Raw genomic sequence first — 223,355 nt, 5'->3', positions numbered from 1 at the left:
GGCCGGTGACGAACTGGTTACCCAGCATGCGCATCGCCAGGTCCACACCTTTGCGGATCAGCGGTTCGCCGCCCTTGGAAATCAGCTTGGTCAGCGCCGAGCCCAGGCCGGTTTCGCTATTGGTCGATACCAGCTTGCCAGTGATCAGCAGACCCCAGGTAGCGGCATTGACGAACAGCGACGGCGACTCGCCCAGGTGCTTGCGCCAGTCGCCCTTGCTGATTTTGTCGGCAATCAGGCGATCCGCAGTGGCATTGTCGGGAATACGCAACAGTGCTTCAGCCAGACACATCAGCGCCACACCCTCGTCCGACGACAGCGAAAACTCGTGCATCAGCGCGTCCACACCCGACGCGCGGGTGCGTTCCGCGCGCACCGAACTGACCAGTTTTTGGGCCAGTTGCTGCGCCTGCTGAATGCTGACTTCGTCGTGCTGATTGAGCTGGCCGATCAGCCATTGCACCGCGCTGATTTCGTCTTTTCTATAGGCGGCCGTCACTGCGGCGCGCAGGGGAATCGGGTCGCGCAGGATTTCGGCCTGAAGGGCGGCAAACGGGGTAAAACCGGAGGAAACTGCTGCTTGCATGGGGTACTCTCAGAAGAAGAATCGGGAGCCGGTCCACGTACAAAAACACGCCCGTCAGCGAAGCCGGCGAGCGTGATTTAAAGTGAACTGCTTATGATTCGATTGTAGTGGGAATTCTTCTGGATTAATTCTGGTAATGCGGGGGGCTAGCAATAGATTGTTTTTAGTGAGACAATTTAACCAAATAATATTTATTTGGGAGTTCCCGGAAATGTTAGACAAGATCAGCAAAAAAATCTTGATGGAATTGCAGAGCGATGGCCGGATCTCCAACGTGGAGCTGGCCGCGCGGGTGAATCTGTCTCCCGCCGCTTGCCTGGAACGTGTGCGTAAGCTGCACGAGTCCGGGTATATCATGGGTTACACCGCCCAGTTGAATCCGCAACTGCTGGATGTCTCCCTGCTGGTCTTCATCGAGGTCGTGCTGGACCGCACCACACCCGAAGTCTTCGACGCCTTCAAACACAGCGTGCAGGTCATCCCGGAAGTGCTGGAATGCCACATGGTTGCCGGCGGCTTCGACTACCTGGTCAAAGCCCGCGTCAAGGACATGGCGGCCTACCGCGAATTCCTGGGTAAAACCCTGCTCCAGAAAGGCGTGCGTGAAACCCACACCTACGCCGTGATGGAAGAAGTCAAGAATACCACCAAGTTGCCCATAAAATAGCATCAAAGAAATAAAATTTGGAGACGCCCAAGGCGCCTGTTGAACAACGGGGGACAGATGAAGCTTTTGCAGCAGAAGTTGGTGCAGCGTGGATTGTGGATTTTGGGAGCGACGGCAGGCGGTACCTGCCTCGCCTATTTGTTCAACCTGGCGGGCGCCGGCCCCATCATGGCGGCCATTCCCGCCGCGCTGGGCGGAGCCGCCGTGGCGTGGTGGGCCGCGCGCCAGAATAGCGACGAGGGCGGCGTGCGACAGTTCGCCCAGACGGTTGGCGATGAAATCGACGCCATCATGATCGGCGCGGCGGAAACTTCGTATTTCGTCGACTCGGTCAAGAAGAAAATCGAACTGGACGTCCGCACCGCCGGCGGCATCGTCCAAAGCTCGAGCCTGAACGCCGACACCACCGAGCGTATCGCCGCCAATGCCGAGCGCGCCGCCAAGATCGCCGCCCAGGTGCGCGGCGAAACCGTGGCCGGCCGCGCCGAGGCCGACCATGGCCTGCAACGCATCCGCACCGCTCGCCAGGACGCCCAGACCGCCGCCGCTGTGATGACGGCGCTGCAAACCAATTCCCGCAAAATCTACGGCTTTACCGAGGCCATCAGCGAAATCTCCGCCCGCACCAACCTGCTGGCGCTGAATGCCGCCATCGAGGCCGCGCGCGCCGGTGAACAGGGCCGTGGCTTTGCCGTGGTCGCCAGCGAGGTGCGTCAGCTGGCGCTGCGCACCAAGGAGGCCACCGATGAAATCAGTGCCATGGTGCGCGAGATTAATCAGCAGGCGGAAAAGGCCGCCACCGGCATGAATTCGCTGGCCGTCAAGGTCAGCGAGGCCGCCGGCAATGTGGAAACCGTGCACGGGCTGCTGGGCAATATCGAGCAGTCGTCGGGCGTGTCGGAAGATGAAATCGGCCAGATCGCCCGGGCGTCGCGTGAGCACGTCGTCACCACCGAGGAAATCGCCCACGCCATCGCCAGCATTCGCGACAGCCTGTTATCCACCGAGAAAGAATTGCCGCGCGCGGCCAGCTCGGCCATGGCGCTGGCGGAACGGGCGGAAATCATCACCGGCGCACTGGGCGAATCGTCGATCGAAACCTCGCACGATGCGATCCGCGAGGCGGCGCAACGGGCGGCGGCGGAAGTGGGCCGCATCTTCGAGCGCGCCATCGCCAGCGGCCAGATCACCCGCGAGGCGCTGTGGGACCGTCACTACACGCCGATCCCGAACACCGATCCGCCCAAGCACAAGACCAGGTTCGACGATTTCACCGACCGCGTGCTGCCGTCCTTGCAGGAAGGCTTGCTGCAAGCCATGCCGCAACTGGCCTACGCCGGCACGGTGGATAACAACGGCTATTTCCCCACCCATAACAAGAAATTTTCGCAGCCGCTGACCGGCAACTACGATATCGACATCGTCAACAATCGTACCAAGCGGATCTTCAGCGACCGCACGGGCAAGCGCTGCGGATCGAATACCAAGCCGTTCCTGCTACAGACGTACAAGCGCGATACCGGCGAGGTCATGCACGACCTGTCGGCGCCGATTTATGTGGATGGCAAGCACTGGGGCGGTTTCCGCATTGGATACCGCTCCAGTCATTAACGGGAAGAAGCCGGCGCCTGGGTTGGCGTTGGCAGGGTGTTGACCGCGCGCTGGGTCTGGGTGTTCATCTTTTCCAGATGGGTGCGCAGCCATTTGTGCGCCGGGCTGCGCGCATCGCGTTCGTGCCACAGCATGTCCAGGTGGACCGCCGGCAGCTGGAACGGCAATTCCTTGTGCGCCAGCGCATCGGTCATGCCGGTGGCGGCGATCAGGTGGCGCGGCAGCACGGTGATCAAATCAGAGTTGGCCACCACGCGGCCGGCCGTGAAGAACTGGTTGACGGTCAACAGGATGCGGCGTTCGCGCTGAATCTGCGCCAGCGCCTCGTCAACCAGGCCATGCGCGCGGCCGGAGAAACTCACCAGCAAATGATTGGCGGCGCAATAGTTGTCCAGGTTCAGTTCGACCTTGGCCAGCGGATGGTCGCGCCGCATTACGCACACATATTTACCGGAATACAGGCGCTCGTGACGGATCGGCGAACCGGTCTCATACGACAGCTGCGCCGCCACGCCGGGGAAGAAGCCGACCGCCAGGTCGATATCGCCGCGCAGCAGCATTGGCCGCGGCTCGCGCGTGGTCAGCGGCACCATGCGCACGTTGATACCAGGCGCTTCGCTCTCGATCGAGCGCATCAGCGACGGCAGCCACATGGCGGCGGTCGCATCGGCCATCGCCATGCGGAAGGTGGCGTGGGCGGCCGAGACGTCAAAGGTCTCCGGCGCCACCGCCGCTTCCAGGCTGGCCAGCGCGCCGCGCACGGACGGCCACAGCGCTTCTGCGCGCGGCGTCGGCTTGACGCCGTAGGCGGTGCGGATCAGCAGTTCATCGCCGAGGCTTTCGCGCAGGCGCTTGATGGCGTTGGATACCGCCGGCTGGGTCATGGCCAGATGGCCGGCGGCGCGTGTCAGATTTTGCTCTGTCATCACGGCGTCGAAAACACGCAGCAGGTTCAGGTCCAGCGTCAGAAAGCTCATGGCGGCTCAGGGGAGTAGATGTTGGAGAAATAACGATAGCACAGTCCATTCACCAATCGCATAATTGTTATCGCGAAAGGAAATTGGATAACTATGTTGCGGCGCACTATAGTTACAGCAGATTCTAAAGCTACCGCTAAACTGTGTCCATCATGATTTCCGCAATACAAGATTTTTCTCTGTTCGCCGCGCTGTTTGCTGTGATGAAGCTGGCGCTGCTGGTCGGCGTGATCGGTGGTCTGGTGGTGCTGTTCAAGCCCCTGCTGCTGGGCTGCGCGCGCGCCGCCGTGTTGGTGGTCAAGCCGAAGTTGACGCGCGAACAACGCCTGCAGCGCCGCCAGCTGGCGACGCGTGCCTGATACTGCGACGCAGCATTACTTTTCGCCGAGCAGCGCCGGTTTCAACGAACTGTCCACCGGCTTATCACCCAGCCAGATACGCAGCACGGCGTTATAGAACGCCAGGTCCGGCATCAATTCCCCGATTTTCTTGCCATTCAAATAGCACTGGGTGCCGTCGTTCGGGGTCCAGTCCAGCGACAGCTGGTCGCCCTTCTTCAACACCGGCGTCTGCGCGAACACTTCACCAAACTTCATGATTTGCGGCAGGATCTTGTTGCGCTCGTCCTTGCCGGTATTGGCGTTGAGGCCGTCCGTGAAGGCCTTGCCGAACTCTTCCGAGCTGACTTCGCGCAGCATGGTGATGGCCACGCGGCGCGGACCCGGTACCGCCAGCACGTCCGGTACGGTCGATTTCTTGTCCGTCAGGTATAAACCGGCCGCATAGACTTTGAAGATGACCTTGGTACGCAGGCCGGCGCCGTTCAGCTTGAGCTGCTGGCCGCCCACGGTAACGGTATCGTCGAACTTGACGCCAGCCACATCGACGGCGGCAAAAGCGAAGGAAGGCAGCGCCGCAGCGATCGCGACGGCCATCAGGGTATGCAGAATGGTTCTACGGTTCATGAATGTCTCCGTGATAGGGGTGATCGGACTATACCACCATGGAGACCCAGCGGCGTGAGTGGCCGCACGGTCATGCTTTTTTGTAGAGTTTGGCTTCTCAGGCCTTGGCGATCTGCAGCAGTTCGAACTTGGCGAACAGCTGGTCCTTGGTTTCGCGCACGTCCGGATTGAACGGGATGCAGCTGACCGGGCACACCTGCTGACATTGCGGCTCATCGAAGTGGCCGACGCATTCGGTGCATTTATCCGGATTGATTTCGTAAATTTCCGCACCCATGTAAATGGCGTCGTTCGGGCACTCGGGCTCGCATACGTCGCAATTAATACAGTCGTCGGTGATCATTAACGCCATGACAGAACTCGCTTACGTTGCCTGGTCGGTGGGGTTGGCGGCGATCTTCTTCTTCAGCCAACGGTCCACCGATGGGAATACAAACTTGGAGACATCCCCGCCCAGCATGGCGATTTCACGCACGATGGTGCCGGAGATGAATTGATACTGGTCGGACGGCGTCAGGAACATGGTCTCGACGTCCGGCAGCAGGTAGCGGTTCATGCCCGCCATTTGGAACTCGTACTCAAAGTCGGAGACTGCGCGCAGGCCGCGGACAATGACGCGGGCATCGTGGTCGCGCACGAAGTCCTTCAGCAGGCCGGAGAAACTCTCCACCCGCACGTTGGGATAATGGCCCAGCACCTCATTGGCAATTTCCAGGCGTTCATCCAGCGAGAAGAAAGGCTTCTTGTTCTTACTGTCGGCCACGCCAACCACCAGCGTGTCGAACAGACCGGATGCGCGACGCACCAGATCTTCGTGACCACGGGTCAGCGGATCGAAAGTTCCTGGATAAACAGCTACTACCATTGCGGCTCCTTGCAGTGCACCAATATAGAACGCGCATTATGCCTGAAAATCGGCTTTTGCTTAAAATTGCCTTAATTTGGGGCGGTTTTAGCAGGAAATACAGCCAGTCAGGATTTGTATTTTAATAAATGATAGAACACCATTCCCGCTTTGTCAGCCCGAATGATTTCCCAGTCCGCCAGCCATTCCGGCGCCTCGCCTTCGGCGAACTCCAGCGCAAGCCCGGACTCGGCATACACCAGGCCGCCCTCTTTGAGCAGTTTGCTGCACAGCGGCAGGGTTTTTTCCAGCAAGCTCTGCTGATATGGCGGATCGAGGAAGATCAGGTCGTAGCGCTGGCCGCGCGCGGCGGCCGATTGCGCCACCGACAGCGCGTCGCCGCGCATGATCTGGACATTCTCGGCCTTCAGCTTCAGTTTGATTTCTTCCAGCTGGCGCGTGACTTGCGCGTTACTGTCGATCATGGTCACCGACTGCGCGCCACGGCTGGCCGCTTCAAAGCCCAAAGCGCCGCTGCCGGCGAACAGGTCCAGCACCTGCGCATTGGCCCAGTTGGCGTCGCGCTGGTGGTTGATCCAGTTGAACGCGGTTTCGCGCACGCGGTCAGGCGTCGGCCGCAGGCCCAGCGCGCTGAGCACTGGCAACGGCGTGCGTTTCCACTGGCCACCGATAATGCGCACCTGGTTGGCGTGTTGCGGACCGTGGACCGGCACCTTGGCTGGTTTGGCGGGCTTGCTGGAGGGCTTCTTTGGCATGTGACGCTGTTCTAAGTCATTGATTCAACAGGCCATGATACCACAGCAGCGCTTATCGCCGCCCTAGCGCTGATCCGCCGCCAAGGTCCGGAAGTCGTCGATCCAGCCCTGCATGCGGCGCTGCGCGTGGGCTTTTTGCGCCGGCGTCGCAATGTTAATCACCGTCAGCACCAGTTGCAGGTTGGCCGCCTCATAGCTGTCGAAGAAGGCTTTGCGGTCGGAGGTTTCCAGCCGCTGGAAGCCGTCCTTGATCAAGCCCTGGATCAGCGTCTGCGTGGCTTCCTGGCTCAGCTTCTCGCTCTGCACCTTGCGCACCGCCGCCAGGATGTTGTTTTGACGGCGGGTGCGTTCATCCAGCCAGATCTCATTGTTGAGTGGACGCGCATCGGATGCCTTGCGGATCGCCGCTTCCTGCTCGGAGCTAAAGCTGCCGAACCATAGCTCGAATTGCTCCATCGATTTCTTGTAGCGGAAGCGCTGTTGCGCCTCGCGGTCGCCGCGCATGTTTTTCTTGCGGAAGTCGGCGTTGTTGGCGGCAAACTTGCGCTCCAGCGTGGCGATCTGGTCTGGTTGCAGCGAACGCGCCAGCTCGGCCAGTTCCGGGGTCGCCTTCAGCAGCAGAGACTCGGTGCGTTTCTTGATGTCGTCGAAATCGGTTTGCAAGTCGGCCTGGGTGGCGCCGGCGGCCAACTGGCGCTGTGCGGTTTGCAGCAGCTGGGCGTAATCGTTCAGCTGGGTCTTGCGATGCCAGTGGAACAGCTTGTCGATATCTTCCTTGACCGCGCCCTTCTGCTCCGAGGTCAGGTCGACATAGCCGTCGATCCACCAGTACAGCAGCGTGTCGCCATTGTTATAGGCCAGCCGCAGCGAACTGCAGCCGGCCAGCACGGCCATGAGCGCGATCAGGAACAGGCTGTAGAAGGTCCGGCGGGCTGGCAGGGGCATGTTAGACTTTTGCATTTGACACTCTCTCGATTTGGCACCTCTATGAACGTCGTAATCCTCGCCGCCGGCATGGGCAAGCGCATGCAATCTGCGCTGCCGAAAGTTTTGCATCCTCTGGCGGGCAAGCCGCTGCTGCAGCACGTGTTGGATACGGCACGCAGCCTGTCCGCCAGCAGATTATGCGTGATCTACGGGCATGGCGGCGCAGCCGTGCAGGCGCTGCTCGCAAAGCAGCCGGAGCAGATTTCCACTGCGCTGCAGGAACAGCAACTGGGCACCGGCCACGCCGTGATCCAGGCGCTGCCGGAACTGGACGACAAGGTCCCGACCCTGATCCTATATGGCGACGTGCCGCTGACGACCACCGCTTCGCTGCAGGCACTGGTGAGCGCCGCCGGTAACGACAAGCTTGGTATTCTGACGGTTGAACAAGCTGATCCTACAGGGTTGGGCAGAATCGTCCGTGTGGACGGGCACATAGTGCGCATCGTCGAGCAAAAAGATGCCAACGAGGCCGAACGTGCCATCAAAGAGATCAACAGCGGCATTATGGTCGCGCCTACCCCGCTGCTGAAGAAGTGGCTGGGCGCGATCAAGAACGACAACGCCCAGGGCGAGTATTACCTGACCGACATCGTCGCGCTGGCCGTGGCGGACGGCGTGCCGGTGGTGTCTGCCCAGCCGTCTGCCCAGTGGGAAGTTGCCGGCGTCAACAGCAAGGTCCAGCTGGCCGAGCTGGAACGCATCCACCAGCGCAACATCGCCAACCGCCTGCTGGAACAGGGCGTGACGCTGATGGACCCGTCGCGCATCGATGTGCGCGGCGAACTGATCTGCGGCCGCGACGTCACCATCGATGTCGGCTGCGTGTTCGAAGGCAAGGTTGAACTGGGCGACGGCGTGCACATCGCCGCCCACAGCGTGCTGGTCAACGCCCGCATCCTGGCCGGCGCGCAGATCAAGCCGTTCTGCCACATCGAGGAAGCGGTGGTCGGCGAAGCCTCGCTGATCGGTCCGTATGCGCGTCTGCGCCCCGGCACCGTGCTGGCCGAGGATGTACATGTGGGTAACTTTGTCGAAATCAAAAACGGCCAGGTCGCCGCGCACAGCAAGGCCAACCACCTGGCCTACATCGGCGACGCCACTATTGGCTCGCGTGTCAACATCGGTGCCGGCGTCATCACCTGCAATTACGACGGCGCCAACAAATTCCGCACCGTTATCGAAGACGACTGCTTCATCGGCAGCGACAGCCAGCTGGTGGCCCCGGTCACCGTCGGCAAAGGCGCGACGCTTGGCGCCGGCACCACGCTGACCAAGGATGCGCCGGCCGGCAAGCTGACCGTTTCGCGTCCGCGCCAGGTCACCATCGAAAACTGGACCCGTCCGGTCAAGATCAAAAAATAAGCGGGCTGAGCCCAGTTATGCCAAGCGGCGCCTGCGGGCGCCGTTTTTTATTGTGGATAACGTTGTGAGTAAGACCTGATTAAGCGTGGGAAAACAGGTGTGCAAGTACACCATTTATTCGCAAGCGAGGTATACAAGGCTTGCATGTTGCCGTAGTCATCACCACCCAGCCCGGTTTTTCAGCAAATGTGCATAACTCTGTGTGTAAGCACTGGAGCAAGTGCGGGATAAGGCGCGGATAAGTGCAGGATAACTTTTTACAGCGCAATATCGCTGTGTATAAAGCTGTGGAGAAGGCATGGAATATCCCTCGGATAACCATGGGATAAATCAGCCGTGTTGGCCAAATAATACTAAAAATGCTACGATGAGAATAATTCTCATTCAATAATTAGGCCGTTGTGCACCCGATCGCACCCCGCTCCGACGTAGGCAATTTGTACGCAGACCATCACCGCTGGCTGCTCGGCTGGCTGCGCCGCCAGGCCAACGGCGCCGATTACGCTGCCGACCTGGCGCAGGAAACCTTTGTTCGCATCCTGTGCCAGCCCGAGCACTGCTGCGCCGCCATGCGCGAACCGCGCGCCTATCTTGCCACGGTGGCGCAGCGCCTGCTGATCAACTACGCCGAGCGGCAGTCGCTGGAACGCGCCTATCTCGAAGTGCTGGTCCAGCTGCCGCCCTGCCAGGCGCCGTCACCGGAAGAACGGCTGCTGATCCTCGAATCCCTGCACGAAATCGACCGCATGCTGGACGGCCTGCCGCCCAAGACGCGCGAAGCCTTCCTGCTGTCGCAACTGGAAGGGCTGGGCTACAGCGACATCGGCCAGCGCCTCGGCGTCACCGTGCGCACCGTCAAGCGCTACATGGCGGCGGCCTTCATGCAATGCCTGATGGCGGCCGCATAAAGCGTGTCCCCTTTTTTGTGATCGCCGGTCTTACTAGTACCAATCACAACAAAATGGGAATGTAAGATGAATCACAAGTTGCACATCACCGCACTGGCATTGGCGCTGGGCGCCGCCTACCCTGCACTGGCCGCTGAAGAAGAGCCGATCACCAAAGTCGAGGTCAAAGGCCAGAACAGCAGCGATGATTCCTACGCGGCCGGCTCGGCCCACACCTCCACCCGCATGGAAATGTCGATCCGCGACACGCCGCAATCGGTCAGCGTGATCAGCCGTGCGCTGATGGACGACTTCGGCATCAATCGCCTGGACGAAGCGCTGGGCCTGACCACCGGCGTCATGATCGGCCAGCAGGATAGCGAACGCACCAGCTTCTACGCGCGCGGCTTCAGCATCACCAACATCCAGGTGGACGGCATGCCGATGGGCTCCAATTCGCCACTGTCGGATACCATCCTCTACGACCGCATCGAAGTGGTGCGCGGCGCCACCGGCCTGATGGGCGGCACCGGCGACCCTTCGGCCGCCGTCAACATGGTGCGCAAGCGCCCCGGCCGCATCCTGCAAGGCAGCGCCAGCGTCATCCTGCGCCGCTGGGACGACCAACGCGCCGAGGTCGACTTGAGTTCGCCGCTGAGCCCGGACGGCAAGGTACGCGGCCGCGTCGCCCTCGCCCATGAAGACCGCGATTCCTACATCGACCTGTACCACGAGCGCAAAACCGTCGGCATGGCGATTGTCGAAGCCGATTTGACGCCGGGCACGCTACTGACCGCCGGCATCGACTTCCAGCGCAACACGCCGACCGGCGCCACCTGGGGCGCCGTGCCCTACTGGAACGCCGACGGCACGCTGGCCAATATGCCACGCAACTTCACGCTGACCACGCCATGGAGCACCTGGGCCAACAAGCAGCAAACCGCCTTCGCCTCGCTCGACCAGCGCTTCGGCGCCGGCTGGAAGCTGCACCTGGGCTACGCCCGCACCGACAGTCGCAACAACACCACCGTGGCCTATGGCGGCTCCGGCCACCCCAACATCGTCACCGGCGGCGGCATGAGCTTGTGGAGCGGCGTCTGGGGCGAAGGCAAGGCCATCAACGACAACTACGACCTGTACGCCACCGGCCCGTTTACGCTGCTGGGCCGCCAGCACACGCTGATCGCCGGCTGGAACGGCGGCAAGCAGGTCAGCAGCAGCCAGGGCGGCACCGCCAGCGTCCTGTACCCGGCCGCGATTCCCGACTACCGCAGCTGGACCGGCAACATCCCCAAGCCGACCTTCACGCCGGACGGCTCGCACACCGAGACCGAAACCAAACTGGGCGGCGCCTACATCGCCGGCCGCTTCAGCCTGACTGAGCCGCTGACTTTGATCGCCGGCGCGCGCCTGAGCAACTACCGCACCGAGGACTCGGCCTTCGACACCAGCGGCAACTTCACCGGCAGCAGCAACCTGCAAGAGACCAGGAACGAAACCACGCCGTATGCCGGCCTGGTCTACGACCTGAATCACCAGTTGTCGCTGTACGCCAGCTACACCTCGCTGTTCAATCCGCAAACGCGCAAGGACAAGAACAACCACCTGCTGGCGCCGGAAACCGGTACCAACAGCGAAATCGGCATCAAGGGAGAATTCTTCGACAAGCGCCTGAACGCCTCGGCCGCCGTGTTCCGCACGCTGAAGAAGAACCTGGCGCTGCTGGACCGCAGCGTGCCGAGCGGCTTCCTGCTGCCGGACGGCAGCATGGCCTACGTGGCCGATGGCGACGGCCTGACCGCGCGCGGCGTCGAGTTCGACCTGTCCGGCCAGCTGTCGGCCAACTGGAACCTGAGCGGCGGCTACACCTACCTGGACGTGGCCACGGCCGATGGCCAGCGCGGCGAGCCGACCCAGCCGCGTCACCTGCTGCGCCTGTCCAGCGCCTACAAACTGGACAGCGTGCTGCCGGGCCTGAAAGTGGGCGGCAGCGTGCAGGCGCAAAGTGCGATCTGGAGCGAATCCTGGTACGGCCGTCCGCAAGCGCCGGCCGGTGCACCGCTGGCGCGCCTGACCCAGGGCGGCTACGCGCTGCTGAGCGTGATGGCGGGCTACGACATCAACCGCAATCTGCACGCCCAGCTAAACATCAGCAACCTGACCGACAAAAAGTACTACCGCAACATCGGCTTCTACGACGGCGTATTCTGGGGAGAACCGCGCAACATCAGCCTTTCGTTGACGGCGAAGTTCTGAAAACGCCTGTGGATAAGCTTGTGATTAAATCTGTGAACAGTCCATGGATAAGCGCGTGCATAAGCTGAGGAAAAGCCCTGTATAAGCCTTTGGATAGCCTGTCTTTATCCTTGGGATAAGCCTGTATAACTTTGTTCACAGGGCAACGCGGGTCTCGAATTTGCTGCGGAAAGTGGAGAAATACGCCTTCACATTCCGCACATTGGCGTGGCTTGCGAACAGGCGGTGTGCCAGCGCGTTGTACGCCGGCATATCCGCCACCTGGATCACCAGCACAAAATCCGGCCCTGGCGCCACGCGATAGCATTGCAGCACGGCCGCCTCGCCAGCTACCAGCGCCTCGAACTCGGTCATGCGCTCGGCGGCCTGGATATCTAGCGAGATTTCCACAAGCGCCGTCAGGCTGGGGCCGACCTTTTCCGGCGCCACGATCGCCACCTGGCGCTGGATCACGCCCGATTCGCGCAATTGCTTGACCCGCCGCAAGCAAGTCGGTGGCGAGACGTGCACGGCGGCCGCCAATTCGGCATTGGTTTGAGAAGCATCAACTTGCAGCGCATTCAGAATGCGACGATCTATTTCATCTATCATGGTTTATTGAAAGAATATTTCAGTCACTGTGGATGATGAAATTTTATGCCAAATATGACGGTAATTAGAAAGCTTATTTCATCGCCGCTGTTCTACGATGGTTTCCTGACTTAATTGAAGAGGTTTCCCATGTGCGGCATCGTCGGCGCGGTAGCGCAACGCAATATCACTCCCATCCTGCTGGAAGGCCTGAAGCGCCTGGAATACCGTGGTTACGATTCCTGCGGCGTCGCCCTGCACGTGGATGGCCAGTTGCAACGTTCGCGCAGCACCTCGCGCGTGACCGACCTCGAACAGCAAATTGAGGAGGCGCACCTGAAAGGCTTCACCGGCATCGCCCACACCCGCTGGGCCACGCACGGTGCGCCGGCCTCGCACAACGCCCACCCCCACTTCTCGCCGTCGGCCGACCTGGCGCGCATCGCCCTGGTCCACAACGGCATTATTGAAAACCACGACGAACTGCGCGCCGAACTGACCGCGCTCGGCTACGTGTTCCAGAGCCAGACCGACACCGAAGTCATCGCCCACCTGGTCGACCACATGTACAACGGCGACCTGTTCGACACCGTGCAGCAAGCCGTCAAGCGCCTGACCGGCGCCTATGCGATCGCCGTCTTCCACCGCGAGGAACCGCACCGCGTGGTGGCCGCGCGCCAGGGCTCGCCGCTGATCGTCGGCGTCGGGCAGGGCGAAAACTTCGTCGCGTCGGACGCCATGGCGCTGGCCGGCACCACCGACCAGATCATCTACCTGGAAGAAGGCGACGTGGTCGACCTGCAACTGGGCCGGGTGTGGATCGTCGACAGCAACGGCAAGCCGGCGCAGCGCGACGTCAAAACCGTGCAGGCGCACACCGGCGCGGCCGAGCTGGGCCCGTACCGCCACTACATGCAGAAAGAAATCTTCGAGCAGCCGCGCGTCATCGGCGACACGCTGGAAGGCGTCACCGGCATCATGCCCGAGCTGTTTGGCGACGGCGCCTACAACGTCTTCAAGCAGATCGACCGCGTGCTGATCCTGGCCTGCGGCACCAGCTACTACTCGGGCCTGACCGCCAAATACTGGATCGAATCGGTGGCCAAGATTCCGGTCAACGTCGAAATCGCGTCCGAATACCGCTACCGCGACAGCGTGCCGCATCCGAACACGCTGGTCGTGACTATCTCGCAGAGCGGCGAAACCGCCGACACGCTGGCCGCGCTCAAGCACGCGCGCAGCCTCGGCATGGAACACACGCTGACCATCTGCAACGTCGCCACCAGCGCCATGGTGCGCGAATGCAAACTGGCCTACATCACCCGCGCCGGCGTTGAAGTGGGCGTGGCTTCGACCAAAGCCTTCACCACCCAGCTGGCCGGGCTGTTCCTGCTGACGCTGGCGCTGGCGCAAATCAACGGCCGCCTGACCGACGCCGAAGAAGCCGAACACCTGAAATCGATGCGGCACCTGCCGCTGGCGATCGCCTCGGTGCTGGCGCTTGAACCCCAGATCATCGCCTGGGCCGAAGACTTCGCGCGCAAGGAAAACGCCCTGTTCCTCGGCCGCGGCATGCACTACCCGATCGCGCTGGAAGGCGCGCTCAAGCTGAAAGAGATTTCCTACATTCACGCCGAAGCCTATCCGGCAGGTGAATTGAAGCACGGCCCACTGGCGCTGGTGACGGAAGAGATGCCGGTGGTGACGGTGGCGCCGAACGACGCGCTGATCGAGAAGCTCAAGTCGAATATGCAGGAAGTGCGCGCGCGCGGCGGCCAGCTGTACGTGTTCGCCGACGTCGACTCGCGCATCACGTCGGGCGAAGGCGTGCACGTGATCCGACTGCCGGAACACTACGGCCTGCTGTCGCCGATCCTGCACGTGGTGTCACTGCAGCTGCTGGCCTATCACACGGCGGTGGCACGCGGCACTGACGTCGATAAGCCGCGCAATCTGGCCAAGTCTGTAACGGTGGAATAAGGTTTTAAGACCCGTCACTGCGCGTCTTTAATTTACTAAAGTTACGGGGAATTTGTAGGCTTAAAAGTCAACGATTTACAATTATTTTGAATTATGTAAATTTTAGACAATTGAGATTCCTAAAGCGCTGATTGGGTGATGATTTTGCCAATTGCTGACAACCGTTATTAGCATCCAGCCTGCCATCGTCTAGCATCCAGAACCCACCAACGATTCACATGAGAAACCATCACTGATAAGTACTGTGGCCAGCCAGTCTAATTTGCGACAGGATACTAGGTTCGATCCAGCTGACGGTGCCACGTTCGTGACCAAACTAGTGCCGGCGCGATCTGGCGGTGCGCGCCATCGCGGCCAGCGCAACCGGCATGTAAAGCACTAGTGCGACCAGGCCTAGCAAGAACAATGCACCTAGCAGGTTGGCCTGTGCGGCGACCATAAATTGCCCGCCCCACTTGAGAGCGATCTCTAAAATGTCCTGCTGTTGCATCTTGATCCTTTCGAGCAAAGAAACGGCACTTTGTGCGCCAGTTGATACCCATATTTCGCAGAGGTAAGAATAGTTCGACCAGCCATTTTCTGTAAGGCTGACCGATGTCAGCCTTGACATAGTGCTGTGAATAGCTTTGTGCTGCGGTTTAGCGGATTTCCCGTACTGGTTGCATGGCCGATCTAGTGGTGGGGTTTCTACGAGGACAGATTGTCAGCCATCTTGAAGTTGGCGGCCAGGATCGGCGACTGTGCCCGCTGCGGGCACAAAAGCACGTCATTTGCTTGATGACTTGCACCACTTTGTTTGTCCCTTACGATGTCGAGAGGGAGATACTAGCGAACCGACCTGAGTCTGTGTCTGTCAATGGTGACAGGCTCGACACAAAGCTCGCGTGGCGCCACTATCCAAGAATCACGATACTGGTTCTAGCCGGTTAAGCTATGCTGATAATTGGAGAAACTGCCGCCAGTGAATTATTCAGGAAGTCGACGAAGGTTCGAACTTTAGCTGAGACGTGTTTCCGACTAGGATAAACAGCGAAAATGCCAAACTCTGGAGACTCCCATTCAGGAAGGATATGTAAGAGTCTTCCGGCCGCTAGATCATCTGCAACGATAAAATGTGGCTGAAAAATTATTCCTGTTCCTCTGACAGCCGCAATTCGAAGAATATCGCCATTGTCCGCACGAATTGGCCCGGTTACGGGCACAATCTTTAAGCCCGTTTGGTTTTTCATTCTCCATTCTGTTCCGCTGCCAGTTAGTGTGTAGCTAAGGCATGTGTGTCCGGATACCCTTCATTCGTCAAGCCAGGGCTTGTTCGACGCTGTTCTGGAGCGTAGTGGTTGGTCGGCCTAGCAGTTTGGAGAGCTGATGACCATTATCAAACAGCGCACCCTTTGCTGCTCCCGTATCCCACGATGCGATCGCTTCGGCAAAACCGGCGGGAACACCAGCACCTTTTAGTGCTGCGGCATAATCTGCTTCGGGCACGTTGGTATAAGGAATTTCTTTGCCGGTCTGCTTCGAAATTTCTGCAGCGAGGTCAGTGAGCGTGTATGCCACATCGCCAGCGAGTTCGTAAGTTTTACCAACATGGCCATCAGAGGTCAGCACTACCGCTGCTGCTTCTGCGTAGTCAGCACGAGCTGCTGACGAAATTTGACCAGCGCCCGCAGAGCCATAGAATGCGCCGTTATTCAGTGCGGGAAGAATCGACCCGGTGTAGTTCAGGGAGGGCGCAATTTTGGCCACCTGGCATTCGAAGTATCCGATATTTATCAGGCCTGCCAACGAATGGCAGAGCACGGCGTCGTGATCAACCGACCGCCACGCGATGGCTACATGGCATTTGTGCGCTCGCCTGACAATATTTCGATTGAATTGCTGCAAGCAGGCTCGCCACTTACGCCCCAAGAGCCATGGGCTTCAATGCCAAACATCGGTACTTGGTAAGCGATTTCTCTAGAAGGGATTCATCGGTTCGTCGACAGAGCGAAGCTTGAAACAATCCTCGCAAAGTTTCAATGTCCCTGGGCCAGCTGCTGGCATTCTTACCATCGCATAGTCGCGCGCAGGGTCATCAGCGCAGACCGAACATACGTTTAAGCTGCCGGCTGCCGTTATCGCTGCCTCCGACATTGCGGCTTGTTTTGGATTCCATTCTCGCAACGAGGTAAACCACTCAGGCGTATGTGGGCGCAGCAGACTAGGCGGTGCTGACTTGGCCAGCCCCCTGCGTTCAAGCCAATTGGTTGCTGCTTTAATGCGACGAGCATGAAATTCCGTTAGGGCTGCATACAGATCTATCTTCGCCTCAAAGTACTGTCGTGGGTACAGTGTATTCACGGTCACGTACCCTGCGTGGTTCAGGATAAACCGATTTTTGCATAGTCTTTCGTCTTCAAGTAGCTCTTCGCAATAACGGCGCTTGCGTTTATCTGATCCGCGATGTCCTTCGATTAGTGCGACGTTGTATTGCCAAAAGTTTCGCGTAAACTCATCTTTCCACAGCTCTAGATATTTCGATGAATGTAGTGCCTTTACCAAGTGAGCATCGGCATCCTCGTGCTCAACCAAATAGGCGTCGATGTCGTTGAGCGACTCTATGTTTGGCGATAGTTTGCGCGCTTCTTAAAGCAGCGCATTGGTTGAACTACGCATGGCCTGAACATTATCAATGTCCTCACGCCGATCCTCTTCCTCCTCGGTACTAAGATCTCTGAGTACATCAGAGATCTCAACAAGAGCCGCACTCTTTAGTAACTCTCCTGGATGGCAAAAATCTGCATCAGGTACAAGATCGGCACCAGCATTGCGATAAGCTTGGGCTACCAGGCGTGAACAAAATTGCCGGCGTCCAGCATAAAAGCCAGCCAGCACGCTCTGGGCGGCGCTAGCCATGGAGTAACGAGTGCCGACGGCAGCTCGTGCGTACGAGGTGATGGCGTGCAATTGGTCAAAAGTCAGTGGCTTCACCGGCCGGAGCACATGGCCAGCACACCCTGGTTCGAGAATTAGTCTTTCGAGATTGCGTGCATGTACGCCATCGCTAGTTGAATCAATCACGCACGACTTGGCAACGCAGATCATGGCATGAGAAATGTCCACGCCGGTAAAAACACGGATAGTTTTGCTGACTATACCCGGAGTCGTCGTCATGACGATATCACCGGGTTGAATGAGCTCAGCAATAAACACACGAGGCCTGAGTTCAGAAGTGGTCATATTTCAAATCCTCATTGAGAGAAAATTCGAACGGCTGCGTTGTATCGCCCAGTCAAGCGCATGTTGCGACCAGCTTGGCCGTCGCCAGCGGATAAACGGAAAATCTTAGGGCAACAGTCCTGCGGCCTTGTAAGCGATCAAGGTACTATCGAATACCTTCACGTCGTCGCAACCACGTGCGACCAACTGAGCGCCTTCAATCGCAGAGAAAATCGCAAAAGCGCGGCCTTTCACGGCCTCGTCACCCATTCTCGGATGACCGAGCTTCACTACTCGCGCCAACCAACCAACGATATGCTCGGTAAAACGCTCCACCTCCGCCTTTACTTCAGGTGCCAGGCTCGGACGCTCGGCAGCCAGCACCCCGGCCATGCACATGCGATTCTCGCGCAGCAGCGTGTCACGGAACACTTCAGCGTATTTAGCTACGCAAGTGTGCCAGTCCAGCCCCTGCTCAACTAGGCTGTTCAAGTATTCCATGAATTCATCGGTGTATTGGCGTGCTAGCGCGGCGCCAAGGTCTCCCTTGGTGGGGAAGTAATAATGGATGCTAGAACTCTTGACGCCGACGGCTTCGGCCAAGTCGCGGAAGCTTAAAGCATTGTAGCCCTGCGCCTGGACCATTAACCGTGCCGCCAACATCACTTCTTGTTTTTTATCACTTGCCATACCTGATCCTTGAAAAATTTTGCTTGACGACACAAAGCCTCCGGAATAATATCTACCTATCGATAGATAGACAAATTCAGAGTACGTCTTTCTTTCGGCTATTTTAATCTATCTACCGAGAGGTAGACATACCGAAAGCAAAATATGAAAATTTATGATACCCCGGGCTTTCCTAACCCAGCCCGCATTCGCATCGTTCTGGCCGAAAAAGGCCTGGAGCAGTTGTTCCAATTCGTACCAGTCAATCTGATTGCCGCTGAACACAAGCAACCAGCTTTTCTGGCAAAGAATCCGAACGGCGTGGTACCAGTGCTGGAGTTGGACGACGGCACCTACATCAGCGAGTGTGTGGCCATCACTGAATACTTGGACAATCTGGATGCCGATCCTGTCCTGACTGGTAAAACTCCGCGTGAAAAAGCCATGATCCACATGATGCAAAAGCGTGCTGATGACTGGATGATCGATGGCATTGGAATCTACTTCCACTATGCCACGCCTGGCCTGGGCGATGCACTGCAGCCGTTCAAGGCGCCGGAGTGGGCCGGCCGTAAGGAATGGGGCGAACGGCAGCTGGAAAAATTCAAGAATGGCCTGCGCTACTTCGATGGCATTCTGGCTAAGACGCCGTATCTGGCTGGCGACCAGTTTTCGATGGCCGACATCACGGTCTACGCTGCCCTATTGCATGCGGCGTTCCTTAACATCACTGTCACGGATGAATATCCGGCATTGAAGGCATGGCAAGCAAAAGTGGCCGAACGCCCAAGTGTGAAAAACCGCAGCGGGCAATAAGCAAAGAGGAGTCCCGCAGGACTCCTCTTCTTTTTTAGACCTCGTTGCCGGATGCGTTCGCCAATTGGGCGAACAGATCTTGCAAGAGCTCCTCGTGGCTAGGTTCCTTGTGTGCGCTATCCGTGCTCTTGTGGTCAACTACGCGCGAGGGCGCCGTCTCGGTTTCTGAGGATGAGACCGCTCTCAGGACAGGCGCGTTTGATGCGTCAAACTGCGCCATTGTTGGCTTATCCTGCACTGCAAAGGTTGGTACAAAGTTTGACGGCATAGGTTTAATGACGTTCACGCTCTTCTCCTTCAATGTTCAATCAGGAAGTACTGGCATCAGTCCTTCAAAGGCTGCTGCTGTGGTATCGGCTGGGGTCAGCGCGTCGTTGGTGGTCGAGCCGCCGATGTAACGTTCGAAGATTTTCCAGCCCTCTGGCGTACGTACCAGGCGGTCGCGCATTGGCGAATACAACCATATGGCTGGCAGACCGTCATAGCTGGTCATTACCTGTCCAGCCCCGAGCGCTGGCGCATCCTGTGGCAAGGCATGGCGCACCAGCAGATTGTGGTAGCGCACCTGCACGCCATCGCCATCCACATCAACGATATGATTGGTTGCATGCCGGCTGACACCTGGAATCAGGTAAGGGTAGTCGTGTTCAAAGAAATGGCGGATTTCGGCATGACCACTGATGGTACCGTGGAAGTGGTAGGCCACAGCGTCGGGTGTGAAGGCGTCGATCATACCCTCCACATCCCAAGTCTCAAATAGCCAGTTGACACGGTTGACGAAATCGACGGCACTGGCGCGGTCTGCGGCGTCTACAGGACTGACGCGGGCGATGGCAGGAAATGCTTGCATGATTACTCCTTAAAGGTACTGCTTGAAAAACGCCGCAGTGCGGGCATTGGCCAGCGGTGCGGCGACGGGATCGTAATGGCTCCCGTTGGGGCGAGCGAACGCATGGTTGCAGCCCGGGTAGCCGTAGAGTTCGATGAGTGGATTCGTGGCAAAGGCGTTTCGGATGGCCCGCTGCGCTTCCGTGCCGATGTATTCGTCTTGCTCGGCCAAGTGGTATAGCAAGGGCATGCCGACGTTGCCGGCTTCCTGTGCGTAGTCCTCCGTGGCGCCACCGTAGTAGGCGACAAAGGCGTCGGCATCTGTACGGGCAGCTGTCAGGTAAGTCATCAGGCCACCGAGGCAGTAGCCGGTGACACCGACCTTGCCAGATGCTCCAGCGATAGTGCGGGCCGTGCGCACGGTGGCGGCGATATCGCCCACGCCCTGCTGGCGGTCGTAGGCACTGTACAGCGCAAAGCCGCGTGCCCAATCACCAGGTTGCTGCTCGGACAGGCTTAGTCCAGGATCAGCACGCCAGAACAGGTCCGGTGCCACAGCGATATAACCTTGCGCCGCATACTCATCGGCAATCTGACGGATGCCAGCGTTGACGCCGAAGATTTCCTGTAGGACGATGATCACCGGAGCCAAAGCTACGCCGCGGGGGCGCGCCACATAGCAGTTAAAGCTGCCGTCGGCCACGTCGATGGTGAGTGTGTCAGTCATGATGTGTTCTTTCAAATAGTCTGATTTGATCAAGCACGCTGCCCGCGCACCGTGCTTGGCGAATAGCCGAAATGGCTTTTGAAGGCCCTGCTGAATGCTGCCTCCGAGGCGTATCCACTGCGCCCCGCCGCCTGTGTGACCAACACTCCTTGCGCCAGCATGTCGTGCGCCAGCGTCAGTTTCCAGTGCTGTGCATACTGCAACGGCGCCTGCCCGACAGCCGCAGTGAAGCGTTCCGCAAACGCCGATCGCGACATGCCTGCCAGTGCCGCTAGCGCTTGCACCGTCCAAGGCCGGTGCGGTTCGGCGTGAATGGCGCGCAAAGCGCGGCCAAGGCGCAGCTCCGACAGGCCGGCAATCCAGCCCGGAAGGCGCACCTGGCTTTCGGCCCAACAACGCAGCATGCGTATTACCAATAGGTCAACCAGCCGGGACACCATCAATGCCGAGCCGGGGCCACCGCCGTGCGCTTCTTGCAACAGGAAACGGGTGATGGCGTCCAGCCAAGGCGGTGCGTCGATACCATTGCCTGGCAGGTGCAACGCCTGCGGCAGCGCAGCTAGTACGGCTGCCGCCGCATCGCCATCGAAATGAAACTGCCCACCGATCAGGCGGCAGACAGCACCGTCCTTCCCGGCGCGCAAGACATGTCGGTTAGTACCGAAGTGGGCGCGGCTGACCAGTTCGATATCGTCCGTCGCCATCAGTGCTCCGCCGCTTAATACATGATCCTGGCGGTGTGGAAGCATCAGAAGATCGCCTTGTTCTAGCGACAACGCTGTGCGGCCGGCCAAATGGACCCACGCTGTACCTTGCTCCACATAATAGAAATGCGCCGCGCCGGCCGGAAAGCGCAATGCCCAAGGTGCGCGAAGTTTCGCCCGATAGACGGCTCCGCCGCGCAGCCGCACTTGCGTCAGTACGTGCGACAGCATGTCCGGATCGATCGGCGGCACGCCGGTGATTTCGGACGATGGGGCATGAACTAAGGCGTCCGCATCATGGCCGGTCAGGCACGCCTTACTTATCATGCTTATCGCCGCGGCAGTCTTTTCTTTCATTTACAGGAATACCTCATGAAACAAATATGGAAACCCATGGGCGCGATTGCGCTCGCCGTGGCGGCGCTAACTGGTGCCGTGTCGCTATCTGGTTGCGGTAGCTCCGATGCTGTGGCCGCCACCGCGCCAGTTGAAATCAAGCCCACCACCGTGGTTCTGGTGCATGGAGCCTGGGCCGATGGCTCCAGCTGGTCGAAAGTGATCCCGATACTGCAACAGCGTGGCCTTAAAGTTGTAGCTGTACAGTTGGCGCGCAAATCGCTGGCCGACGACGCCGCTACTGTCAGCCGTGCCATTGCCGCACAGAGCGGTCAAGTGGTGTTGGTTGGCCACTCCTACGGCGGCGCCGTTATCACTGAGTCTGGTAACGACGCTAAGGTAGCGGCACTGGTCTACGTATCCGCCTTTGCGCCGGGCGACGGCCAGTCGATCAACGACATCACAAAGCCGTTCCCTGCCGGTGCCTGGCAAAAAGGCCTGGTGGTCGACAGTGCCGGCTACCTGACGCTGGATGCGCCCACCTTCGCTGCCAGCTTCGCGCCAGATGTGGCGGAAGGCGACCGCAATGTGTTGACTTCGGTCCAAGGTCCGATCTTCAACCATGTACTGGATGACAAAGTCACCGCCGCAGCATGGAAGACCAAGCCATCTTGGTGGGTGTACGGCGATGCCGACATCATCATTCCGGGTGCCTTCCAACAGGCAGAGGCCGCGCAGATCAAGGCTCACGTCAGTGCCATTAGCGGCGCCAGCCATGTGGCCTTGATATCGCATCCCGCCGAAGTCGCCAGCAGCATCATGGGCGCCGTTAGCAGCGTCGGCGGGCTGTAACATCAGGAACGCAGGAAGGCCAGCAGATCGCTGTTCAACTGGTCTTTCTGCGTAATCAGCAGGCCGTGCGAGCCACCTTCGTAGACCTTCAACGTGGCGTTGCGTACCAACTGCGCCGATAACTTGCCAGAGATTTCGAACGGTACGATCTGGTCGTCGTTGCCGTGCACGACCAAGGTTGGTACGGTAATCTTCTTCAGGTCGGCGCGGAAGTCGGTTTCCGAGAAGGCGGTGATGGCGTGGTACGCTGCCAGCACGCCAGTGTTCATGCCCTGACGCCAGTAGTCGTCACGCACGCCTTCCGACACTTTGGCACCAGCACGGTTGTAGCTGTAATACGGCATGGTCACGTCTTTGTTCCATTGCGAACGGTCTGCTTGCACGGCGGCGCGGAAAGTGTCGAACAGTGCTTTTGGCGCGCCAGTCGGGTTATCCGACGTTTGCAACAGGAACGGCGTCACGGCTGCCACCAGTGCGACCTTAGCCACTCGCTGTTCGCCATGACGGCCGATATAGCGCGCCACTTCACCGCCACCCATCGAGTGTCCAACCAGCGTGACCTGCTTCAGGTTGAGCGCGTTGATCAGTGCTGCCAGATCGTCGGCAAAGGTGTCGTAGTCGTAGCCGCTGGCCGGCTGGCTGGAACGGCCAAAGCCCCGGCGGTCGAAGGCGATCACGCGGAAGCCCTGCTGCATCAGGAACAACATTTGATATTCCCATGCGTCCGCCGACAGTGGATAGCCGTGGCTAAATACCACTGCTGGGCCGCTCCCCCAGTCCTTGTAGTACAGGGTTGTGCCGTCGTTTAAAGTCAGCGTGTTGGAAGTCAGGCGCGATGTGACTGCCGCTTTGGCAGGGGCTGCTGCTTCGGCTGGTTTGACAGCAGCTGCCAAGCCAGTGACAGCGGCCATGCCGGCCAGGGTGCCAAGCAAAGTGCGGCGGGATGAAGTTGTGGATTTCGTGGTCATGATAGTCCTAAGAAGTTTAACTATCTATCGATAGATAGAGTGATCGGATAGTAAAACGACGCTATCGCCGCTGTCAAGCGACACGTCGCGGCTATTTCGTTTTTAGTGGGTCAGGGCTTGTGACTCCAAACGGCCAGCTGCTGGCGTAGCGATGCCGCTTCGGGTGTGCCAACGTCGGCTTCAAATTCCGCCTGCGCATCCTGCCAGTGCTGGTGCGCTCGCGTATAAAGCTCGCGCCCTTCCGCCGTTAGTGACAGTAGCAGCTTGCGCGGATTGGCCGGATCAGGCTGCTGCACGACATAGCCGTCGCGGGTCAGCGGTTGAAGTGCACGCACCATGCTGGTCCGGTCCATCACCAGTACATCGGCCAGTTGCTGCACTGGAATACCGACCTGGGCATGAATGGCGGCCAGGATGCTGAATTGCGAAGAACTCAGGCCCGTAGGCGCGAGATGCCGGTCATAGAGCGCTGAAATCGCGCGCGCAGCCTGGCGTATGGCTAGGCAATTGCAATCCGAAATGGCGAGCTGCTTGGTCATAGGAAGTTCAATCTAAAGCGTTTGCTTGGAAGTGTACCGCACGCAGGAGATGGCGGTTGCCTCTCCTGCCCTGCGATACGTGGATTTAGCTACGTGGTACATCCCAGCCACCACCCAGCGCACGGATTAGCGCGACGGTGGAGATGGCGCGATTTCCGCGCAGCTGTACAGCGCTCCTTTCGACGGTGGCCAGATTGCGCTCAGCGTCCAGCAGTTCCAGATAGTTGGAACGGCCAGCGTCGTAGAGCTTGTGCGCCAGCTCGGCTGAGCGACGCGCTGATATCAGCGCATCCTCGATCTGCGTGGACTGGCTATGCAAGATGCGTAGCCCAGCCAGGTTGTCCTCGACTTCGGCGAACGCTGTCAATACGCTGTGGCGATACGCCGCGACAGACTCCTCCAGTACCGCCTCGCTGCGTGTGACATCGGCGCGGCGGCGCCCGCCGTCGATCACTGGCGCAGCCAGCAGCGCACCGAGCACCCACGAACGCCCGGTCATGGTCAGCACATCCGGAAAATTGCCGGCTACGCCTCCACCTGCTGCGTTGATGTTCAACGCCGGAAACATAGCCGAACGTGCAATGCCAATGCGAGCGTTGGCTGCCTCCATAATGCGCTGGGCGGCGGCGATGTCGGGCCGACGTTCCAGTAACGTGGACGGCAGCCCGGGCGGGATTGCCGGCATGCGCGTGTTGTCGAGCAATGAGCTGGCTTCGACCGTGTAGCTGGCCGCCGGCTTGCCCAGCAAGACCGCCAGCGCATGCTCGGTGGTGACACGTCGCTGTTGCAGACCGATGGCATCGGCTCGTGTTGTCGATAGTTCGGTCAGCGCACGCGCCAAGTCGAATTCGCCAATGTCGCCGAGGTCGAAGCGGCGCTGATTGACCTTGACGTTTTCCTCGCGCGTTTGCACGGTGCGCGCCAACGTCTCTAACTCGGCGTCGGTGGCGCGCAGGAGGAAGTAGTGCTGCGCCACGTCGGCCTGCAGTGCAAGAAGCACTGAGCGATAGCTGGCTTCCGCTGCGTCTGCATCAGCGGAAGCGGCCGCCACGTTCGAGGACACGCGACCGAACAGGTCGACCTCATAGCTTGCCATCAGGTGGGCCCGGTAGGTCGTCTGCGGTGCAACAGGGGAACCAGCCGGTATGCCCAATTCAGCCGGCGCTGAACGGGCGCGCTGTGCGCCCACTGCCAGGTCCACTTGCGGCACCCGATCCGCCTCGGCAATGCCAGTGATAGCGCGCGCCTGCTTCACCCGTGCCGCCGCCAATGCCAGATTGGCATTGCTTCGCGTGGCATCGGCAATCAGCTCGTCCAGTACCGGATCACCAAAAGCACGCCACCACTCACCGCGAGGTTGTTGCTCGGCTGGACGTGCGGTGACCCAACGGCTGCCGTCCGCCGCCGTCTGAATAGACGCTTCCTTGAAAGCGCTTGGCGTATCAATGACAGGTTGGCTGAAGTTTGGAGCTGCGCAGCCAGCCAGCAATGACGCCAGTATCGTCATGATTGGCAATTTCATTTTAATGGCCCTCCGTCTGATGCGCGACGGTGTGCGACACGGGCTTGTGGCGCTCTAGTCGTAGCGCCAGCTTACGCACGAGCACATAAAATACCGGCGTCAGGAACAGGCCGAAGAAGGTAACGCCTAACATGCCTGCAAATACCGCCACGCCCATTGCGTGACGCATTTCCGAGCCGGCGCCGTGTGAGAACACCAGCGGCAGCACGCCCATGATGAAGGCGATCGACGTCATCAGGATCGGCCGCAGGCGCAGACGGCATGCTTCCAGCGCGGCGTCCACCACGCCACGGCCGTGATGCTCCAGTTCGCGGGCAAACTCGACGATCAGGATAGCGTTCTTCGACGCCAGGCCGACCAGCACGAACAGTGCGATCTGCGTAAAGATATTATTGTCGCCACCGCTCAGCTTGACGCCCAGCAGCGCGCTCATGATCGACATCGGCACGATCAGGATCACCGCCAGCGGCAGCGTCCAGCTTTCGTATTGCGCTGCCAGCACCAGGAATACCAACAGCACGCACAGCGGGAACACATACATCATGGTGTTGCCGGCGATGGTGTCTTGGTAGGTCAGCCCAGTCCATTCATAGCTGACGCCTTTGGGCAGTACCTCGGCCGCCAGCCGTTCCAGCACCGCCTGTGCCTGGCCACTGGAATAGCCAGGTGCCGGGCCGGCATTCAGATCGGCCGCCACATAAGCGTTATAGCGCTGCACGCGATCCGGGCCGTAGCTGTCGCTGATGCGCATAAGCGAAGACAGTGGAATCATTTCGCCTTTGTCATTGCGCACCTTCATCTGGCCGATGTCCTCCACCCGCGAGCGGAAGCGGGCGTCAGCCTGCACCCTGACCTGATAGGTACGGCCGAACTGGTTGAAGTCGTTTACATACAGCGAGCCGAGGTTGATCTGCAGCGTCTGGTAGATGGTTTGCAGCGGTACGCCCAGCTGCTTGGCGCGGTCGCGGTCGATGTCGGCATACAGCTGCGGCACGTTGATCTGATAGCCGGAGAACACGCCTGCCAACTCCGGTGCGGCGCGCGCCTTGTCGACCAGCGCCTGGGTGGCCTTGTACAGTTCGTCGTATCCGAGATTGCCACGGTCCTCGATCATCATCTTCAGGCCACCGATTGTGCCAAGGCCGTTGACGGGCGGCGGCGGGAACACCATGACAAAGGCGTCCTGGATTGCGCCGGCGCGCTTGTTGATCTCGCCGGCAATGCCGGTGGCGCTGACTTCCGGCGTGTTGCGGGTCTCTGGTGCCAGTTCGCCGACGAAGACGATGCCGGCGTTGGGCGCATTGGTCAGGTCGTTGACCGACAGGCCGGGGAAAGCCACCGTGTTGCGTGCACCGGGCACGCCCAGTGCGATCTCGGCGGTCCTGCGTATCACTGCATCGGTGCGGTCCAGCGCGGCCGCTTCCGGCAATTGCGCGAAGCCGACCAGGTAGCCCTTGTCCTGCGACGGCACGAAGCCGGGCGGCACCAGGCGGAAAAGCAACGCCGCCAGCGCCACCAGCAGAAGGTAGAAACCGACGGACAGCGTCTTGTGACTGAGGACGCCCTTGACGCCGCCTTCATAACGCTGCGAGCTGCGGCCGAAGAAGTCGTTAAACCAGCGGAAGAAGCGACCGAACAGTTTGTCCATTCCGCGGGTCAGGGCATCCTGCGGTGCATCGTGCGGGCGCAGCAGTGCAGCGGCCAGCGCCGGCGCCAGCGTCAGTGAGCTGAAGGCAGAAATCACCGTCGAGATCGCAATTGTCAGTGCGAACTGGCGGTAGAACTGGCCGGTCAGGCCAGCTACGAAGGCGATCGGCACAAACACCGCGCACAGCACCAGTGCAATCGCAATAATGGGGCCGCTGACCTCTTTCATTGCCTGCACGGTGGCGGCGCGCGGCGACAGCCCGGCGGCGATATTGCGCTCGACGTTTTCCACTACCACGATGGCGTCGTCAACCACGATGCCGATCGCCAGCACCAGCCCGAACAAGGTTAGCGTATTGATCGAGAAGCCGAACGCCAGCATGACGGCAAACGTGCCCACCACCGACACTGGCACCGCCAGCAGTGGGATGATCGATGCCCGCCAGGTTTGCAGAAACACGATCACCACCAGCACTACCAGCGCAATTGCCTCGAACAGCGTGTGGATCACCGCCTTGATCGAATCGCGCACAAACATGGTCGGATCGTAGGCCACGCTGTACTCGACGCCGCGAGGGAAATCCTTGCTCAGCTCAGCCATGCGAGCACGCACGTCAGCCGAAAGCTGCAAGTCGTTGGCGCCGGGCGAGGCGAAGATTGCCAGCGCCGCAGCCGGCTTATTATCTAACAACGCGCGCAGCGCATATGAACCGGAACCCAGTTCGATGCGTGCGACATCGCGCAGCCGGGTCAGCGCCCCGTCGGCATTGGTACGGATGATAATGTTGCCGAAGTCTTCCTCGCTCTTCAAGCGTCCCTTGGTATTGACGCTGAGCTGAAAGTCGGCATTGCGCGTCGGCGAGCCTCCAACGACACCTGCCGCCACCTGAACGTTCTGTTCGCGGATGGCGTTGGCGATGTCACCAGCGGTCAGGCCGCGTTGTGCAACTTTCTGCGGGTCGAGCCAGACACGCATGGCGTAATCACCCGAACCGAGAATCTGCACATCTCCCATACCAGGAATGCGCGCTAGTTGATCCTTTACGTTGAGCACCGCATAGTTGCGCAGGTACAGATCGTCGTACGACGAATCTGGCGATACCAGGTGCACTACCATGGTCAGGTTAGGCGACGTTTTGACGGTGGTGACGCCAATCTGGCGCACCTCCTCCGGCAGCCGCGGCAAGGCGCGCTGCACGCGGTTCTGCACTTCTGTCTCGGCTTGTTGTATGTTTGTGCCGATGGCGAAGGTGACCGTCAGCTTGAGAGCGCCATCGGAGGTGTTTTGCGAGGACATGTAGATCATGTGCTCTACGCCGTTGATTTGTTCTTCCAACGGCGCAGCCACAGTTTCAGCAATTACCTTGGGATTGGCGCCCGGATATTGGGCGCTGACCACCACCGACGGCGGCACCACGTTGGGATATTCAGAGATGGGCAGCTGGAAAATCGCAATCAGTCCAGCGACAAAAATGATGATGGACAATACTGCCGCGAAAATCGGCTTATCGACAAAAAAGCGTGAAAAATTCATGATCAGTTTCCTTTGTCGGCAGCGGCTAACTTTGCGTCAGCACCATCCATCGCCACCACTTGCGGTGCCAGCAATGCGCCGGGATGTACCCGTTGCAAACCATTGATGACGATACGCTCGCCCGCCTTCAGGCCAGAGCGTACGATGCGCAGGCTACTGGTTGCAGCGCCAAGCGTCACCTGCCGGTATTCCGCCTTGTTGTCCTTGCCGACTACGTAGACGAACTTGCGGCTCTGGTCGGTGCTGACGGCCTGGTCGTTAATTAGCACGGCTTTGTGACCGTCGGTGGCACCGCTGTCCACCTGTACGCGCGCGAACAGGCCTGGTGCCAGGAGATTGTCGGTATTGGCAAAGATTGCGCGCATGCGCACCGCACCGCTACCGGCATCGAGGCGATTGTCGACAAACTCCAACCGGCCTTCGTGCGGGAAGCCGGCCTCACTGGCCAGGCCGATGCGCACCTTGACAGGCTCGTTGCGACGCGCACGTGCGCCCACTTGCAGATAAGTTTCCTCATCGCCGTCAAAGCTGGCGTAGATGCGATCATCGGAGACCACCGAGGTCAGCACGGCGGTTTGGTCGACCAGGTTGCCGACAGTGATTTCCGCTTTGCTGACGCGGCCATCGATGGGAGCGGTCACTTGGGTATAGTTCAGGTTAAGCTTGGCTGTTTCATATTGCGCCGCCGCAGCACGCGCATTCGCGTTCAACTCTTTCAGCGCGGACGCACGTTCGTCGTACTCGCGCTGGGCAATCGCTCGATCAGCCAACAGCTTTTCGGCGCGTTTCAGTTCCAGCTTGGCCAACTCTGCTTTTGCACTGGCTGCCAGTGCAGACGCCTGCGCGCGACTAGCCTCAGCGGCGAATGGGCGGGGATCGATGACAAACAACAGTTGTCCTTTTCTCACCTTGCTGCCAGGTGTGAAATTGACTGAATTGATGTACCCGGCGACGCGCGCGCGGATATCGACACGTTCGATAGACTCCAGTCGACCGGAGAATTCCTGCGTCAACGTCACGCCACGTTCGACCACGACGGCGGCAGTCACCGGTGCGCCCTGTACCGGCGCGGCGGCATTATTGCTGTGCGCCTTGCTACAGCCGCTGAGTACCAGCGTCGTCAGTCCTCCGGCAAGCAGCACAGGCGCCAGCATTCCTAATTTGCTGAAATCTATATTTTTCATGATGGTCTAAGTGTGCAATTGCACACATATTGAGTAAAATAAAGCCCCTTGATTCAAGAGGCAGCGATTTATTCATTATGATTGTAATGTATCCACTTGTGAAGTCAACCGCTTTATGCCTGAGCATGGCGGCGAAAATGGTGTGCTAATGGACAGGTTGGCAACAATGCGCGTCTTCGTCCAAGTAGCAAACGCAACTAGCTTTGTACGTGCTGCCGAAGCGTTACACCTGCCGGCAGCATCGGTATCACGTATGGTGCAAGCGCTGGAGGCGCACCTGAAGGTGCGACTGCTTAACCGCAATACCCGCAACGTTACCCTAACCGACGAGGGCCGTGTCTACTATGAGCGCTGCTCCAAGGTGCTCAGCGAGATTGATGAAATGGAAGCGATGGCAACTGGCACGCGCCAGGGACCTCGCGGACGCATCAAGGTCAGCATTTCCGCTTCAATGGCAAAAGGCGTCCTGATTCCAGCGTTACCGGACTTTCTCTCCCGCTACTCACAAATCGATTTCGAGTTGGCGATCTCCGATCGTCGTGTGAACCTGATCGAGACCGGTATCGACTGTGCCATCCGTGTCGGTACCACAACTGATCCTAGTCTAGTGGTCAAACACATTGGCCATGTGAAGCGTATCACCTGCGCGTCACCGGCGTATTTGCAGCGATATGGAGAACCGCGAACCATCCCCGATCTCGCGCAGCATATCGGGGTAGGCTATGTATGGGATCATGGCGGACGTAGCCGCCACTGGGAGTTCACCATCGACGAGCAGTTGGAGCCGGTGCCAATGGCACACACGGTATTTGTCGACGATGCCGATGCTTATCTAGCCTGCGGGTTAGCAGGACTAGGAATTGTCAGCGCGTCGGAGTATACGCTTGGACCGGCGGTACGCAGCGGGCTATTGCGCCAGATCCTGCATGACTACGCCACTCCACCAAGGCCTGTAACGATTGTGTTTCGCCCCAATCGTCATATGCCACAAAGACTACGTAATTTTATCGATTGGTATGCGATGCAATACGAGAAGGCCGCTGCTCAGGCTTGGTAACGACTTCGCAGAGCGCTCAGGATCAGGAATTGTCCCGCATTGCCGCAGGCATTGAAGGGAGAGCGAAATAGCTTGGATCGAGGACATCTTTCATTCGATCATGGAAGGCTTTACGGAACGCCAGAACTGAGCTGAATGGCCGCATGGCTACGCTGCGTTCGATGATCAGTCCGTCATCGTCATGCAGCAGCATTTCAAAACTATCGAGCGGCAATCCATCAATCGTACCGCGCCAGACCAACAGTGTCACATTGCCGTCCGAAATTTCTGAAATATAGCTTCCTTCACGAACGGCAATCGCGCCAACCATAGTACGCGCTACCGCGTCGCGGCCAATGACATTGCGCGAAAGAATGGGACTTTTGAACACCACCTCACGCGCAAGTATGGAGCCGATTTCCTCAGCACTGGCGCCAGCTTCACGAAGTTGTATCAATGGATGCATAGAGGCTCCCTTTAAAGAAATTCAGGCATTCTAGGGAGCCGAAGGCAACGTGGCGACCAAAGGCTAAGTATTACTGTATTGCTGCGATTGGAACAATCCATGCTCGCAGACTATTCCAGTTACGACATCACAGTGTTGTTCAATCAAACATCGAACCGCTGATACCAACTACGTATATTAGCCGGGCAGCATCTCGCAATTTTTCAAACCGAAAGCAGGGAGCTTCACGAAATGACTACACTGACTATCAGCAATTCCGGAACGGCCTGGATTCGCGACATGCAAGCACAAGGCAAATCAGCAGAAGGCGGCTGGGCCAACAGCCCGAATGCAGCGTACTACGCTTCGTTGGACACAGATCATCCATTGCCCAAACCATCATTGGGATTGCCGACCACTTTTGCCGAGTTAATGAAAGCGCGGGCAGTAGATAGGGAGGATATGCAGCTTCCAGCAGTGCATACCGCCAACGGTCGTCGAGCCTGAAACCTGCCCCTGTGGTTCTAGTCGCCACATACAGCAAATAAATTCTTACTCCGAGTACTCGGATATGTGCGTAGCGATGCTCATAAACACGTTCGACAACTTTCGTGCCGTTTCTTAAATCCAGTACGCGAAAAACTCATATGCCGATTTTCCATGCTCATGTTCCCGCAAGACGTTACTCCTCTCAACAAAAGAGATCCTTGGCCGACGCAATGAATAGCGCGCTGGTAGAAGCGCTGCAAATTCCAACCGAAGATCGTTTTGTCATAATTAGTGAGCATGCTGAAGGCGAATTGCACCTTCATCCCACGTTTATGGATATGCAGCGCGACCCTATTGCTGCGATGTTCATCATGGTGTATCTAGGAGCTCATCGCCCACTTGAGCAGAAGAAGGCTCTTGTTCAGAAATTGAATTACAACGCAGCTGCAGCGCTGAAAGTCTCTCCTGACGACATATTCATAACGCTAATCCCAGTTCCAAACGAAAATTTCTCTTTCGGTCGGGGCAAATTGCAATTGGCTGACGTCGCGCCAAGCTGGTAACGCAAGCTCCTCTACAATGGGCTGCACCAGCCAGCGGCGTGTTGGTGCTTCTGGCATCAGCACTCACCCTGCTCCCGCTATAGGTTCCCGTGACAGGACCGTCTTGACGAGAATGTCTTTGAACAAGCCCAAAGCCGGCACTTAAGAAGTGTGTTGGGGAGGCCACCTGGCTTGAACTTATCAGAGCTAGCTTTCTACCTTGGTCTTTTTTGTAGCGAACGAAACTGCTCTGGGTCAATGCTGTATTCATCCTTGAATATTTTGCAGAAATGGCTGCGGCTGCGGTAGCCCATGCGGCTGGAAATGGTCTTGATCGGCATGTCAGTTTGGCGCAGTAGTTCTTCTGCGCGCTTGAGGCGTAGTCCGCGCAGCATCGTCAGCGGCGAACAACCATGCAGCGTAACGAATTCGCGGTGAAACACCGTGCGGCTCATGCCTGCCAAGCCAGCCAATCCATCTAGCGTATATTCCCGTCCCGGATCTTTCTGGAACAGATCGATGATCTGTCCGAGGCGCTGCTGGCGCGTTGCCGTGCAGGCTGAAACAATCTGTCCATCATCCGACCATGCATCGCGCACCAGCGTGGTCACCAGGCGCCGTGCCAGGCAAGTAATGATGGCGGCCGATCCGGGGCCGGCATAGGCCGATTCGCGCAACAGCTCGGGGATCGCACCAGTAAACAGTTCGGTTCCCGCCGCATCAAGCTGATGCGGCAACGAGAAAAACTCAAATAGGCTGCGGCCATCGAGCAGAGTCGCGCTGAGCAGGCCGTGGGCCAGCACCACGCCGGGGACCGATGCCGGCGTCTCGTGCCCCGGCAGGAGTAGTAATTGGCCGGCCCTGACGGGTGTGTATCCGGGACCGTATGCTAGTTCGCCCTCCCCATCGAGCACCGCCACGAAATGCGTCTGGCCAGGCAAAACCGCAGGCGCAAGCCGATCCGTAGTCTCCATTCTCCGGAAGGTAGAGAACGATATATCGATTTGCGTTAACACCTGGTCCAGACTTAATGACATCATCAACTCCTACTTGTTTTCAATACGCTTCAGCACTTCGTCCGTGGTCATCACCGCGTTGGCGATGTAACGGAAGTTGACCAGCGCGCTGCTGTAGCCGTCGCCATCCGGCAGTTTGGGACCGGCCACCGCGTCACGCACCACCACCACCTCAAAGCCGCGTTCAATGAATTCGCGCAGATGCGATTCCACGCACAGGTTGGAGGCCATGCCAGTCAAGATGATTTTATCGATGCCTTGTTTGCGCAGCTGCAGCATCAGGTCATTGCTTTGTGGTCCGTACAGCTTATGTGGGGACGCAATCAAGGTTTCGCCATCCTCGATATATTGTTTGAACTCGGGCATAAAGTCTGCTCCGGAACCACGGAAGCCATCCAACGACAACGCACCATGACGGTCGAACATACCCAGTTTGTGCTGCACGATTTCAGCGGGACCCTGGAATTTCCACTTATGATCGTGTGGGTAGTAGTAGTGCGGCGAGATAGCCACGGTGATGCCGGCGCGCTTGGTGGCGGCAAACAGCTGCAGCAAGTGTGGCACCAGTTTTTGCTCGCTCACGCTTTCGCCGAAGATCGCCCAGGAAGCGCCTTTTGCACTCATGAAGTCGATTTGCGGATCGATCACCACCATCGCGGTGTGGCTGGCATCCCATTTAAAAGTCGATGCTGGCAACGCTGGCTTTTCCGGGCCGGCATAAGGATCTATATTTGCCGCACTCACCAAGCTAGCGGCGAGCAGCGCGGTTGCTAGTGTGAGGATTCTGAGTGATTTCATTTTCGAACTCCTGATAGTGTTTGGAGCATTCAGAATATGGGCACGTGAAGACGAATTGGTTCGGATGTGGTGCTGACTCGTTCCGATCAGCGCTATTTTTTAAAAATCATGCTGGCATTGACGCCACCGAAGCCAAAGCCGTTTGAAATCGCGTAATCGGTAATGATGCGGCGTGCCGCAAGGCGTACGATATCCAGCTTATGCGCATCGAACGGTGTTATAGATGCGGCTCGCCCAGCTCATGACTAAGCCCAGCGCTTCATCTTCGTGGTATGTTCACCTTCCGAGCAATGTTAATCATATAAAGGATATCGGTATGAGTACGTTTAGCGCTTCGGTTCAATATAACGACAATTTGGGAACGGCAGCGGCAGATCGTGCCGATCAAAATGACCTGCATGATTATTTGAAGGAAAGGCCGAGCCCGCAACCACGGCGCACCTGGCTGTTCAGCCAAAGGACGGCGTGTTCACTGTACTGTTCGGGAATGACGCGAAGCCATTGTCCTCGTTAGGAGGAGTCGCGAAAGTCTTGGGCCGTTCCCACATCGACATCCCTGAATATAAACTGCGCAGGGACTAGAACAAAACGCTGCGGCTTTTCGGGGCGAAATCGCTATCTGGTTGTACTCAGCATTTCTGTGAATCTAAGTACGCCAACAATAATCGCTGAAGCAACGAAGTCATTCTGCACTCGCCCCATGTTGGGATCGTGCGGCCGCTGCTAACAGCCAGCTCTATCTTTGCCGTCAGCCGTCGGCAAAGACTAAGAAAACGCCAGCTTTACTTAATCCTAAATGCCTCTTTATCTTTACCTGCCAACCAGAGAGGTGCCCGGCCGCGGCCAGACCATTCGGCGCCGCTCACTGGGTCCCCTGAACTGGGGCGCACCTGGAACACGTGCTGCGGCAACACCACTCTTTGCTCCCTTAGATAAGTCAGCGATGGTCAAACCATACTCATCCATGATGCTTTTGATTTGAGCTTTGGCGTTTGCAATTTCATTCTGACGTGCTGCGTCCGCTTCCTTTTGAAGTGCTGCAATCTGGGCTTTGTAGTCTGCATACGAGGTCATGAGAACTCCGAATTGTAATCAATGCCGCAATCTATCATCTCGTACCGCGCGTGGCGGGTCTTAAAAAGAAATAAATATAAACTTAGGTGATTCCGTTAAACCCATGTATATTGATTCCTGTACTTGCATCAAGTCGTAATTTTGTTGGTCTCAAATCCGCATGGCTGTCCTCTAGTCGTTCTGCTTTCTCTCCTACGGTTTTAATTCTTGGTTTCAAGTGCCTTTACGGCGTTCTTGCCTATATTTACAACTAAAGGAAAAATTATGAGCACTCAACAAACAGGTACGGTCAAATGGTTCAACGATGCCAAGGGCTTCGGCTTCATTACCCCTGATGCAGGCGGCGACGATTTGTTCGCGCACTTCCAGGACATTCAGTCCAACGGTTTCAAAAGCCTGGCCGAAAACCAGCGCGTCTCATTTGAGCGCAGCACCGGTCCAAAAGGCGAAAAAGCCGGCAATATTCAAGTGATTAGCTAAAAGTTTGTCATGGCCCGATTCTAACCGGCCGTAGACACCTGGCAGATAGCCTTGGTCTAGGGAAGATGGTTTAATCGCCGGCCATTTATTTTAATGAGATCGATAGAAGTTTCTGAATAATATAGACACGCTTATTTAAGCCCGCGATGACGCGGGCTTTTTTTTTGCGTTGATGCGGCGTCGGCATCTCCCACGCAGGCTCAAAATATCCGACAATATGGCGGGAAATTTGAACTCACAGGAAAAGCGCGATATGTCCAGCAGGCCTACATCCGAACAACGTCACGAATTTGGCAGTTTCCTGTCCAGCCGCCGCGCGCGCTTGCAGCCGGCGGAGTTTGGTCTTCCCGACGGGCCGCGCCGCACGCCGGGCTTGCGGCGCGAGGAGGTGGCGGTGCTGGCTGGCGTCAGCGTCAGCTGGTACACCTGGCTGGAACAGGGCCGCGATATCCAGCCTTCGGCGGACGCGCTGCGGCGCATCAGCAAGGTACTCAAGCTGGACCGGGTGGAGTCGGCTCATTTGTATGCGCTGTGTGGCCTGGAAATGCCGGCCGCCGCTCCCGCCGCTGGCATCAGCCCCGGTCTGGAAATGCTGGTGCGCGCCATCAATCCGATTCCGGCCTATGTCCGCAACGCCCAGCTCGACATCCTGGCGTGGAACGATGCGATCGCCGAGTTGTTTGTCGATTATGGCTCCTTGCAGCCGCATGAGCGCAACACGCTGCGGCTGCTGTTCCTGTACATCCCCTACCGCACCCTGATTCTCGACTGGGAGCAGATGGCGCGCGGCATGATCCACACCTTCCGCGCCTCGCGCGCGCAGGCGCAGGACAAGGCGCCGTTCGACCGCCTGATCGAAGAGCTGTCGGAGTTGAGTCCGGAATTCCGCGCCTGGTGGCCGGATACCGAGGTCAAGGGCTTCGACGAGGGCAGCAAGCGTCTCAAGCACCCTATCAGCGGCCACATCGATTTCACCTATGTGGCGCTGACGCCGGAAGGCCGGCCGGACCTGTCGCTGGTGACCTACATCCCCCGCCACGCTGCCAGTGACCCGCAGTCATAGGATAACAACACGCCTTCTTGCCCCCGTCGGACCTGCCTACACTGACTGTCATCGCAGCAATTGTGCTGCCCTAACCGTCAGGAGTAGTCACGATGTCCAACCAACAAATCCCAGCCGTCGCCACTTCGCGCAACCCGGCCACCGGCGAACTGATCGCCACCTACGCCTACCAGACCGCCAGCGAAGTCGAGCGTCTGCTGACCGCCAACGCCGCCGCTTTCCGCCTGTGGCGCGCCACGCCGATGCGCGAGCGCGTCGCCGCTTACCGCCGCCTGGCGACCACACTGCGCGAGCGCAAAGACGTGCTGGCCGCCATCATCACTGCCGAAATGGGCAAGACCATCGGCGCTGCGCGCGGCGAAGTGGAGAAATGCGCCGCCACCATCGACTGGATCGCCGATAACGGCCCGGCCATCCTGGCTGACGAACCAGTTGTCGTTGAGGGCGACGATCAGGTGCATGTGTCGTATCTGCCGATCGGTACCGTACTGGCGGTGATGCCGTGGAATTTCCCGTTGTGGCAAGTAGTGCGCGCCTCCGGCCCGATCATGTTGTCCGGTAACGGCTTCCTGCTCAAGCATGCGCCGAACGTCATGGGCTCGGCTTATGCGTTGCAACAGGCGTACGACGATGCCGGCTTCCCGCCAGGCCTGTTCGCGAATCTGGTGGCCGACAACGACACCGTGGCGCGCGTGATTGAAGATCCGCGCATCGCCGGCGTCACGTTGACCGGCAGCATGCGTGCCGGTTCCGCCGTCGCCGCCACCGCTGGCAAGGCGCTCAAGCGCAGTCTGCTGGAACTGGGCGGCGCCGACGCCTTCATCGTGCTGGCCGACGCCAATATCGACCTGGCCGTCAAAGCCGGTATCGAAGCGCGTTTCCAGAACGCCGGCCAGGTGTGCCTGGCGGCCAAGCGCTTCATCCTCGAACAGCCGATTGCGGAAGAATTCACCCGCAAATTCATCGCCGCCGCCAAGCTGATCAAAGCCGGCGATCCGCTCGATCCAGCCAGCACCATCGGGCCGATGGCGCGCAACGATCTGCGCGCCGAGTTGCACCAGCAGGTCGAACGCACCATCGCGGCTGGCGCCAAGCTGGCGCTGGGCGGCAGCATCGTTGACGGCCCGGGCAATTTCTACCAGCCGACCGTGCTCACCGATGTGCAGCCCGGCATGGCCGCGTTTGATGAAGAGACCTTCGGCCCGGTCGCCGCCATCACCGTCGCCGCCAACGCCGAACACGCGATCGAATTGGCCAACACCAGCGACTACGGCCTCGGCGGCAGCCTGTGGACCAGCGATGTGGCACGCGCGCAGCGTATCGCCCGCCGCCTGGAAACCGGTGGCGTGTTCATCAACGGCTATCCCGCCACCAACGCCCGCATTCCGGTCGGCGGCGTCAAGAAAAGCGGTTACGGACGCGAGCTGTCGCACTTCGGCTTGCGTGAATTCACCAACGCCCAGGCCGTGTGGGCCAAGATCGTCGACTGAACAGGAGCGGACATCATGCAAACCATCAGCCCTATTCTGCAGCCCGTCACCCTTGGCGGCCTGCGCCTGAAAAACCGCATCGTCATGGCGCCGATGACGCGCAGCCGCGCCGACGACGCCGGCGTGCCGCCCGACTACGCGGCCGATTACTACGCGCAGCGCGCCGACGCCGGCTTGATCATCACCGAAGCCACCAACATCTCGGCGCAGGCACGCGGCTATCCGCGCACGCCGGGCATCTGGACCGAGGCCCAAGTGGCCGCATGGCAGCGCGTGACTGCAGCGGTGCATCGCCGCGACGGCAAGATCTTCCTGCAACTGTGGCACACCGGCCGCATGTCGCACCCGGACATGCTGGCCGGCGCGCTGCCGGTGGCGCCGTCGGCGATCCGGCCGGAAGGCCAGATTCGCGTGCATGACGGCATGAAGGATTTCGTCACGCCGCGTGCGCTGGAAACCGCCGAGATCGCCGGCATCGTGGACGATTATCGCCATGCCGCCATCAACGCCAAGGCGGCCGGCTTCGACGGCGTCGAGATCCATTCGGCCAACAATTATCTGCTGGAGCAATTCGTTCGCGACAGTACGAACCACCGCACTGATGAATATGGCGGTTCGCTGGAAAACCGCCTGCGCTTGCCGCTGGCGGTGGTCCGCGCCGTGGTGGAGGTCTGGGGTGCGGAGCGGGTCGGTATCCGCATCTCGCCGGTGACCACCACGCCCGGCAACACGCCGCTCGACAGCGACACCATGGCCACGTTTGGTGCCTATGTCGATGCGTTGTCCGGACTGGGGCTGCTGTACATCCACGACATCGAAGGCGTCACGCAGCTGAGTCGCGAAGCCGACGACGACATCAGCTTTGCGGAACTGCGCCAGCGCTTCAGCGGCGCCTACATCGCCAACAACCAGTACACGCTGGCGCTGGCCGAGCACACGCTGGCGGCGGGCGATGCCGACCTGTTCAGCATCGGCCGGCCGTTCATCGCCAACCCGGACCTGATCCAGCGCCTGGGTAACGGCGCGCCGCTGGCGGAAGCGCCCAAGCAATACTGGTATGGCGGCGACGCCACCGGTTATTCGGATTGGCCGGCCATGGCGGCCAGCATGGCCGCAGCCGACTGACACCGAGACCAGCATGAGGCCACACCGCCATCAACCCGACACTGGCCCGCGCGCGCTGCTTGCCGAGCTGTGGCGAGATTTCGCGCCATGGCCTGCGGTGAGCCTGCGCCTGGCCGACGAAATCATCTGCCTGGCGTCGGTCTTGCTGGCGATTTTCTGGTCCCATCTGCTGGACGTCGGCAATGTCGGCTGGGCCGCGTTCAGCGCCTACATGGTGATCCGGACCTCGTTTGCAGACAGCCTGTGGCGCGGCGGCTTGCGCGTGCTGGGCACGGCGGCCGGCGTGGCGCTGGCCTGGCTGCTGGCGCCGCACCTGATGCGCGCCACCGCCCTGCTCAGTCTCGCGCTGGCGCTGGGCGGCGCCGTCACGCTGTATCTGGCGCTGCTGGACCGGCGCGGTTATGGCTGGCTGATCGCCGGGCTGTCGTTTGCCATGGTGCTTGTGGACGGCATGCAGCACCCGGACCAGTCGCTGGGCCAGTTTGCGCAAGCGCGCTTGCTGGAAGTCTGCGTCGGCACCGGCGCGGCGGTGCTGGTCAGCGCGCTGGCCATGCTGGCGCTGCCGCGCACAAGCACGCCACCCGCGCCGGAGACCGCCGCGCCGCAATGCCGTCAAGCTGCTTTTCTTCACGCGCTGCAAGGCGGCATCGCGCTGGCGCTGATTCCCTGGGTATGGCGCGTGTTCCACCTGCAAGCGCTCAGCCAGAGCAGCATCACCATCATGGCCGTGATGATGGTGCCGATGGCGGACCTGGCCGCGCTGGAACAGCCGGCCGCGACCCGGCTGCGCCATCGGCTGGCCGGCGCCGGCATCGGCGGCTTGGTGGCCACGGCCGTGCTGCTACTGAGTCACGCGTCGCCGCTGATCATGACGCTGGCCGCCTGCATCGGCGTCATGGTCGGCCGGCATATTGAAAACGGCAAGTTGCCGATCACCTACGCCGGCACCCAGTTCGCGCTGGCCTTCCTGGTAGTGCTGGTGCCGGACGGCGGCCCCGACGCGGCGCTGGGCGCCGAGCGCCTGGCCGGCATATTCCTCGGCATGGCGCTGCTGGAACCGGTGCGGCTGTTGTTCCAGCGATTTGCGCGCTAGCCCCCTAATTGGGTATGTCGGGTACTCATCCTAAGTGGGTATGACGAGGCTGCGGAACTGGTTAGCATGGGGGTTTCCCCTTACCACTTCCAGGAGCAAGCGATGAGCAACAACGAGAGTGCGGCCAAATGCCCGTTCACCCAGGCCAACGGCGCCGGCACCACCAACCGTGACTGGTGGCCCGATCAACTGCGCCTGGACCTGTTGCATCAACACTCCGACAAATCCGATCCGATGGGCGCGGCATTCGACTACGCCAAGGAATTCAACAGCCTCGACCTGGCCGCCGTCAAACGCGACCTGACAGCACTGATGACCGACTCGCAGGACTGGTGGCCGGCCGATTTCGGCCACTACGGCGGCCTGTTCATCCGCATGGCGTGGCACAGCGCCGGCACCTACCGCAGTGGCGACGGTCGCGGCGGCGCGCGCCGTGGCCAGCAACGCTTCGCTCCGCTCAACAGCTGGCCCGACAACGTCAACCTGGACAAGGCACGCCGCCTGATCTGGCCGATCAAGCAGAAATACGGCCGCAAAATCTCGTGGGCCGATCTGATCATTTTGACCGGCACGGTCGCACTGGACAGCATGGGCTTCAAGACGCTGGGTTTTGGCGGCGGCCGCGTCGATACCTGGGAACCGGATCAGGACGTCTACTGGGGCCGTGAAAAGACCTGGCTCGGCGGCGACCTGCGCTATGCCCATGGCAGCCCCGGCGTGGAGAAGGAAGGCGCCGTGCTGGTGTCCGATGACAAGGCCGACGGCGATATCCACAGCCGCATCCTGGAAAACCCGCTGGCCGCAGTGCAGATGGGCCTGATCTACGTGAATCCAGAAGGTCCGGACGGCAATCCCGATCCGTTGAAGGCCGCTTACGATATCCGCGACGTCTTCGGCCGCATGGGTATGGACGACGAGGAAACCGTGGCGCTGATCGCCGGCGGACACAGCTTCGGCAAAACCCATGGCGCCGGGCCAACCGACAACGTCGGCCCGGAACCGGAAGCGGCCGGCATCGATGCATCGGGCCTGGGCTGGCACAGCAAGTTCGGCAGCGGCCACGGCAACGACACCATCAGCAGCGGGCTGGAAGTGACCTGGACCAAGACGCCGGTTCAATTCAGCCACGATTTCTTCGAGCATCTGTTCGGCTACGAATGGGAACTCGGCCAAAGCCCGGCCGGCGCGCACCAGTGGTTCGCCAAGGATGCGGGCGACCTCATCCCGCACGCGCAAGGTACGGGAAAACAGCGGCCAAGCATGCTAACCACCGATCTGGCCTTGCGTGTCGATCCCGTCTACGAAGGCATCTCGCGTGACTTCCTGGCCAATCCGGACAAGTTCACCAAAGCCTTCGCGCGCGCCTGGTTCAAGCTGACCCACCGCGACATGGGACCGAAAACGCGCTACCTGGGGCCGGATGTGCCGGCCGAAGATTTCATCTGGCAAGACCCGGTGCCGCCGCTAGCCCATCCCGTGATCGACGCAGCGGACATCGCGGCGCTGAAGGCCAGCATCCAGGCCACCGGCCTCAGCGTGGCGGAACTGGTCAGCACCGCCTGGGCGTCCGCCTCCACCTATCGCGGTTCCGACCTGCGCGGCGGCGCCAACGGCGCGCGCATTCGCCTGGCGCCGCAGAAGGACTGGGCCGCCAATCAGCCGCAGCAGTTGAGCAAGGTGCTGGCCACGCTGGAGGAAGTGCAAAGCGCCTTCAACCAGGGCGGCAAGCAAGTCTCGCTGGCGGACCTGATCGTGCTGGGCGGTGCAGTGGGCATTGAAACGGCGGCCGGCCACACGCTGACGGTGCCGTTCACGCCCGGCCGCACGGACGCCACGCAGGAGCAAACCGACGTGGCGTCGTTTGAGTTCCTAGAGCCGTACGCCGATGGCTTCCGCAACTTCCAGAAAACCCGCTACGTCGTGCCGGCCGAAGCCCTGCTGGTGGAGCGTGCACAACTGTTGACGCTGACCGCGCCGGAAATGACGGTGCTGGTGGGCGGCCTGCGTGTGCTGGGCGCCAACGCGCCAGCATCCGCCAGCGGCGTGTTCACCGCCAAGCCCGGCGTACTGAGCAACGACTTCTTCGTCAATCTGCTCGACATGGGTACTGTGTGGAACGCCACCTCAGCGGCAGCAGACAGCTTCGAAGGCCGCGACCGCAAGACTGGCGCCGTCAAATGGCAGGCTACGCGCGTCGATCTGGTGTTCGGCTCCAATGCCCATCTGCGGGCGTTGGCCGAAGTCTATGCCAGCGCCGATGGCGATCAGAAGTTCGTCGCCGATTTCGTCGCCGCCTGGGTCAAGGTGATGGAACTGGGCCGGTAAGGCTGCAAGAACGGCGTGATGGCCAGCATGGCGGCGCCGACCGCGGCGATCAGCCACAGCGACGGTTGGAAGCTGCCGCTGGCGTCACGCAGCTGGCCTACCAGCAAGGGGCCAGCTGCGGCGATGACGTAGCTGACCAGCAGCACAAAGGCATTCCAGGCGTTGGCTTCGTCGGCATTGGCGGCATTATCCAGCGGCAAAGTCATCGCCAGCGTGAACGAGCCGCCGGTGCCGAAGGCAATCAGCACCACCGTCAGCCACGGGCAAGCGGTGGGCGAGACCAGCATCAGCAGATTGCCGGCCAGCGCGATGCCGGCGCTGATGGCCAGCGGCACGCGCCGGTCCTCGTTGCGGCTGAGGAAGCCGAACACGGGATTGGCCACCATGAACGCCAGCGTAAAGATTGCCAGTATCAGGCTGGCGCTGGCGGCATTACGGCCATATTCCACATACATCGGCGCCAGCCACGAGATGTAAGCGTAAAAAATGAAGTTATTACAGGCGAAAAAAAGGGCGATCAGCCAGGCGGTGCGATTGCCGATGGGCATGGCGTAACGCTTGGCGGTCGCGGTCTGCCGCGCTTTGGGCGTGCCGCTGGCGACCAGCAGCCAGGCGGCCAGCGCCACCAATCCCGATACCATCCAGACGCCGGCGCCAACGCGCCAGCCATCGAAACGCGCGGCGATCGCGCCGGTGACGAGTGCCGACATACTGCTGCCGAGCGCCAGCGCGGTGGCGTAGATGCTCATCACCATCGCCACGCGCGCCGGATAGCTCTCCTTGATAAAGCCGGCAATCAGCGTGCCGGCCACCGCAATGCCGGCGCCGATGCCGGCAGTGGCCACGAACAACAGCGTCGCCGAGCCGGCAAATGCCCGCAGCAGGCTGGCCGCAGCCAATAGCGCCAGTGCGATCAGGATCATGCGATCCCGGCCAACGCGGCGCGCCAGCCACGGCGCCGGCAAAGCCAGCAAACCCATCAGCAAGGTCGGAATCGCCGTCAGCAGGGAAGCCTGCGTATGCGACAAGCCGAATTGCGCGATGATTCTCGGCAGTAGCGGGCCGATGGACACGATGCCGGGCCGCAATCCCAGCGCCACCAAAACGATACAGACGAGGGCGGCAAACATGGAGAGCACACGGCGCTCGCCAGTCTGGATCGTCATGGGAAAGGCGCTTGTCGTCATGATTATTTGTGGATCAGGAGGGTTTTAGGATTGGTGAACAGCTGGCGGCCCTCGTTGCCGTGTTCGGTGCCCAGGCCCGACTGCTTGTGGCCGCCGAACGGGATGTCCACACCTTGCGTATGGATTTCGTTGACCCACACCATGCCGGTCTCCAGACGGTTTGCCACGGCCACGGCGGCCTTGGTATCGCGTCCCCATACCGAACCGCCCAGGCCGTACGGACTGTTGTTGGCGCGCGCGATGACATCCTCGACGTCGTCGTAGACGATGATCGGCACGATCGGTGCGAACTGTTCTTCCTGCACGATCTTGGCGTCCTCAGGCGGATTGTCGACCACGGTGACGGGAATGAAGTAGCCGGGACGGCTGTCATCGATTTCGCCGCCCAGCACCACCTTCTGGCCGTTGGCTTTGATGTCGTCGAGGAAGGTGCGGACTTTATCGAACTGCATCTTGTTTTGCACCGGGCCGACCGTCACGGCAGGGTCGAGGCCATCGCCCATTTTTTGCAATTTGGCGTAGTCGACAAACGCTGCGACGAATTCCTGGTGGAACGAGCGGTGGATGTACAGGCGCTTGATGCCCACGCACCACTGGCCCGAGTTGCCGATGGCGCCCCAGAACAATTGCGGAATGGCGGCCTGCCAGTCGGCGTCCGGCAACACAATGGCAGCGTCGTTGCCGCCCAGTTCCAGCGTCAGGCGCTTCATGGTGCCGGCGGCGGAACGGATCACGTGCTTGCCGGTTTCGGTCGAGCCGGTAAAGCTGATCTTGGCGATGTCCGCATGCGCCGTCAGCTGCGGGCCGAGTTCGTTCCCGCCCGCAACCACGGACAACACGCCCGGCGGCAGCACGGATTGCGCGATCTGGCCGAAGCGCAGCGTCGACAGCGGCGTGAACGGCGACGGTTTGATCACCATGGTGTTACCGGTAATCAGCGCCGGCGCGACTTTCCACAAAGCCAGCAGCACCGGGAAATTCCACGGCGTGATGGCGCCGATTACACCCAGCGGCGTGTGATGCAGCTCGACCACGTGGGCATCGGTTTCCTCGACGATTTCCACCGGCAGGCGGCGCGCGGCAATCTGGCGTATCCACGAAATCGACTGGTCGACCTCGGGTTCGGACATGGTCTTCAGCGGTTTGCCTTGCTCCAGCGTCAACAGCCGCGCCAGCTCGTCGCGATGTACTTGCAGCGCATCCGCATAGGCATTCAGATAGGACTGGCGCTCTTCGTAGCTCAGTTGCGACCAGCTCTTGAAGGCGGTCTTGGCGGCGGCGATCGCCTCCTCCAGCTGTTCCGCGCTGGCGGCCGGCGCCTGTGCCAGCACTGCGCCGGTGGCCGGGTTGAACACGTCAAACGATGCTGCGGACGTCGCCAGCTTGCCGGCGATGCTTTGGTAGTAAGGACCGTCAAAAATGTTTTTGTTCATGGTGAGACCTCTTCGTTGTTGGTTGCTGCAAACACGGGGTAATCGGTAAATCCTTGCGCGCCGCCGCCATACAGCGACGCCGCGGCGAGTGGGTTGAGCGGCCAGCCGTTGGCGATGCGCGCCGGCAGGTCGGGGTTGGCGATGAACGGGCGGCCGAAGGCGATCAGATCGGCCAGTTGGGCTTCGATCAGGCGCGCGCCGCGTTCGGCGGTATAGCGGCCGGCGTACAGAATGTGTCCGCTAAAAGTGCTGCGCACGTCGCGGCGGAAGGCTTCCGGCAGATCGGGGGCGTTGTCCCAGTCCGCTTCCGCAATCGACAGATAACCAACGCCGGCCTGCTCCAGAATCTTGATGGCTTCGATGTAGGTGGTGTGCGGATCGTCTTCGACCAGGCCGATGTAGACGCGGTCCTGATCGGTGCCGGTGAACAGCGGCGTAAAGCGCACGCCCAGCCGTTCCGGGCCCACCACGGCGGCCACGGCCTGCACGATTTCGCGCAGGAAACGCAGCCGGTTGTGCAATGACCCGCCATATTCATCGGTGCGCTGATTGGCGTGCGCCGAAATAAACTGGTTGACCAGGTAGCCATTGGCGGCATGGATTTCGACACCATCAAAGCCGGCGTCGAGCGCGTTCTGCGCTGCCTGTGCATACAGCGCGACCAGTTGCTGGATATCGTCGCGGCTCAGTTCGCGCGGCATTGATGGTTCCACCAAAGTGCCCGCGCCGTCCGAGGTTGCGATAAACGCCTTCACTTTTTGCGCTTGGATGGCGGACGGCGCAATCGGCGCCTGGCCATCCGGCTGCAAGGCCGTGTGCGACACGCGGCCCACATGCCACAGTTGCGCGAAGATGATGCCGCCCTCCGCGTGCACGGCGTCGGTGACCTTGCGCCAGCCGGCGATTTGTTCCTGGCTGTAGATGCCCGGCGTCCAGGCGTAACCTTGGCCGCGTGGTTCGATCTGCGCGCCTTCGCTGACCATCAAGCCGGCGCTGGCCCGTTGCCGGTAGTACAGCGCCATCAGATCGGTCGGTACATCGCCGGGCTGGGCGGCGCGTTGGCGCGTGAGCGGCGGCAGGACGATGCGATTTTTGAGGATATGCCGCCCCATGGTGGTCGGCGTCAGCAGTGCTTGGTGGTTCATCATTTACCTCGGTAGTAGGCGGGCTTGCCGGCGCGGTCGATCACCGCGCCGGCACAGCGGGTCAGGCGATTTGCTTGAGCAGCAGGGCTGCGGCAGCGGACGACGAGGCCGGGTTCTGGCCGGTGATCAGCAGGCCGTCGCTGACGACATACGAGCCCCAGTCCGGACCTTGCGAATACACGCCGCCGTTGGCCTTCAGGACGTCCTCCACCAGGAACGGCACCACATTGGTCAGGCCGACAGCTTCCTCTTCGGTATTGGTGAAACCGGTCACTTTCTTGCCTTCGACCAGCGGACGGCCGGCCGGCGTTTTGACGTGACGCAGCACACCTGGCGCATGGCAGACCAGCGCCACCGGCTTGTTGGCGGCCAGGAAGGATTCGATTAGCTGGATGGAGTTCTTGTCTTCCGCCAGATCCCACAGCGGGCCGTGGCCGCCTGGGTAAAACACGGTGTCGAAATCGGCCTGATTGACCGAGTCCAGACGCACGGTGGCGGCCAGTTGCGCGGTCGCGGCGGCGTCTTGCTCGAAGCGGCGCGTCAGATCGGTCTGGAACGACGGCTCATTGCTTTTCGGGTCCAGCGGCGGCTGGCCGCCCAGTGGCGAAGCCAGCACCACTTCGACGCCGGCATCCTTGAAGGTGTAGTACGGCGCGGCCAGCTCTTCCAGCCAGAAGCCGGTTTTACGGCCGGTGTCGCCCAATTGGTCGTGCGAGGTCAGAACCATCAAAACTTTTTTCATGATATTTCTCCAGAGGTAAGTAAAGGTAAATAAGCTGCTACTATTAGACCAGTCGTCTATAACTGGGGCAAAAAAAAGCATTTCGTGTGAAATGCGTGTCATCGTTCCCTTAGTGCTGGGGCAGATGAAGGATTTGGTGCGTGGTGTTCATTGCGGTCGTGAATGGCGCAACGTCGCGTTCAATCTTGACCATGACGCTGGTGCCCAGCCACAACTGATACAGGCTGTGTGCGGTGCTGTCGGCATCGGCGGCGATGCTCAGCGAGCCTTCAGCCACCCCTGCTTCGATCGCGGCTGCCAGCCGGCGCACAATGCCGCTGGTGCCGCGCTTGATCGACAGGCGCATCGCTTCCGACAAGTCCGCCACTTCGGCCGCCATTTTCACGGCCAGGCATTTGCCTTGGCAATCGAAAAACGACTGCGTCTGACGCCAGACTTCAAAGTAGCTGATCAGGCGCTGGGCCATGTTCATGCCGGGCTGCGCCAGCGTCACATCCAGCTCTGCCAGATAGTCATCGAAATAGGTGTCGAGTAGCGCTTCGCCGAACGCGTCCTTCGAACCAAAGTAATGGTAGAACGATCCCTTGGGCACACCGGCGCCGGTCAGGATTTCATTCAACCCGACCGCCGAGAAGCCTTTCCCAGCCATCAGGCGTTGGCCCGTGGCGAGAATGGTCGCTCGTACATCGTTGGTTTCGGAAGTGGTTGTCGTGTTCATGGACTTCACTATAAACACAATTAGACTAGTCGTCTAGTAAAATCTCAGAAATATTTTCAGCAATTGATTTGACCATCGATGATGGTGACGGACTGGCCGTAGATCCATGGCTCGTCGTTTTCATAGACCACCGTGACCCGGCCATCGCGGCCGAGTGCAGTACCCTGGCGCACGCGGTAGCCCTCGCCGGGCTGCAAGCGAGCGATGCAGGCGTTGGCGCTGCCGGTTACCGGGTCTTCCAGCAACAGGCCGTTTTCCAGCAGGAAGGCGCGCACCTCGTAATCGGCCGGGCCACCGGTGGCGTGCGGGGCGTAGAGGGCGACGCCGTTGCAGCGGGTTAGCTGCATCAATTCATCCAGCGCCGAGGCATCTGGTGCGACCGATAGACACTCGGCCACCGTTTCCAGACGAACGATCAGCCAGCAGATGCCCATGTCGGCCGCCACCGGCGCATGCCTTGGCGCGACGCCCAAGGCGCGGTGCAGCAGCGGCAACTGGGCAGCGTTCATCTCCTCAAACCGCGCTGGTGGCGCGCGGAATCCCAACGCGCCGTCATCGGCAATACGCACCGGCACCAGTCCGACACCGCACTCCTGAATCAGCACGCCTGGCGTCTTCGGCTGCCGCCCGGCCTGCAACAGCGCATAGGCCGTGCCCAAGGTGGGATGGCCGGCAAACGGAAATTCTTCCTGCGTGGTGAAGATGCGCGCCCGGTAATCGGCGGCGGGATCGGTGGGCGGCAGCACAAAGGTGGTTTCGGACAAATTGGTCCAGCGCGCAATCGCCTGCATCTGATCACTACTGAGTCCGTCGGCATCGAGGATGACGGCCAGCGGATTGCCTTGAAACGGAACGGCGGAGAAAACGTCTACCTGTTTGAAACCACGGGACATACCAGTTCCTTAAGTCGTTACAACACGCTGAGGTAGCCGCGCACGGCGCCACCAATTCGTTCCACCAGCTGCGCCGGCTCAACGTTGCCACGGCGTCCGGCGGCATCGGTGAGCGCGCTGATCAGCTCCATCAGGTCTTCCGCCACCAGCTCCGGCGCGGCTGCATCGCGGCCGAGAAACTCAACCAGCGCCGCGCGCATCGTCATCCGGTTGCCGGACGGCGGCATTATTGCAGACAAACGATGCTGCTCAAAATCGAGCAAGGCCGCCAGCGCTGGCCGGCGTAATTGATGGCGCACCGCGACCTCGATCAGCTGCTGCAAGGCCGCCTGGCGGTCAGCCAGCTTGAGCGCCTGCATCGCCTCATCGACCACCCGCGCCATCTCGCGCTCGATCAGCGCGACCGTCACCGCATCCTTGGTTGGAAAGTATTGATACAGCGAGCCGATGCTGACGCCCGCCTTGGCGGCGATGGCGTTGGTTGTGTATCCCTCAAGTCCGTGCCGCTCCAGAATGTGAGCAGCCGCCGTCAAGATGGCTTCAACGGTTTGCGCGGAACGGGGCTGGGACGGGGCTTTGCGGGGTTGCAAGCGGGCCGGTTTGGAATGCGAGTTGTTCATGTGAGCTAATGCTCATATCATTTTTACTCCCCGTCAAGCGAAATCGAGACCCCAATGAACCCCATGAATCATCCGGACTTTGACCTGCTTCAGCAGGTAGTCCAGGCAGTGCAGTCGGCCGGCCAGGCCGTGCTGGCGCGCTTCAGCGCAGACGCCCGTCCGCGCGACAGAAACGACATCGGCAACCTGATCGCCGCCAACGACACCATCTCCCGCGATATCTTGCGGCCCGCGTTATCGGCCGCCTGCGCTGACGCGCGCTGGGACGACGATGAGGCCGGTGCAGGCGCCTTGCCGCCCGGCGCATGGTGGGTTACCGACCCGGTCGAGGGTGCCATCAACCATATCCACGGCCTGCCTGACTGGGGCGTTACGGCGACGCTGGTGCGCGACAACCTGCCGGTGCTGACCGCAGTGCATCTGCCCTTGAGCGGCGATACCTATACCGCCCTGCGCGGCGGCGGCGCCTGGCTGAATGGCATCCGTCTGCACGTCTCCGGCAAGACCGAACTGAACGCCGCCATGGTAGGCACCGGCCAGGCGGTGCCGGATGAAGGCAGCGCGGTCTATCAGCGCACGGGCAGCTCGGTGACCGCCATGCTGGAAGCGGCGCTGGTGGTGCGCGTCTCAGTTCCCGCCACCTTGCAGCTGGTGCAGGTGGCGGCTGGCCGTCAGGACTTGTTCTGGCAATACAGCCAGGTGCGTTCCGGCCTGGTGGCCGGCGCCCTGCTGGTGGCGGAAGCCGGCGGCAGCGTAACCGATCTGGACGGCACACCGTGGCATTTGGACAGCAGCGGTTTTCTCGCCGGCGCGCCGGCATTGATGGCCTCAGCCGTTACCATTCTCGCCGGAGAGGATGCGCGATGAAACTTGCTATTTTTGGCGCCTCCGGCGCGACCGGACGACTGCTGGTCGAACAGGCATTGGCTGCCGGACACGACGTCACTGTACTGCTGCGCAGCGCCGGCAGCTTGCCGTTGGATGACGTTCGTGTGCAGCGGATTGTCGGTCAACTGGATCAGCCTGATGCGGTAGCCGCCGTGGTGCAAGGCGCCGATGCCGTGATCAGCGTCCTGGGTGTCCGCAAGGGCGGTGCGCTGACGGTTTGCACGGACGGCATCCGCAGTATGTTGCAAGCCATGCAGCACACCGGCACACAACGTCTGATAGCGCTCAGCGCCTACGGCGCATCAGAAACGCGAGATCACTCGTGGTTCATCCGCCTGGTGCGCAAGATCATCCGCGAAAAAATGCGCGACAAGGATGCCATGGAAAAACTGGTACGCGCCAGCACCACCGACTGGACCCTGGTCCGCCCTCCCGCGCTGACCAACGGCGCAGCCACAGGCGCCTACCGCGCCAGCACCAGCTTGAAGCCGGGCATTACCGGCAGACTGTCGAGAGCCGATCTGGCGGGCTTTATGTTGAGCGTGGCGGAACGCGGAGACTTTCTTTACCAGGCCCCTGTGGTTTCCATTTGAGTTGGCACTGAAGATGCAGCAAATTCGCCGAACAGCTCAGTGCAGCGCCCGCTCATCGGGCCGTAGCGTCAGCACCTGCACGCCGGTGCGGGTGACTGCGACCGTGTGCTCAAACTGCGCCGATAGTTTGCCGTCGTCGGTGACCACGGTCCAGCCGTCGTCCTTGGTGTGCACGGCGCGGCCGCCCTGGTTGAGCATCGGCTCGATGGTGAACACCATGCCTTCGCGCAGCACCAGGCCCGTCTTCGGTTTGCCCCAGTGCAGCACCTGCGGTGCTTCGTGCATTTCGCGGCCGATGCCATGGCCGCAGTATTCGCGCACCACGCTGTAGCCGTTGCGGCTGGCATGGCGGGCGATGGCGTGGCCGATGTCGCCCAAGTGCGCACCCGGCCGCACGGTGTGTATGCCCATCCACAGCGCTTCATAGGTCACCTGCACCAGCTTGCGGGCGGCCGATGAGACGACGCCGACCAGATAGGTTTTGCTGGAATCGGCGATGTAGCCGTTTTTCTCCAGCGTGATGTCGAAGTTGACGATATCGCCGTCCTGCAAGATCTCGCTGGCCGAGGGCACGCCGTGGCATACCACGCTGTTGCGCGAGGCGTTCAGCGCATAGGCGTAGCCGTACTGGCCCTTGCTGGCCGGTCGCGCCTGCAAGTCGTCGACGATGTAGCGGTCGACCAGGTCGTTCACCGCCATGGTCGACATGCCGATCAGGTTCAACTGGTCGAGATGGCTGAACACGCCGGCCAGCAGCCGTCCCGATTCCGCCATCAGCGCGATTTCCTGCGGCCGCTTGGTCATGATGAGACCGTCCTCAATACTTGCGCATCGACCCCGGCGGCGCGCAGTTCGCGGCTGACGATGTCGTTGAACGACTGCGTCGGATTCATTTCGCACAGCATGCCGATCTTGATCCAGAACGCCGCCTGCGCGTTGATCGAGCGGCAGGCCACCGCGCTGGCTTTGCGCAGCTGGTCGTGCAGCTCGTCGTCGATGTTCACAATACCCATAATTACCTCATATACGAAACGTATACGAAGTATATAGTCGGCTTGATACGCTGCGCAAGCGCAATTTCATGTAAATCCGTATAAATTGCATAACAATAGTCAGCCGTGAAACGCTAAAATACAAGGTCTCCTTTTAGATATACGCATGCCTTTACGAGCCGCCTTCCATGTGTTGCGACTGATTCTGCCGGCCGCGCTGATCTTCAGCGCTAGCGCGGCCGAGCCTGCTCCGCGTCCGTATTGGCACAGCTCGATGGTGCACAAGGCGTGGACTAAGCAGGAAGGCGCGCCGACGGCGGTGTTCGGCATCACGCAGGACCCGCGCGGCATGCTGTGGTTCGCCGCCAATGACGGCGTCTACCGCTTCGACGGCGCCCGCTTCGAGCGCCTGACCGCCATCGATGGCAACAAGCTGCGCTCGTCGAACACCAACGCCATCCTGGCGGTCGGTTCGGCGCTGTGGGTTGGCTACAGCTTTGGCGGCGTCAGCGTGTTCGACCAGGGCCAGGTGCACCATTACGGCGTCGAGCAAGGCCTGCCGGTGCGCACCATCTACCAGGTGGTGCGCAGCGGTGATGGCACGATGTGGTGCTCCACCGCCGATGGCTTGTACTGGCTCGATGGCGATCACTGGCGCTACGTCGAAGCCGGCGACGGTCTGGCGCCCGGCAACGTCCACTACTTCACTGCGCTGCCCGACGGCAGCATCCTGGCCGATCACCCGAATGGCGTGTACCGCAACACGCCTGGCAGCCACCAGTTCCACAAGGTGGCGGGTGGCAAAGGCATCGAAATCCACACCTTGCTGCCCAACGGCGACGTGCTACTGGTCAACCAGGCGCGCCAGTTCTCGCGCTATTCCGCGCTCACCGGCGCCAGCGTGCCGTTGACGTTTCCGCCGGATGTACCGCCGCGCGATCCCTTCATCGACGCGCGCGGCGCGCTGTGGGTCAACAATGACGCCGGCCTGACCTTACTGGGGCCGGACATGCGGCCGCAGCAGACCTTTGCCGGCTTGAACAACCTGAGCGGCAAGCAGGTCTTCAACACGCTGGATGACCGTGAAGGCAATCTGTGGCTGACCACCGAGAATGGCGTCGACCGTATCCGCGAATCGCGCCTGACCGCCGTGCAGCTGCCGGCGCGCATGTTCCGCTCCATGTCGGTCCAGCCGGATCCGGACGGCACCGTCTGGATCAGCAACCACAAGACCGATGGCGATTACGAGGTGGTGACCTTCGGCCTGCGGCCGGATGGCGGCCGGATCGCCACGCCGCTCAGCAACATCGCCGCCAGCATGCTGGCGCCGGACGGCAGCCTGTGGTTCGGCAACGGCCAGATCCTGTGGCACCGCGAGCATGGCGCATGGCGCGCATGGCCGTTGCCGGCTAACCTGAAAGGCAGCGACGTGCAGTACATGGCGGTCGATCGCCGCGGGCGCATGTGGCTGTCGATGGTGCGCAACGGCGCGTATGTGTTTCGCGACGGTGAATGGCAGGCCGGCGGCGGCATCCCCGCGCTGACCAAGCTGACGCCGGTGTCGCTGCACGCCGATCCGCAGGGCCGGGTCTGGTTCGGCTATACCTCGAACCGGCTGGCGGTGCTGGACGGCGACGCCTTGCGCCAATATGGCGCCGCCGACGGCCTGGATGTGGGCAATGTGGCCGCCATCCTCACCTATCGCGGCCAGCTGCTGGTCGGCGGCGACCAGGGCGTAGCAGTGCTGGCCGGCCAGCGCTTTGTGCCGCTGCACGATGCCGACGGCCAGCCGCTGCGTGGCGCCTCGGCCATGGTCGTCAGCCGGCGCGGCGAGCTTTGGCTGAACGGTATCGACGGCCTGACCCGGGTCGCCGCAGCCGACCTGGACGCCGGCCTGGCCAGCCGCAGGCTGCGGGTCGACCGCTTCGATTATCTGGATGGCTACAAGGGCCAGCCGTCGCAGGTGCGGCCGCTGGCGGTGCTGAGCGAGGCCATCGACGGCCGCATCTGGTACGCTACCTCGGCCAGCGTCGGCTGGATCGATCCCGCCAATATCGCACGCAATCCGCAGGCGCCGACGGCGCAGGTAACGACGCTGCGCACCGATCAGCGCCAGTACGACGCCCGCGCCGATCTGCTGCTGCCGCCTTACTCCAGCAACCTGGAACTGGAGTTTACCGCCGCCATTCTCAGCATCCCGGAGCGGGTGCGGTTCCGTTACCGGCTGCTCGGCCAGGAGCAGGCATGGCGCGACGCCGGCGCCCGCCGAGCCGCCTTCTATACCAACCTGGGACCGGGGCACTACCGCTTCGAAGTGCTGGCCGCGAATGAGGACGGGGTCTGGAGCACGGCCCCGGCCACGCTGGAATTCCATATTGCGCCGGCCTTCGTGCAAACCGTGTGGTTCAAGCTGCTGTGTGCCTTGCTAGTGCTGGCGCTGGCTGGCGGCCTGTACTGGTGGCGCATGACGCTGGTGACGGCGCGCATCGGTGATCGCCTGCGCGAACGCTTGCGCGAGCGCGAACGCATCGCCCGTACCTTGCACGACCATTTCCTGCAAAGCGTGCAGGCGCTGATGATGCAGTTCGACCTGATCAAGCACGGGCTGCCATCCGAGCATGCGCTGCAGGAGCGGATCGACGCCGCGCTGGAGACTGCCGACGACGTGCTCAGCGAGGGCCGCGAACAGGTGCTGGCGCTGCGTCTCAACCACGAGCTGACCGGCGATCTGGAAGCGGCGCTGTCCGGCCTGGGCCATATCCTGGCGCCGCGCCACGGCGCGCGCTTCGTGCTGACGGTGACCGGTACGCCCAAGCCGCTGCGCGCGGCAGCAGCGGCCGAGGCGTACGCCATCGGCCGCGAGGCGCTGTTGAACGCCTTCCGCCACGCGCGCAGCCACGAGGTGACGGTCGAGCTGCGCCACGCACGGACGCAGTTTTCGCTGACGGTGCGCGACGGCGGGCGCGGCATGGCGGCCGAAGTGTTTGCGCGCGGCCATCGTCCCGGCCATTTCGGCCTGACCGGCATGCGCGAGCGGGCGCAGGATGCCGGCGGCACGCTGGAGATTTGCAGCCAGGCCGGCCACGGCACCACCGTCACGCTGCGCCTGCCGGCGCGGCGCGCCTACGCCCGCAAGGCGGCCGACAAATTGGCCAGGACGCCGAGCTGAGCGAGGAGGATGGTGGCGGCGGTGTAGCAGTCGAACGACAGCACCTTGCCGTCCTTCAGGCGGAACACGTCGCAGCACGGCGTGTGGATGGTCTGGCCGGTCGGTTCGATGGTGCCGGCCGGTAGCGCCAGCGGGCCCTTGTGGGTGCCGTTCAGCGACAGCTGCACCACCACCACGTCGCCCATCACGATCAGTTGTTCCAGCGCGCGGTGCATGTCGGGGAAGGCGGTGGCGTAGATGTCGACGGTCTTGCCGATGGCGGCACCGACATATTTCTGGCCGGCCGAGATGTCGGCGAAATAGCCGTCCGGCGCAAACAGCTCGACGAAACCGGCGCTGTCCTGCACTTCGGCCCGGCGGTACAGTTCGCGGATGATTTGTTCGTTGTCGGTCATGGCGCTTCCTCAGTTGATGGGTAATGAGGGAAGTCTGTGCCGCTGACGCAGCGCTGTCATCGGGCGAATGGCGCATCACCATCCACCAACATGCATAAACGTCAGAGGTCGATATAGCCGCGCTGGGCCGCCAGCGTGACGGCGTGGGCGCGGTCGGCGGCGCCGAGTTTCATCAGCAGCGTGCTCATGTGCGCTTTGACGGTGGCTTCGCTGATGGTCAGCGCCGAGGCGATTTCGCGATTGGAGTTGCCGGACGACGCCAGCCGCAGCACATCCAGCTCGCGCGGCGACGGCCCGCTGCCGGTGTAGTGCGATGAAATCGACTGGCGCAGCGCTGGCGGCAGCACATGCCAGCCTTCGTGCACTTCGCGCACGGTGGCCGCCAGCTCGGTGCCCGGCACGTTTTTCATCAGGTAGCTTTGCGCGCCGGCCTTCAGCGCGGCGGCGATGCGGGCGTCGCCGCAGTAGGTGGTCAGCACGATCAGGCGCGCATCCGGATGCTTGGCGCGGATCAGGCGGATCGCTTCCAGCCCGTCCATGCGCGGCATTTGCAGGTCGATCAGCGCCACGTCCGGCCGCGCGCGGTCGTACTCGTCGACGGCTTCCTCGCCATCGGATGCTTCGGCTACGATCTCGACCGGGGCGTGCGCGGCCAGCGTGGCGCCGATGCCGGCGCGCATCATCGCGTGATCGTCTGCGAGCAGGACGCGGATCGCCGAACGATCGCGTGTTCCCACGGAAATATGCTGTGCCACGATGGGCTCCTGTAGTTGGCGGCTAGTCGATTGTAACCCTCTGGCCGGTAGCACAAACCTGCCATATTGCAGGGGCGCCGATTATCCGCGCCGGTGGATAGTGCTGCTACTTCATGCCGATCTCAAAGGCGCGGCGCGCGCCTAGACTGGTTTCTCGTTCAAGTCAGGAGAAAACATGGTCACATTCAAACAACTGGCCGGCGCGTCGGCGCTGCTGGCCGCAGTGTGCGTACCGGTCGCAGCGGCGCAACCGGCCGTGCCGGTCGCTCAGGTCACCGACGCCGCGCTGGTGCGCAAGCTGCCGGGTTTCCGCAACGGCAAGGCGCTGGCCAACGGCGTCAACCTGCATTACGTGATCGGCGGCCAGGGACCGGCGCTGGTACTGCTGCCGGGCTGGCCGGAAACATGGTGGGAATGGCACAAGCTGATGCCGGCGCTGGCGCAGCATCACACCGTCATCGCGGTCGACCTGCGCGGCATGGGCGGTTCCGACAAGCCGGCCGGCGGCTATGACAAGAAAACGCTGGCGGCCGATATCCACGCGTTGGTGCAGCAGCTGGGCTATGAGCAGGCAGACATCGTCGGCCACGATATCGGCTCGATGGTGGCCTTCAGCTTTGCCGCCAATTATCCACAGGCCACGCGCCGGCTGGTGATGGTGGACGTGGCCCACCCGGACGCCGCGCTGGCCAAATGGCCGCTGCTGCCCGAGGCCGGCACCTTCAGCGACAAGCTCGATGAAAACCACCCCTACGTCTGGTGGTTCGCCTTCCATCAGGTGAAGGGGCTGCCGGAAGATTTGCTGGCCGACGGCCGCATCGGCCTGGAGCAGGCCTGGATGTTCCGCTACCTGATGCAGGACGAGTCCAAGCTCGATGCGCTGGACCGCGCCGTCTACCGGCACGCCTACTCCAGCCGCGACGCCATCCGCGCCGGCGACGCCTGGTATCAGGCCTTCCCGCAGGACATTCTTGACGACAGCAACTACGCGCCGCTGGCGATGCCGGTGCTGGCGGTCGGCGGTCCCGGCTACGGCTGGCTGAAAAGCACGCTGGCCAGCAAGAGCACGCATCACCGCGTGGTGAAGATCGCCGACAGCGGTCACTTCATCCCGGAGGAGCAGCCGCAGCAGCTACTGAACCACCTCAGCGAGTTCCTGGACTGACGCGCGCATCCACCGCCGCAAACACCTGCACCGCCCAGTCGACAAACACCCGCACCTTGGCGTTCAGGTGGCGGTTGGGCGGGTACATGATGTGCAGCGGATGGCGCGGCGGCTGCCACTCGCCCAGCACCCGCACCATGTCGCCGCTGGCCACCCTGTCGCGCACAAACCAGGCAAAGGTCTGGCCGATACCCAGCCCCGCCGTCAGCGCGCTCAGGTGGGCGGTGCTTTCGTTGACCGCCACCGCCGCATGGGCGTTGATGTCGATGCTTTCGTCGCCGCGCACAAAGCGTAACGGATGCGCCTTGCCGGTCAGCGAGGAAAAATACGCCACCACCCGGTGCTGGGTCTCCAGCTCGCGCGGATGGGCCGGCCCGCCATGCTGCGCCAGGTAGGACGTGTGGCAGCAGGTGATGAATTCCATCTCGCATAGCTTGCGCGCGATCAGTGTGGTGTCGGCCAGCGGGCCGCCGCGAATCACGCAATCGATGCCCTCGCTCACCAGGTCGCTGGGCCGGTCGCTGACGCCCAGCCGCAACTCGATATCCGGATACGCCTCCTGGAACTGCGGCAGCGCCGGCAGCAGGATCTGGTTGGCCAGGATCGAGCCGATGTCCACCCGCAGCCGGCCGCGCGGCTGGGCCCGCGTTTGCCGGGCGGCGGCGTCCATTTCTTCCAGGTCGATGATCAGGCGCCGCGCGCGTTCGTAGTATTGCGCGCCTTCCGGCGTGACGGTGATCGAGCGCGTGGTTCGGTGGATCAGCTTGGTGCCCAGGTGCTCTTCCAGATCTTGAATCAGCTTGCTGGCGGTGGAGCGCGGCAGCGCCAACTGGTCGGCGGCGCGGCCGAAGGTCCCGGCTTCGGCAATGCGGACAAACATGCGTAAGGCTAATAAATGATCCATAAGGCTCCCGTTTTGCCTTGATTGTACATGTGGATGGATAGTGATTCCACTATCGGCCAATTTACACAGAACGGTGGACAAAATACACTGAACTTCATCAATTCACCCAACAAGGAGTTCATCATGAGCAAGCTTCAAGGCAAAGTAGCAGTGGTTACCGGTGGCACCAGCGGCATTGGCCTGGCTACCGCCAAATTGTTCGCCGCCGAAGGCGCGCGCGTGTTCATCACCGGCCGCCGCCAGGCGGAACTGGATGCCGCCGCTGCCGCGATTCCGAACGCCACCGGCATCCAGGCCGACTCGTCCAGCGCCGCCGATCTGAAGCGCCTGTTCGACACCATCAAGGACAAAGCCGGCCACATCGACGTGCTGTACGTCAACGCTGGCGGCGGCTCGATGGCGCCTTTGGGTGCGATCACTGAAGAACACATCGCCGACGCCTTCGACCGCAACGTCAAAGGCCTGATCTTCACCGTGCAGAACGCGCTGCCCTTGCTGGGCCAAGGCGCGTCGGTGGTGCTGACCAGTTCGACCGCCGGCGTGGTCGGCACCCCGGCCTTCAGCGTCTACAGCGCCAGCAAGGCCGCCGTGCGCAACCTGGCGCGCAGCTGGATTCTCGACCTCAAAGACCGCGCGATCCGCATCAACGTGGTCAGCCCTGGTCCGATCCGCACGCCGGGCCTGGTGGAACTGGCCGGTCCGGACGCCGCCAACCAGCAAGGCCTGCTGGACATGCTGGCCGCGCAAGTGCCGCTAGGCCGTGTCGGTGAGCCGGAAGAAATCGCCAAAGCGGTGCTGTTCCTGGCATCGGATGACGCCAGCTTCGTCAACGGCGCCGAGCTGTTTGTCGACGGCGGCCTGGCGCAGGTGTAAGCCATGGACCAGTTCCCGATTCCCGATCTCGCGCGCCGCTCGGCACTGCGCGGCCTGGCTGCCGCTGCCGCCGCCGGCGGCGCGGCCAGCCTGCTGCCGGCTAGCGCCGAGGCCAGCACAACTGCCCGCATCGACGTCAGCAAGATCGCCTTCGAGCGTCCTGCCGTGCGCGCCGGCGTCAAACCGTTCAAAGTGGCGGTGCCGCAGGCCGCGCTGGACGACCTCAAGCTGCGCCTGTCGATGGCGCGCTGGCCCGATCCGGAAACGGTGACGGACTGGTCGCAAGGCCTGCCCTTGCAGCGCCTGCAATCGCTGGTGGACTACTGGCAGCACGGCTACAACTGGCGTGCCGCCGAGGCCACCCTGAACGCGCTGCCGCAGTTCACCACCCTTATCGACGGGCTGGACATTCACTTCCTGCACGTGCGCTCGAAGCATGCCAACGCGCTGCCGCTGCTGCTGACGCACGGCTGGCCCGGCTCGATTTTCGAGTTCCTCAAAGTGATCGGTCCGCTGGTCGATCCGACCGCGCACGGCGGCAAGGCCGAGGACGCCTTCCACCTGGTGATTCCATCGTTGCCGGGCTTCGGCTTCTCCGGCAAGCCGCAGGCGACCGGCTGGGGCCTGCCGCGCATCGCCCGCGCCTGGAGCTTGCTGATGGGCCGTCTGGGCTACAGCAAGTGGGTGGCGCAAGGTGGCGACTGGGGCGCCGGCGTCACCACCTGGCTGGCCAAACAGCACGCGCCCGGACTGGCGGCGGTGCATCTGAATCTGCCGATCCTGTTCCCGCCGCCGCTGGACGGCACGCCGGATGCGCAGGAACAGGCGGCCATCGCGCAACTGGTGGCGTTTGACGGCGCCAAATCCGGCTACGCCAAATTGCAGGGCACGCGGCCGCAAACCATCGGCTACGCGCTGGCCGATTCGCCGGTGGCGCAGGCCGCCTGGATATACGAAAAACTGGGTACGTGGAGCGACAGCGGCAACGATCCGGAATCGGTGCTGTCGCGCGACGACATGCTCGACAACATCATGCTGTACTGGCTGACCGACAGCGGCGCCTCGTCCGCGCGGCTGTACGCCGAAAGCTTCACTACCGATTTCTCGACCCAAAAGCTGGATCTGCCGGTAGCGGTCAGCATCTTCCCCGGCGAACTGTTCCGGCCACCGCGCAAGTGGGGCGAGCGCGTGTACTCCAGGCTGTACTACTGGAACGAAGCGCTACCGCGCGGCGGCCACTTTGCCGCCTTCGAGCAACCGGCGCTGTTCAGCGCGGAACTGCGCCGCGCTTTCGCCACCATTCGTTGATCGCAGGAGAACACCATGCAAGCATCCACTATTCAACCGGCGCGCCGCGCGCTATTGACCGGCAAGCTGTCGGCCCTGCATCCGACCCAGGGGCTGGCGCTGCCGCCAGCCACCGACGCCGTCACGCCGTTCCGCGTCGAGGTGCCGCAAGCGCTGCTGGACGATCTGAAACAGCGGCTGGCGCTGACCCGCTGGCCGGACCGCGAAACCGGCGCCGGCTGGTCGCAAGGCGTGCCGCTCAAGCGCATGCAGGACGTCGCGCACTACTGGCAACACCAGTACGACTGGCGCCGCGCCGAAGCGCAGCTGAACGCCTTCCCGCAATTTCGCACCGAGATCGATGGCCTGGGAATTCACTTCCTGCACGTGCGCTCCAAACATGAGAACGCGCTGCCGATTATCCTGACCCATGGCTGGCCGGGCTCGGTATTTGAATTCCTCAAGGTGATCGGCACGCTGGTCGATCCGACCGCCCACGGCGGCAAGGCGGAAGATGCGTTCCACGTGGTGGTGCCGTCGCTGCCGGGCTTCGGCTTCTCCGACAAGCCGCGCGAAAAAGGCTGGAACGTGGTGCGCATCGCCAAGGCCTGGGGCACGCTGATGGCGCGGCTTGGCTACCAGCGCTGGGTGGCGCAGGGCGGCGACTGGGGCGCCGGCGTGACCACCGCGCTGGGCCACGTCAAGCCGCAAGGGCTGGCGGGCATCCACCTGAACTGGCAGTTCGTGTTTCCGGAAAAGATGCCGACCACGCTGTCATCGGAAGAGCAGCGCGCGGTCGATGCGGCCGGCCGCTTTGCCACCGACGGCTATGGCTATTTCAACGAGCAGGCCACCATGCCGCAAACCATGGGTGAAGTGCTGAGCTCGACGCCGGTAGGCCAGGCGGCCTGGATCTACGAGAAATTCCAGGCCTGGAGCGACAACGGCGGCGACGTCGAACGGGTACTGACGCGCGACGAGATGCTCAACGATATTTCGCTGTACTGGCTGACCAATACGTCGGCCTCATCGGCCCGCATCTACTGGGAAAATTCGCCGGCCAGCTTCTCCGGCGGCCGCCTCGACTTGCCGGTGGCGGTGACGGTGTTTCCGAAAGAGATCTACCGCGCGCCGCGCTCGTGGGGCGAGGCCACTTATCCCCAGCTGATCTACTGGAACGAGGTCGATCGCGGCGGGCACTTTGCCGCGTTTGAACAGCCGGCGCTGTTTGCCGCCGAGCTGCGCGCCGCCTTCACCAGACTTCGCTGAGAGGACCGTCATGCGCAGCATCATCTACCACCAGTACGGCGAGCCGGCCGACGTGCTGCAACTGACCGAAGCGCCGGAATTGCCGGCGCCCGGCGGCGGCGAAGTGCTGATCCGCGTGCTCAGCCGGCCGGTGCATCCCGGCGACCTGATCGGGATTCGCGGCCGCTACCGGGCGCCGGGCAACGCCGCGCCGCTGGGACCGGAAGGCGCGCGGCCGGGCTTTGAAGGCATGGGCGTGATCGAAGCGCTGGGTCCCGGCGTCGACGCGGCGCAGGGCTTGGCGCCGGGCGCGCGGGTGGCGTTCTTTCCGGCGCGCTGGGCCTGGAGCGACAAGGTGCTGGCGCCGGTACGCGCCGTCACCGCGCTGCCGGACGACATCAGCGACGCCGCCGCCGCCCAGTTGCACGTGGCGCCGCTGACGGCCGTGCTGCTGTTGCGCGCGGTGCGGGCGGCGCGGGCCCAGGCCGGCGACGTCATCGCGCTCAGCGCAGCCGGCGGCCTGGTGGCGCGGCTGGCGTCCAAGCTGCTGGTGGCGGAGGGCTATATGCCGATTGGCATCGTGCGCTCGGAGGAGATGATTCCGGCGTTGTCGCGCCAGATGCCGGGCATGCAATTCATCAGCACCGGCCGGGCGGACTGGACGCGCCGCGTCTATGGCCTGACGCAAGGCCGCACGGTGCGGGTGGCGCTCGATCCGGTGGGTGGCGAGGTCGGCAGCGCGCTGGCGTCGCTGCTGGGCGATGGCGGCACGCTGGTGTCGTACGGCGACTTGTCGGGCCAGCCGCTGACGGTGCCGGCGCTGGCCTTCTCCACGCGCGGCATCGGCATCCAGGGTGTCTCGGTGGGCCGCTGGCCGTCGCTGCCGGACGACGTACGCGCCGCCGACATCGACATCGCACTGGATCTGGCGCGGCTGGTGCCGGAGGCCTTTACCGCGGTCGGTGAATACGACCTGGCCGATATCGCCACCGCCGTCCGCCACGCCGAACAACCTGGCAAAGCCGGCGCCGTGCTGCTACGCTGATTGCGGGCTGACCCGTCTCTGCCGGAAGTAGCGGTTGAGACGGTCGAGCAAAAACTCTATCCTCCGGAGCATCGCCAGCGGTGGCGGGCGGATCGACAATGGCGACTATTCTGTCACTGGTTGACCATCATGCAAAACGAATCCACCACCCTCTCCTACCTGCCGATCGGTATCTTCGGCGGCGTCATGGGCCTGACCGGGCTGTCGGTCGCCTGGAAGGCGGCGCATCATCACTTTGGCGCGCCGCTCTGGATCGGCCAGGCCATCGGACTGGCGGCCGTGGCCGCCTTCGTCGCGCTGGTGATCGCCTACGGCGTCAAGGCCTGGGCCGGCTGGAATGCTGTGCGCGCCGAATTCAGTCATCCTATCGCTTCCAACCTGTTCGGCACGCCGATGATCAGCCTGCTGCTGCTGCCGTTCGTGCTGGTCGATTACAGCCTGGTGCTGGCGCGCTTGTCGTGGGTGCTGGGCGCGATCGGCATGACGGCGCTGGCCTGGGTCATTGTGATGCGCTGGATGACGGTGCGACTGGTGGCCTCCCACGTATCGCCGCCATGGATTGTACCGGTGGTCGGCATGCTGGACGTACCGCTGGCGGTGCCGGCGCTGCAATGGGATGGCCTGCACGGCGTGATGGTGTTCGGGCTGGCGGTCGGGCTGTTCTTCGCGGTGCCGCTGTTCACGCTGATCTTCCAGCGGCTGGTGCTGGAAGAACCACTGCCGCCACCGCTGCAACCGTCGCTGCTGGTGCTGGTGGCGCCGTTCTCGGTCGGCTTCACCGCCTACGTCACCACCACCGGCGGCATCGACCTGTTCGCCCAGGTGCTGTACATGCTGACGCTGTTCATGCTGGCGGTGCTGCTGGGCCGTCTGCGTCACCTGCCGCACTGCTCGCCGTTCCGGGTGTCGTGGTGGGCGGCCAGCTTCCCGCTGGCCGCCTCGGCCGGTGCGGCGATCCGCTATGCCGCGTATGCCGCCGATCCGGTTACCGACGCCATCGCCCTGCTGGTGCTGGCCATCGCCAGCCTGACCATCGTGATTTTCCTGTTCCAGACGCTGGCCGGCGTGTTCAAGGGCCAGTTGAAAGCGCTGGCGTGACTGCTGACAGAAAGTGACAGGAGGGCTGGCTATAGTGGCGTCAGCGATTTTGCTAACGTCACTAGGAAAGCGAGTTATCCATGTCTGTCACCACCGTTACCCACATCAACCTGCGCAACCAGGCGCGCGCTGCGCTGGCGTTTTACCAAGCTGTCTTCGGCGGCGAGCTGACGCAGGTGACTTATGCGCAGATGGGCAATGTGCAAGATCCCGCCGATGCCGACAATATCATCTGGGGCCAGGTGGTGGCCGCCAATGGCTTCCGCATCATGGCGTGCGATATGGCGGCCGCCACGGCGTGGAACCAGGGCGAGAATGCGTTCTTTGTGTCGCTGCGCGGCAATGATGCGGATGAAATCACCGCGCAGTGGCACAAGCTGGCGGAAGGCGGCACGGTTCTGCACGCGCTGGGCGCAGCGCCATGGTCGCCGCTGTACGGCATGCTGAAGGACCGCTTTGGCGTGGTGTGGGTGGTCGATATGGGCGTCTGACTCAGACCTCGCTCCACTGCCGCAGCAGGTTGTGGTAGTGGCCGGTGATGCCCACCAGTTCCGGGCAGTCGCCCAGGCGCGCGCGCAGGCTCTGGATGTTCTGGTCCAGTTCCAGCAGCAGGCTGCGGCGCATGTCGTCGCGCACCATGCTCTGGCTCCAGAAGAACGAGCAGACGCGGGCGCCACGCGTCACCGGTTCCACTCGGTGGATGCTGGTCGACGGGTAGACGATGGCGTCGCCGGCCGGCAGCTTCACTTCATGTTCGCCATAGGCGTCGGTGACGATCAGCTCGCCGCCGTCATATTCTTCCGGATCGCACAAGAACACCGTGGTCGAGACGTCGGTGCGCACCCACTCGCCGCTGCCGGGAATGCGGCGCATGGCGCCGTCCACGTGCGCACCATAGTGCTCACCACCGGCATAGCTGTTGAACAGCGGCGGAATGGTGCGCAGCGGCAGCACCGCCGAGAAGTACAGCGGATGCTGCGCCAGCGCGGTCTGGATGATCTGGCCCAGTTCCAGCGCCAGCGGCGCGGTTTCCGGCAACTGGCGGTTCTGCTTGACCTTGGCGCCCTGCTCACCAACCGTGGCGCGGCCGTCGATCCAGTCCGAGGCGTCCAGCTTGGCGCGCATGGCGGCCACTTGTTCGCGCGTCAGCACGCCGGGGATATGCAACATCATGATGAAGCTCCTCTAAAAGCAAAAACCCCGCCGCTACGGGTAGCGACGGGGCCAGCAACACGGAATCGGGAACCGCGTGCTTAGAACTTGAAGTTGGCGGTCAGGCTGGCCGAACGTGGTGCGCCCGGGGTGTAGCGGTAGCCCGACTTGTTGATCGCCTGCACGTAGTCCTTGTCGCCCAGGTTGTAGACGTTCAGGCGCAGGTCGATGTTCTTGGTGACCGGATACGCCGCCATGGCGTCGAACACCCAGTACGAATCGGCGTAGGCCGGGGTGCCGACGGCGCCGTCGGTGCCGCGTAGCAGTTTGTCGCTGAAGCGCGCGCCGCCGCCGATTTGCAGGCCGAACGGCAGCGTGTACGAGGTCCACAGCGTGAACGCCTGTTTCGGCGTGTAGCTCAGCTGGTTTTCGCCGTTGGCGGTCACCACTTTGCCCGATTCGACGCTGGTCGACTGGTGCGTGTAGCCGGCGCTGACCAGCCATTTCGGCAGGATTTCGCCGGTCACGCCCAGCTCGATACCTTGCACGCGTTTTTTACCGTTCTGGTAGTACACGGCCGGATTGGTGGGATCGACTTCGATCTCGTTTTTCACTTCGGTGCGGAAGGCGGCCGCGGTGAACGACAGTTTTTGCTGCAGCAGATCCCACTTGGTGCCGACTTCGTAGTTGGTGGTGGTTTGCGGATCGTAGTTCGGGTTGGCGGCGCTGTTGGCGCTGCTGCTCAGGGTGAAGGTGGTGCCGCCCGGTGGCGATTTCGAGCTGGCCACCAGCGCGTAGACGCTGCTGTCGGCGGTCGGCTTGTAGGCCACCGACAGTTTGCCGTTGAGCAGGGTGTCGCCGGCGTCGATCGAGGTGCCCAGTAGCGTGCCGACCGGAATCACCTGTGGCGCCGGCGCGGTGACCGCACCTTGCAGGGTGATGCCGTTATAGGTGGTGTTGTAGTGGTCGACGCGCACGCCGGCGTTGATGATCCAGTCGGCGCCGATCTTGGCGGTGTCGAACAGGTAGACGCTCTCGGTGTTGGTGCTGCCGTTGCCGCGCGCGCCATTACGGGCGTACGTCACGTTGACCGCCGCGTCCGGATTCGGGTTGTAGATGCTGGTCGGTGGCAAGGCGGTGCCGCCGGTGGCTGCCCAGGTGTAGTTGGTCTGCTTCTCGTTGGTGAACTCCAGGCCACCGACCAGCGTGTGCTTGACGGCGCCGGTGGTCACATCGGCGGTCAGCGTGGTCTGGTTGGCGATGATTTCGTTGACCTGATCCTTGAAGGTCAGGTTGGTGCGCTTCATGGTCCAGGTCGATGGATCGGCAGGGTTCGGCGTGACCACGTTGGCGGTGGTCGCCATGAACGAGGTCAGCAGGTAGTTCTCGGTGGTCTTGCCGTAGCGGGCGGTGTTGACCAGCTTGGCGCCGTTGGCGAAGTCGTGTTCGATTTTCAGCGTGACCATGTCGGCTTTGACATCGTCGTGGTCCAGGCTGGAGCCGTAGAAGTTCTTCGGATCGACCGGACGGGCGTTGGTCAGGAACGGACGGGTGGCGTCCGGCGAGGTGTAGCCAGGCAGGCCGATGGTCAGCACGCCGCCGTCAGGGATGTTGTTTTGCTTGACGTGCAGCAGGTCCAGGTAGACGCGGGTCGGGCTGTTCAGGCCGTAAGCCAGCGATGGCGCGATGGCCCAGCGCTTGTTCTTGACGACGTCGCGCGCCGGATTGCCGCTGTCCTGGTCCAGCACGTTCAGGCGGAACGCGGTGCCGCTGTCGGCGTCGATCACGGTGTTGATGTCGGCGGTGCCGCGCTTCTGCTTGCCGCTGCCGCCAGTGACGGACGCCTGGTAGGCATTTTCCAGCAGCGGTTGTTTGGTGACCAGGTTGATCGAACCGGTTGGCGACGAGCGGCCGTTGTCGGTGCCGGCCGGGCCTTTGAGCACGTCGATCTGTTCGATGTTGAAGGTGTCGCGGGCGATCGAGCCGACGTCGCGCACGCCGTCCACGTAGATGCTGCCGGATGCGTCGAAACCGCGCATGTAGATGGCGTCGCCGGTATTGGTCGAGCCGTTTTCGCCGAGGAAGAAGGCGCCGACGCCCGGGGTGTTGCGCAGCGCTTCGGTCAGCGTGGTGGCGCCTTGCTGTTCGATCAGCTCTTTCTTGATGACGGTCAGGGTCTGGGCGGTGTCGACCAGTTTTTCGGTGTACTTGGCGGACGAAGCACGTTCGGCCTTGTAGTCGTTTTCACGCGCGGCATTGACTTGCACTTCCTGCATGGTTTGCGGCTTGGCCTGGGCGTCGGTATCCGACGGGGCGGCGGCTTCGGCCGCGTGGGCGGCGACCGGCAGCAGCATCGCAGCCAGCGCTGCACTCATGTGTTGATTAAAGCGCGTCTGCGCATGTTTGCGACTCTTGATCATTGCCATGTGCTTCTTTCGTCAAAAAAGAGAGGGCTGGCTGCGCGCTGAAACAGTGTTCATGCGGCGTCTGGCTTGCCGGTTCGGAATAAATTAGTGGGAAAGATTGTAACAATAAAATACCGTAACGTAAATGCGAATTATTATCAATATGATTCATGGAAGCGCTTGGAAGGGGTGTAACTGTGGTGTAAACGCCAAACGTTGCCCAAAAGTCAGGCAGCCGGATGGGCCATCCGGCATACGTTTGCTTACATCTGTGAGGGCATTAGGACTGTTCGCGGTCCAGCCAGGCGCGGGCCTGGGCCAGGGTTTGCGCCAGCTCGTTGCGGACTTGCAGGTAGCGCTCGTTGAGCTCTTCCTCGCGCTGCTCGTGGATGGCGTCTTCGGCGGCGATGGTGGCCTGGATCAGGCGCTTGGCGCCCAGGATGCCGACCGCGCCGCGCAGGCTGTGGAAGTGCTTGGCGGCGTCGCGCAGCCGGCCTTCCTGCAAGGCTACGCCGGCCTGATCGGCCGGTTCCATGCCGGTGTCCAGAGCGCCGCGCACCATTTTGTACATGGCGGCGCGGCCTTTGGCGTCCTTGCCCATCACGCGCATCAGGCTGTCCATGTTGAAGATGGCGGTCTCGCCGGCTGGCGGTGGCGCGTTGGTCATCAGTTTGGGCGGCGGCGACGAGGATTGCGGTGCGTTGGCCAGCGGGCCGCCGAGTGGTACGGCAAGTAGCGGCGCAAAGACGGGGGCCGGGGCGGTTTCCCGTGCTGCGGGGCCGGCCGGCGTGGCGGCAGCCACCGGCGCCGAATTTGGCAGGCCGGCAGCGGCGGCCATGGAAGCTAGCAGATCGTCTTCGCCCAGCGCCGCTGGCGGCGTCACGGCGGCAGCCACCGGCGCCGGATCCGGCATGCCGGCGGCGGCCATGGAAGCCAGCAGATCGTCTTCGGCCAGCGCCGCTGGCGGCATCACGGCGGCGGATATAGGCGCCGGGGCGGGCGCTGGCGCTGCGGGAATGGGCGGCGGCGGCGCGGGTGGCGGCGGAGGTGCAGGCGGCGCGGCGCGCTTGGGCAGATGGCGTTGCAGCACCGCCAGCATTTCGTCCACCTCAATCGGCTTGGGAATGAAGTCGGTGATGCCGGCCTCGCGGCTGCGCTCGCGTTCGGACTCCAGCACGCCGGCGGTCATCGCGATGATTGGCAAGTTTAGCTTCAATTCCTGGCGCAGGATGCGGGTGGCGGTGAAACCGTCCATCACCGGCATCTGCATGTCCATCAGCACCAGGTCGTACTCGGCAGCATGGCCGCGCATGATGTCCACCGCCTGTCGGCCGTCGCCGGCGATGTCCAGTGTGGCGCCGGCGTGCTCCAGGATGCCGCGCGCCACGGCCTGGTTTAGCAGATTGTCTTCCACCAGCAGGAAGTGGATGTCGGCCAGCGTGCCGACGATGCCGGTGTCGGGCACGCCCTGCTGCTCGGCCTCGCCCTGTGTAGCCAGCGCCTGGTGCAGCGCGTCGAACAGGTTGGAGCTGGTGATCGGCTTGACCAGCACCACGTCGGCCTCCGGCGCGTGCGAGATTTCCTCGATGCGGTCGCGGGCGAAGGCGTTCAGCATCACCACGATCGGCTGCGGCTTGCCGTGGGCCGTTTCACGGATGCTCTTGGCGGTGGCCAGCCCGTCCATGCCGGGCATGTGCCAGTCGGCCAGCACCACGTCGTATGGCTGCTGGTGGTCGATGCTCTGGCGGTAGCGGCGCAGCGCGGCCTCGCCCGAATCGACCTCGTCCGCCTGCCAGCCCCAGGCGCGGATCAGGCGTGCCACCAGTTCGCGGCTGGTGCGGTTGTCGTCGGCCACCAGCAGGCGCAGCTGGCCGAGCGCCGGCTTGCGCCGCTCGTCGGTCTGGTCGGCCTGGATCTCGAACGGCAGGCTGAACCAGAAGGTCGAACCCTGCCCCGGCCGGCTGTTGACTGCCACCTGCCCGCCCATCAGTTCGATCAACCGCTTGGTGATGGCCAGCCCCAGGCCGGTGCCGCCGAAGCGCCGCGTGATGCTCTGGTCGCCCTGCGAGAAGGCGTTGAACAGCTGGCCCAGCTGGGCCTCGGTCATGCCCATGCCGGTGTCGCGCACCTCGAAGCGCAGCAGCGCGCTGTGGTCGTCGCGCGCGGTCAGCTGCACGCTGACCACCACCTCGCCCTGTTCGGTGAACTTGATGGCGTTGCCGGCCAAGTTGACCAGGATCTGCTGCAGGCGCATGGCGTCGCCGTGCAGGCGGTTGGGAATCGCCACGTCGACGCTGATGGCCAGCTCCAGCTCCTTGTCGCCGGCGTTCATGGTCATCATGGTGGCCAGTGCGTTCATGGTCTCGTCGAGCGAAAAATCGACCGGCGACAGGTCCAGCTTGCGCGCCTCGATCTTGGAGAAGTCCAGCACGTCGTTGAGGATGCCCAGCAGCGACTGGCCGGACACCCGCACCATGTTCAGGTACTTGCGCTGCTGCGAGGTCAGCTGCGTGTTGCCGAGCAGGTAGACCATGCCCAGCACCGCGTTCATCGGCGTGCGGATCTCGTGGCTCATGTTGGCGACGAAATCGCTCTTGGCGCGGTTGGCCGCCTGCGCGCGGTCGCGTTCGCGCTCCAGCTCCAGGGCGCGGGTTTCCACCTCATGCTGCAGACGCTGGCGCTCGGTGGTGTCGGAAATCACCGCCAGCACCTTGGTGCCCTGATCGGTGCGCACCGCGCTCAGGTTGACCTCGACCGGGAACTCGCTGCCGTCGCGGCGGCGGCCGTAGATGACGGCGCCATTCCCCATGCGTACCGGCTCGGCGCTGAGGCGGTCGGCAAAGAAGCGGTTGCGGTGGCCCACGTGCTGCTGGCGCAGCCGCTCCGGCACCAGGATTTCCAGCGGCTGACCGAGCACCTCGTCGCGCTCGTAGCCAAAGCAGCGCTCGCCTTCGCGGTTAAAGGTCTCGATGCGGCCGTCGATGCCGACCACGACTATGGTGTTCGGCGCGAACTCGACCAGGCTTTGCAGGCGGGCGTCGGCCGCCAGCCGTTCGTGCATCAGTTCGTTGAAGGCGGTGGTCAGCTGGCCGACCTCGTCGTGCGTGTGCACCGGCAGCGGCGTGAAGCGGGCCGGCTCGGCGCGCAGGCCGACAATGGCGTTGCGCAGCCGCGCCAACGGCGCCAGCAGCCGCACCGTCAGCGTGCTGATCAGCAAAGCGGTCAGCACCGCCGCCACGCCGCTCCAGATCAGCACGCGCTTGATGACGCCGTCGAACGGCTCCAGCGCTTCCTCGGCCGGCAGCGAGGTGGCCAGCAGCCAGTCAACCGACTTCAGCTGCTTGTAACTGTTGAGCGTGGGCAGGCCTTCGCCCAAGCCCATGGCGGTGCCCTCGAAGCCGTCTTGCAGCGCGCGCGTGGTGGCTGGATTGGCGTTGGGATCGCGCGGCTTGAGCAGGCGAGAAATGTCGGGATGCAGCACGTACACCGGATTCTCGTTGCGGGTCAGCGCAAAGTAGTAGCCGCTGTTGCCGACCTTGGCGGTGCGCAAGTGGCCCAGCAGATTGTCTTTGTACAGCCGCAGCACACCGACCAGCAGGCACACCACCTCGCCTTTGTCGTTGAGCACCGGCGCCACCATTTGCACCACCGGCTGCTTGTTGGCGCGGCCGATGATGGGTTCGGTAATCATGGGCTTGCGGGTGCGCATCACGGTCTTGAAGTAGATGCGGTCGGAGGCGTCGATGCCGACCCGGCCCGGCACCAGCGGCAGGTCGGAGATCACCTTGCCTTGCGGGTTCAGCACCAGCAAATCGTCGAACAGGGCCAGCACGGCGCGGTCCTGGTAATACTCGCGCAACTGGTCGCCGGAGCTGGCCAGCGCCGGCGGCTGGTTGCGGGCCGACAGCGCGATGATATCGAGCAGCATGGTCAGCTTGTCGTCGAGCTCCTGCGCGGTGCGGTTGACCAACGCCGTCTGCTGGGTGAACAACACCCGCGTGTAATCCGCTTTCATGCGCTGGGTCTGCACCAGCGTGACGAGGCCGATCATCAGGACCGAAGTGATGCTGGTAACGAGCGCGACTTTGGCCTTGATGCCGAGAGGCTTCATATCAACCTTGATGAATGCAGGAGCTGATTGGATTCTCCTATCAAAGACTGGCGTTGGCAAGAAAGAAAAACAGGCGTGCCGTGGCACGCCTGTAGGCTTTCAAACTGCAAGCAGATTAACGCTGGGCGGCGGCGATAATCACTTCAGCGACCTTGGCCGGTTGCGACACCATCGGCACATGGCTGGTTGGCAGCGTGGTCACGGTGGCGTTGATTTTCTTGGCGAAGGCCTGTTCCAGTTCCGGCGCAATCATGCGGTCCTTGCTGGCGACGATGTAGTAGTTGGCCTTGTTCTTCCAGGCCGCCACGGTGGTGGTGTCGCCGAAAGCTTTGGCGGCGATCGGGCCCTGGGTGGCGGCGATCAGTTTTTTCTCGGCCGGCGTCACGTCCGGCGCAAAGTTCAGCGCCACCGATTCGGTTGGCAGCCACAGGTAGCCGCCGGTGTCGGCTTTCAGCGTGGCGATGCCAGGTGGCACGGCGTAGTCTTTGCCCAGGTTGGCAGTGGCTTCCCCCTCCGAAGGCGCGAACGCGGCCACATAGACTAGTGCCTTGATCTTGTCGCTGGTGCCGGCCTGGGTGATCACCGTGCCGCCCCACGAGTGACCGACCAGCACCACTTTACCGGTTTGCGCATCGACCACGCGCTGGGTGGCGGCGACGTCGTCGGCCAGCGAGCTCAGCGGGTTTTGCACGGCGACCACTTTGTAGCCTTTGGCTTCCAGGATCGGGATCACTTTGCTCCAGCTGGAACCGTCGGCGAAGGCGCCGTGCACCAGCACGATGGTGGTGTCGTTGGCGGGGGCGGCAGCGTGGGCGAAAGCGGTAGCGGCCAGCAGGGCGGAAGCGATGAAGGTACGTTTCATGATATTTCCTTTCAGTTATATGCGCTAACTGTTAGCGCGCTAAGTATTGTGGTTTTAAAAACGCGCTGGGGTGAATAGCGCGTTTCCTTGAGGTGAAATATAGCGCACTAAAAAATCGCACGCAAGTTAAATTTGGATTTATTTGTTGATGGATGCTTCAATCGCCGAGATTGCGGTTTAATTTGCCCAGGGTGGTCATCAGTGTCGCCACCTCCTCATGGCTGACCTGGCATTCGGCGGCAAACTCCTGGCTCACCTTGAGCGCAGCGGCGCGCAGCGCCTGGCCGGCGGCGGTCAGTTTCAGCACGCGGTTGCGTTCGTCGCGGGGATCGCGGTCGCGCGTCAGGTAGCCTTCCGCCTCCAGCCGCTTGACCACCGGCGTTACCGAGCCGGAGTCCTGCTGCAGCCGTTCCGCCACGTCCTTGAGGCCGAGGCCGTCCTGCTCCCACAGCACCACCATCACCAGGTACTGTGGATAGGTCATGTTCAGCGCGGTGAGCAGCGGCTTGTAAGTCTGCGTCATCTTCAATGACGTGTTGTAGATTAAAAAGCACAGGTGCTGATCGAGAGTGGGAGGCTTGGGCAGAGTCATGCCGCTAGCGTAGCAAATTATCTTCCCGCGCGCGAATACCTGATTGGATGACTGCGGAATAGCGGCTTAAATCAAGTGCGATGGGCTACACTAGCTGCATGATAAAAGAACTTCCTTCGCTGGTGATCCCCGGCGCGACAATAGAGGTGCTGAAGGCAAGCTGCGCGTCGTGCAGCATGCATCAGCTGTGCTTGCCCATGGGGCTGGACAACAACGACATGGAGCGCCTCGACCAGATCATCGGCCGCCGCAAAAAGGTGGCGCGCGGCAGTACGTTGTTCCGCATCGGCGATCCATTCCAGAACCTGTACGCGATCCGCCTCGGCCATTTCAAGACCTACCAGGTCAACCGCGAGGGGGCGGAACAGATTACCGGTTTCCAGATGGCCGGCGAGCTGCTGGGCATGGACGCCATCAGCGCCGACGAGCATCATTGCACCGCCGTCGCGCTGGAAGACAGCGAAGTGTGCGAGATTCCATTCGCCACGCTGCAATCGCTGCTGGGGGAAATGCCGACGCTGCTGCGCCATTTCCATCGCATGATGAGCCAGGAAATCACACGTGAACAAAGTGTGATGCTTTTGTTGGGGAATATGCAGGCGACCCAGCGGTTTGCGGCCTTCCTGGTCAATCTGTCGTCGCGCTACGAGGCGCGCGGCTATTCGCCGAATACTTTCCAGCTGCGCATGTCGCGCGAGGAAATCGGCAATTACCTGGGCCTGACGATCGAAAGCATCTCGCGCCTGCTGTCCAAGTTCAAGAAGGAAGGTCTGCTGCGCGTCAGCAACCGCGAGATCGAATTGCTCGACCCGCCGCTGCTGAAAGCCATCACCGCCGGCACCGAAACCTGCGGCTGAGACGGCACCGCCTCACCCCGCACACCGCTGCGGCCAGGGTCTGACCCCGTACGGGGTCAGACCCTTTCGTTTTGGGCTTAGTCCGGCAGCAGCGTGATGCCGTGGTTGGCCGGCCACACCCAGGCGCCGGCCAGGCGCCATTCGCGTTTTCCACCTTCCACCAGCACCACCCAGCGGCTGCGTTCCAGCATCGGCAACGACACGCTGAAGTGGCCTTCTGTATCCGGCACCAGCATCAGCTTCAGATCCTTCTCCGGCTGGGTGGCGTGCGACAGGTGCAGCATCAGCGGCCCGGTGTCGTTGCGGTTGATGCGGCCGCTCAGCGCGCCGGTGGCGGCGTCATACCCCAGCGTCATCGACAAACCCAGTTGTGCGGCCACGCGGTCGCGCCGCAAGTCCTGGTTAATGGCCTTGCCCTGCGTGTAGTAATCGCCGACCACCACCGCGTCCGGCGTCTTGATCGCCAGCCAGGCGGTGTAGCTGGTGGCCACCATCACCGAGGCCGGGCCCAGCATCAGCAGCCACGGCCAGCGCTGCTTCCACCACGGCGTGACAGGCATATTCAGAATGGCGTTGGACATGGTATCTCTCCTTAGCGCGGCACGATAAAGACCGCGGATTCTTGCACATGCAGCGACGGGTCGTCGACTGCGGTCAGGCTGATGTTGATCTTGTTTGAGCCGGTATGGCCGGCGCCATGCGCCACGCGCAGCCGCAGCGGATAGCCACGCGTTTCGGTGGCTGCGACCCGCACGGTGTCGGCGTCGGCCACGCTCAGCGTGTCCAGGCCGCCAGCGCTGATCTTGTACACGTGCGCTTGCTCGGAAGTGTTCATGATTTGCAGGCGGTAGACGTTTTCGATCATGCCGTCCTCCACCTCGCGGCCCATCGAGCCACGGTCGCGGATCACGTCCAGCTTGAGCGGCTTGCGCAGGTACAGCGCGCTACAGGTGGCCAAGACGATCAGGCCCAGTACGGCGCTGTAGATTTTTACCCGCGTGCGTGTGGTGCGGCGACGGATCTCGGTCGGCGTCAGGTGTTCGTCCATCGCCCGCTCGGTGCTGTAGCGGACCAGACCGCGCGCCTGGCCGGTCTTGTCCATCACGGTGTTGCAGGCGTCGATGCAGGAGGCGCAGCCGATGCACTCGTATTGCAGGCCATTGCGGATGTCGATGCCGGTCGGGCAGACCTGCACGCAGAGTGAGCAATCGATGCACGAGCCGTGGTTGCCGTTGCCGTTTTTCGATAGTGGAGCGCGTGGTTCGCCGCGTGCGCTATCGTAAGTGATGATCAGCGTGTCGCGGTCGAACATCGAGCTCTGGAAGCGCGCATACGGGCACATGTATTTGCACACCTGTTCGCGCATCCAGCCGGCGTTGCCGTAGGTGGCGAAGGCGTAGAACAGCACCCAGAACCATTCCCATGGGCCGAAACTCAGCGTCACCACTTCGCCCATCAGCGATTTGATCGGCGTGAAGTAGCCGACGAAGGTAAAGCCGGTCCACAGCGCCACCGCCAGCCAGGCGGCGTGCTTGGCGCTCTTCTTGCCAAACTTGTGCAGCGAGGCCGGTTGGCGGTCCAGCGCGATACGCGCGCTGCGCTTGCCTTCAATCTTGCGTTCTATCCACAGGAAGATTTCGGTGTACACCGTTTGCGGGCAGGCGAAACCGCACCACACCCGCCCTGCTATCGCTGTCGCCAGGAACAGCAGGTAGGCGCTGATGATCAGCAGCAGCGCCAGGTAAATGAAATCCTGCGGCCACAGGACCAGGCCAAAGATGTAGAACTTGCGCGTACCCAGGTCAAACAGCAGCGCCTGGCGGCCGTTCCATTGCAGCCACGGCGTGCAGTAGAACGCCAGCTGCGTCAGCCACACAAACAGCCAGCGCAGGCGGGCGTAGCGGCCGGCGATCTCGCGCGGATAGATTTCCTCGCGGGCCGCGTACATCTTGATGACTTGTTCCTGTGGGGCGTTCATTTTTCAGCTGCTACCGGTGGATCGGCCGGTACGGCGGCGGGAGCAGCCACCTCGGCAGGATTGTTCGACAGGCTCCACACATACGCCGCCAGCACATGCACCTTGGCTTCGCCGAGGAAGTCGGCAAACGCCGGCATGGTGGTGGTGCGGCCTTTGTTGATGGTTTCCTTGATGGTTTCCACACTGCCGCCGAACAGCCAGATCTTGTCGGTCAGGTTAGGCGCGCCCAGTGTCTGGTTGCCCTTGGCGTCGGCACCGTGGCAGGCCATGCAGGCGCCGAACTTCTCCTTGCCGAACACCGACTTGATCGGGTCGTGGGTCGAGTCGGACAGGCTCAGCACGTAGTGCGCGACCGCTTCCACTTCCTTGTCGCCACCGACGGCGGCGCCCATCGGCGGCATGGCGCCGACGCGGCCGTGCAGGATGGTTTCCTGGATGGTTTCCGGCGCGCCGCCGAACAGCCAGTCCTTGTCGGTCAGATTCGGGAAGCCCTTGTTGCCACGCGCATCCGAGCCGTGGCACTGCGCGCAGTAGGTCAGGAACAGGCGCTCGCCGATGGCGTGCGCCTGCGGATCGGCCGCCACGGTTTTCAGGTCCTGCTTCTGGTACTTGGCAAACAGCGGACCATATTCGGCATCGGCCTTGGCCAGTTCCGTCTGATACTGGCCGCTGGATTTCCAGCCCAGCTTGCCGGCGTAGCTGCCCAGGCCCGGATACAGGAACAAATAGGCCAGCGCGAACACGATGGTGATGTAGAACAGCCACATCCACCAGCGCGGCATCGGCGTGTTCAGCTCGGTCAGGTCTTCGTCCCAGACGTGGCCGGTGGTGTCGATCTTGCCGGCGTCGGTCTTGACGACTTTGACCTTCGATTGCGAGTACAGCAGGATGCCGCAGCCAATGATGCCCAGCAGGGTCAGCGCGGCGATATAGATATCCCAGAAGCCGTTGGTGAAATCAGCCATGGTGCACCTCCTCGTCGTCGGCAAACGGCAGGTTGGCTGCGGCGGTGAAGTCGGTGGCCTTGCGGTGCACATACACCCACCACAGGATCCCGGCGAAAGTGATGAACGAAATCACCGTCATCACGCTGCTGGCGTTGTCAAACAGGGTATCCATGCTAGTTCCTCGTTTTGATCAGGGTGCCCAGGCCTTGCAGATAGGCGATCAGGGCGTCTTGTTCCGTCTTGTCCTTGAGCTCTTCCGGCGCGGCGGCGATCTCGGCGTCGGTGTACGGCACGCCGGTACGGCGCAGCGCGCGCATCTTCGGCTGGATTTCGGCCGGCACCAGCGTGTTCCTCGACAGCCATGGGTAGTTCGGCATATTCGATTCCGGCACCACGTCACGCGGATTGTTCAGGTGGTCGCGGTGCCATTCGTCGGAGTAGCGGCCGCCCACGCGCGCCAGGTCGGGCCCAGTGCGCTTGGAACCCCACTGGAACGGGTGGTCGTAGACGAACTCGCCGGCCACCGAGTAGTGGCCGTAGCGCTCGGTCTCGGCGCGCAGCGGCCGTACCATCTGCGAGTGGCAGTTGTAGCAGCCTTCGCGGATGTAGATGTCGCGGCCGGCCAGGCGCAGCGGCGAATACGGCTTCAGCCCCGCCACCGGCTCCGTGGTCGACTTCTGGAAGAACAGCGGCACGATCTCGACGGCGCCGCCGACGCTGATCACCAGCGTCACCAGCGCGATCAGCAGCCAGGGATTTTTCTCGATCCATTCATGTGAAAATTTCATACTGTGCTCCGATATCAGGCGTGGGCCGCGTTGACCGCCGGAATCGGCGCGACCGCAGTCTTGGTGTTACGCAAGGTCATCCAGGTGTTGTAGGCCATCACGCACATGCCGCTCAGGTACAGCAAGCCGCCGGCGAAGCGCACCACGTAGTACGGATAGGTGGCCTTGACGCTTTCCGCAAAGGTGTAGGTCAGCGTGCCGTCCGGATTGACCGCGCGCCACATCAGGCCCTGCATCACGCCGGCGATCCACATGGCGGCGATGTACAGCACCACGCCGATGGTGGCGACCCAGAAGTGCAGGTCGATCAGCCTGGTCGAATACATCTTCTGGTGGCCGGCGACGCGCGGGATGATGTAGTAGATCGAACCCATGGTGATGAAGCCGACCCAGCCGAGTGCGCCACCGTGCACGTGGGCGATGGTCCAGTCGGTGTAGTGCGACAGCGAGTTGATGGTCTTGATCGACATCATCGGACCTTCGAAGGTGGCGATGCCGTAGAACGACAGCGAGACGATCATGAACTTCAGGATCGGGTCGGTGCGCAGCTTGTGCCAGGCGCCCGACAAGGTCATCATGCCGTTGATCATGCCACCCCAGCTTGGCGCCAGCAGCACCAGCGAGAACACCATGCCGACCGATTGTGTCCAGTCCGGCAGCGCGGTGTAGTGCAGGTGGTGCGGACCGGCCCACATATAGGTGAAGATCAGCGCCCAGAAGTGCACGATCGACAGGCGGTACGAGTACACCGGACGTTCGGCCTGCTTCGGAATGAAGTAGTAGACCATGCCCAAGTAGCCGGCGGTCAGGATGAAGCCCACCGCGTTATGGCCGTACCACCACTGGATCATCGCGTCCTGCACGCCGGCGTAGACCGAGTACGACTTGAACAGCGAGGCCGGCATCGACATGCCGTTGACCACGTGCAGAATCGTCACGGCGATGATGTAGGCAGCGAAGAACCAGTTGGCGACGTAGATGTGCTTGACCTTGCGCTTGATCAGCGTGCCGAAGAACACCACGGCGTACGACACCCACACCAGCGCGATCAGGATGGAAATCGGCCATTCCAGCTCGGCGTATTCCTTGCCGCGGGTCAGACCCATCGGCAGCGTGACGACCGCGCTCAGGATCACGGCCTGCCAGCCCCAGAAGGTGAAGGCCGCTAATTTGTCGGAAAACAGGCGCACCTGGCAGGTGCGTTGTACCACGTAATACGAGGTAGCAAACAGGCCGCAGATACCAAACGCAAAAATCACCGCGTTGGTATGCAGCGGACGCAGACGGCCATAAGTCAGCCATGGAATGTCCAGATTCAGCGCCGGCCAGGCCAGCTGCGCGGCGATGATGACGCCGACCAGCATGCCCACGACGCCCCAGACTACGGTCGCAATCGTGAACTGCTTCACGACCTTGTAGTTATAGTGTTGATCCAATTGAGTTCTCCCCGGAACACTTTGATGATGTAGGTCAAAGGTTACTTAGGAGAAGCTTAAAAATCCTTGATATAAGTCAAAATCCGCCGGATCACTTGTGATCAATGGGCGGCTTGTCGTCGTCTTGCAGGATGCGCAGGGCCGGGCCGACCAGATCGTCGAACTGGCCGTCGTCCGAGGCGCGGAAGAAGATCCATAGCGCCACGAACACCAGCACCACGCTGAGCGGAATGAGCAGGTACAGGGCCTCCATCAAGCGGCCTTTCTGAGCCGCAGCGCGTTGAGCACCACCACCGCCGAACTGAGCGCCATGCCGACGCCGGACAACCACGGATTGAGCAAGCCCATCGCCGCCGCCGGAATGGCGACCACGTTGTAGACCGTGGCCCAGCCCAGATTCTGGCGGATGATGCGCATGGTGCGCTCGGCCACGCGCGCGCTGTCCGCCACCGCGCCAAGGCGGCCGTTGAGCAGCACCGCGTCAGCGTGCGCTTGCGCCAGTGCGGCGCCGCTGCCCATGGCAAACGAGACGTCGGCCGCGCCGAGCACGGCGGCGTCGTTGATGCCGTCGCCGATCATGGTCACCACGCAGCCGCGCCGCTGCATCTGCTGCACGAAATTGAGTTTGTCGGCCGGCAGGTAGCCGCCGACCGTGGTTTCGATGCCCAGCTGGTCGCCGACGCGGCGCGCCAGCACGTCATCGTCGCCGCTGACCAGCACCACCGTCTTGCCGCGCCGGCGGAAGTAGTCGACCGTGTCCTGCGCATCGGGCCGCAAGCCGTCGTGCAACTGCAGGCAGGCCAGCCACTGGCCTTCGACGCCGAGATAGATCGGCGTCACGCCATCGGCCACTGTGCGTTCCGGCGCCAGCCCGGCAATGCCGGCCACGAACTGTGCGCTGCCCAAGCGGTAGCGGCGATTGTGCACCGTGCCTTCCAGGCCGCAGCCGGCGGTTTCGGTCAGCGCGACGGCGCTCCAGTTGTGCCGCCCTGCTTCGTCGGCGGCACTGATGATGGCGAGCGCCAACGGGTGCGCACTGCCGGCTTCCAGCGCGGCCGCCACTTGCAGGCAAAAGTCGGCGCGCATCGCGCCCAGTTCCTGTATTCCTTGCAGCACCGGCCGGCCCCAGGTCAGCGTGCCGGTTTTATCCAGCACCACGTGGGTGGTGCGGTGCAGGGTCTCCAGCGTTTGCGGGCCGGTCACCAGCACGCCTTGCCTGAGCAGGTTGTCGGTGGCCGCTGCCAATGCGGTCGGCGTGGCCAGCGACAGCGCGCATGGACAGGACACCACCAGCACCGCAATCGCAATCGGCCAGGCGCGCGCGATGCTGCCGTCGTGCCAGAACCAGAAGCTGAAAGCGGCCAGCGCAAACAGCAGCAGGCCTGCGACGAAATACGCGGCCACGCGGTCGGCCCACAGCGCGATGTGCGGCTTTTCGCCGCCGGCGCGGTTGATCAGTTTCACCAGGTCGGACAAGGTGCTGTCCTGCGCCTTGCGCATCACGCGCGCCAGTATCATGCTGCCGGCGTTGATGGCGCCGCCGGGAATGACGTCGCCGGTGCTCTTCGGCACCGGTATGCTCTCGCCGCTCAACAGCGACAGGTCGAGCGAGGTGCGGCCTTCGATGATGATGCTGTCGGCGGCCACCGCCTCACCGGGCTTGATAAGTATGATGTTATCCACAGCCAGCGACGCCGCGCGCACGATGGTGGCGGCGCGGCTGGCCGGATAGTTCTCCAGCAGCGAGGCCGATGCCGGCAGCGCGTGCTGCAAGCGTTCCAATGCGGCACCGGCCTTGCGGCGCGCGCGCAATTCCAGGTAGCGGCTGCACAGCAGCAGGAAAATGAACATGGTCACCGAGTCGAACCACACCTCGCCCTTGCCGGTGAAGGTGGCGATGACGCTGGCGCCAAACGCGGCGGCGATGCCCAAGGCCACCGGCACGTCCATGCCCAGTGCGCGCGCGCGCAGGCTGGTGACGGCGCCGCGCCAGAAAGGCAGCGCCGAGTAGCAGATCGCGGGCATCGTCAGCAGCAGGCTGGCCCAGCGCATCAGCGACGCCATGCTGTCGTCCAGCGTACCGTCGTCGTGCGCCAGGTAGGATGGAGCGACGTACATCATCACCTGCATCATCGACAGGCCGGCGACGAACAGCTGGCGGCCCAGCGTCTTGGCGGCGCGCTGTTGCTGGCCGGCGTGGCGGTCGGCCTCGTAGGGATAGGCGGCGTAGCCGATGGTGTGCAGCGCGCCGAGGATGTCGCCGGGCTGGCATTGGTCACTGCGCCAGCGTACGTAGAGTTTTTCGGTGGCGACGTTGAGCTGTGCGCTGTCGACGCCGGGTACGCGCGCCAGCCGGTTTTCGATCAGCCACACGCAGGCGGCGCAGCGGATGCCTTCCACCGTGAAGGTCGATTCGCGGCTGTCTTCATCGAGCGCGAAGCGCGGGTCGGCGTTGTCGTACAGTTGCAGTTCCGGCGGCAGCTGCTGCGCGCCGTCGGCGCTGGCGGCGTAGGCGGTGCGGTCGCGGTAGTAGTTTTCCTGGCCCAGGTCGACGATGGTTTGCGCCACCGCCGCGCAGCCGGGGCAGCACATGGTGTGCGGTTCGCCAGCGATGGTGACTGCCCAGGCGTTATCCACCACGTCGGGCAGCGTCTGGCCGCAGTGGAAGCACGGCGCTGGCGCCAGGGCGTTCAAGGGTGTGGTGTGAGGCATAGCATTTCCATCCATTCGGGCGTGACGCCTCCCGCTGCGCGGGCAAGCCCGAGGACGCCGAAGGCCAGCACCAGCAGGCCGCAGGCGATGCGGACCTGGCGGCGCTGCATGGCTTGTTGCAGACGCGCGCCGAGCATTCCGAGGCCGGTCAGCATCGGCAGCGTGCCGAGGCCGAAGGCCAGCATCAGCGCGGCGCCGTCGGCGGCCGAGCCGCTGAGCAGGGCGGTGGTCAGCACGCTGTAGACCATGCCGCAGGGGAGCCAGCCCCAGAGCGCGCCGAGGGCGCAGGACTTTGGCGCGGTGTCGGCTGGCATCAGGGTTTTCATGGCGGGGGCGATCAGCGGCTGGGCGCGCTGCCACAGTACGCGGCCGCCCTGCTCCAGTACCGCCAGGCCGCGCCAGGCATTCATCAGGTAGAGGCCGAGGGCGACCAGCATCAGGTTGGCCAGCCAGTAGAGGCCGAGTTGGATGCCGGCCACCGCTGCCATGTTGCGGGCGCCGCTGGCCAGGCCGCCGGCCAAGCCGCCAGCCAGCATGTAGCTGCTGATGCGGCCGGCGTTGTAGGCGAGTACCAGCGACACGTCGTTCCCGCGCACGCGGGAACCCATGGAACGCCTGAGCGGATACTCGGCATGGATTCCCGCGTGCGCCGGAATGACGGTGCGGGAGCTGCGCACGGTGGCCGACATTGCCGTCACAATCCCGCCGCACATGCCAACGCAGTGGATGCTGCCGGCCAGGCCGACTACAAACACTGGCAGTAGCTGTGCGGCGTTCATGACATCCTCAGATGGTCTTCGAGTAGCGCAGCGGTTGCGGCGCGATGTCCTGCGCCACGCCCAGGTAACGGTCAAACACCATGCAGATATTGCGGATCAGCAGACGGCCTTTCGGCGTCACCGAAATCCATTCGTCATCGACGGTCAGCAGGCCGTCATCTTCAAACGCCTTCAGCTTCTGCAGCTCCGCCGCAAAATACTGGCGGAACTTGATCGGAAAGCCCTGTTCGATCGACGACAGCGACAACTCGAAATTGCACATCAACTTGCCGATCACCATGCGGCGCAGCAGGTCGTCGTTATCCATCTTGATGCCGCGCGTGATCGGCAGTACGCCGTCATCCAGCTTGGCGTAGTACGCGTCCAGCGTTTTCTCGTTCTGGCTGTAGGTGGCGCCGACCGCGCTGATGGCCGAAACGCCGCACGAAATCAGCTCCGATTCGGCGCGCGTGGAATAGCCCTGGAAGTTGCGCTGCAAACGGCCCTGGCGCTGGGCCACGGCCAGTTCGTCGTCCGGCTTGGCGAAATGGTCCATGCCGATGTAGATGTAGCCGGCGTCGCACAGGCGCTGGATGCACATCGCCAGTAGCTCCAGCTTGACCGCCGGCGTTGGCATGTCGGCGTCGGCGATGCGGCGCTGCGGCTTGAAGATGTGCGGCAGGTGCGCGTAGTTGTACAGCGCGATGCGGTCGGGCGAGGCGTCGATCACCTTGTCCAGCGTTTGCGTCATGCTGGCCATGGTCTGCTTCGGCAGGCCGTAAATCAGGTCGATGCTGATCGAGCGGTAGCCGGCGGCGCGGGCGGCGTCCATCACGGCGCGGGTTTCGGCTTCCGGCTGGATGCGGTTGACGGCCTTCTGCACGTCTGGATCGAAATCCTGCACGCCCAGGCTGATGCGGTTGAAGCCCTGCGCGCGCAGGCTGTGCACGCGCTCCACGCTGACCGTGCGCGGATCGATCTCGATTGAATACTCGCCGTGCGCATCGTCGGCGAAATCGAAGTTGGCGTGCAGGTGCGCCATCAGGTCGCCCATCTGCCTGTCGCTCAAATAGGTCGGCGTGCCGCCGCCGAAGTGCAGCTGCTCGATCTGGCCCATGCCGTCGAACAGGCGGCCCTGCATATCGATTTCCTGCTTCAGGTAGCCGAGATAGACAGCGGCCTTGCTGTGATCCTTGGTGACGATCTTGTTGCAGCCGCAGTAGTAGCAGACCGTATCGCAGAACGGAATGTGGATATACAGCGACAAGGGCCGGCGACTGCGGCGCATACGCAGGCCGGCCACTGCTTCCAGGAACTGGCTGTAACCGAAGTCGCCTTGGAAGCGGTCCGCAGTCGGATAGGAGGTGTAGCGCGGTCCCGACTGACTGAGCTTGGTGATGATGGCGGCGTCAAATTCAACGGGTGGGAAAGGCGTATTCATAATTTATGCTGCGAGGCGTTTCACGGTGGATGACTGTGGCGCGGCCGGGCGGGCGCTGCGTGCAGTGCGGACCGGACCAAACTTGAACAGGCTGACCGCTTGTGTCAGGCCGCCCGCTTCCAGCGCCAGGCTGGCGGTGGCGGCGGCTGCCTCTTCGACCAGCGCGGCGTTCTGCTGCGTGACCTGGTCCATGTGGGCGATGGCCGAGTTGACCTGGTCGACGCCGATACTCTGTTCGTGCGAGGCGACCGAGATTTCGCGCATGATGGCGGTGACTTGCTGCACCGAGGCCACCACTTGCTTCATGGTGGCGCCGGCGCGGTCGACCTGCACCATGCCGGCGCTGACCTTGCCGACCGAGACGTCGATCAGGTTCTTGATGTCCTTGGCGGCGGTGGCGCTGCGCTGGGCCAGGTTGCGCACTTCGCCGGCGACCACCGCGAAGCCACGGCCTTGTTCACCGGCACGGGCCGCTTCCACGGCGGCGTTCAGCGCCAGGATGTTGGTCTGGAAGGCGATGCCTTCGATCAGGCCGATGATGTCGACGATCTTGCGCGACGAGTTGTTGATTTCGTCCATGGTGGCGATGACGTCGGCCACGATCACGCCGCCCTGCACCGCGACGTCGGAGGCGTTTTGCGCCAGCTTGTTGGCTTGCTCGGAGTTGTCGGCGTTCTGCTTGACGGTGGACGAGAACTGCTCGACGCTCGACGCGGTTTCTTCCAGGCTGGCGGCTTGCGCTTCGGTGCGGCCGGACAAGTCGGCATTGCCGGCGGCGATCTGGCGAGTGGCCACGGCCATGGTTTCAACGTTGACGCGGACGTCGCGGATGGTGGCGATCAGGTTGCTGTTCATTTGCTGCAAGGCGCGCAGCAGCTGGCCCACTTCGTCGGTGGCTTCGGTGTCGAAGCTGCCGGACAGGTCGCCGGCGGCGATCTGGCGCGCGCCGTGCAGCGCACGGTCCAGCGGTTGCAGCACCGAGACGCGCAGCGTGTACCACAGGAAGACGTTGATCAGCAGGCCGAGGAAGGTGGCGGCAAAGATGCCGTAGCTGTTGGCGGCATGGCCGTTCATCAGCGCGGCGGCGCACACCAGCACCTGCAACACGTTGACCACGCTGGTGGCGGCCCAGATGCGGAAACCGAGCGACACGTGGCTCAGGCGCGACAGCAGATTGGCGAAGCCCGGATGAATCACCTGGCCGTTCTTGATGCGGATGTTGTGATTGGTTTCGGTGCGGATCGCGCGGTAGGCCTGTTCGGCCTTGGCGATCTGGTGGCGCTCGGCTTTGACGCGCACCGACATATAGCCGATGGTCTTGCCGTTTTCACGGATTGGCGTGATGTTGGCGCGGACCCAGTAATGGTCGCCGTTCTTGCAGCGGTTCTTGACGAAACCGGTCCACGGCGTGCCATCCTTGAGCGAGGCCCACAGGTCGGCGAAGGCTTCGGCCGGCATGTCGGGATGGCGCACGATGTTTTGCGGAGCGCCCAACAGCTCTTCCTCGTCAAAGCCGCTGATTTGCGTGAAGTAAGGATTCACATAAGTGATGTTGCCGTTCAGGTCAGTTTTCGACACGATGGCCTGGTCGTCCAACACTTCTACTTCGCGGTTGGTGACTGGTTGGTTGTTGCGCATAGCTCTCTCCGCCGGTGTTTTATTGCTTTATCGCAATGAATAGGGTCAGTTTACGTAGTCCCCCGGTCGAATTTATTGATTTAGATCAAATTTCCCCGGATTGGAGCGTGTGGCGTCCGCCGGGGAGAGCTTCGGACTGGTCACTGGTCAGGGACGGACGCCAGATCGCGCACATTCTTCTGGACGGTCACCGCCGACAGTGATGCCTTCACTGCGGTCGCGCACGGATTTTTGCAGCGAGATGGCGGCAAACAGGCCATACATCAGGATGACGAAGTAGTAACCTTTTTCATTGAGCGCCATGCTGGCGTTCCACAGGCCGGTCATATAGGTCAGGGCGCCGGCGATCAGGGCCAGCCAGGATGCGCCGATGAAGGCGCTGGAAGGGGTAGTCATGGATGCGCCTTGTCGATAGAGAAAGCGAGGCCCGCTGGCGCTCGCTTCCGTATCAGAGCAGAAGACTCAGCCTGGCTTTTTGACCAGGCGCACGATCTTGCCGATCGTGTTGACAACCACCAACGCCAGGCCACCAGCGATGAGGCCAGCGACGGCGTCCAGCAGGCTTGGGACGATCACGGCCAGCAGTCCGCCCACCGCAGGCGTGGCGGCCACGGCTTCGGTGGCATGGTGGATGATGTCGTGGGCGAATGGCAGGCCGTGGGTCAGGATGCCGCCGCCGACCATGAACATGGCCACTGTGCCGACCACGCCCAGCAATTTCATCAGCACCGGCGCCGCCGACAGGAGCATCCGGCCCAGCGCGCGCACGGCCGCGCCGCCGCGCTGGCTTAGATACAGGCCGGCGTCGTCCATCTTGACGATGGCCGCCACCAGGCCGTACACGCCGACCGTCATCACCAGCGCGATGCCGACCACCACCGTCACCTGCTGCGCAAACGGCGCGGTCGCCACCGTGCCGAGCGCGATGACGATGATTTCCGCCGACAGGATAAAGTCGGTGCGCACTGCGCCTTTGATTTTTTCTTTTTCCAGCGCCACCAGGTCGACCTCGGGATTGGCCAGCGCCGTGCGTAGCTCGGCCTTGTGTTCGTCGTCGCCGCTATGGAACAGGCTGTGGGCGATTTTCTCGAAGCCTTCAAAGCACAGGTACAGGCCGCCCACCATCAGCAGTGGCGTGATGGCCCAAGGCGCAAACGCGCTGATTGCCAGCGCCGCCGGCACCAGGATGGCCTTGTTCTTCAGCGAGCCGACGCCGACCGCCCACACCACCGGCAATTCGCGCTCGGCGCGCACGCCGGCCACCTGCTGGGCGTTGAGCGCCAGGTCATCGCCCAGCACGCCGGCGGTTTTTTTGGCCGCCACCTTGCTCATCAGGGCGACGTCGTCGAGGATGGAGGCGATATCGTCGATCAGGGCTAACAGGCTGGAACCGGCCATCGGGGGTACTCCTTGTATGGTTTGACAGGCAATATTAACCCAAGCAAGCCGCGTCCCGATACCGCTACAATGATGATTGCTTAAGTTAAACAAATTAAACGGAATCGCCATGAGCTTCGCCACCTGGATCACTTTCTTTGTTGCTGCCTGCATTATTGCCGTGTCGCCGGGCTCGGGCGCCGTGTTGTCGATGTCGCACGGCCTGTCGTATGGCGTGCGCCGCGCCAGCGCCACCATCCTTGGCTTGCAGACCGGCTTGCTGCTGGTGTTCTTCATCGCCGGCGCCGGCGTCGGTTCGCTGCTGATGGCGTCGGAAGTGGCGTTCAATATCGTCAAGACGGTGGGGGCGCTGTACCTGATCTACCTCGGCCTGAGCCAGTGGCGCGCCAAGGTCCACATCAGCGAACAGCAGCAGGCCGCCGTGGTGGTGCCGACCGTCAAAAAGCGCTTCCTGACCGGTTTCCTGACCAACGCCACCAACCCGAAGGGCATCATCTTCATGGTGGCGGTGCTGCCGCAATTTATTACCGATAAGTCGCCGCTGCTGCCACAACTGCTGATCCTGGCCGTGACGATGTGCTGCATCGACCTGGTGGTGATGCACAGCTACGCCTTCCTGGCTTCGTCCATGCAGCGCTTTTTCCGCGACGCCCGCGCCGTTAAAAAGCAGAACCGCGTGTTCGGCGGCCTGCTGATGGCGGTCGGCGCGGCGCTGTTCTTCGTCAAACGCGGTGGCGCGGCGGCTTAGAAAGTTTGCAAGTATTTGTAACCGCTGTCGTCGGTTTCGCGCGCGCGGCGTTATTCAGGCATTACCCACAGGAGACGCTGCCATGAGCCGCAAGATTATCCACACCGTCGTGCTGGCCGCATTGGCCGGCTTTTCCGCGTTGGCCCAGGCTGAAGATCCGCCGGCGATTGTCGGCCGCATCTCCAGCGTCGAAGGGCAAGTCACGCTGGTGGGGGATGGCGATCCGGTCGGCGCCTCGCTGAACTGGCCGGTGACGGCCGCCAACCACATCAACACGGCCAACGGCGCCCGCACCGAATTTCGCGTCGGCTCGACCGCCGTGCGGGTGGATGGCGACTCCGACCTGGAAATCACCGCCATGGACGATGACCTGCTGCGCTTGCGCCTCAATTACGGCAGCGTCAGCATCCGCGTGCGCAACCCCGACCTGCTGCGCGACTTTGAACTGACCACGCCGCAAGCCCGCATCACCATGCTGGAACCCGGTGTTTTGCGGGTCGACGTTGACCGTCAGCCGGACACCAGCCAGATCAGCCTGCTGGCTGGTAGCGCGCGGGTGGATGGCGCCGGCTCGTCGGTGGTGGTCAGCAACGGCCGTCATGTGGATGTGACCGGCGAAGACGTGCGCACCAGCGTGGCCCGCCGCGACGGCTTCGACATCTGGTCCGAGGACCGCGACCGCTACGACAACAGCACCACCACCCGTTTTGTTTCCAGCGGCATGACCGGTTATGAAGAGCTGGACCGCAACGGCACCTGGGTCGAGAACGCCGAATACGGCCCGCTGTGGACCCCGCGCAATGTGGCGCTGGACTGGGCGCCGTACCGCGACGGCCGCTGGATCTGGCTGGCGCCGTGGGGCTGGACCTGGGTCGACAACGCGCCGTGGGGTTATGCCCCGTCGCACTATGGGCGGTGGGTGATGGTCGGCCGCCGCTGGTCGTGGGCGCCGGGACGTCCTGCGGGGCGGCCGGTGTGGGCGCCGGCGCTGGTCGGCTGGGTTGGCGGCAATGGTGGCGGACCGCGTCCGGGGCCGGGATTGGGCTGGTATCCGTTGTCGCCGCGCGACCGTTTTGTGCCGGGCTATCGGGTGTCGGCGGATTACGACCGCCGCGTGACGTGGACGCATAACGGCAAGCCGTTCACGCCGCGCAATGACTGGAATGGCCGTCGCGATGGCCTGACGGTGCTGCCGCGCGATCAGTTTGAAGGCCGCCGCAATGTGGTGGTGAACCGGGGCGCGCAGGTGATTCCGCCGGCGAGTTTCGTCAATAATGTGTCGCCAGTGGCGCCGCCGCAGCCGCCGGGCCGTGGTTTGACCACCAACCGTGGCGGCGGTGACCGCGATCATGATGGCATACCGGATCGGTTTGATCGCAATGATGGACGTAATGACGGCCGCAATGACCGGCCGGGCCGCGTGCTGACGGCGCCTTCGCAGCCGGTACCCGTGCCGGCGCAACAGCCGCGCGGCCAGTTGAGCACCCTGGCGCCCAACCAGTTCGGCCATCCGGATGCACCGGCGCAAACCATTAACCCGAACGATGTGCGGATTGAGTTGCGGCCGCGGTTTAACCAGCCGGGGCAGCAAGGGCAACCAGGTCAGGCTGGCCAGCAGCCGGGGCAGCCGCCGCGCTGGCAGGCGCCGACGACGCCGCAGCCGGCGCAGGTGGCGCCGCAGCAGCCACAACAAGCTCAGCAGCCGCAGCAGCCGCAACAGCCGCAGTGGCAACAGCCGCGCGATCGCACGGACCGGGGCGGCGATGACAATGGGCGCCGTTTCCGTCCGCGTGATGAGCAGCAGCGTCCGCCGCAGCCGGCGCAGCCGGTACAGCAACCGCAGCAGCCGCAGCAATCGCAGCAGCCGCCACGCCAGTTCACGCCGCCGCCATCGCCACCGCAGCAGCAGCAACCCCAGCGCGCCGAACCGCGCCGCGAAGCCGAAAAACCGCGCGACGAGAAAAAAGACCCTAACCGCGATCGCCGAGAAAACCGCCAGTAACCCTAAGCCACATCGGGTCTGACCCGGTCCGGGTCAGACCCCCGCATGCGAAGTGCGGGGTGAAAGCCTGCTATTGCTGGGCCTTCAGGCGCAGGCGGGCACGCCACTCGCCCAGCGCCGACAGCGCGCCCTGAAACTCGCGCTCGATCAAATCCGCTTCCGCCGCCGTGACCTTGCCATCCAGCAGCGCGGTGGAAACGGCTTCCGCCACCGCGCCCACCTGGCTCATCACCTTGCACACCGTCTGCGACAGGTCGTCTTCGCCGATCGCCTCCGGCATCGGCACTACAAATGCGGCCATGCCGTGCCGCACCAGCAGCGCATGCAGCGGCAGATGCGCGTCCGCCACGCCCGCCTTGTGGCACAGGTCGACCACCGTCGACACCTCCTCAAACGACGGATAGTGCGACGCGATCGTCGGCGCCAGCTTGTTGCGCAAGACGTTGACCGAGATCCCCATCGCCTGCGCCAGGGCGTCGATGCCGCCGGGATACGCGCGCGCCACCTTGTAGAGCGCGTCGTGCTGATTCATGTCCAGGTATTTACGTGTCATGGTGAAGCGTGCCTTTTATTACCGATGCACCCGCCGACGCGCGGCGCTATGCTGTTTTTCATTCAACTCTTTGTGAAAACACATCATGAAGTCATTTCGATCTGCGCTGCTGTTGATGCTTTGCCTGGCCGTGGCCGGCAATGTGCCCGTGTATGCCGGCGCAACTTCTCATTCTGGCACATCGTCCTCGTTTAAAAGTGGATTTTCTTCACAAAAGAACAACGCCGCCAGACATAGCAGACCGTCGGCGCCGCCCGCCAACCGCCAGAGCGGTCCGGGCGCCTTCGGCCAGCAGGCCGGTTCGCCGGCCCAGCCGCAGCGCAACACCTCGGCCATGTCGCGCGATGTCGAGCAGAGCGCGTCGCGCGCCAATGCGCTGAAGACGCTTGATGAACGTCGCGCCGCTGCCAATAACCAGCCGCTGCCGCCACTGAACGACACCTTGCGCCAGCCGCAGCAACCGTCACCCGTGTACCGCGCGCCGGCCTATCCGGCACCGGGGCCGGGTTATCAACAACAGCCGTCCGGCAGTGGCAATGGCCTGATGGCGGGCGTGATGGGCTTCATGCTGGGGCGGGCGATGAGCCAGAGCCATCAGCCGGTGGCGTATCCGACCACTACCACCAATGGGACTCCGGCCCCGCCGCAGCCGGCCGCCACCGCGCCGGTGACCGACGGCGGCGCCATGGTGACCGGCATGCCGGGCCTGGGTGCACCGGCTGCGGTAACGGTCGCCGCGCCGCAGCCGTCGTTCTTCATGAGCGTGCTGCGCTGGTTTGCCTGGTTGTCCGTGTTGAGTTTACTGATGTGGGCGGTGGTGTATTCGGTACGCAAGTTCCGCCGCCTGCGCGCCGCGCCGAATTATTCGTTTGAAAGGAATTGATGATGGGCTGGACCGATGCATACAACTATCTGCGCAATGGCGCGGCCAGACTGGCCGGCAACGAGGCGCCGCGTACCGATGGCGATCTGCCGCTCGGCGCGCGCATCGGCAGCGTGGTCGGCATCCAGCAGTCGCCGCTGCTGCGCGCGGTCGCCAACGGTTCGCTGATTACGCTGCCGGAGGCGGACGACACCCGCATCCTGGCCGTATCGCAGATCCGCCTCAAGCAGTCCGGCGGCTTGTATCGCTATTACCTGGAAACGGGCGACCGCGACGACAAGGAAAAATTCCTGCAGGTCTACCAGAACGCCAGCGGCGCGGTCAGCGAGATCATGTACTGCACCCAGCTGGCGCGCGTGATTCCGGAAACGGCCGCGGATCAGGACGCCTACACGGGCCAGGCCGGCGCCGGCCTCGGCGACCGCAGCTACACGCTGTGGCGCCAGCAACTGGCGGATCTGGGCCTGGATCTGGAGCTGGTGTTCGGCAGCAGCGAAGGCCTTGATTACTGGCGCGACGCCGGCGATCCGGAAACGCCGTACATGCCGCCGTTCACCGGCACCGAGGTGCGGCTGGACGACGCCAGCGGCAGCACCGGCCTGCGTCAGGAGATGTATTTCATGCCGTATGTGCGCACTTTGCGCGGCGGCGGCAACGAGTATTTGCTGATCACGACGGAAATTATCCACAGCGTGAACGGCGATTCATCCAAACGCGGGATCCATGTGGACTTTGTGATTGGCATCCCGGTGGAGCAGCAACGCATCGTTATCCAATGATGCGCAACTTTGAAAAGAAGGAAGACTGACATGAGCAACTTGAATGGCTGGGGTTTGACCGCGCGCCTGATCACCAAGCACTTTGGCGCGCTGGGCAATCGCGTGTCCGAAGCGATCGCCAATTTTGATCCGGAGACTGCGACCGAGGCCGACCGCGACCGTCTGGCCGACAGTCTGCGCAGCACCGCCCAGAAGCTGGCCGCCGCCCGCGCCGCGTTCAACAAGGAAGCCGACGATGTGGTCAAGCTGCGCCAGCTGATCGCCACCGACGAGCAGGCGGCCGGCACGCTGGCCGAGCGCCTAGCCAGCGGCAAGATTTCGGAATCAACGATTACGCTGTTCTGCGACGAGCTGGAGGCCAACAAGGCGCGCATGCCGCAGGAACTGCAGGAGGAAGCCGACGCCAAACAGTATATGAACGAGCTGCAAACCATCGTCGACGCGCTGTCGAAGCAGCTGGCCGAGTTCGATTCGCAGGCGAAGAAGGCGATGCAGGCGTTGGCTTCGGCCCGCGCCCAGCAGGATTTGCAGCAGCTGCGCGCCGAGCGTCAGGCCCAGCTGACTGGGTTGCAAGGCATGCAAGGCCAGTCGAGCGCATTGAGCGCCCTGACCCGCCGCGCCGAGACCATCCGCACCAATGCCGAAGGCTTGCGCATCGTCACCGATATCGGCCAGAAGCCGCTGGACCAGGCCGCCGAACTGGAGGCGATCCGCAAATCGGTCAGCCAGCCGGCGCTGGGCAATGAGTCGGCGCTGGCGCGCTTGCAGCGTCTGTCGGGCCAGCCCGCTGCCGAGCCGCTGGCGCTTGCAAAGTCCTGATCCAGCTACAATATAGGCCTGAGACGCCGTTCGGCGTCCCAGGTTATATTTTTAGATTGGAATGAATATGCAAGCGATCCCCCCATCAGAGTCCCTCATCGAATACCCGAGTGACTTCCCGATCAAGGTCATGGGTCCGACTCATATCGATTTCGCCCCGACCATTACCGGCGTCGTGCAGAAGCATGACCAGGACTTCCATGAAGGCAAGATGGAAGTACGTCCTTCGGCCAAAGGCAATTACACCGGCCTCACCTGCACCGTGCGCGCCACCAGTCGCGAGCAGCTCGATGCGCTGTACACCGAACTGTCGGCTCACCCGATGGTCAAGATTGTCATGTAGTTAAGTGTGCTGGCGCTGGAAGACGGCAATCTCTTCCAGCAGCCAGTCGCGGAACGCCTGCACCTGCGGCTTGCTCGCCGCGCCGGGCGGCGTGACGAAGTAGTATTCATCCGGGCTCGGCGTGGCGATGTTGAACAGCCGCAGCAGCTGCCCGGAGGCGATCTCCTGCATCGCCACCACGTGCCGCACCAGCGCCACGCCGTTGCCATCGGCAGCGGAACGCACCAGCATCGATAAATCCTCAAACAGCAGCCCGCCGGATGGTTCCGGCAGGTCCACCCCGGCTGCGTGCAGCCACGGCGTCCAGCGCTCCACCGAGCGCAGCAGCGTATGCCGCGCCAGATCAGCCGGTGCAAGCGGCAGCTGGCCACCGCGATAGTGTGGACTCACTACTGGGTAATATACATCGCCCATCAAGCGCAATACCAGCATGCCCGGATAGTTGCCGCGCCCGAAGCGGATGCCCACATCCACGCCCTCGCGCGCCAGATCCTGCATGTGGCCGCTCGATTGCAGCACCACTTCGATATCCGGATGCAGCTCAATGAATTTACCGAGACGCGGCGCCAGCCAGCGCGCCGCAAACGACGGAATCGAAGTGATGGTCAGCCGCTGGTTGATGCTGGTGGCGCGCATGGCGTCAGTGGCGGCGGCGATGTCGGCGAAGGCCTTGCCGAGGAACTGGGCGAATTTCAGGCCGTCGTTAGTTATTTTCACCTGGCGGCCATTGCGCACGAATAGTTGCCGGCCCAGCTCCTCTTCCAGCGCCCGCACCTGGTGGCTGATCGCGCCGTGCGTCAGGTGCAACTCGTCCGCCGCGCGCGAGAAATTCTCGTGGCGGGCCGCCGCCTCGAAGGCGCGCAATGCGGAAAAATTGGGCAGCCTGCGGGCCATGCTGTGGATAACTTTGTGAATAAAACTAACAAGAATTGCGAAAATATACCGTTATACAGGCACTTACACAAGGTTTACTATGTGAATAAATCTACCTAAGCCGGAGCCGCCATGTTGTTTGAACTGTACGCCGATAGCCTTTTCACCAGCCCGTATGCTTTGTCCGTGTTTGTGGCGCTGACCGAGAAGGGCTTGCCTTTCAGCGTCAAGACGGTGGATCTGGGCAGTGGTGAGCAGAGACAGGCGGCGTTTGCCGACCGCGCGCTGACCGCCCGCGTCCCGGCGCTGGTGGAAGGGGATTTTGTGCTGACCGAGTCGAGCGCCATCACCGAATACCTGGACGAGAGCTTTCCACCGCCGGAGTACATCGCGCTGTATCCGCAGGACCGCCGTCAGCGTGCGCTGGCGCGGCAGCTCCAGGCGTGGGTGCGCAGCGACCTGGTGCCGGTGCGGGTCGAGCGCGATACCGAAACCGTGTTCTTCAAGAAGCCGTGCGCGCCGCTGAGCGAGACCGCGCAGGCGGCCGCCGCCAAGCTGGTGCACGTGGCCGAACGCCTGGTGCAGGGGCCGCAGCACCTGTTCGGCGACTGGTCGATTGCCGATACTGACCTCGCCATCATGCTGAGCCGGCTAGTGCGCAATGGCGACGCGGTGCCGGCCAAGCTGCGCGACTACGTCGATTTCCAGTGGCAGCGGCCGTCGGTGCAGGCCTGGCTGGCCCGCCACCAGCCGGGATGAAAGTGACGCGCAGGCGTATAATGGCGGGATGACGTCTCCTACCTTCCCTGAGATCAAGCATCTCGGCCAAGCCGATTACGACAGCACCTTCGCCGCCATGCGGGCCTTTACCGACGCCCGCACGCCGGACTCGCGCGATGAATTGTGGATCGTCGAGCACGCGCCGGTGTACACGCTGGGCCTGGGCGCCGACCGCGGCCACCTGCTGGCCGGGGCCACGGAGATTCCCGTAGTCCAGACCGATCGCGGCGGTGAAGTCACCTATCACGGGCCCGGCCAGGTGGTGATTTACCTGCTGATGGATCTGCGCCGCAACAAGCCGGGCGGCAAGCTGTATGCCCGCCAGTTTGTGCATAAAATCGAGCAGGCGATCATCAATGTCTTGCAGGCGTATAATCTCGTCGGTGAGCGCGTGGAAGGCGCGCCGGGCATCTATATGGCCGGCGGCGATCACAAAGGCGCGAAGATTGCCGCGCTGGGCTTGAAGGTACGCGGCAATGGCTGCACCTACCACGGGCTGTCGCTGAATGTGGCGATGGATCTGGCCCCGTTTTCCTGGATTAATCCTTGCGGCTATGCCGGACTGGAAACAGTCGATATGCGCACCGTTGGCGCGCAGGCAAAACTGTCGGATGTGCAACAGCAGCTGGCCGAGGAATTAGTCCGCGTCCTGGCGACCAACGAATGAACTGATTATGACCACTGAAACCATCGTAGCGTACAACCCGAGCGAGAAGCAAAAAGGCGCCAGCAAGACTTCGCGCATTCCGATCAAGATCGTGCCGATCGAGCAGGTCGAGCGCCTGAAGAAGCCGGACTGGATCCGCGTCAAGGCCGGTTCGCCGAACACCCGTTTCTACGAAATCAAGGAAACGCTGCGCGAGAACAAGCTGGTGACCGTGTGCGAAGAAGCCAGCTGCCCGAACATCGGCGAGTGCTTCGGCAAGGGCACGGCCACCTTCATGATCATGGGCGACAAGTGCACCCGCCGCTGCCCGTTCTGCGACGTCGGCCACGGCCGCCCGGACCCGCTGGACAAGGATGAGCCGACCAACCTGTCGCACACCATCGCCAAGCTGCGCCTGAGCTACGTTGTGATCACCTCGGTGGATCGCGACGACCTGCGCGACGGCGGTGCGCAGCACTTCGTCGAGTGCATCCAGAACACCCGCGCGCTGTCGCCGAAAACCCAGATCGAAGTGCTGGTGCCGGATTTCCGCGGCCGCCTGGAAAAAGCGCTGGCGATCTTCGCCGACGGCCTGCCGGACGTGATGAACCACAACCTGGAAACCGCACCGCGCCTGTACAAGGAAGCGCGTCCGGGTTCGGACTACATGCACTCGCTGAAGCTGCTGAAGGATTTCAAGGCAATGTACCCGAGTGTCAAGACCAAGTCGGGGATCATGGTCGGCCTGGGCGAGACCGACGAAGAAGTGCTGCAAGTGATGCGCGACATGCGCGAGCACGACATCGACATGCTGACCATCGGCCAGTACCTGGCGCCGTCCAACAGCCACCTGCCGGTGCGCCGCTACGTGCACCCGGACGTGTTCAAGATGTACGAAGAAGAAGCCTACAAAATGGGCTTCAAGCACGCCGCCGTCGGCGCCATGGTGCGCAGCTCGTACCACGCGGACGAGCAAGCACACAACGTGCTGGCAGCAGGCTAAAAACAAAGGCTCCTCACGGAGCCTTTTTTGATTTGTCTCAAATGGCAGGGCTTGCGCTGTAAGTCTGGACGGCTAGACTGAACTGTCGGAGGTCACATGCCTATCATTGATATCGCAGTAGCACAAAATCAGCTCCCTGGTTTAGTGGAAGCCGTCAGGCACGGCGAGGAAGTGATCATTTCACAGGGCGGAGAACTTGTTGCCCAACTGGTTGCCCTTCGTCCTACAAAGGTTGTTCGCCGGCTCGGCACCATGAAAGGCAAGATCTGGATTGCAGATGACTTCGACGCACCGCTGCCTGACGACTTACAGGCTGCGTTCGAGGGGAAATAGTGCATTTGCTGCTGGACACTCACATACTGCTCTGGTGTCTGCAAGATAGTCTGAGATTATCCAAAAAAGTGCGCACCCAGATTTTGGCCGCGCCTATGGTCTACGTCAGCAGTGTCTCGATCTGGGAAATCTCGATCAAAGTGGGCATTGGCAAGCTCAACCTTGATTTAGGTGAGCTAGTAAATCAAATGGCACAAACAGGCTTGCAAGAGTTGCGCATTTCGCACGCGCACGCGGCGGCGGTACTACGTCTGCCCTACCTTCATAAAGATCCTTTCGACCGCATGCTGGTCGCGCAAGCTGTCTCGGAATCTTTGAGGCTGCTGACCGCTGATCGTTTGCTGGCCAGCTACTCCCCTCTGGTTGAGGTGATTTGAACGCTTAGGCGTCCAGGCCCTTGGCCAGCACTTCGGCGACGGTCTGGTTCAGATCCTGGCCGCGCTCGGTGGCGAGAGTGTGCAGGCGTTTTACCAGTTCATCATTCAGTTTGACGGCGAATGGCACCAGGCCCAGCGCCTGGTCGCGTTTGCGCTGCTCGCGCTTGTCGACGACGGCGGTACCGGCGTTGCCAAAGGCGGTGCCGGGCGTGCCCATTTTGCCCATCAGCTTTTTGGCGTCGGCCTTGGCCAAATCTGTTTTCTTCATGTCGGTGTCCTTTTTAAAGACGCCATTCTACGCGCTTGTTACTACAACCAGTGGCCGGGCAGCATGGTCGCGCACAACTCCACCCAGGCGCGTGCCGCGTGCGACAGGTAGCGGCCGTTCCAGATGTGGGCCAGCCGCCAGCTGATCTCTGGTTCGACCACGCGCACCGCGGCCACCTCGACGCCGTTGAGCCGGTGAATGAACGGCTCCGGCAGCAAGGCCACGCCGACGCCGGCCGACGCCATCGACAGCAACCAATCCCACTGGCCGCTTTGGGCCGCGATCACCGGCTCCAGTCCGTGCTGCTGGAAGACCTGGCGCAAGGCGCGCGTCAACGCAAATTCGTCCTTGAGCAGCACCAGCGGCATCGACGCCAGATTGGACAGCTTGATGGTGGCCGCGTTGCGGCGGAAGGTGTCCGGCTTGGCCACGGCCCAGATGGGAAATTTGGCCACTTCTTTCGATTGCAAATCCAGCGACGGATCGACCGGCGACACGGTCATGCCGAGTTCCAGTTCGCCGGTCGCCACCAGCCGCTCGATGACCTGGCCGGTATCTTCGCGCAGCGTCAGTTCGATATCCGGATGCCGTTCGCGGAACGCCTTCAGCACCGGCGTGAACAGCAGGTTGATCATCGGCGGAATGCCGACAGTCAGGTGGCCGCGCTGCAAGGCCTTGGTGTCTTGCAGTTCCGTGTTCAGCAGGCGCATGGAGTTGAGCATCTCCTGCCCGCGCTCAAACACGATGCGGCCGGCGTCGGTCAGTACCAGCTTGCGGCCTTGCCGTATCAGCAGCGCCTCGCCGACTTCCTCCTCCAGTTGCCGCACCATCTTGCTGATGGTCGATTGGGTGACGTACATCGATTCAGCCGCTTGGGTGAAGCTGTTCAGCTGCACGGTGGTGACGAAATAGCGGAGCGAGCGGATGTCCAAAGTAGTCCCGTAGCGTTCGGTGATGAATCATGGATTTTACGCCAAGGGCGTTATACTCGCCCGGAGTGAAACGCTAAAACGGTGGCATCGTCCGGGAACGCACATGAGTGTACGCATTGAGGAGTCGTGGAAGCAGCGCTTGCAGGGGGAGTTTGAGCAGCCGTATTGGGAATCGCTGACGTCGTTCGTCCGCGCCGAATATGCTGCGACGCAGTGCTGCCCGGCTGGCAAGAATATCTTCCGCGCCTTTGATTTGACGCCGTTCGATGACGTTAAAGTCGTGATCCTCGGCCAGGACCCGTATCACACGCCCGGTGCCGCGATGGGTTTTTGTTTTTCGGTGCCGGAGGGGAATCGACCGCAGCCTAGCTTGCAGAATATTTTTCAGGAGCTGCATAACGATCTGGGTGTCGATCGTCGCCAGACTGATCTCAGCGACTGGGCGCAGCAGGGCGTGTTCTTGCTGAATAGCGTGCTGACAGTGCGTGCGCGTGAAGCCGGTTCGCACGCCAATCACGGCTGGGAGACGTTCACCGACAGCGCCATCCGCGCACTGTCGCAGCAGCGCGAGCGCATTGTGTTCATCTTGTGGGGCAGCTATGCAATCGCCAAGCGCGCGTTGATCGACAGCGGCAAGCATCTAGTGATTACGTCGCCGCATCCCTCGCCGTTCTCCGCGCATAAAGGCTTCTTTGGCAGCAAGCCATTTTCGCGGGCGAACGATTATCTGGCCGCCAATGGTCACACGCCGATCCACTGGGCTTGAATATCCAGCGCGCGTTCGATGAACCACACCAGCGCCACCAGCGCGATGACGGCGGAGCCGCCGGTCAGCAGGTGGTGGTAGAACCGGGTCCGGCGCAGCAGGAACGCCAGCGGCAGGAACACGGCGACGATGCACAGCTGACCAATTTCGACGCCCAGGTTAAAGCCAAATAGACTCGCCAGCAGCGCGCCTTTTGGCAGTCCGAGATCGATCAATACGCTGGCAAAGCCGAAGCCATGTATCAGGCCGAAACCGAATGCAGCCCATGGCCGCCGTCCCCTAAACAGCGGGTAGACGTTGTTGACCGCCGCCAGAATGACCGAAGCGGCGATGGCCGATTCCACCAGTCGCGAAGGCAGCGATATCAGCGACAGGCTGGCCAGCGTCAACGTCAGCGAGTGCGCCAGCGTGAACGCCGTCACCACTTTCAGCACGTCGATGAAGGCACCGCGCAGGTTGTTGGCCGGCGCCGCCAGCAGCACGGCCGGCAGCAGCAACGACAGCAGGAACAGGATGTGGTCGTAGCCAATCCAGATATGCCAGACACCGTCCTTGACGTACGCGCTGAACTGGCGCCACTGGTCCGGCGCCGCCAGCGACAGGCGTTGTTGCGCATGGCTAGGTTCGAAAATCGCGGTGGAGGTAACGCCCGCATGCGTCAGCCGCAGCAACCCTTTGTGCTGCGGATCGAGATCGGCGAACAGCCGATAGCCGATGATCAGCGCGGCCGGTGACGACGGGCAGGTGGCGGTAAAGCGCAGCACGCTGTAGGCGCCGTCGGTGTGGTCGTCGATCAGTTGCTGGTCGGTGTGTACGCTACAGGCGCCGTCGTCGGTCGCCAGGTTGAGGCGCTCCAGCGCGTAGGCTGCAATCGCGGCGTGGCGGGTGCGGATTTCGTCCCATGTCAGCTTGCCGTCGCCATTCTGGTCAAGGCCGATGGCGTAATCCAGGTCGCGCAGCGCGATGTCCCACTGGCCGCTGACCTTTTCGCCCTGCACGTCGAGCGACAAATAACTGTCGCTGGGTTTGTGCGCGGACGCTGGGAGCATGGCGCAGCACAACAGCAAACCAAGTAGCCATCGTTTCATCATGTCCCCGCTTGCAGTTGGTGAATCAGCCGCGTGGCGGCGGCATCTTCGGTGTGATGGGTGGCGACCCATTCGATCACCGGCCTGGCGTCCGCGCGTGCCTGTACAGCGGCTTGCAGATAGATGCGGATGTCGGCGGGCTCTTTTTGTACTTCCCAGTTTTTGCGGGCCAAGGCCAGCGCAGTTTTGGCATCGTGACGCAGCACCAGTTCAAAGCGCGCTTGTTCGCGTTGGTGGACGGTGTCGCCGCGTTGGGCGGCGGCGTCGAAGCGCGCGGCCAGTTCGCGGACGTCGGCTTGCATTGCGCTTTGTTTGCCCGCTTGTTGCAGGGCGAGTGCGCGGCGTAGCAGCAGCGCGTCGATGCGTTCCTGGTCGCGCAGCAGTTCCAGCACGTCGGCGGCGCGGTTTTGTTCCAGCAGCAGGTCGGCGTAGGCGCCCAGCAGATAGCTGTCGCGTGGACTCAGCGTCAGTGCGCGGCGGAAGCGGGCTTCGGACGTTGTTGCGTCGCCGCGCCGCTGGGCCATTTCCGCCAGCAGCGTCAGTGCCCAGACACGCAAATCCTGCGGCGCGTTGGAACTGCGGGATAGCGTCAGGTCCAGCAGCTGTTCGCTGGCTGCGGCCTTGCCGGTGACGGCGCCGATGTTGGCGATGCAGGTGATGCCCACCAGTTCGATCGACAGGCCGGACACGCGCGCACAGCTGACGGTGGCGCCGGAATAGTCGCCTTGGACGGTTTGCACGGTGGCTTGCGTCAGCCAGGCCTGGACGTTTTGCGGTTCGGACGCCAGCACGGCTTTCAGGTCGGCCAGCGCCGGCGTGAATTGGTGGGTGCTTTGCAGGAGTGTGGCGCGCAGCAGTCGGACGTCGGTGGGTGGCGCGGCTTGCTGCCACCAGGGGGCGAGTGCGGATTCCGCGTAGCCCAGGTAGCGTGGATCGGTTTCGCTGCGGGCCAGCGCGATGTAGCGGCGCGCGATGGTGGCGGCGAGGGTAATGTCGTTCGGGCTGGCGTTGAGCTGGCTGCGCAAGCGGCGCAATTCCTGTTGCGCCGGGTCGCCCCGGCGCGGCACGGTTTCCACCACCAGCTGGCCGCTGGCGGGAATGTAGGGGGCTGCCTGGGTGGCAGCGGCGCTGCAACATGCCAGCGCCAGAATTAGTTTGTGCATGATGGGCCCTCGGCACTTTTTACCCCGCAGACCGCGGAGGCCAGGGTCTGACCCCGCACGGGGTCAGACCCTTTCGGTTGCGGGTTACTTCAATACGACCGGTTCGGTATCTTCCGGTGCGGTGGCGACGATGCTGTCGATCGCTTGCGGCTCGGTGGTGGTTTCGCTGCCGTCACCAATGATGGCCAGAACCGCCGTGAAGAACGCATCCACCATCGAGACCGGTGGCGGCGGCGTCGTAACGGGCGGCGTCGGCGATTCATAGTGGCTGCTGCTGCCACCGCAGGCGCTGAGCACCAGCAGCGCACCGAGGCCCAGCGTCAGGATCTTGATCTTCATGGCGCCCCCCGTGCGGCTTGCACCACGGCGCCGGTTTGCGGCGAACCTGGCAGCGGGGTTTTCAGATATGGGAAGCCGGTGTTAAAGAAGCTGGCGTCCAGGAAGGCACCGTCGGTGAAGTGCAGGCCGCCAGCCGGTGCATCGGCCGGTGCGCAGCCGAGGTTCAGCGTGCACAGTTTGCCCATCACTACGCGCAGCGCGATATCGACCACGTCGTCGCCGGGACGACGGCCGTTCGGGAAGCCGGCATTGTCGCCACCGATCACACCCAGGCGGTTCTGGCTACCTACGGCCACCGCTGGCGTGCTGGTATTCAGGCGCAGCATTTCGGACGGGGTGACGGTGGCGGGCTGGTTCAGGCCCTTCACGCCGGTCAGGAATGCCGCTACCAGATCGTTGCGCGGGAAGTTGGTCGGCGCCTTGGCACCGGCGCTGCCGTACAGGATTTCAATCAGCGCTGGCAGCGTTGGATTGGTCACGTAGGTGGCAAACTGCGTATCGCCGGAAGGCTTGCTGGCGTTGAAGGTGTCCTTGTCCTTCAAGCCGATCACCACTTCGTTCACCAGCGGCATGCCGAGGCGCGAGACTTGCGTCCAGGCGCCGCCTTCTTTCGATGGCGTACCGGTGTTTGGCGTCGGATTCAGCAGACGGCCCTGGCGCACGCTGGCGGTGGTCCAGCCGCCGATCACCGGATCGCTGCTGCCGGAGGCGGTCAGGCAGGAGGCTGCCACTTCCATCTCGATGGCGGTGACGTTTTTGCCGGCCAGGTCGTCCTTGGCGGCGCTTTCCGCGTTGGCGGCAAATTCGGTGGCCGGCGCCTTGATGTTCACCAGATCGAAGGTCTCGCCCAGGTTGACCACGAACGGGTCTTTGCGCTGGCCGACGAACACCCGCGCTGGCGTGCTGCAACCGGGGATGTTGACGCTGTAGACGTGCGCTGCGGCGTAAGCTGCATAGTTCGGAATCGACTTGTTGCCAATGTTGTCGAGCGGCTTGTCGAAGGTGGTGCCGCCATCGGCAGCATTGGTGACGGCCGCTTTGGTGCCGGTACGGCGGTCGCCGCGCACCACGTTGATGGTATAGGTTTCGCGGATGTTGGCGCCGGCCGCATTCGGCGCGGCGATGGCGCCGCCGTTGATTACCAGCGGAATCGATACCTGCTTGCCCCCCACTGTCAGCTTGGTGTCCTTGTTGGTGTTATTAAAGCGGAACTGGAAGGTCAGGTCTTCCTTGGCGTCGCCGTTGTTGTCGATGTGGATCTCGTACAGCGCGTTCGGGTCCATGGCGAAGTAGTTGGGACCGGCGCCGGGATCTTGCAGCGGCACGTAGTCGGCGATCAGCGTGACGAAGGCGCTGCGGCCAGTTTCGTAGCTGCGGAACATATAGAAGTCGGTGCCGTCGACCTTGGGGCTTTGCGTAATGAACGGTGCTTCGCGGTGGCTGGACGCCATTGCCGCCGGCAGATATGCACCGGCCAGTGTGCCAATAACTGCCAGGCGCACGGCTTGATTGATGATAGTTTGCATCTCGCTTCCTCCGAATGAGTAGACCTTCTGTGGGTACTGCAGGGTGATATACGCGGCGCACCGCGCGTCAGATTCAGATTTCATAAGATTATTTTTTAGAAACTGTATTTAGAAGTTGTGCGTCAGGGTCAGCCGCAGCGTGCGCGGCTCGACCGGATGGAAATGCACATCGTTCACACCTTCGGCCGGCTCGCCCGCCAGACGCGAGGTGTAGTAGTAGTCGATGTCGCTGGCGCGGCGGTTGAACAGGTTGAAACCGTCCAGTGTCAGCCTGGTGCGCTTATTCAGTTGATAGCCGATGCGGCCATAGGCCAGCGTAGTGGCGGCCGAGCGCACGCTGTTGTCTTCGATCAGCGGGCGCTGGCCGAAGTAGCGCAGTTCAAAGCCGCCAAACCAGCGGCCGATATCCTTGACCGTGACGCCGAACGACGCCACCTTGTCCAGCGCCTCCGGCACATAGTTGCCCACCGGGTCGCTCTGGCGGTAGCGCGCGTGCGACACCGCCAGGTCGAGGTCGAACAGCAGCCACGGCGCGGCGATGTAGTGGTTGTTCCATTCGACGCCGGTGCGGCGGCTGGCGCGGCTGGCTTCGGTCTGGCCGCTGTCGCCGGCGTACACCAGTTCCGAATCGATATCCAGCGCCCAGACCGACAAGGAGCTTTGCAGGCCCGGCAGCCATTCGCTGCGCACGCCCAGTTCGGCGCCGCGCGTGCCGACCAGCGGCGGTGCGGGATCTGGGCCGGTGACGCCGCGCGCATCGTTGCTGTGGAAGCCGGCGCCGTAGTTAATGAAATATTCGGTCTGGGCCCATGGCCCGAAGATCAGCGACAGCTTGGGCGAGAACTTGTGCGCATTGGCGCTGTCGTCGTTGACCTTGAAGCGGTAGGCGTCATAGCGCAGGCCGGCGATGCTGCGGAAGGTCGGCGTCCAGTAGCTGGTGTTGTCCGCATACAGACCGACGCTGGCCTCGTTGACGCGGTCCTCGCGCACGGTGGACAGCCGCTGGCGTCCCTCGGTAGCGTACAGGCCGATCGGGGCGATGTGGTCGTAGCGCGCCTGCAGGCCCAGCTGGTTGCGCATGTCGATGCCGCCGGTGTTGTTCAGCCAGGCCTGGCTGACGCTGCCGCCGCCCATGGTGCGGCGTTCGCTTTGCTGGAACTGGTCGCCGTGGACCGGGTCGTTCAGCAGATAAGTGAAGTTGCTGTAGAGGTCGAGGCTGGAGCGCACCAGGTAGGCCGAGGCCTGCGTCACGTGGTCGCTGTCGCGCCGGTGCATATTCCAGGCCAGGCTGGTGCGCGAGGTGTCGCCGCCGTCGGTGGGGTCAAGGCTGCCGAAGCGGCCGATCAGGCCTTCCTGCACGGCGCGCAGCGGCACCTGGTCGGTGGCGTTCCAGCGGTTGCGGTAGGCCATGGCGGTGATGCTATAGCCGTCTTGCGCGTCGCCGTGGCTGTAGCGCAGCGTGCCGCTGTACTTGCGCACCTGCTCCGGGGTTTGCCACGGGCCGTTGTTGCGGCTTACTTCCAGCCCGTACAGCAGGGTGCCGCCAGCGGCTTCCATCGAGTCGGCCAGCACGCCGCGCTGGTAGCCGTAGCTGCCGGCGGTCAGGCTGGCAATGCCCTGCTTCAGCTGGTCGCTCAGGCCAATGTGGGCGGCGCCGGCCGAGGAGAAGTCGCCCTCGTCGGCGAAGTAACTGCCTTTCTTGTAGTCGATGCGCTGCACCAGCTCGGGAATCAGGAAGTTGAGGTCGGAATAGCCCTGGCCGTGCGCGTTGCTGCGCATATTGACCGGCACGCCGTCGACCCAGGTGGCGAAGTCCGTGCCGTGGTCCAGATTGAAACCGCGCAGGAAATATTGGTTGGCCTTGCCGTCGCCGCTGTGCTGGGTGACGATCATGCCGGGCACGAACTCCAGCAGCTCGCCGGTGCGCAGTGCCGGACGGTTGGCGATCAGGTTGGCCGTCACCGTGCCCTGGCTGGCGGCGTCGGAGGTGCCGACTGCATTGTCGTAATGCCCCAACACTGTCACGCTGGCCAGCGCACCGGTGCTGTCCTCGGTGGCCAGCGCCGCGCCGTGTAATAGCAGTGCCGATACTGCTGCAACCCCGCATCTGGTCGTCATCCCGTCCCCTCGCCCGCATTGTTGAATGCTTCATGTTGTAAGCCTTGTACGCAGGCGGGCTGCAACTGGATTCACGATTTTGTTTCGCGCCAGGTTGGGAATATGGTAATTTTCTTCATCTTCCGATTAAGGCATGCCGTGTCCGACGCCAAAACCCTCGATCCCCAACAGCTGCGCACCTGGCTCAATGGCGCCGCCCTGCACGACGCCGCAGCTTTCCGCTCGTTATATGACGCTACTTCAGCGAAACTGTTTGGCTTCGCGCTGCGTATATTAGGTAAGCGCGAACTGGCTGAAGAAGTGTTGCAAGAAAGTTTCGTCGCGATCTGGCACAACGCCGGCACTTATCAGAGCCATTTGGCCGCACCGATGACATGGATGACCACCATCGTGCGCAACAAGGCTTTCGATTTGCTCCGCCGTAGCGATGTCGCTGCCGAAATCGATGGAGACCCTTTTGACGCCGCAATCATGAATGCACTGCACGACCCTGCCGCCACGCCGATTGAGGCGCTGGAACTCAGCCGCGACGCCACCGCGCTGGCGTATTGCATGTCGGCGCTGGAAGGCTTGCACCGCCAGGTGGTGGGACTGGCGTTCTTTCATGATTTGTCGCACAGCGAAGTGGCGCAGCAGATGGCGCTGCCGATCGGGACCGTCAAGACCTGGATACGCCGCAGCCTGGAAAAGCTGAAGACGTGCCTGGCCAAGGGAGAGCGTCCATGAATATTCGCGACAATGCGCCATTGCGCGAAAAGCTAGCGGCGGAATATGTACTCGGCACGCTGAAGGGCGGCGCCCGCCGCCGCTTCGAAGGCTATCTGCACAACGACGCCGCGCTGCGCCGTTTGACGGCGGAGTGGCAGGACCGGTTAACGCCGATGGGCGAATTCGCCACTGCGGTGGCACCGCGCAAGCAGGTGTGGGCCGGCATCGAGCGGCGCCTGAATCTGCGGCCGGCGCAAGCCGGCTGGCTGGCGTCGCTGACCTTCTGGCGCTCGCTCGGCCTGGTTTCGAGCGCGATGGCGGCCTTGCTGGTGGTGGTCATCGGCACGCGCGTGCTGGATCAGCCGCAGCTTGATTATGTCGCCACGCTGACCGATGCGAAATCGCAGACCGCACTGGTGCTGACCGGCGACACGCATCGCAAGGCGCTGACCGTCCGCCTGGTCGGCAACGCGCCGGTGGCCAGCGACAAGACGCTGCAACTGTGGGCGGTGCCGAAACAGGGCAATCCACGTTCGCTCGGCCTGCTGGCTGACAGAGGTGAAGTCAAGCTGGCGCTGGGCAGCAATGCGGTCGGCGACGACGTCGCGCTGCTGGCGGTGTCGCTGGAGCCGAAAGGCGGCTCGCCCGATCCGAATGGTCCGACTGGCCCTATACTCTATAAAGGCGCGTGGGTACGCGTAATGTAAATAGGGAGCAGCATGGACGCGGAAAAATTCAATACCGACTACTTCAACCAGTTCGGCAAGGGCACCTTGCCGGATTATCTGGGCATCGTCATCACTTCCGTCAAGGAAGGCGAGATTGTGGCGGAATTCGCCGTCAGCGGCTATCATCTCGCGCCGAACGGTTTCCTGCATGCGGGCAGCGTGGTCACGCTGGCCGATACGGCCTGCGGCTATGCGTGCTTCTCGCATCTGCCGGAAGGCGCGCAGAACTTCACCACCATCGAGTTGAAATCCAATCACCTCGGCACCGCGCGCGAAGGCACGGTGGTGGCCACCGCCACGGCGGTGCATCTGGGCCGCACCACGCAGGTGTGGGACGCCACGGTCATCAACAAAGATACTGGCAAAACAATAGCGTTGTTCAGATGCACGCAAATGATCTTGTACCCCAAATAATCTGATAAATTGCAGTAGAAGCCGAGCCCCCGCTGAATTCTCTTTATCGTTTTTAATCAGGACTGATATGAAAAAATTCATCAAGCGCCTGGGCTGCGGCCTGCTGCTGGCTTCTTCGCTGGCCATGGCGCAAACGCCCTATACCGAGGACTCGACTTACCAGGGCCTGGGCGGCAAGGAAGGTATCAAGAAGATCGTCGATACCTTCATCACGCTGGTGCTGGCCGATCCGCGCATCAAGGAAAGCTTCACCGACTTCGACATCCCGCAGCTGAACGTGCGCCTGCAGGAGCAGTTCTGCGAGTTCGCCGGCGGCCCGTGCAAGTACACCGGCAAATACCACGACAAGGCAATGGAGGGCGTGGGCCTGGTGCGCGATATGAAGACTGTGCACCAGGATCTGAAGATCACCAACGCCATGTTCAATGCGCTGACCGAGGATTTGCAGATCGCGATGGAACAGCACAATGTGCCGAGCCGCGTCGCGCTCAAGCTGGTCGCCAAGCTGGCGCCGATGCAGCGCGATATCGTCACCAAGTAATCCGTCAGGAGCACAATAATGAAAAAAATTATTCCAGCCTTGATGGCTGCGCTGGCGGTACTGCCGTCTGCCGGCGCGTACGCGCAATCGTCGCCCGACATGGGCAAGCTGCTGGCCACCGGCGGCGTGATTCAGGTGGAAGGCGCGGGCGGCGGCGGCATTACACCGTGGGCGCTGATCAGCGGCTACGGCTCGCGCGACAGCTGGGGCGCGAATGCGCACTACACCTACATCAATACGCAGGACTACAAGCTGGGCAGCTACGGCGTGGCGGTCGGCATCGCCGACCGGCTCGAAGTGTCGTTCGACAACCAGGAATTCAAGGGCAGCCTGGCGCCGCTGGACAAGCTCAACATCAAGCAGGATATCGTCGGCCTTAAACTGAAGGTACTGGGCGATGCCGTGTATGAGCAGGACAGCTGGGTGCCACAGGTGGCGATCGGCTTGATGTACAAGAAGAACAAAGGCGTGCGCGGGCTGGAAGCGCTGGGCGTCACCAACGTTAAGCAGCTGGGCGCCAAGGACGACCATGGCTACGACTACTACGTCTCGGCCACCAAGATCTACCTGGAACAAAGCCTGCTGCTGAACGCCACGCTGCGCGCCACCCGCGCCAACCAGATGGGCATCCTCGGTTTCGGCGGCGACCGCAACGACGATACGCGCCTGATGCCGGAGTTCTCGGCCGCCTACCTGATCACCCGCAAGGTGGCGCTGGGCGCCGAGTACCGCCGCAAGCCGCACAATCTCGGCGTCGACAATGAGAAGGCGTATTACGACGCCTTCGTCGCCTGGTTCCCGACCAGGAATGTGTCAGTGACGGCCGCGTATGCGGAGCTGGGTGACATCACCATATTCAATCCGAAGAAGCAGCACGGCCTGTACCTGTCGCTGCAGGCCGGCTTCTAGCTGGCTTAGTAGGATTTGTAGGGCAGGAATTTGCCGCTCAGGACCACCTGCACGCGGTCGCCCTTGGGATCGGCTTCTCGCTGGATATCCATCGAGAAGTCGATCGCGCTCATGATGCCGTCGCCGAATTCCTCGTGGATCAGTTCCTTGATGGTAGTGCCGTAGACGCTGACGATTTCGTACCAGCGGTAGATCAGCGGATCGGTCGGCACGGCGGTCGGTAGCGAGCCTTTGTACGGCACGATTTGCAGCCACGCCGCTTCCTCGTCGGTGAGGTCGAACAGTTGCTGCGCCTTGTCGGCCTGCGCGCGGCTGAAGGTCATCTGGCCCAGCAGCGCGGCGGTCGTCCACTCCTTGCTTTGACCGAATTCCTGCGCGAGGTCGGCCCAGCGCATCTGCCTGGCGACTTTAGTGGAGAGGATTTTTTGCGTAACTTGGTTGCGGTCCATGGCGGCTTTCCTGGTAGTTGAGGAGAGCTTTATGCCATGCAAGCCGCGTGCCAGTTAGCTCTTCAGCGATGCGTCCAGCAGCTTGTGCAGCGCAGGGAAGTCCGGTTCGCCCAGGTAGCGCTTGAGGATTTTGCCGTCCTTGCCGATGACGAAGGTGGTCGGCGTCATCGCGACGTTGCCGTAGGCCTTGGCGGCCGAGCCGTCGGCGTCCAGCGCGACCTTGAACGGTAGCTGGCGCGTTTCGGCGTAGTTGGCGACATAGTTGGCCGGGTCGTAGCTCATCGCCACGGCGACGAACTCCAGGCCCTGGCCTTTGAACTTGTTGTAGGTCTCGACCATCTTCGGCATCTCGCCCACGCAGGTGGTGCACGATGTGGCCCAGAAGTTGACCATCACGACCTTGCCCTTCAGGCTTTCCGGCGTGATTTTCTCGCCTTTGAGACTGATGAAGGTAAGCTGCGGCGCCACCTCGCGCTTGGCCAGCGCGGTGTAGCCGCCGAAACCGATGGCGGCGATCACCACGGCGGCGATGACCGGCTTGACCCAGCCGCGGGATGAGGTGGCCGATGCGGTGCTCATTGTGCGCTCTGCGAATTGGTATTGGCGCTATTGGCAGGCTGAGGTTGATACTGCTTCAGCTCTTCCTCGCTGATGTATTCGAACACCTTGACCACCTTCATCACGCCGCTGACGCCGCGGGCGATGTCGGCGCCAATCTGGCCCTCGCGCTGGGTCACGCGACCCTGCAGGTAGACCACGCCGCGCTCGGTGACCACCTGATACGAGTTGGCCGAAATGTCCTTGGCGTCGACCAGGCTGGCCTTGACCTTGCCGGTGATGATGGTGTCGCTGGAACGGGAGGTGTAGCTGGCCAGGCCGGCCACTTCCAGTTCGTTGATGACGTCGATCACGCCTTCGATGCCGCGCACTTCGCGCTCGACCGCGGCTTTCATGGCGTCATCGCGCACTTCGCCGGTCAGCAGCGCGCGGCGGTTGAAACTGTTGATGTTGACATGGCCGGCGTCGCCGGTGACGTTGTTGATGCGCACCGCGCCCTTGACTTCGATCGCGCGGTCTTCGGTTTGCGCGCCGAAGGTGCGGCGGTCGGAGGCAGCCAGCGTACCGGAAATCGCGCCGCCCGCCACCAGTGCGACGCAGCCCGACAGCGATGCCAGCATGGCGCCACACAACACGCTCATGGCCAGCGGACGTTGTACTTGTTTCCAGATAGCGCTGGACTTACTCATTCGCATCTCCTCCGAACAGCGCGACGTCGATGCCGTCGCAAATTGCATGAATGGTGACCAGGTGAACTTCCTGGATACGGGCAGTACGGTCGGCCGGCACGCAGATGTGGACGTCGGCGTCGGTCAGCATCTTGCCGATGGCGCCGCCGCCCTTGCCGGTCATCGCGACCACGCGCATTTCGCGTTCCAGCGCCGCTTCAATCGCCGCCACCACGTTGCCGGAGTTGCCGGAAGTGGAGAACGCCAGCAGGATGTCGCCTTCCTGGCCGAACGCCTGCACCTGCTTGGAGAAAATCTCGCGGTAGCTGTAGTCGTTGGCGACCGCCGTCAGGATCGAGGTGTCGGTGGTCAGCGCGATGGCCGGCAGCGGGAAGCGTTCGCGTTCGAAGCGTCCGACCAGTTCGGCCGCAAAGTGCTGCGAATCGGCCGCCGAGCCGCCGTTGCCGCAGACCAGAATCTTGTTGCCGTTGGACAGCGCCGAGAACATCATCTCGATCGCCTGCGCGATGTGTGGGGCCAGCACGGTCGCGGACTGGATTTTAATTTCGGCACTTTCGTGGAAGTGCGCCAGGATGCGTTGATTAGTCATAGTTGCTGATTATAGTGCAGTCGTCCGGCAGACCGGACAAGCGCTGTTAAAAATGCTTACATCTCCAGCATATTTTGTATCCATGACAACTTTTCATCGTCGATGGCGACCAGGTCGAACCGGCATGGTGGGGGGATTTTATGGCGGAACAGATAATATTCCGCAGCGCGCAGCAGGCGCTGCTGCTTGGCCGGCGTGACGCTGTAGACGGCGCCGCCGAAGCGGCTGGCGGCGCGCTGGCGCACTTCCACGAACACCAGCGTCGGCCCTTCTTGCATGATCAGGTCGATTTCGCCCGATTTACACAGGAAATTGCGCTCCAGCAGCGTCAGGCCCTGGGCCTCGAGGTGGGCCAGCGCCCGGTCCTCGCCCAGCCGGCCGAGCCGCTGCTGTGGGGTGCGCGGCATGGCATCCTCATGGACTGACCGGCTGCGGCGCGCCGTTCTGGTAGACGGCCGATTGCTCGATGCGCTCGAAATGGGCCGGACCCTGGCCGAAATCGACGGTCAGGCGGCCGGTTACACCGTCCAGCTGGAAGCGGCCGGCCGGGTGACGGCCGATTTCGCGCGCCACGCGGAAGGCGTCGATGCCGAGCGCGTACAGGCGCGTCATGTCGGCGCTGCCGACGCCGGTTTGCGCGGGGCGCGGGTAGACCATCACCGCCGGATGGTCGCGCTGCACTTGCCACGGCAGGTCCAGCAGGCGCACGCCGTCCAGGTCCTGGGTGGGGAAACCGGCGCCGCTGCCGGGATTGAGCGCCGAGGTGCCATAGATCGGCAGACTGCTGAATTGTTCGGTGGGCGGCGCGGCCGGTGGCGGCGGCAGCGCGTCGGCGGTGCTGAAGATCGGATTGGTCGGCTCGGTGCTGGTGGTGCTGCCCAGCGCCTGGCGCAGCTGGCGGGTCTGGTCGGCGCCCATGGCCGAGAACAGCAGCGCCGGCAGGTTCTGGCGCAGGGTGGCGCGCAGCTGCACCAGTTCGGGATCGCTCAGGTAGCCGTCCGGCGAACTCAGTTCGATGGTGCGCACCGGGCGGCCCAGCTTCTGCCACTGGCCGGCGAAGGCGGCCGCCACCCGGCGTTGCCAGGCCGAGCCGGTGGTCAGCACCAGTGCGGCGCCGTCCGGTTGTTCGCTGGCGGCCCATTGGGCGGCCTGGCGGGCTTCTTCCTCGATCGACAGGCCGATCGCCACCATGTTCTGCGGCAGCGGCGCGGCGCCAGGCTGGCCGTAGCCCTCCGGATAATTCAGGGCGATGGTCGGTTTGCTCAGCAGCGGGCTGGCCGCCACCGTGGCCACGGCCGCGCGCGACAGCGGGCCGACCACGATGTCCTGGTCTTGCAGCGCGCGGGCGTAGGCCGACAGGATATCCTGCGGCACATCGCCGGTTTCCAGCACGCTGACGGTGATGTTGGCGCGGTCGCGCTCCCAGGCGGCCATGAAGCCGGCGCGCACCGAATCGGCGGCGGCGCCCAGGGTTTCCGAGCGCAGCGGCAGCAGCAGGCCGATGCGGATCGGCGTATCGGGCGGCAAGGCGTTGTAATCGACGTCGCGCACCGCGGCCGGCGGCTCGGCGCGCGGCGGCAGCTGGCTGCGGTCGTCGTCGCTGGCGGCGGTGGCGCCCGGCAGGCTGATGGCAAACACCTCGGCCGGCGGCGGGGTCGGCTCCGGCGGCGGCTTGGGCAGTGGCGCCGGCTGCACCACCACTGGCGGCGGCGGGCTTGTTTTTGCGGGCTGGGGCGCGCACAATCCACCCGGCGCGTCGCAAAACGGCGTGCTGCACGCACTCAGCACTGCGGCCGCCATGCACAGCAGCGTCAACCTCACACTATTCATCCTACCTACCCCCAATGAGCGACCTCGTATCCAGTTCCATCGCCAACCTGCCCGTCATGGGCGAAATGGCGCACCAGACCTATCCTAGCGCAACCTTGTACGTTGTGGCGACCCCCATAGGAAATGTGACGGATATTAGCCTGCGCGCACTGCACGTTTTGAGCCTGGTCAATGCTGTGGCATGCGAGGACACGCGCAACACCGCCCAGCTGATGGGCCGCTTCGGCCTGCACAAGCCGTTGATTGCCGCGCATCAGCATAACGAGCGCGAGGCGGCCGAGGTGCTGATCGCCCGTTTGCAGGCCGGCGAGCGCATCGCGCTGGTGTCGGACGCCGGTACGCCGGCCGTGTCCGATCCGGGCGCGCGCATCGTCGATGCGGTGCGGGCGGCGGGTTTGCGGGTGCTGCCGCTGCCGGGCGCGTCGGCTGCGGTGACGGCCTTGTCGGCCAGCGGACTGGTGAATGACCAGTTTTACTTTGTCGGTTTTCTGCCGGCCAAGGCCAAGCAGCGCGAGAATTTCCTCGGCACGCTGCGGGCGGTGACGGCGACCATGGTGTTTTATGAGGCGCCGCACCGGATCCTGGACTGCGCCAGCGCGCTGGCCTCGGTATTTGAGCCGACCCGCCAGGTGGTGTTCGCGCGCGAGCTGACCAAGATGTTTGAAGAAATCCACCGCTGCCCGCTGTCCGAGGCGGAAGCCTGGATCAAGGCCGATGGGCATCGGGAAAAGGGGGAATTCGTGGTGCTGCTGGAAGGCGCGCCGCCGGCGGATGACGAAAACGACGCCGATGCCGACCGCATCCTGCAAATCCTGCTGGCGGAACTGCCCGTTAAACAGGCAGCCGGGCTGGCCGCGCAAATTACCGGCCGCAAGAAAAATGCGCTGTACGACCGCGCGCTGCAATTAAAGAACGACGACTAGAACTTGCACTTCTTGTCGAAGGCCCAGACCAGCGGGGCCAGCAAGCCAAGGCCGGCGCCTTTTTGCAGACAATCACCCTTCTTGGCGCTGGCCACGCCTTTTTGCAGCTGCGTCTCATGGTTTTCCGGATACAGCGGATGGTCGTCCAGCTGGGCCACCGGTAAGCCGGCGCGGGCCGGATCTTTTTCGTTGGCCACTTTGCGGGCGGTTTTCAGCGCCGCGTTCATATCAAACTGTTTTGGCTGCTGCTCAGGATGCAGCGGATCGGGCGCGGGCGGCAGCGTGATGGCTTGCGACTCGGCTGGCTGAACCTGCGTCTGCGCGGCGACGGCCGGCTGAGGCTCAGCAGCTTGCGGCGTCGTGGAGGCGGTCGGCGCATTGCGCACGCGCGGCGTGGCCTTGGCCACATCCGGCTTGTCGCGCTTTGGTTGAGGCGGCGGTTCGATTTTGGCGACCATCTGCGGCGGCTTGAGCGGTTGCAGCCATACCGTCATGCTCCGCTGCGGCTGTTCACGCGCCGGTGGATGGGACACGCGGTAGCCGAACAGCAGCACCAAATGCAGCGCCAGCGACACGCCAATGCCGGCCACCAGGCCGGGACGGCGGCGCAAGCTGGGCTGATCGAATGAAAAAGTGGCACGCATGATTTTTCGATCATAGCATCAATTTTGGTAGGGACTTGACGACCTTCCTGCCAGGCTGTATTATCTTGCTTCTTCGGAGTGTAGCGCAGCCCGGTAGCGCACCTGGTTTGGGACCAGGGGGTCCAAGGTTCGAATCCTTGTACTCCGACCAGAATCTAAAAACCCTGTTTGACGGCAACGTCAGACAGGGTTTTTTCCTATTCGTTCCCGCTTTTGGCCCCTTCGTCGCACGCGCCGTTTTGCCGCCACGCCGCCGGTAGAATGGGACTCATGAATACCATACCCTCTTACCTCAGACCCTCCTTCGAGCACGATCGCAAGCTGGTGCGCCGCTACTATTGGCAATCGCTGCTGCGCTTGTGGGCCGGCATCGGTATCCTGGTCGGCCTCTTCATCGTGCTGCTGGTGACGCTGCTGTCCTCGCTGGCCGCGCACGCCGGCATGCACCCGGGCTGGAACTGGGGCCTGGTGATGGCCATCCTGTGGCCGGCCTTGATCCCGTCGGTGGGCGTGATCAGCACCGTGCGCCGCTACCTGAACGAACTGACCGAAGCCGGCACGCCGCTGACTGCCGAGATGTTCAGTTCGCGTCCCCACCGCATGCTGCTGTCGCCGCTCGATCCGCTCAGCACCTACGACCTGTGCGCCGAAACGCTGTCCGGCCTGGCGCTGGGAATGGCGCTGGGCTATCACGGGCCGGCCGTGTTTCGCCATTCGCCGTTCATCGGCAAGGTCGTGCTGGGGCCATGGCGTCCATTGTGGCTGGGCCGCAGCACCGAAGTGACGGTGGCCGGCGAACCAGGCCAGCCGGTCGAGGTACGTATTCGCCGCCGCTTCGGCATCAATTTCTTCTGCGTGCAGCGTGGCGAAGCACTGCACGCCGTGCAAACCATCTCCGCACACTTACAGGATCAGCTGGCCCAACGCGATCGCGCACTGCGCGCCATCAAGCGCGAACAGGAACTGGAGCGCACGGCGCTGCAAGCGCGGCTGACGGCGTTGCAGGCGCAGGTCGAACCACACTTCCTGTTCAACACCCTGGCCAACCTCAAATACCTGATCCGCACCGACGCCGACACCGCCCAGCAGATGTTGGATCACCTGGTCGGTTATTTGCAAAATGCGCTGCCGGATATGCGCTCGGCGTCGTCGACGCTGGAACGCGAGCTGGCGCTGGCGCGCAACTACCTGTCCATCATGCAGATCCGCATGGGCCAGCGGCTGCGTTTCCGCATCGATGCTGACGATGCCGCACTGTCCCGCACCCTGCCGCCGGCGATGCTGATCTCGCTGGTGGAAAACGCCGTCAAGCACGGGCTGGAACGCGCCAGCCGGCCGGGCGAAATCGTCATCAGCGCCACACTGCGCGGCAGCGAACTGCGGGTGCAGGTATGCGATGATGGCGTCGGCCTGACCGAGCAGATGGGCCAGGGATTTGGCCTTGCCAACATCCACGAACGCTTGCAGCTGCTGTATGGCGAGCGCGCTTCGCTGTCGGTGGCGGCGTCGGAACAAGGCGGCGTGCGGGCCACGCTGATCATCAAGGAGTAAGCATGCCGGTAGCACTGATAGTGGAAGACGAACCGTTGCTGATGGCCGAACTGCGCGACCAGCTGGCGACGCTATGGCCGGAGCTGAGCATCGGCGGCCATGCGGAAAATGGCGTCGAGGCGGTGTCGCTATTGGAAGCGCTGAAGCCGGACGTGGTGTTCCTGGACATTCAGATCCCCGGCCTGACCGGCATTGAAGTGGCGCGGCATGTGGGCGAGCATGCGCAGATCGTGTTCGTCACCGCCTATGCCGAACATGCGGTGCAGGCGTTTGAAGCCGGCGCGGTCGACTACATCGTCAAGCCGGTGACGGCGGCGCGGCTGCTGCAAACGGTGAAGCGGCTGAAGACGCGCAGCACGGCGCCGGTGCCGGCCGGCGTGTGGCAGCAGCTGGCGCCGGCGCCGGTGCAGCGTCTCAAATGGATCAAGGCGTCGGCCGGCAACACGGTGCGGCTGGTGATGGTGCGCGATGTGCAGTTCTTCCAGTCGGATGGCAAATACACGCGCGTGGTGACATCGGACGGCGAGGCGCTGATACGCCTGCCGTTGAAAAGCCTGATCGAGCAGCTGGACCCGGCGCAGTTCACGCAAATCCACCGTGGCGCCATCGTCAACCTGGAAGCGATCGACCGCATCGAGCGCGATGGCACGTCAATGGAAATCCGCCTCAAGGGCCGCACCGACAAACTGGGCGTCAGCGACGCCTACACGCGCCAGTTCCGGCAGATGTAATTAGCTTGCGCGCTTGGCGGCGATGGCGTTGCCGGCGCGGCTGGCGCCTTTGCGGTTGAGGAATTGCGAGATGAACTGGCCGGCGTCCACCACGATATCGAGGTCGATGCCGGTGTCGATGCCCAGCCCCTGCATCATGTACAGCACATCTTCGGTGGCGACGTTGCCGGTCGCACCCTTGGCATACGGGCAGCCGCCCAGGCCCGACACCGACGAGTGGTAGATCGCGATGCCCAGCTCCAGGCTGGCGTAGATATTGGCCAGCGCCTGTCCATAAGTATCGTGGAAGTGGCCCGACAAGCCATCCACGCGGAATTGACCGATGGCGCGTTCCATCACAGCCTGCGTCTTGCGCGGCGTGGCGACGCCGATGGTGTCGGCGATGTCGATTTCGTCGCAGCCCAGGTCGCGCATGCGGCCCACCACGTCGGCCACCGCATCGAGCGGCACGTCGCCCTGGTACGGACAGCCGAAGGCGCAGCTGATGCTGCCGCGCAGGCGGATGCCCTGCTCTTTCGCCGCCTTGGCCACGCCCTCAAAGCGCGCAATCGATTCGGCGATGGAGCAGTTGATGTTCTTTTGCGAGAAGGCTTCCGACGCCGAACCGAAGATCACCACTTCGTCCGCGCGCGCGGCCAGCGCCGCTTCAAAGCCCTGCATATTCGGCGTCAGCGCGGAATAGATCACGCCCGGTTTGCGCGTGATGGCGGCCATCACTTCGGCGCTGGTGGCCATCTGCGGCACCCATTTCGGCGATACGAAGGCCGCCGCTTCGATGTTCTGGAAGCCGGCGCTGGTGAGAAGGTTCACCAGCTCGATCTTGATCTCGGCCGGGACGTTTTCCTTTTCGTTTTGCAGGCCGTCACGCGGGCCGACTTCAACGATTTTGACTTGCTTCGGTAAGCTGCTCATTTCAATACCCCAGTGTGCGGTCGACCACGCCGGCGACTGGCTGGCCGGCTTCGGTCTTGCGGATGTTGTCGGCGATCTGCTGCACGCTTTCGCGGCGCAAGGTCAGCGCGGAGATGTGCGGCGTGATGGTGATGCGCGGCTCCTGCCAGAACGGGTGCTGCGCCGGCAAAGGCTCGTTGCGGAACACGTCCAGCGTGGCGGCGGCGATATGGCCGGACTTGATCAGCGTGATCAGGTCCGGCTCCGCGATGTGCGCGCCGCGTGCGACGTTGATGAGGTACGCGCCTTGCGGCAGCTTGCTCATGTTGGTGCGGTCCATGATGTTGCTGGTCTCCGGCGTCAGCGGCAGCATGCAGACCAGCACGCGGGTGCCGCGCAGGAAGGTGTCCAGGCCGTCGGCGCCATGGAAAGTCTGCACACCGGGCACACTCTTTTCAGTGCGACTCCAGCCGCGTAGCGGGAAGCCGAACGGCGCCAGCGCCTCCAGCACGCGCGCACCCAGCACGCCCATGCCCAGCACGCCGATGGAGAAGTCTTCCTTGCGGTGCTGCGGCAGCGGCGCCCACTGGCCGGCGCGCGCCTGGGTTTCGTATTCGTCGAAACGGCGGAAGTAGCGCAGCGCGGCGTGCGTAACGTATTCGGCCATCTGGATCGCCATGCCGGCATCTTCCAGGCGGATGATGGGAATGTGGCGCGGCAGCGCGTCGCCGAACTTCAGCAGCGCGTCGACGCCGGCGCCGGTGACGAAGATGGCTTTGACGGTGGCCAGTTCGGCCAGCATCGCTTCCGGCGGCGACCACACCACGGCGTAGTCGCAGGCCTGGCATTTTTCACCGGCGTGCCAGATCTCGATTTCCGCGTCCGGCAGGTATTTGGCGAAGTCCTTGATCCACGGTTCGGTCTTGCCGTCGGCACGGTGTAGCAGGATGCGCATGGTGGTTCTCCTTTATGCCGCCTTGAAGGCCAGCAGCGGTGCGCCGTCCGAGACCTGGTCGCCGATGTTGTAGAGGATATCGTCAACCACGCCATCGTGCGGTGCGGCGATGGTGTGCTCCATTTTCATGGCTTCCATGATGACCAGGGCCGCGCCTTTTTTCACTTCCTGTCCCTTGACGGCGAGGACGGCAACCACTTTGCCGGGCATCGGTGCGGTGAGGCGGCCGCCTTCTGCTTCGGCTTCGCCGGCATGCGCCATCGGGTCGTTCCACGTCAGCTGGTAATGCGCGCCGTTGCTGAAGACGTGGAAGGTATCGCCCTCGCGCAGCACGGCGCCGCGCGCGGCCTGGCCGCCGGTACTGAACTGCCGGCCATCAGGTCCGTAGGTGACGTTGATGTCATAGTTCGCATGCTCGTCGGCGAATGACAGTTTGCGGATGTAAGTCTGGTTCATGCGCCAGCCATTGGCCTGGGCCCATGGCTCGGTGCTGTGCGCTTGTTCGGCGTCGAGCAGGGCTTGCGCCGCCAGTGTGAGAGCGCTGTCCGGCGCCGGTTGCGCGGCCGGGAACAGCGTGTCGTGATTGCGTTCAATCAGGCCGGTATCCAGATCGGCGCTGGAGAAGGCCTGGCCTTCCACCAAGCGCTTGAGGAAGGCGATATTGCTGGCCAGGCCGACGATCTGGTATTGCGCCAGCGCTTGCGCCATGCGGGCCAGCGCCTGCTTGCGGTCCGCGCCCCAGACGATCAGTTTGGCGATCATCGGGTCGTAGAATGGCGAGATGGCGTCGCCTTCGCGCACACCGGAATCGATGCGCACTGCGGCAGGTGCTGAAGTCACGCCGCCAAGCTCGAACGAGACGGCGTCCGGCGTGCCGAGATGGCGCAGCGTGCCGATCGACGGCAGGAAGCCCTTCTCCGGATTTTCGGCGTAGATGCGCGCTTCGATGGCGTGGCCGTTGATGACCAATTCATGCTGCTGCTTCGGCAGCGGCTCGCCGGCGGCGACGCGCAGCTGCCACTCCACCAGATCGGTCCCGGTAATCATCTCGGTCACCGGATGTTCAACTTGCAGGCGGGTGTTCATCTCCATGAAGTAGAAGCTGCCGTCCTGGTTGGCGATGAATTCCACCGTGCCAGCGCCGACGTAGCCCACGGCACGCGCCGCAGCCACCGCCGCTTCGCCCATCGCTGCGCGGCGTTCGGCCGGCATGCCGGGCGCCGGCGCTTCTTCCAGCACTTTCTGGTGACGGCGCTGCACCGAGCAATCGCGCTCGAACAAATAAATGCAATTGCCGAGCGTATCGGCAAATACCTGGATTTCAATATGACGCGGGCGCTGGAGGTATTTCTCCGCCAGCACCTTGTCGTCACCAAAAGAACTGATCGCCTCGCGCTTGCAGGACGCCAGCGCATCCTTGAACTGCGCCGAGTTTTCCACCACGCGCATGCCCTTGCCGCCGCCGCCGGCCGAGGCCTTCAGCAGCACCGGGTAGCCGATGTCGTCGGCCTGCGCATGCAGGAAGTCTGCATCCTGCTGCTCGCCGTGATAGCCCGGTACCAGCGGCACCTTGGCCTTTTCCATCAGCTGCTTGGCGGCAGACTTGGAGCCCATCGCGCGCATCGCCGATGCCGGCGGGCCAATGAATACCAGGCCTGCTTCGGCGCAGGCGTCCGCAAACTCGGCGTTCTCGGACAGGAAGCCGTAGCCGGGATGGATGGCTTGCGCGCCGGTGGCCTTGGCGGCGGCGATGATCTTGTCGCCGCGCAGATAGCTTTCCTTGGCGGCGGCAGGACCGATCGGCACCGCTTCGTCGCAGACGGCGACGTGCTTGGCGTTGGCGTCCGCTTCCGAATAGACGGCCACGGTCCGGATGCCCATGCGGCGCGCGGTAGCGGCCACACGGCAGGCAATTTCACCACGATTGGCGATCAGAATTTTTGTAAACATCGTCTCTCTCTTTGCAGCTTATTTTGTAAATTCGCTGGAAGTTTTTTTATGGTGATGCTGAGTGAGGCTTGCTTTTAGCAGCCGCAGCTCTCTTTTTGTACCGAATCCAGTACGGCGCCGCGGGTTTTCAGGCCCAGTTTTTCCAGCAGCGCGCGGTCGTCGTTGGCTTCCGGGTTATCGGTGGTCAGCAGCTTGTCACCGTAGAAGATCGAATTGGCGCCGGCCATGAAGCACATCGCCTGCACGGCTTCGCCCAGTTCGCGGCGGCCGGCCGACAGACGCACGCGCGCCTTCGGCATCGTGATGCGCGCCACGGCGATGGTGCGGACGAATTCCAGCGGGTCCAGTTTGTCCTGGCCGAACAGCGGCGTACCTTCCACTTGCACCAGGTGGTTGATCGGCACCGATTCCGGATATGGATTCAGGTTTGCCAGCTGGGCGATCAGGCCGGCGCGCTGGTCGCGCGATTCGCCCATGCCGACGATGCCGCCGCAGCAGACCTTCAGGCCCGCTTCGCGCACGTGGCCCAGCGTGTCCAGGCGGTCCTGGTATTCGCGGGTGGAGATCACGTTGTCGTAGAACTCAGGCGCGGTGTCCAGATTGTGGTTGTAGTAATCGAGGCCGGCGTCCTTCAGGCGCTGCGCCTGGTGTTCTTCCAGCATGCCCAGCGTGGCGCAGGTTTCCAGGCCCAGGGCTTTCACCGAGCGCACCATCTCTTCGACCTTGTCCATGTCGCGGTCTTTCGGGCTGCGCCAGGCGGCGCCCATGCAGAAGCGGGTGGCGCCGTTATCCTTGGCCTGTTGGGCGGCATCGAGCACGGTGTCGATGTCGAGGATCTTCTTGGCTTCAACGCCGGTGTCATAGCGCGCCGCCTGCGGGCAGTAGCCGCAGTCTTCTTCGCAGCCGCCGGTTTTGATCGACAGCAGCGTGGCCAGTTCGACGTCGCCGTCCGGGAAGTTGGCGCGCTGCGTTTGCTGCGCGCGGAACATCAGTTCATTGAACGGCAGCTCATACAGCGCCAGTACTTCTTCGCGCGGCCAGGTGGTGGCGGCAGGCACGATCGGCGCCGTCGGGCGGTGCAGGGAAACGACTTTCGGTTCCTGGAGGGTAGTTTCAGACATCGGTTTTCCTTCTTCGTTCAAATTGCAGTTTGCAGCGGCCAGTGCGGCAGCTGCGTAAAATCGATATGGCCGGCGGCCGCTTCGGCGGTCGGCTGGTCCAGGCGTGGCACGCGGCCCAGTAGCGGCGCCGGAATGCGCTGCGCCAGTGCGGTCACGTTTTCGTCGGCGAAGGCCATGTCGGACTGGGTTTCATTGGCTACCCAGCCGGCCAGCTTCAGGCCGCGCGACAGGATGGCTTCCACCGTCAGCAGCGCGTGGCTGATGCAGCCGAGGCGCAGGCCCACCACCAGCACCACCGGCAGTTCCAGCTGCTCGGCCAGATCGGCGGTGTCGAATTCGTCGTTCAGCGGCACGATGAAGCCACCCACGCCTTCCACCACCACCGCATCCGAGGCGGCGTTGATTTCCACGTAGGCCGCCAGGATCGGTACCGGCGAAATGGTGACGCCTTCCAGCGCGGCGGCGATATGCGGCGCGGCCGGTTCCTTCAGCAGGAAGGGCGTGGTGATCGACTGCGGCAGATGGACATTGCCGGCGGCGGCCAGCTGGTCGCAATCGTCGTTATGCCATTTGCCGTCCGCACCCAGTTCCGTGCCGGCCGCCACCGGCTTCATGCCGCAGGCGCGCACGCCGGCTTGCACCAGCGCGTGCAGCATGGCGGAGGAAATCAGCGTCTTGCCGATTTCCGTATCGGTGCCGGTGACGAAGCAGTTAAAGCGCGGCGGCAGGCCGCTGGCCGCCGCTGCCGGTTGCGTTTTTGGAGCGACTGCCAACACGGGATCGTCCAAGCTCATCTCAGGTCCTTTCCAATGCCAATGCATTAAGCGCGGTGATTAAGGTTGCCACTTCCTGGCGGGTATGCCCGGCCGAGAGGGTGACACGCAAGCGCGCGGTGCCCGGCGCCACGGTCGGCGGACGGATCGCCCCCACCCACAGTCCCTGCTCGTACAGGGCGGCGCCGGCGCGCATGGTTTCAGCATTATCGCCGATCAGGATAGGCTGGATCGCAGTCTTCGAGGGCAGGCGCTGCCAGCGCTCCAGGCGCAGGCCATCGTCCAATTGTGCCACCAATGCCTGCAGGTTGGCGCGCCGTGTGATGCCTTCGTCACCTTCCAGTAGATCGAGGCTGGTCAGCAGCGCATGCGCCAGCGCCGGCGGCGTGGCGGTGGTGAAAATGTAGGGGCGGGCTTTCTGGATCAGCGTTTCAATCACCGTTTCATGCGCGGCGACGAAGGCGCCACCGACGCCGGCCGCCTTGCCGAGAGTGCCCATGTACACCAGGTACGGCGATCGCAGGTTGAAATGTTCCAGCACGCCGTGGCCTTGCGCACCCAGCGCGCCGAAGCCGTGGGCGTCGTCCACCACCAGCCAGGCGCCGTGCTGTTCGCACAGGGCCAGTATCTGCGGAAGCGGTGCCAGATTGCCGTCCATGCTGAAGACACTGTCCGTCACGACGACCTTGGTAGCGGCCTTGCTGGCCTTGAGCAGCGCTTCCAGCGCCGCCAGGTCGGCGTGCGGGTAGACGTGGGTCTTGGCGCGGGACAGCCGGGCGCCATCGATCAGCGAGGCGTGATTCAGTTCTTCCGAGAAGATTTCTGCTTGCTTGTCGCCAGCGGTCAGGCCGGTGATGACGGCCAGGTTGGCCATATAGCCGGTGCAGAAGCTGATGGCGCGCGGTGCTTCCAGATGGTCGCCTACGAATTGCGCCAGACGTTCTTCCAGCATGGCGTGGGCGCGGATATGGCCGCTGATCAGGTGCGAGGCGCCGCTGCCGACGCCATAAATCGCCGCGCCTTCCTGCAGCGCGAGCTTGATCTTGCGGTGGTTGGCCAGGCCAAGGTAGTCGTTGCTGCAGAAGGCCAGCAGTTCACGGCCTTCCACGAGCACCCGCGGGCCGCACGGCGAGTTGACCGTGCGGCGCTTGCGGAACAGCTGCTGGTCGTCCAGCCCTTGCAGCTGCTGCTTGAGTTGATTCAGCAGTTCCATCGTCAGCCCGCCATGACCTGGTTGAATACGGCCAGCGTGTTGGCGGCCAGGCCGTCGATTTCCTCGTCGCTGAGGATATACGGCGGCATCATGTAGACGGTGGCGCCGATGGGACGCATCAGCAGTTCGTGCTCGGTGGCGCTGGCGAAGAAGCGGCGCGAGAAGTCTTTTGGCGCGTCGATGGCGTCAAAGGCCCAGATCATGCCGCGCTGGCGGAAGTTGCGCACCTGTTCGTGCTGCGCCAGCGGTTGCAGCGCGGCGGTCAGGCGTGCGGCCTTGATCTTGTTGGTGTTCAGTACATCGTCTTCCTCGAAGATTTGCAGCGTCGCCAGTGCGGCGCGGCAGGCCAGGGGGTTGCCGGTGTACGAGTGCGAGTGCAGGAAGCCGCGCGTGACGTCGTTGCTGTAGAAGGCCTGGTAGATTTCGTCACGCGTCATCACCAGCGACAACGGCAGGTAGCCGCCGCTGATGCCTTTCGACAGGCACAGGAAGTCCGGCCACACATTCGCCTGTTCGCAGGCGAAGAAGGTGCCGGTGCGGCCGCAGCCGACGGCGATTTCGTCGAGGATCAGGTGGACGTTGTGCCGGTCGCACAGCGCGCGCACCAGTTGCAGGTAGAGTGGATCGTGCATCGCCATGCCGGTGGCGCATTGCACCAGCGGTTCGATGATGATGGCGGCGATCTTGTCGGCGCGTTCGGTGAACAGGCGTTCGACATCGGCGGCGGCGCGGCGGGCGACGTCCTGCGCCGTTTCACCGTCGGCGGCCTGGCGCGCATCCGGCGACATCACGGTTTGCGACGCGCGCAGCAGCGGGCCGTAGGCGTCCTTGAACAGTGCGACGTCGGTGACGGCCAGCGCGCCGATGGTCTCGCCGTGGTAGCTGCCCTTGAGGCAGACGAATTCCTGCTTGTCCGCGTGGCCATTGTTGCGCCACGAGTGGAAGCTCATCTTGAGCGCGATTTCCACGGCGGAGGCGCCATCGCTGGCGTAGAAGCTGTGGCCCAGCACATGGCCGGTCAGCGCCGACAGTTTTTCCGACAGCTCGATCACCGGTTCGTGCGTGAAGCCGGCCAGCATGGCGTGTTCCAGCGTGTCCAGCTGGTCTTTCAGCGCGGCGTTGATGCGCGGGTTGGCGTGACCGAACAGGTTCACCCACCAGGAGCTGATCGCGTCCAGGTAGCGGCGGCCTTCATGGTCGTACAGCCACGCGCCCTTGCCGCGGCTGACCGGGATCAAGGGAATGGTTTCGTGATGCTGCATCTGGGTGCACGGATGCCATACGCTGCGCAAGCTGCGTGCTACCCAGTCGCTTTGTTTATTCAAGTCCAAAACTGCTCCATTAATTCAACCAGGCGGGCTTGCGCTTCTCCAGAAACGACGCCACGCCTTCGCGCCCCTGGTCGGAGGCGCGGATTTGCGCGATGCGCTCGGCGGTATCGGCCAGCAGCGCATCGTTGACGGGTTGCCCAACCACGTCGCGCACCAGCACTTTGGCTTGCTGCACGGCGTTCGGGCTGTTGTTGACCAACGCCTTGACGATCTCCGTCACCTTGGCGTCGAGCGTCTCCGTACTCACTACTTCGTGGGCGAAGCCGATGCGCAGCGCTTCCCGCGCGCCGAAACGTTCGGCGGTCAGGAAGTAGCGGCGCGCGGCATTCTCGCCCATGGCCTTGATCACATATGGCGAAATCGTCGCCGGAATCAGGCCCAATTTCACTTCGCTCAGGCAGAAATTCGCTTCTTCCACCGCGACGATGATGTCACATGCGGCCACCAGGCCCATGCCGCCGGCATAGCAGTCGCCCTGCACCTTGGCCACCACCGGTTTCGGACACAGATAAATGGTGCGCAGCATTTCCGCCAGCTGCAGCGCATCCGCGTGGTTTTCGGCGTGCGTGTAGCCCGCCATTTTCTTCATCCAGTTCAGGTCCGCGCCGGCGCAGAAGGCTGGGCCGTTCGCAGCCAGCACGATGGCGCGCAGCGCGTCATCTTCACCGAGTTCGCTGAAGGCCTGCTTAATTTCGGCGATGGTGGTTTCGTTGAAGGCATTGCGCACGTTCGGACGGTTTAGCGTTACCGTGGCGATGCGGTCTTCGCGCGTGATGGTCAGGGTTTCAAAGGCCATGCTCATTCCTTGGTTTTGACTTCGGTCGGCATGCCGACGGATTTCAGGAAGCGCTCCGTGTCCGGCCACCAGATCGATACGCCGTCCGGGCTGGCGCTCATGCCGTGCGCGTCTTTTTTGAACGGACCATACGCCACCAGCTGCGCCTTGCCGCCGGCGCCGGTATAGGCCTGGTACATCTCGGACGCCAGCTGCGGGCCGAAGTGTTTGTCGTTGGCGCCGTAGAACCAGATGCTCGGCACCTTGGTGGTCGCGCCCCATTGCCTGAAGGCGTCCACCAATGCGGCTTGCCAGTCGCAGTGCGAACGGCTGTTGACGCCACCGGCAAAGTTGATGATGCCGCGCACGCCGTGGATCTCATGGCTGCCGGCGGCCATCGCCGTCAGGCCGCCGTGCGACTGGCCGGCAAGGATCACGTGGTCCTGATCCGCCCATGGCTGCTTCATCACATACTGCATGGCGAAGAACAGCGAGTTGGCTTGCTGCTCGCCGTTGTCCTTGGCTTCGCAATGCGAGTTGATGTAAGTGCCGCCCGATCCCGCAAAGCCCATGCGCATCGGGATCACTACTGCGTAGCCGCGCTTGACGAATTCCTGGCTGATGACCGGGAAGGTGGCGCGCTTCTGAAGGTGCGCGTCGCCGCCGTCTTTGCCGTGATTCATGAACAGCACCGGGAAAGGCCCCGCTCCCGGCGGCTTGTAGATGGTGGTTTGCAGCGTGATCTGCGCGCCGCCGATGTTGGCGGGAACCGCCACTACCTGTTCAGGCAATGTCATCATGGTCACATCCGGAAGACACCGAATTTGGTGTCTTCAATTTCCGCGTTCATCGCGGCGGACAGGCCGAGGCCCAGCACCATGCGCGTATCGGCGGGATCGATCACGCCATCGTCCCACAGGCGCGCGGTGGCGTAGTACGGGTGGCCCTGATGTTCGTATTGTTCCTTGATCGGCTGCTTGAAGGCAGCTTCCTCTTCCGCCGACCACGCGCCGCCCTTGCCTTCGATGCCGTCGCGCTTCACGGTGGCCAGCACGGACGCCGCCTGGTCGCCGCCCATCACCGAAATGCGCGCGTTAGGCCACATCCACATGAAGCGCGGCGAGAAGGCGCGGCCGCACATGCCGTAATTGCCGGCGCCGAAGCTGCCGCCGATGATGACGGTAAACTTGGGCACTGCGGCCGTCGCCACCGCCGTCACCATCTTGGCGCCGTTGCGGGCGATGCCTTCGTTTTCGTACTTGCGGCCGACCATGAAGCCGGTGATATTTTGCAGGAATACCAGCGGGATCTTGCGCTGTGCGCACAGTTCGATGAAGTGCGCGCCTTTCAGCGCCGATTCCGAGAACAGGATGCCGTTGTTGGCGATGATGCCGACCTTCATGCCGAAGATGTGGGCGAAGCCGCACACCAGCGTGGTGCCGTAGCGCGCCTTGAATTCATCGAATTCGCTACCGTCGACGATGCGGGCGATCACTTCGCGCACGTCGAACGGCTTGCGGGTATCGACCGGGATCACGCCATACAGTTCGGAGGCGGGGTACGCCGGTTCCACGGCCTCGCGCAACGCGCCCTGCTGCGGCTTGGTGCGGTTCAGATTGGAGACGATGGTGCGCGCCAGCGACAGCGCGTGCAAATCGTTCTGCGCCAGGTGGTCGGCCACGCCGGACAAGCGCGTGTGCACGTCGCCGCCGCCCAGGTCTTCCGCCGTCACCACTTCGCCGGTGGCGGCCTTCACCAGCGGCGGGCCGCCGAGGAAGATGGTGCCCTGTTCCTTGACGATGATGGATTCGTCGCTCATCGCCGGCACATAGGCGCCGCCGGCGGTGCAGGAACCCATCACCACCGCGATCTGCGGGATGCCCTTGGCCGACAGGTTGGCCTGGTTGTAGAAGATGCGGCCGAAGTGGTCGCGGTCCGGGAAGACATCGTCCTGGTTCGGCAGATTGGCGCCGCCGGAGTCCACCAGGTAGATGCACGGCAGGTTGTTCTGGTCGGCGATTTCCTGTGCGCGCAGGTGCTTCTTGACCGTCATCGGGTAGTAGGTGCCGCCCTTGACGGTGGCGTCGTTACAGACGATCACGCATTCCTGGCCGGCCACGCGGCCGATGCCGGTGATGATGCCGGCCGACGGCGCGGCATCGTCATACATGGCGTAAGCCGCCATCTGCGACAGTTCGAGGAAAGGCGTGCCGGGATCGAGCAGCATCTGCACGCGGTCGCGCGGCAGCAGCTTGCCACGGGCGACGTGCTTGGCCGAGGCCGCTTCGCCGCCGCCGAGGGCGATTTTGGCGACCTTGTCGCGCAAATCGTCGACGACGGCCTGCATGGCGGCGGCGTTGGCCTTGAAATCCTCGCTACGAGGGTTGAGCTTGCTTTCGATGTGCGGCATGGCTTTTCCTTTGTCTGTCTATTCTGGAAAACTACCGTCAACGTAAAACCAGCGCAGGTCTCCTCCTTCTGCCGGTTCGCGTACAAAGTTGCTGATCTCGTGCAGGCGCTGGGCCCGGCCATTGATCTTGAACCGGGCGACGAATTCCACCGTATCCTGGGTCAGGTCGGCTTCATCTGCTTTACGTTGACGTAAACGTAAAGCAGATTTTACCTCAAGTCCCAGCCATTGCACCTTTTCCTCGTCGCTCATGATGGGCTCGGTTGGACGGGTGCTGGCGTGCCAGGTGGCCAGCAGGTAGGGCTCGTTGCGTTGGCCGTAGGCGGTATAGCGCGAGCGCATCAGGGCCTCGGCGCTGGGCGCGATGGCGGTCCCGGCGATGTACGGGCCGCAGCAGGTGGCGAGCGACGGGCCGCCGCAGGGGCAGCCGGCAGGCGCGGTGGACTTCTTGGACATGGTCGGAAACAGTCTGGGCTGGTGGTGCAAACCCCGCATTATCCGCCAAATAGGCGCAATCCGCCGGGTCCGGCGTTACGCTAGTTGTAGAAATATTGTTGCTTCACACCGCACGCGACGCACACCGTTTTCCGCATCGCTATTACACTAGCGGAGTGAGGAGAATTGAATGAGCCAGACCAGTTTTGAATTCAAGGCGGATGCCAACGACAGTTCGCCGTTGTACATGCAAATTGCCCGTAAATTGAGCGACGATGTGCTCAATGGCCGCTACCAGGTGGATCAGGCGCTACCGTCGGAACGCACTTTGTCGGAACTGTTAAACGTTTCGCGGGTCACCGCGCGCAAGGCCATCGACCAGTTGGTGGACCAGGGACTGGTAGTGCGTCGCCGCGGTTCTGGCAATTATATTGCGCCGCGCATCGAGCAGCCGCTGTCCAACCTCACCAGTTTTTCGGAACAGTTGCAGCAGCGCGGCCACATTCCCGGTTCGCGCTGGCTCAAGCGCGCCATCGTGGCGCCGACGCCGGAAGAACAGCTGAGCCTGGGGCTGTCGCCGTATTCCAAGGTGGCGCGGCTGGAGCGGTTGCGGCTGGCCGATGACGTGGTCATGGCGTACGAGGTGTCGGTGTTGCCGCAAACGGTGCTGAACGACCCGAACGCGGTCGGCAACTCGCTGTACCAGTATCTGGACAGCATTAACAAATCGCCGGCGCGGGCGTTGCAGCACATCCGCGCGATGAATGCGTCGGCCGATCTGGCGGCGCAGCTCGGCGTGCCCGAAGGCCAGGCGCTGCTGTACATCACCCGGATAGCCTATCTGGAAACCGGCGAGGCGATGGAACTGACCCATTCGTATTGCCATAGCGACCACTACGATTTCGTCGCGGAGATGCGCCGCGCTACTTAAACCCCATGCTCAAGACCGAGACGCCGAGTACGCAGCATCCCCAGTTGGACCTCTACCCGGTGGAGGCCCTGGTCGATGCATTGGTCGACGACCAGGCGCTGGCGGCGCAGGCCGTGAAGGCGGCCTCGGCCAGCATCTGCGCGGCGGTGACGGCGATGACGCCGCGCGTGGCGGCCGGCGGCCGGCTGGTGTATGTCGGCGCCGGCACCTCGGGGCGGCTGGGGATTCTGGACAGCGTCGAGCTGTCGCCGACCTTTTCCTGGCCGCCGGATCGGGCGGTGGCATTGCTGGCCGGCGGCCTGGGTGCGATGTTCCAGGCTGTGGAAGGGGCGGAAGATGACCGCAACAAGGGCGCGTCCGACCTGCGCCTGCTCTATCCCAACTACAACGATGTGATTTTGCTGGTGGCCGCGTCCGGCACCACGCCGTACGTGCTCGGCGCGTTGCAGGCGGCGCGCATGGTGGGAGCGCTCACGGTCGGCATCGCCAACAATCCCGGCACGCCGCTGCTGAGCGGCGCCGACATCGGTATTTGCCTGGACACCGGCCCGGAAGTCATCTCCGGCAGCACCCGGCTCAAAGCCGGCACGGCGCAAAAGATCCTGCTGAACACGCTATCGAGCGCGCTGATGGTGCGGCTGCATAAAGTTTACGGCAACCTGATGGTCGACCTGCATCCGACCAACGTCAAGCTGGTCGAGCGCGCCATCCACCTGACCATGCACGCCACCGGCGCCACCGAAGCCGCCGCGCGCGCAGCGCTGGAACAAAGCCACTTCCACGTCAAAACCGCCATCGTCGTCCTGCTGAAGCACCTCCCCGCCGACCAGGCGCAAGCCCTGCTGGACGCCACCGACGGCAACCTCCGCACTGCCCTAGACTAAAAATCAGCGGACTAGGCGCGATACTGGGTGTTGATGATGTAAATCTGGAAAATCATCGAGGCGGTGGCGATCAGCATGGCGTTGGCCGCCCAGAGTTTGCCAAGGCCGCTGACGCCGGGTTGGCTGCGCAGCTTGTTGCGCCAGGCGCGGAAGCCGAGGTAGATCGTCACAGGACCCAGGATGAACGGTGTGATCATCAGAAACAGCAGCGGGTAGGACAACAGGATCAGCAAATACGTCAGCAGGTACATGATTTGGTTGCGTTCTGTGGAAGGTAACCGTATCGTACCTGCGATGAAAATAACCAGTCGCAACGCAAATCCCTGGGCCTGGGTGCCCAGCGTGTCCTTCAGCCAAGGCGTGCCGTACGTCGCCGTGATGCTGCTGTCGACGGTGATGTACAAAAACCTCGGCATCTCGAACGCCGATCTGGCGTTTTATACGGCCTGGCTGTACTTGCCGTGGGTGGTCAAGCCGCTGTGGTCGCCGATTGTGGAGATGTTCGGCACCAAGCGCCGCTGGACGGTGCTGATGCAGCTGGTCGGCGGCGCCGGGCTGGCGGCGGTGGCGCTGACCTTGCACGCGCCAGACTTTTTCCGCTGGACGCTGGTGATCTTCTGGCTGATGGCGTTCTCGTCCGCCACGCACGATATCGCTTCCGACGGTTTTTATATGCTGGGCTTGCCGACCCAGCGTCAGCAGGCTGCTTTTGTTGGCGTGCGCAGCGCGTTCTATAAGCTGGCGATGATCAGCGGGCAAGGCGGTCTGGTCTATCTTGCCGGCCAGCTGATGAAGGCCACCGGCGATCCGGTGCATGCGTGGTCGGTGGTGTTTGCGCTGATGGCGGTACTGTTCCTGGCCTTGTGCGGCTATCACCAGTTGATGCTGCCGCGTCCGGGCGACGACCACCGCCACACGGCCGGCGGCGCGCTATGGCAGGACTTTGTTCATACGTTCCGCAGCTTTTTCCAGAAACAGGAGATCGGCGTCACGCTCGGCTTCCTGCTGCTGTACCGCCTGGGCGAGGCGCAGCTGCTGAAGATGGCCGCGCCATTCCTGCTCGATCCGCGCGCCAGGGGCGGTCTCGGCCTCAGCACCTCGGATTTCGGCCTGGTCTACGGCACGATCGGCGTGTGCGCGCTGGTGCTGGGCGGGCTGGCCGGCGGCGTGGTGGTGTCGCGCTTCGGCCTCAAGCGCGCGCTGATGCCGATGGTGGTTGTCATGCACGTGCCGGACCTGGTGTTTGTCTATCTGGCCACGGCCCTGCCGGATAATCTGGCGCTGGTGTCGCTGTGCCTGGCGGTGGAGCAATTCGGCTACGGTTTCGGCTTTGCCGCTTTCATGCTGTACATGGTGCTGGTGGCCGATGGCGAGCATAAAACCGCCCACTATGCGCTATGCACCGGTTTCATGGCCCTCGGCATGATGTTGCCGGGCATGGTCAGCGGCTGGATTCAGCAACAACTGGGTTATCAACAGTTCTTCATCTGGGCCTGTATATCGACGTTGCCGGCGTTTGTGCTGGCCGCACGGGTGCGCATACCGGCCGAGTTTGGCCGGCAATAGCCATTACAATACGGTCTCAACTGATGCGGAGAGTGGTTTTGGTTTTTAATGCGAAGAAGCGGCTGACTTTGTCGGCTGGCGTGGCGGCTGGTCTGGCGGCGCTGCTTGATGGATGTTCCAGTACGCCGACTGCGCCCGTGCCAGAAGCTGGCGTGACGACGCCTGCCCGCCCCGCAGTTGCGGCCCCGGCCGGATCGTTGCCGGCGCCGAGCCCGGCGTTGGCCTTCGATCCCAATATGCCGCCGGCGGCGCCGCGTGAATTCCGCGCCGCCTGGGTGTCCACTGTCGCCAATATCGACTGGCCCAGCCGCAGCAATCTGAACATGGCCAAGCAGCAGGCCGAAGCCCTTGCCATTCTGGACCGCGCGCGGGCGCTGAATCTGAACGCCATCGTGCTGCAGGTGCGGCCGAGCGCCGACGCGATTTATCCGTCCGAGCTGGAGCCGTGGTCGGAATTCCTCACCGGCCAGCAGGGCCGCGCGCCGGCGCAGCCGTGGGATCCGCTGCAATTCTGGATTGAGCAGGCGCACGCGCGCGGGCTGGAACTGCACGCGTGGTTCAATCCCTACCGCGCGCGTCACGCCACCGCCAAGTCGCCGCTGGCCGCCAACCATATCGGCCGCAGGCTGCCCGAAGTGATCAAGCCATACGGCCGCTATCTGTGGATGGACCCGGGCGAAGCGGCCGCCTCGCAGCACACGCTGAACGTCGTGCTGGACGTGGTGCGCCGCTACGATATCGACGGCGTGCATATCGACGATTACTTCTATCCGTATCCGATCGATACGCCGAATGCGGCCGGGCCGGAAGGCGTGGCGCTGGACGCCAGCGCCAGCGGCGGCGGCAAACAGGAACTGGAATTCCCGGACCAGCTGTCATGGCAGCGTTACCTGCTGTCGGGCGGCACGCTGGACCGCGCGCACTGGCGCCGCCAGAACGTCAACTCGCTGATCGAAGCGATGTACCTTGGCATCCACAAGGAGAAATCGTGGGTGCGCTTCGGCATCAGCCCCTTCGGCATCGGCCGCCCGGATCGCCGTCCGGCCGGCATCGTCGGCTTCAGCCAGTACGACAAGCTGTATGCGGATGCGGAACTGTGGCTGGCCAACGGCTGGCTCGATTACCTGGCGCCGCAGCTGTATTGGCCGGTGGCGCAGGCGCCGCAGGCGTTCGACGTGCTGCTCGACTACTGGCTGGCGCAGAACACGCACGCGCGCCATGTGTGGCCTGGCCTGTACACCAGCCGCATCGACAACAGCGCCAAGGCGTTCGCGCCGGACGAAATCGTCAAGCAGATCGGCGTCACGCGCACTCGCAGCGGCGTGCGCGGCCACCTGCACTTCTCGATTGCGGCGCTGATGGAAAACCGCAAGGGCATCAGCGATCAACTGAGAACGCAGGCGTATCAAACTGCCGCACTGACGCCGCCCACGCCGTGGCTGGGCAGCGATGCGCCGGCTGCGCCGCAAGCGGCTGCGCGGCGTGACAGCAACGGCGTGGCGCTCAAGCTGTCCGCCGGCTTCGGCAGGCCGGTGGCGCATTATGCGATCTGGTCGCGCTACGGCAATGAGTGGCGCTTTGCGGTGGCGCCGGCATCGCGTCCGGTGCTGCTGCTGGCCGATGACGCGGCGGGTGCGGCGGCGCAGTCGGTGGTGGTCAGTGCGGTCGACCGCCTGGGCAATGAAAGCGAACGGGTACAGGTCTATACACGGAGCTGATGATGAGCGATCTCGGTCTGGGCATCGATGCCGGTGGCACGCAAACCCGTTGGGCCATGGCCGATAAGGCGGGGGTGATTGTGGCCGAGGGCAGTGTCGGCGGCATGTCGGCCACGCAGATGAACAGCACCGCCGGCCGCGATGCGGTGCGCGGCATCTTCGCCATGCTGGCGACGCAGGTGCGGGCCGCTGGCCAGCCGCTGCGCGCGTGCGCCGGCCTGACCGGCTTTGACGGCGCCAGCACGCAGGTAACGCACTTGCTGGCGGAGGCGCTGCAGATCGCGCCGGCCGCCATCAGCATGCGCAATGACGTGGAGATCGCGTATCTGGACAGCTTTGCGCCGGGCGAGGGCTATCTGGTGTACGCCGGCACCGGTTCCATCGCCGCATGGATCGATGTTGATGGCCAGTTCCACCGCGCCGGTGGACGCGGCGTGACGCTGGATGACGGCGGCGGCGGATTCTGGATCGCGCGCGAGGCCATGCGGCATATCTGGCGGCTGGAGGACGAGCAGCCGGGCGTGTGGCAGCAGTCGGCCATGGCGCGCGCGGTGTTCGGCCAAATCGGCGGCAGCGACTGGACCTTGTCGCGCCGGTTCATCTACGGCCAGGATCGCGGCGCCATCGGCAGCCTGGCGCTGGCCGTTGCCGCCAGCGCGGATGCCGATCCGGTGGCGCGGACGATTCTGGAAAACGCCGGCCGCGAACTGGCGCGCATTGCGCTGGCGCTGGTGGGCCGCTACGGCGCGCGTCCGATCACGCTGGGCGGACGGGCGGCGCAGCTGCATCCGCTGATCGCGCAAAGCATGCGCGCCGCGCTGCCAGCTACCTTGTCGCTGACGCAGCGTCACACGCTGGCGCACCACGCTGCGGCGCGGATTGCTCTACACTCCCCTGATTGAATCGATAGCCGAGAGACGCCATGAAGACAGTTCCCCTGCTTGCCCTGACTGCGCTGGTCGCCGGTTGCGCCACGGTACCGCCGCCCGGACCTCGGCTGGACCACACGCTGACAGCGCGCGCGCAGAGCGACCGTATCAAGTACATCATCGTGCACTACACGGTGAGCGACACGCCGCGTTCGATCAAGACGCTGACCACCGCCGACGTCAGCGCGCACTATCTGCTGACCGACACCGAGCCGCCGTTCTTCTACACGCTGGTGGATGAATCGCGCCAGGCCAACCACGCGGGCTACAGCAGCTGGAAGATCTACAACCAGCTCAATTCCGCCTCGATCGGCATCGAGATTGTCAATCCGGGCTTCAAGGAGACGCCGGAGGGCCGCGTGTACGCACCGTTCAAGCAGTCACAGATCGATCAGCTGATTTTGCTGTTGAAGGACATCGTCCAGCGCCACAACATCGCGCCGGGGAATATCCTCGGCCACAACGATATCGCGCCGCAGCGCAAGCAGGACCCGGGACCGCTGTTCCCGTGGAAGCAGCTGGCCGATGCCGGCCTGATTCCGTGGCCGGAAGCCAGCCGCGTGGCGGCGCGCCTGCCCGGCTTCCAGCAGCAGTTGCCGGAAGTGGCCTGGTTCCAGCGCAAGCTGGCCGACCATGGCTACGCCGTGCCGCAGACCGGCGAACTGGATCAGGCCACGCGCAACGTCATCTCGGTATTCCAGACCAAATACCGCCCGGCGCTGTACGACGGCACGCCCGATGCGGAAACCGCCGCCATCCTCGATGTGCTGACCAGTCCTGTGCCTACCTTGCCTGCGCCGGCCGCCGCGCCGGCAGCGGATGGCGGTCAATAGCGTCAGTCCTTGAGCGCGTTCATGATCGCGTAAGCGGCCTTGACGCGGTCGGCGATCGGGTAGTTCTTGTTCGCCAAAATGACGATGCCGATTTTCTTCGCCGGCACAAAGGCGACATAGGCGCCGAAGCCGTTGGTGGCGCCGGTCTTGTTGTACCAGACGTTGTCGGATGGCGGCTTGGGCGGCGTCAGCAGCGTGACCCGATTGGCTTCGCGGCTCATCTTGCTGGAGTTCCCGTCCTGTAGGGTATCCAGCGACACCGGCATCGCATACCGTTCCCAGCCCAGGCCCTGCACCATGCCGCCGACGCGGTAGTAGCCGACGTGCGTGCCTTCGATGGCACTGCGCAGCGTGGCGTCAAGCTGACTCGGATCGATATTCGCCTGCACGTAGCGGATCAGGTCCGAGGTGCTGGAGCGCACGCCGTAAGTCTGGCCCGAGAACAGTTCCTGTCCCATGCGGACTGGCTTGTTGTCCTGGTTGTAGCCCCAGGCGTAATTGGTCATCGCGCTGTCCGGCATGCGCAGGTAGGTATGGGTCATGCCCAGCTTGGGCAGGATCTGCTTTTCCAGCACGTCGGCCGGATTGGCTTTGAGCGACAGGCCGGCCAGGTGGCCGAACATGCCAAGGCTGGGATTCGAGTACACGCGCATCTGACCCGCCGCGGCGCTCGGCTTGAAGTGGCCGAAGTAGGCCAGCATGCCTTGCTCATCATCCGTCACCGCATCCGGGAACTGCAGCGGCAGGCCGCCGGCGGTGTAGGTGCCGAAGTTGAGTACCGTCGCCTTGTCGAGTGGCGTGCCTTTCAGCCTGGGCACGTAGCGGCTGGGATGATCGTCCAGCGACAGCTTGCCCTGCACCAGCGCATACGACGCCATGGTGGCGGTGAAGGTCTTGCTGACCGAGCCCAGTTCAAACAGTGTGTGTTCGCTGACCGGCGCGCCGCTCTCCTTCGACGCCACGCCGTAGCTGAAGAAAGCCGGCTTGCCGTCGATGGTGACGGCGACGGCGATGCCCGCCACGTCGTGCTCTTTCATGATCGGTTTGATGGCCTGATCGACGATGGTTTGCAGGTCGGCGGCGCCGGCGACGGGTATGCAGCAGCCTGCTGCGATGGCAAATGCCATGCGGCTCAGTGTAGACAAGATGTCTCCTTGGGTGGGTGGTGGGTTAAAGCGTGTCGAGTTGGGTGGCGACGTTGCGCAGGAAGGCGTCGCGGATGCGCGGGCCTGCGAAGACGTCCTGTCGGTGGTCCAGCGTCATGTTGGCAAAGACGATGGTGCGGTTGCCCTTGGTGGCCCAGCCGACATACCAGCCGTATTGGCGGTCGTCGTCGCTGTTGATCAGAGGCGGCGAGCCGGTGCCGGTTTTGCCGTAGATGGTCCAGCCGTTGGCCAGCGTCTGCGGATGCAGGATACGGGTGGTCATGTCGTAGGCTTTGGCGGAAATCGGCAGCTGACGGTTGACGATCTTGCGCAGGAAGGCCACCTGCTCGTCCGGCGAAATCGCCAGCGAGGATTCCACCCACGACTGGGTCAGGCCATTGTGCTTGCCGGCGTCGCCGGAGAGGTCCTGGTTGCCGTAGCCAAAGCTGCGGACGTAGCGTTGCAGCTTGTCTTCTCCCAACCGTGTGGTGACCTGCTGCGCGTACCACAGGTTGGAGTATTTGATCCAGCTGGAGGGATCGGTGTCGATGCGCCAGTCGGCGTGGTCCCAGGTTTGGTACCTTGGCTGGTACTTGATGACTGGCGTGTGCTCGTCGGTCAGGATACCGCTGTCGTAGCCCATCAGCGCGACCACGATGTTGAAGGTGGATGCCGGCGTGGCGCGTTCGCCGCATTGGCCGTCGCGGCGTAGCGACTGGCCAGTGGCCGCGTCCACCAGCGCGGTGCAGGACAGCAGATTGGCGCTTTGCGACGCCAGCGATGGTTGCAGCGCCAGGCTGGTCGCCAGCACGGCGGCCAGCGCGGCCAGCGTGGCGATGCGGGTCCATGGTCCGCGCAGCGCTTTGGCGGGCGTGCGGATCAGGGCGATGCGGTCGGCCAGCGTGTCCGGCGTGACGTGGCCGAAGGCGAGTGCGGTGGCAATCGGCGTTTGCTGGAGTTTGAGTTGCGTGATCAGCGCCGCCGCGTAGGCTTTGCGTTGTGCTTGCGGACGGCCTTGCAGCACGTCGCGGTCGCAGCCCAATTCCTGTGCCCACGACAGCTGGTTGCGTAGCAGGCGCATGAAGGGATTAAACCAGAGCAGCGTTTGCAGCACGATGCCGGCGCTGGCCCATTGCAGGTCGTGGCGGCGCCAGTGCGTCAGTTCGTGTTCGACGATCATTTGGCGCTGGTCTTCGTCAAAGCCGCGCAGGTGCAACGGCAGCAGCAGGCGTGGGCGCAGCAGGCCGAAGAGCATCGGCGAGATCGGGGCGTCGATTTCGATGGTGTGAACCGGCGCGGCGTTGGTGCGGATGCCGGCGGAGGCCAGCGCATCCAGCGTGCGGCGGGTACGCAGTAGTTGAATCAGCGTGTAGCCTAGCCCCAGTGCGTACAGCAGCAGCCAGCCTTGGGTGGCGTAGGCGAGGAGGGTTTGCGGTGTGATGGTGGCCGGCGCGTCTTTGACGGCGGTGGCGGGTGCGGTGATGCCGGCGTCGGCGCGCGTGGCTGGCAATGGCGTGGCGTAGTTTTCGATATCGATCGGAGGCAGCATGCGCAGGCGTTCGCTTTGCGGCAGCAGGATCAGCAGGAAGGCCGCGAGGACGGTGCACTGGCCCAGCAGCCACACGGAACGCTGCGCAGCGATGGCGGGCAGCCAGCGGCGGCACAAGCTCGTCACCGCCCACACGCCGAGACCGGCGGCCACGCAGCCGGCGCTGGCCAGCGCAAAGCGCAGGGCTAGCGGCTCCAAGCCGGGAAAGATAGCGAAGATAGACACGAGCGACTCCATGTGCGACTGTTGCCATCATTATGCGACAGTTGTCGCAATGAGGTCAAGCGGCATCGCCAACTGCGCTCTGCCGCCCGCCGCGCCGCTCGCCCGCGCTGCAGCGGAAGGGGCGGCGGGTGGTCTGGTGTTTTAACGGTCGACGGTGGCCATGCGCTCATCGCTGTAGCGCAGGCCGGCGATGTGTTTCAGCGCGCCTTCCAGCGTGGCGATTTCAGCGGCGCTGAGCACCACGTCGGCGGCGGCGGCGTTCTGCTCCAGGTTGGCGCGACGGCGCGTGCCCGGAATCGGCACGATATCGTCACCCTGTTGCAGCACCCAGGCCAGCGCCACCTGGCCCGGCGCCAGACCGCGCGCGGCGGCCAGTTCGCGCACCGTCTGCGCCGCCTGCATGTTGGCGTCAAAGTTTGCGCCCTGCATGCGTGGGTCCTGATTGCGGAAATCGGTTGCCGGATACTCTTCCGCGCGCTTGGCGGTACCGGCCAGGAAGCCGCGTCCCAGCGGACTGAACGGCACTAGGCCGATGCCCAGCTCGCGCAGCACCGGGATGATGTCGGCCTCCAGATTGCGCTCCCACAGCGAATACTCGCTCTGCAGCGCGCTGATCGGATGCACCGCATGGGCACGGCGGATATTCGCCACGCCGGCCTCGGAGAGGCCCAGGTAGCGCACCTTGCCCTCCTTCACCAGCTCCCCCATGACGCCGACCACATCCTCGATCGGCACCTTGGGATCGATGCGGTGCTGGTACAGCAAATCGATGTAATCGGTGCCCAGCCGGCGCAGCGAACCTTCAACCGCCACGCGGATGTGCGCCGGATCGCTGGTGACCGCATTACGCACCCCCTCGCGGATATCGAAGCCGAACTTGGTCGCCAGGATCACCTCGCTGCGCCGGCCTTGGAAGGCGCGGCCCAGCAGCTCCTCATTGTGATACGGCCCGTACACCTCGGCCGTATCGAAGAAATTAATCCCCAGTTCAATCGCCCTGTGCAGTGTGGCGATCGACTCGCCCTCATCCGCCGCCCCATACACATTGCTCATGCCCATGCAGCCCAGCCCCTCGGCCGAGACGGTTAATCCTTGCTTACCTAACTGACGTTGTTTCATGCAGTGCTCCTGATTAATTGCCGGAACGGGCCACCCAGTCAACCAGCTCGTCCAGCACGGCGCGGCCGGCGCCGTTGGCGACGTGGGCGTCGTTGAGGATGGCGACCACGATGCAGGGCTGGTTGTTGGCGTCCTGCACGTAGCCGGCGATGGCGATCATGCCGGTCAGGCTACCAGTTTTCAGGCGCGCGCGCTGCGCGGCCGGGCTGTCCTTCAGACGTCGGCGCATGGTGCCGTCGGTGGCGGCCACCGGCAGGCTGGCGAGAAATTCCGGCATCCACAGGCTTTTCAGGCCAGCTTGCAGCAGGGCGGCCAGCTGCGCCGGCGTGGCGCGTTCGCTGCGCGACAGGCCGGAGCCGTTGTCGAGGATCAGGCCGTTGCCGTCGATGTTGTGCTGCTGCAGCCAGGCGCGGATGGCGGTCTCGGCGCGCATCGGGGTGCTGGCGCCGCTGGCGTCCGGTGGCAGCGGTTTGCTGCCCAGTTGCGGATCGGCTTCCAGGCTGCCCAGGCTGAGGAAGATGGTGCGGGCCAATGTGTTGTCGGATTGTTTGTTGGTGTCGCGGACGATTTCGGGCAGCGCGCGGGAGACGTGCTCGGCCAGCAGGCGGGTGGCGATCGCCGGCGCGGACGCAGCATCGGCCGGTGCTGCCGGGATGGCTGCCTCGCGCACTTCACCGCTGAGTGAGCCGCCCAGCTTGCTCCATTCGGCCAGCAGCAGCCGTGCCAGGAAGTCCTGGCTGTCCAGCACGTTGATGTTGGTGGATTTGGTGCAGTCTTTCGGGAAGCTGCCGTGCAGCACCACTTCGATGCGGTCGCCTTTGCGCGAATAGTCCGGCGTGCGCCAGCCGTTTTCCCAGCTCCCGCAGGCGGCATCGGTCAGTTTCATCTCCGAGCGGATGCTGACTTTGTCCATCTCCGGCAACATCACCAGCGACAGTTTGTTGCCGGTGGAGCGCATTTCCACTTTCAACAGGTTGGTGTTGATCAGCGCCGCGTTGGGAATGACGTTGTAGTAGGCCCATGGATATTCATCAAACGGCGGCTGCCCCGCATCCGGCCGCGACGGCGTGAACAGCAGGCGGTCGACGATGATGTCGCCCTTGATGCGTCGGATGCCCTGGTTGCGCAGCGCTTGCAGCATGTGGCCCAGCACGTCTTCGTTAAAGTCGGCATCGGCGCCGCCGCGCAGGATCAGGTCGCCTTGCAGGACACCGTTGACGACGTCGGCGCTGCTGCGCAATTCGGTGCGGCCGCGGAATACCGGTCCCAGCTGCTCCAGCGCCGTCAGCGTGGTGAACAGCTTCATGGTGGAACCCGGCTGCATGCTTTGCTGCGGGTTGTGCGACACCAGCACGGTATCGCCGCGCAGGACGATGATGCCGGCCGCTTCGGGCGGAATATTTGACGACTGCATCAGCCGCGCCACCGGCTCCGGCAGGTCGGCAGCGTGGACAGAGCCGGCCGCGATCAACGCGGCAACCAGCAGACGTCGTAACAACTTAGTGGAAGAAGACATAGGAAATCGCAATCGCAGCAAGCACGCCGGCGAAATCGGCGATCAGGCCGCAGGAGATCGCATAGCGCGTCTTGCGGATGCCGACCGAGCCGAAATACAGCGCGACGATGTAGAAAGTGGTGTCAGCCGAGCCCTGGAACACGCAGGCCAGGCGGCCGACAAAGGAATCGACGCCATAAGTTTGCATGGTGTCGATCATCATGGCCTTGGCCGCGCTGCCGCTCAGCGGCTTCATCAGCGCGGTCGGCAGCGCCGAGACGAAATCGGTGTTGACGCCCAGGTGGCTGAACAGCCAGCTGAAGCCCTGCACCACAAAGCCCAGCAGACCGGCGTTGCGGATCACGCTGATCGCCACCAGCATGCCGACCAGATACGGAATCACGGTCAGCGAGGTCTGGATGCCGCCCTTGGCGCCTTCGATAAACGCCTCGTAGACGTTGACCTTCTTGCGCAGCGCGCCGATGATGAAGCCACCGATGACGGCCATCAGCACGAAGTTGCTGAAGACTTTGGAGAAGGTTTCAATCTCCGGCTTGGTCAAGTAGTTGGTGAAGTACCAGACCAGCCCGACGATGAAGGCGGTGATGCCGCCCAGCCAGCCCACCACCACGCGGTTGAACAGGTTGATGCGCTGGCGGATGGAAACGGCGATGATGCCGGTCATGGTCGCCACATAGGTCGCCACCATGCAGGGGATAAAGATGTCGGACGGATCGGCCGCGCCAAGGATCGAGCGCTGCGCCATGATGGCCAGCGGTATCAGGGTCAGGCCCGAGGTGTGCAGAACCAGGAACATGATTTGCGCATCAGTCGGCTCGTCCTTGTTGGGGTTGAGCGTCTGCAGGCTTTCCATCGCCTTCAGGCCGAACGGGGTGGCGGCATTGTCCAGGCCCAGCAGGTTGGCCGAGAAGTTCATCACCATGTGGCCGGTGGCCGGGTGGCTGGACGGCACGCCGGGGAAAATGCGCGAAAAGAACGGCGCGATCAGTTTGGCCAGCAGGTCGATGGCGCCGGCTTTCTCGCCGATGTTCATGATGCCCAGCCACAGCGTCATCACGCCGGCCAGCGGCAGGGCGATATCCATCACGCCGGTGCGGGCCGAGTCGAAGGTGCCGTCGATGATGCGCTTGAAGATTTCCGTGTCGCCCAGGAACAGGAACTGCGCCAACGCGGCCAGAAATCCCACCAGGAAGAAGCCAGACCAGATGTAGTTGAGCGACATTTTTCGTGTATGCAGTGGGCAATTTGCAAAGTATAGCGGGTAAGCAAGCGCAAAAAGTTATAAGCTGCCGCTTTACCGTGCGAGGAATCATGGGAAGGATGCTGAAAACTTGTGCAGCCGCCGTGCTGGCGTTGGCCGTCACGGTCGCTGGCCATGCCGAGCCCGCGCCGAAAGTGCTGCACGCCTTCCTCAGCACCGGCGAGACCGCGCTCGACCCCGCCGTCGCCTCCGACATCGCCAGCCTCAGCCTGCTGGAAAATCTGTTCGACCCGCTGCTGCGCTACGACTACCTGGCCCGCCCGGTCAAACTGATCCCCAACTCCGCCGCCGCCATGCCGGTGTTGAGCGACGGCGGCAAAACCTACACCTTCCGCCTGCGCCAGGACGTCTATTTCACGCCGGATGCCGCTTTCCACGGCGCGCACCGGCAGGCCACCGCCGACGACTACGTCTACAGCCTCAAGCGCCTGTACGACCCGGCGCTGAAATCGCCGTGGCTGTATTTGTTCGACGGCGTGGCCGGCATCGAGGCGGTTGACAAGTTCACTCTGCGCATCCGCCTGAAGGCGCCCGATCCCAACTTCCTGTTCTACCTGGCGATGCCGGCCACATCCGTGGTGGCGCACGAAGTGGTGCAGGCTTACGGCGCGCAAGCTGGCAACCATCCCGTCGGCACCGGCCCGTTCAAGATCGGCACCTGGAAGCGCAGCGACCAGATCGTGCTGCTGGCCAACCGCGACTTTCGTCCGACCGAATTTCAAGGCCAGCGCTTGCCCATCCTCGACCGCATCGACATCAAGATCGTCGAGGAATACCAGTCGCGCGTGCTGGGCTTTCTGAATGGCGAATTTGATTTCCTGGAGCAGGTCCCGGAGTCGATGAAGGAAATGGTGCTGACCGCCGACAACCAGTTGCAGCCCGAACTGGTCCGCAAAGGCATCGTGCTGGCGCCGTTTCCGGTGTTGCAAACCTATTACATGTGGATGAACATGGACGATCCGCTGATTGGCGGCTACAGTAAGGACAAGGTGGCGTTGCGACGCGCCATCGCGCTCGGCTACAACAGCACCGAAGACATCGCGCAGATGAAAAAAGGCCTGGCGCTGCCGGCCGTGACGCCGCTGCCGCCCAACGTGCTGGGCAACGATCCCAACTATCGCAGCCCGGTCGCCTATGATCCGGCGCTGGCCAATGCGCTGCTGGACCGCTACGGCTACCGCAAGGGCAAGAATGGCTATCGTACCCAGCCGGACGGCAAGCCGCTGACGCTGGTGATGCACAGCGAAGCCTCCACCGTCGGCCGCCTGCGTGACGAGCTGTGGCGCAAGAACCTCAACGCCATCGGCCTCAACGTCACCTTCAAGAGCGACAAGAAGACGGAAATCATCAAGGCTTCGCGCCTTGGTTCGGTGATGATGTTTGAAACCAACTGGGTCGCCGACTTCCCCGATGGCGATAATTTCTACCAGCTGCTGTATGGTCCCAACGCCGGCCGCGCCAACTATGCCCGCTTCAACCTGCCAGCCTACAATCAGCGCTACGAGCAAGCCCGCTTGATGGGTGAATCGCCGCAGCGCACCGCGCTGTATGATGAGCTGGCGCAACTCATCCACGCCTACACGCCGTGGGTGTTGCTGACGCATCCCATCTCCGCCGATCTGCAACAGCCGTGGCTGAAAAATTACCGTCGCCATCCGGTGGAGTTCACCAACTGGCGCTATCTGGACGTAGCCGCACATACCGCGCACTGAGCGGTGCCTACAATGACAAGATGAACTTACTCAACCGCCGGGCGCTGGCCTATGTTGCCGGTCATCCCATGGATTTCACGGTGCAATGCCTAAAAGGCTTCCGCGCCAACCAAGGCCTGCTGCTGGCGGGCGCGGTGGCGTATTACTCACTGCTGTCGATACTGCCGCTGCTGATGCTGGCGGTGGTGGCGCTGTCGCACATCATTGCGCAGGACGAATTGCTGGCGGCCGTCGGGCGATATCTGAACTGGCTGGTGCCGGGGCAGGCCCAGCCGATCGTGGCCGAGGTGGCGCATTTCCTGGAACATCGCGACCTGGTCGGTGGTGTGCTGGTGATCACCATGTTGTTCTTCAGTTCGCTGGCCTTCACGGTGCTGGAAAACGCCATGTGCGTGATCTTCAAGCACCGGGTGGCCATTCGGCGCCGGCATTTCCTGATTTCGGCGGTGATGCCCTATTGCTACATCCTGTCGCTGGGCATCGGCTTGTTGCTGGTCACGCTGGTGGCCGGCAGCCTGCAGGTGATGGGCGAGGAAAGCGTGCGACTGTTTGGCTATAGCTGGTCGCTGAACGGCGTGTCGGGCGTGCTGCTGTATATGCTGGGTTTGGCCGGCGAGGTCCTCGTGCTGTCGTCGATTTATCTGGTGATGCCGGTCGGACGGCTGTCGCTGTCGCATGCGCTGATCGGCGGCGTGACGGCGGCGCTGCTGTGGGAAATCGCCCGCCGCATCCTGGTGTGGTATTTCTCCACGTTGTCGCAGGTGAACGTGGTGTATGGCTCGATGACCACCGCCATCATCGTCATGTTCAGCCTGGAGATCGGCGCCACCTTGCTGTTGTTCGGCGCGCAGGTGATTTCCGAGTTTGAACGGGCCGGCCGCGAAGCGGCGCAACAGACGCCCGCACCGCTGGTCACCGAAACGGTTTCAAAATAAATTTGTGCGGCGCACAAAAACTGTGGTACACTTTGTTTGTGGTTGAGGTTTGCCTGGCAAACAGTCCCACATCCGGCCGATGCGCCGCGCCCAGAGTTGTGTAAGTTCGATGGCGCAGGTGACGCAGACGCTGGAGTTGTAGTCCCGAAGACATTAGTCGATTTACACGTTAGGGGCACCACGCAGATAGCATGGGCGCCTGAGACGCCGACTCACTTGGCAGATAGCCCTGGAGACCGGTACGATTGAAGCATAGGTAATACATTGGAACGAAGCCTGCAGCGATGTGGGCTTTTTTTTCGTCCGCATTTTTGTTCGTCCTTTGCGTTCGCCCAAACGCGCCAGGCAGCGTCGGCCTATTCTGGAGTGCTGATGGGAGGAGCACGATGGAATTCGCTTTTACGCTCAGATACCGGCTGGCCACCCAGGATCACGATTACGACGACTTGTCGGCGCAACTGGCCGCCGGCGGCTGCGAGGATGCGCTGCTGAGCTTCAACCGTGCCGGCAACCTGGTGCTGGACTTCCGCCGTCCGGCCGACAGCGCCGCCGCCGCCCTCTCCAACGCGATTGCCGACGTGCAGCGCGCACTTCCGGCCTCCGAACTGATCGACATCCGCTCCGGCTTTACGTCCAATTGATTTTGCGGGCTATTCCGATATCATTTGGCTGTCCCAACTGTCGCTGCGGCGCTTCATGCAAACCATACTTTTCCTGTGTACCGGTAATTCCTGCCGCTCGCTGTTGAGCGAGGCCGTCTTCAATCACCTGGCTCCCGAAGGCTGGCGGGCGCTGAGCGCCGGCAGCCAGCCGACCGGTCAGCTGAATCCACGCGCGGTGGCGCTGTTGCAGCGTAAAGGCATCTCCACCGAAGGCTATTACAGCAAATCGTGGGATGCGCTGCCGGTGACGCCGGACGTGGTGATCACCGTGTGCGGCAGCGCGGCCGGCGAGACTTGCCCGGCGTATCTGGGCCCGGTGCTGCGCGCGCACTGGGGCGTGGCAGATCCGAGCCATTTGGTGGGCAGCGACGAAGAAATCGAGGCGGCCTTCGAGGAGACTTACCGCATCCTCCGCGTGCGCATTGAGGCGTTTCTGGCCGCGCCGACCTTATCGCAAGCAGCGCTGGACCGCATCGGCACGCTCGGTGCCGCATGCTGAGCGCCATCCTGATTTTCGTCGCCACGCTGGTGCTGGTGATCTGGCAACCGCGCGGGTTGGGCATCGGCTGGAGCGCGTCGCTGGGCGCATTGGTGGCGCTGCTGGCGGGCGTGATTCACGTCAGCGATATTCCGGTGGTGTGGCACATCATCTGGAACGCCACCGCCACCTTTGTAGCCATCATCATCACCAGCCTGTTGCTGGACAAGGCAGGCTTTTTCGAATGGGCCGCGCTGCACGTGGCGCGCTGGGGCGGCGGCAGCGGCAAGCGGCTGTTCGTCATGCTGGTGCTGCTGGGCGCTGCGGTATCGGGACTGTTTGCCAATGACGGCGCGGCGCTGATCCTGACGCCGATCGTGATCGCCATCCTGCTGGAGCTGCGCTTCTCGGCCAAGGCCACGCTGGCGTTTGTGATGGCGGCCGGCTTCATCGCCGACACGGCCAGCCTGCCGCTGGTGGTGTCGAACCTGGTCAACATCGTCTCGGCCGATTACTTCCACATCAGCTTCGCGCGTTATGCGGCGGTGATGGTGCCGGTGAACTTCGTCGCGGTGGCGGCCACGCTGGCGGCGTTGATGTGGTTCTTCCGCCGCGATATCCCGGCCGATTACGATGTGAAGCAGATCAAGGACCCCGCGCTGGCAATCCACGACCGCGCCACCTTCATCGCCGGCTGGTGGGTATTGGGCCTGCTGCTGATTGGCTTCTTCGTGATCGAGCCGATGGGCGTGCCGATCAGCGTAGTGGCGGCGGTGGGATCGGCGGTGCTGCTGGTGGTGGCGTCGCGCGGCCATCGCATCTCCACGCGCGAGGTGCTGCTGCATGCGCCGTGGCAGATCGTGATCTTCTCGCTGGGGATGTACCTGGTGGTGTACGGCATGCGCAACGCCGGGCTCACGGCTTACCTGACCACGGCGCTGAACTGGTGCGGCCAGTATGGCGTGTGGGGCGCGGCGCTGGGCACCGGCTTCCTGACGGCCATTTTGTCATCTATTATGAATAACCTGCCGACGGTGCTGATCGGCGCCTTGTCGGTGGACGCGTCATCGGCGCAGGGCGTGGTGCGCGAGGCGATGATTTATGCGAACGTGATCGGCAGCGATCTCGGTCCGAAGATCACACCGATCGGCAGCCTGGCCACGCTGCTTTGGCTGCACGTGCTGGCCAACAAAGGCACGCGCATCACGTGGGGCTACTACTTCCGCGTCGGCGCGTGTCTGACCTTGCCGGTGTTGTTTGTCACCCTGGCGGCATTGGCCGTCCGTCTGGAGATGTTTTGAAACCTAAAAAGTGGATTGCCGTTGTCCTGAGTATCCTGGCCGCGCCACTGGCGTTCCTGTATGTCGGCGCGCCGCGCTGGGCGTTGCTCAGTTTTGTGGCGGGGCTGGTGGTGGGCATCGCCGGCTTCCTGGTGCCCGGCCATCAGTCGCCGCTGCTGTTCGGCCTGATTTCGGTGGCGTTGACGGTGTTGTGGATCTGGCGCGCCTACCGCTTTGCCGTCGAGCGCACATTTGATGAACAGCGGCCATGGCATTCGCGCTGGTATGGGCTGGTTGGCGTGGCGGTGGCGGCATCCATCGTCATGGTGTCGCTGCGCGTATTTTTGTATGAGCCGTTCAAGATCCCTTCCTCGGCGATGATTCCCGCGCTGCCGGTCGGCGCCAATGTGATGGTGCAGAAGTGGGGCTTCGGCTACTACGGCAGCATGGGACACCGGCTCGGTCATGGCGCGATTTTGGCGCCGCTGGAGCGTGGCGATATCCTGGTATTCGATTTCCCGGTCGATCCGAGCCAGTCCTACATCAAGCGCGTGGTTGGTCTGCCCGGCGACAAAATCGTCTACCGCGACAAGCATGTGCTGGTGAATGGCGTAGATGGTCGCGGCCAGGAACTGAAGGATTATCTGGACGACGAGCGGCTGATGTACCTGAAGCGCTATCGCGAAAAATTCGGCCAGCAAGAGCATGACATTCTTTTGCGTGAGCAGGCGCCGGCGCGAGTACCGCGCGGCGACCTGGCGCTGCCGAAAGAATGCACGGACGATGGCGAGACGCTGAGCTGCACGGTGCCGGCAGCGAGCTATTTCGTCATGGGCGATAATCGGGATAACAGTATGGACAGTCGTTTCTGGGGCTTTGTACCTGCCAGTGCGGTGATTGGCAAGGTGGTGTACGTCGCTATGCCGCGCAATTAAGGAGTAGGGATTGGATCAGCATATCAAGCCGGTGGAGCTGGCGAAGGCATATCGTTTATTGAATCACGGGCCGACGGTGCTGGTGTCGGCCAGCCATGGAGGGGTGGAGAATGTGATGTCGGCGGCGTGGTCGTGCGCGCTGGATTTTGCGCCGCCCAAGGTGACCGTGGTGCTGGACAAGGCCACCGCCACGCGACCGCTGGTGGAGCAGAGTGGCTACTTCGTGCTGCAGGTGCCGAACATGGCGCAGCTGCAGCTGACCTACGATGTCGGCCACACCAGCGCCGTGGATACGCCGGACAAGCTGGCAAAGGCCGGCGTGCAGCTGTTCAAGGTGGAAGGTTATGATGTGCCGCTGGTGGTGGGTTCGTCGGCGTGGTTGATCTGCAAAGTGCTGCCGGAGCCGCGCAATGAGCAGGTCTACGATCTGTTCATCGGCGAAGTGGTGGCCGCGTATGCGGACGACCGCGTGTTCCAGAACGGCCACTGGGCTTTCGAAAACGCCGATCCGCAGTGGCGCAGCCTGCACTACATCGCCGGCGGCAATTTCTACGCCATCGGCGAAGCGGTGGTCGCCAAGACCTAGAGCGCGCGGGCGATCAGGATTTTCTGGATGTCGCTGGTGCCTTCGTAGATCTGGCATACGCGGGCGTCGCGGTAGATGCGTTCTACCGGGAAGTCGCTGACGTAGCCGTAGCCGCCGTGGATCTGGATGGCGTCGGAGCACACCTTCTCCGCCATTTCGGAGGCGAACAGCTTGGCCATGGCGGCTTCCTTCAGGCATGGCAGGCCGGCGTCTTTCATCGACGCGGCGTGCAGGATCAGCTGCCGCGCGGCTTCGATCTGCATCGCCATCTCCGCCAGTTTGAATTGCACCGACTGGTGCTCGAAAATCGGCTTGCCGAAGCTTTCGCGTTCCCGCGCGTAGCGCAGCGCGGCCTCGTAGGCGGAACGCGCCATGCCGACCGATTGCGAGGCGATGCCGATGCGGCCGCCCTCCAGTCCCGACAAGGCAATCTTGTAGCCCTGGCCTTCTTCGCCGATCAGGTTCTCGGCCGGGATGCGGCAGTGTTCAAACACGATTTGCGCGGTGTCGGACGAGTGCTGGCCCATCTTCTGCTCGATGCCGGCAACGATGTACCCCGGCGTGGAGGTCGGCACCCAGAAGGCGCTGATGCCTTTCTTGCCGGCGTTCTTGTCGGTGACGGCCATGACGATGGCGACGTCGGCGTGCTTGCCGCTGGTGATGAACTGTTTTACGCCGTTCAGCACATAGTGGTCGCCGTCGCGCGTGGCGGTGGTGCGCAGGGCGGCGGCGTCACTGCCGGTGTGCGGTTCGGTGAGGCAGAAGGCGCCGAGCATGTCGCCTTGCGCCAGGGGCCGCAGCCACTGTTCCTTTTGCTGCGCGTTGGCGTACATCATGCCGATGCTGCATACCGGGCAGTTGTTGACGGAGATGATCGTGGAGGTGCCGCCATCACCGGCGGCGATTTCTTCTAGCACCAGGGCCAGCGACACGTAATCCATGCCGGCGCCGCCCAGTTCTTCCGGCACCGCGACGCCGAAGGCGCCCAGCGCCGCCAGCTCTTTCAATTCTTCCTTGGGGAAGTGGTGCTCCTTGTCCCAGCGGGCGGCGTTGGGGGCGAGACGGTCCTGCGCGAAGGTGCGCAGGGCGTCACGGATCATTTCATGTTCCTGGCTCAGTATCATTGCGTGTCTCGTTTATAGTTGCCCCGCAAATCCGTCGCAGGGTCTGACCCCTTGGGGTCAGACCCTATGTGGCTGTGCGGGGTTTACCAGCCGATTTCCGTGCCGTCGTAGCTGCGGTAGACGGCGACTTCGGAGGCGGCCAACCCGGCCAGCGTGGCGCGGATGCCGCTGGCGCTTTGTTCTACCGTGATGTCGGCACCGGCGCCGCCCATGTCGGTCTGCACCCAGCCCGGATGGAAGGCTACACAAGTCGCGCCCTGCTTGCCGAACACCAGCGCGGTGTCGATCAACACCGAATTCAGCGCGGCCTTGCTGGCGCGGTACAGCGAGCCTGACGGCGAGGTGCGCTCGCTCAGCGATCCCATACGCGACGACAGCACCGCCAGCTTGCCGTCGCCACGCGACGCGCACACCAGCGGCGCCAGCACCGGCAGCAAGCGCATCGCCGCCAGCACGTTGGTGTGCATCACCGCGTCAAAGTCCGCCTGCGCCGGAAAACCGTCGTGACGCGGGCCGTACACGCCCGCGTTCAGAATAGCGACATCCAGTTCTTCGCCATCGAGCTTCCAGCCGATGCCCGCCACCGCTTCCAGATTGGTCACATCCAGCTTGTGCGGCTCGGCGCCCAGCGCGGCCAGCGCGTCGCAGTCTTCCTGCTTGCGCGCGGTGGCGATCACGCGCCAGCCATCGTTGCGGTATTGCTTGACCAGTTCCAGCCCGATGCCGCGCGAGGCGCCGATAATCAGTGCAGTCGCCATTTACACCAGCTCCACGGCCATCGCAGTCGCTTCGCCGCCGCCGATGCACAGTGCCGCCACGCCCTTTTTGCCGCCGGTGCGTTTCAAGGCGCCCAGCAGCGTGACGATGATGCGCGCGCCGGAAGCGCCGATCGGGTGGCCCAGCGCGCAGGCGCCGCCGTGGATGTTGACCTTGTCGTGCGGGATAGCCAGATCGTGCATCGCCGCCATCGGCACGGCGGCGAAGGCTTCGTTAATCTCGAACAGGTCGACGTCCTTGGTGCTCCAGCCGATTTTCTTGTACAGTTTTTCGATGGCGCCGATCGGTGCGGTGGTGAACCAGTTCGGTTCCTGCGCAAAGGTGGCGTGGCCGTGAATGCGGGCGATCGGCGACAGGCCCAGTTCCTTGGCTTTCGATTCGCGCATCATCACCAGCGCTGCGGCGCCGTCGTTGATCGACGACGACGAGGCGGCGGTAATGGTGCCGTCTTTCTTGAAGGCGGCGCGCAGTGTCGGGATCTTTTCCACTTTGGCTTTCAGCGGACCTTCGTCTTTGTCGATGACGGTGTCGCCGGCGCGCGAGGTCACGGTGACCGGCGCGATTTCCCACTTGAAATAGCCTTCGCTGGTGGCGACCTGCGCGCGCTTCACCGATTCGATGGCGAAGTTGTCCTGCGCCTCGCGCGTGAATGCGTACTTGGCCGAGCAGTCTTCGGCAAAGGTGCCCATCGAGCGGCCTTCGCCGGTTTTCTCGTTGCGCGAGTAGGCGTCTTCCAGGCCGTCGTACATCATGTGATCGAACAGCATGCCGTGGCCGATGCGGTAGCCGCCGCGCGCCTTCGGCACCAGGTACGGCGCGTTGGTCATCGACTCCATGCCGCCGGCGATCACGACGTCGGCGCTGCCGGCGATCAGCTGGTCGTGCGCGAAGATCGCGGCCTGCATGGCCGAACCGCACATTTTGGACAGCGTGACGGCGCCGGTGGACGTCGGCAGGCCGGCTTTCAACAGCGCCTGGCGTGCCGGCGCCTGGCCCTGGCCCGCCATCAGGCAGTTGCCGAAGTAGACGTGCTCCACCAGCTTGCCGTCGATGCCGGAGCGTTCGACGGCGGCCTGGATGGCGACGGCGCCGAGGTCGTGTGCGGCCTTGGCCGAGAAGTCGCCCTGGAAGGCGCCCATGGGGGTGCGGGCTGCGCCCACGATGACGATAGGATCATGCATGTTCAAATCTCCATTAACGGGTTTCGGCGAACAGTTCGCGGCCGATCAGCATGCGGCGGATCTCGCTGGTGCCGGCGCCGATTTCATACAGCTTGGCGTCGCGCCACAGGCGGCCGACCGGATATTCGTTGATGTAGCCATTGCCGCCCAGCGTTTGAATCGCTTCGCCGGCCATCCAGGTCGCCTTCTCGGCGCTGTACAGGATGGCGCCGGCGGCGTCCTTGCGCAGGTTGCGGATCTGTTCCGGCGAGGTGGCGCGGTCGCAGGCCTGGCCGACGGCGTAGACATAAGCCTTGGACGCCATCATGGTCGAGTACATGTCGGCGATTTTGCCCTGCATCAGCTGGAACTCGCCGATCGGCTGGCCGAACTGCTTGCGGTCGTGGATGTAGGGCACCACCACGTCCATGCAGGCCTGCATGATGCCCAGCGGGCCGCCGGACAGCACGGTGCGCTCGAAGTCGAGGCCGGACATCAGCACGTTGACGCCCTTGCCCAGGCCGCCCAGCACGTTTTCGGCCGGCACTTCGCAATCCTCGAACACCAGCTCGCCGGTGTGGGAGCCGCGCATGCCCAGCTTGTCGAGCTTCTGCGCGATCGAGAAGCCCTTGAAGCCTTTTTCGATCAGGAAGGCGGTCATGCCTTTCGGGCCGGCTTCCAGGTCGTTCTTGGCGTAGACCACCAGCACGTCGGCGTCGGGGCCGTTGGTGATCCACATCTTGGTGCCGTTCAGCACCCAGCGGTCGCCCTTGAACTCGGCGCGCAGCTTCATGCTGACCACATCGGAACCGGCGTTCGGTTCGGACATGGCGAGCGCGCCGATGTATTCGCCGGAAATCAGCTTGGGCAGGTATTTCTGTTTTTGTTCTTCGGTGCCGTTGCGCTTGATCTGGTTGACGCACAGATTCGAGTGGGCGCCGTAGGACAGGCCGACCGAAGCCGAGGCGCGCGAGATTTCCTCCATCGCCACGATGTGGGCCAGATAGCCCATGTTGGCGCCGCCGTACTCTTCCGGTACGGTGATGCCGAGCACGCCCAGTTCGCCCATCTTGCGCCACAGGTCCATGGGGAACTGGTCGCTGCGGTCGATTTCGGCCGCGCGCGGGGCGATCTCGGCGGCGGCGAATTGCTGCACGGCCTCGCGCAGCGCGGCGATATCCTCGCCATGGTCAAAGGTCAGGCCTGGGAGATGGAGCATGTCTTCCTCTATTCTGTTTTGGGTCCGGAGCGGCCATGATACGCCGATGTGACGTTAACGTAAACGTCAAGCAGTGATCACGTCACGGCATGGGCTTCCAGCATGCGTTTGCATTCGTCTTCGTGCGCCTGAATCTCGGCCAGCGACATTTCGATGTCTTCGCGCTGCTGTTCCAGCGTTTCGCGGTGCTGCGCCAGCACGGTCAGGAAGCGGTGCATCTGCGCCGCCGAATCCTTGGGCGTCTCGTACATGTCGACCAGGCTCTTGATTTCCGCCAGCGACAGGCCGAGGCGCTTGCCGCGCAGAGTCAGCTTGAGGCGGGTGCGGTCGCGCGGCGTGTAGACGCGGTTGCGGCCGCCGGCGCCTTCACGCGACGGGCTCAACAGGCCCTGGTCTTCGTAAAAGCGGATTGCACGCGCAGTGATGTCGAATTCGCGCGCCAGTTCGGTAATGGTGTAGGTGGACATAGCTGGTCTAAGTGGTTTCCGTTTACGTCAACGGCAAAGTGATTGTAGCGCGAAAAACACCGTTCCCGCATCCAGCAGCGGACTCAGCGTGACCGCCAGCATGCGGAATGGTATCGTGCGACGTGAAAGGCAGCGCGGCAGGATGATATTCATCCGCGCTTCTGGACCGAATAAAATTCGCCTGGTTATTCCACTGACGTTGGTACTGGCAGAGGATGAAATGTTAATTATAAAATCCCATAAAGTCACAGTCGAGGCTGTTCTCGAAGAGACTGACTTTCATGAAGCAACGTGAAATAGTGTCAATATGAATTCCTCTAATGAACGCGAAAGCTTTAGCCAGCGACTCCAACAGGCTCTCAAGAACGCCCATTATTCGCCCGACAGCCCGACCCGGCTGGCGCGCGAATTCAATATTCGTTTCGATGGTCGACCGATTACCGTGCACGCCGCCCGCAAATGGCTGGTTGGCGAGGCTATTCCTACACAGGAGAAGCTGCGCATGATCGCCCAATGGCTGGGCGTGCCCGCCGAGTGGTTGCGCTTTGGCGGCCCGGAAGAAGGCGCACCGAACGGCGACAACGGTGCCAACCTGTCGCGCTTCGAGTCGGCCGACGTCAAGCTGATCGCCGATTTGCAGCGTCTGGACGAGCATCATCGCCAGATTGCGCGGGAATTTATCCGAATGCTGGTGCGTGTCAACTACCAAAAGTAGTTATTTTTACGTATTACTACGGAAATAGAGGAACCGGCGGGATGGCTGCCTGCTCCCCATGACCATGAAACCAGTTTCACAATCGACCGGTTTTTGTTCGGGCGTAGCAAAACGCTTTTTATTTTCGCTACGTTTGCGATTTGTCATGGTTGCGACACGGATTTAAGGCACAATAGGGCAGTACCTATTTTTTGGGGAGTCATGCTTTGAGCCGTCTTATGAAAAGCAACTACAGCAATGTCGCACAGCTGAAAGATTTAATGACCGCCCCACCGATGACCGCCGAACAGCATGCCGAAGTGATGCGCAAACGTATCGCCCATCGTCGCATGGTGGAAGAAGCGCGGGAATTGAAGCGTGCCAGCAGTTCGAACTACGATATTCGCTGAACCAGCGCGGAAGCGCTAACGCTCTTAGATGCCGCCGGCGGCCTGTCCCTTGAGACCGGCCCAGCGCGGCGCCAACGCATGTTCAATGCCGAATAAATCGATCACGCGGGCCACCGTGTGGTCGACCATCTCCTCAATGCTCTGCGGGTTGTGATAGAAGCTCGGCAGCGGCGGGAAGATGATGCCGCCCATTTCCGTGACCGCTGTCATGTTGCGCAAGTGCGCCAGATTGAACGGGGTCTCCCTTACCATCAACACCAGCCGACGGCGCTCCTTGAGCACGACGTCGGCCGCGCGCGCGATCAGGTTGTCGGACAGGCCATGGGCCACCGACGCCAGGGTTTTCATCGAGCAGGGCGCAATGATCATGCCGTCGCTCTGGAACGAGCCGCTGGCGATCGAGGCGCCGACGTCGCGCACCTTGTGCACCACATGGGCCAGGGATTCGACCTCGCGCCGCTGCAAGCCAGTTTCCTGGTGCAGCGTGAGGACGGCGGCTTCAGAGACGATCAGATGCGTCTCGATGCCGTCAAGATGTTGCAAATGCTGCAGCAGACGCACGCCATACACCGCACCGGTGGCGCCGGTGATGGCGATAACAATCCGCTGAGGCCGATCAGGCATCCAGCAGGGCCTTCAGCTCGCCCGACTCAAACATCTCGTTCATGATGTCCGAACCGCCGACGAACTCACCCTTCACGTACAGCTGAGGGATGGTTGGCCAGTTCGAGTAGTCCTTGATGCCCTGACGGACTTCCGGATCTTCCAGCACGTTGACGGTAGCAATGTTCTCGACGCCGCAGGCTTTCAGGATCTGGATGGCGCGGCCGGAGAAGCCGCATTGTGGGAACTGGGCGGTGCCCTTCATGAACAGCACCACCGGGGTGTTGGTCACGGTTTCTTTGATCCAGGTTTGTACGTCGCTCATAGCTGCCTCGGTGAATTAAATATCGGATGCCGACATTTTATAAGAAATGTGCCGCTGGCGTGTTGACGTCCAAAAAAATCTATGTATTATGTATATCGGGACTCGATATAGCGAAAGGCGATACAGAGATGGATATTAACTACAGTAAATACCTGCCCCTATCGGAAGCGACGTTTTACGTGATGCTGGCGCTGACCCAGCCGATGCACGGCTACGCCCTCATGCAGAAGGTGGACAGCATGAGCGCCGGCAGCGTCACGCTGGGGCCGGGCACCTTGTACGGGGTGTTCGGCACGCTGGAAAAACAGGCGCTGATCGTCAAGGTGGCGGAAGAGGAGCGGCGCAAGGTTTACGCGCTGACGGAACTGGGCAAGGTGGTGCTGGCGGAGCAGGTGCGCCGGCTGGAAATCATGCTGGGCAATGCGCGGGCGTTGCAGCACGCGGCTTAATTTTAAGGAGCAGTCATGGGCAAGCTGGTACGGAAATTCAAGATCTGGTACGTGTGGCAGGATGAAGAACATCAGCAGTGGCTGCAGGAGATGGCGGCGCAAGGCCTGCATCTGCGCAGCACCAACGTTTGCTGCGTCCACACGTTCGAGCGTGGCGCGCCGGCCGATGTGGCGTATCGCTGGGATGTGCGCTACTTCGGCCCGAAGGCTGAGTACAAGCAGCTGTTCCAGGATGCCGGCTGGGAGCTGGTGACCTCGACGGTGGGCTGGCATTGCTGGCGCAAGGCGCGCACGGCCGGCGCCAGCACCGAGATTTTCACCCAGCGCGCCGACAACGCCGCCAAATACCTGCGCGTGATCCGTCTGTTTGCGCTGGTTGTGGCGGCCGAGGCGCTGGCTTACTGGCTGATTCCGGCCCGGCAGGAATACGCTGAAGGCCTGGCGTGGGGTATGTTTGTCGGTACCGCCGTGGTCGGCTTGATCTCGCTGGCCAAGCTGTCCAAGCGCATGAAGGAGGTTCAGGGCGCCTGAGCGACGCCCTGAATTCTGCGGCTTAGCCGCGCAGCTTGGCGAAGGCGGCCGCCATGCTGCCGCTGGCCGCCGGTTCGCGGGTCTGCTGCTTCTGCTGCTGGCCCATGGCGCGGCGATCGTTACGGTCGCCGCGCTGCTGCGGCTGCGCACCGGCTTGCGGCGCGCTGTCGGACAGGCGCATGGTCAGGGCAATGCGCTTGCGCTTCTCGTCCACTTCCAGCACTTTGACCTTGACCACCTGGCCGGCTTTCACCACCGTGTGCGGATCTTTGACGAAGGTGTTGGACAGCGCCGAGATGTGCACCAGCCCATCCTGATGCACGCCGATGTCGACAAACGCGCCAAACGCGGCGACATTGGTCACCACGCCTTCCAGGATCATGTCGGGACGCAGGTCGCGGATTTCCTCCACGCCTTCCTTGAAGGTGGCGGTGGTAAATTCAGGACGCGGATCGCGGCCCGGCTTTTCCAGCTCCTTCAGGATGTCGGTGATGGTCGGCACGCCGAATTTCTCATCGGCATACTTGGCCGGCTGCAAACGCTTGATCAGCGCGCTGTCGCCGATCACCGCCTTGATGTCCTTCTGGATATCGCCGAGGATTTTTTCCACCAGCGGATACGATTCCGGGTGTACCGCCGATGCGTCCAGCGGATTGTCGCCGCCCATCACGCGCAGGAAGCCGGCGGCCTGTTCAAACGTTTTGTCGCCCAAGCGCGGCACCGATTTCAGCGCGGCGCGCGAGGTGAACGCGCCTTTGACGTCGCGGTAGCTGACAATCGCCGTCGCCACCGATGACGACAGGCCGGACACGCGTGCCAGCAGCGGCGCCGAGGCGGTGTTGACGTCGACGCCGACCGCATTCACGCAATCCTCGACCACCGCATCCAGCGTGCGCGCCAGCTGGGTTTGCGACACATCGTGCTGGTACTGGCCGACGCCGATCGATTTCGGATCGATCTTGACCAGCTCGGCCAGCGGATCTTGCAGGCGGCGGGCGATCGACACCGCGCCGCGCAGCGAAACATCCATGTCCGGCAGTTCGCGCGACGCGTATTCCGAGGCGGAGTACACCGACGCGCCCGCTTCGGAGACGACGATCTTGTGCATTTTTTGCTCGGGGAAGCGCTTGAGCAGGTCTTGCGCCAGCTTGTCGGTCTCGCGCGAGGCGGTGCCGTTGCCGATCGAAATCAGCGATACATTGTGCTTGGCGGCCAGCTTGCCCAGCGTGTGCAGCGAGCCTTCCCAGTCGTTTTTCGGCTGGTGCGGGTAGATGACGGCGGTGTCCATCACCTTGCCGGTGGCGTCCACCACGGCAACTTTAACGCCGGTGCGCAGGCCCGGGTCCAGGCCCATGGTGGCGCGCTGGCCGGCCGGGGCCGCCAGCAGCAAGGCTTTCAAGTTGGTAGCGAAGACGGTGATGGCATCCAGCTCGGATTTTTCGCGCAACGCGCCCATCAGCTCGGTTTCCAGGTGCATAAAACTTTTCACGCGCCAGGTCCAGCGTGCGGTGTCGGACAGCCATTTGTCGGCCGGGCGGCCGCTGCTCTTGATGCCGAAACGGGCGGCGATGCGGCTTTCGCACGGATTGTGCGGCGCGTCCCACTTTGGTTTTTCCGGTTCGGAGTCCAGCCGCAGGGTAACGTCCAGCACGCCTTCGCGGCGACCGCGCATCAGCGCCAGTGCGCGGTGCGACGGTACCGACGACAGGTTTTCGCTGTAATCGAAGTAGTCGGCGAACTTTTCACCTTCTTCTTGCTTACCTTCAATAACCTTCGATTCGACGATGCCATGCTCTTGGACATATTCACGCAGCGACTGAAGCAGGGTAGCATCTTCGGCAAAACGCTCCATCAGGATCTGGCGGGCGCCGTCCAGCGCGGCCTTGGTGTCGGCCACGCCCGGATTGTTGCCGTCGGTGGTGGTAAAGGCTTCGCGCAGGAACTTGGCGGCTTCGACTTCCGGATTCAGTTCGGGATTGCCCAGCAGGCCGTCGGCCAGCGGCGCCAGGCCCGCTTCGATGGCGATTTGGGCCTTGGTGCGGCGTTTTTGCTTGTAGGGAAGATATAAGTCTTCCAGCCGGGTCTTGTCTTCTGCGTGCATGACAGCATCTAATAAGACCGGTGTCATTTTGTTTTGCTCGGTGATCGAGGCGATGATGCTGGCGCGGCGGTCTTCCAGCTCGCGCAGGTAACGCAGGCGCTCTTCGAGCAGGCGCAGTTGGACGTCATCCAGGCCGCCGGTGACTTCCTTGCGATAACGGGCGATGAAGGGCACGGTGGCGCCTTCGTCCAACAGGGCGACGGCGGCAACTACCTGGGCCGGTTTGGCGGACAGTTCGAGGGCAAGACGTTGTTCAATGGAAGGCAACATGGTGAGAAATCCTAGACAGACAAGCCCGGAATAATACGACATCGGCACAGGTTTCGATGCTTTTGCCATGGGAACGTGGGCAAGCCCACTTTGATTGACAGGTTTTTAGCAAGAATACGTAAACACGAACGCGTCAATGGCGGATAATATTGCCTGTTGCCGTTTTTGAACCATCTTTGAACAACAATGCGACCTATGGATTTTACCCGCGACGACGCCCCTGCCGCCCCTGCTGCTCCAGCACCGGCCCCAACGCGCCCTGCGCCGCCCGCGAATCAATTGTCGTACGCTGTCGCCACCTGGCTGCAGCGTGTGGATGCGGCAGCGCACCCGAAAGCCAAGCTGGCGCCGCCGCCGGTCGATAACGACCCCAAGCAGACCCAATACAAGCTGATTTATGTGCTGGCGCCTACCAGCGGCGGCCGCCATGTGGCGCTGTGCCTGTACAAGGCGCGCCTGCGGCCGAACGGCGACGTGGCCGCGGCCAGCCCGGTCAGCGAAGTGTTCTCGCTGCTGTCGACCCCCCCTACGTTCATGACGCCGAACGACGAAGACCTGATCCGTTTCTTCGTCGCCATGCGCAGCGGCCAGAATTCGCAGACCGGCTCGGCCACCGAACCGCGCGGCAAGATCGGCGCGGCGCTGCTGAATATGCTGGCCGAACAGGACAAATTGCTGTGGGCGAACTCCTGGGCCGACGTCGGCAACGGCCTGGTGTATCCGCTCAAGGGCGGCGTGTTGCGCGAGGCCAACCTGGCCTGGCGCGAAGAAGGCAAGGGCCTGCGGCTCGGCTGGCAGGTGGCGCCGCCGCCGGGCGCCAAGCATGTCGGCGCCGACCAGGTCGACTACATGCTGCCAACCGATCCGCCGTGGTACATCGATAACCTGTCGTGCGGCGTGCTGCAATTGAACCAGGGCGGCGCCACGATTCCGCTGGCCGATTTGCAGGCCCTGGTGGCGCAGGCGCCGTTGCTGACCAACAACGACAAGATGCGGGTCTCGCAACTGCTGCTGGCGCACGGTCTGCAAGGGCTGATGCCGCTGCCGCAACCGTTGCCGCAGCGCATGCGCGACGACGTCAAGCCGCGTCCGGTGCTGACGCTGGAAGCGGCGATGCTGGCCGACGGCTCGCTGCAACGCTGGCACGATTTCGCCGTACTGTCGTACGACTACGACGGCGAACGGGTGTCGTTCGATCCGTCGCAGCGCGTGGTCCGCCAAAAGGGCGAGGTCACCGAAATCATCCAGCGCGATAGTGAGGCCGAGCAGGCCGCGCTGGCGTTGCTGACCGAGCGCCACTTCATCGCGCCGACCACGCTGCCGCTGAGCAGCCTGAAGGGCGCCGTATTGCTGCCGAGCCAAGCCGAGTGGATACGCTTCGCCCGCGACGGCATCGCCGCGCTGAAGGAAGCCGGCTGGAAAATCGAGAAAACCGCCAAATACCGCTATGACACGGTGGAAGTCGGCGACTGGTATGCCGACGTGGTGGAAGATCCGGCCGACGGCGGCCACGCCTGGTTCGACCTGGAACTGGGCATCATGGTCAACCAGGAACGGGTGCCGCTGCTGCCGGTGCTGGTGCAGCTGATCCGCAATGCCCCCAACGATTTCAATCCGAAAGTCATCGCCCAGCATGGCGCCGAAGACCAGATGCTGGCCACGCTGGCGGACGGTTCACGCGTGGCGCTGCCGTGGGGCCGCGTGCGTCCAATCCTGAATACGCTGGGCGAGTTGTATTTCAGCGACAAAATCAAGAACTCGGTGCACATGGCCACGCTGGACGCGGCCCGCCTGGACGAGCTGGCCCGCAATGTCGAGCTGCAGTGGACCGGCGGCGAGGAATTGCGCGACATGGGCGCGCGCCTCAACCAGTTCGGTTCGGTCACGCGGGTCGCTACCCCGGCCGGCTTGCAAGCCACGCTGCGTGACTATCAAACCGATGGCCTGTCGTGGATGCAGTTCCTGCGCGAATACGGCTTTGCCGGCATCCTGGCCGACGACATGGGCCTGGGCAAGACCGTGCAAACCCTGGCGCATATTCTGGTCGAGAAGGAAGCCGGCCGCTTGACGGCGCCGGCGCTGGTCATCGCCCCCACCAGCCTGATGGGCAACTGGCAGGAAGAAGCGGCGCGCTTCGCGCCCGGCCTGAAAGTGCTGCTGCTGCAAGGCAAGGACCGCATGGGCCAGTTCGACCAGATCGAAGAAGCCGACCTGGTGCTGACCACCTACGCGCTGCTGCCGCGCGACGAGGAAAAATTGCGCGAGCACGATTTCCATCTGGTGATCCTGGACGAGTCGCACTACATCAAGAACACCCGCTCCAAGGCGGCCCAGAGCGCCGGCCTGCTGCGCGCCCGTCATCGGCTGTGCCTGTCCGGCACGCCGCTGGAAAATCACCTGGGCGAACTGTGGTCGCAATTCCATTTCCTGCTGCCTGGCCTGCTGGGCGACGAGAAGGGCTTCAACACGGTGTTCCGCCACCCGATCGAGCGGGCCGACGATCCGCTGCGGCGCGCGCTGTTGAACCGCCGCATCAAGCCGTTCCTGCTGCGCCGGACCAAGGACAACGTGGCCAAGGAGTTGCCGCCGAAGACAGAGATGGTGCGCAAGGTCGAACTGACCGGCGCTCAGCGCGACCTGTACGAAACCGTGCGTCTCGCAATGGACCAGAAAGTGCGCGACGAAATCGACCGCAAGGGCGTGGCGCGCAGCCAGATCGTCATCCTGGAAGCGCTGCTCAAGCTGCGCCAGGTGTGCTGCGATCCGCGGCTGGTCAAATCCACCACCAAGAAACAACAGGCGGCCGGTTCGGCCAAGCTGATTGATCTGATGCAGATGATCGAAGACTTGCTGGAAGAAAAGCGCAAGATCCTGGTGTTTTCGCAGTTCACCAGTATGCTCGAGCTGATCCAGGAAGAACTGGAGTCGCGCGACATTCCGTATGCGCTGCTGACCGGCGAGACCAAGGACCGCAGCGCCCAGGTGGCGGCCTTCCAGCAAGGCGCGGTGCCGATTTTCCTGATCTCGCTGAAGGCCGGCGGTGTCGGACTCAACCTGACGGCGGCCGATACGGTTATCCACTATGATCCGTGGTGGAACCCGGCGGCGGAAAATCAGGCCACCGACCGCGCCTGGCGTATCGGTCAGGACAAGCCGGTGTTCGTGTACAAGCTGATCGCCAAGGGCACGCTGGAAGAGAAGATCCAGGTCCTGCAACAAAAGAAATCGGACCTGGCGCAATCGATCCTGGCCGAAGGCGAATCGCAGAAGATGGCCTTGACCCAGGAAGACCTGCAACAGATCTTCGCACCTTTGGTGGAGTAAATCATGACGCAGACGCTAGCGGAACTCCAGGCGGCACTCCAGCAGTCGCAAGCCAACGAGGCCCGCTACCGGCTGCTGCTGGAACACAGCAGCGAGATCAGCTGGATGGCCGATTGCGCCACGCTGCAGCTGACCTGGCTGAGTCCGGCGGCCGAACGGCAGTTCGGCTACACGCTGGACACCGCCAAAACGCTGGCCCACGGCCTGCTCAAGGACTTGCAGGCGCGGCTGGCGCGCTACGCCGATGGCGATCTGAGCCGTCGTCGCTTGCTGCGTGAAACCGAGTTGGCGCATGCCGACGGTCATCTGGTACCGGTGGAAATCGAATCGACCTTGATCCTCGACGCGCACGGTGTGCCGGCCAGCGTGGTTGGCGTGGTGCGCGACCTCAGCGCCAGGCGCGAGCTGGCGGCGCAGCAGAAAAAGTTCGCGTCCATGCTGTCGCACGAATTCCGCACGCCGCTGTCGACCATCGACGGCGCCGTACAGCGGCTGGAAATGACCGGCGCCCACCACGACGAAGGCACGCGCAAGCGCTACCGCAAGATCCAGACCGCCGTCGACCGCATGCTGGCGATGCTAGACGAATACCTGTCGCCGGAGCGCATGGCCAGCATCGGCCGCGAACGCCAGCCCGATGAAGTCAATCCCGCCGATCTGTTGCAAAGCGTGGCCGAACAGGCGCGCCGGCGCCGGCCGCAGGTATCGGTGCGCACTGAAAACCTGCCGCAATGGATGCGGTGCGATCCGGCAGGTGTGCGTTTATGTTTGGAAATATTAATAGACAATGCAATAAAGTACACAGAGGATAATATTCCGCTAGAATTGGTGGGGAGAATTGCAACGGAAGGTGGCGTCGAGCTGCTGGTGCGCGATCACGGCGCCGGCATACCGGAGGCGGATCTGCCCCAGGTGTTCGACAAAGCGTTCAGGGGTAGCAATGCCGCCAGTGTGGCGGGATCGGGCCTGGGCCTTTATATGGCGCGTTCCATTGTTGATGTGCACGGTGGTACTGTTACTGCGAGAAATGTTTCTGAAAGCGGCACGGAATTTCGGATTTGGCTGCCTGTGGCCGTCAATGCCGGGAAAAGCCTTGCGCGGGCCGGGGCCAGCAGTGATAATTCCCTAGACGCAAGCTGATTGTCCCAAGTTTTGGGCACAATTTGCTCAACAATTGAACGAAGTGGCGCATCAATGACGCAAATACTCATCGTGGAAGACAATCTGGACTACGCCGAGGAGATGGCGGAGTTCCTGACTGAACTTGAACACGAAGTGCACATCACCAACAACGCCAGCGACATGTGGTCGGCTTTGAGCCAGGGCAACGTTGGCGTGGTCGTGCTGGACCTGGGCCTGCCGGACGAGGATGGTTTCAACGTCATCCCCCGCATGCGCCAGCTGTATCCGCAGATCGGCTTGCTGGTGCTGACCGGCCGGGTGGCGTTCGACAATCGCATCCTGGGCCTGCGCCTTGGCGCGGACCACTACCTGACCAAGCCTATCAAATTCCCGGAACTGGCGGCGCACATTGAGGCGCTCGACCGTCGCGTCGGCCCGCAGGAGACGATCCCGCTGCCAAGCAAGTGGACGCTGAAAGTAAGCGCGCGCCAATTGGAGTTGCAGGGCATGGCCATCACGCTGACCGAAAAGGAATGCAATTTCCTGCATCTGTTGACGATTAACACCCGGCCGGTGCCGCGCCAGGTCATCGTGGCCGGTATTGGCGGCGACGATCCGGACGCCGGCCGCCGGGTCGATATGTTGGTGTATCGCCTGCGCAAGAAAGCCCGTACCGGCCTCGGCCAAGACCTGCCGCTGCGCAGCGCCTACGGCGAAGGCTACAGCCTGTCGGCCAGTTTCAACCTGTCCTGAAACCCGCAAGGCGGCAGAGGGGTCTGACCCCGTACGGGGTCAGACCCCGGGGTTCGCGCAGTGCGGGGTGCTAAATAGGGACAGAGTCAAGCAACAAGGGTAGAATCGTATTTCGATCTACCCTTTTTTGTTATCTGTATGGCTCGCCTGCCCCGCTTAATCGTTCCGAATCAGCCCCACCACGTCATCCAGACCGGCCTCAACAACCAGGATGTGTTCCTCGACGCCGAAGACTATCAAACCTTTCTCGGCTGGCTGCGCACCGCCGCCAAGACCTACAGAGTCGCCATCCACGCCTATTGCCTGATGCCGAATCACCTGCATTTGCTGCTGACGCCGTCCGACGACAACGGTTTGGGCCAGATGATGCAGTGGGTCGGCCGCTATTACGTGCCCTATTTCAATCAAAAGTATGTCCGCAGTGGAACTTTGTGGAACGGAAGATACAAAACTTCGCTGATTGATGCCGACGCCTACTTTATGTTGTGCAGCCGTTATATCGAGTTCAACCCGGTGCGCAACGGCCTGGTCGCGCGCGCCGAGGATTATCCTTGGTCGAGCTATTGTCACCACGCCGGCATCCGTCCGGACGGACTGGTGACTGACCATGCCAAGGTCTGGGAACTGGGCAACACGCCATTCCAGCGGGAGGCGGCCTACAGCGCGCTGTCAGAGCCGGCTCTGAGCGCCGATGAAATCACTTTAATTAGTAACGCCTTGCTCAAAGGCTGGCCGCTGGGCTCGCAGCAGTTCCAGACCGCCCTGCAGAAGAAGATGAAACGCCAGGTATTGCCGGCAAAACGGGGCCGGCCATTCAAAATAAAGCCTTCCGCCGAATAGCGCTCCACTCTGTCCCCATTTAAATAAATAAGCTTCTGAGGAAAATTTAATCCGACTCCGACCCTAATTGTTATGCTTGAGGTTTACGCTGCGTTGCACTAATCTTGTCCCTCAAGCCAATCAGTTTTGGAGTTTAGCCATGGAAGCACAAGGTCTGTACGATCCGTCCAACGAACATGACGCCTGCGGCGTCGGTTTCGTCGCCCACATCAAGGGCAATAAGAGTCACTCGATTGTGGAACAGGGTCTGCTGATCTTGAAGAACCTCGATCACCGGGGCGCGGTCGGTGCGGACCCGCTGATGGGCGACGGCGCCGGTATCCTGATCCAGATTCCGGACCAGTACTACCGTGACGAAATGGCCAAGCAAGGCGTGGAACTGCCGCCGCCAGGCGAGTACGGCGTCGGCATGGTGTTCCTGCCGAAGGAAAACGCGTCGCGCATCGCCTGCGAACAGGAAATCGAACGCGCGGTGCGCGCCGAAGGCCAGGTCGTGCTGGGCTGGCGCAACGTGCCGGTCGATACCGACATGCCGATGTCGCCGACCGTGCGCACCAAAGAGCCGGTGATCCGCCAGATCTTCATCGGCCGCGGCGCCGACATCATGGTGACCGACGCGCTGGAACGCAAACTGTACGTGATCCGCAAATCGTCCGGCCACGCCATCCAGGCGCTGAAACTGATCCACGGCAAAGAATTCTTCGTGGCCTCGCTGTCGGCCCGCACCATCGTCTACAAGGGCCTGCTGCTGGCCGACCAGGTCGGCGTCTACTACAAAGACTTGCAGGATGCGCGCTGCATCTCGGCGCTGGCGCTGGTGCACCAGCGTTTCTCGACCAACACCTTCCCGGAATGGCCGCTGGCCCACCCGTACCGCCTGATCGCCCACAACGGCGAGATCAACACCGTCAAAGGCAACTTCAACTGGATGCGCGCGCGCGAAGGCGTGATGAAGTCGGCCGTGCTGGGCGACGACCTGCAAAAGCTGTTCCCGCTGATCTATGAAGGCCAGTCGGACACCGCCTGCTTCGATAACGCGCTGGAGCTGCTGTTGATGGCAGGCTATCCGCTGGCCCAGGCGATGATGATGATGATCCCGGAAGCCTGGGAAAATCACGGCACGATGGACGACAATCGCCGTGCGTTCTACGAATATCATGCCGCCATGATGGAACCATGGGACGGCCCGGCCGCCATGGCCTTCACCGACGGCCGTTACATCGGCGGCACGCTGGACCGCAACGGCTTGCGTCCGGCCCGCTACATCGTGACCGACGACGACCTGGTGGTAATGGCCTCGGAATCTGGCGTGCTGCCGATTCCAGAGTCGAAAATCATCCAGAAATGGCGTCTGCAACCAGGCAAGATGTTCCTGATCGACCTGGAAGCCGGCCGCATCGTCGACGATAAAGAGCTGAAAGACACCTACGCCAACGCCAAGCCATACAAGGCCTGGATCAACGCGGTGCGCATCAAGCTCAACGAAATCAAGCTGAGCGAAAGCCAGCTGGCGCACAACCGCGCCAAGGACAAGCAGGCGCCGGGCGAAAAAGCCGTGCCGTCGCTGCTGGACCGCCAGCAAGCCTTCGGCTACACCCAGGAAGACCTGAAATTCCTGATGGCGCCAATGGCCGCCGCCGGCGAAGAAGCCACCGGCTCGATGGGCAACGACTCGCCGCTGGCCGTCATGTCCAACAAGCTCAAGCCGCTGTACTCGTACTTCAAGCAGCTGTTCGCCCAGGTGACCAACCCGCCGATCGACCCGATCCGCGAAGCGATGGTGATGTCGCTGGTGTCGTTCATCGGCCCCAAGCCTAACCTGCTGGACACCAACAACGTCAACCCGCCGATGCGCCTCGAAGTGTCCCAGCCTATCCTGGGCTTCGACGATATGGAGCGCCTGCGCAACATCACCCTGCATACCGGCGGCAAGTTCAAGGCTTACGAGCTGAACATTTGCTACCCGCTCGCCTGGGGCAAGGAAGGCGTCGAAGCCTGCCTGGCATCGCTGTGCGCGGAAGCCGTGGATGCGGTCAAGTCCGGCCACAACATCCTGATCGTGTCGGACCGTTCGGTCGGCCCGGACCGCGTTGCCATCCCGGCGCTGTTGGCCACCTCGACCATTCACCAGCACCTGGTCAGCAAAGGCCTGCGCGCCTCGACCGGCCTGGTGGTGGAAACCGGCTCGGCCCGCGAGACTCACCACTTCGCGCTGCTGGCCGGCTACGGCGCGGAAGCGATCCACCCGTACCTGGCGATGGAAACCCTGGCCGAAATGGCGGCCGGCATGCCGGGCGATATGTCGGCGGAGAAAGCCGTCTACAACTTCACCAAGGCGGTCGGCAAAGGCCTGATGAAGGTCATGTCCAAGATGGGCATCTCGACCTATATGTCGTACTGCGGTGCGCAGATCTTTGAAGCGGTCGGCCTCAACAAGTCGTTGGTCGACAAATACTTCAAGGGCACCTCGTCCAACGTGGAAGGCATCGGCGTGTTTGAAGTGGCGGAAGAAGCGCTGCGCCTGCACAACCTGGCCTTCGGCGACGATCCGGTGCTGGCCAACCACCTGGACGCCGGCGGTGAGTACGCCTTCCGCGTGCGTGGTGAGGACCACCTGTGGACGCCGGACGCGATCGCCAAGCTGCAACACTCGACCCGCGCCAACAATTTCTCCAGCTATAAAGAGTACGCGCAGATCATCAATGACCAGAGCAAGCGTCACCTGACCTTGCGCGGCCTGTTCGAGTTCAAGATCGATCCGAGCAAGGCGATTCCGCTGGACGAAGTCGAGCCGGCGAAAGAGATCGTCAAGCGCTTCGCCACCGGCGCGATGTCGATGGGTTCGATTTCGACCGAAGCCCACGCCACGCTGGCGGTCGCCATGAACCGCATCGGCGGCAAGTCCAACACCGGTGAAGGTGGCGAAGATCCATCGCGCTACACCATGGAACTGAAAGGCATCAAGATCAAGCAGGGCGAGACCATGGCGTCGGTCATGGGCGCCGAGCAGATGGTGGTCGATATTCCGCTGCAAGAGGGCGACTCGCTGCGTTCGCGCATCAAGCAGGTAGCGTCGGGCCGTTTCGGCGTGACTGCGGCTTACCTGAACTCGGCCGATCAGATCCAGATCAAGATGGCGCAGGGCGCCAAACCGGGCGAAGGCGGCCAGCTGCCGGGCCACAAGGTGTCGGAATACATCGCCACGCTGCGCTTCTCGGTACCGGGCGTGGGTCTGATTTCGCCGCCGCCGCACCACGATATTTATTCGATTGAAGATCTGGCGCAGCTGATCCACGATCTGAAGAACGCAAATCCGCGCGCTTCGATCTCGGTCAAGCTGGTGTCGGAAGTGGGTATCGGCACTGTCGCCGCCGGCGTCACCAAGGCCAAGGCCGACCACGTGGTGGTCGCCGGCCATGACGGCGGCACCGGTGCCTCGCCGCTGTCGTCGGTCAAGCACGCCGGCACCCCTTGGGAGCTGGGCCTGGCTGAAACCCAGCAAACGCTGGTGCTGAACGGTCTGCGCAGCCGGATTCGTGTGCAGGCCGACGGCCAGATGCGTACCGGCCGCGACGTCGTCATCGCCGCCATGCTGGGCGCCGATGAAATCGGCTTCGCCACCGCGCCGCTGGTGGTCGAGGGCTGCATCATGATGCGCAAATGCCATTTGAACACCTGCCCGGTCGGCGTCGCCACGCAAGATCCGGTATTGCGCGCCAAGTTCTCGGGCAAGCCTGAGTATGTGGTCAACTACTTCTTCTTCGTGGCCGAAGAAGCGCGTCAGCTGATGGCCCAGCTGGGTATCCGCACCTATGACGAGCTGATCGGCCGCGTCGATCTGCTGGACAAGTCGAAAGCCATCTCGCACTGGAAGGCGCAGGGCCTGGACTTCAGCAACATCTTCTACCAGCCGCCAGTGCAGGACGGTCATTCGATCTATCACACCATGGATCAGGACCACGGCCTGGACAAGGCGCTGGATCACAAGCTGATCGCTCAGGCGAAAGCAGCGCTGGAAAAAGGCGAGCGCGTGTCCTTCATCTCGCCGGTGAAGAACTTGAACCGCACCGTCGGCACCATGCTGTCGGGCGAAGTGGCCAAGCGCTACGGTCACGCCGGCCTGCCGGATGACACCATCCATATCCAGCTGCAAGGCACGGCGGGCCAGTCGGCCTGCGCCTTCCTGGCGCACGGCATCACCATCGACCTGGTCGGTGAGGGCAACGATTACGTCGGCAAGGGCTTGTCGGGCGGCCGCATCATCGTGCGTCCTAACACTGAGTTCCGTGGCTGGGCGGTCAACAACATCATCATCGGCAATACCGTGCTGTACGGCGCGATTGCCGGCGAGGCCTTCTTCAACGGCGTGGCCGGCGAACGTTTCGCTGTGCGTAACTCGGGCGCCACCACCATCGTCGAAGGCACCGGCGACCACGGTTGCGAATACATGACCGGCGGCACCGTGGTGGTGCTGGGCCATACCGGCCGTAACTTTGCGGCCGGCATGTCGGGCGGTATCGCCTACGTCTACGATCCGGACGGCGATTTCGAATCGCGCTGCAACACCTCGATGGTGACGCTGGAGCGCGTGCTCAGCACCAAGGAACAGTCGATCGACAGCGCCACCTTCCACGTGCAGCATAAAGACCACGGCCGCGAGGCCGACGAAGTGATCCTGAAGCGTTTGATCGAGCGTCACTTCAAGCACACCGGCAGCACGCGCGCGCGCCTGTTGCTGGACAACTGGGCCGATAGTCGCGGCAAGTTCGTCAAGGTATTCCCGAGCGAATACAAACGCGCCCTGGCCGAAATGGCCGAGGATGTGGCGAACGAAGCCGCAGTCGTGCAACCAGTTGCTGCTTAAGCCAGCGTCACAAGATTACGAAGGAAAAATATCGTGGGTAAAATCACCGGCTTCATGGAATTCCAGCGTCAGGAAGAAAGCTATCTGCCGCCAGCAACGCGCCTGAAAAACTACGCGGAGTTCGTCATTCCGCTGACTAACGAGCAAGCCAAGATCCAGGGCGCGCGCTGCATGGACTGCGGCATCCCGTTCTGCAACAACGGCTGCCCGGTCAACAACATCATTCCGGACTGGAACGATCTGGTCTATCGCGGCAACTACCGCGAAGCGCTGGACACGCTGCATTCGACCAACAACTTCCCGGAATTCACCGGCCGCATCTGCCCGGCGCCGTGCGAATCGGCCTGTACCCTGGGCATCAGCGAAGATCCGGTCGGCATCAAGTCTATCGAGCACAAGATCATCGACGAGGGCTGGGAACACGGCTGGGTCGTCCCTCAGCCGCCAAGCAAGCAGACCGGCAAGAAAGTCGCCGTGGTCGGTTCCGGTCCTGCCGGCCTGGCCGCCGCCCAGCAGCTGGCGCGCGCCGGCCACGCCGTCACCGTGTTTGAAAAAGCCGACCGCGTCGGCGGCCTGCTGCGCTACGGCATTCCCGACTTCAAGATGGAAAAGTCGCACATCGACCGTCGCGTCAAGCAGATGGAAGCCGAAGGCGTGACCTTCCGCACCAGCGTGCTGATCGGCAAAGACTTCCCGGCCAACGTCAATAACTGGGCCAAGGAAACCATTTTCCCGGAAGACCTGCAAAAAGACTTCGACGCCGTGGTGCTGGCCGGTGGTTCCGAATCGCCGCGCGACCTGCCGGTGCCGGGCCGTGAGCTGAAAGGCGTGCATTTCGCCATGGATTTCCTGCCGCAGCAAAACAAGGTTAACGCCGGCGACAAGGTGAAAGACCAGATCAAGGCCACCGGCAAGCACGTGGTGGTGATCGGCGGCGGCGATACCGGTTCCGACTGTGTCGGCACCTCCAACCGCCACGGCGCCGCGTCGGTGACCCAGTTTGAACTGATGCCGATGCCGCCGGAACAAGAAAACAAGCCGCTGGTCTGGCCATACTGGCCGACCAAGCTGCGCACTTCGTCGTCGCACGAAGAGGGTTGCGAGCGCGACTGGGCGGTGGCCACCAAGCGCCTGGAGGGCAAGGGCGGCAAGGTCGAGAAGCTGATCGCCTGCCGCGTCGAGTGGAAAGACGGCAAGATGGCGGAAGTGCCGAACTCGGAATTCGAAATGAAAGCCGATCTGGTGTTCCTGGCCATGGGCTTCGTGTCGCCGGTCGCCACCATCCTGGATGCGTTCGCAGTGGACAAAGATGCACGCGGCAACGCCAAGGCCAGCACCGATGGTGAGGGCTGCTACAAAACTTCCGCAGCCAAAGTCTTTGCCGCCGGCGACATGCGCCGTGGCCAGTCGCTGGTGGTGTGGGCGATCCGCGAAGGCCGCCAGTGCGCGCGCGCGGTCGATGAGTTCCTGATGGGCAGTTCCGAGTTGCCGCGGTAATCCCTGACGCGGTAATCAGGTTCGGCCTGATTCTCTGCCGGATACGGACGGGCGATCCCCGACCGTGTCCGGTTTTTTTATGTAAGACTGTACTGAATGTAACATTTCGTTCCCGGTGTAAATTGCTGACTTTGGGTTCAGTAGTGTTGTATTATCTGTATTGTTATCCGACTTTTTGCCCCGCTCCGGAGGGGCCCTCAGCAGAGATTGACGTTTCTGCACTACAATACGGCCATTCCAAAAAATGAGTTCAGTCGTGCCAAATCTAGTCGAAATCCGTGATTTACACTTTTCCTATGGCAAGCGCGCGATCCTGACCGGCTTGAACATGGACTTCCCGCGCGGGAAGGTGGTTGCAATCATGGGCGGCTCCGGCAGTGGCAAGACCACCGTGTTGCGCCTGATCGGCGGCCAGTTGCGCCCGCAGCGCGGCCAGGTCAAGGTGCAGGGCCAGGTGGTGCACAAGCTCAATACCGCCGGCCTGTACCTATTGCGCCGCAAGATGGGCATGCTGTTCCAGCACGGCGCACTGTTTACCGACCTGACCGTGTTCGAGAACGTCGCCTTCCCGCTGCGCGAGCATACCGACCTGCCGGAAGAGCTGATCCGCAACCTGGTGTTGATGAAGTTGCAAGCCGTGGGCCTGCGCAACGCCGCCAAGCTGAAACCGGGTGAAATCTCCGGCGGCATGGCGCGCCGCGTGGCGCTCGCGCGTTCGATCGCGCTGGACCCGGAACTGATTATGTATGACGAGCCGTTCGCCGGCCTGGATCCGATCTCGATGGGCGTCACCGCCAACCTGATTCGCAACCTGAACACGGCGCTGGGCTCGACCACCATCCTGGTGTCGCACGACGTCAAGGAAAGCTTTGCCATTGCCGACTATGTGTATTTCCTGTCGCAGGGCAAAATTGTTGCGCATGGCACGCCGGCTGAAATGAGCGTGTCCACCGATCCGTATGTGAAGCAGTTCGTCAACGCAGAAGCCGACGGCCCGGTGCCGTTCCACTATCCAGGCAAGTCCCTGGCCGACGATCTGGGCCTGGGAGTGCATGTATGAGTGTAAAGAATTGGTTGTCCCGCCTGGGCGCGCCGCTGCGCGACTATGTGGAAAGCATCGGCTATGGTTTCCGTACCTTCGCCAATATGCTGGGCGTGTCGCCCGGCTTGTTGCGCCGGCCGGGGCTGGTAATCGAGCAGCTGCATTTCATCGGCAATTATTCGGTGCTGATCATCACCCTGTCCGGCCTGTTCGTCGGCATGGTGCTCGGCCTGCAGGGTTATTACACGCTGAATAAATACGGTGCTGAGCAATCGCTGGGCCTGCTGGTGGCGCTGGGCCTGACCCGTGAACTGGGCCCGGTCATCACCGCGCTGCTGTTCGCAGGCCGCGCCGGCACCTCGCTGACCGCCGAAATCGGCCTGATGAAGGCCGGCGAGCAACTGTCCGCCATGGAAATGATGGCCGTCAATCCGATCCAGCGCGTGCTGGCGCCGCGTTTCTGGGCCGGCGCGCTGTCGGTACCGCTGCTGGCGTCGATGTTCAGCGCCGTCGGCGTGCTGGGCGGCTGGCTGGTCGGCGTGCAGCTGATCGGCGTCGACGACGGCGCCTTCTGGTCGCAGATGCAGGGCGGGGTCGACTTCTGGAAAGATATTATTAACGGCTTTGCCAAGAGCGTGGTGTTTGGCGTGGCGATCACCTTCATCGCCCTGTACCAGGGCTACGAAGCGCAGCCGACGCCGGAAGATGTGGCGCGCGCCACCACCCGCACCGTCGTGATCTCGTCGCTGATGATCTGGTGGCTGGACTTCATGATGACGGCGCTGATGTTTAGCAAATAAAAAGATTAGAACTGAGGAATAATTATGCAACGTAAATCTCTGGATGTCTGGGTCGGTCTGTTTATCGTCATCGGCGTGGCCGCATTGATGTTCCTGGCGCTCAAGGCCGGCAATACCAGTTCGCTGTCCTGGGGCAAAACCTACGCCATCAGCGCCAAATTCGACAATATCGGCAGCCTGCGTCCGCAAGCAGCGGTCAAGGCCGCCGGCGTGGTGGTCGGCCGTGTGGGAGAGATCAAGTTTGATGACAAGAGCTATCAGGCGCTGGTAACCTTAAATATGGAAGAGAATTACAAATTCCCTAAGGATAGCTCGGCGAAGATTTTGACGGCCGGCCTGCTGGGCGAACAATATGTCGGCATTGATGCCGGTGGCGATACTAACAATCTGGTGGCCGGCGACAAGATCGCCCGGACCCAATCGGCAACCGTGCTGGAAGACCTGATCAATCAGTTCATCTATAGCAAGGCTGCCGAAGGAAAGGACAATAAATAATGAGCCGTACCGTAAAACAATTCCGTCAGGTTGCGCTGGCGCTGGGCGTCACCATGCTGGTGGCCGGTTGCGCCGGCCCGAATCCGCGCGATCCGTACGAAGGCTACAACCGCGCCATGTTCAATTTCAACGATAAAGTTGACGAATATGCGCTGAAACCAGTGGCCACCGGCTATAAAAACATCACCCCGAGCTTTGTGCAGACCGGCGTGGGCAACTTCTTCGGCAATCTGGGCGATGCCTGGACCGCCGTCAATCAGTTCTTGCAAGGTAACGGCGAAGCCGGCATGACCGACGTCACCCGCTTCGCGCTGAACTCGACGCTGGGTATCCTCGGCCTGTTCGACATCGCCTCGGAAGCCGGTCTGCCGAAGCACAAGGAAGACTTTGGCCAGACGCTGGGCGTATGGGGCGTGAGTTCCGGTCCGTACCTGGTGCTGCCGCTGCTGGGACCGTCCACCGTGCGTGACACGGTGGCGCTGCCGGCCGATTTCGCCGGCGACATCTGGCGCTACAAGGATCCGACCAATGTGCGTAACATGGGCGCCGTGCTGCGCGTGGTCGACACCCGCGCCGGCCTGCTGGACGCCTCGACCCTGCTGGAAGCCGCGTCGCTGGACCGCTACGAGTTCCTGCGCGACGGTTATCTGCAGCGCCGCGAGAGCCAGATTCATCCGGATGCCGACTATGCGCCACGTAAAGTGGAAAAAGATGATACTGCTGAAACTTCTGCCCCCGTGTCATCCGAACCGGCGGCAAAAGAGTTAAACTCCGGCACACCGGCTGCAAAACCTGACAGCCAGTGACCTGAAGAACCACTCATAAGGCATAGACAATGAACTTCATCAAACAATTTATCGCTCTGGCTACCGTTGCATTGGCGTTCAACGCCGCCCACGCTGCTGACGAAGCGCCGGACGCGCTGGTCAAACGCATCAGCTCGGACGTGCTCAACACCGCTAAGAGCGACAAGGCCATCCAGGCCGGCGACACCAAAAAAGTCATCGACCTGGTGGAAACCAAGATCCTGCCGTACGTCGACTTCCAGCGCATGACCTCGCTGGCCTCGGGCCGCTTCTGGCGCGACGCCAGCCCGGACCAGCAGAAAGCGCTGACCGAGCAGTTCCGCCAGTTGCTGGTGTACACCTACTCCGGTGCGCTGTCGCAGGTGAAGGACCAGACCGTTGAGTTCAAGCCGCTGCGCGCTGACCCGGCCGATACCGACGTTGAAGTGCGCTCGCAGGTCAACCAGGCCCGTGGCGAACCGATTCCGCTGAACTACCGCGTCGCCAAGGGCCCGAACGGCTGGAAGATCTACGACATCAACGTGCTGGGCGCGTGGCTGGTCGAGACCTACAAAGGCACTTTCGCTTCGGAAATCTCGAAGGGTGGCATCGACGGCCTGATCAAGGCGCTGACCGAGAAGAACAAGTCGCTGGCCGCCAAGCCCCTCAACACTGCTGCACCAAAAAAATAAGCTGACGCCATGAACGCCGTTACCGATCCCATCGACAACCTGCAATCGCTCACGTCCCTGACCGTGCTCAACGCCACTGCGGCGTTGCAGCGTGGCTATGCCGCCATCAAGGCCGGCCAGACCGCGTTCGACCTGCGCCATGTGTTGACGGTGGATTCGGTGTCGGTGTCGGTGATGCTGGCATGGCAGCGCGCCGCGCACGACGCCGGCATCAAGCTGGAACTGAAAAACCTGCCGCCGGCGCTGCAAAGCCTGACCAAGCTGTACGGCGTGTGCTCGCTGCTGTTCCCGCCGGACGTCCCGCTGGAGCAGGATCCGACACTGGCGCGCAACCCGGCGCACGATGAATTTGCGCCTGTGAAGGCGCCGGAGACGGTCTTCGCCAAGAAGACCGCCGTGGCCGCCGACTCGGCCAACCACCATCATCATTGACCTCCGCCCCACCCCGCCGCCTGCAGTAAACCCCGGTCCGGCTCGGACCGACTGAATTTCCCCTATAATTGAACGTTGCCACAGTCGCAGCGCTGTGGCGTCCGCAGCATCTTCGCGCGCGCCGCATCGGCCGCCGCAACCTTATTGATAAGTCAAGCATGACAGCGATCCAAATTAGCAATGTCGAGAAGCGCTACAAGGCGCTCCAGGCACTGGGCGGCGTGTCCCTCAGCATTGAAGAGGGCGAATTCTTTGGCCTGCTGGGGCCGAATGGCGCCGGCAAGACCACCCTGATTTCCATCATCGCCGGCCTGATCCGGCCAGACGCCGGTTCGGTCAAGATCCACGGCCACGACGTGGTCAGCGATTTCCGCGAAGCGCGCAAGAAGCTCGGCGTGGTGCCGCAGGAACTGGTGTTCGACCCGTTCTTCACCGTGCGCGAGACGCTGCGTTTGCAATCAGGCTACTTCGGCCTGAAAAACAACGACGCCTGGATCGACGAGGTGATGCACAACCTCAACCTGACCAACAAGGCCGACACCAATATGCGCGCGCTGTCGGGCGGCATGAAGCGCCGCGTGCTGGTGGCGCAGGCGCTGGTGCACAAGCCGCCGGTGATCGTGCTCGATGAGCCGACCGCCGGTGTCGACGTCGAACTGCGCCAGACGCTGTGGAAGTTCATCTCGCGCCTGAATCGCGAAGGCCACACCGTGGTGCTAACCACCCACTATCTGGAAGAAGCGCAGGCCATGTGCAAGCGGGTCGCCATGCTCAAACTGGGGCAGGTGGTGGCGCTGGACAGCATGGCGTCGCTGATCCGCCGCATCTCCGGCTCGCAGCTGATCGTCAACATGAAGCATGGCGACCTGCCGGACGATTTACGCCACCTGATCACGCATCCGGAAGCGTCCGAGCACGGCAAGAAGTACAGCCTGCGCATCAATGAATATGCGGAAGTCGAGCAAATCCTGGCGCGCCTGCGCGAATCGGGCGCCATCATCGACGACATGCAACTGCAACAAGCGGATCTGGAAGATATCTTCTTGCAGATCATGGACAAAGGTACCGTATGAACTTCCTCTCCGCCGGATTCCGTACGCTGGTCTTCAAGGAGATCCTGCGTTTCTGGAAAGTCGCCACGCAAACCATCGCCGCGCCGATCCTGACCGCCATGCTGTACCTGATGATCTTCGGCCATGTGCTGGAAGGCCGCGTCACCGTGTACCAGGACGTCAACTACACCTCGTTCCTGATTCCGGGCCTGGTGATGATGAGCGTGCTGCAGAACGCCTTCGCCAACGCCTCGTCGTCGCTGATCCAGTCCAAGATCACCGGCAACCTGGTGTTTGTGCTGCTGACGCCCTTGTCGCACTGGGAGATCTTCTCGGCCTACGTGATCGCCGCCATGGTGCGCGGCATCATGGTGGGCCTGGGCGTGTTCCTGGTGACCGCCTGGTTTGCCCATCTGTCGTTCGCGGCGCCGCTGTGGATCCTGGCGTTTGCGTTGCTGGGCGCCGCCATCCTCGGCACCATGGGGCTGATCGCCGGCGTCTGGGCTGAAAAGTTCGACCAGCTGGCGGCGTTCCAGAACTTCCTGATCGTGCCGCTGACCTTCCTGGCCGGCGTGTTCTACTCGATCCACTCGCTGCCGCCGGTATGGCAGGCGGTGTCGCACCTGAATCCGTTCTTCTACATGATCGACGGCTTCCGTTATGGTTTCTTCGGCCAGTCCGACGTCAGCCCGCTGGTGAGCCTGGCCATTGTTTCGGCCTTCCTGGTGGTGCTGTCGTTCCTGGCGATTCGTTTGCTGCGCAGCGGTTACCGCCTGCGCCACTAATATTCAAGGACTATCATGCCTACTACTCCAGAACTCATCCACGGCTATATCTCGGCCGGTCTCGAATGCACCCACCTCCAGGTGGAAGGCGACGGCCAGCACTTCCAGGCGGTGATCGTCTCGCCGGCGTTTGCCGGCAAGCGCCCGATCCAGCGCCACCAGCTGGTGTACGCCGCGCTGGGCGACCGCATGCGCGAAGAAATCCACGCGCTGTCGATGAAAACCCTCACCCCTGAAGAATACCAAGGATAAGCATGGACAAGCTTCTGATTCAAGGCGGTAACCGCCTGCAAGGTGACATCACGATCTCCGGCGCGAAGAACGCCGCCCTGCCTATCCTGTGCGCGGGTCTGCTGACCGCCGGCGATCTGGAATTGTCCAACGTGCCGCACCTGCACGACGTCGCCACCATCCTCAAGCTGCTGGGCGAAACCGGCCTGAAAGTCACGCAGGACAACGACAAGGTCACGCTCAACGGCAGCGCCATCACCAAGCTGGAAGCGCCGTATGAAATGGTGAAAACCATGCGCGCCTCGATCCTGGTGCTGGGCCCACTGCTGGCGCGCTTCGGCGAAGCCAAGGTCTCGCTGCCGGGCGGCTGCAACATCGGTTCGCGTCCGGTCGACCAGCACATCAAGGGTCTGCAGGCGATGGGCGCCGACATCACCATCGAAGGCGGCTACATTTACGCCAAGTGCGCCAAGCTGAAAGGCGCGCGCATCGTCACCGACATGATCACCGTCACCGGCACCGAGAACCTGCTGATGGCGGCGACCCTGGCCGAAGGCGAGACCGTGCTGGAAAACGCCGCCTGCGAGCCGGAAGTGACCGACCTGGCGCATCTGCTGGTAGCCATGGGCGCCAAGATCGAAGGCATCGGCACCAACCGTCTGGTGATCCAGGGCGTGGCCGAACTGCACGGCGCCAAACACACGGTGGTCTCAGACCGCATCGAAGCGGCGACCTTCCTGTGCGCGGTGGCCGCCACCGGTGGCGACATCACCATCCGCAACACCCGCGTCGACATCATGGATGCGGCGCTGGACAAGCTGCGCGAGATCGGCCTGAAACTGACCATCGGCGACAACTGGATCCGCGCGCAGATGGACAAGCGTCCGACCGCCGTCACCTTCCGCACCACCGAATACCCTGGCTTCCCGACCGACATGCAGGCGCAGTTCATGGCGGTGAACACCATCGCCGACGGCGCCAGCCGCGTGACGGAAACCATTTTTGAAAACCGCTTCATGCACGTCCAGGAGATGAACCGCCTGGGCGCGCAAATTGAAACCGATGGCAACACAGCCTTTATCAAAGGCGTGGAACAGCTGGTTGGCGCGCCTGTGATGGCGACCGACCTGCGTGCCTCCGCTTCGCTGGTGATCGCCGGCCTGGCCGCGCGCGGTGAAACGCTGATCGACCGCATCTATCACCTGGACCGCGGCTACGATCAGATGGAAGTCAAACTCTCCGCCGTAGGCGCCAACATCCAGCGAATCAAATAATCATCATGAGTACCTTTCAAGCCGACTCCCAGCAGCTGATCCTTGCGCTGTCGAAGGGCCGTATTTTCGAGGACACCTTGCCGCTACTGGCGGCAGCCGGCATCACCGTCACCGAGAATCCGGAGACTTCGCGCAAGCTGATCCTGCCGACCAATGACCCGAACGTGCGCGTGCTGATCGTGCGCGCCACCGATGTGCCGACCTATGTGCAGCATGGCGCGGCGGATTTCGGCGTGGCCGGCAAGGATGTGCTGCTGGAGCACGGCGGCGAAGGCCTGTACCAGCCGATCGACCTGCATATCGCCGAGTGCCGCATGTCGGTCGCGGTGCGCAATGGTTTCGATTACGAGACCGCCGTGCGCCAGGGTGCGCGCCTGCGCGTGGCCACCAAATTCGTCGAGACGGCGCGCGCGCACTTCGCCAAGAAGGGCGTGCACGTCGATCTGATCAAGCTGTATGGCTCGATGGAGCTGGCGCCGCTGGTGGGCCTGTCGGACGCCATCGTCGACGTGGTCAGCACCGGCAACACGCTGCGCGCCAACGACTTGAAAGAGGTCGAGGCCATCATGGATATTTCGTCGCGCCTGATCGTCAACCAGGCCGCGCTGAAGATGAAACGCGAGCGTCTGCAACCTATTCTCGAAGCGTTTGAACGCGCCTCCAACAAGTGAACGCCATGATTACCAAGCTCGATTCCAGCCAGGCCGATTTCAAGCAGCGTCTGGACACGCTGCTGGCGTTTGAAGCCAGCACGGACGACGCCATCGAGAGCGCCGTCTCCGGCATTCTGGCCGACGTCAAACAGCGCGGCGATGCCGCCGTCCTCGAATACACCAACCGCTTCGACCGCATTCCGAACGGCGGCGCCACCAGCATGGCTGCGCTGGAAATCTCGCAGGAAGAAATGCAGGCCGCACTGGCCGCGATTCCGGACGCGCAGCGCAAGGCTCTGGAAGTCGCCGCGCACCGCGTGCGCGTGTTCCACGAACGCCAGAAGCAGGAACTGAACGGCTTCACCTACACCGAGCCGGATGGCACGGTACTCGGTCAGCGCGTCACGCCGCTGGACCGCGTCGGCATCTACGTCCCGGGCGGTAAAGCCGCTTACCCATCGTCGGTGCTGATGAACGCGATCCCGGCGCACGTCGCCGGCGTCGAAGAAATCATCATGGTGGTGCCAACGCCGGACGGCGTGAAGAACCAGATGGTGCTGGCCGCCGCCGCGATTGCCGGCGTCACCCGCGTGATCACCATCGGTGGCGCGCAAGCCGTGGCCGCGCTGGCGCATGGCACCGAAACCATCCAGGCCGTCGACAAGATCGTCGGCCCTGGCAATGCCTACGTGGCCTCGGCCAAGCGCCGCGTGTTCGGCGTGGTCGGCATCGACATGATTGCCGGTCCGTCGGAAATCCTGATTGTTGCCGACGGCACCACCGATCCTGACTGGGTCGCGATGGACCTGTTCTCACAGGCGGAGCACGACGAGCTGGCGCAAGCCATCCTGCTGTGCCCAGACGCCGACTACATCGCCAAGGTGGAAGCCAGCATCGCCAAGCTGCTGCCGACGATGCCGCGCCAGGAAGTGATCCGCACCTCGCTGGGCGACCGCGGCGCGCTGATCAAGGTGCGCGACATGGACGAAGCCTGCGCCATCGCCAACAGCATCGCCGCCGAGCACCTGGAAATCTCCGCCGTCGAGCCGCAGCAATGGGCCGACAAGATCCGCCACGCCGGCGCCATGTTCCTCGGCCGCTTCTCGTCCGAGTCGCTGGGCGACTACTGCTGCGGTCCCAACCACGTGCTGCCGACCTCGCGCACCGCGCGCTTCTCGTCGCCGCTGGGCGTGTACGACTTCCAGAAACGCTCGTCGATCATTCACGTCAGCGAAGCCGGCGCGCAAACGCTGGGCAAGGTCGCGGCCGAACTGGCGTACGGCGAAGGCCTGCAGGCGCACGCCCGCAGCGCGGAACTGCGTATCAAGTAATGACAGATACGTGGATCAATCAGGTTTTCTGCGAGGATGCGCTGGCCGGGTTGGCGCGCATCCCGGATGGTTCCATCGATCTGATACTGACCGACCCGCCGTATAACCTCGGCAAGGACTATGGCAATGCCTCGGACCAGCAGACGGTGGACGAATACCTGCGCTGGACCGAGCAGTGGATCGACGCCGCCCTGCCCAAGCTCAAGCCCAACGGCAGCTTGTACATTTTCCTGACCTGGCGGTTTTCGCCGGAAATTTTCGTTATGCTCAAAAAGCGCATGACGATGATGAACGAGATTATCTGGGACCGCCGCGTACCGTCGATGGGCGGCAGCGTGCGCAGCTTCTCGTCGGTGCATGACACCATCGGCTTCTTCGTCGGCCGCAAGGACTACTACTTCGATCTGGACGCGGTGCGCATCCCCTACGACGCCGCCACCAAGAAGGCCCGCTCGCGCTCCATCTTTATCGGCGCCAAGTGGCTGGAAGTGGGCTACAACCCGAAGGATTTGTGGAGCGTGTCGCGCCTGCACCGTGAGCATCCCGAGCGTGCCGACCATCCGACCCAGAAGCCGCTGGAAATCATCGAACGCATGGTCAAGGCCTCCTGCCCGCCGGACGGCGTGGTGCTGGACCTGTTCATGGGCAGCGGCACCACGGCGATTGCGGCCAAGCGCACCGGCCGCCATTTCGTCGGCTTCGAGCTCAATCCGGACTACTGCGCGATTATCGCCGAACGCCTGGCCATGCCCGAAGTGCCGGCGCCGCCGCCGAAGAAACCCAAGAAACCCCGAAGTACCGTCAACTCATAGGAGCCCCAGTAAGATGTCCGCCATCGACACCCTGATTAACAGCACCATCCGCTCAGACGTGCGCGCCGCAGCCGGCTACCACGTTGCCGATGCGAGTGGCTTTATCAAGCTGGATGCGATGGAGAACCCTTACCAGCTGCCGCATCATCTGCGCGACGACCTGGCGCAGCGCCTGGCCGACGTGGCGCTGAACCGCTACCCGGTGGCTTCCTACAGCACGCTCAAGCAGCGCATCGTCGACAAGCTGGGCGTGCCGGCCGGCTATGACGTCATCCTCGGCAATGGCTCGGATGAACTGATCTCGATCCTTTGCATGGCCTGCGCCACGCAGGACCGCCGCGCCACCGCGCTGGCGCCGACGCCGTCGTTCGTGATGTACCAGCGCTCGACGCAATTCGCTGGCATGGATTATGTCGGCGTGCCGCTCAAGGCCGACCTGACGCTCGACCTGCCGGCCATGCTGGACGCTATCGCACAGCACAAGCCGTCGCTGGTGTTCCTGTCCTACCCTAACAACCCGACCGGCAACCTGTTTGCCGAAGACGACATCGTCGCCATCATCAAGGCATTGGATGGTTTCGGCCTGGCAGTCGTCGATGAAGCCTACGAGCCGTTTGCGCAGCAGACCTTTATGCACCGCTTGCCGGAATTTGAGAACCTGGTGGTGATGCGCACCGTGTCGAAGCTGGGCCTGGCCGGCATCCGCCTCGGCTACCTGTCGGCGGCGCCGCGATTGCTGGCGGAACTGGACAAAGTGCGGCCTCCTTACAACATCAATGTGCTGACCCAGGTTGCGGCTGAATTCGCGCTCGACCACCTGGAGGTGCTGAACCAGCAGGCGGCCGATTTGCGCGCCGCACGCGGCGATTTGATGGCTGCATTGGCCCGTCTGCCCGGTGTCGAGGTTTTCCCGTCGGCGGCGAATTTTATCTTGATTCGTGTGCCGAATTCCGACGATGCCTATGCGAAACTACTGTCCCGCAAGGTATTAGTCAAAAATGTGAGTAAAATGCACAGTGTGCTGACCAATTGTTTACGGATCACCGTGAGCACCCCGGAAGAAAATTCCACCTTCCTCGATGCCTTCGCCGCATCGCAGGCAGCCTGACACCATCGCGAGCTTTTCATGAACCGCACCGCAGAAATCATCCGCAATACCAACGAGACGCAAGTCCGCGTTTCCATCAACCTGGACGGCACCGGCAAGCAGAAGCTGAACACCGGCGTGCCCTTCCTCGACCACATGCTGGACCAGATCGCCCGCCACGGCCTGTTCGACCTGGAAGTGGAAGCCACCGGCGACATCCATATCGACAACCACCACACGGTGGAAGACGTCGGCATCACGCTGGGCATGGCGGTGGCCAAGGCCATCGGCGACCGCAAGGGCATCGTCCGCTACGGCCACTCGTATGTGCCGCTGGACGAAGCGCTGTCGCGCGTGGTGCTGGACTATTCCGGCCGCCCGGGCATCGAATATCACATCCCGTTCACGCGCGCGATGATCGGCACCTTTGACGTCGACCTGACGCTGGAATTCTTCCGCGGCTTCGTCAATCATGCGCTGGTCACGCTGCATATCGACAACCTGCGCGGCACCAACGCCCACCACCAGTGCGAGACGGTCTTCAAGGCATTTGGCCGCGCGCTGCGCATGGCGTCGGAACTCGATCCACGCGCCGCCGGCACCATCCCGTCGACCAAAGGCACTCTGTAAGAAGACACCATGAAAAAAATCGTAGTAGTTGATTACGGCATGGGTAATCTGCGCTCGGTCGCGCAAGCGCTGCGCGCGGTGGCGCCAGAAGCCAATGTGCTGATCTCGGGCGAGGTGGCCGATATCCAGAGCGCCGACCGCATCGTGCTGCCCGGCCAGGGCGCCATGCCGGACTGCATGCGCAGCCTGCGCGAGTCCGGCGTGCAGGAAGCATTGGTGCAGGCGTCGAAGAACATCCCCCTGATGGGAGTGTGCATCGGCGAGCAAATGCTGTTTGATGGCAGCGAGGAAGGCGACGCCGCCGGCCTCGGCCTGTTGCCCGGCAAGGTGGTGCGCTTCCAACTCGACGGCCAGACCCAGGAAGACGGCTCGCGCTTCAAGGTGCCGCAAATGGGCTGGAACCAAGTGACGCAAACGGCGTCTCATCCGATGTGGCAGGATATTGCGGACAACGCGTATTTCTATTTCGTGCACAGCTATTTCGCGCAGCCGGAGCAGGCAGCGCACACCGTCGGCCAAACAGTCTACGGTGCGCCGTTCAGTTGTGCCGTCGCCCGTGATAATATTTTTGCGACCCAGTTCCACCCGGAGAAAAGCGCCGCAGCCGGACTGCAGCTGTACAAGAACTTTGTTCACTGGAACCCTTGATTTCTACTCTCTCATCTAACTGACACCATCATGCTGCTTATTCCTGCCATCGACCTCAAAGACGGTCACTGCGTTCGCCTGAAACAAGGTGATATGGAACTCGCCACCGTATTTTCCGAAGATCCGGCCGAGATGGCCCTGCATTGGCTAAAGCAAGGCGCGCGCCGCCTGCACCTGGTCGACCTGAACGGCGCTTTCGCCGGCAAGCCGAAGAACGAGGCCGCCATCAAGGCCATCCTGGCGGCGGTGCAGGACTTTGCGGAAGAAAACGACCTGGAAGAAATTCCGGTGCAGCTGGGCGGCGGCATCCGCGACCTCGATACCATCGAACGCTACCTCGACGCCGGCATCACCTACGTGATCATCGGCACCGCCGCGGTCAAGGAACCGGGCTTCCTGCATGACGCCTGCGGCGCCTTCCCGGGCCACATCATCGTCGGCCTGGACGCCAAGGACGGCAAGGTCGCCACCGACGGCTGGAGCAAGATGTCCGGCCACGAAGTGATCGACCTGGCCAAGAAGTTCGAAGCCTACGGCGTGGAATCGATCATCTACACCGACATCGGCCGCGACGGCATGATGGGCGGCGTCAATATCGAAGCCACCGTCAAGCTGGCGCAAGCCGTCAAGATTCCGGTGATCGCCTCCGGCGGCCTGCACAACCTGGCCGACGTCGAAGCGCTGTGCGCGGTGCAGGACGAAGGCATCGAGGGCGTGATCTGCGGCCGCTCGATTTACGAAGGCACCATCGACCTGGAATCGGCTCAGCTGCGCGCCGACGAGTTGAGCGGTGACTTGATTGAAGAAGACACGGAAGAATAATGCTCGCTAAACGCATCATCCCCTGCCTCGACGTGACCGATGGCCGCGTCGTCAAAGGCGTCAATTTCACCGAGCTGCGCGATGCCGGCGACCCGGTGGAAATCGCCCGCCGCTACGACGAGCAGGGCGCCGATGAGCTGACCTTCCTCGACATCACCGCCACCAGCGACAACCGTGGCCTGATCCTCGACATCATCGAGGCGGTGGCGTCGCAGGTGTTCATTCCGCTGACCGTCGGTGGCGGCGTGCGCGAGGTGGCCGATGTGCGCCGCCTGCTGAACGCCGGCGCCGACAAGGTCAGCATGAATTCGTCGGCGGTGTCCAATCCGCAGCTGGTGTTCGACGCCTCGCAGAAGCACGGGTCGCAGTGCATCGTGGTGGCGATCGACGCCAAGCAGACCTCGCCCGGCAAGTGGGAAGTGTTCACGCATGGCGGCCGCAAGGCCACCGGCATCGACGCCATCGAGTGGGCCAGGAAAATGGAACAGCTGGGCGCCGGCGAAATCCTGCTGACCAGCATGGACAAGGACGGCACCAAGTCCGGCTTCGACCTCGGCCTGACGCGCGGCGTGTCCGACGCGGTCGGCATTCCGGTGATCGCCTCGGGCGGCGTCGGCGGCCTGCAGGATCTGGCCGACGGCATCAAGCTAGGCAAGGCCGATGCGGTGCTGGCCGCCAGCATCTTCCACTTCGGCCAATATTCGGTGCAGGAAGCCAAGCGCTTCATGGCGCAGCAGGGCATTCCGATGCGTCTGGATGGAGCGGCATGATGAATGCACCGATCCAGCCGAAGGCAGCCTGGCTGAAAAAAGTAAAGTGGGACGAACACGGTCTGGTGCCGGTGATCGCCCAGGAGGCCGGCAGCAATGATGTGCTGATGTTCGCCTGGATGAACCGCGAGGCGCTGGCCAAGACGGTCGAGCTGGGCGAAGCCGTGTACTGGAGCCGTTCGCGCAAGAAGCTGTGGCACAAGGGCGAAGAATCCGGCCACGTGCAGAAGGTGCTGGAAGTGCGGCTGGACTGCGACGAAGACGTGATCCTGCTGAAGATCGAGCAGGCCGGCGGCATCGCCTGCCATACCGGCCGCCATTCGTGCTTCTTCCAGAAGTTCGAGGGCGATGCCCACGAAGGCGACTGGCAGAACACCGAGCCGGTGCTGAAAGATCCATCCGATATTTACAAGGCAGGCAAATGAGCACCATTCTTGACCGCCTGGCCGACGTGATCGAATCGCGCAAGCCGGCCAACGGCGGCGACCCCGCCACCTCCTACACCTCCAAGCTGTTCGCCAAGGGCGACGACGCCATTCTGAAGAAGATCGGCGAGGAAGCCACCGAAACCGTGATGGCGGCCAAGGACGCCCGCGCCGGCGCCGACAGCGGCAAGGTGCTGTACGAAGTGGCCGACTTGTGGTTCCATACGCTGGTGCTGCTGGCCCAGTTCGATCTGAAGCCGCAGCAGGTACTCGATGAGCTGGCGCGCCGCGAAGGCGTGTCCGGTATCGAGGAAAAAGCATCCCGTAAAGAATAACCGGAGCCCCCGCGTGGACAACTGCATTTTTTGCAAAATAGCCGAAAAGAAAATTCCTTCGACCACCGTCTATGAGGACGAGGAGTTGCTGGCTTTTAAAGACATCAACCCGGCCGCGCCGGTGCACCTGCTGGTGATTCCGAAAAAACATTACGCCACGCTGCAGGAAGCGGCCGGCGAACCGGCGCTGCTGGGCAAAATGCTGGCGCTGGCCCCCCGACTGGCAGAGGAATTCGGTGTCGCAGTCGGCTATGATGCGGACGGCACACCATCCGCTGGCTACAAGACGCTGATCAACAGTGGGCCGGATGGTGGTCAAGAGGTGTACCATCTACATCTGCATGTGATCGGCGGCGCGCATCCATGGCGCGGTCAGCGTTGATTTAGCGCTAAACGGCCACATTTACCTCAGAGACTGATGCTTGGCGTATACTGTCGCAGCAGTTCTGGGAATCAACGAATAAATCTGGAGCGCATGCGCTTCGCAAGGGGAATATGATGGGTTCATTTAGCATTTGGCACTGGCTGATCGTTCTGGTTATCGTGATGCTGGTGTTCGGCACCAAGAAACTGGGCAATATGGGTTCGGATATCGGCAAGGCCGTTAAAGGCTTCAAGGATGGCGTCAAGGGCGACGAAGAGAAGCCGACCACGCCGGTTGCCCCGGGCACCATCGATGTCGATGCGAAAGAGAAGAAGTAAGTAGCGCCTTCTTATGATCGATCTCGGTCTTACCAAACTTGCTGTCATCGGCGTGATTGCGCTGGTCGTCATCGGTCCCGAAAAGCTGCCCAAGGTGGCGCGCATGGCCGGGACGCTGTATGGCCGCGCGCAGCGCTACCTGAACGACGTCAAGTCGGAAGTCACGCGCGAAATCGAACTGGAAGAATTGCGCAACCTGCAAAAGGAAGTGCAAGACGCCGCCCACGCCGTCAAGACGGATGTGGAAAACTCGATTGCGCAGAATATGACGGAGGTCGAGAATGCTTTCCGTGATACGCAGGCGCTGGAGTCGACGTCGTTTGCCGACAATAACGCGTCGTACGGCACGAACGCCTTCGGCAGCGTGACCACGGACGACCTGGCACGCAAGGCGCGCGAGTTCCGCCGCAAGAAGCTGGTGCGCAACTCGGCCATTCCCAACTGGTACAAGCAGCGCAATGGCGGCAAGCAGCACGTGACCTCGGGCGCGGCGCGGGTGGCCCGCTTCCGTCCACGCGGCCCTACCAACAGCTCCTTCTATTAAATGACTACACCTACCCAGGGCGAAGAGACCTTTATCTCTCACCTGATCGAACTGCGGGATCGTTTGGTCAAGGCCTCGATCGGCATTGCGCTGGTCTGCATCGGGCTGATGATCTGGCCGGGCCCTTCGCACATCTACGACATCATCGCCGAGCCGATGATCCGGTCGCTGCCGGTGGGCTCGAAGATGATTGCGACCGGCGTGATTTCGCCGTTCCTGGTGCCGATGAAGGTGACGCTGGTGATTTCCATCATCCTTTCGCTGCCGTGGGTGCTATATCAGCTGTGGGCGTTTGTGGCGCCGGGCCTGTATGCGCATGAGAAGCGGCTGATTGCGCCGCTGGTGATTTCGTCGTCGGTGCTGTTCATGTCGGGCGTGGCGTTCTGCTACTTCCTGGTGTTCGGCCGGGTGTTCCAGTTCATTGCCGAGTTTTCGCCGCAGTCGATTGCGGTCACGCCGGATATTGAAAACTACCTGGATTTCGTGATGTCGATGTGCCTGGCGTTTGGCGCGACCTTCGAGGTGCCGGTGGTGGTGGTGATCCTGGTGCGCATGGGCCTGGTGTCGGTGGCCAAGCTGAAGGAGATTCGTCCGTATGCGATTGTCGGCGCGTTTGTGATCGCGGCGATTGTGACGCCGCCGGATGCGGTGTCGATGTTCTCGCTGGCCATTCCGATGTGCCTGCTGTTCGAGCTGGGCCTGCTGGTGGCGCCGCTGTTCGTCCGCATGTCGACGGCGCCGGAAGAAAAAGCCTGATCTAAGGCAGCCGTTCAAACAAGCGCATCAGCATGCCGATCGTGACGGCATGCAAAGTCAATGACACGCCGAACAGCCAGTACATCGTGACGAATCTGGCTTTTAAACGTTGCTCCAGCGCTGCCAGCTTGGCATCAAACCGCTGCTCCAGAGCCTCGAGCTTGGCGTTGAATTCTTTCCTCAGATCGTCAAGCTTAGCGTTAAAGCGTTCTTCCAGCGCTTCAAGCTTGGCATAGATATCCGCACGTAACATTTCTATTCGCGCGATCATATCGGTTCGCAGCAGCACCATCTCGCTGGGCGAGACGGTTGCTTCCGCCATTGCCTGACGGAGCGCCAGGGCTTGTGCTTCGGCCTGCGCCGCCGGGATGCCGGCTTCAATCAGGCTTCTGGTGTATTCAAGGGTGTCGAATTTGATAGGCATATTCATGATACCTCCCCGATTTGATCGTAGCAGAAAACGGCTGACGCACAGCCGTTCCCCATCGTATCGAATCACCTGCCCATCTATTTGAGCGAACGCAGGACTACTGCATCATCAATCCCTTGATCACCCGTACCGGCGCGCTGCCGTAGCTGAGGAATTGCTCGTGGAACTGCTTCAGGTTGAAGCTGGCGCCCTGCTGCTGCTTGCGCTGCTCGCGCAACTCCATGATCTCGCTGTAGCCGCTGAAGTAGCTGGTCAGCTGCACCGACGACACCTGCACCCGATGCCATTTCTCCACCGCCTCGCTGCGCGTCTGGAACGCCTGGCGCGTCAGCAGATCGATGGCCTGCTCTTCTGTCATGCCCAGCACATGCACGCTGTAATCGAGAATCGTATTGGTCACGCTGCGCAGATTCCACTTCGACCACATCAGCCACATCTCCGGCGCATTGTCGCCGTAGCCGGACTCCAGCATCATGCGTTCGCCGTACACCGCCCAGCCTTCCACCATCGCGCCATTGCCGAAGATCGACTTCACGATCGATGGCGAACGGTTGGCATACACCAGCTGCGCGTAATGGCCCGGAATCGCCTCGTGGATATTCAGGATCTGCAAGATCCAGTAGTTGTACTCGCGCAGGCTGCTCTCGGCCGCTTCCGGCGTGGCGCCATCCAGCGGCGTGACATTGTAGAAGGTGCGGTCCTGCGGGCGATACGGTCCTGGCGCATCGATGCTGGCGCCGGCGACACCTGCCGCATAGGCCGGCGTGGCGCGTACTTCCAGCTGCTTGTTCGGGTCCAGCGTCAGCAGGTTATGGCTGATCACGTATTCCTGCAACGCCGGAATCTGGCGCTTGATCTCGTTGACGAAATCCTCGCGCGCCACATGGCGGGCCGATAGCTTGTCGATCACCATGCCGATCTTGGCAAAGCGGTCTGCCGGCTTGGCGGTGCTGCCCATGGTCTTGTCCCACAGCTCATCCGACAGCTTATCCATATTCGCCAGCAGTTCTTCGCGCGCCGCCAGCGCTTTCTGATAGGTCTGCTCGGCCGTGCTGCCGGACTGAATGTCGTAGGCAAACTTCTGCTCATACAGTTCCTTGCCGAGGCGGAAGGTGCGACGGCCCTTGGTGTCCATCAACTTGTCCTTCTCTTGCAGGAAGGCCACGTAGTTGTCGACCGCCGTCAGCGCGGCGTCGATCCGCTGCGCGTACTGCTGCTTCTCCACCGGCGTCAGGATCGACGCCTGCGCCACCTTGTTCACCTCGGTCAGCAGCGACTGCACGCCGGGCGCCTGGGCGATCGCCAGGCGCGTATGTTCACGGGTTGGATTGACGATGTTGGCGCGCGCCGCATCGTAGTAGGCCGGAATGCTGGCGATGCGCTTGAGCAGCGTGCGCAGGCGCTGCGGCTGGGCCGCGTATTCAGTGTTCAGCACCAGGTCGATCGGACCGGCGACGTTGTAGCTGGCCGGATTCCACTCCCACTCGCGCAGCGTGGTCAGGCGCCAGCGGTCGCCTTCCAGCTTGTTGACCAGCAGCGCCAGATCGGTACGCTGCTTGGGTGACAGTTGCGCTACCTTGATGGCGCCAAAGCGTTGCAGCCAGTCGCCGATGAAGGCCAGTTCCTTGGCTTGCTCTTCCTTGGTCGGCACGGTCAGCACGGCGGCGGTATCGTACTTGCCGGCGTAGATCGCGCTTTCCGAATCGATGCGCCACAGCGCGTTGAGGAACTGGTTGCTCAGGTTGTCGAACTGGCGGTCGGCCCAGCGTTCGGACGATACCTTCAGCGCCGGCACGGCGGCCGCTGCTGCAACGGCTGCGCCAGCGCGGGCCTTGCCGGACGACTTGGCGGCAGCCTTGCCCTTGGTGGATTTGCTGGTGTGTTTGGCCTTGCTGGAACTGCTGCTGGCCTTGGCGTTGCTTTTCTTGGCCGGTGTGGCTTTGTGGTGGGTAGCGGCGCCGGCTGGCGCGGCGGCCAGAGCCGCCATCAACGCAGCCAGTGCGAATCTTGTCTTAATCATCATATGCAGCCTTGTATCTGAAGCGGAGGAGATTATCACTAATCTGGCCGCTTGAGAGCGTACGATACAAGTCGAATTACTTTTTCAAGCCCTCTTGCAGCATCGCCAACATCTCGGACGACGACATGCGGCCGCTGACATCGCTGCCCTCCAGCAGGCTGTCGGCCAGGTCGCGCTTGTGCTGGTGCAGGTCGACGATGCCTTCCTCGATGGTGTGCCGCGCCACCAGGCGATAGATGGTCACCGGCCGCAGCTGGCCCATGCGGTGCGCGCGATCCGAGGCCTGGTCTTCCACCGCCGGATTCCACCACGGGTCCATATGGATCACGTAGTCGGCCGCCGTCAGGTTGATGCCGACCCCGCCCGCCTTCAGCGAGATCAGGAACACATCGCCGACGCCGGCCTGGAAGGCATCCACGCGCTTCTTGCGATCGGCCATCGAGGTCGAGCCATCGAGGTACTGATAGCTGACACCTTGTTCATCCAGATGCGCACGGATCAGCGCCAGATGGTCGACGAACTGGCTGAATACCAGCACCTTGTGCTTGTTCTCCAGCAGGCCTTCCAGTAGATGCGCGAAAGCGGCCAGCTTGCTGCTGGCCAGTCCCAGTTCCGGCGCAATCAGATTCGGATTGCAGCAGGCCCGGCGCAGCTTCATGATCTCGGCCAGGATCTGGATCGATTTCTTCTCGGCCGGTCCTTCGACCTTTTCCAGATTCTCCAGCGCGGCGCGGCGCAGCGATTCGTACAGCGCCGTCTCGTCGGCCGACAGGTCGACTTCCAGCGTGATCTCGGTGCGCGACGGTAGCTCGGTCAGTACCTGCGACTTGGTGCGGCGCAGGATGAAGGGCTGGATCAAATGGCGCAGGCGCTTGCGCGCACCCAGTTCGGCGCGATGGTCTTGCGGTTTCTCGATCGGCGCGGCGAAGCGCAGGTTGAATTGTTCGATGCTGCCCAACAGGCCGGGATTGATGAAGCGGAACAGGTTCCACAACTCGCCCAGATGATTTTCCAGCGGCGTGCCGGTGACGGCGATGCGGAACTCGCCCTTGAGCGCCATCACGGCGGCGGAGCGCTTGGTGGCGGCGTTCTTGATGGCCTGCGCTTCATCCAGCACGATGGTATTCCACTGCACGCCGGCAAACAGCGCCGACTCCAGTTGCAGCAGGCCGTAGCTGGTCACCACCACGTCGTAAGCGTGCAGATTGTTCAGCTGCTCCGCGCGATCGCCGGCGCCGAACAATTGCACGTTCAGCGTCGGCGCGAAGCGCGCGGCTTCGCTCATCCAGTTCATGCAGACAGAAGTCGGCGCGATTACCAGCGTCGGGCCTTGCGGCGCGCGCGACAGCATCAGCGCCAGTGCCTGCAGCGTTTTGCCAAGCCCCATATCGTCGGCCAAGCAGGCGCCCACGCCCCAATGGGCAAGGCGCGACAGCCAGTTGTAGCCTTCCAGCTGATAGTCGCGTAATTCCGCCTGCAAGGTACTTGGCAGCTGCGGCTCGAAGATGGTCTGTTCCTGCATGCGCGACAGATGCGCTTTCCACAGCTTGTCGGCTTTGAGCCCGCCGACATCGTCGGCCAGTTCCTCCAGCGCGAACGACGCCAGCGGATGCAGGCGCACGCCGTCGGCGGTAAGCTCGCCGTAAGCCGATACTTCCTGCAGGCGGCGATGCAGTTCCTCGGTCAGCGCCAGGTAGCGGTTTTCGCCCAATTCGACGAAGCGGCCGTGGCTCTTCTCCATCATCTCAAGCAGCGTGCGCAGGTCGATGACCTTGCCCTCGTCCACCTGCAGTTCGCCGCTGGCGGCAAACCAGTCCTTGTTGCTCTTGATGGCCAGGCGCAGTTGCTTGGTCTCGACCTTGTTGGTGACGCGGAAGCTCTCGCCCTCCGGCCAGGCGATGACGATGCTGGCCGGGTCCAGCGCCTGCAATTCCACCAGCAGTTGCAGGCACAGGGCCGGTTGGCCCAGCAGCCACTCGCCATGTTCCTGCTCGGCCGATTCCAGCACCGGACATTTGGCGATCAGGTCGCGCTCGGCATCGCGTTCGTCGATCAGCTGGCGGCGCGCTTGTACCGGCTTGCCGCCGATGTCGGCGAGTACGCTGTCGGCGCCGTCGCCCGGCTTGTAGTAGGCGCCGTTGACCAGCGGGCGCACCAGGATCTGCATCTTCAGGCCGTGCTGGTAGGGCAGCAGGTGCAGATGCAGGCGCATGTCCGCGTCCATCTGCTCCATGTCCGGCGCGGCGCCGCCGATGTCCGACTGCACCGTCACCAGCGACGAGATGGCGCTGATGGCCGACAGCACCTGCTGCTCCGCATGCGACGGCACGTTGAGCGCATCGCCGACGATGGAGGCGATCTTACGGTGCTCATCAAGGATGCTGACCACGCGCAGGCGCGTTGGCGTCTCGCGGGTGATGACCACCGAGGAGTTGTCGTCCGGGATCGGTGGCTGCAAGCGCAATTCCAGGTTGCCGGGGCTGCGCTTGACCAGCAGCTCCGGTTCGCCGGACAGCATCTCCACCCGCATGTCCGGCAGGTCGGACCAGTACAACAGCGGGTGATTCACCAGCATCGGCGCGGCACGCTGCGGGTCGATCTCGTAAGTCAGGCCAGTGGACTGGTAGCCGCGATGCGCCACCGTAATGGCCTCCGCCGCGCGGATATCCTGCGGCGTCAGAAAGTCGAACTGCTCGGACTCGAAGCGCAGACGCTTCAGGCCCACGGCGCGGCCCTTGCTCCACAGGCCGCGTGCATCGCGTTTCTGCTCCACCGGCGCGATGTCGGTCAGGCCGTGGCGCGGATCGTAGGTCAGCAACCAGACCAGGCGTGAACTGCCCGCCGCATCAGGGGCAGTCGGCTGGTGCAGGTTGATCAGCGCGGTGAGCTGGCGCTGCCAGCCTTCCTGCCGCTCGAACCAGGTGCTCAGGTCCGGGAAGCCGAAGCGCGAACGCAAGGCTTGCGCGTGCGTCTGCATCGCGGCGTCGCCCATCTGGCCCAGCAGCGCGGCGCCCTGGCTGGCGATGAACATATAACCGGCGCGTTCGGCGTTCTTCACCATTTCCTGCAACTGCTCCTTGCGCTCCTGCAGTTGCGGCAGCGACAGCCAGAAGTACAGCAGGTACTGGAACATCTGGGTTTGCAGCGACGGTTCCCACGGCAGCGCAGACACCGCGTCCACCTGCATGACGCCGGCGCGGATCTGGCGCAGCATGTCGATCTGCTGGTGCACCGCGCTGTCGTGATTTCTCGGCAGCTTGACGGCGATTTCCAGGTAGGCTTCGGCCGCCTTCAGGTGTTTGGCGTCGGCGCTGCGCAGTGCCGACAACAGGTACAGCTGCGCGCCCATGCCGGTGAACAGCTGCTTGCGTTTGCCGGTATCGCGGCGCAGGGCTTTCAGCGCGGCGTCAAAGCCGATGATGGCGGCGCTGGCGGCGCCGCGCAGCAGCACCACCACGCTGGCGAGGTACTGGCTTTGCGGCCCCACCGTGCGTTCCAGATAGCGCTTGGCGTCGTCCAGGCGGCCGCACAGCAGCGCGTCTTCCGCCATCGCCATGCGCAGTTCGGCGTTGACGTCGCCGTGACGGCGCTGCATATGCATGTCGCAGAATTCGCGGATGGCCGGCGCGGTGGGCGGTTCATGCTGGGCGTTTTGCAGCAGAACCGCCAGCACATCGTCTTGCAACAGCGGGTGGACCAGCGCGAGCATGCCCGGCTCGAATGGGCGGCCGAAGATATCGACGATCGGATGCAGCTGCGCCGCCTCGTAGCTGCCCAAGCAGAACGCCAGCACCTGCTGGACCTGTTGCGGGCCGTGGCCACGCAGAAGGCCCATGCGCAGGCGCGCCATGCCGGCGCGGTAGCTGCGCGGCTCCATGCTGTTCCAGGTCTGGCGCATCGGCACCAGCTCCGCGTAGGCGGCGCATAGGTCTTCCAGCGCGTGGGTGCCGATGGCGGAGCGGATCGCCGGCCAGCGCAGCTTGGGATTGCAGATAAAGCCGCGTCCCGTCACCACGCTGATGAAAGCCAGCCGCTCCAGCCGCGACATGGAGTCGTCCAGCGTAGCTACGGTGTACAGATTGCCGTCGTTATCCTGCTCGATGCGCGCATGGTTCAGGTGATCGAGGATGGCGGTGCGTCCCGTCGGCTCGCCGATCAGGGCGAGCAGGGCGAGGATGGCTTTTTCGTTAAATGGCAGCGCATCGAATTCGACGAGCAGCTTGGGATCGGTCATGCGTGATTCAGCTTAAAGATGTTTTGATAGAAGTCCAGCTCCGCTTCCAGCGTGCGGATAATGTTTTCGGCTTTGCGGAAGCCATGGCCTTCGCCTTCCAGCGGCACGTATTCGACCGGGATGCCACGCTTTTTCAGCGCGTCGACCATCATTTCCGATTGCTGCGGCGGCACCACCTTGTCGTCCAGGCCCTGGAAGAAGATCATCGGGCGTGACAGCTTGTCGGTGTGGTTGATCGGCGAGCGTTGGGCGTAGATCGCATCGGCCTGCGCTTTCGGCGCGATCAGGTATTCATTGTAATGCGACTCGAACTTGTGCGAATCCTGATCCAGGCCTTTCAGGTCGGAGACGCCGTAGTAGCTGGCGCCGGCCTTGAAGACGTCGTGGAAGGTCAGCGCGCACAGCGTGGTCAGGCCGCCGGCGCTGCCGCCACGGATGATCAGGCGTTCACCGTCCGCCAGGCCGCGCTCCACCAGCGCCTGGGCGCCGGCCACACAGTCTTCCACGTCGACGACGCCCCACTGACCCTTGAGCAGGTCGCGGTAGGCGCGGCCAAAGCCGGTGCTGCCGCCGTAGTTCACATCCAGCACGCCGAAACCACGGCTGGTCCAGAACTGGGTCTTCAGGTTGAGCGTATTGACGGTCATGCCGGTCGGGCCGCCATGACTGATGACGATCACCGGCGGCTTGCTGCCTGCAGGCGCCTGCACGTCCTGGTTGCGCGGCGGGTAGTAGAAGGCGTGGGCGGTACGGCCGTTGGCGCTCGGATAGCTGATGCTGGTCGGGACGGACAGGTTGGCTTCCTCCGGCAGGTCGTCAATCGACTGTGCCAGGATTTCGACGCCTTCCTCGGTGAAGTCGATGCGCGCCAGTTCCATCGGGATGGTCGGGCCGCCTGCCAGCATGGCGATGTAGCCGGGACCGACGCGCAGTTCGCGGATTTCCTCGTACGGATTGGCGATGGCTTCCAGCTTGCCGCTGCCCGGCAGCAGGCGCGCCAGGCGGCTCACGCCCTTGTCGATGTAGGTGCAAATGATTTCGCCGGCCGAGCGGAAGCCGTACATGCTGTTACCGAAGGTCCAGTGCGGGGAGGCGAATTCGGCTTCCATCGGGCACAGGCCTTCGATGCGCACGCGGTCGGCGCACAGTCGGTACAGATTCCACCATCCGCTGCGGTCGGAGACGAAGTGCAGCAGATTGTCGGGCGACCATTCGGGCTGGCAGATGGATTCCTCTTCGCCGCCAGCGATGCGTTTGGGCGTGGCCAGCGTGCCGTCGGCGTTGATATCGGCCAGCCATAGCGTGGTGCCTTGCCACGGCATGCGCGGATGGTCCCAGCTTAGCCAGACCAGCGAACGGCCGTCAGGCGACAGGCGTGGCGACGAATAAAAGTCCGCACCGTGCACCAGCACAGTCTCGACGCCGCCGGCGATGTCGATCGCGCAGATCGTATTGGTCGGCTGAGCATGTTCATCGTCGCCATGCAGCTCGCGCACGCCGATCAGCCGATTGCGCGCGCGGTCGACCACAAAATCGGCAAAGCGCTGCTTGCCGGCCTGCGTTACCGCCACCGGTGCGTCGCCAGGAATAACGCTATAGACGCAGTTATCCTTAAAGTGCGAGAAGTACACCGTCTCGCCCTCTACCGCATACGCCCCGCCGCCATATTCATGCACCCGCGAGCGTACATTGAACGGCGCCAGCGTCAATTCTTCGCTGGTGGCGCCGTGGTAGCGCAGCAGCGTGTTGCGGCCGGCCTCCGCCGCGCGGCCGGCCAGCCAGAAGATATCACTGCCATCGGCCCCGCCCAGCATTAGCGACGACAGCGGCGTCGCCCCCGCCGCCACACGCGCAGCGCTGATGGTCGAAGGCCAGGCGCCAAAGGCGGCAATGTTCGGGGAAGCAGGCGATGTCATAAAAGCTCCAAAAAGGTCAGTGCGCGGTGCTCCGCATGATAGAGCAAAATTCGCAAAATGGCGTGGGATGCGATAATAGCGGCTTGATTGTTCTCTATTGCCTTCCATGCCACAATTTGCTCCGCTCAAGAATGACACCTTCCTGCGCGCGTTGTTGCGCCAGCCCACCACCTACACCCCTGTGTGGCTGATGCGCCAGGCCGGAAGGTATTTGCCGGAATACCGCGCCACCCGTGCCAAGGCCGGTTCCTTTATGGGCCTGGCCACCAATCCCGATTACGCCACCGAGGTGACGATCCAGCCGCTGGACCGCTTCCCGCTGGACGCCGCCATCCTGTTCTCCGACATCCTGACGGTGCCGGATGCGATGGGCCTGGGCCTGCATTTCGTCGAAGGCGAGGGCCCGAAATTCGAGCGTCCGCTGAAAACCGAGGCCGATGTCCTGGCCCTGCGCCAGCCGGAACCGGGTTCGCTGGACTATGTCTTCAAGGCTGTGACCCAGATCCGCACCGAGCTGAATGGCCGCGTGCCGCTGATCGGCTTCTCCGGCAGTCCGTGGACGCTGGCCTGCTATATGGTGGAGGGCGAAGGCTCGCGCGAGTTCCACAACATCAAGAAGATGCTGTACAACCGCCCGGACCTGATGCGCTTTATCCTCGATACCAACGCCAAGGCGGTGGCCGAGTACCTGAACGCCCAGATCGACGCCGGCGCGCAAGCTGTGATGATCTTCGACTCGTGGGGCGGCGCGCTGGCCGATGGTGCCTATCAGGAGTTCTCGCTCAAATACATGCGCCAGGTGGTGGCGCTGCTGAAGCGTGAAAAGGATGGCGTCAAGATTCCGGCCATCGTGTTCACCAAGGGCGGCGGTCACTGGATCGAGGAAATCGCCGACATCGGCGCCGACGCGCTGGGCCTGGACTGGACCGCCAACCTGACCCAGGCGCGCCACAAGGTCGGCCACAAGGTCGCGCTGCAAGGCAATCTGGACCCGGCCATCCTGTTCGCCAGCCCGGACCAGATTACCGCTGAAGTCCACAAGGTGCTGGACGCTTTCGGTCCGCCGGGCGTTAGCGGCAGCGGCCACGTGTTCAACCTGGGCCACGGCATTTCGCAGTTCACGCCGCCGGAAAGCGTGGCGGCCATGGTGGAAGCGGTACACACCTATAGCAAGGCCCAACGCTCGGCTTGATTTCGATCGTGTAGAGGGGCACGTTTCGAAAGAAACGTGCCCTTTTTTATTCTGCGCGCGCGCTCTGACTAGACCGACTTATGCACAATTTTTTTTGCTGCGGAAATAATAGGCAGTGCTTTTTGGCTAGCCCTTGATGATGAGTTAACTCATTGATTTAAAGCGATAAAATTTGTGGTGCAGACGGCAATGTTTAGCAAGCCGTAAACACTGTGGCTAAGCTTCAAGTAGTTTATTTCTTCATTTTCCACAAAGTTATCCACAAAAACTGTGGACAAGAAATAAAATGACTTAGTAAACCGTGACTTAGCCATAATATTGCTGTTTGACCTGAGATTCATGTTGCGTTGCACGATTTTTAGGCAAAAATGACACCCTTGCCAAGCTTGTTATCAAGCCGCAAAGCTTGGTGTGAGCATAAGGATAAAATTTGGCGGATTGGTGCACTGCGAAGTGCCGAAACGGTGCAAAAAAGTGCTTGATTTCCCCGAAAAAAAGCTCCTAAATACTTCACTTATGCACAGCTGGCCGTTTCCGACGGCGAATTTCTGCTCCCTAGGAAGCATTTTCCAAGTCATTGATTTTAAAGAGATAAAATTTTGATTTTTTACCCGGTTTTGGAAGATGCCAACTTGAATGTCAGTGCTTTCCGGGGATTAAGATTCCATTGTCCACAAAGTTATCCACAGAAACTGTGGATACATACAGCATCGATATTTTTGCAAGGTGCAGCATGAATAATCCACGCCCTTGCTACCTGCAAATCGCTATTGATACGCCGCTCAACGCGGTGTTTGACTACCGCTGGCAGTGCGATCCGGCCGAGCGGCCCCAGGTGGGTCAGCTGGCGCTGGTGTCCTTCGCGCGGCGCGAGGTGGTGGGCCTGATCGTCGGTGTGGTCGATGAGACCGATGTGCCTGTGGAAAAGTTGAAGGATGCGCTGGCCGTGCGCACCCAGCTGGCGCCGTTGTCGGCCCAATGGCTGGCGCTGGCCGGCTTTGCCGCCGATTATTACCAGCGGCCGCTGGGCGAGGTCGCGCTGCCCGGCCTGCCCAAGAACCTGCGCGTGCTGACCACGGTGGCGCTGGACCGGGCGTTGAAGAAGCTGGCCAAGCTGGAGACCCCACACGATCCCACGCCGTCCAACATGCCGGTGCTCAATCCGCAGCAGCAGCTCGCCGCCGACGCCATCGGTGGCGCCCAGGGCTTCAAGCCGACCCTGCTGTACGGCGTGACCGGCAGCGGCAAGACCGAGGTCTACCTGCAAGCCTGCGCGCAAGTGCTGGCACGCGAGCCGGACGGCCAGATCCTGATCCTGGTGCCCGAAATCAACCTGACGCCCCAGCTGGAAGGCAATATCCGCGCGCGCTTCCCCGGCGTGATGCTGGCCACGCTGCACAGCAGCCTGTCCGAGGGCGAACGCATGCTGCACTGGCTGGCGGCGCACCAAGGCAAGGCGCGCATCGTGCTGGGCACGCGGCTGGCGATTTTGTCGTCGCTGCCGCACCTGAAGCTGATCGTCATCGACGAGGAACACGATCCGTCATATAAGCAGCAGGAAGGCTTGCGCTATTCGGCGCGCGACCTGGCCGTATGGAGGGCCTGGCAGTTGCAGATCCCGATTGTGCTGGGTTCGGCCACGCCATCGCTGGAAAGCTGGCACCACGCGCAGTCCGGCCGCTATCGCAAGCTGGAGCTGCGCGAACGGGCGGTGCAGAATGCCGTGCTGCCGACCGTCAAGCTGATCGACATGGAGCGCGACAAGCCGAACGACGGCCTGACTTCGCACCTGGTGGCGGCCATCAGGCAGCGGCTTGAGCGCGGCGAGCAGTCGCTGCTGTTCCTCAACCGCCGTGGCTATGCGCCGGTGATCTGCTGCGAATCGTGCGGCTGGATCAGCGAATGCACGCGCTGCACCTCGTTCATGGTGCTGCATCGTCCCGAGCATCGCCTGCGCTGCCACCATTGCAGCCTGGAGCTGCGCATTCCGCGCCATTGCCCGACCTGCGGCAATATCGACATCCAGCCGCTGGGACGCGGCACGCAGCGCGTGGAGGAGGGTTTGCAGGCGCTGTTCCCCGATGCGCGCATCCTGCGCATCGACGCCGATTCCACCCGCAAGAAGGGCAGCGCGCAGGAAGCCTTCGATACCGTGCATCGCGGCGAGGTGGATATCCTGGTCGGCACGCAGATGGTCGCCAAGGGGCATGACTTCAAGCGCCTGACGCTGGTGGGCATCATGAATCCGGATACGGCACTGTTTTCGCAGGACTACCGCGCCAGTGAACGGCTGTTTGCGCAGCTGATGCAGGTATCCGGCCGCGCCGGACGGGCTGGCATTCCGAGCGAGGTGCTGATCCAGACCCGTTATCCGCAGCATCCGTTGTACGGCGCGGTGGTGCACCACGATTACGACCACTTCGCCTCGGCCTTGCTGGAGGAGCGCGAGCAGGCGGCGTTGCCGCCGTATCTGTTTCAGGCGCTGCTGCGGGCCGAGGCGCGCGAACTGGCCACGGCGATCGAGTTCCTGACCATGGCGCGCGATTGCATGCAGCATCCGGGTATCACCATCAACGATCCGATTCCGATGACCATGACGCGGGTGCACAACGTGGACCGCGCGCAGTTGCTGGTCGAGTCGCCGTCACGGCCGGCGCTGCAAGCCTTCCTCAAAGAGTGGATGCTGACCCTGCGCGAGATGAAAAGCCGCGTGAAGTGGTCGCTGGAAGTCGACCCGCTGGATATTTGACGTCGCACCGGCGGACGCCGGTGTCCATGGAACGCACGCTCAGTATGGGCGCCGGCTTTCGCCGGCGCGACGCTAAAGCAGATAGCGCCGGGCGGTTGCCACGATCTGTTCGGACAGCGCGCGGGTGAAGGGCGTGTCCAGGTTCCACGCGTGCCAGTGCAGCGGTACGTCGACCACCTGGCCGGGCGCCAGATCGACCAGCCGCTCGTCGGCCAGCGCCGCCGACACCTGTTGCAGCGGCAGCAGGCCATACGCCAGGCCGCCGAACACACATTCGGTGCTGGCCGCCGACAGCGGCAGCGTGTGATGCGGATACGCGCCGCGCCACTCCAGCACCTGCTGCAGGAAGCCGCCCATCATGTCGCGGTCGCACACCACCGCTGGCGCCAGCTGCACCGCATCGGTGATAAACCCGTCGCCGAACCAGTGATTGGCAAACGCCTTGGTGGCCACGCAGACATAGCGCATGGTGCCCAGCGGCGTCACTTGCGGGCCGTTGGCCTGCGGCTCGGCCGCGCCGGCCGCGACGCAGCCGAATACGCTGCCTTCGCGCACCAGATGCAGCGCCAGTTCCGGCGTTGCCACCTGCACATTCAGTTGGCAGCGCGGCGGCGACAGCAGCGGCTGCAAACTCAGCGGGAACCATGTCGCCAGGCTGGCCGCGTCCACCGCCAGCGCGATTTCCGGCATGCTGACCTGGTTGCCCAGGTCGATATCCAGCGACGCTTCCATCAGCTTGACGTTGCGGTGATGGGACACCAGCCGCTGGCCCAGTCCGGTCGGCACGGCCGGCTGCCCGCGCACGATCAGCAGGCGGCCAGCAGCATCCTCCAGCGCCTTGATGCGCTGGGACACGGCCGATTGGCTGATGCCGAGCGCCAGCGCGGCCTTCTCAAAGCTGCCCTGGCTGACCACCGCATCCAGCACGGCCAGCGCCCGATAGTCCAGATTGTCCATAAGTCAAGCTTATAAAATTTGAAAACGATAAGCCATACTAATACTGTTTTGCTTTGAAGTAAAACACGATTGGCAGTTGGGAGTAGACTTGTGGCATATGAAAACCTTACGCACTGAAGTCGCCGTCATCGGCGCAGGCACGGCCGGCATGACCGGCTATCGCGCCGCCAAGGCTGGCGGCAAGCAGGCGCTGTTGATCGAAAGCAACGTCTATGGCACAACGTGCGCGCGGGTCGGCTGCATGCCCAGCAAGCTGCTGATTTCGGCTGCCGATGCGGCCCACATGCTGCATGCCGCCGCCGATTTCGGCGTGCATGCCGGCGAGGTGAGCATCGACGGCAAGGCGGTGATGGCGCGCGTGCGCAGCGAACGCGACCGCTTTGTCGGCTTCGTGGTCGAGAGCGTGGACGCTTACCCGGCCGAAGACAAGCTGCACGGCCACGCCCGCTTCCTCAGCCCGACCCAGCTGCAAATCGACGACCACACGCTGGTGGAGGCGGAACGTTTCGTCATCGCCACCGGCTCCACTCCCATCGTGCCGGACGAGTGGCGCGCGGCTGGCCCGCGCGTGATCCATAGCGACGCCGTGTTCGACTGGGAAGACCTGCCGGCATCGGTGGCGGTGGCCGGCACTGGCGTGATCGGACTGGAGCTGGGGCAGTCGCTGCATCGCCTCGGCGTGCGCGTGACCATCTTCGGCCGCGGCGGCAGTGTCGCCCAACTGAGCGACCCGGCAGTGCTGGACGTCGCCCGTAGCGCCATGCTCGACGAGCTGGACGTGCGCTTCAAGACGCGCGTGGTCAAGGTGGAGCCGCATGGCGACGGCCTGGCGATCACTAGCGAAGATACCAATGGCGATCAGCAGACCGAGCATTTCGACTACCTGCTGTCGGCCGTCGGCCGCCGGCCGAATGTGCATCAGCTGGGACTGGAGAACACCGGCTTGCAGCGCGACCATCACGGCATACCCCTGTTTAATCCACAAACGATGCAATGCGGCGACAGCGCCATCTTCATCGCCGGCGACGCCAACAACGACCGGCCGCAGCTGCCGGAAGCGGCCGACCATGGCCGCATCGCCGGCGAAAACGCGGCGCGCTATCCGGACGTCCAACCCGGCCTGCGCCGCACGCCGCTGGCGATTTCGTTCACCGAGCCGCAGATCGCCACCATGGGCGCCAGGTATAGCCAGCTGTGCATCACGCATCCCGGCCGCTTTGCCGTCGGCAAGGTGTCGTTCGAGAACCAGGGCCGCAGCCGCGTGATGTTGCAAAACAAGGGCATGCTGCGCGTGTATGCGGAATACCAGAGCGGCCGCTTCCTCGGCGCCGAGATGATCGGTCCGCGCGCGGAAAACATCGGCCATCTGCTGGCGTGGGCGGTGCAGGCCGGGCTGACGGTGGACGCCATGCTGGACATGCCGTTCTACCATCCGGTGGTGGAGGAAGGCGTGCGCACCGCCTTGCGCGACCTGGCGCACCACCTGAAAAATGCTCCTGTGCATGATTGTCCTTGCGTCGACTGCACACCAGGGCCGTGATTGTTATTGTTAAATCAAAGATACAAAAATTTTACACACTGGCGTCTGAAAAGCCGTATGCTGTTGCGTCGATAGCATCTTTATCATGCAATGAACATACGCAAAGTCACAGCGGCCGATTTGAAACTGGGCATGCTGCTGCCGTGGGACGTCTACGGTGAAAATGGCGCTTTGCTGGTTCGCAAAGGACATATGATCGCCAGTGCCAACCAGATCGCGTATCTGGTGGAGCGTGGCGTTTTTGAGGATGGCGTGCCGCCGGAAGCCGCTTCCGAACCGCCTTCCGTGCTGCGCAAACTCAACGCAGCCTGCCTGGAATTGCACGCGCTGCTGCAAGCCGCGTCGCAGGGCCGGGCGCCGGCCGATTTCCGCCGCAGGCTGGACGATATCGCCGCGCTGGTGCATGGCGCCGTCGAGCTGAACGTTGATATCGCCACCGCCGCCGTGCTGCACAACCAGCAGGCGGCGTCGTATGCGGCGCGCCACAGCGTCAACACGGCGGTGATTGCGGTCTTGCTGGCGCGCGCCCGCCAGCGTTCACGCAACGATGTCATGACGGTCACGCTGGCCGCGCTGACCATGAATACAGGCATGCTGGAGCATCACCAGCGCTGGCATGACAGCAGCGCCGTGCTGGATGAGGCCGACCGTGCCCGCATGCTGGCCCATCCGGCGCTGAGCGTGCAGCTGCTGCGCGCCGCCGGCGTCAACGATGAAGCCTGGCTGGACTGCGTGCTGCACCATCACGAAAATGAAGACGGCACGGGCTATCCGCACGGCAAGGTCGGCGCGCAGATTCCGCTGTTGTCCAAGCTGGTGGCGCTGGCCGACCGTTATTGCGCCCGCGTGTCCGAGCGCAGCTACCGTCCGGTGATGACGGCCAACGGCGCCTTGCGCGACATGCTGCTGGAAGCGCGCACCACGCTGGACACCAACCTGGTGTCGCTGGTGATACGCGAACTGGGCATTTATCCGATCGGCACCTATGTGCGGCTGATTAACGGCGAGACCGGCGTGGTGGCGCGGCGCGGTCTGCAATCGACCACGCCGCATGTGGAGTCGGTGCTCGGTCCGCGCGGCGCGCCGCTGGAGGTGTTTCTCCAGCGCGATACGCGCAACGAACTGCATACCATCAGGGAAGTATTGACCAACGCCCAGGTGGCGGCGCTGGATGCCCCGCCGCTGCGCATGGCGCAGGTGTGGGGCCGCGCCGCGCTGGACTAAGTTGAACGACTAGTTCAGCGTCGCGTCCAGCCGGCCTTCCTGCGCCAGCTCGCGCATCATGCCGATGGTGTCGATGTCCGACTCCACGTAGGCCGAACGGCGGAACTCATCGTACATGGCGTTGGCCTGGTCGGTCGCTTCGTCGTGGCTGTCCTCGTACTGGAAGCGCACGAACAGCGCGTTTTCGCTCGGCGTTTCGATCGTCATGATCAGGCTGGATTCGGCGATATCCTGCTGCGCCGCCACGCGGTAGCGCACCTGGCGCATCGGTTCCAGCTCGACGCGGTCTTCCACCACCAGCTCGCCGTAGCGCAGACGGCGGCGGAAGCCGGACTCGGTACGCTGATCGATGATGGCTTCGTCCAGATGCGGCACAAACAGTTTCGGCGACTCGGCACGCAGCACCAGGCCGGCCCAGACTTGCTTGACGGTCAGCGCATCGATCAGCGGATTGAGTGGGTCGTTGACTTCGATTAAGTGTTCAAATTTCATGATTGCAACCAATATAAGGTGAGGCGGAGGCCCGATTCCCGCATGGTAGCGTATTGTCAGCCACGCTACCTGCGGCATATCAGTGGCGGCCGCTTGGACTGTTACAATGTGGGGTTGCTTTTCCGTTTTCCTAGCCCCCATCCGATGTCCACCCAAGTCCCCGTTTTCGGCCTCAATTTGCCCCAGAGCCAGGCTGTCACCTATCTGGACGGTCCCTGCCTGGTGCTGGCGGGCGCCGGCTCGGGCAAGACGCGCGTGATCACGCAGAAGATCGCCCACCTGATCGAGGACCGCGGCTACGACCCGCGCACCATCGCTGCGCTGACCTTCACCAACAAGGCGGCGCTGGAGATGCAGGAACGGATCGCCAAGCTGCTCAAGCAGCCCAAGCAGGCCAAGCAGCTGACGGTGTCGACCTTCCACTCGCTGGGCGTGAAGATCTTGCGGCAGGAAGCCAATGGCGTCGGCCTCAAGGACCGTTTCTCGATCATGGACGCCGACGATTGCGGTTCGCTGATCCAGGATCTGGCCATCACCACCGACAAGCAGGTGGTGCGGCGCATTCAGACCGACATCTCGCTGTGGAAAAACGGCCTGGTCGATCCGATCATCGCGCTGAACCAGGCCAAGGATGAGGACGAGGCGCAGTCGGCGCGCGTCTACGCCAGCTATGTGGCGACGCTGTCGGCCTACCAGGCGGTGGATTTCGACGACCTGATCCGCCTGCCGGTGGAACTATTCCGCAACAACGACCCGGTGCGCGACAAGTGGCAGCGCCGCCTGCGCTACCTGCTGATGGACGAGTACCAGGACACCAACACCTGCCAGTACGAGCTGGTCAAGCTGATGGTGACCGGCGTCGGCAAGAAGCCGATGTTTACCGCCGTGGGCGACGACGACCAAGCCATTTATGCCTGGCGCGGCGCCTCGGTGGAAAACCTGAAGACGCTGCAAACCGACTTCCCCGACCTGGCGGTGATCAAGCTAGAGCAGAATTACCGCTCCACCACCCGCATCCTGCAGGCGGCCAATGCGGTGATCGGCAACAATCCCAAGCTGTTCGAGAAATCGCTGTGGTCCGAGCACGGCCTGGGCGAGCCGATCCAGGTGATGGCGATGCCGAACGACGATACCGAAGCCGAGCAGGTGGCGATCATGATTTCGGCCGACCACTTCCAGCGCAAGAACAAGTGGACCGACTACGCCATCCTGTATCGCGGCAACCACCAGGCGCGCATCATCGAGCAGGCGCTGCGCAAGGAGCGGATTCCGTACACCATCTCCGGCGGCCAGTCGTTCTTCGACAAGGCCGAGATCAAGGACATCATCAGCTACCTGCGGCTGCTGGCCAATACCGACGACGATCCGGCCTTCATCCGCGCGGTGACCACGCCGCGCCGTGGCGTCGGCCAGTCGACCATGGAAACGCTGGGTACCTTCTCTGGCCAGTGGCAATGTTCGCTGTTCGAGGCGGTGTTCAAGGGCGGCATCGAAGGCTTGCTGAATGACCGCCAACTGAATCCGTTGCGCGACTTCTGCAACTTCATCAACAACCTGGAATCGCGCGCCAGCCGTCCCGGCCCGTCGGGCAGTGGCGACAACGCGGCGCAGGTGCTGGATGATCTTCTGGAGGCGATTAATTATGAAAACTATTTATACGATATGTTCGACGAGCGCGCGGCCCAGAGCAAGTGGCAGAACGTGCTGGAATTCGTCAACTGGCTGAAGGACCGGGGCCGCGGCGGCAAGGACCGCGACGGCGAAGAGAAAAACGTGCTGGAACTGACGCAGATGGTGGCGCTGATGTCGATGCTGGAAGGCCAGGACGAAGACCCGGATGCGGTGCGCATGTCGACGCTGCACGCGTCGAAGGGGCTGGAATATCCGCACGTGTTTCTGGTCGGCGTGGAAGAAGGCATCCTGCCGCACAAGGGCGACCCCGACGCGCCGGCCGAGTCGATCGCCGCGCGGGTGCAGGAAGAACGGCGCCTGATGTATGTGGGGATTACGCGCGCGCAGCGCACGCTGAAAGTCACGTGGTGCAAAAAACGCAAACGCGCGGGGGAGCAGGTGCACTGCGACCCGTCGCGCTTTATCAAAGAAATGAAGTTGGATGAGGGCACTGCTGTGCCGCTGGAATCCGAAGTGATCACGCCCAAGGAACGCCTGGCGCGCATGAAGGAACTGCTGGCCACGCCCAAACCTGACAAGGAACAACCATGAACACCGAAGACCGCTTCATCAATATCGAAATCAAGCTGGCGTACGCCGAAGACATGGTGGACTCGCTCAACGACCGCATCCACGAACAGCAAAAGCAGATCGACAAGCTGGAGCAGCTATGCGCCTCGCTGGCGCAACACGTGCGCAACGCTTCCCAAAGCAGCGGCGGCCAACTCCCCCACGAGCGCCCGCCGCACTATTGATCATCTGCGCCAGCGCAAACGCGCGGCGCTTGCGAACCGCTAGATTGAAGCTTAATCTACGCGGAGTGCATGGTGATTACCTCCTTCAAGCACAAGGGGCTGTACCGGTTGTACGCTTATGGCGCTCACGCTGGCATACCTTGTGCCCATGCCGCGCGCATAGTCCGCATGTTGGATCGGCTGAACAGTTGCTGTGAACCGGCCGATATGGATTTACCCGGCTATAAGTTTCATCCTTTAAAAGGATCCCGTCAGGGGACATATAGCGTTCAGGTATCAGGAAACTGGCGTATTACATTTTGCTTTGCTAACGGCAATGCATTCAATGTCAGGCTGGAGGATTATCACTGATGAACACCTTACGAGACGCCAAAAGACGCCCTACTCATCCGGGCGCCATGCTGCGCGAAGACGTGTTGCCTGAGCTGAAGATATCGCCAGCGGCGTTTGCCGAACATCTTGGCATCAGCGTACAGAGTTTGCAGGAACTGCTACTGGAGCAGCGCCCGCTGACTGCTGACGTGGCCCAGCAGCTCGCCGTTTATCTTAAGACTTCTCCGGAAAGCTGGCTGCGCATGCAGCACGCCGTCGATAACTGGGTTACGGCTTAAGCCAGCACGGCGCGCAGCGCTTCGATGACCAAGGCGTGGTCTTCGGCCTGGCGCAGGCCGGAGACGGTGACGGTGCCGATGATGCCGGTGTCCTTGATGGTGATCGGGAATGCGCCGCCGTTGGCCGCGTGGTCTTCCGGATTCAGGTACTTGATGTCTTCAAACACCACGCCACGGTGCTTGTGGTCGATGCCGATGTAGAACGAGCAGCGGCCGAAGCGCGCCACCACATTGTTCTTGCGCCGTATCCAGTCAGCCTGGTCGGCCGATGCACCCTGCATCGCGTGATGGAACAGTACCTTGCCGTTGACGGTGATGTTGACCGTGATGCTCTTCTCGCGCGCCTTGGCGAGGTCTACAAGCTTCAAGCCCAGCGTCAGCGCGGTATCGCTGCTGAAGGCGGTAAATTGCAATTCCTTTTCCTGCTGCGTCAGCGTTTCCAGCAGTTCCGCATAGTTTTCCATTCGTCTTCCTGTTGTTAGGCCATGTAATTCCCGCAGTGTAGCGCAGCCGGGCTTGATATACTCCTTCCTTACGCCCTCACTTTTGCTCACCATGCACATCGATGTTGCCTCTTTGCTCATAGCCATGACGCTCAGCCTGCTGACCATGGCCGCCGCATTGCTGGCCGTGATGGGCAAGGTCAACCTGGCCGCGCGCCGGGCCCAGCTCGGCGTCGGCCTGCAGGCGCTGGGCTGGGTATTGCTGCTGTCGTCCGGGCTGGCGGCGGCGGGCGGCTGGGCCGACCGGCTGCTGTCGACGCTGGCGATGGCCGGCATCGCCGTCGGCCTGGCCTGCAGTGCCATCGCCTTCGACCTGTGGTGCGGCCGCGAGGCGGCGGCACGGGCGCCGATGGTGACGGCGCTGGTCATGACCGTGGGCTACTGCATCGGCTTCGACAACTACGCCTTTCGCGTCGGCTGGGCCAACGGCCTGTTGACGCTGCAACTGGCAATGGTGGCGGCGGCGCTGTGCCGCAAGCCGCAGGTGCCGGTCGGCCGCTGGCGCTGGTTGCTGCTGTTCTCGCTGCTGGTGCAAATGGCGGTGACCGCCGCGCGCGGCGTGCTGGGCACGTTCTATACCGATCAATTCCCCAACTTCTTTGCGCCACATCCGGCCAACCTGCTGTTTGCGCTGGCCGCCAATGTTACGGTGGTGATGTCGATGGTGGGCATTCTGCTGGCGCACCGCGACGAAGCTGCCCGCGAACTGGAGTGGCTGGCCAATACTGATGGCGTCACCGGCGCATTCAACCGCCGCGCCTGGATGCAGCAGGGGCACGTCATCCTGTCCGACAGCCACGCCCAGCAGCAGCCCTTGTGCCTGATGCTGGTGGACCTGGACTTTTTCAAGGACATCAACGACACCTACGGCCACGAAGCCGGCGACCGCGCACTCAAGCTGTTCGTGCAGGGCATGCACGCGGTGGGCGGCGAACGCAACTTGATCTGCCGCTACGGCGGCGAAGAATTCGCCGTGCTCAAGCGCGGCGCCGACCTGGCCGCCATCCGCGCCTACGACCAGCGCCTGCGTGTCTGGCTGGCGGAAGCGGGACCGCGCGAGCTGGGCGTGGCGCTGTGCTACAGCGCCGGCATCGCCGAAGTGCTGGATGGTCGCGATACGGTGGACGCCATGCTGCGCCGCGCCGATGCGCTGCTGTACAGCGCCAAGCTGCTGGGCCGCAACCGCACGCTGGATGAGCAGACGCTGGGCATGTGAGGGCGCTTAGCCATCTTTATCGATGCGTGACTGGATATGCTGCGCGCGATCGGGCGAGGAGGGGTGGGAGCTGAACATGCTGCGCTCGGAACCGTTGAGCGTGGCCAGCTTCTGGAACAGCGTCACCAGCCCCTGGCGCGACAGTTTTTCCTTATACAGAATGCCGTAGGACTGATCATCGGCGGCGGTTTCCTGGGTTTGCGAAAACTGCGCCTGGATAAATTTCTGTCCCAGGTCGCCGAGATCGGACTGGCTCAACGTCGCCGCCGTGGTGCCGGCGGCGCCAGCGGCCGAGCGCGCCGCTTGCAGGCTGTACGCTGTCTGCATCGACTTCTTGGAGTGACCGAGCAGCACATGGCCAATTTCGTGGCCGACCACGGCGCGAATTTCATCGTCGTTCATGATGTCCATCAAGCCGGCAAATACGCGGATGCAGCCGTTATCCATGGCAAACGCGTTGACCTCGGTGACGAGATAAACCTTCGCATCCAGCTGCTTGCCATTGAACTTGCGCATGTTCAGCGGCTTCAAGGCCGCCGCCAGACGCTTGGCGTACTTGCTGCCCGGCGCTGCGATTTTGTTCTGACTGTCGAGTTCCGCGCAGGATTTGTTGGCCAAATCCACCACCTCGGCATCGGTCAAGGTGGCCGCCTTGATCGCCAGGCTGGCCGAATTGGCGAACCCGCCCAGGTCGACGGGTTGTACCGCGTGGCAGGCCAGCGCGGAACACATCAGCAACGTGCCCACAGAATGTTTGATTCCCATGAATTAGACTCCTCAAGAATTAACTTCATCACCTCCGCAAGGAGGACGGTATTTCCATCAGGAATCATAGGGATTTGCTTGGCTTTTGCCTTACGAAAAGTCAACGGATGCCACGCTGGTGCAGCCTTAAAACTCGAAGCTGACGGCGTCGCCCGTGCTTGCCGGGACACCGAGACGCGCCGCCTTGCCGAGCCAGAATTCGCCTTCCTTGCGGTCCGCTGTGACCCGCACGCCTTGCGACAGCATTAGTCCTAGCTGACGCATTGACCGGGTGTTGCCGGCCATGGCGGCACGGCGCAGGTATTTGAATCCTTCAGTATCGCTTTGCGGTACGCCGGCGCCAGTGAAATACAGATTGGCCAGCGTGCCCTCCGCCATTTCCTGGCGCTGCTCGCTGGCCTTGACGAGCCACAGTGCCGCCTGAACTGGATCGTTGCCGTGCAGGTAAACCATCCCCATTCGGTAACAAGCTTCCGCGTTACCAGATTCGGCCGACTTGCGATACCAGACGGCCGACCGGGCGGCATCATGCGCCACCCCTTTGCCGTTGTCGTACAGTCGTCCCAGCGCTAGCTCGGCATCATGGTCGCCCTGCTCCGCGGCCTTGCTATACCAGAAAGCGGCCTGTGAAAGGTCTTGCCCGATGACGGCATTGCCGGATTCATAAAAGTCACCGAGGCGAACTTGGGCCAGTGCGTTGCCATGCTTGGCGGCGAGCTCGTACCATGCTATCGCTTGCTCCAGATCCTTGGCTAGAATCTGCCCGTAGTAATAGTTGGCCGCCATTTCGAATTCGGCCTCGGCGTAGCCAACCTGCGCCGAGGCGCGCAGCAATTTCAGGTAGCTATCGTTGTTGAACGGCACACCAGCACCGTCGCGAAAAATGCGTGCCAACTTGTACAGTGCGCCAGCGTCGCCGGCCAGTGCGGCGGCGCGGTATTTCTGCGCATCGGCCACCGTTTGCCTGGTGATTTCGTCGGTATCCAGCGTCCAGCGGTATTCCAGTTTGGTCCAGCCTCTGACGGCTAAGCCGTTGACGGTGGAAGGCTTGAACTTGCACCGCTGTATTCCCGCCATGGCGGCATCATCCAGCAACGTGGAGCCGCTGGATGACAGTAGCAAGGTATCGAGAATGTTACCGTCTTCGTCGATCAGGAATTTTAGCCGGACCGTGCCGGTTACTTCTGTACGCAGGGCTTCCTTGGGCCACTCAGGCTTGGAGCAGGTGCTGAAATCGACGAGCGCGACTGTTTTGAGGTCGGCGGCGCTAGCGGTGGAGATGGCAAGCAGCGAAAGTAAGAGGACCAGGGGGCGCATGAGTGACAAGATAGAGGGCAAGTCCTGAATATTATTAAGAAAAAGATAATCTGTCTATCTTGCCAGTGGATGTCGATTTCCTGTACCGTGGTTCGTCGTGCAGGCAGACACACTTTTTGAGGGAAATGACCATGACCACCAATACCGTACAACTGCACCGTGTGCTCAAAGCCAGCGCCGAGCGCGTCTACCGCGCCTTTCTCGATCCGGATGCGCTGGCCAAGTGGCTGCCGCCCCATGGCTTCATCGGCAAGGTGCATCAGCTGGACGCCAAGGTCGGCGGTGCGTATCGCATGTCGTTCACCAATTTCACCACTGGCGGCAGCCATTCGTTCGGCGGCGAATATCTGGAGCTGGTGCCGGGCGAAAAGCTGCGCTACACAGCGGTGTTCGACGATCCCAACCTGCCGGGCCAGATGCAAACCACCGTCACGCTGCGCGCGGTATTTTGCGGCGTCGACATGAAGGTGGTGCAGGAAGGCATTCCAGCGGTGATCCCGGTCGAGGCCTGCTACCTCGGCTGGCAGGAATCCCTGCAGCTGCTGGCGCAACTGACCGAGCCGGAAATTCGCGAATAAGCCGACGCGGTTGTCGCGGGCAGCGATTTGGACCACAATGCGTGGCGATCGCGTCCGTGACGTGGCAGGTTCTTACTTTTGGGAGATGTGGTGGGTAAAGGCAGGTTGGAAGCATTCAGCGATGGCGTGATCGCCATCATCATTACGATTATGGTGCTGGAGCTGAAGGTGCCGCATGGATCCGACTGGGCGGCGCTTGAGCCGCTGTGGCCGGTATTTCTCAGCTATGTACTGAGCTTTGTGTACGTCGGCATCTACTGGAACAACCATCACCACATGATCCACGCGGTGACCCGCACCACCGGCGGCGTGCTGTGGGCCAACCTGCACCTGCTGTTCTGGCTGTCGCTGGTGCCGTTTGTGACCAGCTGGATCGGCGAGCATCACTTTACGTCGGTGCCGCTGGCCTGCTATGGCTTTGTGCTGTTCATGTCCAGCACCGCGTACCTGATGCTGGCGCGCTGCCTGGAGACCCATAACGAAGTGCTGAAGGCGGCCATTGGCAGCGATTGGAAAGGCAAGATCTCCATGCTGCTCTATCTGGTCGGCATCGGCGCATCGTTCTTGTATCCGCTGGCCGGCTTCGCGGTGTACGTGCTGGTCGCCGGGGTCTGGTTCCTGCCGGACCGCCGCATCGAAGCGCACTTCAAATAACCCGGTTTGACGGCACCGGGCGGATGACGGACATGTCGCCTTGGCGATCTGCTGCGGCGGACTGCCGGCCGCCGCCTTTTCGTCATTTTCAACGGAAATTTCCTGACAGGCTGATCATTCTTCGGCGAACCGCGCCTTCGGCCAATCAAGTGCAGTGCAGCATCTTTTGCCGTGACGGCGGCTGTGTCGCGCTGCTATGATTTGGCGCTTAACGTGCTGCATTGTTACCGTGTCAGCATTTTCTCTGGCGTTTTTTGAAAGAAGAATATGTCCCGTCCTCAAATGCTTGTCGTCGCGGCCGCTCTTGGCCTGGCTTTTTCCCAGACTGTGCTGGCAGCTCCGGCCGCCTTGGCTGGCAATCCGCTGGCCACCGCCAGCACCTTGCCATTCCACTACCCGCAGTTTGACAAGATCAAGGACGAGCACTTCATCCCGGCCTTCAACGAAGGCATGCGCCAGCAACTGAAGGAAGTCGACGCCATCGCCAACAACAAGGCCGCGCCGAGCTTCGACAACACCATCGTGGCCATGGAAAAATCCGGCGCGCTGCTGACCCGCGTGCAAACCATCTTCGGCAATCTGCAAGGCGCCAATACCAACGACAAGCTGGATGCCATCGACAGCGAAATGTCGCCGAAACTGGCCGCCCATGCCGACGCCATCTACCTCAACGCCAAGCTGTATGCCCGCGTCAAAGCGCTGTACGACAAGCGCGCGACGCTGAAACTGGACGCGGAATCCGAGCACCTGCTGGAGCGCTACCACACTGACTTCGTGCGCGCCGGCGCAAACCTGTCGGCCGCCGACAAGGAAAAGCTGAAGGCCATCAACGGCACCATCGCCAAGCTGCAAACCACCTTCACTCAGAACGTACTGAAGGAAACCAACGCCTCCGGCCTGCTGGTCGACACGCGCGAAGAATTGGCCGGCATGAGCCCAGCCGCCATCGACGCCGCTGCCGCAGCCGCCAAGGCCAAAGGCCAGGACGGCAAATTCCTGGTCGCCGTGGTCAACACTTCTGGCCAGCCGCCGCTGGCGGAACTAACCAACCGCGCAGTGCGCGAAAAGCTGATGGCGCTGTCGCTGGCGCGCGGCAGCCATGGCGGTGAATTCGACAACCGCGACGTGGTGCTGAAAATCGCCAAGGCGCGCGCTGAAAAAGCCACGCTGCTGGGCTACGAAAACTTCGCCGCCTACTCGCTGGAAGACCAGACCGCGCACGACACCGCGTCGGTCAACAAGCTGCTGAGCGAGCTGGCCAAGCCGGCCGTCAACAACGCCAGGAAAGAAGCGGCCGACCTGCAAGCCGTGGTCGATGCCGACAAGGGCGGCTTCAAGATCGACGCTTCCGACTGGGCCTTCTACACCGACAAGGTGCGCGCGCAGCGTTTCGCCTTCGACGAGAATCAGTTGAAGCCTTACTTTGAATTGAACAATGTGCTGACCAACGGCGTGTTCTACGCCGCGAACAAGCTGTATGGCCTGTCGTTCAAGGAGCGCAAGGATCTGCCGGTGTACAACCCGGACGTGCGCGTGTTCGATGTGTTCGACGCCGATGGCAAGCAGTTGGCCATCTTCATCGCCGATATGTACGCCCGCTCCAACAAGCAAGGCGGCGCATGGATGAACGAGTACATCTCGCAATCGTCGCTGCTGGGCACCCACTCGGTAGTGGCTAATCACCTCAACATTCCGAAGCCACCGGCCGGCGAGCCGACGCTGCTGACCTATGATGAAGTGAAGACCGCCTTCCACGAATTCGGCCACGCGCTGCACGGCATGTTCTCCAACGTGAAGTACCCGCGCTTCTCCGGCACCAGCGTGCCGCGCGACTTCGTCGAGTATCCGTCGCAAGTGAACGAGATGTGGGCCGTGTGGCCAGAGGTGCTGTCCAACTACGCCAAGCATTACAAGACCGGTGAGCCGATGCCGAAAGAGCTGCTGGACAAGGTGCTGGCGTCGAAAAAATTCAACCAGGGCTTCCTGACCACGGAATATCTGTCGGCATCGTTGCTGGACCAGCGCTGGCACCAGCTGACCCCTGCGCAGATCCCGACCGACGTGCTGGCGTTTGAAGCGCAGTCGCTGAAAGACATGGGCGTCGACTTCGCGCCGGTGCCGCCACGCTACCGTACCACCTACTTCTCGCACAGTTTCTCTGGCGGCTACTCGGCTGGCTACTATGCCTACCTGTGGTCCGAAAAGCTGGATGCCGACACCGTCGAATGGTTCAAGGAAAACGGCGGCCTGCAACGCAAGAACGGCGACTGGTTCCGCGCCAAGCTGTTGTCGCGCGGCGGCACCGACGATGCGATGAATTTGTTCCGCAACTTCCGCGGCCGCGATCCAGTGATCGAGCCGCTGCTGGAACGTCGTGGCCTGAACGGTAAATAATTTTAGAGAGATTTCAATGAATCGTACCAACGTCATTATCGCCGCCAGCATCGCGGCAGTATTCAGCGTCGCGCATGCGGAACCCGCGTCGCTGCTGCCGGCATCGAATCCGTTCGCCAAGCCGAGCACCCTGCCGTTCGGCTATCCAGCCTTCGACAAGATCAAGAACGAAGACTACGCTCCGGCGTTTGAAGAAGGCATGCGCCAGAACGCCATCGAGATCGAAGCGATCGCCAACAACAAGGCCGCGCCGACCTTCGACAATACCATCGTGGCGATGGAAAAATCCGGCCAGCTGCTGTCGCGCGTATCGAGCGTGTTCGGCAACCTGTCCGGCGCCAACACCAACGACACCTTCAAGGCACTGGAGCGCGAACTGTCGCCGAAACTGGCCGCCCACAGCGATGCAATTCGCCTCAACAGCAAGCTGTACGCCCGTGTCAAGGCGCTGTTCGACAAGCGCGACAAGCTGCACCTGGATGCGGAGTCGAAGTATCTGCTGGAACGCTACCACACCGATTTTGTGCGCGCCGGCGCCCAGCTGTCGGATGCCGACAAGGCCAAGCTGAAATCGATGAACGCCGAACTGGCCAAGCTGCAAACCACCTTCGCGCAGAACGTGCTGGAAGAAGCCAACGCCTCGGCGCTGGTGGTCGATACGCGTGAAGAACTGGCCGGCATGTCGGACAAGGCGATCGACGCCGCCGCTGCCGCCGCCAAGGCCAAGGGCCAGGACGGCAAGTTCCTGATCCCGGTGGTGAATACCACAGGCCAGGCCAGCCTGGCGGTGCTGACCAACCGCGCGGTGCGCGAGAAGCTGATGGCGCTGTCGCTGGCGCGCGGCAGCCATGGCGGCAAGTTCGATAACACGCAAGTAGTGCTGTCGCTGGCCAAGCTGCGCGCCGAGAAGGCCGCGTTGCTGGGCTATCCAAGCTTCGCCGCGTACTCGCTGGAAGACCAGACCGCGCATGATCCGGAAGCCGTCAACAAGATGCTGTCGGAGTTCGCCCGCCCTGCTGTCGCCAACGCTAAGAAAGAAGGCGCCGAGATCCAGCAAGTGATCGACAAGGAAAATGGCGGCTTCCAGCTGGCTGCGCAGGACTGGTCGTTCTACAGCGACAAGGTGCGCGCCGAGCGCTTCAACTTCGACCAGAACCAGCTGCGTCCTTATTTTGAACTGAATAACGTCATCACCAACGGCGTGTTTTACGCGGCCAACAAGGTGTACGGCCTGACCTTCAAGGAGCGCAAGGACCTGCCGGTGTACGATCCGGACGTGCGCGTGTGGGACGTGTTCGACGCCGACGGCAAGCAGCTGGCGATCTTCATCGGCGACTACTACGCGCGTTCCAACAAGCGCGGTGGCGCCTGGATGAACGCCTACGTGTCGCAGTCGTCGCTGATGGGCACCCACCCGGTGGTGGCGAATCACCTCAACATTCCAAAGCCGAATCCGGGCGAGCCGACGCTGCTCACCTACGACGAGTTGCGCACCGCCTTCCACGAATTCGGCCATGCGTTGCACGGCATGTTCTCGAACGTGAAGTACCCGCGCTTCTCCGGCACCCGCGTGCCGCGCGACTTCGTCGAGTTCCCGTCGCAGGTCAATGAAATGTGGTCGGTCGATCCGGCGGTGCTGGCCAACTACGCCAAGCATTACCAGACCGGCGCGCCGATGCCGCAGGAACTGCTGGACAAAGTCATCGCATCGAAGAAATTCAACGAAGGCTTCCGCACCACCGAGTACCTGGCGGCATCGATCCTGGACCAGAAATGGCACCAGCTGGGCGTGTCCCAGATTCCGTCGGATGTGCTGACGTTTGAGGTGAAATCGCTGAAGGATGCCGGCGTCGACTACGCGCCGGTACCGCCGCGCTACCGCACCACCTACTTCTCGCACGTGTTCGCAGGCGGCTACTCGGCCGGTTACTACGGCTACCTGTGGTCGGAGAAGCTGGACGCCGACACCGTCGACTGGTTCACCGAAAACGGCGGCATGCAGCGCAAGAACGGCGACTACTTCCGCAAGATGCTGCTGTCCAGAGGCGGCACCATGGACGCGATGCAGATGTACCGCAACTTCCGCGGCCGCGATGCCAAGATCGAACCGCTGCTGGAGCGCCGTGGTTTGACCGAGAAGTAATCTTCTAGACGAGTAGCGCTGGCCATGGCCAGCCTACTCGCATACGATATCCCGGTAGTAGTTTTTATCAGGGTATTCAGGCTGATGGCGAGGGCGTTCAGGCATGGGATAACCATGTCTGCTTGTCCAAGCCTCAATATCCGGGATGACCCCCGGCTGCTCATTGGCAGGGCATTCGAGCAGGCACAGCCAGGTATTGCCATTCATCCCGATCACGGGCTTAGGTGCGTCCTTTAGTCGAGCCCACCCGATAAGCTGGCCGATGAAGTTGCCGCGCTTTGTGTACGTGGTCACATCAATATAAGGCCGCTCGTTATCGAACAGCTGCGCTGTCCATTCCCTGCAACCGACGTCACCAAGATGGCTGCCGCTTTTCCACCCTTCCTCGTATCGCTTCTGATCCAGGAAAGTACATGGGCTGGGGCCAAAGGTGAAGTTTCCCGGAATTCCTTGTGACCACCTCAGATACGGAAGCGCATAGGGCTTGGTCGCCGGGTAATCGGGCGGGACGAGCATAATAAGATCATTGAATGACAGCCTCCCGGTAAATCCGCGTAGATCGTTGTCGCCCCCGGTTACATTGCCTTCAGCATCGAAAGAAATGAGTATCGTTGCAATGGCCGGACGTTTGGGCGTCGGAAAAGTCGTCGCGTTCGGCATCAGTACGCCGCCATGCAGGCGGGGATAAGTAGAGCCCTTCCTGGCAAATCTCGCATTCATTTGCTGCGCTTCCCGATAGTCTTGTGCACGATCCTTTTCGGGCCCGACAAATAGCAAATAGCGAACCTCCCAGTCGCGTTCGAGCCAGTCGTGTTGTTTCTTCTCAGTGAGGTCCTCTGCTTGTAACGCTGTCATCAAACACATCAACAAGCCGACTAGCAAGGTCTTGATTATATGCACGGCGTCCTCCTTTATCATGTGTGTTCAATCGTGGTTAAGCTCGTTGATATCGTCCCGGTAGTTTTTGTCTGGATATTCAGGTTGATACGGTGGTGGAACAGGCACGGGATAGTTGTGTTTGCGGGCCCATGCCTGGATGTCGTTGATAGAACCGGGCTGTTCTCCCGTTGGGCATTCGTGCAGACAGAACCAGGTCTTGCCATTCATGCCGATGATCGGTTTGGGGGCATCTTCAAAACGTGACCAGCCGACGAATTCGCCAATGAAATTGCCGCGTTTGGTGTAGGTGGTAACGTCGAGATAGGGGCGTTCATCATTGAAAAGCTGCGCTGTCCATTCACGGCAGCCGAAGTCGCCTGGATAACGGCCGCTTCTCCAGTCATCTTCATAACGTAGGATGTCCAGCATCGTGCATGGCCCAGGGCCGAACGTCATGTTGCCGGGCACACCCTGAGACCAGTGAAGAAGACTGTACGGTTTTTCTGTTGGCGCGCTATCACGCATCAGGACAAGATAATCCAGCGCAGTTCGTTTTCCGGTGAGGCCAAGTAATGCAGCGTCGCTGGTGACTCTGCCTTGATGGTCAAAGGTGATTAGTGTGGTGGCGATATTTGAAGCATTTGGTGTCGCAAAGACAGCGGATTTTTTAAACAGCGCCATCGCATCAAGATAAACGTGGTGTTTTCCCTTTTTGCCGTCATTGGCATTTTTCTCTTTCGCCAACAGCTGCCATTCCTTCTGCCGTTCTTCTACAGTGACATACAGAAGATAACGCACTTCCCATGGCGTGTTCAGCCAGACCCGGGAATGGTCTTCATTGTTTTGCGCGGTAGCGGAGGCTTGATAGATTGTGCATGCGGTAGTTAAAACGATGATTTTGTTCAGATGATTCATATTATCCCGTGCTCCCGAATCGTAATATGCAGATGGTGGGCATGGCCTTTTTCCACCTTGCTTGTCTGTTCATTTATGTTCGCCTCACCGGTTCCATGAGTATTGAAATTCATGTACCAAGGATCCAGTAACTGACTCACCGCGCGGTGACTTGCCAGGCCCGCACGAAGGTCCCGCATTATCTTTGGCTCACTTTTCTTCATTTCTGACACTCGTTCGCTTCTTTTTTCTTCTGCGGCATCGATAGCCTTTACGTCCTTTTCACGTGTTGCCCGAGCTTTCAATTCCTGCCATTCTGCGCGAAGCGTCTTTTCTTTATCCGAGACGTATGGATTGCTGGAATGGCCTTTAAGCAGCAAACCTATACGATTGATTTTGACTTTTTCAGTTGGTGTGGCGATGTAGCAGACGTCTAACCCAAGGCCCGCGCGATGAGCAATGGAGCCATAGCAGGGGCGCCAGCATGAAGTCACTAGCATGTCGGTGATTCCCAGCTTATAGGCCTCGGTGAGCAAGGATTCGAAGGCAATTGGATGCGTGCGAGTCAGGACATCTGTGGTTGTGGAAATGCCCGCAATGTTGTCCTGAGCATTACCGCCTTCTTCAAACGCAATGTTCAGCTTGTGTGCATCGGGAAATGCTATCTCGAGTCTGGCTGATCTGAGGCCTCGATAAATATTGCTTATGGCCTGTCTGACTTCAATTGGCGTGTCGGCCGCCAGACATTTTTGGGCTTCGTTTTCTGAATAGCGATGGGAGATGGCCATCCAGATGTTGCCGGTCAACGGGGCTTGATAACAGTCCCAACCTTGTGAACCGGACGTTAAAGGTTGGCCGATGACTGGTCGAAGATCGGCGTGATGGCCTGTTTTTTCGGTGATCTTAATCAGCACGTTGTTGTTGCCTACTTCCACCGCATAGACCGGTGTGCTGCGATGATCAGGATGGACGTCGCTGTTGAGATAAAGGGCGACCTTGCTCCCGATATCGACCATGCGCTTGATCTTCCTGGTGCCATCGAGCTTGCCTAGCTTGCTTTGTATTTTGCCGTTGATGGAAACAAGATAGGGAATGGCCAGGCCGGCATCGGTGGCCTTTGTATCGAATTCGTAGCAGACCTCCCGCTTGGCGCTGACGGGGACTGCCTTGACAGTGGCGTTAGCGTCGAGGGTAGCGTCGGCATCACTCATCGCTGGCCTCCGTCTCCCAGTAGAGCTTGACGGTGTCGGGGCTGTTGCTGCTGACGTGCTGGGTGTGACCAGTCTCGTCAGTCACGCCGCGAACGGTGCGGCCGTCGGGGAGTTCGATACGGTAGGGCAGGCCGGCGACTGGCTGGCCGGTGGTCTCGTCGACGGCGCGGAAGGCGCCGCTGTATTGCGCGCGATCTTGGGTGACGGGGGCGGCGCTGCTGGCCGGCACCGCCACGCCGCCGCCGCCGCCATCGTCAATCACCATCTGCTGCTGCGTGGCGATCAGTTTGGCGCCGCAGGCTGTCTGCATGCCGTCCACCGCCGTGCCGATGCCGGCGTAGGTGTGGAAGTCCAGCCCTTCGATGATGGGAAAGGTGCCCTTGCATTGCGGGCAGAAGGTTTTGTGCCCCAGCAGCGCCACCGCGCGGCCGTTGGTGGTGACCAGCTCGTTGCCTTCGAGGACTTTGCCGCCGTGGGAGGTCGGGTCGCCCTTGCAGATGACGGCGCGCATCATGAGCTTCTCCAAGGAAAAAGAAGTCACTCTAGAGCGGCGCGGCGCAACCTATACTGATCTGGCACACAAGCTTGGGTTAAGCATCACACTGGAATGTTGGCCACTTTGTGTACAATCATCCCAGCCTTCGATTTTTGAGTACGATATGAACAACCAACTACACGGCGTAACGCTGGAAGCGATAGTGACTCGTCTGCAGGAACACTACGGCTGGGAACAACTGGCGCAGCGGATCGAGATCAACTGTTTCATCAGCGATCCCAGCATCAAATCCAGCCTGAAGTTTTTGCGCAAGACGCCGTGGGCCAGGACGCAGGTCGAAGACTTGTATCTGGCCACCACATTCTAAACAGGGAACGATTATGGACAGCAATCTGAAAACCTCGCTCAAGAGCCTGCATGCCAATCTGGCCAATGCCGGTCCGGTCGATGAGGAATTGCAGGAGCTGCTGCGACAGCTCAACGGCGATATCCAGACGCTGCTGGAGCGCGGCACCGAGCCGGCCCCCGGCGAGTCCACCACGTACGGCCTGGCCGAGCGTTCGCAGGAGCTGTCGGCCAAGTTCGCCGCCAAGCATCCGACGCTGGAATCGGGCCTGCGCGAGCTGGGCACGATCCTGTCAAACATGGGTATTTGATATCGTTTTCGCACAAGTGTTTGAAAAGTAAAAGGAAATTCACGACCGCGTGAGCGGAACGGGGCTAACTCCGGTACAATACGGCCCCATATGAATCCCCCTACCAATTTATTTGCGGCCGTCCCGAAGCGGTCTGCCCGCGCTGCTGTAGCGCCTTTCCTGCCGATGTCCCGTGAAGAAATGGACGTGCTCGGCTGGGATCAGTGCGACGTCATCCTGGTGACCGGCGATGCCTATATCGACCATCCGAGTTTCGGCATGGCCCTCGTCGGTCGTCTGCTGGAAGCCAACGGCTACCGGGTTGGCATCATCGCCCAGCCGGACTGGCTGTCGGTCGACGCCTTCCGCGCGCTGGGCAAGCCGCGTCTGTATTACGGCGTCACCGCTGGCAATATGGACTCGATGGTCAACCGCTATACCGCCGACCGCAAGCCGCGTTCGGACGATGCCTACACCCCGAACGGCGAGCCGAACAAGCGTCCGGACCGCGCCGTCACGGTCTACGCCCAGCGTTGCCGCGAAGCGTTCCCTGGCATTCCGGTGGTGATCGGCTCGATCGAAGCCTCGCTGCGCCGTATCGCCCACTACGATTACTGGTCGGACAAGGTGCGCCGTTCGGTGCTGTTCGAGTCCAAGGCCGACATGCTGATCTTCGGTAACGCCGAACGCGCGCTGGTCGACCTGACCAAGCGCATGGCCGATGGCGAGCCGATCAAGAGTATCCGCGATCTGCGCGGCACCTCGTTCCTGGTGCCGGCCGGTTGGATGCCGAACGAAGAGTGGGGCGTGCACAACAGCACCCGCGTCGATACGCCGGGCAAGGTCGACAAGCATGTCGATCCGTACCTGATGGTCGAGCCGAACTCGCCGACCTGCGCCACCAGCAACGATCCGAACGCCAAGCCGGGCGAGGAAACCAATCCGGCCATGGTCGAGCCGACCAAGGCCACTGCCGAACCAGCGCCACCGCCACCGGCGCCGTCCGAATACAAGCCGATCCGCATCATGAGCCGCGAAGAACGCCGCGCCATGGAGCTGGAAAAGCACCACAAGACCGTGGTGCGCCTGCCGTCGTTCGAAACCGTCGCCAGCGATCCGGTGATGTATGCGCACGCCTCGCGCGTGTTCCACCTGGAGTCGAATCCGGGCAATGCGCGCGCGCTGGTGCAGGGCCACGGCGACCGCGACGTGTGGATGAACCCGCCTCCGCTGCCGCTGCAGATGGACGAGATGGACAATGTCTACGACATGAACTACGCCCGCGGCCCGCACCCGAGCTACGGCGGCGCCAACATCCCGGCGTGGGAA

224 protein-coding genes, 1 tRNA gene and 1 pseudogene (2 of these 226 running past the window's edge) are annotated in these 223,355 nt (G+C 62.4%); 114 read left to right on the top strand and 112 right to left on the bottom strand.

Annotation, left to right across the window (positions count from 1 at the left end; translation table 11 throughout):
- On the bottom strand, positions 1 to 586 hold the beginning of the coding sequence (gene putA / locus HH213_RS11260; RefSeq protein ID WP_169112309.1) for a trifunctional transcriptional regulator/proline dehydrogenase/L-glutamate gamma-semialdehyde dehydrogenase. 3,065 nt of this gene lie to the left of the window's left edge; the window shows 586 of its 3,651 coding nt (coding positions 1–586); the start codon lies at positions 584 to 586; the stop codon falls past the left edge of the window.
- Positions 587 to 797: 211 nt separating this feature from the next.
- On the opposite strand from putA, the gene HH213_RS11255 reads away from it, so the two are divergent.
- Positions 798 to 1,253 carry an Lrp/AsnC ligand binding domain-containing protein gene (locus HH213_RS11255; protein WP_008443393.1) on the top strand — a complete coding sequence of 152 codons (456 nt, stop codon included), beginning with the start codon at positions 798 to 800 and terminating at the stop codon, positions 1,251 to 1,253.
- A 57-nt stretch (positions 1,254 to 1,310) separates the two neighbouring features.
- Positions 1,311 to 2,864, top strand: coding sequence for a methyl-accepting chemotaxis protein (locus tag HH213_RS11250; RefSeq protein ID WP_169112308.1), 1,554 nt, complete (start codon positions 1,311 to 1,313; stop codon positions 2,862 to 2,864).
- Here the strand turns inward: HH213_RS11250 and HH213_RS11245 are convergent.
- A complete protein-coding gene (locus tag HH213_RS11245) occupies positions 2,861 to 3,841 on the bottom strand; it encodes a LysR family transcriptional regulator (RefSeq protein ID WP_110846035.1) in 981 nt (326 codons plus the stop codon). The genes HH213_RS11250 and HH213_RS11245 overlap by 4 nt on opposite strands.
- 152 nt (positions 3,842 to 3,993) lie before the next feature.
- On the opposite strand from HH213_RS11245, the gene HH213_RS11240 reads away from it, so the two are divergent.
- Positions 3,994 to 4,200, top strand: coding sequence for a hypothetical protein (locus HH213_RS11240; protein ID WP_169112307.1), 207 nt, complete (start codon positions 3,994 to 3,996; stop codon positions 4,198 to 4,200).
- A gap of 15 nt (positions 4,201 to 4,215) precedes the next feature.
- Here the strand turns inward: HH213_RS11240 and HH213_RS11235 are convergent, their stop codons facing one another.
- The 5 genes from HH213_RS11235 to HH213_RS11215 form a co-directional block, all read right to left on the bottom strand.
- Positions 4,216 to 4,806: a chalcone isomerase family protein gene (locus HH213_RS11235; RefSeq protein WP_169112306.1), complete on the bottom strand. Its 591-nt coding sequence runs from the start codon at positions 4,804 to 4,806 to the stop codon at positions 4,216 to 4,218.
- Positions 4,807 to 4,903: 97 nt separating this feature from the next.
- Positions 4,904 to 5,158 carry a YfhL family 4Fe-4S dicluster ferredoxin gene (locus HH213_RS11230; protein WP_110846032.1) on the bottom strand — a complete coding sequence of 85 codons (255 nt, stop codon included), beginning with the start codon at positions 5,156 to 5,158 and terminating at the stop codon, positions 4,904 to 4,906.
- 12 nt (positions 5,159 to 5,170) lie between these two features.
- Positions 5,171 to 5,671: a pantetheine-phosphate adenylyltransferase gene (gene coaD, locus HH213_RS11225; RefSeq protein ID WP_110846031.1), complete on the bottom strand. Its 501-nt coding sequence runs from the start codon at positions 5,669 to 5,671 to the stop codon at positions 5,171 to 5,173.
- A 107-nt stretch (positions 5,672 to 5,778) separates the two neighbouring features.
- Entirely contained in the window at positions 5,779 to 6,426 is a 648-nt protein-coding gene (rsmD, locus tag HH213_RS11220) for a 16S rRNA (guanine(966)-N(2))-methyltransferase RsmD (protein WP_110846030.1), read from the bottom strand.
- Positions 6,427 to 6,489: 63 nt separating this feature from the next.
- Positions 6,490 to 7,371, bottom strand: a complete 882-nt coding sequence (locus tag HH213_RS11215) for a DUF6279 family lipoprotein (protein WP_110846029.1) — start codon at positions 7,369 to 7,371, stop codon at positions 6,490 to 6,492.
- Between the two features lie 42 nt (positions 7,372 to 7,413).
- On the opposite strand from HH213_RS11215, the gene glmU reads away from it, so the two are divergent.
- The 3 genes from glmU (at position 7,414) to HH213_RS11200 (ending at position 11,921) form a co-directional block, all read left to right on the top strand.
- Complete coding sequence (gene glmU / locus HH213_RS11210) at positions 7,414 to 8,778, top strand: bifunctional UDP-N-acetylglucosamine diphosphorylase/glucosamine-1-phosphate N-acetyltransferase GlmU (protein WP_169112305.1); 1,365 nt, start codon at positions 7,414 to 7,416, stop codon at positions 8,776 to 8,778.
- 437 nt (positions 8,779 to 9,215) lie between these two features.
- Positions 9,216 to 9,686 (top strand): sigma-70 family RNA polymerase sigma factor, encoded by a 471-nt coding sequence (locus tag HH213_RS11205; protein ID WP_229263397.1) that lies wholly within the window; start codon positions 9,216 to 9,218, stop codon positions 9,684 to 9,686.
- Between the two features lie 66 nt (positions 9,687 to 9,752).
- Positions 9,753 to 11,921: a TonB-dependent siderophore receptor gene (locus HH213_RS11200; RefSeq protein ID WP_169112303.1), complete on the top strand. Its 2,169-nt coding sequence runs from the start codon at positions 9,753 to 9,755 to the stop codon at positions 11,919 to 11,921.
- Positions 11,922 to 12,056: 135 nt separating this feature from the next.
- Here the strand turns inward: HH213_RS11200 and HH213_RS11195 are convergent, their stop codons facing one another.
- Positions 12,057 to 12,512, bottom strand: coding sequence for an Lrp/AsnC family transcriptional regulator (locus HH213_RS11195; protein WP_169112302.1), 456 nt, complete (start codon positions 12,510 to 12,512; stop codon positions 12,057 to 12,059).
- A 129-nt stretch (positions 12,513 to 12,641) separates the two neighbouring features.
- Here HH213_RS11195 and glmS point away from each other — a divergent pair, with 129 nt between their 5' ends.
- Positions 12,642 to 14,471, top strand: coding sequence for a glutamine--fructose-6-phosphate transaminase (isomerizing) (gene glmS, locus HH213_RS11190; protein WP_169112301.1), 1,830 nt, complete (start codon positions 12,642 to 12,644; stop codon positions 14,469 to 14,471).
- 316 nt (positions 14,472 to 14,787) lie between these two features.
- Here glmS and HH213_RS11185 read toward each other — a convergent pair whose 3' ends face one another.
- The 3 genes from HH213_RS11185 to HH213_RS11175 form a co-directional block, all read right to left on the bottom strand.
- Positions 14,788 to 14,961, bottom strand: coding sequence for a hypothetical protein (locus HH213_RS11185; protein WP_169112300.1), 174 nt, complete (start codon positions 14,959 to 14,961; stop codon positions 14,788 to 14,790).
- 436 nt (positions 14,962 to 15,397) lie between these two features.
- On the bottom strand, positions 15,398 to 15,700 hold the full coding sequence (locus HH213_RS11180; RefSeq protein ID WP_229263396.1) for a LysR substrate-binding domain-containing protein: 303 nt from the start codon (positions 15,698 to 15,700) through the stop codon (positions 15,398 to 15,400).
- 67 nt (positions 15,701 to 15,767) lie between these two features.
- Positions 15,768 to 16,079, bottom strand: a complete 312-nt coding sequence (locus HH213_RS11175; RefSeq protein ID WP_217363511.1) for a Rossmann-fold NAD(P)-binding domain-containing protein — start codon at positions 16,077 to 16,079, stop codon at positions 15,768 to 15,770.
- 45 nt (positions 16,080 to 16,124) lie between these two features.
- Here HH213_RS11175 and HH213_RS11170 point away from each other — a divergent pair, with 45 nt between their 5' ends.
- Positions 16,125 to 16,418: a VOC family protein gene (locus HH213_RS11170; RefSeq protein WP_169112299.1), complete on the top strand. Its 294-nt coding sequence runs from the start codon at positions 16,125 to 16,127 to the stop codon at positions 16,416 to 16,418.
- 9 nt (positions 16,419 to 16,427) lie between these two features.
- On the opposite strand, the gene HH213_RS29865 is transcribed toward HH213_RS11170, so the two are convergent.
- From HH213_RS29865 to HH213_RS11160, 3 genes are all read right to left on the bottom strand, one after another.
- The gene (locus HH213_RS29865; RefSeq protein ID WP_217363510.1) at positions 16,428 to 17,042 is read right to left on the bottom strand and encodes a hypothetical protein; all 615 of its coding nucleotides are present in this window, start codon (positions 17,040 to 17,042) and stop codon (positions 16,428 to 16,430) included.
- A 54-nt stretch (positions 17,043 to 17,096) separates the two neighbouring features.
- A complete protein-coding gene (locus HH213_RS29860; RefSeq protein ID WP_217363509.1) occupies positions 17,097 to 17,690 on the bottom strand; it encodes a YiiX/YebB-like N1pC/P60 family cysteine hydrolase in 594 nt (197 codons plus the stop codon).
- Positions 17,691 to 17,795: 105 nt separating this feature from the next.
- Entirely contained in the window at positions 17,796 to 18,359 is a 564-nt protein-coding gene (locus HH213_RS11160; RefSeq protein WP_169112298.1) for a TetR/AcrR family transcriptional regulator, read from the bottom strand.
- A 144-nt stretch (positions 18,360 to 18,503) separates the two neighbouring features.
- On the opposite strand from HH213_RS11160, the gene HH213_RS11155 reads away from it, so the two are divergent.
- Positions 18,504 to 19,154, top strand: a complete 651-nt coding sequence (locus HH213_RS11155; protein ID WP_169112297.1) for a glutathione S-transferase family protein — start codon at positions 18,504 to 18,506, stop codon at positions 19,152 to 19,154.
- Positions 19,155 to 19,188: 34 nt separating this feature from the next.
- Here HH213_RS11155 and HH213_RS11150 read toward each other — a convergent pair whose 3' ends face one another.
- The 4 genes from HH213_RS11150 to HH213_RS11135 are packed head-to-tail and all read right to left on the bottom strand — an operon-like array spanning position 19,189 to position 21,770.
- Positions 19,189 to 19,440: a hypothetical protein gene (locus HH213_RS11150; protein WP_169112296.1), complete on the bottom strand. Its 252-nt coding sequence runs from the start codon at positions 19,438 to 19,440 to the stop codon at positions 19,189 to 19,191.
- A gap of 18 nt (positions 19,441 to 19,458) precedes the next feature.
- Entirely contained in the window at positions 19,459 to 20,004 is a 546-nt protein-coding gene (locus HH213_RS11145) for a nuclear transport factor 2 family protein (protein ID WP_169112295.1), read from the bottom strand.
- A gap of 9 nt (positions 20,005 to 20,013) precedes the next feature.
- The gene (locus tag HH213_RS11140) at positions 20,014 to 20,742 is read right to left on the bottom strand and encodes a dienelactone hydrolase family protein (protein ID WP_308494533.1); all 729 of its coding nucleotides are present in this window, start codon (positions 20,740 to 20,742) and stop codon (positions 20,014 to 20,016) included.
- On the bottom strand, positions 20,739 to 21,770 hold the full coding sequence (locus HH213_RS11135; protein WP_169112294.1) for an AraC family transcriptional regulator: 1,032 nt from the start codon (positions 21,768 to 21,770) through the stop codon (positions 20,739 to 20,741). Before HH213_RS11135 ends, HH213_RS11140 begins: the two co-directional genes overlap by 4 nt.
- Before the next feature lie 15 nt (positions 21,771 to 21,785).
- Between HH213_RS11135 and HH213_RS11130 the strand changes: the two genes are divergently transcribed.
- On the top strand, positions 21,786 to 22,601 hold the full coding sequence (locus tag HH213_RS11130) for an alpha/beta fold hydrolase (protein ID WP_229263395.1): 816 nt from the start codon (positions 21,786 to 21,788) through the stop codon (positions 22,599 to 22,601).
- A 2-nt stretch (positions 22,602 to 22,603) separates the two neighbouring features.
- Here HH213_RS11130 and HH213_RS11125 read toward each other — a convergent pair whose 3' ends face one another.
- The 5 genes from HH213_RS11125 to HH213_RS11105 form a co-directional block, all read right to left on the bottom strand.
- A complete protein-coding gene (locus HH213_RS11125) occupies positions 22,604 to 23,569 on the bottom strand; it encodes an alpha/beta fold hydrolase (RefSeq protein ID WP_169112293.1) in 966 nt (321 codons plus the stop codon).
- Between the two features lie 110 nt (positions 23,570 to 23,679).
- Positions 23,680 to 24,108, bottom strand: coding sequence for a MarR family winged helix-turn-helix transcriptional regulator (locus tag HH213_RS11120; RefSeq protein WP_169112292.1), 429 nt, complete (start codon positions 24,106 to 24,108; stop codon positions 23,680 to 23,682).
- 85 nt (positions 24,109 to 24,193) lie between these two features.
- Positions 24,194 to 25,630 carry an efflux transporter outer membrane subunit gene (locus tag HH213_RS11115; RefSeq protein ID WP_169112291.1) on the bottom strand — a complete coding sequence of 479 codons (1,437 nt, stop codon included), beginning with the start codon at positions 25,628 to 25,630 and terminating at the stop codon, positions 24,194 to 24,196.
- Between the two features lies 1 nt (position 25,631).
- Positions 25,632 to 28,811 carry an efflux RND transporter permease subunit gene (locus tag HH213_RS11110; protein ID WP_169112290.1) on the bottom strand — a complete coding sequence of 1,060 codons (3,180 nt, stop codon included), beginning with the start codon at positions 28,809 to 28,811 and terminating at the stop codon, positions 25,632 to 25,634.
- A 2-nt stretch (positions 28,812 to 28,813) separates the two neighbouring features.
- On the bottom strand, positions 28,814 to 29,995 hold the full coding sequence (locus HH213_RS11105; protein WP_169112289.1) for an efflux RND transporter periplasmic adaptor subunit: 1,182 nt from the start codon (positions 29,993 to 29,995) through the stop codon (positions 28,814 to 28,816).
- A gap of 115 nt (positions 29,996 to 30,110) precedes the next feature.
- Between HH213_RS11105 and HH213_RS11100 the strand changes: the two genes are divergently transcribed.
- Positions 30,111 to 31,052, top strand: coding sequence for a LysR family transcriptional regulator (locus HH213_RS11100; RefSeq protein ID WP_169112288.1), 942 nt, complete (start codon positions 30,111 to 30,113; stop codon positions 31,050 to 31,052).
- Positions 31,053 to 31,074: 22 nt separating this feature from the next.
- On the opposite strand, the gene HH213_RS11095 is transcribed toward HH213_RS11100, so the two are convergent.
- On the bottom strand, positions 31,075 to 31,497 hold the full coding sequence (locus HH213_RS11095; protein ID WP_169112287.1) for a hypothetical protein: 423 nt from the start codon (positions 31,495 to 31,497) through the stop codon (positions 31,075 to 31,077).
- A 231-nt stretch (positions 31,498 to 31,728) separates the two neighbouring features.
- Between HH213_RS11095 and HH213_RS11090 the strand changes: the two genes are divergently transcribed.
- Together HH213_RS11090 and HH213_RS11085 are read left to right on the top strand one after the other, a co-directional pair.
- The gene (locus tag HH213_RS11090; RefSeq protein ID WP_169112286.1) at positions 31,729 to 31,983 is read left to right on the top strand and encodes a hypothetical protein; all 255 of its coding nucleotides are present in this window, start codon (positions 31,729 to 31,731) and stop codon (positions 31,981 to 31,983) included.
- 200 nt (positions 31,984 to 32,183) lie between these two features.
- A complete protein-coding gene (locus HH213_RS11085; RefSeq protein ID WP_229263394.1) occupies positions 32,184 to 32,528 on the top strand; it encodes a tautomerase family protein in 345 nt (114 codons plus the stop codon).
- A 194-nt stretch (positions 32,529 to 32,722) separates the two neighbouring features.
- Here HH213_RS11085 and HH213_RS11080 read toward each other — a convergent pair whose 3' ends face one another.
- From HH213_RS11080 to HH213_RS30665, 3 genes are all read right to left on the bottom strand, one after another.
- Positions 32,723 to 33,547: a helix-turn-helix domain-containing protein gene (locus HH213_RS11080; RefSeq protein WP_169112284.1), complete on the bottom strand. Its 825-nt coding sequence runs from the start codon at positions 33,545 to 33,547 to the stop codon at positions 32,723 to 32,725.
- A 6-nt stretch (positions 33,548 to 33,553) separates the two neighbouring features.
- A complete protein-coding gene (locus tag HH213_RS11075) occupies positions 33,554 to 34,321 on the bottom strand; it encodes a cysteine hydrolase family protein (protein ID WP_169112283.1) in 768 nt (255 codons plus the stop codon).
- A gap of 782 nt (positions 34,322 to 35,103) precedes the next feature.
- Positions 35,104 to 35,187: an H-NS family nucleoid-associated regulatory protein gene (locus HH213_RS30665; RefSeq protein WP_371875712.1), complete on the bottom strand. Its 84-nt coding sequence runs from the start codon at positions 35,185 to 35,187 to the stop codon at positions 35,104 to 35,106.
- Between the two features lie 472 nt (positions 35,188 to 35,659).
- On the opposite strand from HH213_RS30665, the gene HH213_RS11065 reads away from it, so the two are divergent.
- The 6 genes from HH213_RS11065 to katG all read left to right on the top strand — a co-directional run bounded on the left by HH213_RS11065 (position 35,660) and on the right by katG (position 42,971).
- Positions 35,660 to 35,875, top strand: coding sequence for a cold-shock protein (locus HH213_RS11065; protein WP_110846023.1), 216 nt, complete (start codon positions 35,660 to 35,662; stop codon positions 35,873 to 35,875).
- Positions 35,876 to 36,128: 253 nt separating this feature from the next.
- Positions 36,129 to 36,938: a helix-turn-helix transcriptional regulator gene (locus HH213_RS11060; RefSeq protein WP_169112282.1), complete on the top strand. Its 810-nt coding sequence runs from the start codon at positions 36,129 to 36,131 to the stop codon at positions 36,936 to 36,938.
- A gap of 92 nt (positions 36,939 to 37,030) precedes the next feature.
- On the top strand, positions 37,031 to 38,428 hold the full coding sequence (locus HH213_RS11055) for an NAD-dependent succinate-semialdehyde dehydrogenase (protein WP_110846021.1): 1,398 nt from the start codon (positions 37,031 to 37,033) through the stop codon (positions 38,426 to 38,428).
- A gap of 15 nt (positions 38,429 to 38,443) precedes the next feature.
- Positions 38,444 to 39,553 (top strand): alkene reductase, encoded by a 1,110-nt coding sequence (locus HH213_RS11050; protein ID WP_169112281.1) that lies wholly within the window; start codon positions 38,444 to 38,446, stop codon positions 39,551 to 39,553.
- A gap of 13 nt (positions 39,554 to 39,566) precedes the next feature.
- Complete coding sequence (locus tag HH213_RS11045) at positions 39,567 to 40,646, top strand: FUSC family protein (protein ID WP_169112280.1); 1,080 nt, start codon at positions 39,567 to 39,569, stop codon at positions 40,644 to 40,646.
- Positions 40,647 to 40,748: 102 nt separating this feature from the next.
- Positions 40,749 to 42,971, top strand: coding sequence for a catalase/peroxidase HPI (katG, locus tag HH213_RS11040; protein ID WP_169115100.1), 2,223 nt, complete (start codon positions 40,749 to 40,751; stop codon positions 42,969 to 42,971).
- Here the strand turns inward: katG and HH213_RS11035 are convergent.
- The 7 genes from HH213_RS11035 to HH213_RS11005 all read right to left on the bottom strand — a co-directional run bounded on the left by HH213_RS11035 (position 42,911) and on the right by HH213_RS11005 (position 49,709).
- Positions 42,911 to 44,137, bottom strand: a complete 1,227-nt coding sequence (locus HH213_RS11035; RefSeq protein ID WP_217363508.1) for an MFS transporter — start codon at positions 44,135 to 44,137, stop codon at positions 42,911 to 42,913. The two genes, katG and HH213_RS11035, sit on opposite strands and share 61 nt — an antisense overlap.
- A gap of 23 nt (positions 44,138 to 44,160) precedes the next feature.
- Positions 44,161 to 45,591 (bottom strand): aldehyde dehydrogenase family protein, encoded by a 1,431-nt coding sequence (locus HH213_RS11030; protein WP_169112279.1) that lies wholly within the window; start codon positions 45,589 to 45,591, stop codon positions 44,161 to 44,163.
- Positions 45,588 to 46,736 (bottom strand): alkene reductase, encoded by a 1,149-nt coding sequence (locus HH213_RS11025; protein ID WP_110846662.1) that lies wholly within the window; start codon positions 46,734 to 46,736, stop codon positions 45,588 to 45,590. Before HH213_RS11025 ends, HH213_RS11030 begins: the two co-directional genes overlap by 4 nt.
- Before the next feature lie 61 nt (positions 46,737 to 46,797).
- Positions 46,798 to 47,478 carry a type 1 glutamine amidotransferase domain-containing protein gene (locus HH213_RS11020; protein ID WP_169112278.1) on the bottom strand — a complete coding sequence of 227 codons (681 nt, stop codon included), beginning with the start codon at positions 47,476 to 47,478 and terminating at the stop codon, positions 46,798 to 46,800.
- 109 nt (positions 47,479 to 47,587) lie between these two features.
- Entirely contained in the window at positions 47,588 to 48,196 is a 609-nt protein-coding gene (locus HH213_RS11015) for a TetR/AcrR family transcriptional regulator (protein ID WP_110846014.1), read from the bottom strand.
- Between the two features lie 56 nt (positions 48,197 to 48,252).
- Positions 48,253 to 49,089: a PhzF family phenazine biosynthesis protein gene (locus HH213_RS11010; RefSeq protein WP_169112277.1), complete on the bottom strand. Its 837-nt coding sequence runs from the start codon at positions 49,087 to 49,089 to the stop codon at positions 48,253 to 48,255.
- Positions 49,090 to 49,106: 17 nt separating this feature from the next.
- Positions 49,107 to 49,709: a TetR/AcrR family transcriptional regulator gene (locus HH213_RS11005; protein WP_169112276.1), complete on the bottom strand. Its 603-nt coding sequence runs from the start codon at positions 49,707 to 49,709 to the stop codon at positions 49,107 to 49,109.
- A gap of 54 nt (positions 49,710 to 49,763) precedes the next feature.
- Between HH213_RS11005 and HH213_RS11000 the strand changes: the two genes are divergently transcribed.
- Both HH213_RS11000 and HH213_RS10995 read left to right on the top strand, forming a co-directional pair.
- The gene (locus tag HH213_RS11000) at positions 49,764 to 50,576 is read left to right on the top strand and encodes an inositol monophosphatase family protein (RefSeq protein ID WP_217363507.1); all 813 of its coding nucleotides are present in this window, start codon (positions 49,764 to 49,766) and stop codon (positions 50,574 to 50,576) included.
- On the top strand, positions 50,573 to 51,190 hold the full coding sequence (locus HH213_RS10995) for an NAD(P)-dependent oxidoreductase (protein ID WP_169112275.1): 618 nt from the start codon (positions 50,573 to 50,575) through the stop codon (positions 51,188 to 51,190). Before HH213_RS11000 ends, HH213_RS10995 begins: the two co-directional genes overlap by 4 nt.
- A 36-nt stretch (positions 51,191 to 51,226) precedes the next feature.
- On the opposite strand, the gene map is transcribed toward HH213_RS10995, so the two are convergent.
- Entirely contained in the window at positions 51,227 to 51,994 is a 768-nt protein-coding gene (gene map / locus HH213_RS10990) for a type I methionyl aminopeptidase (protein WP_169112274.1), read from the bottom strand.
- Positions 51,991 to 52,203 carry a ParD-like family protein gene (locus tag HH213_RS10985; protein WP_169112273.1) on the bottom strand — a complete coding sequence of 71 codons (213 nt, stop codon included), beginning with the start codon at positions 52,201 to 52,203 and terminating at the stop codon, positions 51,991 to 51,993. The genes map and HH213_RS10985 overlap by 4 nt, the downstream gene beginning before the upstream one ends.
- A gap of 145 nt (positions 52,204 to 52,348) precedes the next feature.
- Here HH213_RS10985 and HH213_RS10980 point away from each other — a divergent pair, with 145 nt between their 5' ends.
- Positions 52,349 to 55,351 carry a sensor histidine kinase gene (locus HH213_RS10980; protein WP_169112272.1) on the top strand — a complete coding sequence of 1,001 codons (3,003 nt, stop codon included), beginning with the start codon at positions 52,349 to 52,351 and terminating at the stop codon, positions 55,349 to 55,351.
- Here the strand turns inward: HH213_RS10980 and HH213_RS10975 are convergent.
- Both HH213_RS10975 and HH213_RS10970 read right to left on the bottom strand, forming a co-directional pair.
- A complete protein-coding gene (locus HH213_RS10975; protein WP_169112271.1) occupies positions 55,306 to 55,746 on the bottom strand; it encodes a nuclear transport factor 2 family protein in 441 nt (146 codons plus the stop codon). The two genes, HH213_RS10980 and HH213_RS10975, sit on opposite strands and share 46 nt — an antisense overlap.
- 101 nt (positions 55,747 to 55,847) lie before the next feature.
- Complete coding sequence (locus HH213_RS10970) at positions 55,848 to 56,483, bottom strand: response regulator (RefSeq protein ID WP_110846661.1); 636 nt, start codon at positions 56,481 to 56,483, stop codon at positions 55,848 to 55,850.
- 193 nt (positions 56,484 to 56,676) lie between these two features.
- Between HH213_RS10970 and HH213_RS10965 the strand changes: the two genes are divergently transcribed.
- A complete protein-coding gene (locus tag HH213_RS10965; RefSeq protein ID WP_169112270.1) occupies positions 56,677 to 57,666 on the top strand; it encodes an alpha/beta fold hydrolase in 990 nt (329 codons plus the stop codon).
- On the opposite strand, the gene HH213_RS10960 is transcribed toward HH213_RS10965, so the two are convergent.
- Positions 57,647 to 58,570: a LysR family transcriptional regulator gene (locus tag HH213_RS10960; protein ID WP_169112269.1), complete on the bottom strand. Its 924-nt coding sequence runs from the start codon at positions 58,568 to 58,570 to the stop codon at positions 57,647 to 57,649. The genes HH213_RS10965 and HH213_RS10960 overlap by 20 nt on opposite strands.
- A 120-nt stretch (positions 58,571 to 58,690) precedes the next feature.
- Between HH213_RS10960 and HH213_RS10955 the strand changes: the two genes are divergently transcribed.
- The 6 genes from HH213_RS10955 (at position 58,691) to HH213_RS10930 (ending at position 64,612) form a co-directional block, all read left to right on the top strand.
- Positions 58,691 to 59,443: an SDR family oxidoreductase gene (locus tag HH213_RS10955; protein ID WP_169115098.1), complete on the top strand. Its 753-nt coding sequence runs from the start codon at positions 58,691 to 58,693 to the stop codon at positions 59,441 to 59,443.
- A 3-nt stretch (positions 59,444 to 59,446) separates the two neighbouring features.
- The gene (locus tag HH213_RS10950) at positions 59,447 to 60,751 is read left to right on the top strand and encodes an epoxide hydrolase family protein (RefSeq protein ID WP_169112268.1); all 1,305 of its coding nucleotides are present in this window, start codon (positions 59,447 to 59,449) and stop codon (positions 60,749 to 60,751) included.
- Positions 60,752 to 60,766: 15 nt separating this feature from the next.
- Positions 60,767 to 61,999 carry an epoxide hydrolase family protein gene (locus tag HH213_RS10945; protein ID WP_169112267.1) on the top strand — a complete coding sequence of 411 codons (1,233 nt, stop codon included), beginning with the start codon at positions 60,767 to 60,769 and terminating at the stop codon, positions 61,997 to 61,999.
- Between the two features lie 10 nt (positions 62,000 to 62,009).
- Complete coding sequence (locus HH213_RS10940) at positions 62,010 to 63,023, top strand: alcohol dehydrogenase catalytic domain-containing protein (RefSeq protein WP_169112266.1); 1,014 nt, start codon at positions 62,010 to 62,012, stop codon at positions 63,021 to 63,023.
- Between the two features lie 129 nt (positions 63,024 to 63,152).
- On the top strand, positions 63,153 to 64,121 hold the full coding sequence (locus HH213_RS10935; protein WP_169112265.1) for an SLAC1 anion channel family protein: 969 nt from the start codon (positions 63,153 to 63,155) through the stop codon (positions 64,119 to 64,121).
- Between the two features lie 80 nt (positions 64,122 to 64,201).
- Positions 64,202 to 64,612 carry a VOC family protein gene (locus HH213_RS10930; RefSeq protein WP_110845999.1) on the top strand — a complete coding sequence of 137 codons (411 nt, stop codon included), beginning with the start codon at positions 64,202 to 64,204 and terminating at the stop codon, positions 64,610 to 64,612.
- A 1-nt stretch (position 64,613) separates the two neighbouring features.
- Here HH213_RS10930 and HH213_RS10925 read toward each other — a convergent pair whose 3' ends face one another.
- The 5 genes from HH213_RS10925 to HH213_RS10900 form a co-directional block, all read right to left on the bottom strand.
- On the bottom strand, positions 64,614 to 65,294 hold the full coding sequence (locus HH213_RS10925; RefSeq protein WP_169112264.1) for a Fe2+-dependent dioxygenase: 681 nt from the start codon (positions 65,292 to 65,294) through the stop codon (positions 64,614 to 64,616).
- A gap of 80 nt (positions 65,295 to 65,374) precedes the next feature.
- The gene (locus tag HH213_RS10920) at positions 65,375 to 67,699 is read right to left on the bottom strand and encodes a catecholate siderophore receptor Fiu (protein ID WP_169112263.1); all 2,325 of its coding nucleotides are present in this window, start codon (positions 67,697 to 67,699) and stop codon (positions 65,375 to 65,377) included.
- A gap of 259 nt (positions 67,700 to 67,958) precedes the next feature.
- A complete protein-coding gene (locus HH213_RS10910) occupies positions 67,959 to 71,789 on the bottom strand; it encodes a response regulator (RefSeq protein WP_229263392.1) in 3,831 nt (1,276 codons plus the stop codon).
- A gap of 115 nt (positions 71,790 to 71,904) precedes the next feature.
- The gene (locus HH213_RS10905) at positions 71,905 to 72,651 is read right to left on the bottom strand and encodes an alpha/beta fold hydrolase (protein WP_169112262.1); all 747 of its coding nucleotides are present in this window, start codon (positions 72,649 to 72,651) and stop codon (positions 71,905 to 71,907) included.
- A 157-nt stretch (positions 72,652 to 72,808) separates the two neighbouring features.
- Positions 72,809 to 73,174: a MarR family winged helix-turn-helix transcriptional regulator gene (locus HH213_RS10900; RefSeq protein ID WP_229263391.1), complete on the bottom strand. Its 366-nt coding sequence runs from the start codon at positions 73,172 to 73,174 to the stop codon at positions 72,809 to 72,811.
- A 167-nt stretch (positions 73,175 to 73,341) separates the two neighbouring features.
- Here HH213_RS10900 and fnr point away from each other — a divergent pair, with 167 nt between their 5' ends.
- Complete coding sequence (gene fnr / locus HH213_RS10895; protein WP_110846658.1) at positions 73,342 to 74,100, top strand: fumarate/nitrate reduction transcriptional regulator Fnr; 759 nt, start codon at positions 73,342 to 73,344, stop codon at positions 74,098 to 74,100.
- A gap of 77 nt (positions 74,101 to 74,177) precedes the next feature.
- Here fnr and HH213_RS10890 read toward each other — a convergent pair whose 3' ends face one another.
- From HH213_RS10890 to HH213_RS10830, 13 genes and pseudogenes are all read right to left on the bottom strand, one after another.
- The gene (locus HH213_RS10890) at positions 74,178 to 74,681 is read right to left on the bottom strand and encodes a FixH family protein (RefSeq protein WP_110845994.1); all 504 of its coding nucleotides are present in this window, start codon (positions 74,679 to 74,681) and stop codon (positions 74,178 to 74,180) included.
- 11 nt (positions 74,682 to 74,692) lie between these two features.
- Positions 74,693 to 76,078 carry a cytochrome c oxidase accessory protein CcoG gene (ccoG, locus tag HH213_RS10885; RefSeq protein ID WP_169112260.1) on the bottom strand — a complete coding sequence of 462 codons (1,386 nt, stop codon included), beginning with the start codon at positions 76,076 to 76,078 and terminating at the stop codon, positions 74,693 to 74,695.
- The gene (gene ccoP, locus HH213_RS10880; protein ID WP_169112259.1) at positions 76,075 to 77,043 is read right to left on the bottom strand and encodes a cytochrome-c oxidase, cbb3-type subunit III; all 969 of its coding nucleotides are present in this window, start codon (positions 77,041 to 77,043) and stop codon (positions 76,075 to 76,077) included. Before ccoP ends, ccoG begins: the two co-directional genes overlap by 4 nt.
- Positions 77,036 to 77,197, bottom strand: a complete 162-nt coding sequence (locus HH213_RS10875; protein ID WP_169112258.1) for a cbb3-type cytochrome oxidase subunit 3 — start codon at positions 77,195 to 77,197, stop codon at positions 77,036 to 77,038. The genes ccoP and HH213_RS10875 overlap by 8 nt, the downstream gene beginning before the upstream one ends.
- A gap of 1 nt (position 77,198) precedes the next feature.
- Positions 77,199 to 77,813 (bottom strand): cytochrome-c oxidase, cbb3-type subunit II, encoded by a 615-nt coding sequence (ccoO, locus tag HH213_RS10870; RefSeq protein WP_169112257.1) that lies wholly within the window; start codon positions 77,811 to 77,813, stop codon positions 77,199 to 77,201.
- 14 nt (positions 77,814 to 77,827) lie between these two features.
- Positions 77,828 to 79,249: a cytochrome-c oxidase, cbb3-type subunit I gene (ccoN, locus tag HH213_RS10865; RefSeq protein ID WP_110845989.1), complete on the bottom strand. Its 1,422-nt coding sequence runs from the start codon at positions 79,247 to 79,249 to the stop codon at positions 77,828 to 77,830.
- A 91-nt stretch (positions 79,250 to 79,340) separates the two neighbouring features.
- A complete protein-coding gene (gene ccoS / locus HH213_RS10860; RefSeq protein ID WP_110845988.1) occupies positions 79,341 to 79,502 on the bottom strand; it encodes a cbb3-type cytochrome oxidase assembly protein CcoS in 162 nt (53 codons plus the stop codon).
- A complete protein-coding gene (locus tag HH213_RS10855; protein WP_169112256.1) occupies positions 79,502 to 81,961 on the bottom strand; it encodes a heavy metal translocating P-type ATPase in 2,460 nt (819 codons plus the stop codon). Before HH213_RS10855 ends, ccoS begins: the two co-directional genes overlap by 1 nt.
- On the bottom strand, positions 81,940 to 82,740 hold the full coding sequence (locus HH213_RS10850) for a sulfite exporter TauE/SafE family protein (RefSeq protein ID WP_169112255.1): 801 nt from the start codon (positions 82,738 to 82,740) through the stop codon (positions 81,940 to 81,942). Before HH213_RS10850 ends, HH213_RS10855 begins: the two co-directional genes overlap by 22 nt.
- 7 nt (positions 82,741 to 82,747) lie before the next feature.
- Positions 82,748 to 84,160 (bottom strand): oxygen-independent coproporphyrinogen III oxidase, encoded by a 1,413-nt coding sequence (hemN, locus tag HH213_RS10845; RefSeq protein ID WP_169112254.1) that lies wholly within the window; start codon positions 84,158 to 84,160, stop codon positions 82,748 to 82,750.
- A gap of 3 nt (positions 84,161 to 84,163) precedes the next feature.
- Complete coding sequence (locus HH213_RS10840; protein WP_169112253.1) at positions 84,164 to 85,798, bottom strand: methyl-accepting chemotaxis protein; 1,635 nt, start codon at positions 85,796 to 85,798, stop codon at positions 84,164 to 84,166.
- A gap of 189 nt (positions 85,799 to 85,987) precedes the next feature.
- Positions 85,988 to 86,194: pseudogene (locus HH213_RS10835) on the bottom strand (YiaA/YiaB family inner membrane protein); the annotation flags it as partial.
- 66 nt (positions 86,195 to 86,260) lie between these two features.
- A complete protein-coding gene (locus HH213_RS10830) occupies positions 86,261 to 87,196 on the bottom strand; it encodes a DUF808 domain-containing protein (RefSeq protein WP_169112252.1) in 936 nt (311 codons plus the stop codon).
- A gap of 109 nt (positions 87,197 to 87,305) precedes the next feature.
- On the opposite strand from HH213_RS10830, the gene HH213_RS10825 reads away from it, so the two are divergent.
- Positions 87,306 to 87,944, top strand: coding sequence for a LysE family transporter (locus HH213_RS10825; protein WP_169112251.1), 639 nt, complete (start codon positions 87,306 to 87,308; stop codon positions 87,942 to 87,944).
- A gap of 82 nt (positions 87,945 to 88,026) precedes the next feature.
- Positions 88,027 to 89,946, top strand: coding sequence for a DUF6600 domain-containing protein (locus HH213_RS10820; protein ID WP_169112250.1), 1,920 nt, complete (start codon positions 88,027 to 88,029; stop codon positions 89,944 to 89,946).
- 70 nt (positions 89,947 to 90,016) lie between these two features.
- Here the strand turns inward: HH213_RS10820 and HH213_RS10815 are convergent, their stop codons facing one another.
- Positions 90,017 to 90,499, bottom strand: coding sequence for a phage regulatory CII family protein (locus tag HH213_RS10815; protein WP_110845979.1), 483 nt, complete (start codon positions 90,497 to 90,499; stop codon positions 90,017 to 90,019).
- 85 nt (positions 90,500 to 90,584) lie between these two features.
- Here HH213_RS10815 and HH213_RS10810 point away from each other — a divergent pair, with 85 nt between their 5' ends.
- The 4 genes from HH213_RS10810 (at position 90,585) to HH213_RS10795 (ending at position 93,323) form a co-directional block, all read left to right on the top strand.
- On the top strand, positions 90,585 to 91,382 hold the full coding sequence (locus HH213_RS10810; RefSeq protein WP_169112249.1) for a hypothetical protein: 798 nt from the start codon (positions 90,585 to 90,587) through the stop codon (positions 91,380 to 91,382).
- A complete protein-coding gene (locus HH213_RS10805; RefSeq protein ID WP_229263390.1) occupies positions 91,382 to 92,161 on the top strand; it encodes a DUF2491 family protein in 780 nt (259 codons plus the stop codon). The genes HH213_RS10810 and HH213_RS10805 overlap by 1 nt, the downstream gene beginning before the upstream one ends.
- A 30-nt stretch (positions 92,162 to 92,191) precedes the next feature.
- Entirely contained in the window at positions 92,192 to 92,980 is a 789-nt protein-coding gene (locus HH213_RS10800; protein ID WP_169112248.1) for a hypothetical protein, read from the top strand.
- 67 nt (positions 92,981 to 93,047) lie between these two features.
- Positions 93,048 to 93,323, top strand: coding sequence for a DUF493 family protein (locus HH213_RS10795; protein ID WP_110845975.1), 276 nt, complete (start codon positions 93,048 to 93,050; stop codon positions 93,321 to 93,323).
- On the opposite strand, the gene HH213_RS10790 is transcribed toward HH213_RS10795, so the two are convergent.
- Positions 93,324 to 94,217: a transcriptional regulator GcvA gene (locus HH213_RS10790; RefSeq protein WP_110845974.1), complete on the bottom strand. Its 894-nt coding sequence runs from the start codon at positions 94,215 to 94,217 to the stop codon at positions 93,324 to 93,326.
- Between the two features lie 111 nt (positions 94,218 to 94,328).
- Here HH213_RS10790 and yfcF point away from each other — a divergent pair, with 111 nt between their 5' ends.
- The 5 genes from yfcF (at position 94,329) to HH213_RS10765 (ending at position 97,335) form a co-directional block, all read left to right on the top strand.
- Positions 94,329 to 94,955: a glutathione transferase gene (gene yfcF, locus HH213_RS10785; RefSeq protein ID WP_169112247.1), complete on the top strand. Its 627-nt coding sequence runs from the start codon at positions 94,329 to 94,331 to the stop codon at positions 94,953 to 94,955.
- A 28-nt stretch (positions 94,956 to 94,983) separates the two neighbouring features.
- Positions 94,984 to 95,643 (top strand): lipoyl(octanoyl) transferase LipB, encoded by a 660-nt coding sequence (gene lipB, locus HH213_RS10780; protein ID WP_110845972.1) that lies wholly within the window; start codon positions 94,984 to 94,986, stop codon positions 95,641 to 95,643.
- A 7-nt stretch (positions 95,644 to 95,650) separates the two neighbouring features.
- A complete protein-coding gene (gene lipA / locus HH213_RS10775) occupies positions 95,651 to 96,625 on the top strand; it encodes a lipoyl synthase (protein ID WP_161051955.1) in 975 nt (324 codons plus the stop codon).
- A gap of 96 nt (positions 96,626 to 96,721) precedes the next feature.
- Positions 96,722 to 96,958: a type II toxin-antitoxin system Phd/YefM family antitoxin gene (locus HH213_RS10770; RefSeq protein ID WP_169112246.1), complete on the top strand. Its 237-nt coding sequence runs from the start codon at positions 96,722 to 96,724 to the stop codon at positions 96,956 to 96,958.
- Positions 96,958 to 97,335 (top strand): type II toxin-antitoxin system VapC family toxin, encoded by a 378-nt coding sequence (locus tag HH213_RS10765; protein WP_169112245.1) that lies wholly within the window; start codon positions 96,958 to 96,960, stop codon positions 97,333 to 97,335. Before HH213_RS10770 ends, HH213_RS10765 begins: the two co-directional genes overlap by 1 nt.
- A gap of 4 nt (positions 97,336 to 97,339) precedes the next feature.
- On the opposite strand, the gene HH213_RS10760 is transcribed toward HH213_RS10765, so the two are convergent.
- Complete coding sequence (locus tag HH213_RS10760; protein WP_169112244.1) at positions 97,340 to 97,603, bottom strand: hypothetical protein; 264 nt, start codon at positions 97,601 to 97,603, stop codon at positions 97,340 to 97,342.
- A gap of 41 nt (positions 97,604 to 97,644) precedes the next feature.
- On the bottom strand, positions 97,645 to 98,535 hold the full coding sequence (locus tag HH213_RS10755) for a LysR family transcriptional regulator (protein ID WP_110845967.1): 891 nt from the start codon (positions 98,533 to 98,535) through the stop codon (positions 97,645 to 97,647).
- 103 nt (positions 98,536 to 98,638) lie between these two features.
- Here HH213_RS10755 and HH213_RS10750 point away from each other — a divergent pair, with 103 nt between their 5' ends.
- Positions 98,639 to 99,301, top strand: a complete 663-nt coding sequence (locus HH213_RS10750) for a uracil-DNA glycosylase (protein WP_110845966.1) — start codon at positions 98,639 to 98,641, stop codon at positions 99,299 to 99,301.
- Here HH213_RS10750 and HH213_RS10745 read toward each other — a convergent pair.
- The 5 genes from HH213_RS10745 to HH213_RS10725 all read right to left on the bottom strand — a co-directional run bounded on the left by HH213_RS10745 (position 99,277) and on the right by HH213_RS10725 (position 105,535).
- Positions 99,277 to 100,392 (bottom strand): HupE/UreJ family protein, encoded by a 1,116-nt coding sequence (locus tag HH213_RS10745; protein WP_169112243.1) that lies wholly within the window; start codon positions 100,390 to 100,392, stop codon positions 99,277 to 99,279. The genes HH213_RS10750 and HH213_RS10745 overlap by 25 nt on opposite strands.
- A complete protein-coding gene (locus tag HH213_RS10740) occupies positions 100,389 to 101,552 on the bottom strand; it encodes a tetratricopeptide repeat protein (RefSeq protein ID WP_169112242.1) in 1,164 nt (387 codons plus the stop codon). Before HH213_RS10740 ends, HH213_RS10745 begins: the two co-directional genes overlap by 4 nt.
- 84 nt (positions 101,553 to 101,636) lie before the next feature.
- On the bottom strand, positions 101,637 to 101,891 hold the full coding sequence (locus HH213_RS10735) for a hypothetical protein (protein ID WP_229263389.1): 255 nt from the start codon (positions 101,889 to 101,891) through the stop codon (positions 101,637 to 101,639).
- Complete coding sequence (locus HH213_RS10730; RefSeq protein ID WP_169112241.1) at positions 101,888 to 103,417, bottom strand: DUF4331 domain-containing protein; 1,530 nt, start codon at positions 103,415 to 103,417, stop codon at positions 101,888 to 101,890. The genes HH213_RS10735 and HH213_RS10730 overlap by 4 nt, the downstream gene beginning before the upstream one ends.
- 108 nt (positions 103,418 to 103,525) lie before the next feature.
- Positions 103,526 to 105,535 (bottom strand): TonB-dependent receptor, encoded by a 2,010-nt coding sequence (locus tag HH213_RS10725; RefSeq protein WP_169112240.1) that lies wholly within the window; start codon positions 105,533 to 105,535, stop codon positions 103,526 to 103,528.
- 138 nt (positions 105,536 to 105,673) lie between these two features.
- Between HH213_RS10725 and HH213_RS10720 the strand changes: the two genes are divergently transcribed.
- The 5 genes from HH213_RS10720 to HH213_RS10700 all read left to right on the top strand — a co-directional run bounded on the left by HH213_RS10720 (position 105,674) and on the right by HH213_RS10700 (position 108,835).
- Positions 105,674 to 106,261, top strand: coding sequence for a sigma-70 family RNA polymerase sigma factor (locus HH213_RS10720; RefSeq protein WP_110845961.1), 588 nt, complete (start codon positions 105,674 to 105,676; stop codon positions 106,259 to 106,261).
- Positions 106,258 to 106,950, top strand: coding sequence for an anti-sigma factor (locus HH213_RS10715; protein WP_169112239.1), 693 nt, complete (start codon positions 106,258 to 106,260; stop codon positions 106,948 to 106,950). The genes HH213_RS10720 and HH213_RS10715 overlap by 4 nt, the downstream gene beginning before the upstream one ends.
- A gap of 12 nt (positions 106,951 to 106,962) precedes the next feature.
- Positions 106,963 to 107,385: a PaaI family thioesterase gene (locus HH213_RS10710; RefSeq protein ID WP_169112238.1), complete on the top strand. Its 423-nt coding sequence runs from the start codon at positions 106,963 to 106,965 to the stop codon at positions 107,383 to 107,385.
- 67 nt (positions 107,386 to 107,452) lie between these two features.
- The gene (locus HH213_RS10705; protein WP_169112237.1) at positions 107,453 to 107,926 is read left to right on the top strand and encodes a group I truncated hemoglobin; all 474 of its coding nucleotides are present in this window, start codon (positions 107,453 to 107,455) and stop codon (positions 107,924 to 107,926) included.
- Between the two features lie 18 nt (positions 107,927 to 107,944).
- Positions 107,945 to 108,835, top strand: a complete 891-nt coding sequence (locus tag HH213_RS10700) for a DUF3034 family protein (RefSeq protein WP_169112236.1) — start codon at positions 107,945 to 107,947, stop codon at positions 108,833 to 108,835.
- A 5-nt stretch (positions 108,836 to 108,840) separates the two neighbouring features.
- On the opposite strand, the gene cynS is transcribed toward HH213_RS10700, so the two are convergent.
- From cynS to HH213_RS10670, 6 genes are read right to left on the bottom strand one after another with little or no spacing between them, the layout of a single operon-like run.
- Positions 108,841 to 109,284: a cyanase gene (cynS, locus tag HH213_RS10695; RefSeq protein ID WP_169112235.1), complete on the bottom strand. Its 444-nt coding sequence runs from the start codon at positions 109,282 to 109,284 to the stop codon at positions 108,841 to 108,843.
- Between the two features lie 54 nt (positions 109,285 to 109,338).
- Positions 109,339 to 109,863 carry a peroxiredoxin family protein gene (locus HH213_RS10690; RefSeq protein WP_110845955.1) on the bottom strand — a complete coding sequence of 175 codons (525 nt, stop codon included), beginning with the start codon at positions 109,861 to 109,863 and terminating at the stop codon, positions 109,339 to 109,341.
- Positions 109,860 to 110,531, bottom strand: a complete 672-nt coding sequence (locus tag HH213_RS10685; RefSeq protein ID WP_169112234.1) for a BON domain-containing protein — start codon at positions 110,529 to 110,531, stop codon at positions 109,860 to 109,862. The genes HH213_RS10690 and HH213_RS10685 overlap by 4 nt, the downstream gene beginning before the upstream one ends.
- Positions 110,524 to 111,120, bottom strand: coding sequence for a phosphoheptose isomerase (locus tag HH213_RS10680; RefSeq protein ID WP_110845954.1), 597 nt, complete (start codon positions 111,118 to 111,120; stop codon positions 110,524 to 110,526). The genes HH213_RS10685 and HH213_RS10680 overlap by 8 nt, the downstream gene beginning before the upstream one ends.
- A 56-nt stretch (positions 111,121 to 111,176) precedes the next feature.
- Complete coding sequence (locus HH213_RS10675) at positions 111,177 to 111,527, bottom strand: YraN family protein (protein ID WP_110845953.1); 351 nt, start codon at positions 111,525 to 111,527, stop codon at positions 111,177 to 111,179.
- A gap of 7 nt (positions 111,528 to 111,534) precedes the next feature.
- Positions 111,535 to 112,950, bottom strand: coding sequence for a penicillin-binding protein activator (locus HH213_RS10670; RefSeq protein WP_169112233.1), 1,416 nt, complete (start codon positions 112,948 to 112,950; stop codon positions 111,535 to 111,537).
- 14 nt (positions 112,951 to 112,964) lie between these two features.
- Here HH213_RS10670 and rsmI point away from each other — a divergent pair, with 14 nt between their 5' ends.
- On the top strand, positions 112,965 to 113,873 hold the full coding sequence (gene rsmI, locus HH213_RS10665) for a 16S rRNA (cytidine(1402)-2'-O)-methyltransferase (RefSeq protein WP_161055096.1): 909 nt from the start codon (positions 112,965 to 112,967) through the stop codon (positions 113,871 to 113,873).
- Here rsmI and HH213_RS10660 read toward each other — a convergent pair.
- The gene (locus HH213_RS10660) at positions 113,870 to 114,517 is read right to left on the bottom strand and encodes a hypothetical protein (protein WP_169112232.1); all 648 of its coding nucleotides are present in this window, start codon (positions 114,515 to 114,517) and stop codon (positions 113,870 to 113,872) included. The two genes, rsmI and HH213_RS10660, sit on opposite strands and share 4 nt — an antisense overlap.
- Positions 114,518 to 114,591: 74 nt before the next feature.
- On the opposite strand from HH213_RS10660, the gene HH213_RS10655 reads away from it, so the two are divergent.
- From HH213_RS10655 to HH213_RS10645, 3 genes are all read left to right on the top strand, one after another.
- Positions 114,592 to 114,668 (top strand) — tRNA-Pro (locus HH213_RS10655).
- Positions 114,669 to 114,787: 119 nt separating this feature from the next.
- Positions 114,788 to 116,068 (top strand): sensor histidine kinase, encoded by a 1,281-nt coding sequence (locus tag HH213_RS10650; protein WP_169112231.1) that lies wholly within the window; start codon positions 114,788 to 114,790, stop codon positions 116,066 to 116,068.
- Positions 116,069 to 116,070: 2 nt separating this feature from the next.
- Positions 116,071 to 116,799 (top strand): LytR/AlgR family response regulator transcription factor, encoded by a 729-nt coding sequence (locus tag HH213_RS10645; RefSeq protein ID WP_169112230.1) that lies wholly within the window; start codon positions 116,071 to 116,073, stop codon positions 116,797 to 116,799.
- Here HH213_RS10645 and HH213_RS10640 read toward each other — a convergent pair whose 3' ends face one another.
- The 11 genes from HH213_RS10640 to HH213_RS10590 all read right to left on the bottom strand — a co-directional run bounded on the left by HH213_RS10640 (position 116,800) and on the right by HH213_RS10590 (position 128,674).
- Entirely contained in the window at positions 116,800 to 117,711 is a 912-nt protein-coding gene (locus HH213_RS10640) for a hydroxymethylglutaryl-CoA lyase (RefSeq protein WP_169112229.1), read from the bottom strand. It abuts the gene before it with no gap.
- Position 117,712: 1 nt separating this feature from the next.
- Positions 117,713 to 118,645 (bottom strand): 2-hydroxyacid dehydrogenase, encoded by a 933-nt coding sequence (locus HH213_RS10635; protein ID WP_110845945.1) that lies wholly within the window; start codon positions 118,643 to 118,645, stop codon positions 117,713 to 117,715.
- A 12-nt stretch (positions 118,646 to 118,657) separates the two neighbouring features.
- Positions 118,658 to 120,595, bottom strand: a complete 1,938-nt coding sequence (locus HH213_RS10630; RefSeq protein ID WP_169112228.1) for an acetyl/propionyl/methylcrotonyl-CoA carboxylase subunit alpha — start codon at positions 120,593 to 120,595, stop codon at positions 118,658 to 118,660.
- Positions 120,596 to 120,669: 74 nt separating this feature from the next.
- Positions 120,670 to 121,716, bottom strand: a complete 1,047-nt coding sequence (bioB, locus tag HH213_RS10625; RefSeq protein WP_161043113.1) for a biotin synthase BioB — start codon at positions 121,714 to 121,716, stop codon at positions 120,670 to 120,672.
- A 17-nt stretch (positions 121,717 to 121,733) separates the two neighbouring features.
- Positions 121,734 to 122,510: a dethiobiotin synthase gene (bioD, locus tag HH213_RS10620; protein WP_169112227.1), complete on the bottom strand. Its 777-nt coding sequence runs from the start codon at positions 122,508 to 122,510 to the stop codon at positions 121,734 to 121,736.
- A 1-nt stretch (position 122,511) separates the two neighbouring features.
- Positions 122,512 to 123,702 carry an 8-amino-7-oxononanoate synthase gene (bioF, locus tag HH213_RS10615; RefSeq protein WP_169112226.1) on the bottom strand — a complete coding sequence of 397 codons (1,191 nt, stop codon included), beginning with the start codon at positions 123,700 to 123,702 and terminating at the stop codon, positions 122,512 to 122,514.
- A 2-nt stretch (positions 123,703 to 123,704) separates the two neighbouring features.
- The gene (gene bioA / locus HH213_RS10610; RefSeq protein WP_169112225.1) at positions 123,705 to 125,033 is read right to left on the bottom strand and encodes an adenosylmethionine--8-amino-7-oxononanoate transaminase; all 1,329 of its coding nucleotides are present in this window, start codon (positions 125,031 to 125,033) and stop codon (positions 123,705 to 123,707) included.
- A 10-nt stretch (positions 125,034 to 125,043) separates the two neighbouring features.
- On the bottom strand, positions 125,044 to 125,829 hold the full coding sequence (locus HH213_RS10605; RefSeq protein ID WP_169112224.1) for an enoyl-CoA hydratase/isomerase family protein: 786 nt from the start codon (positions 125,827 to 125,829) through the stop codon (positions 125,044 to 125,046).
- A 2-nt stretch (positions 125,830 to 125,831) separates the two neighbouring features.
- A complete protein-coding gene (locus HH213_RS10600; protein ID WP_169112223.1) occupies positions 125,832 to 126,608 on the bottom strand; it encodes a dienelactone hydrolase family protein in 777 nt (258 codons plus the stop codon).
- A gap of 2 nt (positions 126,609 to 126,610) precedes the next feature.
- A complete protein-coding gene (locus tag HH213_RS10595) occupies positions 126,611 to 128,218 on the bottom strand; it encodes a carboxyl transferase domain-containing protein (RefSeq protein WP_169112222.1) in 1,608 nt (535 codons plus the stop codon).
- Positions 128,219 to 128,236: 18 nt separating this feature from the next.
- Complete coding sequence (locus tag HH213_RS10590) at positions 128,237 to 128,674, bottom strand: YchJ family protein (protein WP_169112221.1); 438 nt, start codon at positions 128,672 to 128,674, stop codon at positions 128,237 to 128,239.
- Positions 128,675 to 128,843: 169 nt separating this feature from the next.
- On the opposite strand from HH213_RS10590, the gene HH213_RS10585 reads away from it, so the two are divergent.
- Together HH213_RS10585 and HH213_RS10580 are read left to right on the top strand one after the other, a co-directional pair.
- Positions 128,844 to 129,584 carry a GntR family transcriptional regulator gene (locus HH213_RS10585; RefSeq protein ID WP_110845935.1) on the top strand — a complete coding sequence of 247 codons (741 nt, stop codon included), beginning with the start codon at positions 128,844 to 128,846 and terminating at the stop codon, positions 129,582 to 129,584.
- 5 nt (positions 129,585 to 129,589) lie between these two features.
- Positions 129,590 to 130,468, top strand: a complete 879-nt coding sequence (locus HH213_RS10580) for an N-acetylmuramic acid 6-phosphate etherase (RefSeq protein ID WP_169112220.1) — start codon at positions 129,590 to 129,592, stop codon at positions 130,466 to 130,468.
- Between the two features lie 11 nt (positions 130,469 to 130,479).
- Here HH213_RS10580 and HH213_RS10575 read toward each other — a convergent pair whose 3' ends face one another.
- Positions 130,480 to 130,719, bottom strand: a complete 240-nt coding sequence (locus HH213_RS10575; protein ID WP_169112219.1) for a hypothetical protein — start codon at positions 130,717 to 130,719, stop codon at positions 130,480 to 130,482.
- A gap of 43 nt (positions 130,720 to 130,762) precedes the next feature.
- On the opposite strand from HH213_RS10575, the gene HH213_RS10570 reads away from it, so the two are divergent.
- From HH213_RS10570 to HH213_RS10555, 4 genes are read left to right on the top strand one after another with little or no spacing between them, the layout of a single operon-like run.
- Complete coding sequence (locus tag HH213_RS10570) at positions 130,763 to 132,034, top strand: MFS transporter (RefSeq protein WP_169112218.1); 1,272 nt, start codon at positions 130,763 to 130,765, stop codon at positions 132,032 to 132,034.
- 32 nt (positions 132,035 to 132,066) lie between these two features.
- Positions 132,067 to 133,752 carry a glycoside hydrolase family 10-like protein gene (locus HH213_RS10565; protein WP_169112217.1) on the top strand — a complete coding sequence of 562 codons (1,686 nt, stop codon included), beginning with the start codon at positions 132,067 to 132,069 and terminating at the stop codon, positions 133,750 to 133,752.
- A 2-nt stretch (positions 133,753 to 133,754) separates the two neighbouring features.
- Positions 133,755 to 134,654 (top strand): N-acetylglucosamine kinase, encoded by a 900-nt coding sequence (locus tag HH213_RS10560; RefSeq protein WP_169115096.1) that lies wholly within the window; start codon positions 133,755 to 133,757, stop codon positions 134,652 to 134,654.
- Positions 134,655 to 134,674: 20 nt separating this feature from the next.
- The gene (locus HH213_RS10555) at positions 134,675 to 135,514 is read left to right on the top strand and encodes an N-acetylmuramoyl-L-alanine amidase (protein WP_169112216.1); all 840 of its coding nucleotides are present in this window, start codon (positions 134,675 to 134,677) and stop codon (positions 135,512 to 135,514) included.
- A 2-nt stretch (positions 135,515 to 135,516) separates the two neighbouring features.
- On the opposite strand, the gene ampC is transcribed toward HH213_RS10555, so the two are convergent.
- The 5 genes from ampC to HH213_RS10530 all read right to left on the bottom strand — a co-directional run bounded on the left by ampC (position 135,517) and on the right by HH213_RS10530 (position 142,290).
- Entirely contained in the window at positions 135,517 to 136,641 is a 1,125-nt protein-coding gene (gene ampC / locus HH213_RS10550) for a class C beta-lactamase (RefSeq protein ID WP_169115095.1), read from the bottom strand.
- 43 nt (positions 136,642 to 136,684) lie between these two features.
- Positions 136,685 to 138,433, bottom strand: a complete 1,749-nt coding sequence (gene blaOXA / locus HH213_RS10545; protein ID WP_229263387.1) for a class D beta-lactamase — start codon at positions 138,431 to 138,433, stop codon at positions 136,685 to 136,687.
- 141 nt (positions 138,434 to 138,574) lie between these two features.
- Positions 138,575 to 139,552, bottom strand: coding sequence for an aldo/keto reductase (locus HH213_RS10540; protein ID WP_169112214.1), 978 nt, complete (start codon positions 139,550 to 139,552; stop codon positions 138,575 to 138,577).
- Positions 139,553 to 139,565: 13 nt separating this feature from the next.
- Complete coding sequence (dacB, locus tag HH213_RS10535) at positions 139,566 to 141,068, bottom strand: D-alanyl-D-alanine carboxypeptidase/D-alanyl-D-alanine endopeptidase (RefSeq protein WP_229263386.1); 1,503 nt, start codon at positions 141,066 to 141,068, stop codon at positions 139,566 to 139,568.
- On the bottom strand, positions 141,052 to 142,290 hold the full coding sequence (locus tag HH213_RS10530; RefSeq protein WP_169112213.1) for a spore maturation protein: 1,239 nt from the start codon (positions 142,288 to 142,290) through the stop codon (positions 141,052 to 141,054). Before HH213_RS10530 ends, dacB begins: the two co-directional genes overlap by 17 nt.
- 98 nt (positions 142,291 to 142,388) lie before the next feature.
- Here HH213_RS10530 and HH213_RS10525 point away from each other — a divergent pair, with 98 nt between their 5' ends.
- The 7 genes from HH213_RS10525 to HH213_RS10495 all read left to right on the top strand — a co-directional run bounded on the left by HH213_RS10525 (position 142,389) and on the right by HH213_RS10495 (position 148,917).
- Positions 142,389 to 144,041 (top strand): ABC transporter substrate-binding protein, encoded by a 1,653-nt coding sequence (locus HH213_RS10525; RefSeq protein WP_229263385.1) that lies wholly within the window; start codon positions 142,389 to 142,391, stop codon positions 144,039 to 144,041.
- Positions 144,042 to 144,061: 20 nt separating this feature from the next.
- On the top strand, positions 144,062 to 144,976 hold the full coding sequence (locus HH213_RS10520) for a YihY/virulence factor BrkB family protein (protein ID WP_169112211.1): 915 nt from the start codon (positions 144,062 to 144,064) through the stop codon (positions 144,974 to 144,976).
- Between the two features lie 386 nt (positions 144,977 to 145,362).
- Positions 145,363 to 145,617 (top strand): hypothetical protein, encoded by a 255-nt coding sequence (locus HH213_RS10515; RefSeq protein WP_169112210.1) that lies wholly within the window; start codon positions 145,363 to 145,365, stop codon positions 145,615 to 145,617.
- Between the two features lie 55 nt (positions 145,618 to 145,672).
- The gene (locus HH213_RS10510; protein WP_169112209.1) at positions 145,673 to 146,137 is read left to right on the top strand and encodes an arsenate reductase ArsC; all 465 of its coding nucleotides are present in this window, start codon (positions 145,673 to 145,675) and stop codon (positions 146,135 to 146,137) included.
- On the top strand, positions 146,131 to 147,417 hold the full coding sequence (locus tag HH213_RS10505) for an arsenic transporter (RefSeq protein WP_169112208.1): 1,287 nt from the start codon (positions 146,131 to 146,133) through the stop codon (positions 147,415 to 147,417). The genes HH213_RS10510 and HH213_RS10505 overlap by 7 nt, the downstream gene beginning before the upstream one ends.
- On the top strand, positions 147,414 to 148,331 hold the full coding sequence (gene lepB, locus HH213_RS10500; RefSeq protein ID WP_169112207.1) for a signal peptidase I: 918 nt from the start codon (positions 147,414 to 147,416) through the stop codon (positions 148,329 to 148,331). Before HH213_RS10505 ends, lepB begins: the two co-directional genes overlap by 4 nt.
- 10 nt (positions 148,332 to 148,341) lie before the next feature.
- Positions 148,342 to 148,917, top strand: a complete 576-nt coding sequence (locus HH213_RS10495; protein WP_110845916.1) for a flavin reductase family protein — start codon at positions 148,342 to 148,344, stop codon at positions 148,915 to 148,917.
- Here HH213_RS10495 and HH213_RS10490 read toward each other — a convergent pair.
- The 6 genes from HH213_RS10490 to HH213_RS30450 form a co-directional block, all read right to left on the bottom strand.
- The gene (locus HH213_RS10490) at positions 148,914 to 150,041 is read right to left on the bottom strand and encodes an acyl-CoA dehydrogenase family protein (RefSeq protein WP_169112206.1); all 1,128 of its coding nucleotides are present in this window, start codon (positions 150,039 to 150,041) and stop codon (positions 148,914 to 148,916) included. The genes HH213_RS10495 and HH213_RS10490 overlap by 4 nt on opposite strands.
- Before the next feature lie 83 nt (positions 150,042 to 150,124).
- On the bottom strand, positions 150,125 to 150,799 hold the full coding sequence (locus HH213_RS10485; RefSeq protein WP_161043087.1) for an SDR family oxidoreductase: 675 nt from the start codon (positions 150,797 to 150,799) through the stop codon (positions 150,125 to 150,127).
- Positions 150,800 to 151,999, bottom strand: a complete 1,200-nt coding sequence (locus HH213_RS10480) for an acetyl-CoA C-acyltransferase (protein WP_169112205.1) — start codon at positions 151,997 to 151,999, stop codon at positions 150,800 to 150,802. It lies immediately after the preceding gene.
- Positions 152,000 to 152,012: 13 nt separating this feature from the next.
- Positions 152,013 to 153,197, bottom strand: coding sequence for an isovaleryl-CoA dehydrogenase (locus tag HH213_RS10475; protein ID WP_110845912.1), 1,185 nt, complete (start codon positions 153,195 to 153,197; stop codon positions 152,013 to 152,015).
- 77 nt (positions 153,198 to 153,274) lie between these two features.
- Positions 153,275 to 153,664 (bottom strand): MerR family transcriptional regulator, encoded by a 390-nt coding sequence (locus HH213_RS10470; protein ID WP_110845911.1) that lies wholly within the window; start codon positions 153,662 to 153,664, stop codon positions 153,275 to 153,277.
- Between the two features lie 27 nt (positions 153,665 to 153,691).
- Entirely contained in the window at positions 153,692 to 153,817 is a 126-nt protein-coding gene (locus HH213_RS30450) for a hypothetical protein (RefSeq protein ID WP_255458372.1), read from the bottom strand.
- Positions 153,818 to 153,971: 154 nt separating this feature from the next.
- Between HH213_RS30450 and HH213_RS10465 the strand changes: the two genes are divergently transcribed.
- Positions 153,972 to 154,379 (top strand): hypothetical protein, encoded by a 408-nt coding sequence (locus tag HH213_RS10465; RefSeq protein ID WP_110845910.1) that lies wholly within the window; start codon positions 153,972 to 153,974, stop codon positions 154,377 to 154,379.
- A 218-nt stretch (positions 154,380 to 154,597) separates the two neighbouring features.
- Positions 154,598 to 154,768 (top strand): hypothetical protein, encoded by a 171-nt coding sequence (locus HH213_RS10460; protein ID WP_169112204.1) that lies wholly within the window; start codon positions 154,598 to 154,600, stop codon positions 154,766 to 154,768.
- A 24-nt stretch (positions 154,769 to 154,792) separates the two neighbouring features.
- Here HH213_RS10460 and HH213_RS10455 read toward each other — a convergent pair whose 3' ends face one another.
- Together HH213_RS10455 and grxD are read right to left on the bottom strand one after the other, a co-directional pair.
- A complete protein-coding gene (locus HH213_RS10455; protein WP_110845909.1) occupies positions 154,793 to 155,392 on the bottom strand; it encodes a UbiX family flavin prenyltransferase in 600 nt (199 codons plus the stop codon).
- A complete protein-coding gene (gene grxD / locus HH213_RS10450) occupies positions 155,385 to 155,696 on the bottom strand; it encodes a Grx4 family monothiol glutaredoxin (protein WP_110845908.1) in 312 nt (103 codons plus the stop codon). The genes HH213_RS10455 and grxD overlap by 8 nt, the downstream gene beginning before the upstream one ends.
- Positions 155,697 to 155,824: 128 nt before the next feature.
- On the opposite strand from grxD, the gene HH213_RS10445 reads away from it, so the two are divergent.
- Complete coding sequence (locus HH213_RS10445) at positions 155,825 to 156,145, top strand: PadR family transcriptional regulator (protein ID WP_169112203.1); 321 nt, start codon at positions 155,825 to 155,827, stop codon at positions 156,143 to 156,145.
- 15 nt (positions 156,146 to 156,160) lie between these two features.
- The gene (locus tag HH213_RS10440) at positions 156,161 to 156,676 is read left to right on the top strand and encodes a DUF2812 domain-containing protein (RefSeq protein ID WP_110845906.1); all 516 of its coding nucleotides are present in this window, start codon (positions 156,161 to 156,163) and stop codon (positions 156,674 to 156,676) included.
- A 22-nt stretch (positions 156,677 to 156,698) separates the two neighbouring features.
- Here HH213_RS10440 and HH213_RS10435 read toward each other — a convergent pair whose 3' ends face one another.
- Complete coding sequence (locus tag HH213_RS10435; protein WP_169112202.1) at positions 156,699 to 159,047, bottom strand: Tex family protein; 2,349 nt, start codon at positions 159,045 to 159,047, stop codon at positions 156,699 to 156,701.
- Between the two features lie 195 nt (positions 159,048 to 159,242).
- Between HH213_RS10435 and HH213_RS10430 the strand changes: the two genes are divergently transcribed.
- The 30 genes from HH213_RS10430 to tatC all read left to right on the top strand — a co-directional run bounded on the left by HH213_RS10430 (position 159,243) and on the right by tatC (position 188,550).
- A complete protein-coding gene (locus HH213_RS10430) occupies positions 159,243 to 162,371 on the top strand; it encodes a DEAD/DEAH box helicase (protein WP_110845904.1) in 3,129 nt (1,042 codons plus the stop codon).
- A 3-nt stretch (positions 162,372 to 162,374) separates the two neighbouring features.
- Positions 162,375 to 163,511: a PAS domain-containing sensor histidine kinase gene (locus tag HH213_RS10425; RefSeq protein ID WP_110845903.1), complete on the top strand. Its 1,137-nt coding sequence runs from the start codon at positions 162,375 to 162,377 to the stop codon at positions 163,509 to 163,511.
- 54 nt (positions 163,512 to 163,565) lie between these two features.
- Entirely contained in the window at positions 163,566 to 164,246 is a 681-nt protein-coding gene (locus tag HH213_RS10420) for a response regulator transcription factor (protein WP_110845902.1), read from the top strand.
- A 138-nt stretch (positions 164,247 to 164,384) separates the two neighbouring features.
- A complete protein-coding gene (locus HH213_RS10415) occupies positions 164,385 to 165,086 on the top strand; it encodes a transposase (protein WP_169112201.1) in 702 nt (233 codons plus the stop codon).
- Between the two features lie 139 nt (positions 165,087 to 165,225).
- The gene (locus HH213_RS10410) at positions 165,226 to 169,950 is read left to right on the top strand and encodes a glutamate synthase-related protein (RefSeq protein WP_169112200.1); all 4,725 of its coding nucleotides are present in this window, start codon (positions 165,226 to 165,228) and stop codon (positions 169,948 to 169,950) included.
- A gap of 33 nt (positions 169,951 to 169,983) precedes the next feature.
- Complete coding sequence (locus HH213_RS10405) at positions 169,984 to 171,447, top strand: glutamate synthase subunit beta (RefSeq protein ID WP_169112199.1); 1,464 nt, start codon at positions 169,984 to 169,986, stop codon at positions 171,445 to 171,447.
- Between the two features lie 256 nt (positions 171,448 to 171,703).
- Positions 171,704 to 172,507 (top strand): ABC transporter ATP-binding protein, encoded by an 804-nt coding sequence (locus HH213_RS10400; protein ID WP_110845898.1) that lies wholly within the window; start codon positions 171,704 to 171,706, stop codon positions 172,505 to 172,507.
- Positions 172,504 to 173,289: a lipid asymmetry maintenance ABC transporter permease subunit MlaE gene (gene mlaE / locus HH213_RS10395; protein ID WP_110845897.1), complete on the top strand. Its 786-nt coding sequence runs from the start codon at positions 172,504 to 172,506 to the stop codon at positions 173,287 to 173,289. Before HH213_RS10400 ends, mlaE begins: the two co-directional genes overlap by 4 nt.
- A 24-nt stretch (positions 173,290 to 173,313) precedes the next feature.
- A complete protein-coding gene (gene mlaD / locus HH213_RS10390; RefSeq protein WP_110845896.1) occupies positions 173,314 to 173,784 on the top strand; it encodes an outer membrane lipid asymmetry maintenance protein MlaD in 471 nt (156 codons plus the stop codon).
- Complete coding sequence (locus HH213_RS10385; protein ID WP_110845895.1) at positions 173,784 to 174,590, top strand: MlaA family lipoprotein; 807 nt, start codon at positions 173,784 to 173,786, stop codon at positions 174,588 to 174,590. The genes mlaD and HH213_RS10385 overlap by 1 nt, the downstream gene beginning before the upstream one ends.
- 29 nt (positions 174,591 to 174,619) lie before the next feature.
- Positions 174,620 to 175,261, top strand: a complete 642-nt coding sequence (locus tag HH213_RS10380) for an MlaC/ttg2D family ABC transporter substrate-binding protein (RefSeq protein WP_110845894.1) — start codon at positions 174,620 to 174,622, stop codon at positions 175,259 to 175,261.
- 9 nt (positions 175,262 to 175,270) lie between these two features.
- The gene (locus tag HH213_RS10375) at positions 175,271 to 175,693 is read left to right on the top strand and encodes an STAS domain-containing protein (RefSeq protein WP_110845893.1); all 423 of its coding nucleotides are present in this window, start codon (positions 175,271 to 175,273) and stop codon (positions 175,691 to 175,693) included.
- 158 nt (positions 175,694 to 175,851) lie between these two features.
- Positions 175,852 to 176,766 carry an ABC transporter ATP-binding protein gene (locus HH213_RS10370; protein ID WP_161043072.1) on the top strand — a complete coding sequence of 305 codons (915 nt, stop codon included), beginning with the start codon at positions 175,852 to 175,854 and terminating at the stop codon, positions 176,764 to 176,766.
- Positions 176,763 to 177,530, top strand: coding sequence for an ABC transporter permease (locus HH213_RS10365; RefSeq protein WP_161055143.1), 768 nt, complete (start codon positions 176,763 to 176,765; stop codon positions 177,528 to 177,530). The genes HH213_RS10370 and HH213_RS10365 overlap by 4 nt, the downstream gene beginning before the upstream one ends.
- Before the next feature lie 15 nt (positions 177,531 to 177,545).
- A complete protein-coding gene (locus HH213_RS10360; RefSeq protein WP_110845890.1) occupies positions 177,546 to 177,782 on the top strand; it encodes a BolA family protein in 237 nt (78 codons plus the stop codon).
- A gap of 2 nt (positions 177,783 to 177,784) precedes the next feature.
- Positions 177,785 to 179,035 (top strand): UDP-N-acetylglucosamine 1-carboxyvinyltransferase, encoded by a 1,251-nt coding sequence (gene murA / locus HH213_RS10355; protein WP_169112198.1) that lies wholly within the window; start codon positions 177,785 to 177,787, stop codon positions 179,033 to 179,035.
- A gap of 5 nt (positions 179,036 to 179,040) precedes the next feature.
- Complete coding sequence (gene hisG / locus HH213_RS10350; protein ID WP_169112197.1) at positions 179,041 to 179,706, top strand: ATP phosphoribosyltransferase; 666 nt, start codon at positions 179,041 to 179,043, stop codon at positions 179,704 to 179,706.
- A gap of 5 nt (positions 179,707 to 179,711) precedes the next feature.
- A complete protein-coding gene (hisD, locus tag HH213_RS10345; RefSeq protein ID WP_371875698.1) occupies positions 179,712 to 181,019 on the top strand; it encodes a histidinol dehydrogenase in 1,308 nt (435 codons plus the stop codon).
- Positions 181,019 to 181,831 (top strand): DNA-methyltransferase, encoded by an 813-nt coding sequence (locus tag HH213_RS10340; RefSeq protein ID WP_110845886.1) that lies wholly within the window; start codon positions 181,019 to 181,021, stop codon positions 181,829 to 181,831. The genes hisD and HH213_RS10340 overlap by 1 nt, the downstream gene beginning before the upstream one ends.
- 13 nt (positions 181,832 to 181,844) lie before the next feature.
- On the top strand, positions 181,845 to 182,939 hold the full coding sequence (hisC, locus tag HH213_RS10335) for a histidinol-phosphate transaminase (RefSeq protein WP_169112195.1): 1,095 nt from the start codon (positions 181,845 to 181,847) through the stop codon (positions 182,937 to 182,939).
- 18 nt (positions 182,940 to 182,957) lie between these two features.
- The gene (gene hisB / locus HH213_RS10330) at positions 182,958 to 183,548 is read left to right on the top strand and encodes an imidazoleglycerol-phosphate dehydratase HisB (protein WP_090190670.1); all 591 of its coding nucleotides are present in this window, start codon (positions 182,958 to 182,960) and stop codon (positions 183,546 to 183,548) included.
- 9 nt (positions 183,549 to 183,557) lie between these two features.
- Complete coding sequence (gene hisH, locus HH213_RS10325) at positions 183,558 to 184,196, top strand: imidazole glycerol phosphate synthase subunit HisH (protein WP_110845884.1); 639 nt, start codon at positions 183,558 to 183,560, stop codon at positions 184,194 to 184,196.
- 30 nt (positions 184,197 to 184,226) lie between these two features.
- Positions 184,227 to 185,018, top strand: a complete 792-nt coding sequence (gene hisA / locus HH213_RS10320) for a 1-(5-phosphoribosyl)-5-[(5-phosphoribosylamino)methylideneamino]imidazole-4-carboxamide isomerase (RefSeq protein WP_110845883.1) — start codon at positions 184,227 to 184,229, stop codon at positions 185,016 to 185,018.
- Positions 185,018 to 185,788, top strand: coding sequence for an imidazole glycerol phosphate synthase subunit HisF (gene hisF, locus HH213_RS10315; protein WP_169112194.1), 771 nt, complete (start codon positions 185,018 to 185,020; stop codon positions 185,786 to 185,788). Before hisA ends, hisF begins: the two co-directional genes overlap by 1 nt.
- Positions 185,788 to 186,213 carry a phosphoribosyl-AMP cyclohydrolase gene (gene hisI / locus HH213_RS10310; RefSeq protein WP_169115093.1) on the top strand — a complete coding sequence of 142 codons (426 nt, stop codon included), beginning with the start codon at positions 185,788 to 185,790 and terminating at the stop codon, positions 186,211 to 186,213. The genes hisF and hisI overlap by 1 nt, the downstream gene beginning before the upstream one ends.
- On the top strand, positions 186,210 to 186,548 hold the full coding sequence (locus HH213_RS10305; protein WP_110845880.1) for a phosphoribosyl-ATP diphosphatase: 339 nt from the start codon (positions 186,210 to 186,212) through the stop codon (positions 186,546 to 186,548). The genes hisI and HH213_RS10305 overlap by 4 nt, the downstream gene beginning before the upstream one ends.
- A 13-nt stretch (positions 186,549 to 186,561) precedes the next feature.
- Positions 186,562 to 186,930: a histidine triad nucleotide-binding protein gene (locus tag HH213_RS10300; RefSeq protein ID WP_110845879.1), complete on the top strand. Its 369-nt coding sequence runs from the start codon at positions 186,562 to 186,564 to the stop codon at positions 186,928 to 186,930.
- Between the two features lie 116 nt (positions 186,931 to 187,046).
- Positions 187,047 to 187,250: a Sec-independent protein translocase subunit TatA gene (gene tatA / locus HH213_RS10295; RefSeq protein WP_169115091.1), complete on the top strand. Its 204-nt coding sequence runs from the start codon at positions 187,047 to 187,049 to the stop codon at positions 187,248 to 187,250.
- Positions 187,251 to 187,263: 13 nt separating this feature from the next.
- Entirely contained in the window at positions 187,264 to 187,794 is a 531-nt protein-coding gene (gene tatB / locus HH213_RS10290; RefSeq protein WP_169112193.1) for a Sec-independent protein translocase protein TatB, read from the top strand.
- Positions 187,795 to 188,550: a twin-arginine translocase subunit TatC gene (gene tatC / locus HH213_RS10285; RefSeq protein WP_110845877.1), complete on the top strand. Its 756-nt coding sequence runs from the start codon at positions 187,795 to 187,797 to the stop codon at positions 188,548 to 188,550. It begins immediately after the preceding gene.
- A 1-nt stretch (position 188,551) separates the two neighbouring features.
- On the opposite strand, the gene HH213_RS10280 is transcribed toward tatC, so the two are convergent.
- The 4 genes from HH213_RS10280 to HH213_RS10265 all read right to left on the bottom strand — a co-directional run bounded on the left by HH213_RS10280 (position 188,552) and on the right by HH213_RS10265 (position 197,150).
- Positions 188,552 to 188,980, bottom strand: a complete 429-nt coding sequence (locus HH213_RS10280; protein WP_169112192.1) for a hypothetical protein — start codon at positions 188,978 to 188,980, stop codon at positions 188,552 to 188,554.
- A gap of 97 nt (positions 188,981 to 189,077) precedes the next feature.
- Positions 189,078 to 191,000 (bottom strand): DUF885 domain-containing protein, encoded by a 1,923-nt coding sequence (locus HH213_RS10275; RefSeq protein WP_169115089.1) that lies wholly within the window; start codon positions 190,998 to 191,000, stop codon positions 189,078 to 189,080.
- Positions 191,001 to 191,076: 76 nt separating this feature from the next.
- Complete coding sequence (locus HH213_RS10270) at positions 191,077 to 195,234, bottom strand: DEAD/DEAH box helicase (RefSeq protein ID WP_169112191.1); 4,158 nt, start codon at positions 195,232 to 195,234, stop codon at positions 191,077 to 191,079.
- Complete coding sequence (locus tag HH213_RS10265; RefSeq protein ID WP_169112190.1) at positions 195,231 to 197,150, bottom strand: S9 family peptidase; 1,920 nt, start codon at positions 197,148 to 197,150, stop codon at positions 195,231 to 195,233. The genes HH213_RS10270 and HH213_RS10265 overlap by 4 nt, the downstream gene beginning before the upstream one ends.
- A gap of 106 nt (positions 197,151 to 197,256) precedes the next feature.
- Here HH213_RS10265 and hemE point away from each other — a divergent pair, with 106 nt between their 5' ends.
- Entirely contained in the window at positions 197,257 to 198,342 is a 1,086-nt protein-coding gene (hemE, locus tag HH213_RS10260; RefSeq protein ID WP_110845873.1) for a uroporphyrinogen decarboxylase, read from the top strand.
- A 733-nt stretch (positions 198,343 to 199,075) separates the two neighbouring features.
- Complete coding sequence (locus HH213_RS10255; protein ID WP_169112189.1) at positions 199,076 to 201,091, top strand: primosomal protein N'; 2,016 nt, start codon at positions 199,076 to 199,078, stop codon at positions 201,089 to 201,091.
- A gap of 72 nt (positions 201,092 to 201,163) precedes the next feature.
- On the opposite strand, the gene HH213_RS10250 is transcribed toward HH213_RS10255, so the two are convergent.
- On the bottom strand, positions 201,164 to 202,048 hold the full coding sequence (locus tag HH213_RS10250) for an ArgP/LysG family DNA-binding transcriptional regulator (protein WP_110845871.1): 885 nt from the start codon (positions 202,046 to 202,048) through the stop codon (positions 201,164 to 201,166).
- Between the two features lie 97 nt (positions 202,049 to 202,145).
- Here HH213_RS10250 and HH213_RS10245 point away from each other — a divergent pair, with 97 nt between their 5' ends.
- Both HH213_RS10245 and HH213_RS10240 read left to right on the top strand, forming a co-directional pair.
- Positions 202,146 to 203,588 carry a dihydrolipoyl dehydrogenase gene (locus HH213_RS10245; RefSeq protein WP_169112188.1) on the top strand — a complete coding sequence of 481 codons (1,443 nt, stop codon included), beginning with the start codon at positions 202,146 to 202,148 and terminating at the stop codon, positions 203,586 to 203,588.
- A gap of 90 nt (positions 203,589 to 203,678) precedes the next feature.
- A complete protein-coding gene (locus HH213_RS10240) occupies positions 203,679 to 204,812 on the top strand; it encodes an HD-GYP domain-containing protein (RefSeq protein WP_229263384.1) in 1,134 nt (377 codons plus the stop codon).
- 9 nt (positions 204,813 to 204,821) lie between these two features.
- Here HH213_RS10240 and HH213_RS10235 read toward each other — a convergent pair whose 3' ends face one another.
- Complete coding sequence (locus HH213_RS10235) at positions 204,822 to 205,304, bottom strand: SRPBCC family protein (protein WP_110845869.1); 483 nt, start codon at positions 205,302 to 205,304, stop codon at positions 204,822 to 204,824.
- Between the two features lie 144 nt (positions 205,305 to 205,448).
- Between HH213_RS10235 and HH213_RS10230 the strand changes: the two genes are divergently transcribed.
- The 4 genes from HH213_RS10230 to HH213_RS10215 all read left to right on the top strand — a co-directional run bounded on the left by HH213_RS10230 (position 205,449) and on the right by HH213_RS10215 (position 208,341).
- Positions 205,449 to 207,527, top strand: coding sequence for a UvrD-helicase domain-containing protein (locus HH213_RS10230; protein ID WP_169112187.1), 2,079 nt, complete (start codon positions 205,449 to 205,451; stop codon positions 207,525 to 207,527).
- The gene (locus HH213_RS10225) at positions 207,524 to 207,730 is read left to right on the top strand and encodes a SlyX family protein (RefSeq protein WP_161055165.1); all 207 of its coding nucleotides are present in this window, start codon (positions 207,524 to 207,526) and stop codon (positions 207,728 to 207,730) included. The genes HH213_RS10230 and HH213_RS10225 overlap by 4 nt, the downstream gene beginning before the upstream one ends.
- Positions 207,731 to 207,799: 69 nt before the next feature.
- A complete protein-coding gene (locus tag HH213_RS10220) occupies positions 207,800 to 208,081 on the top strand; it encodes a type II toxin-antitoxin system RelE/ParE family toxin (protein ID WP_229263383.1) in 282 nt (93 codons plus the stop codon).
- A complete protein-coding gene (locus tag HH213_RS10215; protein WP_169112186.1) occupies positions 208,081 to 208,341 on the top strand; it encodes a HigA family addiction module antitoxin in 261 nt (86 codons plus the stop codon). The genes HH213_RS10220 and HH213_RS10215 overlap by 1 nt, the downstream gene beginning before the upstream one ends.
- Here the strand turns inward: HH213_RS10215 and HH213_RS10210 are convergent.
- On the bottom strand, positions 208,338 to 208,805 hold the full coding sequence (locus HH213_RS10210; protein ID WP_169112185.1) for a heme-degrading domain-containing protein: 468 nt from the start codon (positions 208,803 to 208,805) through the stop codon (positions 208,338 to 208,340). The genes HH213_RS10215 and HH213_RS10210 overlap by 4 nt on opposite strands.
- A 124-nt stretch (positions 208,806 to 208,929) precedes the next feature.
- Between HH213_RS10210 and HH213_RS10205 the strand changes: the two genes are divergently transcribed.
- Positions 208,930 to 210,060 (top strand): GGDEF domain-containing protein, encoded by a 1,131-nt coding sequence (locus HH213_RS10205; protein WP_229263382.1) that lies wholly within the window; start codon positions 208,930 to 208,932, stop codon positions 210,058 to 210,060.
- A gap of 6 nt (positions 210,061 to 210,066) precedes the next feature.
- Here HH213_RS10205 and HH213_RS10200 read toward each other — a convergent pair whose 3' ends face one another.
- Both HH213_RS10200 and HH213_RS10195 read right to left on the bottom strand, forming a co-directional pair.
- Positions 210,067 to 210,825, bottom strand: coding sequence for a M48 family metalloprotease (locus tag HH213_RS10200; RefSeq protein WP_169112184.1), 759 nt, complete (start codon positions 210,823 to 210,825; stop codon positions 210,067 to 210,069).
- A 126-nt stretch (positions 210,826 to 210,951) separates the two neighbouring features.
- A complete protein-coding gene (locus tag HH213_RS10195; RefSeq protein ID WP_169112183.1) occupies positions 210,952 to 212,142 on the bottom strand; it encodes a TonB family protein in 1,191 nt (396 codons plus the stop codon).
- Between the two features lie 131 nt (positions 212,143 to 212,273).
- Between HH213_RS10195 and HH213_RS10190 the strand changes: the two genes are divergently transcribed.
- The 4 genes from HH213_RS10190 (at position 212,274) to HH213_RS10175 (ending at position 217,911) form a co-directional block, all read left to right on the top strand.
- Positions 212,274 to 212,720, top strand: coding sequence for an SRPBCC family protein (locus HH213_RS10190; RefSeq protein WP_169112182.1), 447 nt, complete (start codon positions 212,274 to 212,276; stop codon positions 212,718 to 212,720).
- Positions 212,721 to 212,810: 90 nt separating this feature from the next.
- Complete coding sequence (locus HH213_RS10185; RefSeq protein WP_110846651.1) at positions 212,811 to 213,374, top strand: TMEM175 family protein; 564 nt, start codon at positions 212,811 to 212,813, stop codon at positions 213,372 to 213,374.
- Positions 213,375 to 213,641: 267 nt separating this feature from the next.
- The gene (locus tag HH213_RS10180) at positions 213,642 to 215,768 is read left to right on the top strand and encodes a M3 family metallopeptidase (RefSeq protein ID WP_229263381.1); all 2,127 of its coding nucleotides are present in this window, start codon (positions 213,642 to 213,644) and stop codon (positions 215,766 to 215,768) included.
- Between the two features lie 16 nt (positions 215,769 to 215,784).
- Positions 215,785 to 217,911, top strand: coding sequence for a M3 family metallopeptidase (locus HH213_RS10175; protein WP_110845860.1), 2,127 nt, complete (start codon positions 215,785 to 215,787; stop codon positions 217,909 to 217,911).
- Positions 217,912 to 217,944: 33 nt separating this feature from the next.
- Here HH213_RS10175 and HH213_RS10170 read toward each other — a convergent pair whose 3' ends face one another.
- The 4 genes from HH213_RS10170 to HH213_RS10155 are packed head-to-tail and all read right to left on the bottom strand — an operon-like array spanning position 217,945 to position 221,409.
- Complete coding sequence (locus tag HH213_RS10170; protein WP_169112181.1) at positions 217,945 to 218,811, bottom strand: hypothetical protein; 867 nt, start codon at positions 218,809 to 218,811, stop codon at positions 217,945 to 217,947.
- 24 nt (positions 218,812 to 218,835) lie between these two features.
- Positions 218,836 to 219,705: a hypothetical protein gene (locus HH213_RS10165; RefSeq protein ID WP_169112180.1), complete on the bottom strand. Its 870-nt coding sequence runs from the start codon at positions 219,703 to 219,705 to the stop codon at positions 218,836 to 218,838.
- Complete coding sequence (locus tag HH213_RS10160) at positions 219,702 to 220,895, bottom strand: hypothetical protein (RefSeq protein WP_169112179.1); 1,194 nt, start codon at positions 220,893 to 220,895, stop codon at positions 219,702 to 219,704. The genes HH213_RS10165 and HH213_RS10160 overlap by 4 nt, the downstream gene beginning before the upstream one ends.
- Positions 220,888 to 221,409 carry a PAAR domain-containing protein gene (locus HH213_RS10155; protein WP_169112178.1) on the bottom strand — a complete coding sequence of 174 codons (522 nt, stop codon included), beginning with the start codon at positions 221,407 to 221,409 and terminating at the stop codon, positions 220,888 to 220,890. The genes HH213_RS10160 and HH213_RS10155 overlap by 8 nt, the downstream gene beginning before the upstream one ends.
- Before the next feature lie 145 nt (positions 221,410 to 221,554).
- On the opposite strand from HH213_RS10155, the gene HH213_RS10150 reads away from it, so the two are divergent.
- The 3 genes from HH213_RS10150 to HH213_RS10140 form a co-directional block, all read left to right on the top strand.
- Positions 221,555 to 221,758: a VF530 family protein gene (locus HH213_RS10150; RefSeq protein ID WP_161043027.1), complete on the top strand. Its 204-nt coding sequence runs from the start codon at positions 221,555 to 221,557 to the stop codon at positions 221,756 to 221,758.
- Between the two features lie 13 nt (positions 221,759 to 221,771).
- On the top strand, positions 221,772 to 222,047 hold the full coding sequence (locus tag HH213_RS10145; RefSeq protein ID WP_169112177.1) for a DUF4404 family protein: 276 nt from the start codon (positions 221,772 to 221,774) through the stop codon (positions 222,045 to 222,047).
- Between the two features lie 90 nt (positions 222,048 to 222,137).
- On the top strand, positions 222,138 to 223,355 hold the 5' portion of the coding sequence (locus HH213_RS10140) for a YgiQ family radical SAM protein (RefSeq protein WP_169112176.1). It continues 1,182 nt past the right edge of the window; 1,218 of the gene's 2,400 nt are visible here — the first part of the coding sequence; it begins with the start codon at positions 222,138 to 222,140; its stop codon lies off the right edge, out of view.

This window comes from Duganella dendranthematis, assembly GCF_012849375.1.
GTDB classification, from domain to species: Bacteria; Pseudomonadota; Gammaproteobacteria; order Burkholderiales; family Burkholderiaceae_D; genus Rugamonas; species Rugamonas dendranthematis.
The sequence above is the reverse complement of the archived record's forward strand: the minus strand, read 5'-3'. Positions and strand labels throughout refer to the sequence as shown.

What these genes read in the sequence shown, in the direction of transcription:
- HH213_RS11005 (WP_169112276.1), bottom strand. Translation starts at nt 49,709, where the DNA reads ATGAACAACTCGCATTCCAAACCGGCCCGCTTGCAACCCCGCAAAGCC.
- HH213_RS11200 (WP_169112303.1), top strand. Translation starts at nt 9,753, where the DNA reads ATGAATCACAAGTTGCACATCACCGCACTGGCATTGGCGCTGGGCGCC.
- HH213_RS11080 (WP_169112284.1), bottom strand. Translation starts at nt 33,547, where the DNA reads ATGATGTCATTAAGTCTGGACCAGGTGTTAACGCAAATCGATATATCG.
- HH213_RS11185 (WP_169112300.1), bottom strand. Translation starts at nt 14,961, where the DNA reads ATGCAACAGCAGGACATTTTAGAGATCGCTCTCAAGTGGGGCGGGCAA.
- HH213_RS10850 (WP_169112255.1), bottom strand. Translation starts at nt 82,740, where the DNA reads ATGAACGCCGCACAGCTACTGCCAGTGTTTGTAGTCGGCCTGGCCGGC.
- HH213_RS11095 (WP_169112287.1), bottom strand. Translation starts at nt 31,497, where the DNA reads ATGCATCCATTGATACAACTTCGTGAAGCTGGCGCCAGTGCTGAGGAA.
- HH213_RS11065 (WP_110846023.1), top strand. Translation starts at nt 35,660, where the DNA reads ATGAGCACTCAACAAACAGGTACGGTCAAATGGTTCAACGATGCCAAG.
- katG (WP_169115100.1), top strand. Translation starts at nt 40,749, where the DNA reads ATGAGCAACAACGAGAGTGCGGCCAAATGCCCGTTCACCCAGGCCAAC.
- HH213_RS10280 (WP_169112192.1), bottom strand. Translation starts at nt 188,980, where the DNA reads ATGAATATGCCTATCAAATTCGACACCCTTGAATACACCAGAAGCCTG.
- HH213_RS10380 (WP_110845894.1), top strand. Translation starts at nt 174,620, where the DNA reads ATGAACTTCATCAAACAATTTATCGCTCTGGCTACCGTTGCATTGGCG.
- HH213_RS10800 (WP_169112248.1), top strand. Translation starts at nt 92,192, where the DNA reads ATGAGCAACTTGAATGGCTGGGGTTTGACCGCGCGCCTGATCACCAAG.
- HH213_RS11075 (WP_169112283.1), bottom strand. Translation starts at nt 34,321, where the DNA reads ATGAAATCACTCAGAATCCTCACACTAGCAACCGCGCTGCTCGCCGCT.
- HH213_RS11105 (WP_169112289.1), bottom strand. Translation starts at nt 29,995, where the DNA reads ATGAAAAATATAGATTTCAGCAAATTAGGAATGCTGGCGCCTGTGCTG.
- hisG (WP_169112197.1), top strand. Translation starts at nt 179,041, where the DNA reads ATGAGTACCTTTCAAGCCGACTCCCAGCAGCTGATCCTTGCGCTGTCG.
- HH213_RS10145 (WP_169112177.1), top strand. Translation starts at nt 221,772, where the DNA reads ATGGACAGCAATCTGAAAACCTCGCTCAAGAGCCTGCATGCCAATCTG.
- HH213_RS10980 (WP_169112272.1), top strand. Translation starts at nt 52,349, where the DNA reads ATGCCTTTACGAGCCGCCTTCCATGTGTTGCGACTGATTCTGCCGGCC.
- HH213_RS10150 (WP_161043027.1), top strand. Translation starts at nt 221,555, where the DNA reads ATGAACAACCAACTACACGGCGTAACGCTGGAAGCGATAGTGACTCGT.
- HH213_RS10710 (WP_169112238.1), top strand. Translation starts at nt 106,963, where the DNA reads ATGGACGCGGAAAAATTCAATACCGACTACTTCAACCAGTTCGGCAAG.
- HH213_RS11240 (WP_169112307.1), top strand. Translation starts at nt 3,994, where the DNA reads ATGATTTCCGCAATACAAGATTTTTCTCTGTTCGCCGCGCTGTTTGCT.
- bioB (WP_161043113.1), bottom strand. Translation starts at nt 121,716, where the DNA reads ATGTCTGAAACTACCCTCCAGGAACCGAAAGTCGTTTCCCTGCACCGC.
- HH213_RS10925 (WP_169112264.1), bottom strand. Translation starts at nt 65,294, where the DNA reads ATGATGTTGCATATCCCCGGCGTGCTGACGCGCGAACAAGTGGCCGCC.
- HH213_RS11255 (WP_008443393.1), top strand. Translation starts at nt 798, where the DNA reads ATGTTAGACAAGATCAGCAAAAAAATCTTGATGGAATTGCAGAGCGAT.
- HH213_RS11195 (WP_169112302.1), bottom strand. Translation starts at nt 12,512, where the DNA reads ATGATAGATGAAATAGATCGTCGCATTCTGAATGCGCTGCAAGTTGAT.
- HH213_RS10820 (WP_169112250.1), top strand. Translation starts at nt 88,027, where the DNA reads ATGAGCCGCAAGATTATCCACACCGTCGTGCTGGCCGCATTGGCCGGC.
- HH213_RS10680 (WP_110845954.1), bottom strand. Translation starts at nt 111,120, where the DNA reads ATGACTAATCAACGCATCCTGGCGCACTTCCACGAAAGTGCCGAAATT.
- HH213_RS10200 (WP_169112184.1), bottom strand. Translation starts at nt 210,825, where the DNA reads ATGGGAATCAAACATTCTGTGGGCACGTTGCTGATGTGTTCCGCGCTG.
- HH213_RS10730 (WP_169112241.1), bottom strand. Translation starts at nt 103,417, where the DNA reads ATGCAAACTATCATCAATCAAGCCGTGCGCCTGGCAGTTATTGGCACA.
- HH213_RS10360 (WP_110845890.1), top strand. Translation starts at nt 177,546, where the DNA reads ATGCCTACTACTCCAGAACTCATCCACGGCTATATCTCGGCCGGTCTC.
- HH213_RS10210 (WP_169112185.1), bottom strand. Translation starts at nt 208,805, where the DNA reads ATGGAAAACTATGCGGAACTGCTGGAAACGCTGACGCAGCAGGAAAAG.
- tatB (WP_169112193.1), top strand. Translation starts at nt 187,264, where the DNA reads ATGATCGATCTCGGTCTTACCAAACTTGCTGTCATCGGCGTGATTGCG.
- HH213_RS11100 (WP_169112288.1), top strand. Translation starts at nt 30,111, where the DNA reads ATGCCTGAGCATGGCGGCGAAAATGGTGTGCTAATGGACAGGTTGGCA.
- HH213_RS11010 (WP_169112277.1), bottom strand. Translation starts at nt 49,089, where the DNA reads ATGTCCCGTGGTTTCAAACAGGTAGACGTTTTCTCCGCCGTTCCGTTT.
- HH213_RS30450 (WP_255458372.1), bottom strand. Translation starts at nt 153,817, where the DNA reads ATGAATATCATCCTGCCGCGCTGCCTTTCACGTCGCACGATACCATTC.
- HH213_RS10245 (WP_169112188.1), top strand. Translation starts at nt 202,146, where the DNA reads ATGAAAACCTTACGCACTGAAGTCGCCGTCATCGGCGCAGGCACGGCC.
- HH213_RS10600 (WP_169112223.1), bottom strand. Translation starts at nt 126,608, where the DNA reads ATGATGACATTGCCTGAACAGGTAGTGGCGGTTCCCGCCAACATCGGC.
- HH213_RS10470 (WP_110845911.1), bottom strand. Translation starts at nt 153,664, where the DNA reads ATGTCCACCTACACCATTACCGAACTGGCGCGCGAATTCGACATCACT.
- HH213_RS10195 (WP_169112183.1), bottom strand. Translation starts at nt 212,142, where the DNA reads ATGCGCCCCCTGGTCCTCTTACTTTCGCTGCTTGCCATCTCCACCGCT.
- lipA (WP_161051955.1), top strand. Translation starts at nt 95,651, where the DNA reads ATGACCACTGAAACCATCGTAGCGTACAACCCGAGCGAGAAGCAAAAA.
- HH213_RS10685 (WP_169112234.1), bottom strand. Translation starts at nt 110,531, where the DNA reads ATGAGTAAGTCCAGCGCTATCTGGAAACAAGTACAACGTCCGCTGGCC.
- HH213_RS10690 (WP_110845955.1), bottom strand. Translation starts at nt 109,863, where the DNA reads ATGAGCACCGCATCGGCCACCTCATCCCGCGGCTGGGTCAAGCCGGTC.
- HH213_RS11030 (WP_169112279.1), bottom strand. Translation starts at nt 45,591, where the DNA reads ATGAACAAAAACATTTTTGACGGTCCTTACTACCAAAGCATCGCCGGC.
- HH213_RS10250 (WP_110845871.1), bottom strand. Translation starts at nt 202,048, where the DNA reads ATGGACAATCTGGACTATCGGGCGCTGGCCGTGCTGGATGCGGTGGTC.
- hisC (WP_169112195.1), top strand. Translation starts at nt 181,845, where the DNA reads ATGTCCGCCATCGACACCCTGATTAACAGCACCATCCGCTCAGACGTG.
- ccoO (WP_169112257.1), bottom strand. Translation starts at nt 77,813, where the DNA reads ATGAAATTTTCACATGAATGGATCGAGAAAAATCCCTGGCTGCTGATC.
- grxD (WP_110845908.1), bottom strand. Translation starts at nt 155,696, where the DNA reads ATGAGCGACGTACAAACCTGGATCAAAGAAACCGTGACCAACACCCCG.
- HH213_RS10175 (WP_110845860.1), top strand. Translation starts at nt 215,785, where the DNA reads ATGAATCGTACCAACGTCATTATCGCCGCCAGCATCGCGGCAGTATTC.
- HH213_RS10935 (WP_169112265.1), top strand. Translation starts at nt 63,153, where the DNA reads ATGCAAAACGAATCCACCACCCTCTCCTACCTGCCGATCGGTATCTTC.
- HH213_RS11180 (WP_229263396.1), bottom strand. Translation starts at nt 15,700, where the DNA reads ATGAAAAACCAAACGGGCTTAAAGATTGTGCCCGTAACCGGGCCAATT.
- HH213_RS11090 (WP_169112286.1), top strand. Translation starts at nt 31,729, where the DNA reads ATGACTACACTGACTATCAGCAATTCCGGAACGGCCTGGATTCGCGAC.
- HH213_RS10375 (WP_110845893.1), top strand. Translation starts at nt 175,271, where the DNA reads ATGAACGCCGTTACCGATCCCATCGACAACCTGCAATCGCTCACGTCC.
- HH213_RS10370 (WP_161043072.1), top strand. Translation starts at nt 175,852, where the DNA reads ATGACAGCGATCCAAATTAGCAATGTCGAGAAGCGCTACAAGGCGCTC.
- HH213_RS10415 (WP_169112201.1), top strand. Translation starts at nt 164,385, where the DNA reads ATGGCTCGCCTGCCCCGCTTAATCGTTCCGAATCAGCCCCACCACGTC.
- HH213_RS11235 (WP_169112306.1), bottom strand. Translation starts at nt 4,806, where the DNA reads ATGAACCGTAGAACCATTCTGCATACCCTGATGGCCGTCGCGATCGCT.
- HH213_RS10580 (WP_169112220.1), top strand. Translation starts at nt 129,590, where the DNA reads ATGCTCAAGACCGAGACGCCGAGTACGCAGCATCCCCAGTTGGACCTC.
- HH213_RS11125 (WP_169112293.1), bottom strand. Translation starts at nt 23,569, where the DNA reads ATGACCACGAAATCCACAACTTCATCCCGCCGCACTTTGCTTGGCACC.
- HH213_RS10960 (WP_169112269.1), bottom strand. Translation starts at nt 58,570, where the DNA reads ATGGATCATTTATTAGCCTTACGCATGTTTGTCCGCATTGCCGAAGCC.
- HH213_RS11055 (WP_110846021.1), top strand. Translation starts at nt 37,031, where the DNA reads ATGTCCAACCAACAAATCCCAGCCGTCGCCACTTCGCGCAACCCGGCC.
- HH213_RS11230 (WP_110846032.1), bottom strand. Translation starts at nt 5,158, where the DNA reads ATGGCGTTAATGATCACCGACGACTGTATTAATTGCGACGTATGCGAG.
- hemE (WP_110845873.1), top strand. Translation starts at nt 197,257, where the DNA reads ATGCCACAATTTGCTCCGCTCAAGAATGACACCTTCCTGCGCGCGTTG.
- lipB (WP_110845972.1), top strand. Translation starts at nt 94,984, where the DNA reads ATGACGTCTCCTACCTTCCCTGAGATCAAGCATCTCGGCCAAGCCGAT.
- hisD (WP_371875698.1), top strand. Translation starts at nt 179,712, where the DNA reads ATGATTACCAAGCTCGATTCCAGCCAGGCCGATTTCAAGCAGCGTCTG.
- hisB (WP_090190670.1), top strand. Translation starts at nt 182,958, where the DNA reads ATGAACCGCACCGCAGAAATCATCCGCAATACCAACGAGACGCAAGTC.
- HH213_RS11115 (WP_169112291.1), bottom strand. Translation starts at nt 25,630, where the DNA reads ATGAAATTGCCAATCATGACGATACTGGCGTCATTGCTGGCTGGCTGC.
- HH213_RS10645 (WP_169112230.1), top strand. Translation starts at nt 116,071, where the DNA reads ATGCCGGTAGCACTGATAGTGGAAGACGAACCGTTGCTGATGGCCGAA.
- HH213_RS10670 (WP_169112233.1), bottom strand. Translation starts at nt 112,950, where the DNA reads ATGAATAGTGTGAGGTTGACGCTGCTGTGCATGGCGGCCGCAGTGCTG.
- HH213_RS10555 (WP_169112216.1), top strand. Translation starts at nt 134,675, where the DNA reads ATGAAGACAGTTCCCCTGCTTGCCCTGACTGCGCTGGTCGCCGGTTGC.
- HH213_RS11045 (WP_169112280.1), top strand. Translation starts at nt 39,567, where the DNA reads ATGAGGCCACACCGCCATCAACCCGACACTGGCCCGCGCGCGCTGCTT.
- HH213_RS10875 (WP_169112258.1), bottom strand. Translation starts at nt 77,197, where the DNA reads ATGGATACCCTGTTTGACAACGCCAGCAGCGTGATGACGGTGATTTCG.
- ccoG (WP_169112260.1), bottom strand. Translation starts at nt 76,078, where the DNA reads ATGAACGCCCCACAGGAACAAGTCATCAAGATGTACGCGGCCCGCGAG.
- HH213_RS11035 (WP_217363508.1), bottom strand. Translation starts at nt 44,137, where the DNA reads ATGACGATCCAGACTGGCGAGCGCCGTGTGCTCTCCATGTTTGCCGCC.
- HH213_RS10165 (WP_169112180.1), bottom strand. Translation starts at nt 219,705, where the DNA reads ATGAATCATCTGAACAAAATCATCGTTTTAACTACCGCATGCACAATC.
- glmU (WP_169112305.1), top strand. Translation starts at nt 7,414, where the DNA reads ATGAACGTCGTAATCCTCGCCGCCGGCATGGGCAAGCGCATGCAATCT.
- HH213_RS10275 (WP_169115089.1), bottom strand. Translation starts at nt 191,000, where the DNA reads ATGATTAAGACAAGATTCGCACTGGCTGCGTTGATGGCGGCTCTGGCC.
- hisF (WP_169112194.1), top strand. Translation starts at nt 185,018, where the DNA reads ATGCTCGCTAAACGCATCATCCCCTGCCTCGACGTGACCGATGGCCGC.
- HH213_RS10905 (WP_169112262.1), bottom strand. Translation starts at nt 72,651, where the DNA reads ATGAAACGTACCTTCATCGCTTCCGCCCTGCTGGCCGCTACCGCTTTC.
- HH213_RS10525 (WP_229263385.1), top strand. Translation starts at nt 142,389, where the DNA reads ATGCTGAAAACTTGTGCAGCCGCCGTGCTGGCGTTGGCCGTCACGGTC.
- HH213_RS10180 (WP_229263381.1), top strand. Translation starts at nt 213,642, where the DNA reads ATGTCCCGTCCTCAAATGCTTGTCGTCGCGGCCGCTCTTGGCCTGGCT.
- HH213_RS10675 (WP_110845953.1), bottom strand. Translation starts at nt 111,527, where the DNA reads ATGCCGCGCACCCCACAGCAGCGGCTCGGCCGGCTGGGCGAGGACCGG.
- mlaD (WP_110845896.1), top strand. Translation starts at nt 173,314, where the DNA reads ATGCAACGTAAATCTCTGGATGTCTGGGTCGGTCTGTTTATCGTCATC.
- yfcF (WP_169112247.1), top strand. Translation starts at nt 94,329, where the DNA reads ATGTTGTTTGAACTGTACGCCGATAGCCTTTTCACCAGCCCGTATGCT.
- HH213_RS10155 (WP_169112178.1), bottom strand. Translation starts at nt 221,409, where the DNA reads ATGATGCGCGCCGTCATCTGCAAGGGCGACCCGACCTCCCACGGCGGC.
- HH213_RS10590 (WP_169112221.1), bottom strand. Translation starts at nt 128,674, where the DNA reads ATGTCCAAGAAGTCCACCGCGCCTGCCGGCTGCCCCTGCGGCGGCCCG.
- HH213_RS10160 (WP_169112179.1), bottom strand. Translation starts at nt 220,895, where the DNA reads ATGAGTGATGCCGACGCTACCCTCGACGCTAACGCCACTGTCAAGGCA.
- HH213_RS10975 (WP_169112271.1), bottom strand. Translation starts at nt 55,746, where the DNA reads ATGACCGACAACGAACAAATCATCCGCGAACTGTACCGCCGGGCCGAA.
- HH213_RS29860 (WP_217363509.1), bottom strand. Translation starts at nt 17,690, where the DNA reads ATGACCACTTCTGAACTCAGGCCTCGTGTGTTTATTGCTGAGCTCATT.
- HH213_RS10445 (WP_169112203.1), top strand. Translation starts at nt 155,825, where the DNA reads ATGGATATTAACTACAGTAAATACCTGCCCCTATCGGAAGCGACGTTT.
- HH213_RS10485 (WP_161043087.1), bottom strand. Translation starts at nt 150,799, where the DNA reads ATGGCGACTGCACTGATTATCGGCGCCTCGCGCGGCATCGGGCTGGAA.
- HH213_RS10650 (WP_169112231.1), top strand. Translation starts at nt 114,788, where the DNA reads ATGAATACCATACCCTCTTACCTCAGACCCTCCTTCGAGCACGATCGC.
- HH213_RS10435 (WP_169112202.1), bottom strand. Translation starts at nt 159,047, where the DNA reads ATGTTGCCTTCCATTGAACAACGTCTTGCCCTCGAACTGTCCGCCAAA.
- HH213_RS10805 (WP_229263390.1), top strand. Translation starts at nt 91,382, where the DNA reads ATGATGGGCTGGACCGATGCATACAACTATCTGCGCAATGGCGCGGCC.
- HH213_RS11135 (WP_169112294.1), bottom strand. Translation starts at nt 21,770, where the DNA reads ATGAAAGAAAAGACTGCCGCGGCGATAAGCATGATAAGTAAGGCGTGC.
- HH213_RS11145 (WP_169112295.1), bottom strand. Translation starts at nt 20,004, where the DNA reads ATGCAAGCATTTCCTGCCATCGCCCGCGTCAGTCCTGTAGACGCCGCA.
- HH213_RS10825 (WP_169112251.1), top strand. Translation starts at nt 87,306, where the DNA reads ATGAGCTTCGCCACCTGGATCACTTTCTTTGTTGCTGCCTGCATTATT.
- HH213_RS10255 (WP_169112189.1), top strand. Translation starts at nt 199,076, where the DNA reads ATGAATAATCCACGCCCTTGCTACCTGCAAATCGCTATTGATACGCCG.
- rsmI (WP_161055096.1), top strand. Translation starts at nt 112,965, where the DNA reads ATGAGCGACCTCGTATCCAGTTCCATCGCCAACCTGCCCGTCATGGGC.
- bioF (WP_169112226.1), bottom strand. Translation starts at nt 123,702, where the DNA reads ATGGAACTGCTGAATCAACTCAAGCAGCAGCTGCAAGGGCTGGACGAC.
- dacB (WP_229263386.1), bottom strand. Translation starts at nt 141,068, where the DNA reads ATGTCTTCTTCCACTAAGTTGTTACGACGTCTGCTGGTTGCCGCGTTG.
- HH213_RS10735 (WP_229263389.1), bottom strand. Translation starts at nt 101,891, where the DNA reads ATGAAGATCAAGATCCTGACGCTGGGCCTCGGTGCGCTGCTGGTGCTC.
- HH213_RS10760 (WP_169112244.1), bottom strand. Translation starts at nt 97,603, where the DNA reads ATGAAGAAAACAGATTTGGCCAAGGCCGACGCCAAAAAGCTGATGGGC.
- HH213_RS10510 (WP_169112209.1), top strand. Translation starts at nt 145,673, where the DNA reads ATGCAAACCATACTTTTCCTGTGTACCGGTAATTCCTGCCGCTCGCTG.
- HH213_RS10790 (WP_110845974.1), bottom strand. Translation starts at nt 94,217, where the DNA reads ATGGCCCGCAGGCTGCCCAATTTTTCCGCATTGCGCGCCTTCGAGGCG.
- HH213_RS11130 (WP_229263395.1), top strand. Translation starts at nt 21,786, where the DNA reads ATGAAACAAATATGGAAACCCATGGGCGCGATTGCGCTCGCCGTGGCG.
- HH213_RS11110 (WP_169112290.1), bottom strand. Translation starts at nt 28,811, where the DNA reads ATGAATTTTTCACGCTTTTTTGTCGATAAGCCGATTTTCGCGGCAGTA.
- ampC (WP_169115095.1), bottom strand. Translation starts at nt 136,641, where the DNA reads ATGGCATTTGCCATCGCAGCAGGCTGCTGCATACCCGTCGCCGGCGCC.
- HH213_RS10945 (WP_169112267.1), top strand. Translation starts at nt 60,767, where the DNA reads ATGCAAGCATCCACTATTCAACCGGCGCGCCGCGCGCTATTGACCGGC.
- HH213_RS10410 (WP_169112200.1), top strand. Translation starts at nt 165,226, where the DNA reads ATGGAAGCACAAGGTCTGTACGATCCGTCCAACGAACATGACGCCTGC.
- ccoP (WP_169112259.1), bottom strand. Translation starts at nt 77,043, where the DNA reads ATGGCTGATTTCACCAACGGCTTCTGGGATATCTATATCGCCGCGCTG.
- HH213_RS10920 (WP_169112263.1), bottom strand. Translation starts at nt 67,699, where the DNA reads ATGGCAATGATCAAGAGTCGCAAACATGCGCAGACGCGCTTTAATCAA.
- HH213_RS10705 (WP_169112237.1), top strand. Translation starts at nt 107,453, where the DNA reads ATGAAAAAATTCATCAAGCGCCTGGGCTGCGGCCTGCTGCTGGCTTCT.
- HH213_RS10995 (WP_169112275.1), top strand. Translation starts at nt 50,573, where the DNA reads ATGAAACTTGCTATTTTTGGCGCCTCCGGCGCGACCGGACGACTGCTG.
- HH213_RS10570 (WP_169112218.1), top strand. Translation starts at nt 130,763, where the DNA reads ATGAAAATAACCAGTCGCAACGCAAATCCCTGGGCCTGGGTGCCCAGC.
- HH213_RS10520 (WP_169112211.1), top strand. Translation starts at nt 144,062, where the DNA reads ATGAACTTACTCAACCGCCGGGCGCTGGCCTATGTTGCCGGTCATCCC.
- HH213_RS10635 (WP_110845945.1), bottom strand. Translation starts at nt 118,645, where the DNA reads ATGCGCATCCTGCTACACCGTGCCGACGGCAAGACCGAACCGTGGATC.
- HH213_RS10230 (WP_169112187.1), top strand. Translation starts at nt 205,449, where the DNA reads ATGTCCACCCAAGTCCCCGTTTTCGGCCTCAATTTGCCCCAGAGCCAG.
- HH213_RS10900 (WP_229263391.1), bottom strand. Translation starts at nt 73,174, where the DNA reads ATGACGCAGACTTACAAGCCGCTGCTCACCGCGCTGAACATGACCTAT.
- hisI (WP_169115093.1), top strand. Translation starts at nt 185,788, where the DNA reads ATGAATGCACCGATCCAGCCGAAGGCAGCCTGGCTGAAAAAAGTAAAG.
- HH213_RS10475 (WP_110845912.1), bottom strand. Translation starts at nt 153,197, where the DNA reads ATGCTCCATCTCCCAGGCCTGACCTTTGACCATGGCGAGGATATCGCC.
- HH213_RS10265 (WP_169112190.1), bottom strand. Translation starts at nt 197,150, where the DNA reads ATGACATCGCCTGCTTCCCCGAACATTGCCGCCTTTGGCGCCTGGCCT.
- HH213_RS10420 (WP_110845902.1), top strand. Translation starts at nt 163,566, where the DNA reads ATGACGCAAATACTCATCGTGGAAGACAATCTGGACTACGCCGAGGAG.
- HH213_RS10810 (WP_169112249.1), top strand. Translation starts at nt 90,585, where the DNA reads ATGAAGTCATTTCGATCTGCGCTGCTGTTGATGCTTTGCCTGGCCGTG.
- HH213_RS10855 (WP_169112256.1), bottom strand. Translation starts at nt 81,961, where the DNA reads ATGCCTCACACCACACCCTTGAACGCCCTGGCGCCAGCGCCGTGCTTC.
- map (WP_169112274.1), bottom strand. Translation starts at nt 51,994, where the DNA reads ATGACCAAGCGGCCGCAGGAAATCGCGCTGATGGCGGAATCGGGACGG.
- HH213_RS10595 (WP_169112222.1), bottom strand. Translation starts at nt 128,218, where the DNA reads ATGCCGCACATCGAAAGCAAGCTCAACCCTCGTAGCGAGGATTTCAAG.
- HH213_RS10930 (WP_110845999.1), top strand. Translation starts at nt 64,202, where the DNA reads ATGTCTGTCACCACCGTTACCCACATCAACCTGCGCAACCAGGCGCGC.
- HH213_RS10700 (WP_169112236.1), top strand. Translation starts at nt 107,945, where the DNA reads ATGAAAAAAATTATTCCAGCCTTGATGGCTGCGCTGGCGGTACTGCCG.
- HH213_RS10715 (WP_169112239.1), top strand. Translation starts at nt 106,258, where the DNA reads ATGAATATTCGCGACAATGCGCCATTGCGCGAAAAGCTAGCGGCGGAA.
- HH213_RS10440 (WP_110845906.1), top strand. Translation starts at nt 156,161, where the DNA reads ATGGGCAAGCTGGTACGGAAATTCAAGATCTGGTACGTGTGGCAGGAT.
- HH213_RS11060 (WP_169112282.1), top strand. Translation starts at nt 36,129, where the DNA reads ATGTCCAGCAGGCCTACATCCGAACAACGTCACGAATTTGGCAGTTTC.
- HH213_RS10365 (WP_161055143.1), top strand. Translation starts at nt 176,763, where the DNA reads ATGAACTTCCTCTCCGCCGGATTCCGTACGCTGGTCTTCAAGGAGATC.
- glmS (WP_169112301.1), top strand. Translation starts at nt 12,642, where the DNA reads ATGTGCGGCATCGTCGGCGCGGTAGCGCAACGCAATATCACTCCCATC.
- HH213_RS11250 (WP_169112308.1), top strand. Translation starts at nt 1,311, where the DNA reads ATGAAGCTTTTGCAGCAGAAGTTGGTGCAGCGTGGATTGTGGATTTTG.
- HH213_RS10640 (WP_169112229.1), bottom strand. Translation starts at nt 117,711, where the DNA reads ATGAGCAGCTTACCGAAGCAAGTCAAAATCGTTGAAGTCGGCCCGCGT.
- HH213_RS10385 (WP_110845895.1), top strand. Translation starts at nt 173,784, where the DNA reads ATGAGCCGTACCGTAAAACAATTCCGTCAGGTTGCGCTGGCGCTGGGC.
- bioD (WP_169112227.1), bottom strand. Translation starts at nt 122,510, where the DNA reads ATGAGCTTGGACGATCCCGTGTTGGCAGTCGCTCCAAAAACGCAACCG.
- HH213_RS11215 (WP_110846029.1), bottom strand. Translation starts at nt 7,371, where the DNA reads ATGCCCCTGCCAGCCCGCCGGACCTTCTACAGCCTGTTCCTGATCGCG.
- HH213_RS11025 (WP_110846662.1), bottom strand. Translation starts at nt 46,736, where the DNA reads ATGAACCACCAAGCACTGCTGACGCCGACCACCATGGGGCGGCATATC.
- cynS (WP_169112235.1), bottom strand. Translation starts at nt 109,284, where the DNA reads ATGGACCGCAACCAAGTTACGCAAAAAATCCTCTCCACTAAAGTCGCC.
- HH213_RS11160 (WP_169112298.1), bottom strand. Translation starts at nt 18,359, where the DNA reads ATGGCAAGTGATAAAAAACAAGAAGTGATGTTGGCGGCACGGTTAATG.
- HH213_RS11020 (WP_169112278.1), bottom strand. Translation starts at nt 47,478, where the DNA reads ATGAAAAAAGTTTTGATGGTTCTGACCTCGCACGACCAATTGGGCGAC.
- HH213_RS10515 (WP_169112210.1), top strand. Translation starts at nt 145,363, where the DNA reads ATGGAATTCGCTTTTACGCTCAGATACCGGCTGGCCACCCAGGATCAC.
- HH213_RS10430 (WP_110845904.1), top strand. Translation starts at nt 159,243, where the DNA reads ATGGATTTTACCCGCGACGACGCCCCTGCCGCCCCTGCTGCTCCAGCA.
- HH213_RS10890 (WP_110845994.1), bottom strand. Translation starts at nt 74,681, where the DNA reads ATGTCCAACGCCATTCTGAATATGCCTGTCACGCCGTGGTGGAAGCAG.
- HH213_RS10455 (WP_110845909.1), bottom strand. Translation starts at nt 155,392, where the DNA reads ATGCCTGATCGGCCTCAGCGGATTGTTATCGCCATCACCGGCGCCACC.
- HH213_RS10585 (WP_110845935.1), top strand. Translation starts at nt 128,844, where the DNA reads ATGAGCCAGACCAGTTTTGAATTCAAGGCGGATGCCAACGACAGTTCG.
- HH213_RS10240 (WP_229263384.1), top strand. Translation starts at nt 203,679, where the DNA reads ATGAACATACGCAAAGTCACAGCGGCCGATTTGAAACTGGGCATGCTG.
- murA (WP_169112198.1), top strand. Translation starts at nt 177,785, where the DNA reads ATGGACAAGCTTCTGATTCAAGGCGGTAACCGCCTGCAAGGTGACATC.
- HH213_RS10480 (WP_169112205.1), bottom strand. Translation starts at nt 151,999, where the DNA reads ATGCATGATCCTATCGTCATCGTGGGCGCAGCCCGCACCCCCATGGGC.
- HH213_RS10540 (WP_169112214.1), bottom strand. Translation starts at nt 139,552, where the DNA reads ATGAAACAACGTCAGTTAGGTAAGCAAGGATTAACCGTCTCGGCCGAG.
- HH213_RS10725 (WP_169112240.1), bottom strand. Translation starts at nt 105,535, where the DNA reads ATGACGACCAGATGCGGGGTTGCAGCAGTATCGGCACTGCTATTACAC.
- HH213_RS10660 (WP_169112232.1), bottom strand. Translation starts at nt 114,517, where the DNA reads ATGCGTGCCACTTTTTCATTCGATCAGCCCAGCTTGCGCCGCCGTCCC.
- HH213_RS10940 (WP_169112266.1), top strand. Translation starts at nt 62,010, where the DNA reads ATGCGCAGCATCATCTACCACCAGTACGGCGAGCCGGCCGACGTGCTG.
- HH213_RS11155 (WP_169112297.1), top strand. Translation starts at nt 18,504, where the DNA reads ATGAAAATTTATGATACCCCGGGCTTTCCTAACCCAGCCCGCATTCGC.
- HH213_RS11050 (WP_169112281.1), top strand. Translation starts at nt 38,444, where the DNA reads ATGCAAACCATCAGCCCTATTCTGCAGCCCGTCACCCTTGGCGGCCTG.
- HH213_RS10530 (WP_169112213.1), bottom strand. Translation starts at nt 142,290, where the DNA reads ATGTCGCTCAACTACATCTGGTCTGGCTTCTTCCTGGTGGGATTTCTG.
- HH213_RS10605 (WP_169112224.1), bottom strand. Translation starts at nt 125,829, where the DNA reads ATGGCCTTTGAAACCCTGACCATCACGCGCGAAGACCGCATCGCCACG.
- HH213_RS10560 (WP_169115096.1), top strand. Translation starts at nt 133,755, where the DNA reads ATGAGCGATCTCGGTCTGGGCATCGATGCCGGTGGCACGCAAACCCGT.
- HH213_RS10745 (WP_169112243.1), bottom strand. Translation starts at nt 100,392, where the DNA reads ATGATGAAACGATGGCTACTTGGTTTGCTGTTGTGCTGCGCCATGCTC.
- HH213_RS10910 (WP_229263392.1), bottom strand. Translation starts at nt 71,789, where the DNA reads ATGAAGCCTCTCGGCATCAAGGCCAAAGTCGCGCTCGTTACCAGCATC.
- HH213_RS11000 (WP_217363507.1), top strand. Translation starts at nt 49,764, where the DNA reads ATGAACCCCATGAATCATCCGGACTTTGACCTGCTTCAGCAGGTAGTC.
- HH213_RS10425 (WP_110845903.1), top strand. Translation starts at nt 162,375, where the DNA reads ATGACGCAGACGCTAGCGGAACTCCAGGCGGCACTCCAGCAGTCGCAA.
- HH213_RS11015 (WP_110846014.1), bottom strand. Translation starts at nt 48,196, where the DNA reads ATGAACACGACAACCACTTCCGAAACCAACGATGTACGAGCGACCATT.
- HH213_RS11120 (WP_169112292.1), bottom strand. Translation starts at nt 24,108, where the DNA reads ATGACCAAGCAGCTCGCCATTTCGGATTGCAATTGCCTAGCCATACGC.
- HH213_RS10965 (WP_169112270.1), top strand. Translation starts at nt 56,677, where the DNA reads ATGGTCACATTCAAACAACTGGCCGGCGCGTCGGCGCTGCTGGCCGCA.
- HH213_RS10630 (WP_169112228.1), bottom strand. Translation starts at nt 120,595, where the DNA reads ATGTTTACAAAAATTCTGATCGCCAATCGTGGTGAAATTGCCTGCCGT.
- tatC (WP_110845877.1), top strand. Translation starts at nt 187,795, where the DNA reads ATGACTACACCTACCCAGGGCGAAGAGACCTTTATCTCTCACCTGATC.
- HH213_RS10215 (WP_169112186.1), top strand. Translation starts at nt 208,081, where the DNA reads ATGAACACCTTACGAGACGCCAAAAGACGCCCTACTCATCCGGGCGCC.
- HH213_RS10750 (WP_110845966.1), top strand. Translation starts at nt 98,639, where the DNA reads ATGAGTGTACGCATTGAGGAGTCGTGGAAGCAGCGCTTGCAGGGGGAG.
- HH213_RS10815 (WP_110845979.1), bottom strand. Translation starts at nt 90,499, where the DNA reads ATGACACGTAAATACCTGGACATGAATCAGCACGACGCGCTCTACAAG.
- HH213_RS10575 (WP_169112219.1), bottom strand. Translation starts at nt 130,719, where the DNA reads ATGTACCTGCTGACGTATTTGCTGATCCTGTTGTCCTACCCGCTGCTG.
- mlaE (WP_110845897.1), top strand. Translation starts at nt 172,504, where the DNA reads ATGAGTGTAAAGAATTGGTTGTCCCGCCTGGGCGCGCCGCTGCGCGAC.
- HH213_RS10340 (WP_110845886.1), top strand. Translation starts at nt 181,019, where the DNA reads ATGACAGATACGTGGATCAATCAGGTTTTCTGCGAGGATGCGCTGGCC.
- HH213_RS10840 (WP_169112253.1), bottom strand. Translation starts at nt 85,798, where the DNA reads ATGCGCAACAACCAACCAGTCACCAACCGCGAAGTAGAAGTGTTGGAC.
- HH213_RS10220 (WP_229263383.1), top strand. Translation starts at nt 207,800, where the DNA reads ATGGTGATTACCTCCTTCAAGCACAAGGGGCTGTACCGGTTGTACGCT.
- HH213_RS10305 (WP_110845880.1), top strand. Translation starts at nt 186,210, where the DNA reads ATGAGCACCATTCTTGACCGCCTGGCCGACGTGATCGAATCGCGCAAG.
- HH213_RS10505 (WP_169112208.1), top strand. Translation starts at nt 146,131, where the DNA reads ATGCTGAGCGCCATCCTGATTTTCGTCGCCACGCTGGTGCTGGTGATC.
- tatA (WP_169115091.1), top strand. Translation starts at nt 187,047, where the DNA reads ATGGGTTCATTTAGCATTTGGCACTGGCTGATCGTTCTGGTTATCGTG.
- HH213_RS10950 (WP_169112268.1), top strand. Translation starts at nt 59,447, where the DNA reads ATGGACCAGTTCCCGATTCCCGATCTCGCGCGCCGCTCGGCACTGCGC.
- HH213_RS10465 (WP_110845910.1), top strand. Translation starts at nt 153,972, where the DNA reads ATGAATTCCTCTAATGAACGCGAAAGCTTTAGCCAGCGACTCCAACAG.
- HH213_RS10190 (WP_169112182.1), top strand. Translation starts at nt 212,274, where the DNA reads ATGACCACCAATACCGTACAACTGCACCGTGTGCTCAAAGCCAGCGCC.
- hemN (WP_169112254.1), bottom strand. Translation starts at nt 84,160, where the DNA reads ATGAATACGCCTTTCCCACCCGTTGAATTTGACGCCGCCATCATCACC.
- HH213_RS10235 (WP_110845869.1), bottom strand. Translation starts at nt 205,304, where the DNA reads ATGAAATTTGAACACTTAATCGAAGTCAACGACCCACTCAATCCGCTG.
- HH213_RS10770 (WP_169112246.1), top strand. Translation starts at nt 96,722, where the DNA reads ATGCCTATCATTGATATCGCAGTAGCACAAAATCAGCTCCCTGGTTTA.
- HH213_RS10830 (WP_169112252.1), bottom strand. Translation starts at nt 87,196, where the DNA reads ATGGCCGGTTCCAGCCTGTTAGCCCTGATCGACGATATCGCCTCCATC.
- hisA (WP_110845883.1), top strand. Translation starts at nt 184,227, where the DNA reads ATGCTGCTTATTCCTGCCATCGACCTCAAAGACGGTCACTGCGTTCGC.
- HH213_RS10225 (WP_161055165.1), top strand. Translation starts at nt 207,524, where the DNA reads ATGAACACCGAAGACCGCTTCATCAATATCGAAATCAAGCTGGCGTAC.
- HH213_RS10270 (WP_169112191.1), bottom strand. Translation starts at nt 195,234, where the DNA reads ATGACCGATCCCAAGCTGCTCGTCGAATTCGATGCGCTGCCATTTAAC.
- rsmD (WP_110846030.1), bottom strand. Translation starts at nt 6,426, where the DNA reads ATGCCAAAGAAGCCCTCCAGCAAGCCCGCCAAACCAGCCAAGGTGCCG.
- HH213_RS10740 (WP_169112242.1), bottom strand. Translation starts at nt 101,552, where the DNA reads ATGCACAAACTAATTCTGGCGCTGGCATGTTGCAGCGCCGCTGCCACC.
- HH213_RS11245 (WP_110846035.1), bottom strand. Translation starts at nt 3,841, where the DNA reads ATGAGCTTTCTGACGCTGGACCTGAACCTGCTGCGTGTTTTCGACGCC.
- HH213_RS10205 (WP_229263382.1), top strand. Translation starts at nt 208,930, where the DNA reads ATGACGCTCAGCCTGCTGACCATGGCCGCCGCATTGCTGGCCGTGATG.
- coaD (WP_110846031.1), bottom strand. Translation starts at nt 5,671, where the DNA reads ATGGTAGTAGCTGTTTATCCAGGAACTTTCGATCCGCTGACCCGTGGT.
- HH213_RS10795 (WP_110845975.1), top strand. Translation starts at nt 93,048, where the DNA reads ATGCAAGCGATCCCCCCATCAGAGTCCCTCATCGAATACCCGAGTGAC.
- HH213_RS10460 (WP_169112204.1), top strand. Translation starts at nt 154,598, where the DNA reads ATGAAAAGCAACTACAGCAATGTCGCACAGCTGAAAGATTTAATGACC.
- hisH (WP_110845884.1), top strand. Translation starts at nt 183,558, where the DNA reads ATGAAAAAAATCGTAGTAGTTGATTACGGCATGGGTAATCTGCGCTCG.
- HH213_RS10985 (WP_169112273.1), bottom strand. Translation starts at nt 52,203, where the DNA reads ATGGGTATTGTGAACATCGACGACGAGCTGCACGACCAGCTGCGCAAA.
- HH213_RS10490 (WP_169112206.1), bottom strand. Translation starts at nt 150,041, where the DNA reads ATGATACTGAGCCAGGAACATGAAATGATCCGTGACGCCCTGCGCACC.
- ccoS (WP_110845988.1), bottom strand. Translation starts at nt 79,502, where the DNA reads ATGGAGGCCCTGTACCTGCTCATTCCGCTCAGCGTGGTGCTGGTGTTC.
- fnr (WP_110846658.1), top strand. Translation starts at nt 73,342, where the DNA reads ATGATAAAAGAACTTCCTTCGCTGGTGATCCCCGGCGCGACAATAGAG.